General features: G+C 66.5%; 201 protein-coding genes, 1 tRNA gene, 1 pseudogene and 2 riboswitches (1 of these 205 running past the window's edge). Of the genes and pseudogenes, 120 read left to right on the top strand and 83 right to left on the bottom strand.

Annotated elements, in window-relative coordinates:
• From ACYX4S_RS13765 to ACYX4S_RS13745, 5 genes are all read left to right on the top strand, one after another.
• Positions 1-540: the 3' portion of a cytochrome c oxidase assembly protein gene (locus tag ACYX4S_RS13765; protein WP_476360599.1), read on the top strand. Its footprint begins 102 nt before the window's first position; only the last 540 of its 642 coding nucleotides appear in the window; the start codon falls outside the window, past its left edge; its stop codon occupies positions 538-540.
• A gap of 59 nt (positions 541-599) precedes the next feature.
• Positions 600-1,466, top strand: a complete 867-nt coding sequence (locus ACYX4S_RS13760) for a cytochrome c oxidase subunit 3 (protein ID WP_476360598.1) — start codon at positions 600-602, stop codon at positions 1,464-1,466.
• 70 nt (positions 1,467-1,536) lie between these two features.
• Positions 1,537-2,082, top strand: coding sequence for a L,D-transpeptidase family protein (locus ACYX4S_RS13755; RefSeq protein WP_476360597.1), 546 nt, complete (start codon positions 1,537-1,539; stop codon positions 2,080-2,082).
• 63 nt (positions 2,083-2,145) lie between these two features.
• Positions 2,146-2,544, top strand: a complete 399-nt coding sequence (locus ACYX4S_RS13750; RefSeq protein WP_293721923.1) for a DUF983 domain-containing protein — start codon at positions 2,146-2,148, stop codon at positions 2,542-2,544.
• Positions 2,545-2,613: 69 nt separating this feature from the next.
• Positions 2,614-3,363, top strand: a complete 750-nt coding sequence (locus tag ACYX4S_RS13745) for an SURF1 family protein (protein WP_476360596.1) — start codon at positions 2,614-2,616, stop codon at positions 3,361-3,363.
• A gap of 86 nt (positions 3,364-3,449) precedes the next feature.
• On the opposite strand, the gene ACYX4S_RS13740 is transcribed toward ACYX4S_RS13745, so the two are convergent.
• Together ACYX4S_RS13740 and ACYX4S_RS13735 are read right to left on the bottom strand one after the other, a co-directional pair.
• Entirely contained in the window at positions 3,450-3,935 is a 486-nt protein-coding gene (locus ACYX4S_RS13740) for a peroxiredoxin (protein ID WP_293721929.1), read from the bottom strand.
• 123 nt (positions 3,936-4,058) lie between these two features.
• Complete coding sequence (locus ACYX4S_RS13735) at positions 4,059-4,934, bottom strand: protein-disulfide reductase DsbD domain-containing protein (RefSeq protein WP_476360595.1); 876 nt, start codon at positions 4,932-4,934, stop codon at positions 4,059-4,061.
• A gap of 314 nt (positions 4,935-5,248) precedes the next feature.
• Between ACYX4S_RS13735 and ACYX4S_RS13730 the strand changes: the two genes are divergently transcribed.
• The 5 genes from ACYX4S_RS13730 (at position 5,249) to ACYX4S_RS13710 (ending at position 12,493) form a co-directional block, all read left to right on the top strand.
• The gene (locus ACYX4S_RS13730; RefSeq protein WP_293721934.1) at positions 5,249-5,848 is read left to right on the top strand and encodes a YqgE/AlgH family protein; all 600 of its coding nucleotides are present in this window, start codon (positions 5,249-5,251) and stop codon (positions 5,846-5,848) included.
• Between the two features lie 294 nt (positions 5,849-6,142).
• Entirely contained in the window at positions 6,143-7,564 is a 1,422-nt protein-coding gene (gene thrC, locus ACYX4S_RS13725) for a threonine synthase (protein WP_476360594.1), read from the top strand.
• Entirely contained in the window at positions 7,564-8,847 is a 1,284-nt protein-coding gene (locus ACYX4S_RS13720) for a M16 family metallopeptidase (RefSeq protein WP_476360593.1), read from the top strand. Before thrC ends, ACYX4S_RS13720 begins: the two co-directional genes overlap by 1 nt.
• Positions 8,848-8,902: 55 nt before the next feature.
• A complete protein-coding gene (locus ACYX4S_RS13715; protein WP_476360592.1) occupies positions 8,903-9,556 on the top strand; it encodes a GNAT family N-acetyltransferase in 654 nt (217 codons plus the stop codon).
• Between the two features lie 63 nt (positions 9,557-9,619).
• Positions 9,620-12,493 carry an EAL domain-containing protein gene (locus tag ACYX4S_RS13710; RefSeq protein ID WP_476360591.1) on the top strand — a complete coding sequence of 958 codons (2,874 nt, stop codon included), beginning with the start codon at positions 9,620-9,622 and terminating at the stop codon, positions 12,491-12,493.
• Positions 12,494-12,528: 35 nt separating this feature from the next.
• Here the strand turns inward: ACYX4S_RS13710 and rnhA are convergent, their stop codons facing one another.
• The 4 genes from rnhA to ispH are packed head-to-tail and all read right to left on the bottom strand — an operon-like array spanning position 12,529 to position 15,677.
• A complete protein-coding gene (gene rnhA, locus ACYX4S_RS13705; RefSeq protein ID WP_422068025.1) occupies positions 12,529-12,996 on the bottom strand; it encodes a ribonuclease HI in 468 nt (155 codons plus the stop codon).
• Complete coding sequence (locus tag ACYX4S_RS13700) at positions 12,993-13,958, bottom strand: homoserine kinase (protein WP_422068026.1); 966 nt, start codon at positions 13,956-13,958, stop codon at positions 12,993-12,995. Before ACYX4S_RS13700 ends, rnhA begins: the two co-directional genes overlap by 4 nt.
• 48 nt (positions 13,959-14,006) lie before the next feature.
• Complete coding sequence (locus ACYX4S_RS13695; RefSeq protein ID WP_476360590.1) at positions 14,007-14,642, bottom strand: LysE family translocator; 636 nt, start codon at positions 14,640-14,642, stop codon at positions 14,007-14,009.
• Positions 14,643-14,675: 33 nt separating this feature from the next.
• Positions 14,676-15,677: a 4-hydroxy-3-methylbut-2-enyl diphosphate reductase gene (gene ispH / locus ACYX4S_RS13690; RefSeq protein WP_293719451.1), complete on the bottom strand. Its 1,002-nt coding sequence runs from the start codon at positions 15,675-15,677 to the stop codon at positions 14,676-14,678.
• A 250-nt stretch (positions 15,678-15,927) separates the two neighbouring features.
• Between ispH and ACYX4S_RS13685 the strand changes: the two genes are divergently transcribed.
• The 7 genes from ACYX4S_RS13685 to ACYX4S_RS13655 all read left to right on the top strand — a co-directional run bounded on the left by ACYX4S_RS13685 (position 15,928) and on the right by ACYX4S_RS13655 (position 22,822).
• Positions 15,928-16,539 carry a hypothetical protein gene (locus ACYX4S_RS13685; protein ID WP_476360589.1) on the top strand — a complete coding sequence of 204 codons (612 nt, stop codon included), beginning with the start codon at positions 15,928-15,930 and terminating at the stop codon, positions 16,537-16,539.
• Between the two features lie 156 nt (positions 16,540-16,695).
• A riboswitch (glycine riboswitch) is annotated at positions 16,696-16,788 on the top strand.
• A gap of 220 nt (positions 16,789-17,008) precedes the next feature.
• Complete coding sequence (gene gcvT, locus ACYX4S_RS13680; RefSeq protein WP_476360588.1) at positions 17,009-18,157, top strand: glycine cleavage system aminomethyltransferase GcvT; 1,149 nt, start codon at positions 17,009-17,011, stop codon at positions 18,155-18,157.
• 62 nt (positions 18,158-18,219) lie between these two features.
• Positions 18,220-18,591, top strand: a complete 372-nt coding sequence (gene gcvH / locus ACYX4S_RS13675; protein ID WP_476360587.1) for a glycine cleavage system protein GcvH — start codon at positions 18,220-18,222, stop codon at positions 18,589-18,591.
• A 4-nt stretch (positions 18,592-18,595) separates the two neighbouring features.
• On the top strand, positions 18,596-19,087 hold the full coding sequence (locus ACYX4S_RS13670; protein ID WP_476360586.1) for an OsmC family protein: 492 nt from the start codon (positions 18,596-18,598) through the stop codon (positions 19,085-19,087).
• A gap of 44 nt (positions 19,088-19,131) precedes the next feature.
• Complete coding sequence (gene gcvPA, locus ACYX4S_RS13665) at positions 19,132-20,478, top strand: aminomethyl-transferring glycine dehydrogenase subunit GcvPA (protein WP_476360585.1); 1,347 nt, start codon at positions 19,132-19,134, stop codon at positions 20,476-20,478.
• A complete protein-coding gene (gene gcvPB, locus ACYX4S_RS13660) occupies positions 20,475-22,070 on the top strand; it encodes an aminomethyl-transferring glycine dehydrogenase subunit GcvPB (protein WP_476360584.1) in 1,596 nt (531 codons plus the stop codon). Before gcvPA ends, gcvPB begins: the two co-directional genes overlap by 4 nt.
• Before the next feature lie 161 nt (positions 22,071-22,231).
• Complete coding sequence (locus ACYX4S_RS13655) at positions 22,232-22,822, top strand: hemerythrin domain-containing protein (RefSeq protein WP_476360583.1); 591 nt, start codon at positions 22,232-22,234, stop codon at positions 22,820-22,822.
• A gap of 90 nt (positions 22,823-22,912) precedes the next feature.
• Here ACYX4S_RS13655 and ACYX4S_RS13650 read toward each other — a convergent pair whose 3' ends face one another.
• Positions 22,913-24,073 (bottom strand): DNA methyltransferase, encoded by a 1,161-nt coding sequence (locus ACYX4S_RS13650; protein WP_476360582.1) that lies wholly within the window; start codon positions 24,071-24,073, stop codon positions 22,913-22,915.
• A gap of 481 nt (positions 24,074-24,554) precedes the next feature.
• Between ACYX4S_RS13650 and ACYX4S_RS13645 the strand changes: the two genes are divergently transcribed.
• Complete coding sequence (locus ACYX4S_RS13645; protein ID WP_476362870.1) at positions 24,555-26,018, top strand: AMP nucleosidase; 1,464 nt, start codon at positions 24,555-24,557, stop codon at positions 26,016-26,018.
• A gap of 8 nt (positions 26,019-26,026) precedes the next feature.
• Here the strand turns inward: ACYX4S_RS13645 and ACYX4S_RS13640 are convergent, their stop codons facing one another.
• Positions 26,027-26,575 carry a 2OG-Fe(II) oxygenase gene (locus tag ACYX4S_RS13640; RefSeq protein WP_476360581.1) on the bottom strand — a complete coding sequence of 183 codons (549 nt, stop codon included), beginning with the start codon at positions 26,573-26,575 and terminating at the stop codon, positions 26,027-26,029.
• A 108-nt stretch (positions 26,576-26,683) separates the two neighbouring features.
• Positions 26,684-27,754, bottom strand: a complete 1,071-nt coding sequence (gene mutY / locus ACYX4S_RS13635) for an A/G-specific adenine glycosylase (RefSeq protein ID WP_476360580.1) — start codon at positions 27,752-27,754, stop codon at positions 26,684-26,686.
• A 178-nt stretch (positions 27,755-27,932) separates the two neighbouring features.
• Between mutY and ACYX4S_RS13630 the strand changes: the two genes are divergently transcribed.
• From ACYX4S_RS13630 to ACYX4S_RS13595, 8 genes are all read left to right on the top strand, one after another.
• Positions 27,933-28,481 (top strand): DUF721 domain-containing protein, encoded by a 549-nt coding sequence (locus ACYX4S_RS13630; RefSeq protein ID WP_422068040.1) that lies wholly within the window; start codon positions 27,933-27,935, stop codon positions 28,479-28,481.
• A gap of 229 nt (positions 28,482-28,710) precedes the next feature.
• Positions 28,711-29,349: a DsbA family protein gene (locus tag ACYX4S_RS13625; protein WP_476360579.1), complete on the top strand. Its 639-nt coding sequence runs from the start codon at positions 28,711-28,713 to the stop codon at positions 29,347-29,349.
• A 241-nt stretch (positions 29,350-29,590) separates the two neighbouring features.
• On the top strand, positions 29,591-33,055 hold the full coding sequence (gene smc / locus ACYX4S_RS13620; RefSeq protein WP_476360578.1) for a chromosome segregation protein SMC: 3,465 nt from the start codon (positions 29,591-29,593) through the stop codon (positions 33,053-33,055).
• Between the two features lie 210 nt (positions 33,056-33,265).
• Positions 33,266-33,640, top strand: coding sequence for an AtpZ/AtpI family protein (locus tag ACYX4S_RS13615; RefSeq protein WP_293719482.1), 375 nt, complete (start codon positions 33,266-33,268; stop codon positions 33,638-33,640).
• 53 nt (positions 33,641-33,693) lie between these two features.
• Complete coding sequence (locus ACYX4S_RS13610) at positions 33,694-34,452, top strand: F0F1 ATP synthase subunit A (RefSeq protein ID WP_293719484.1); 759 nt, start codon at positions 33,694-33,696, stop codon at positions 34,450-34,452.
• Between the two features lie 78 nt (positions 34,453-34,530).
• Complete coding sequence (locus ACYX4S_RS13605; RefSeq protein WP_067220716.1) at positions 34,531-34,758, top strand: F0F1 ATP synthase subunit C; 228 nt, start codon at positions 34,531-34,533, stop codon at positions 34,756-34,758.
• Between the two features lie 113 nt (positions 34,759-34,871).
• Entirely contained in the window at positions 34,872-35,441 is a 570-nt protein-coding gene (locus ACYX4S_RS13600; protein WP_476360577.1) for a F0F1 ATP synthase subunit B, read from the top strand.
• A 10-nt stretch (positions 35,442-35,451) separates the two neighbouring features.
• Positions 35,452-35,931, top strand: a complete 480-nt coding sequence (locus ACYX4S_RS13595; protein WP_476360576.1) for a F0F1 ATP synthase subunit B — start codon at positions 35,452-35,454, stop codon at positions 35,929-35,931.
• A 120-nt stretch (positions 35,932-36,051) separates the two neighbouring features.
• On the opposite strand, the gene ACYX4S_RS13590 is transcribed toward ACYX4S_RS13595, so the two are convergent.
• The 4 genes from ACYX4S_RS13590 to ACYX4S_RS13575 all read right to left on the bottom strand — a co-directional run bounded on the left by ACYX4S_RS13590 (position 36,052) and on the right by ACYX4S_RS13575 (position 39,718).
• A complete protein-coding gene (locus tag ACYX4S_RS13590; protein WP_476360575.1) occupies positions 36,052-36,717 on the bottom strand; it encodes a ribonuclease HII in 666 nt (221 codons plus the stop codon).
• A gap of 114 nt (positions 36,718-36,831) precedes the next feature.
• Positions 36,832-37,962: a PA0069 family radical SAM protein gene (locus ACYX4S_RS13585; RefSeq protein WP_476360574.1), complete on the bottom strand. Its 1,131-nt coding sequence runs from the start codon at positions 37,960-37,962 to the stop codon at positions 36,832-36,834.
• A 172-nt stretch (positions 37,963-38,134) separates the two neighbouring features.
• On the bottom strand, positions 38,135-38,380 hold the full coding sequence (locus ACYX4S_RS13580) for a hypothetical protein (protein WP_476360573.1): 246 nt from the start codon (positions 38,378-38,380) through the stop codon (positions 38,135-38,137).
• A 360-nt stretch (positions 38,381-38,740) separates the two neighbouring features.
• Positions 38,741-39,718 (bottom strand): AraC family transcriptional regulator, encoded by a 978-nt coding sequence (locus tag ACYX4S_RS13575; RefSeq protein ID WP_476360572.1) that lies wholly within the window; start codon positions 39,716-39,718, stop codon positions 38,741-38,743.
• A 294-nt stretch (positions 39,719-40,012) separates the two neighbouring features.
• On the opposite strand from ACYX4S_RS13575, the gene ACYX4S_RS13570 reads away from it, so the two are divergent.
• Positions 40,013-40,513: a cupin domain-containing protein gene (locus tag ACYX4S_RS13570; RefSeq protein WP_293719502.1), complete on the top strand. Its 501-nt coding sequence runs from the start codon at positions 40,013-40,015 to the stop codon at positions 40,511-40,513.
• A 33-nt stretch (positions 40,514-40,546) separates the two neighbouring features.
• Positions 40,547-42,058, top strand: a pseudogene (locus ACYX4S_RS13565) (flavin-containing monooxygenase); the annotation flags it as partial.
• Between the two features lie 81 nt (positions 42,059-42,139).
• Here the strand turns inward: ACYX4S_RS13565 and ACYX4S_RS13560 are convergent.
• Both ACYX4S_RS13560 and moaB read right to left on the bottom strand, forming a co-directional pair.
• Positions 42,140-43,108: an MBL fold metallo-hydrolase gene (locus ACYX4S_RS13560; protein ID WP_476360571.1), complete on the bottom strand. Its 969-nt coding sequence runs from the start codon at positions 43,106-43,108 to the stop codon at positions 42,140-42,142.
• Positions 43,109-43,231: 123 nt separating this feature from the next.
• On the bottom strand, positions 43,232-43,789 hold the full coding sequence (gene moaB / locus ACYX4S_RS13555; RefSeq protein ID WP_476360570.1) for a molybdenum cofactor biosynthesis protein B: 558 nt from the start codon (positions 43,787-43,789) through the stop codon (positions 43,232-43,234).
• Between the two features lie 105 nt (positions 43,790-43,894).
• Between moaB and ACYX4S_RS13550 the strand changes: the two genes are divergently transcribed.
• The 3 genes from ACYX4S_RS13550 to ACYX4S_RS13540 all read left to right on the top strand — a co-directional run bounded on the left by ACYX4S_RS13550 (position 43,895) and on the right by ACYX4S_RS13540 (position 47,924).
• Entirely contained in the window at positions 43,895-44,587 is a 693-nt protein-coding gene (locus tag ACYX4S_RS13550) for a ceramidase domain-containing protein (protein WP_476360569.1), read from the top strand.
• Positions 44,588-44,659: 72 nt separating this feature from the next.
• Positions 44,660-47,002 (top strand): NADP-dependent malic enzyme, encoded by a 2,343-nt coding sequence (locus ACYX4S_RS13545; RefSeq protein ID WP_476360568.1) that lies wholly within the window; start codon positions 44,660-44,662, stop codon positions 47,000-47,002.
• A 367-nt stretch (positions 47,003-47,369) separates the two neighbouring features.
• Positions 47,370-47,924, top strand: coding sequence for a flavodoxin domain-containing protein (locus tag ACYX4S_RS13540; protein ID WP_422068052.1), 555 nt, complete (start codon positions 47,370-47,372; stop codon positions 47,922-47,924).
• 76 nt (positions 47,925-48,000) lie between these two features.
• Here the strand turns inward: ACYX4S_RS13540 and ACYX4S_RS13535 are convergent, their stop codons facing one another.
• Entirely contained in the window at positions 48,001-49,680 is a 1,680-nt protein-coding gene (locus ACYX4S_RS13535; RefSeq protein WP_293719516.1) for an electron transfer flavoprotein-ubiquinone oxidoreductase, read from the bottom strand.
• A 189-nt stretch (positions 49,681-49,869) separates the two neighbouring features.
• Between ACYX4S_RS13535 and ACYX4S_RS13530 the strand changes: the two genes are divergently transcribed.
• The 3 genes from ACYX4S_RS13530 (at position 49,870) to ACYX4S_RS13520 (ending at position 52,044) form a co-directional block, all read left to right on the top strand.
• On the top strand, positions 49,870-50,892 hold the full coding sequence (locus ACYX4S_RS13530; RefSeq protein WP_476360567.1) for a uracil-DNA glycosylase: 1,023 nt from the start codon (positions 49,870-49,872) through the stop codon (positions 50,890-50,892).
• Positions 50,893-50,978: 86 nt separating this feature from the next.
• Complete coding sequence (locus tag ACYX4S_RS13525; protein ID WP_476360566.1) at positions 50,979-51,848, top strand: S49 family peptidase; 870 nt, start codon at positions 50,979-50,981, stop codon at positions 51,846-51,848.
• A gap of 13 nt (positions 51,849-51,861) precedes the next feature.
• The gene (locus tag ACYX4S_RS13520) at positions 51,862-52,044 is read left to right on the top strand and encodes a hypothetical protein (RefSeq protein ID WP_422068055.1); all 183 of its coding nucleotides are present in this window, start codon (positions 51,862-51,864) and stop codon (positions 52,042-52,044) included.
• 93 nt (positions 52,045-52,137) lie between these two features.
• Here the strand turns inward: ACYX4S_RS13520 and glyS are convergent, their stop codons facing one another.
• The 5 genes from glyS to ACYX4S_RS13495 form a co-directional block, all read right to left on the bottom strand.
• Positions 52,138-54,216, bottom strand: coding sequence for a glycine--tRNA ligase subunit beta (gene glyS, locus ACYX4S_RS13515; RefSeq protein WP_476360565.1), 2,079 nt, complete (start codon positions 54,214-54,216; stop codon positions 52,138-52,140).
• A 117-nt stretch (positions 54,217-54,333) separates the two neighbouring features.
• The gene (locus ACYX4S_RS13510) at positions 54,334-56,277 is read right to left on the bottom strand and encodes a DUF2207 domain-containing protein (RefSeq protein WP_476360564.1); all 1,944 of its coding nucleotides are present in this window, start codon (positions 56,275-56,277) and stop codon (positions 54,334-54,336) included.
• A 35-nt stretch (positions 56,278-56,312) separates the two neighbouring features.
• Positions 56,313-56,870, bottom strand: a complete 558-nt coding sequence (locus tag ACYX4S_RS13505; protein WP_422068058.1) for a LemA family protein — start codon at positions 56,868-56,870, stop codon at positions 56,313-56,315.
• 162 nt (positions 56,871-57,032) lie between these two features.
• On the bottom strand, positions 57,033-57,512 hold the full coding sequence (locus ACYX4S_RS13500; protein WP_476360563.1) for a hypothetical protein: 480 nt from the start codon (positions 57,510-57,512) through the stop codon (positions 57,033-57,035).
• A 57-nt stretch (positions 57,513-57,569) separates the two neighbouring features.
• Positions 57,570-58,109 (bottom strand): hypothetical protein, encoded by a 540-nt coding sequence (locus ACYX4S_RS13495; RefSeq protein ID WP_476360562.1) that lies wholly within the window; start codon positions 58,107-58,109, stop codon positions 57,570-57,572.
• Positions 58,110-58,388: 279 nt separating this feature from the next.
• Here ACYX4S_RS13495 and ACYX4S_RS13490 point away from each other — a divergent pair, with 279 nt between their 5' ends.
• Entirely contained in the window at positions 58,389-59,024 is a 636-nt protein-coding gene (locus ACYX4S_RS13490) for a YrbL family protein (protein WP_476360561.1), read from the top strand.
• 100 nt (positions 59,025-59,124) lie between these two features.
• Here ACYX4S_RS13490 and ACYX4S_RS13485 read toward each other — a convergent pair whose 3' ends face one another.
• Positions 59,125-60,060 (bottom strand): glycine--tRNA ligase subunit alpha, encoded by a 936-nt coding sequence (locus tag ACYX4S_RS13485; protein ID WP_476362869.1) that lies wholly within the window; start codon positions 60,058-60,060, stop codon positions 59,125-59,127.
• A 240-nt stretch (positions 60,061-60,300) separates the two neighbouring features.
• Between ACYX4S_RS13485 and ACYX4S_RS13480 the strand changes: the two genes are divergently transcribed.
• Entirely contained in the window at positions 60,301-60,714 is a 414-nt protein-coding gene (locus tag ACYX4S_RS13480) for a MerR family transcriptional regulator (protein ID WP_293719537.1), read from the top strand.
• Positions 60,715-60,814: 100 nt separating this feature from the next.
• On the opposite strand, the gene ACYX4S_RS13475 is transcribed toward ACYX4S_RS13480, so the two are convergent.
• The 5 genes from ACYX4S_RS13475 to ACYX4S_RS13455 form a co-directional block, all read right to left on the bottom strand.
• The gene (locus ACYX4S_RS13475; protein WP_476360560.1) at positions 60,815-62,077 is read right to left on the bottom strand and encodes an MFS transporter; all 1,263 of its coding nucleotides are present in this window, start codon (positions 62,075-62,077) and stop codon (positions 60,815-60,817) included.
• A 293-nt stretch (positions 62,078-62,370) separates the two neighbouring features.
• A complete protein-coding gene (locus ACYX4S_RS13470; RefSeq protein ID WP_476360559.1) occupies positions 62,371-64,893 on the bottom strand; it encodes a mechanosensitive ion channel family protein in 2,523 nt (840 codons plus the stop codon).
• Between the two features lie 125 nt (positions 64,894-65,018).
• Positions 65,019-65,762 carry an anti-sigma factor gene (locus tag ACYX4S_RS13465; RefSeq protein WP_476360558.1) on the bottom strand — a complete coding sequence of 248 codons (744 nt, stop codon included), beginning with the start codon at positions 65,760-65,762 and terminating at the stop codon, positions 65,019-65,021.
• Positions 65,759-66,307 (bottom strand): sigma-70 family RNA polymerase sigma factor, encoded by a 549-nt coding sequence (locus ACYX4S_RS13460; protein WP_476360557.1) that lies wholly within the window; start codon positions 66,305-66,307, stop codon positions 65,759-65,761. Before ACYX4S_RS13460 ends, ACYX4S_RS13465 begins: the two co-directional genes overlap by 4 nt.
• 222 nt (positions 66,308-66,529) lie before the next feature.
• Positions 66,530-67,321, bottom strand: a complete 792-nt coding sequence (locus tag ACYX4S_RS13455) for a DUF4394 domain-containing protein (protein ID WP_293719746.1) — start codon at positions 67,319-67,321, stop codon at positions 66,530-66,532.
• A 452-nt stretch (positions 67,322-67,773) separates the two neighbouring features.
• Between ACYX4S_RS13455 and nadA the strand changes: the two genes are divergently transcribed.
• The 3 genes from nadA (at position 67,774) to nadC (ending at position 71,587) form a co-directional block, all read left to right on the top strand.
• Positions 67,774-68,865: a quinolinate synthase NadA gene (nadA, locus tag ACYX4S_RS13450; RefSeq protein ID WP_476360556.1), complete on the top strand. Its 1,092-nt coding sequence runs from the start codon at positions 67,774-67,776 to the stop codon at positions 68,863-68,865.
• Positions 68,866-69,071: 206 nt separating this feature from the next.
• The gene (locus ACYX4S_RS13445; RefSeq protein WP_476360555.1) at positions 69,072-70,715 is read left to right on the top strand and encodes an L-aspartate oxidase; all 1,644 of its coding nucleotides are present in this window, start codon (positions 69,072-69,074) and stop codon (positions 70,713-70,715) included.
• Positions 70,712-71,587, top strand: coding sequence for a carboxylating nicotinate-nucleotide diphosphorylase (gene nadC / locus ACYX4S_RS13440; protein ID WP_422068067.1), 876 nt, complete (start codon positions 70,712-70,714; stop codon positions 71,585-71,587). The genes ACYX4S_RS13445 and nadC overlap by 4 nt, the downstream gene beginning before the upstream one ends.
• Positions 71,588-71,596: 9 nt before the next feature.
• Here nadC and ACYX4S_RS13435 read toward each other — a convergent pair whose 3' ends face one another.
• The gene (locus ACYX4S_RS13435; protein WP_476360554.1) at positions 71,597-72,514 is read right to left on the bottom strand and encodes a LysR family transcriptional regulator; all 918 of its coding nucleotides are present in this window, start codon (positions 72,512-72,514) and stop codon (positions 71,597-71,599) included.
• Between the two features lie 89 nt (positions 72,515-72,603).
• Between ACYX4S_RS13435 and ACYX4S_RS13430 the strand changes: the two genes are divergently transcribed.
• Complete coding sequence (locus ACYX4S_RS13430) at positions 72,604-73,770, top strand: CaiB/BaiF CoA transferase family protein (RefSeq protein ID WP_476360553.1); 1,167 nt, start codon at positions 72,604-72,606, stop codon at positions 73,768-73,770.
• A complete protein-coding gene (locus ACYX4S_RS13425) occupies positions 73,767-74,903 on the top strand; it encodes an acyl-CoA dehydrogenase family protein (protein WP_476360552.1) in 1,137 nt (378 codons plus the stop codon). Before ACYX4S_RS13430 ends, ACYX4S_RS13425 begins: the two co-directional genes overlap by 4 nt.
• Positions 74,904-74,941: 38 nt before the next feature.
• On the opposite strand, the gene ACYX4S_RS13420 is transcribed toward ACYX4S_RS13425, so the two are convergent.
• The 8 genes from ACYX4S_RS13420 to ygfZ all read right to left on the bottom strand — a co-directional run bounded on the left by ACYX4S_RS13420 (position 74,942) and on the right by ygfZ (position 83,468).
• Positions 74,942-76,837 carry an EAL domain-containing protein gene (locus tag ACYX4S_RS13420; RefSeq protein WP_476360551.1) on the bottom strand — a complete coding sequence of 632 codons (1,896 nt, stop codon included), beginning with the start codon at positions 76,835-76,837 and terminating at the stop codon, positions 74,942-74,944.
• A 310-nt stretch (positions 76,838-77,147) separates the two neighbouring features.
• Entirely contained in the window at positions 77,148-78,377 is a 1,230-nt protein-coding gene (locus tag ACYX4S_RS13415) for a cell wall hydrolase (RefSeq protein ID WP_476360550.1), read from the bottom strand.
• Positions 78,378-78,615: 238 nt separating this feature from the next.
• The gene (locus tag ACYX4S_RS13410; protein WP_476360549.1) at positions 78,616-79,290 is read right to left on the bottom strand and encodes an RluA family pseudouridine synthase; all 675 of its coding nucleotides are present in this window, start codon (positions 79,288-79,290) and stop codon (positions 78,616-78,618) included.
• 70 nt (positions 79,291-79,360) lie between these two features.
• Complete coding sequence (locus tag ACYX4S_RS13405; RefSeq protein ID WP_476360548.1) at positions 79,361-80,116, bottom strand: DUF1868 domain-containing protein; 756 nt, start codon at positions 80,114-80,116, stop codon at positions 79,361-79,363.
• Positions 80,117-80,195: 79 nt separating this feature from the next.
• Entirely contained in the window at positions 80,196-81,161 is a 966-nt protein-coding gene (locus tag ACYX4S_RS13400) for an NUDIX hydrolase (RefSeq protein WP_476360547.1), read from the bottom strand.
• Complete coding sequence (locus ACYX4S_RS13395) at positions 81,161-81,700, bottom strand: tyrosine phosphatase family protein (protein WP_476360546.1); 540 nt, start codon at positions 81,698-81,700, stop codon at positions 81,161-81,163. The genes ACYX4S_RS13400 and ACYX4S_RS13395 overlap by 1 nt, the downstream gene beginning before the upstream one ends.
• A 206-nt stretch (positions 81,701-81,906) precedes the next feature.
• Positions 81,907-82,554, bottom strand: a complete 648-nt coding sequence (locus tag ACYX4S_RS13390) for a YfbR-like 5'-deoxynucleotidase (protein ID WP_476360545.1) — start codon at positions 82,552-82,554, stop codon at positions 81,907-81,909.
• Between the two features lie 8 nt (positions 82,555-82,562).
• The gene (gene ygfZ / locus ACYX4S_RS13385; RefSeq protein ID WP_476360544.1) at positions 82,563-83,468 is read right to left on the bottom strand and encodes a CAF17-like 4Fe-4S cluster assembly/insertion protein YgfZ; all 906 of its coding nucleotides are present in this window, start codon (positions 83,466-83,468) and stop codon (positions 82,563-82,565) included.
• Between the two features lie 359 nt (positions 83,469-83,827).
• Here ygfZ and ACYX4S_RS13380 point away from each other — a divergent pair, with 359 nt between their 5' ends.
• Positions 83,828-84,640, top strand: a complete 813-nt coding sequence (locus ACYX4S_RS13380; protein ID WP_476360543.1) for a class II glutamine amidotransferase — start codon at positions 83,828-83,830, stop codon at positions 84,638-84,640.
• A gap of 64 nt (positions 84,641-84,704) precedes the next feature.
• Here ACYX4S_RS13380 and ACYX4S_RS13375 read toward each other — a convergent pair whose 3' ends face one another.
• Positions 84,705-85,460, bottom strand: a complete 756-nt coding sequence (locus ACYX4S_RS13375; protein ID WP_476360542.1) for a hypothetical protein — start codon at positions 85,458-85,460, stop codon at positions 84,705-84,707.
• A 383-nt stretch (positions 85,461-85,843) separates the two neighbouring features.
• On the opposite strand from ACYX4S_RS13375, the gene ACYX4S_RS13370 reads away from it, so the two are divergent.
• Complete coding sequence (locus ACYX4S_RS13370; protein WP_476360541.1) at positions 85,844-87,103, top strand: L,D-transpeptidase family protein; 1,260 nt, start codon at positions 85,844-85,846, stop codon at positions 87,101-87,103.
• A 92-nt stretch (positions 87,104-87,195) separates the two neighbouring features.
• Here the strand turns inward: ACYX4S_RS13370 and ACYX4S_RS13365 are convergent, their stop codons facing one another.
• Positions 87,196-87,885: a hypothetical protein gene (locus ACYX4S_RS13365; RefSeq protein WP_476360540.1), complete on the bottom strand. Its 690-nt coding sequence runs from the start codon at positions 87,883-87,885 to the stop codon at positions 87,196-87,198.
• A gap of 272 nt (positions 87,886-88,157) precedes the next feature.
• Here ACYX4S_RS13365 and ACYX4S_RS13360 point away from each other — a divergent pair, with 272 nt between their 5' ends.
• Entirely contained in the window at positions 88,158-88,787 is a 630-nt protein-coding gene (locus ACYX4S_RS13360; RefSeq protein ID WP_476360539.1) for a LysE family translocator, read from the top strand.
• A 126-nt stretch (positions 88,788-88,913) separates the two neighbouring features.
• On the opposite strand, the gene ACYX4S_RS13355 is transcribed toward ACYX4S_RS13360, so the two are convergent.
• The 4 genes from ACYX4S_RS13355 to ACYX4S_RS13340 all read right to left on the bottom strand — a co-directional run bounded on the left by ACYX4S_RS13355 (position 88,914) and on the right by ACYX4S_RS13340 (position 90,869).
• Positions 88,914-89,186: a hypothetical protein gene (locus ACYX4S_RS13355; protein ID WP_293719576.1), complete on the bottom strand. Its 273-nt coding sequence runs from the start codon at positions 89,184-89,186 to the stop codon at positions 88,914-88,916.
• A gap of 167 nt (positions 89,187-89,353) precedes the next feature.
• A complete protein-coding gene (locus ACYX4S_RS13350; protein WP_293719577.1) occupies positions 89,354-89,737 on the bottom strand; it encodes a TIGR02301 family protein in 384 nt (127 codons plus the stop codon).
• A gap of 128 nt (positions 89,738-89,865) precedes the next feature.
• Positions 89,866-90,303, bottom strand: coding sequence for an NUDIX hydrolase (locus ACYX4S_RS13345; protein ID WP_476360538.1), 438 nt, complete (start codon positions 90,301-90,303; stop codon positions 89,866-89,868).
• A 59-nt stretch (positions 90,304-90,362) separates the two neighbouring features.
• On the bottom strand, positions 90,363-90,869 hold the full coding sequence (locus ACYX4S_RS13340) for a hypothetical protein (protein WP_476360537.1): 507 nt from the start codon (positions 90,867-90,869) through the stop codon (positions 90,363-90,365).
• A gap of 110 nt (positions 90,870-90,979) precedes the next feature.
• On the opposite strand from ACYX4S_RS13340, the gene ACYX4S_RS13335 reads away from it, so the two are divergent.
• Positions 90,980-91,741 carry an SOS response-associated peptidase gene (locus tag ACYX4S_RS13335; protein ID WP_476360536.1) on the top strand — a complete coding sequence of 254 codons (762 nt, stop codon included), beginning with the start codon at positions 90,980-90,982 and terminating at the stop codon, positions 91,739-91,741.
• 45 nt (positions 91,742-91,786) lie between these two features.
• On the opposite strand, the gene ACYX4S_RS13330 is transcribed toward ACYX4S_RS13335, so the two are convergent.
• Complete coding sequence (locus ACYX4S_RS13330; RefSeq protein WP_476360535.1) at positions 91,787-93,211, bottom strand: FAD-binding oxidoreductase; 1,425 nt, start codon at positions 93,209-93,211, stop codon at positions 91,787-91,789.
• 240 nt (positions 93,212-93,451) lie between these two features.
• On the opposite strand from ACYX4S_RS13330, the gene fabI reads away from it, so the two are divergent.
• Together fabI and ACYX4S_RS13320 are read left to right on the top strand one after the other, a co-directional pair.
• The gene (gene fabI, locus ACYX4S_RS13325; RefSeq protein WP_293719587.1) at positions 93,452-94,270 is read left to right on the top strand and encodes an enoyl-ACP reductase FabI; all 819 of its coding nucleotides are present in this window, start codon (positions 93,452-93,454) and stop codon (positions 94,268-94,270) included.
• Between the two features lie 125 nt (positions 94,271-94,395).
• The gene (locus tag ACYX4S_RS13320) at positions 94,396-95,016 is read left to right on the top strand and encodes a histidine phosphatase family protein (protein WP_476360534.1); all 621 of its coding nucleotides are present in this window, start codon (positions 94,396-94,398) and stop codon (positions 95,014-95,016) included.
• A 135-nt stretch (positions 95,017-95,151) separates the two neighbouring features.
• On the opposite strand, the gene ACYX4S_RS13315 is transcribed toward ACYX4S_RS13320, so the two are convergent.
• Positions 95,152-95,403 carry a DUF1344 domain-containing protein gene (locus ACYX4S_RS13315; protein ID WP_422068083.1) on the bottom strand — a complete coding sequence of 84 codons (252 nt, stop codon included), beginning with the start codon at positions 95,401-95,403 and terminating at the stop codon, positions 95,152-95,154.
• A 267-nt stretch (positions 95,404-95,670) separates the two neighbouring features.
• Here ACYX4S_RS13315 and ACYX4S_RS13310 point away from each other — a divergent pair, with 267 nt between their 5' ends.
• The 12 genes from ACYX4S_RS13310 to ACYX4S_RS13255 all read left to right on the top strand — a co-directional run bounded on the left by ACYX4S_RS13310 (position 95,671) and on the right by ACYX4S_RS13255 (position 108,791).
• The gene (locus tag ACYX4S_RS13310; protein WP_476360533.1) at positions 95,671-96,888 is read left to right on the top strand and encodes a DUF3095 family protein; all 1,218 of its coding nucleotides are present in this window, start codon (positions 95,671-95,673) and stop codon (positions 96,886-96,888) included.
• Between the two features lie 96 nt (positions 96,889-96,984).
• Positions 96,985-98,070, top strand: a complete 1,086-nt coding sequence (gene aroC, locus ACYX4S_RS13305) for a chorismate synthase (protein WP_476360532.1) — start codon at positions 96,985-96,987, stop codon at positions 98,068-98,070.
• 69 nt (positions 98,071-98,139) lie between these two features.
• Positions 98,140-99,459 (top strand): 3,4-dihydroxy-2-butanone-4-phosphate synthase, encoded by a 1,320-nt coding sequence (ribB, locus tag ACYX4S_RS13300; RefSeq protein WP_293719596.1) that lies wholly within the window; start codon positions 98,140-98,142, stop codon positions 99,457-99,459.
• Positions 99,460-99,797: 338 nt separating this feature from the next.
• A complete protein-coding gene (gene dxs, locus ACYX4S_RS13295) occupies positions 99,798-101,735 on the top strand; it encodes a 1-deoxy-D-xylulose-5-phosphate synthase (protein WP_476360531.1) in 1,938 nt (645 codons plus the stop codon).
• 119 nt (positions 101,736-101,854) lie between these two features.
• On the top strand, positions 101,855-103,399 hold the full coding sequence (locus tag ACYX4S_RS13290; protein WP_476360530.1) for an MFS transporter: 1,545 nt from the start codon (positions 101,855-101,857) through the stop codon (positions 103,397-103,399).
• 82 nt (positions 103,400-103,481) lie between these two features.
• On the top strand, positions 103,482-103,895 hold the full coding sequence (locus ACYX4S_RS13285; RefSeq protein WP_476360529.1) for a hypothetical protein: 414 nt from the start codon (positions 103,482-103,484) through the stop codon (positions 103,893-103,895).
• 101 nt (positions 103,896-103,996) lie between these two features.
• A complete protein-coding gene (locus ACYX4S_RS13280) occupies positions 103,997-104,596 on the top strand; it encodes a copper chaperone PCu(A)C (protein ID WP_476360528.1) in 600 nt (199 codons plus the stop codon).
• 7 nt (positions 104,597-104,603) lie between these two features.
• Positions 104,604-105,221, top strand: coding sequence for an SCO family protein (locus ACYX4S_RS13275; RefSeq protein WP_476360527.1), 618 nt, complete (start codon positions 104,604-104,606; stop codon positions 105,219-105,221).
• A 22-nt stretch (positions 105,222-105,243) separates the two neighbouring features.
• Positions 105,244-105,435 carry a hypothetical protein gene (locus tag ACYX4S_RS13270; protein ID WP_293719608.1) on the top strand — a complete coding sequence of 64 codons (192 nt, stop codon included), beginning with the start codon at positions 105,244-105,246 and terminating at the stop codon, positions 105,433-105,435.
• An 18-nt stretch (positions 105,436-105,453) separates the two neighbouring features.
• Positions 105,454-106,197 (top strand): TlyA family RNA methyltransferase, encoded by a 744-nt coding sequence (locus ACYX4S_RS13265; protein ID WP_476360526.1) that lies wholly within the window; start codon positions 105,454-105,456, stop codon positions 106,195-106,197.
• A gap of 161 nt (positions 106,198-106,358) precedes the next feature.
• Positions 106,359-107,609, top strand: a complete 1,251-nt coding sequence (locus ACYX4S_RS13260) for a class I SAM-dependent RNA methyltransferase (RefSeq protein ID WP_476360525.1) — start codon at positions 106,359-106,361, stop codon at positions 107,607-107,609.
• Positions 107,610-107,657: 48 nt separating this feature from the next.
• On the top strand, positions 107,658-108,791 hold the full coding sequence (locus ACYX4S_RS13255; protein WP_476360524.1) for a class I SAM-dependent methyltransferase: 1,134 nt from the start codon (positions 107,658-107,660) through the stop codon (positions 108,789-108,791).
• A 27-nt stretch (positions 108,792-108,818) separates the two neighbouring features.
• On the opposite strand, the gene ACYX4S_RS13250 is transcribed toward ACYX4S_RS13255, so the two are convergent.
• From ACYX4S_RS13250 to ACYX4S_RS13240, 3 genes are all read right to left on the bottom strand, one after another.
• Positions 108,819-109,076 carry an exodeoxyribonuclease VII small subunit gene (locus ACYX4S_RS13250; RefSeq protein WP_293719616.1) on the bottom strand — a complete coding sequence of 86 codons (258 nt, stop codon included), beginning with the start codon at positions 109,074-109,076 and terminating at the stop codon, positions 108,819-108,821.
• A gap of 113 nt (positions 109,077-109,189) precedes the next feature.
• Positions 109,190-110,119, bottom strand: coding sequence for a histone deacetylase family protein (locus ACYX4S_RS13245; protein ID WP_476360523.1), 930 nt, complete (start codon positions 110,117-110,119; stop codon positions 109,190-109,192).
• Between the two features lie 419 nt (positions 110,120-110,538).
• Positions 110,539-111,543 carry an L-threonylcarbamoyladenylate synthase gene (locus ACYX4S_RS13240; protein ID WP_476360522.1) on the bottom strand — a complete coding sequence of 335 codons (1,005 nt, stop codon included), beginning with the start codon at positions 111,541-111,543 and terminating at the stop codon, positions 110,539-110,541.
• Positions 111,544-111,851: 308 nt separating this feature from the next.
• Between ACYX4S_RS13240 and ACYX4S_RS13235 the strand changes: the two genes are divergently transcribed.
• From ACYX4S_RS13235 to ACYX4S_RS13225, 3 genes are read left to right on the top strand one after another with little or no spacing between them, the layout of a single operon-like run.
• Positions 111,852-113,624: an acyl-CoA dehydrogenase gene (locus tag ACYX4S_RS13235; RefSeq protein ID WP_476360521.1), complete on the top strand. Its 1,773-nt coding sequence runs from the start codon at positions 111,852-111,854 to the stop codon at positions 113,622-113,624.
• Between the two features lie 60 nt (positions 113,625-113,684).
• Positions 113,685-114,440 (top strand): crotonase/enoyl-CoA hydratase family protein, encoded by a 756-nt coding sequence (locus ACYX4S_RS13230; protein WP_476360520.1) that lies wholly within the window; start codon positions 113,685-113,687, stop codon positions 114,438-114,440.
• Between the two features lie 51 nt (positions 114,441-114,491).
• Positions 114,492-115,355, top strand: a complete 864-nt coding sequence (locus ACYX4S_RS13225; protein WP_476360519.1) for an SDR family oxidoreductase — start codon at positions 114,492-114,494, stop codon at positions 115,353-115,355.
• 50 nt (positions 115,356-115,405) lie between these two features.
• On the opposite strand, the gene ACYX4S_RS13220 is transcribed toward ACYX4S_RS13225, so the two are convergent.
• The 8 genes from ACYX4S_RS13220 to ACYX4S_RS13185 form a co-directional block, all read right to left on the bottom strand.
• Positions 115,406-116,398, bottom strand: coding sequence for a DnaJ C-terminal domain-containing protein (locus ACYX4S_RS13220; protein ID WP_476360518.1), 993 nt, complete (start codon positions 116,396-116,398; stop codon positions 115,406-115,408).
• Between the two features lie 248 nt (positions 116,399-116,646).
• Positions 116,647-117,141, bottom strand: coding sequence for an RT0821/Lpp0805 family surface protein (locus tag ACYX4S_RS13215; RefSeq protein ID WP_476360517.1), 495 nt, complete (start codon positions 117,139-117,141; stop codon positions 116,647-116,649).
• Positions 117,142-117,360: 219 nt separating this feature from the next.
• The gene (locus tag ACYX4S_RS13210) at positions 117,361-118,335 is read right to left on the bottom strand and encodes a magnesium transporter CorA family protein (protein WP_476360516.1); all 975 of its coding nucleotides are present in this window, start codon (positions 118,333-118,335) and stop codon (positions 117,361-117,363) included.
• Between the two features lie 174 nt (positions 118,336-118,509).
• Entirely contained in the window at positions 118,510-118,656 is a 147-nt protein-coding gene (locus tag ACYX4S_RS13205; protein WP_293719632.1) for a hypothetical protein, read from the bottom strand.
• 387 nt (positions 118,657-119,043) lie between these two features.
• Positions 119,044-120,141, bottom strand: coding sequence for a DUF1499 domain-containing protein (locus ACYX4S_RS13200; RefSeq protein WP_476360515.1), 1,098 nt, complete (start codon positions 120,139-120,141; stop codon positions 119,044-119,046).
• A gap of 87 nt (positions 120,142-120,228) precedes the next feature.
• On the bottom strand, positions 120,229-120,948 hold the full coding sequence (locus ACYX4S_RS13195) for an HAD family hydrolase (protein WP_476360514.1): 720 nt from the start codon (positions 120,946-120,948) through the stop codon (positions 120,229-120,231).
• On the bottom strand, positions 120,945-121,655 hold the full coding sequence (locus tag ACYX4S_RS13190) for an HAD family hydrolase (protein ID WP_476360513.1): 711 nt from the start codon (positions 121,653-121,655) through the stop codon (positions 120,945-120,947). The genes ACYX4S_RS13195 and ACYX4S_RS13190 overlap by 4 nt, the downstream gene beginning before the upstream one ends.
• A gap of 117 nt (positions 121,656-121,772) precedes the next feature.
• Complete coding sequence (locus tag ACYX4S_RS13185; RefSeq protein WP_476360512.1) at positions 121,773-122,699, bottom strand: MBL fold metallo-hydrolase; 927 nt, start codon at positions 122,697-122,699, stop codon at positions 121,773-121,775.
• 275 nt (positions 122,700-122,974) lie between these two features.
• Between ACYX4S_RS13185 and ACYX4S_RS13180 the strand changes: the two genes are divergently transcribed.
• The 6 genes from ACYX4S_RS13180 to ACYX4S_RS13155 all read left to right on the top strand — a co-directional run bounded on the left by ACYX4S_RS13180 (position 122,975) and on the right by ACYX4S_RS13155 (position 128,839).
• Positions 122,975-124,093 (top strand): extracellular solute-binding protein, encoded by a 1,119-nt coding sequence (locus ACYX4S_RS13180; protein ID WP_476360511.1) that lies wholly within the window; start codon positions 122,975-122,977, stop codon positions 124,091-124,093.
• A 166-nt stretch (positions 124,094-124,259) separates the two neighbouring features.
• Positions 124,260-125,366 carry an ABC transporter ATP-binding protein gene (locus ACYX4S_RS13175; protein ID WP_476360510.1) on the top strand — a complete coding sequence of 369 codons (1,107 nt, stop codon included), beginning with the start codon at positions 124,260-124,262 and terminating at the stop codon, positions 125,364-125,366.
• Between the two features lie 4 nt (positions 125,367-125,370).
• Positions 125,371-126,678: an ABC transporter permease subunit gene (locus tag ACYX4S_RS13170; RefSeq protein ID WP_476360509.1), complete on the top strand. Its 1,308-nt coding sequence runs from the start codon at positions 125,371-125,373 to the stop codon at positions 126,676-126,678.
• Complete coding sequence (locus tag ACYX4S_RS13165) at positions 126,675-127,520, top strand: ABC transporter permease (RefSeq protein ID WP_422068102.1); 846 nt, start codon at positions 126,675-126,677, stop codon at positions 127,518-127,520. Before ACYX4S_RS13170 ends, ACYX4S_RS13165 begins: the two co-directional genes overlap by 4 nt.
• Before the next feature lie 120 nt (positions 127,521-127,640).
• The gene (locus ACYX4S_RS13160; RefSeq protein ID WP_293719650.1) at positions 127,641-128,117 is read left to right on the top strand and encodes an SRPBCC family protein; all 477 of its coding nucleotides are present in this window, start codon (positions 127,641-127,643) and stop codon (positions 128,115-128,117) included.
• 8 nt (positions 128,118-128,125) lie between these two features.
• On the top strand, positions 128,126-128,839 hold the full coding sequence (locus tag ACYX4S_RS13155; protein ID WP_476360508.1) for a hypothetical protein: 714 nt from the start codon (positions 128,126-128,128) through the stop codon (positions 128,837-128,839).
• Here ACYX4S_RS13155 and ACYX4S_RS13150 read toward each other — a convergent pair.
• On the bottom strand, positions 128,800-129,429 hold the full coding sequence (locus tag ACYX4S_RS13150; protein WP_476360507.1) for a tetratricopeptide repeat protein: 630 nt from the start codon (positions 129,427-129,429) through the stop codon (positions 128,800-128,802). The genes ACYX4S_RS13155 and ACYX4S_RS13150 overlap by 40 nt on opposite strands.
• Before the next feature lie 279 nt (positions 129,430-129,708).
• Between ACYX4S_RS13150 and ACYX4S_RS13145 the strand changes: the two genes are divergently transcribed.
• The 7 genes from ACYX4S_RS13145 to phoB all read left to right on the top strand — a co-directional run bounded on the left by ACYX4S_RS13145 (position 129,709) and on the right by phoB (position 137,527).
• The gene (locus tag ACYX4S_RS13145; protein ID WP_476360506.1) at positions 129,709-131,070 is read left to right on the top strand and encodes an ATP-binding protein; all 1,362 of its coding nucleotides are present in this window, start codon (positions 129,709-129,711) and stop codon (positions 131,068-131,070) included.
• 141 nt (positions 131,071-131,211) lie between these two features.
• The gene (locus ACYX4S_RS13140; RefSeq protein WP_293719658.1) at positions 131,212-132,249 is read left to right on the top strand and encodes a substrate-binding domain-containing protein; all 1,038 of its coding nucleotides are present in this window, start codon (positions 131,212-131,214) and stop codon (positions 132,247-132,249) included.
• 66 nt (positions 132,250-132,315) lie between these two features.
• On the top strand, positions 132,316-133,785 hold the full coding sequence (gene pstC / locus ACYX4S_RS13135; RefSeq protein ID WP_476360505.1) for a phosphate ABC transporter permease subunit PstC: 1,470 nt from the start codon (positions 132,316-132,318) through the stop codon (positions 133,783-133,785).
• Complete coding sequence (gene pstA, locus ACYX4S_RS13130; protein WP_476360504.1) at positions 133,782-135,134, top strand: phosphate ABC transporter permease PstA; 1,353 nt, start codon at positions 133,782-133,784, stop codon at positions 135,132-135,134. The genes pstC and pstA overlap by 4 nt, the downstream gene beginning before the upstream one ends.
• Before the next feature lie 12 nt (positions 135,135-135,146).
• Positions 135,147-135,944, top strand: a complete 798-nt coding sequence (pstB, locus tag ACYX4S_RS13125) for a phosphate ABC transporter ATP-binding protein PstB (protein ID WP_293719664.1) — start codon at positions 135,147-135,149, stop codon at positions 135,942-135,944.
• A 76-nt stretch (positions 135,945-136,020) separates the two neighbouring features.
• Positions 136,021-136,725 (top strand): phosphate signaling complex protein PhoU, encoded by a 705-nt coding sequence (gene phoU / locus ACYX4S_RS13120; RefSeq protein ID WP_422068106.1) that lies wholly within the window; start codon positions 136,021-136,023, stop codon positions 136,723-136,725.
• Between the two features lie 103 nt (positions 136,726-136,828).
• Complete coding sequence (phoB, locus tag ACYX4S_RS13115; protein ID WP_293719667.1) at positions 136,829-137,527, top strand: phosphate regulon transcriptional regulator PhoB; 699 nt, start codon at positions 136,829-136,831, stop codon at positions 137,525-137,527.
• Between the two features lie 111 nt (positions 137,528-137,638).
• Here phoB and ACYX4S_RS13110 read toward each other — a convergent pair whose 3' ends face one another.
• Positions 137,639-138,163 (bottom strand): GcrA family cell cycle regulator, encoded by a 525-nt coding sequence (locus ACYX4S_RS13110; protein ID WP_476360503.1) that lies wholly within the window; start codon positions 138,161-138,163, stop codon positions 137,639-137,641.
• A 456-nt stretch (positions 138,164-138,619) separates the two neighbouring features.
• On the opposite strand from ACYX4S_RS13110, the gene ACYX4S_RS13105 reads away from it, so the two are divergent.
• Genes ACYX4S_RS13105 through ACYX4S_RS13095 form a run of 3 tightly spaced genes read left to right on the top strand, consistent with a single transcriptional unit; the run spans position 138,620 to position 141,737 of the window.
• On the top strand, positions 138,620-139,819 hold the full coding sequence (locus ACYX4S_RS13105) for an acetylornithine transaminase (RefSeq protein ID WP_476360502.1): 1,200 nt from the start codon (positions 138,620-138,622) through the stop codon (positions 139,817-139,819).
• Positions 139,819-140,751: an ornithine carbamoyltransferase gene (gene argF / locus ACYX4S_RS13100; RefSeq protein ID WP_293719673.1), complete on the top strand. Its 933-nt coding sequence runs from the start codon at positions 139,819-139,821 to the stop codon at positions 140,749-140,751. Before ACYX4S_RS13105 ends, argF begins: the two co-directional genes overlap by 1 nt.
• Positions 140,748-141,737 carry an Hsp33 family molecular chaperone gene (locus tag ACYX4S_RS13095; RefSeq protein WP_476360501.1) on the top strand — a complete coding sequence of 330 codons (990 nt, stop codon included), beginning with the start codon at positions 140,748-140,750 and terminating at the stop codon, positions 141,735-141,737. Before argF ends, ACYX4S_RS13095 begins: the two co-directional genes overlap by 4 nt.
• Positions 141,738-141,749: 12 nt before the next feature.
• Here ACYX4S_RS13095 and ACYX4S_RS13090 read toward each other — a convergent pair whose 3' ends face one another.
• A complete protein-coding gene (locus ACYX4S_RS13090; protein ID WP_476360500.1) occupies positions 141,750-142,406 on the bottom strand; it encodes an alpha/beta family hydrolase in 657 nt (218 codons plus the stop codon).
• A 132-nt stretch (positions 142,407-142,538) separates the two neighbouring features.
• Between ACYX4S_RS13090 and ACYX4S_RS13085 the strand changes: the two genes are divergently transcribed.
• Complete coding sequence (locus tag ACYX4S_RS13085) at positions 142,539-143,381, top strand: sterol desaturase family protein (protein ID WP_476360499.1); 843 nt, start codon at positions 142,539-142,541, stop codon at positions 143,379-143,381.
• Here the strand turns inward: ACYX4S_RS13085 and ACYX4S_RS13080 are convergent.
• Positions 143,352-144,233 carry a transporter substrate-binding domain-containing protein gene (locus ACYX4S_RS13080; RefSeq protein ID WP_476360498.1) on the bottom strand — a complete coding sequence of 294 codons (882 nt, stop codon included), beginning with the start codon at positions 144,231-144,233 and terminating at the stop codon, positions 143,352-143,354. The genes ACYX4S_RS13085 and ACYX4S_RS13080 overlap by 30 nt on opposite strands.
• A 207-nt stretch (positions 144,234-144,440) precedes the next feature.
• Here ACYX4S_RS13080 and ACYX4S_RS13075 point away from each other — a divergent pair, with 207 nt between their 5' ends.
• From ACYX4S_RS13075 to ACYX4S_RS13065, 3 genes are all read left to right on the top strand, one after another.
• A complete protein-coding gene (locus ACYX4S_RS13075; protein ID WP_476360497.1) occupies positions 144,441-146,297 on the top strand; it encodes a glycosyltransferase family 2 protein in 1,857 nt (618 codons plus the stop codon).
• An 86-nt stretch (positions 146,298-146,383) separates the two neighbouring features.
• Positions 146,384-147,628, top strand: a complete 1,245-nt coding sequence (locus tag ACYX4S_RS13070; protein WP_476360496.1) for a metallophosphoesterase family protein — start codon at positions 146,384-146,386, stop codon at positions 147,626-147,628.
• A 12-nt stretch (positions 147,629-147,640) separates the two neighbouring features.
• Positions 147,641-151,177, top strand: coding sequence for an ATP-binding protein (locus tag ACYX4S_RS13065; RefSeq protein WP_476360495.1), 3,537 nt, complete (start codon positions 147,641-147,643; stop codon positions 151,175-151,177).
• Between the two features lie 92 nt (positions 151,178-151,269).
• Here the strand turns inward: ACYX4S_RS13065 and ACYX4S_RS13060 are convergent.
• A tRNA-Gly gene (locus ACYX4S_RS13060) sits at positions 151,270-151,343 on the bottom strand.
• A 184-nt stretch (positions 151,344-151,527) separates the two neighbouring features.
• Here ACYX4S_RS13060 and ACYX4S_RS13055 point away from each other — a divergent pair.
• Complete coding sequence (locus ACYX4S_RS13055) at positions 151,528-152,343, top strand: ion transporter (RefSeq protein WP_476360494.1); 816 nt, start codon at positions 151,528-151,530, stop codon at positions 152,341-152,343.
• Positions 152,344-152,367: 24 nt separating this feature from the next.
• Here the strand turns inward: ACYX4S_RS13055 and ACYX4S_RS13050 are convergent, their stop codons facing one another.
• Positions 152,368-153,492: a 2'-deoxycytidine 5'-triphosphate deaminase gene (locus tag ACYX4S_RS13050; RefSeq protein ID WP_476360493.1), complete on the bottom strand. Its 1,125-nt coding sequence runs from the start codon at positions 153,490-153,492 to the stop codon at positions 152,368-152,370.
• A gap of 197 nt (positions 153,493-153,689) precedes the next feature.
• Here ACYX4S_RS13050 and ACYX4S_RS13045 point away from each other — a divergent pair, with 197 nt between their 5' ends.
• From ACYX4S_RS13045 to ACYX4S_RS13030, 4 genes are all read left to right on the top strand, one after another.
• Positions 153,690-153,890, top strand: coding sequence for a YgaP family membrane protein (locus ACYX4S_RS13045; protein WP_293719693.1), 201 nt, complete (start codon positions 153,690-153,692; stop codon positions 153,888-153,890).
• A gap of 10 nt (positions 153,891-153,900) precedes the next feature.
• The gene (locus tag ACYX4S_RS13040; RefSeq protein WP_476360492.1) at positions 153,901-154,896 is read left to right on the top strand and encodes an efflux RND transporter periplasmic adaptor subunit; all 996 of its coding nucleotides are present in this window, start codon (positions 153,901-153,903) and stop codon (positions 154,894-154,896) included.
• Positions 154,893-158,087, top strand: coding sequence for an efflux RND transporter permease subunit (locus ACYX4S_RS13035; RefSeq protein ID WP_476360491.1), 3,195 nt, complete (start codon positions 154,893-154,895; stop codon positions 158,085-158,087). Before ACYX4S_RS13040 ends, ACYX4S_RS13035 begins: the two co-directional genes overlap by 4 nt.
• An 81-nt stretch (positions 158,088-158,168) precedes the next feature.
• Positions 158,169-158,248: riboswitch (SAM riboswitch) on the top strand.
• A gap of 41 nt (positions 158,249-158,289) precedes the next feature.
• On the top strand, positions 158,290-159,483 hold the full coding sequence (locus tag ACYX4S_RS13030) for an O-succinylhomoserine sulfhydrylase (RefSeq protein WP_476360490.1): 1,194 nt from the start codon (positions 158,290-158,292) through the stop codon (positions 159,481-159,483).
• Positions 159,484-159,492: 9 nt separating this feature from the next.
• Here the strand turns inward: ACYX4S_RS13030 and ACYX4S_RS13025 are convergent, their stop codons facing one another.
• The gene (locus ACYX4S_RS13025; RefSeq protein ID WP_476360489.1) at positions 159,493-160,101 is read right to left on the bottom strand and encodes a CDP-alcohol phosphatidyltransferase family protein; all 609 of its coding nucleotides are present in this window, start codon (positions 160,099-160,101) and stop codon (positions 159,493-159,495) included.
• Positions 160,102-160,326: 225 nt separating this feature from the next.
• Between ACYX4S_RS13025 and apaG the strand changes: the two genes are divergently transcribed.
• The 3 genes from apaG to ACYX4S_RS13010 all read left to right on the top strand — a co-directional run bounded on the left by apaG (position 160,327) and on the right by ACYX4S_RS13010 (position 165,488).
• Positions 160,327-160,758 carry a Co2+/Mg2+ efflux protein ApaG gene (apaG, locus tag ACYX4S_RS13020; RefSeq protein WP_476360488.1) on the top strand — a complete coding sequence of 144 codons (432 nt, stop codon included), beginning with the start codon at positions 160,327-160,329 and terminating at the stop codon, positions 160,756-160,758.
• Between the two features lie 178 nt (positions 160,759-160,936).
• Positions 160,937-163,057 (top strand): putative bifunctional diguanylate cyclase/phosphodiesterase, encoded by a 2,121-nt coding sequence (locus ACYX4S_RS13015; RefSeq protein WP_476360487.1) that lies wholly within the window; start codon positions 160,937-160,939, stop codon positions 163,055-163,057.
• Positions 163,058-163,277: 220 nt separating this feature from the next.
• A complete protein-coding gene (locus ACYX4S_RS13010; RefSeq protein ID WP_476360486.1) occupies positions 163,278-165,488 on the top strand; it encodes a putative bifunctional diguanylate cyclase/phosphodiesterase in 2,211 nt (736 codons plus the stop codon).
• On the opposite strand, the gene ACYX4S_RS13005 is transcribed toward ACYX4S_RS13010, so the two are convergent.
• On the bottom strand, positions 165,473-165,886 hold the full coding sequence (locus tag ACYX4S_RS13005; RefSeq protein WP_422070302.1) for a tellurite resistance TerB family protein: 414 nt from the start codon (positions 165,884-165,886) through the stop codon (positions 165,473-165,475). The genes ACYX4S_RS13010 and ACYX4S_RS13005 overlap by 16 nt on opposite strands.
• A 249-nt stretch (positions 165,887-166,135) precedes the next feature.
• On the opposite strand from ACYX4S_RS13005, the gene ACYX4S_RS13000 reads away from it, so the two are divergent.
• Positions 166,136-167,803, top strand: coding sequence for a lysine--tRNA ligase (locus tag ACYX4S_RS13000; RefSeq protein ID WP_476360485.1), 1,668 nt, complete (start codon positions 166,136-166,138; stop codon positions 167,801-167,803).
• 93 nt (positions 167,804-167,896) lie between these two features.
• Here the strand turns inward: ACYX4S_RS13000 and ACYX4S_RS12995 are convergent, their stop codons facing one another.
• The 3 genes from ACYX4S_RS12995 to ACYX4S_RS12985 all read right to left on the bottom strand — a co-directional run bounded on the left by ACYX4S_RS12995 (position 167,897) and on the right by ACYX4S_RS12985 (position 171,500).
• Positions 167,897-169,606 (bottom strand): methyl-accepting chemotaxis protein, encoded by a 1,710-nt coding sequence (locus ACYX4S_RS12995; RefSeq protein WP_476360484.1) that lies wholly within the window; start codon positions 169,604-169,606, stop codon positions 167,897-167,899.
• Between the two features lie 377 nt (positions 169,607-169,983).
• Positions 169,984-170,829 (bottom strand): thermonuclease family protein, encoded by an 846-nt coding sequence (locus ACYX4S_RS12990; RefSeq protein WP_476360483.1) that lies wholly within the window; start codon positions 170,827-170,829, stop codon positions 169,984-169,986.
• A 38-nt stretch (positions 170,830-170,867) separates the two neighbouring features.
• A complete protein-coding gene (locus ACYX4S_RS12985; protein WP_476360482.1) occupies positions 170,868-171,500 on the bottom strand; it encodes a S24 family peptidase in 633 nt (210 codons plus the stop codon).
• A 239-nt stretch (positions 171,501-171,739) separates the two neighbouring features.
• Here ACYX4S_RS12985 and ACYX4S_RS12980 point away from each other — a divergent pair, with 239 nt between their 5' ends.
• From ACYX4S_RS12980 to arsC, 3 genes are read left to right on the top strand one after another with little or no spacing between them, the layout of a single operon-like run.
• Complete coding sequence (locus tag ACYX4S_RS12980) at positions 171,740-172,081, top strand: DUF952 domain-containing protein (RefSeq protein ID WP_476360481.1); 342 nt, start codon at positions 171,740-171,742, stop codon at positions 172,079-172,081.
• Positions 172,081-173,193 (top strand): quinone-dependent dihydroorotate dehydrogenase, encoded by a 1,113-nt coding sequence (locus tag ACYX4S_RS12975; RefSeq protein ID WP_476360480.1) that lies wholly within the window; start codon positions 172,081-172,083, stop codon positions 173,191-173,193. Before ACYX4S_RS12980 ends, ACYX4S_RS12975 begins: the two co-directional genes overlap by 1 nt.
• Positions 173,190-173,552: an arsenate reductase (glutaredoxin) gene (arsC, locus tag ACYX4S_RS12970; RefSeq protein ID WP_476360479.1), complete on the top strand. Its 363-nt coding sequence runs from the start codon at positions 173,190-173,192 to the stop codon at positions 173,550-173,552. The genes ACYX4S_RS12975 and arsC overlap by 4 nt, the downstream gene beginning before the upstream one ends.
• Here arsC and betB read toward each other — a convergent pair.
• From betB to betI, 3 genes are all read right to left on the bottom strand, one after another.
• On the bottom strand, positions 173,546-175,009 hold the full coding sequence (betB, locus tag ACYX4S_RS12965) for a betaine-aldehyde dehydrogenase (RefSeq protein WP_476360478.1): 1,464 nt from the start codon (positions 175,007-175,009) through the stop codon (positions 173,546-173,548). The genes arsC and betB overlap by 7 nt on opposite strands.
• A 78-nt stretch (positions 175,010-175,087) precedes the next feature.
• A complete protein-coding gene (betA, locus tag ACYX4S_RS12960; protein WP_476360477.1) occupies positions 175,088-176,743 on the bottom strand; it encodes a choline dehydrogenase in 1,656 nt (551 codons plus the stop codon).
• 4 nt (positions 176,744-176,747) lie between these two features.
• Positions 176,748-177,347 (bottom strand): transcriptional regulator BetI, encoded by a 600-nt coding sequence (gene betI / locus ACYX4S_RS12955; protein WP_476360476.1) that lies wholly within the window; start codon positions 177,345-177,347, stop codon positions 176,748-176,750.
• Positions 177,348-177,900: 553 nt separating this feature from the next.
• On the opposite strand from betI, the gene ACYX4S_RS12950 reads away from it, so the two are divergent.
• From ACYX4S_RS12950 to choV, 3 genes are all read left to right on the top strand, one after another.
• Positions 177,901-178,848, top strand: coding sequence for a choline ABC transporter substrate-binding protein (locus tag ACYX4S_RS12950; RefSeq protein ID WP_476360475.1), 948 nt, complete (start codon positions 177,901-177,903; stop codon positions 178,846-178,848).
• 147 nt (positions 178,849-178,995) lie between these two features.
• Entirely contained in the window at positions 178,996-179,841 is an 846-nt protein-coding gene (gene choW / locus ACYX4S_RS12945; protein WP_293719727.1) for a choline ABC transporter permease subunit, read from the top strand.
• A complete protein-coding gene (gene choV, locus ACYX4S_RS12940) occupies positions 179,841-180,881 on the top strand; it encodes a choline ABC transporter ATP-binding protein (protein ID WP_476360474.1) in 1,041 nt (346 codons plus the stop codon). Before choW ends, choV begins: the two co-directional genes overlap by 1 nt.
• 7 nt (positions 180,882-180,888) lie before the next feature.
• On the opposite strand, the gene ACYX4S_RS12935 is transcribed toward choV, so the two are convergent.
• Positions 180,889-182,274: an MATE family efflux transporter gene (locus tag ACYX4S_RS12935; protein WP_476360473.1), complete on the bottom strand. Its 1,386-nt coding sequence runs from the start codon at positions 182,272-182,274 to the stop codon at positions 180,889-180,891.
• 777 nt (positions 182,275-183,051) lie between these two features.
• Between ACYX4S_RS12935 and hisS the strand changes: the two genes are divergently transcribed.
• From hisS to ACYX4S_RS12905, 6 genes are all read left to right on the top strand, one after another.
• A complete protein-coding gene (hisS, locus tag ACYX4S_RS12930; RefSeq protein ID WP_476360472.1) occupies positions 183,052-184,671 on the top strand; it encodes a histidine--tRNA ligase in 1,620 nt (539 codons plus the stop codon).
• The gene (locus tag ACYX4S_RS12925) at positions 184,668-185,780 is read left to right on the top strand and encodes an ATP phosphoribosyltransferase regulatory subunit (protein ID WP_476360471.1); all 1,113 of its coding nucleotides are present in this window, start codon (positions 184,668-184,670) and stop codon (positions 185,778-185,780) included. Before hisS ends, ACYX4S_RS12925 begins: the two co-directional genes overlap by 4 nt.
• A 78-nt stretch (positions 185,781-185,858) precedes the next feature.
• Positions 185,859-186,857, top strand: coding sequence for an ATP phosphoribosyltransferase (gene hisG / locus ACYX4S_RS12920; protein WP_476360470.1), 999 nt, complete (start codon positions 185,859-185,861; stop codon positions 186,855-186,857).
• Positions 186,858-187,098: 241 nt separating this feature from the next.
• Complete coding sequence (locus ACYX4S_RS12915; RefSeq protein WP_293719753.1) at positions 187,099-188,199, top strand: glycosyltransferase family 2 protein; 1,101 nt, start codon at positions 187,099-187,101, stop codon at positions 188,197-188,199.
• A gap of 7 nt (positions 188,200-188,206) precedes the next feature.
• Positions 188,207-189,733: a glycosyltransferase family 39 protein gene (locus ACYX4S_RS12910; RefSeq protein ID WP_476360469.1), complete on the top strand. Its 1,527-nt coding sequence runs from the start codon at positions 188,207-188,209 to the stop codon at positions 189,731-189,733.
• Between the two features lie 140 nt (positions 189,734-189,873).
• Entirely contained in the window at positions 189,874-190,680 is an 807-nt protein-coding gene (locus tag ACYX4S_RS12905; protein ID WP_476360468.1) for a ChbG/HpnK family deacetylase, read from the top strand.
• Here the strand turns inward: ACYX4S_RS12905 and ACYX4S_RS12900 are convergent.
• Positions 190,674-192,317, bottom strand: coding sequence for an ankyrin repeat domain-containing protein (locus ACYX4S_RS12900; RefSeq protein ID WP_476360467.1), 1,644 nt, complete (start codon positions 192,315-192,317; stop codon positions 190,674-190,676). The genes ACYX4S_RS12905 and ACYX4S_RS12900 overlap by 7 nt on opposite strands.
• Positions 192,318-192,924: 607 nt before the next feature.
• Here ACYX4S_RS12900 and ACYX4S_RS12895 point away from each other — a divergent pair.
• Both ACYX4S_RS12895 and ACYX4S_RS12890 read left to right on the top strand, forming a co-directional pair.
• The gene (locus tag ACYX4S_RS12895) at positions 192,925-193,614 is read left to right on the top strand and encodes a Crp/Fnr family transcriptional regulator (RefSeq protein WP_422068137.1); all 690 of its coding nucleotides are present in this window, start codon (positions 192,925-192,927) and stop codon (positions 193,612-193,614) included.
• 471 nt (positions 193,615-194,085) lie between these two features.
• Entirely contained in the window at positions 194,086-196,140 is a 2,055-nt protein-coding gene (locus ACYX4S_RS12890; RefSeq protein WP_476360466.1) for a methyl-accepting chemotaxis protein, read from the top strand.
• A gap of 88 nt (positions 196,141-196,228) precedes the next feature.
• On the opposite strand, the gene ACYX4S_RS12885 is transcribed toward ACYX4S_RS12890, so the two are convergent.
• Positions 196,229-196,654, bottom strand: coding sequence for an META domain-containing protein (locus ACYX4S_RS12885; protein WP_422068140.1), 426 nt, complete (start codon positions 196,652-196,654; stop codon positions 196,229-196,231).
• A 368-nt stretch (positions 196,655-197,022) separates the two neighbouring features.
• Between ACYX4S_RS12885 and ACYX4S_RS12880 the strand changes: the two genes are divergently transcribed.
• Positions 197,023-197,295: a DUF6460 domain-containing protein gene (locus ACYX4S_RS12880; protein ID WP_422068141.1), complete on the top strand. Its 273-nt coding sequence runs from the start codon at positions 197,023-197,025 to the stop codon at positions 197,293-197,295.
• A 19-nt stretch (positions 197,296-197,314) separates the two neighbouring features.
• On the opposite strand, the gene ACYX4S_RS12875 is transcribed toward ACYX4S_RS12880, so the two are convergent.
• The 5 genes from ACYX4S_RS12875 to ACYX4S_RS12855 form a co-directional block, all read right to left on the bottom strand.
• Entirely contained in the window at positions 197,315-198,217 is a 903-nt protein-coding gene (locus ACYX4S_RS12875) for a histone deacetylase family protein (RefSeq protein ID WP_476360465.1), read from the bottom strand.
• Positions 198,218-198,321: 104 nt separating this feature from the next.
• Positions 198,322-200,526 carry a 3-hydroxyacyl-CoA dehydrogenase NAD-binding domain-containing protein gene (locus ACYX4S_RS12870; protein WP_476360464.1) on the bottom strand — a complete coding sequence of 735 codons (2,205 nt, stop codon included), beginning with the start codon at positions 200,524-200,526 and terminating at the stop codon, positions 198,322-198,324.
• 23 nt (positions 200,527-200,549) lie between these two features.
• The gene (locus ACYX4S_RS12865) at positions 200,550-201,758 is read right to left on the bottom strand and encodes an acetyl-CoA C-acetyltransferase (protein WP_476360463.1); all 1,209 of its coding nucleotides are present in this window, start codon (positions 201,756-201,758) and stop codon (positions 200,550-200,552) included.
• 79 nt (positions 201,759-201,837) lie between these two features.
• Positions 201,838-203,631, bottom strand: a complete 1,794-nt coding sequence (locus ACYX4S_RS12860) for an acyl-CoA dehydrogenase C-terminal domain-containing protein (RefSeq protein ID WP_476360462.1) — start codon at positions 203,629-203,631, stop codon at positions 201,838-201,840.
• 492 nt (positions 203,632-204,123) lie between these two features.
• Positions 204,124-204,582, bottom strand: coding sequence for a MerR family transcriptional regulator (locus ACYX4S_RS12855; protein ID WP_476360461.1), 459 nt, complete (start codon positions 204,580-204,582; stop codon positions 204,124-204,126).
• Positions 204,583-204,908: 326 nt separating this feature from the next.
• Here ACYX4S_RS12855 and ACYX4S_RS12850 point away from each other — a divergent pair, with 326 nt between their 5' ends.
• From ACYX4S_RS12850 to ACYX4S_RS12830, 5 genes are all read left to right on the top strand, one after another.
• Entirely contained in the window at positions 204,909-209,165 is a 4,257-nt protein-coding gene (locus ACYX4S_RS12850; RefSeq protein WP_476360460.1) for a peptidoglycan-binding protein, read from the top strand.
• A 236-nt stretch (positions 209,166-209,401) separates the two neighbouring features.
• Positions 209,402-210,331, top strand: a complete 930-nt coding sequence (locus tag ACYX4S_RS12845; RefSeq protein ID WP_422068148.1) for a sulfite exporter TauE/SafE family protein — start codon at positions 209,402-209,404, stop codon at positions 210,329-210,331.
• On the top strand, positions 210,328-211,158 hold the full coding sequence (locus ACYX4S_RS12840; RefSeq protein ID WP_476360459.1) for a TIGR02186 family protein: 831 nt from the start codon (positions 210,328-210,330) through the stop codon (positions 211,156-211,158). The genes ACYX4S_RS12845 and ACYX4S_RS12840 overlap by 4 nt, the downstream gene beginning before the upstream one ends.
• A gap of 53 nt (positions 211,159-211,211) precedes the next feature.
• Entirely contained in the window at positions 211,212-211,715 is a 504-nt protein-coding gene (locus ACYX4S_RS12835; RefSeq protein WP_476360458.1) for a DUF3429 domain-containing protein, read from the top strand.
• Positions 211,716-211,812: 97 nt separating this feature from the next.
• Positions 211,813-212,715: a hypothetical protein gene (locus ACYX4S_RS12830; RefSeq protein WP_476360457.1), complete on the top strand. Its 903-nt coding sequence runs from the start codon at positions 211,813-211,815 to the stop codon at positions 212,713-212,715.
• Here the strand turns inward: ACYX4S_RS12830 and pdeM are convergent, their stop codons facing one another.
• The gene (gene pdeM / locus ACYX4S_RS12825; protein ID WP_476360456.1) at positions 212,716-213,444 is read right to left on the bottom strand and encodes a ligase-associated DNA damage response endonuclease PdeM; all 729 of its coding nucleotides are present in this window, start codon (positions 213,442-213,444) and stop codon (positions 212,716-212,718) included.
• On the bottom strand, positions 213,441-215,954 hold the full coding sequence (locus ACYX4S_RS12820) for a ligase-associated DNA damage response DEXH box helicase (RefSeq protein WP_476362868.1): 2,514 nt from the start codon (positions 215,952-215,954) through the stop codon (positions 213,441-213,443). The genes pdeM and ACYX4S_RS12820 overlap by 4 nt, the downstream gene beginning before the upstream one ends.
• A gap of 184 nt (positions 215,955-216,138) precedes the next feature.
• On the opposite strand from ACYX4S_RS12820, the gene ACYX4S_RS12815 reads away from it, so the two are divergent.
• The 6 genes from ACYX4S_RS12815 (at position 216,139) to ACYX4S_RS12790 (ending at position 221,494) form a co-directional block, all read left to right on the top strand.
• A complete protein-coding gene (locus ACYX4S_RS12815; RefSeq protein ID WP_476360455.1) occupies positions 216,139-216,897 on the top strand; it encodes an SDR family NAD(P)-dependent oxidoreductase in 759 nt (252 codons plus the stop codon).
• Complete coding sequence (locus ACYX4S_RS12810; RefSeq protein WP_476360454.1) at positions 216,878-218,011, top strand: ligase-associated DNA damage response exonuclease; 1,134 nt, start codon at positions 216,878-216,880, stop codon at positions 218,009-218,011. Before ACYX4S_RS12815 ends, ACYX4S_RS12810 begins: the two co-directional genes overlap by 20 nt.
• Before the next feature lie 100 nt (positions 218,012-218,111).
• Positions 218,112-218,573, top strand: a complete 462-nt coding sequence (locus ACYX4S_RS12805; RefSeq protein WP_476360453.1) for a DUF4440 domain-containing protein — start codon at positions 218,112-218,114, stop codon at positions 218,571-218,573.
• Positions 218,574-218,588: 15 nt separating this feature from the next.
• Positions 218,589-220,241 carry a cisplatin damage response ATP-dependent DNA ligase gene (locus ACYX4S_RS12800; protein ID WP_476360452.1) on the top strand — a complete coding sequence of 551 codons (1,653 nt, stop codon included), beginning with the start codon at positions 218,589-218,591 and terminating at the stop codon, positions 220,239-220,241.
• 57 nt (positions 220,242-220,298) lie between these two features.
• Positions 220,299-220,919: a DsbA family protein gene (locus tag ACYX4S_RS12795; protein WP_476360451.1), complete on the top strand. Its 621-nt coding sequence runs from the start codon at positions 220,299-220,301 to the stop codon at positions 220,917-220,919.
• 68 nt (positions 220,920-220,987) lie between these two features.
• Positions 220,988-221,494, top strand: coding sequence for a hypothetical protein (locus tag ACYX4S_RS12790; RefSeq protein ID WP_476360450.1), 507 nt, complete (start codon positions 220,988-220,990; stop codon positions 221,492-221,494).
• A 72-nt stretch (positions 221,495-221,566) separates the two neighbouring features.
• Here the strand turns inward: ACYX4S_RS12790 and ACYX4S_RS12785 are convergent, their stop codons facing one another.
• Positions 221,567-222,439 carry an acyl-CoA thioesterase gene (locus ACYX4S_RS12785; RefSeq protein ID WP_476360449.1) on the bottom strand — a complete coding sequence of 291 codons (873 nt, stop codon included), beginning with the start codon at positions 222,437-222,439 and terminating at the stop codon, positions 221,567-221,569.
• Positions 222,440-222,477: 38 nt separating this feature from the next.
• Complete coding sequence (locus ACYX4S_RS12780; protein WP_476360448.1) at positions 222,478-223,446, bottom strand: alpha/beta hydrolase; 969 nt, start codon at positions 223,444-223,446, stop codon at positions 222,478-222,480.
• 223 nt (positions 223,447-223,669) lie between these two features.
• Between ACYX4S_RS12780 and ACYX4S_RS12775 the strand changes: the two genes are divergently transcribed.
• Both ACYX4S_RS12775 and ACYX4S_RS12770 read left to right on the top strand, forming a co-directional pair.
• A complete protein-coding gene (locus tag ACYX4S_RS12775) occupies positions 223,670-224,149 on the top strand; it encodes a secondary thiamine-phosphate synthase enzyme YjbQ (protein WP_293717751.1) in 480 nt (159 codons plus the stop codon).
• A 216-nt stretch (positions 224,150-224,365) separates the two neighbouring features.
• Positions 224,366-224,965, top strand: a complete 600-nt coding sequence (locus ACYX4S_RS12770; protein ID WP_476360447.1) for a nitroreductase family protein — start codon at positions 224,366-224,368, stop codon at positions 224,963-224,965.
• Positions 224,966-225,060: 95 nt separating this feature from the next.
• Here the strand turns inward: ACYX4S_RS12770 and pip are convergent, their stop codons facing one another.
• Positions 225,061-226,014, bottom strand: coding sequence for a prolyl aminopeptidase (pip, locus tag ACYX4S_RS12765; protein WP_476360446.1), 954 nt, complete (start codon positions 226,012-226,014; stop codon positions 225,061-225,063).
• Between the two features lie 322 nt (positions 226,015-226,336).
• On the opposite strand from pip, the gene ACYX4S_RS12760 reads away from it, so the two are divergent.
• On the top strand, positions 226,337-227,008 hold the full coding sequence (locus ACYX4S_RS12760) for a response regulator (RefSeq protein ID WP_293717745.1): 672 nt from the start codon (positions 226,337-226,339) through the stop codon (positions 227,006-227,008).
• A gap of 34 nt (positions 227,009-227,042) precedes the next feature.
• Here ACYX4S_RS12760 and ACYX4S_RS12755 read toward each other — a convergent pair whose 3' ends face one another.
• Positions 227,043-227,669: a cytochrome P460 family protein gene (locus tag ACYX4S_RS12755; RefSeq protein WP_476360445.1), complete on the bottom strand. Its 627-nt coding sequence runs from the start codon at positions 227,667-227,669 to the stop codon at positions 227,043-227,045.
• Positions 227,670-227,750 lie beyond the last annotated feature (81 nt).

Genomic DNA, 227,750 nt, shown 5'->3' with positions numbered 1-227,750 from the left:
GGTGTCATGCTGATGGTTGGCGCGGCCTATGCCGCCGTGCCGCTCTACCAGATCTTTTGCCAGGTTACCGGCTATGGCGGGACGACCCAGCGCTCCGACAGCGTGACGGGCGAGATCATCGATCGCAAGATCACGGTGCGGTTCGATGGCAACGTGAACTCGTCGCTGCCGTGGAAGTTCGGCCCCGACACCCATGCCGTGACGCTGCGCATGGGCGAGACGGGAACGATGTCCTATCACGCAACCAACCTGGCCGGAGAAGCGAACGTGGGGACGTCGGTCTTCAACGTGACGCCCTTCGAGGCCGGGGCCTACTTCAACAAGATCCAGTGCTTCTGCTTTACCGAGCAGCCGCTCGCCGCCGGCGAAACGGCGGAAATGCCGGTGGTGTTCTTCGTCGATCCGGAGATGGACAAGGATCCTCAGTTGAAGCACATCAAGGAAATCACGCTTTCCTACACCTTCTACCCGGACAAATCGGCGGAGACGCCGGTCGCCGCCAAGGCCACCGGGGCGGGTGAAGAGAAGAACAGCTTGTAAGGACCGTGGCCCGTCCCGGTGACGGTGCCTCAAGACAGAGAAAGATCGGGGGAAGACCCATGGCCCACGCCAAGAACCACGATTACCACATCATCGAGCCGAGCCCCTGGCCGTTCCTTGGCGGTGTCGGCGCCTTCATCATGGCGCTTGGCGCGATCGGCCTGTTCAAGCTGCACAAGGGCGTGCCGTTCCTTCTTTTCGGCGTCGATCTTGCCGGATGGGGCATTTTCGCCGTCGGCCTGCTGATGGTTCTCTACGTGATGTTCGGCTGGTGGCGCGACACCATCCGCGAGTCGATCGCGGGCGATCACACACCGGTCGTGCAGCTTCACCTGCGCTACGGCATGCTGCTCTTCATCGCGTCCGAGGTGATGTTCTTCGTCGCCTGGTTCTGGGCCTTCTTCGATGCGTCGCTTTTCGTCGGCGAGGCGCAACAGTATTCACGTTTCGAGGCGACCGGCGGTGTGTGGCCGCCGCAGGGTATCGAGACCTTCGACCCCTGGCATCTGCCGCTGTTCAACACGCTGATCCTGCTTCTTTCCGGAACCACGGTCACCTGGGCGCACCACTCCCTGCTGCACAATGACCGCGAGGGCCTTAAGTGGGGCCTGGTGTTCACCGTTGTGCTCGGCGTGTTCTTCTCCTTCGTGCAGGCCTATGAGTACAGCCACGCGACCTTCGGGTTCTCCGGCTCGATCTACGGCTCCACGTTCTTCATGGCGACCGGCTTCCACGGCTTCCACGTGATCGTGGGCACGATCTTCCTTGCGGTTTGCCTGATCCGTGCATCGGCCGGCCAGTTCACCCCGCAGAAGCATTTCGGTTTCGAGGCGGCAGCCTGGTACTGGCACTTCGTCGACGTGGTGTGGCTGTTCCTCTTCGTGTCGATCTACATCTGGGGCGCGGGCAGCTCCTACCACTCCTGATGATCGCGGAGCCCGGCCAAGTGCCGGGCTCTTTTTTCTGCCCCGCCTCCGGTCATGAATGGAGTGCCCTTTGCGCCGTCGAAGAGTCACTTCGATCGCTTTCTCCGTTCTGGTCGTCCTGAGCGTGGCCGGCTTTGCACTGTTCGATGGCCAGGCGGAGATCCCGCCGGTGCCGGGTCATGGCGAGACGGACGTCGCGCTGGTGACGTTGTCGAAGGCCGAGCGGCGGCTGGAGCTCCTCGACGGGGATGGCGCGGTGGTCGCGCGCTATGACGTCGCTCTCGGGAGTTCACCGGTCGGCCACAAGCAGCGTGAAGGTGACGGTCGTACGCCCGAGGGGCGCTATCTGCTCGACTGGCGCAACCCGCGAAGCGCGTTCCACCTGTCCCTGCATCTGTCCTATCCGGATGCGGCCGACACCAGGGCTGCGGACGCCCGCGGGGAGGATCCCGGCGGCATGATCATGATCCATGGCATGCGAAACGGTCTGGGGTGGATTGGTGCGGCGCATCGCCTGATGGACTGGACAGACGGCTGCATCGCTGTCACCAACGAGGAAATTCGGGAGATCTGGAGCCTCGTGCCGAATGGTACACCGATCGAGATCCGCTCCTGAGCGGCAGGCTGACGAGAGACCTTGCGGCCTGTGCCCGGACCAGAGCCGGAAAGGCGAAATGCCATGAAACATGACAAGGACAGCGCGCTTTACCCCAGGCAGGATCCGATCCGCACGGGGCTGGCCGGAAAGTGCCCGCGCTGCGGCCAGGGGAACCTCTTCAAGGGCTTCCTGTCCACGCGCGATCATTGCTCCAATTGCGGCCTCGACTACGATTTTGCGGACAGCGGAGACGGACCGGCAGTGTTCATCATCATGCTGGTCGGTTTCATCGTCGTGGCGCTGGTGCTGGTCACCGAACTCACCTGGCAGCCGCCGATCTGGCTGCATCTGGTCCTCTGGCTGCCGTTGACCGTGATTCTCTGCCTTCTCACCCTGCGCCCGCTCAAGGGGGTGATGATTGCACAGCAATATACCCACAGTGCCCGCGAGGGACGCCTCGAAGACACGACCGAGGATTGAGTGAGCACCGGAATGCCCTCCTCCGATACAAGCTCCGTTTCACGGGAACCCCCGCGCAAGGGGGGGCTCGTGCTCCTCAGCGTGTTGTCACTGATTGCCTTCGCGATCCTGCTCGCGCTCGGGACGTGGCAGGTGCAGCGGCTCAAATGGAAGCTCGACCTGATCGAGCGGGTCGAGGCGCGGGTCGACGCCGCGCCTGTCGCGATGCCCGGCCCCGCTGCCTGGCCAGACCTCACGGACGAGGAATGGGACTATCGGCCCATTGAGGTCAGCGGCCGTTTTCTGCCGGGCGAGGTCTATTATTTCATCTCTCTCAGCGATCCGCGGGGCGACTTCGGTGGTCCCGGGTATTTCGTCTACCAGCCCTTCGAGACCGAAGACGGTCTCGTGGTCATGGTCAATCGCGGCTTCGTGCCGGACACGAGGCGTCTGCCGGAAACACGACCGGGCAGCGAGGCGGACGAGGGCCGGACGACCATCGTCGGTCTGTGGCGGCGCAACGAACACGGCAACTTCCTGACCCTTGCGCCCGACCTCGGCAAGCGGATCTGGTTCGTGCGCGACGCGCGCGAGATGGCCGCGGAACTGGGGCAGCGCGGAGATAACGTCGCGCCGTTCACCCTGGATCTCACGGCGAGCTTCACGCCCGCGGGAGGGCTTCCGCAGGCCGGAGAGACCATCATCACCTTCACCAACAACCATCTCCAGTATGTGGTGACCTGGTACGGCCTCGCTGCGGTGCTGGTCGTGGTCTATGGGGTGTACGTGCGCCGGCGTCTCGGACGTCCACGCGAGGATGGTGCGGCGGGGACCGACTGACGGGACCGCGTCTGTCTTCGTTCAGGCAACAAAAAGGCCGGCCCCGCATAAGGGCCGGCCTTTTGCTGTCTGCAAGCGTTCAGGGGCTAGAGAGCGGCAAGCACCGCGGCCGCGCCGGACGCCTCGGCCGAACCCGGGCTCTCCTCGACGTTCAGCGTGGTGACCTTCCCGTCCTTGACGATCATCGCGTAACGCTTGGAACGGATGCCCATGCCGAAGCCCGATGCGTCCAGTTCCATGCCGATGGCCTTGGTGAAGTCGGCGCTGCCGTCGGCGAGGAACGTGATCTTGTCGCCGGCGTTGCTCGCCTTGGCCCAGGCGCTCATGACGAAGACATCGTTCACCGACACCACGGCGATCTCGTCGACGCCCTTCGACAGGATCGTGTCGGCGTGCTCGACGAAACCGGGCAGGTGGTTGTTGTGGCAGGTCGGCGTGAAGGCGCCGGGCACCGCGAAGAGTACGACGGTGCGGCCCGAGAACAGGGACTTCGCGTCGCGCTCGGCCGGACCGTCGGCGGTCATGATCTTGAACGTCGCGTCGGGAAGCGTGTCGCCAACCTTGAGGGTCATGGAAAAACTCCGGAACGTGGTTGTGGTCCGTGAGGTGCATCGCCCGCAACCGGGGCGTGCCACGGCTCTCCCTGACATAGGATGAAACCGGACTTCCGTCGAGGGGCAAGCGCTTGTGGGGGCTTACCGTGAGGGTGAGGCATCTCCGGGAATGCTCGCCTGAAAGGTTACGGCACGTGCCCCTTCCACGAGTGTCAGCTCGAGTGGACGCGATCCGTCATCGACGGACTTCAAACCGGTGACGGGCAGCGCGAAGCGTGCCGATTTCCCCTTCCGCTCAAGCAGTCGCGGAACGGCATTGTAGGAACCCGGCGCTCCTTCCGCGAAAAGGTCGATGCTTGTGCCAGAGTCTGACAGATCCGCCTCGACGAGGATGGTGGATGCATCGGACCCGCCTGCGTCCTCAAGCGTCACCGACGCGATACGGGGCGCGGTGTCGTCCTGCGGGAGCGGGAGCTTCAACCGGGCGGACGCGATCTTCATCTGCTGCGCAAGGTCACGTTCTCCGGCAAGCGGCAGTTCGAGGTGCGCCTCGCCGGGCACACAGATATCGCTGCAGATGCCGAAACGGACGCTCGCGCGCAGGACAGCCGGATTTGCGGACCCGTCGGTGACCAGATCGATGGGCAGGACGACATGGTCCTTGTAGACGATCGACGTTGAATACCCGTCGTCATGGCGCTCCGGGGCAGGGTAGCGCAGCGTTGCTGCTTTCAGTCCTCCGGAGGCGGAGAAGTCGGCTTCCGTCGGAATGCCCGTCTCGCCGGGAAAGCGCCAGTAGATGTGCCAGCCCGGTTCCATCTCGAATTCCAGCGCCGCGTCCGGCTGCGGCGACACTGCATCGCCCGCCCCCTGTTCCGGGCCGCCCGCCGCGATCAGTCGAACGCGGGCACCGGCCACGGTCTCCCATGCGCCCGCATCGGCGTTCGCGGTTGCGAGGGGAGGCATGAAGAGCGCGAGGAGGAGAGCAAGAGCGCCGTTGAGTGTGCGAGACGTCATGAGGTGAACCCGGGTCCGGTTGGCCTCGGCCGGGCCGGTTGCGGCACGGCGGCTGGCAGGTTCTCAGGAGTGCCGCAATTCCGGTGTCCGGTCCAGCTTCCGCCGGTCGCGGCGAGGCCACAAGCGTGTGAACGGCGAAGACCGGAGCGCGCGGGGCGGTTAACATCGCCCCGCCTTCGGCGTAAAGTCATGCGGAGGTGCCACGTGCAAGCTGCGGGAGACGCGACGTTTTCCCGCTCGCTCCCTGGCCGGTGCCTGAAACTGCGGCGTAGGCGGGCACGGAGCCGCCACCGCTCTTCACGGGATGATGCGACATGGTGCCGGATCACAACATGCCGAACTCGCTGGCAGGCCAGTTCCTGATCGCGATGCCGCAGATGGCGGATACGCGATTCGCTCATTCCGTGGTCTATCTTTGCGCCCATTCCGACGAGGGCGCGATGGGAATTGTCCTCAACCAGAAGACGCCGAGCCTGTCCTTCCCGGATCTTCTGCGCCAGCTCGAGATTGTCGATGGGGGGGCGGATATCGTCCTGCCCGCCCCGGCGGACCGCATGGAAGTCCATCGCGGCGGGCCGGTGGAGACCGGGCGGGGCTTCGTCCTGCACTCGGAGGACTATGTGGTCGCGAATTCGACCATGGCGATCCAGGACGGCATATGCCTGACGGCGACGCTCGACATCCTGCGCGCGATCGTCGAGGGACGGGGGCCGCGCCGCGCCATGCTGGCGCTCGGGTATGCGGGCTGGGGTGCGGGGCAGCTCGAGACCGAACTTCAGGAGAACGGCTGGATCACCGGGCCGGCCGACAGCGAGATCATTTTCGACCCCGTGACGGAAGGCAAGTGGGATCGGGCCTTGGCCAAGATCGGCATCGATCCCGGCATGTTGTCCAGCGAGGCGGGACACGCCTGAGCCGAGTGTCGCTTCCGTTGCCTTGCAGGCCGTGCAACCGCCTTGCCCGCTGGCGGGCGCGGGGATAGGGTGCGCGCATGGGCCGGGCGGCCCCTCCCGCGCGAGGCATGCGGTAGAGCCGGCCGTTTCCCTTTCTGCCGAGGCCGGTCCAAAGGGGTCGGACACTCGCGACTCGGCACGTCAGCCGGCGCGGGCGATCAAGCAGAACCTCGGGGTGCGGGACAGGCCCGACCCGGCAGGACGCCGGGCGTCGCCGGTTTCCCGACCGCCGACAGTCTGGAGGACCTCAGGGTCGTGAAATATGTGAGTACGAGGGGCGAGGCACCGGCACTGGGGTTTGCCGATGTTCTCCTGACCGGTCTCGCCGCGGATGGTGGCCTTTATGTTCCGGCCGAGTGGCCGCGTTTGTCCCCAGGGACGATCGCCGGATTTGCCGGGCGTCCCTATGCGGAGGTTGCCGAGGCGGTGATCGCCCCCTTCGTTGCCGGCGAAATCGCCCGTGACGATCTGGCCGCGATGATCGAGGAGGCCTACGCCGGCTTTCGCCACGAGGCGGTGACACCGCTTGTGCAGATCGCTCCCGGCCGCTTTGTCCTTGAGCTGTTCCATGGCCCCACGCTCGCGTTCAAGGACGTGGCGATGCAGCTCCTCGGACGCATGATGGATCATGTCCTCGCCGAGCGGGACCGGCGCGCGACCATCGTCGGCGCGACGTCCGGCGACACCGGCGGAGCGGCCATTGAGGCGTTCCGCGGACGCGACCGCACCGACGTCTTCATTCTCTTCCCCGATGGCCGGGTTTCCGATGTCCAGCGCCGTCAGATGACGACGCCCACGGATGCCAACGTGCATTCCCTGGCGCTTGAGGGAACCTTCGACGACTGTCAGGCGATCGTGAAGGGCATGTTCACCCATCCCGCCTTCCGCGACAGGGTGCAGCTTGCCGGCGTGAACTCGATCAACTGGGCGCGCATTGTCGCGCAGGTGGTCTACTATTTCGTCGCCGGTGTTGCGCTCGGCGCGCCGCATCGGCCGGTTTCCTTCACCGTGCCGACGGGCAATTTCGGCGATATCTTCGCCGCTCACGTCGCGGCGCGGATGGGGCTTCCGATCGAGAAGCTGGTGATCGCGACGAATGCCAATGACATTCTCGTTCGGACGCTGGAGACCGGCGCCTACACGATGAACGGCGTGGTGCCCACGTCCTCGCCGTCGATGGACATTCAGGTCTCGTCCAACTTCGAGCGTCTCCTGTTCGAGGCGCACGGGCGCGACAGTGACGCGGTGCGTGGCCTGATGGCGCGCCTTGCCCAGTCCGGCGGGTTCACGCTGGAGGTCGGGGTGATGAAACGCATCCGCGACGAGTTCGCGGCCGGGCGCTGCGATGAGGCGGCAACGGCACGCACCATTGCCGATACGCTTGCGCGCAGCGGGTATCTTCTCGATCCCCATACGGCGACGGGTGTTCACGTGGCAGCTCAGCTTTCCCAGTCGCCGACACCCATGGTGGTCCTTGCGACCGCGCATCCGGCCAAGTTCCCGGATGCGGTCGAGGCGGCAAGCGGCGTCCGGCCGGAACTGCCGGAGGAGTTGCAGCCGATGATGAGTGCGCCCGAGCGCATGGAACGCCTGCCGGCCGGCCGCGAGGAGGTCGAGGCCCATGTGCTCGACCATGCCCGTGCCGCCCGCGAAACCAGCCCGGCGGAGGTGTCCTGATGGATGTACGCGTGACCCGGCTCGAGAACGGTCTCACCGTCGTGACCGACACCTTGTCCCATTTGCGCACGGCTGCTCTGGGAATATGGATCGGCGCCGGCTCACGCTCCGAAACGGCCGAGCAGAACGGCATAACCCATCTGCTCGAACACATGGCGTTCAAGGGGACGGCAAAGCGCACGGCGCGCCAGATCGCCGAGGAAATCGAAGCGGTCGGAGGCGAGCTCAACGCGGCCACGAGCGTCGAGCATACGAACTATCATGCAAGGGTTCTGGCCGAGGATGTGCCGCTTGCGGTCGAGATCCTGGCCGACATCCTTCAGAACTCGTCCTTCGACCCCGAAGAACTGCTGCGCGAAAAGCATGTGATCCTGCAGGAGATCGGCGCCGCGCACGACACGCCCGACGACAAGGTCTTCGACCAGTTTCAGGAAACCGCCTGGTCGCGCCAGCCGCTCGGGCGCCCGATCCTGGGCACGCGCGAGACGGTCATGGGATTCACGCCTGACGATCTCAGGGACTATCTGGCGACCCATTACCTGCCGGGCAACATGGTCCTCTCGGCGGCCGGCGCGGTCGATCATGATGCTTTCGTGGCCCTGGCGCGCGAGCATTTCTCCGCGCTCTCCGCGCGGCCTGCGCAAGCGCCGGTCGCGGCCCGCTATACGGGCGGCGAGGCATATCTCGAGCGCGACCTGATGGAGGTTCAGCTCGTTCTCGGCTTCGAGGGACTCTCCTACGGCGATCCCGACTACTACGCGATCCAGACGCTGGCCTCGATCATGGGCGGGGGCATGTCGTCGAGACTGTTCCAGGAAATCCGAGAGCTGCGCGGCCTGTGCTACGCGATCTATTCCTTTCACTGGTCGTTCCAGGACACGGGCGTCTTCGCCATTCACGCGGCGACCGGCGAGGAAGACATCGCCGAGCTCTTTCCCGTCCTTCTGGACGAGATCGCCTCGGCTTCCGCATCGATCACCCAGGCCGAGCTCGATCGTGCCCGCGCCCAGATTCGCGCCGGTATCATGATGGCGATGGAAAGCCCTGCGGCGCGTGCCGGGCAGATCGCCCGCCAGTGGCTGATCCACGGCGAGATTCTGAGCCCGGAGGAGATCCAGGCTCGAATCGATGCCGTGACCCTCGAGGACATTCACCGTGTCGCGCGCACGACCTTCGCCAGCCGGGTGACACTTTCCACGATCGGCCCCAAGGGGGTACGCCTGAATCTCGAGACGGTCGAGGCGCACCTCGGGTCCGGGGTCCGGCGGGCGGTTGTCGGCTGACGTTTGACCGGGGGTCGCGATGGCGTTCTTGCGGGCTTTCGGTACAACGGATGGAGTGCGTACCCTGAGAAGCGCACCGCAGGCCGGTGTTCCCGTGTTCCTGCGGCCTCCGCTGGCACAGGATTATGTGCCCTGGGCCGCACTGAGGGCCAAGAGCCGCGACTTCCTGCAACCCTGGGAGCCGCTTTGGGCGCGCGACGAGTTGACGCGCGGAGCCTTTCGGCGTCGCCTGCGGCGCTATGCCCGTGAACAGCGGGAGGACAGGGCCTATCCGTTCTTCGTGTTCCGGGAGAGCGACGGGGAGTTGCTCGGCGGCGCGACCCTGTCAAATGTGCGCAGGGGCGTTGCGATGGCCTGCACGCTCGGGTACTGGATGGGCGCGCCACATGCGGGCAAGGGATACATGAGTGCGGCCGTGTCGCTGCTTCTGCCTTTCGCCTTTGGCGAGCTTCGACTCAATCGTGTCGAGGCGGCCTGCCTGCCGACCAATTCCGCCTCCCGGCGCCTCCTTGAAAAAGCCGGGTTTCAACGGGAAGGCTACGCTCGCCGCTACCTGCGGATTGCCGGCGAGTGGCGTGACCATGTGCTGTACGCATGTGTCGCCGGCGATGTCGAGGCCCGGGTCACCGGGTGCCTCTCGCCCGTCACGAGCCATGCCCTGCCGTCCGTGCCGGGCGACGAACCGGGCCCGCCCGGTGACTTACTGTAAGTTCCGCGGAGGCCGATTGGCGTCCGCTTCGATGAGAAAGCCAGACCTTTGCGGGAAATCCGATTGCGCCTCCTGATTCTCGTCTCGCTCGCGCTGACCGCGTGGCTCTCCGTCGCGTCCCCGTCGCATGCGCTGGAGGCGGTGGAGGTGCCTGCAAGCTCCGACGCGATCGATCTGACCCGCTCCGTGGAGCTCTACCCCAATTCGGGCCCGAGCCTTCAGGTGTCCACGGCGCCGGGCGCGGATGGCATCGTGCGCCGGATCGAGGTGAACTCGCTCGATGACGCCAACTCGAGCTGGGCCGTTTTCGCGCTGTCCAATCCGGGGGACGAGCAGATCGACCGGCTCATCGTCGCCCCCTTCTTCCAGCTCGTCGGCTCGCGGCTTGTTTGGCCGGATCTGGGCTCCTCGCGGATCGCCTCGATCACCCCGAGCCAGGGCATCGCGCCGGAGCGTCAGTCGAGCCAGGAGGCGGACGTCTTCCTGGTCACGCTCGATCCGGGCGCCGTGGTCACCTATGTCGTCGAACTGCGGAGCCCCTCGCTGCCGCAGATCCGCCTGTGGGAGCCCGACGTCTACAAGGATACGGTGAACGCCTATACGCTCTACCGTGGCATCATCCTCGGCATTTCCGGCCTGCTGGCCCTGTTCCTGACGATCCTTTTCGTCGTCAAGGGAACGATCATGTTCCCGGCGACGGCGGTGCTCGCCTGGTCGGTGCTGTCGTATCTGACGATCGATTTCGGCTTCTGGAACAAGGTGCTGCAGATCACGCCGGGCGACGAGCAGCTCTACAGGGCCTGCGCCGAGGTCGGGCTGGCGGCGAGCCTCATCATCTTCCTCTACGCCTATCTCAACCTGAACCGGTGGCACATCCGCTACAGCCATCTGGCGCTGGCGACGCTGATCCTGGTTCTGGGGCTGCTCGGCGTTGCCGTCTGGGACCCCTCGGTCGCCGCCGGTATCGCGCGTATCTCGCTCGGCATCATCGGTGTTCTGGGCTTTGCCGTGATCGCGACACTGGCGGTTCAGGGATACGACCGGGCGATCATGCTCGTACCCACCTGGGTGCTGCTGCTGGCCTGGCTGACGGGCGCGGCCATGACGGTGACGGGGGTCCTTGCCAACGACATCGTCCAGCCGGCGCTTGCCGGCGGTCTGGTGCTCGTCGTCCTTCTCATCGGCTTCACGGTGATGCAGCACGCCTTCGCGGGCGGGGCGATCGCCCAGGGCCTGATCTCGGACGTGGAGCGTCGCGCACTTGCCTTCACCGGCTCCGGCGACATCGTCTGGGACTGGGACATCGACCGCGATCGCATTTCCACCGGCCACGAGGTGGAGGACCTTCTGGGACTCAAGCCGGGAGTGCTGGAAGGGCCAGCGCGCGACTGGCTCGACGTCATCCATCCCCAGGACCGTGACACCTTCCGCAGCACGCTCGACGCGGTGATCGACCTGCGCCGGGGGCGCGTGTCACAGGCATTCCGCCTGCGCTCCGAGGACGGTCACTATCGCTGGTTCCGTCTGCGTGCCCGCCCCATCGTGGGCTCCGATGGCGAGGTGATCCGCTGTGTCGGGTCGCTGCTCGACATCACCGAGCAGAAGGTGACCGAGGAGCGTCTCCTGCATGACGCCGTTCACGACAACCTGACCGGCCTCCCGAACCGCGAACTGTTCATGGACCGGCTTTCCGCGGCACTTGCACGTTCGCGTGCCGAGGGGCTTGGACGTCCGTCGGTGATCGTCCTCGATCTCGACCGTTTCAAGCAGGTCAATGATTCCATCGGGCTGTCGGCTGGCGACAGCATTCTGCTGACCATCGCGCGTCGTGTGTCGCGACAGTTGAAGCCCCAGGACGCGCTGATGCGCCTTGGCAGCGACACCTACGCCCTCGTGCTTCTGTCGGAGCAGTCCGCCGACCGGATCGCGGCCTTTGCCGATGCGGTGCGGCGCGCGGTGCGCTCGCCGATCACCTTCGGCGAGCAGGAGGTGTTCCTGACCGCCTCGGTCGGCATCGCCATTCCCGACAGCAATCCGGTCGAGTCGGACGAACTGCTGCGGCAGGCCGACATGGCCATGAACCATGCCAAGCGCATGGGCGGCGACCGGGTGGAAGTGTTCCGCCCCACGCTCCAGACCACCGGGTCAAACCGCATGGAGCTGGAGGCCGACCTGCGCAAGGCCCTGCAGACCGACGGGATTTCGGTTCACTTCCAGCCGATCGTGCGCCTTGCCGACCGCTCCATCGCCGGGTTCGAGGTGCTGGCGCGCTGGAACCACCCCAAACGCGGTCCGATCTCGCCTTCGGAATTCATTCCCATCGCCGAGCAGTCCGGCCTCATCAACGAACTGGGCCTCTTCGTGCTCGACCGTGGCGCGCGCCAGCTCTCCGAGTGGCAGGCGGCCTACCGGCTGCCGGTTCCACTGTTCCTGAGCGTGAACATTTCCTCGCTGCAGCTGCTGCGCCACGATCTCATCAATGACGTGAAATCGGTACTGTCGCGCTCGTCCCTCGCGCCCGGAACGCTCAAGCTGGAGCTGACGGAATCCGTGGTCATGGCCAATCCCGAGTATTCGGCGCGGATGCTTGAACGTCTGCGCCATCTCGGAGCCGGCCTCTCGCTGGACGATTTCGGCACGGGCTATTCCAGCCTGTCCTACCTGCAGCGGTTCCGCTTCGACACGATCAAGGTTGACCAGTCGTTCGTGCGGCCCAACGGGCGCAGTGCCCGTCCGGTCATCCTGCGCTCCATCGTTGCACTGGGGCACGATCTTGGAATGCAGGTCGTGGCGGAAGGGGCGGAAAGCGAGTCCGACGCGCTCGAGCTGCATCAGCTTGGCTGCGAGTTCGCGCAGGGCTTCCTGTTCGGTCAGCCCATGGAGGCGCCCGAGGCGGGCAAGATGCTCGATGCCGAGATGGAGACGCTCAGGAACTGAGGCGGGCCCGCCGGTCCCGCCTCAGTTCCTGAGCGTCACTTCTTGTAGGGAGCCATGCCCCTGCGGGCCAGCTCGTCGGCCCGCTCGTTGTCGTCGTGGCCGGCATGGCCCTTTACCCAGTGCCACGTCACGTCGTGGCGGTTGCGCGCGGCGTCCAGCGCCTGCCAGAGTTCGGCGTTCTTGACCGGCTTCTTGTCGGACGTCTTCCAGTCGTTGCGCTTCCAGTTGAACATCCACTTGGTGATGCCGTCGCGCACATAGGTGCTGTCCGTGTGCAGGTCGACCCGGCATGGCCGCTTGAGCGCGTTGAGCGCCTCGATCGCGGCCATGAGCTCCATGCGGTTGTTGGTGGTGCGCGTCTCGCCGCCGCAAAGCTCGCGCTCGTGCTCGCCGAACCGCAACAGCGCCCCCCAGCCGCCGGGCCCCGGATTGCCCGAGCAGGCGCCGTCGGTGTGGATCGTGACTGGCTGGGCGTCTTCGGGGATCTTCGCGGAGGCGCTCATGCCGACAGCCCGTAGTCGGCGGCGGTGACGACGCTCTGGTGGAAGCGCAGCTTGCGAAGGTACTCGCGCGGGTCCTTGGGCGTGACGAGCGCGCCCTCGGGCACGCGCAGCCAGTCGTGCAGACGCGTGAGCAGGAACCGCAGAGCCGCGCCACGGGCCAGAAGCGGCAGGCTGTCGAACTCTGCAGGGGTCAGTTCCCGCACGCTGCGGTAGCCGTTCAGGAGGGCTCGTGCCTTGGTGACGTTGAACGAAAGGTCCGGCTCGAAACACCATGCGTTGAGGCAGATGGCGAGGTCGTAGGCAAGCGCGTCGTTGCAGGCGAAATAGAAGTCGATCAGGCCCGAAAGTCGCTCGCCGATGAAGAACACGTTGTCGGGAAAGAGGTCTGCGTGGATGACGCCTGCGGGCAGATCGTCGGGCCATTTGGCCTCGAGCACGTCGAGTTCTTCCGTGAGTTCCCCGGCAAGGCCTTCAACGATCGTGTCGGCCTGGTCGCGTGACTGGGCGAACAGCGGCCGCCAGCTGCCTACCGACAAGGCGTTGGGGCGAACAATCCCGAAATCGCGTCCGGCGTTGTGGAATTCCGCAAGCGTCTTGCCGAGTTCCGCGCAATGAACCCTTTGCGGGCGGCGTACCCACATGCCGTCGAGAAAGGTGATGACGGCTGCCGGGCGTCCCGCGAGCGTGCCAAGCGTTTCCCCGGCACGGTTCGCCACCGGCTGCGGGCAGGATATGCCGCGTGCCGCCAGGTGCTGCATCAGTCCGAGGAAGAAGGGCAGGTCCGCCGGTTCCACGCGCTTCTCGTAGAGCGTGAGGATGAAATAGCCCTGTCGCGTGTGAAGCAGGTAGTTGGAGTTCTCCACGCCCTCCGCGATGCCTTTCAGCGCGAGAACCTCGCCGATATCGTAGCCGGCAACGAAGCCGACCAGTTCCTCGTCGGAGACGTCCGTATAGACTGCCATGTATTCTGTCGTCTTTCTTTCGGCCTTGGCTGTGCCAGGTCGTCAGGGTCAGGAGGGCGAGAGCGGCGTCCGGCTGTCGGCCAGGATCAACCCGCCGATGCCGACGAAGCAGGCGCCGGCGACCCGCTCGATGGCGTGCCTTGCACGCGAAAAGCGCCTGAGCACCGGCGGTGAGGAAATGAAGAGTGTCACGAGCGTGTACCAGGATGCCGCGCTCGCAACGACGAGAGCAACCATCGCGACCATCACCCAGACCGGCATGTCGGGCGTGACCGAGGTCGCGAAAACGCTGGTGAACAGCACGACGGCCTTCGGGTTCGTGAGTGTCACGGTGAACCCGAAAGTGAAGGGCGAACGAGCGCTTCGGCGGTCCGCGGTGTCGATTTCAAGCGGATCGGGACGCGAGAAGAGCAGTCTGGCGCCCAGCCATGCGAGATAGAGCCCGCCGCCGACCCGCACCGCAAACGCGAGCATCTGGTACTCGACCAGGATCGCGGAAAGACCGAGAAGCGAGAGCATCGCGTAGAGCCCGAGGCAGGAGGCGACCCCGAGAGAGGTCAGCAGGCCGGCGCGGGTACCGTGGACCATGGAAGAGCGCACGACGCCGATGAAGTCCGGTCCCGGCAGCACGAGCGCGGGCAGGAAGATCGCGAAGACGGCGCCGAGAACGGCGATCCATTCCATGGGGTCAGGCTCCGGTCGGCGAGGGTGGCTGGATCACTCCGCCGCCTCGCGCAGCGCGCGCGGCAGGTTGAAGGCGATGGTCTCTTCCGCCGTGCGGACGGTTTCGACCTTCACGTCGTAGCGTTCGGCGAAAGCCGCGATGATCTCCTCCACGAGAACCTCGGGCGCCGAGGCCCCGGCGGTGATGCCGAGCCGCGTCAGGGAGGGGAGGCTTTCCCAGGGGATGTCGGCGGCGCGCTGGACCAGAACGGAAACCGGACAGCCCGCGCGTTCCGCGACCTCGCGAAGGCGCTGCGAATTGGAGGAGTTGGGCGCACCGACAACGACCATTGCATCAACATCCGGAGCAACCGCCTTGACCGCTTCCTGCCGGTTGGTGGTCGCGTAGCAGATGTCGTCCTTGTGCGGGGCGATGATATCGGGAAAGCGCTCGCTCAGGACGTCGACGATCTCGCGCGTGTCGTCGACCGAAAGCGTGGTTTGCGTGATCCATGCAAGCGGACGGTCGCTGACCGGTGTGAAGACGCGCGCGTCCTCGGCCGTTTCCACAAGCTGGACCGCGCCTTCGGGCAATTGTCCCATGGTGCCGATCACCTCGGGATGGCCGGCATGGCCGATGAGCACGATCTCGCGTCCGCGCCTGTGGTGGATCTCGGCTTCCTTGTGCACCTTGGAGACGAGCGGGCAGGTGGCGTCGAGATAGAACATGTTGCGCGCCTGCGCGTCCGCCGGCACGGACTTCGGCACTCCGTGGGCGGAAAAGACCACCGGGCGGTCCTCGTGCCCTGCCGGGATCTCGCCGAGCTCCTCGACGAACACGGCTCCCTTGTCACGCAATCCGTCGACGACGAAGCGGTTGTGGACGATTTCGTGCCGTACATAGACCGGAGCGCCGAAGCGCTGGAGCGCCAGTTCCACGATTTGCACGGCCCGGTCCACGCCGGCGCAGAAGCCGCGCGGCGCGCAAAGGCGCACGGCCAGCGGCGTACGTTTGACCTGCGCGTCCGGTGTCTCTCCTGCCTGGATCGAAGTCATGGGATACCCTTCCACCGTCGCCGCATGGTGGCCTCCTGTGAGAGATGCCGCCTTGCCGGGACGAGTTCTTCCGCCGCGCGACCCGGGCCCACCGGCCCTGTCCCGCAGGATGCCCCGTCGCCCGCGTGTGGGGCAATAGAGGGAGAGGAGGCAGGTGTGTCAAGGTGGGGCGCCGTCTCTCGCCAAGCCGCCGGACCCCTGATATACGGTTCGCCCTGGACCTTGAACGAGAAGCACTGGATCGACAGGCATGACTCTCGCCAAACGGATGCGGCGGCCCGGTACGCTGGCCGGCCTTTCCCTTACGCTTGCGCTGGCCGGGTGCGGCAGCGGCATTGGCGATTACGGGAACGACATTGCAAAGACGGTCATTTCCGGCAATGCGGCCGATCAGTCGGTCATCGATACGGTCGATTCCCGGACCTTCGAGCGTGAAGTGGCCTGTCCCCCGATCGCCGTCGAGGACGGACGCTATATCGTGATGCGCTACAAGGCGCGCAATGAGAACAATCCCGAGGCGCTGCTCTATCAGGCGAATCTTGAGAAATGGGCCCGCCGCTGCACACGCACGGCCGATGGCGTGAAGATGACGCTCGGCGTTTCCGGCCGCGTCACACCCGGCCCCGCCTGGGAAGGCGGTGAACTCTTCCTGCCGATCCGCATGGCCTTCGTTGGTGCGGACGAGGATGATTCGAAGCGCGGCCGCAAGCCCAAGGGGCAAGTCTACAATGTGCCGGTGACTTTGGGCGCGGGAGCCCCCGCCGAACAGTGGGCGCTGGTGGAGGAAGGCATTGCCGTTCCCCAGAATGCTTCAGTCAAGGCACAGATTGCTCTGGACGAGCCGGGCAAACGACGTCATTAGGGACACCGTTGACAGTGCGACACGTGCTGTCGACAATGCGACATCCGATCCGGTGGGAGAAGACCTTGCCTGATCGGAACGCATCTGACTGAACGCGGCGTAGACGTTGTGCGCTGCGGGCCGAGGCAGGAGGGATGTTCCCGAAACGCCCGGTCAGGACGATACGCGGGAGAGGTCGGTGCCACGGGCGCCGGCGCCGAAGGAGCAACCGCCCCGGAAACTCTCAGGCAAAAGGACCGCGTGTCGAGCAACGCTCTGGAAAGCAGCCCCTGCAAGCCGAAGCCGTGAGGTGCCGGCAGGTGAGGGCTCACCGAAGGAGTAACCGCCGGAACGAGTGCGCGCCATCGGGTGTGCGCGGGGCGGGAAATCTCTCAGGTCGTCAGGACAGAGGGGGTGCGTGAAGGGGAGGGTTCGCCCGCCTTCGCGTCACCGAACCCGAGACCATGACCCCAGAGCGCAGGACGTTCCCATGAGCGACGCCGACACAACGCCCCTTCTTTCAACACCCCTGACGGATCTTCACAGGGAGCTCGGCGCCCGCCTCGTGCCCTTCGCGGGCTACGAGATGCCTGTCCAGTTTCCCGCCGGCATCATCGCCGAACACACCCACACGCGTGAGAAGGCCGGCCTCTTCGATGTCTCCCACATGGGGCAGGCCTGGCTCGTCGGCCCGGATCACGCGACCGTCTCCGCAGCGCTGGAGAGCATGGTTCCCTCCGCGATTGCAGGACTCAAGCCCGGGCGCCAGCGCTACACGGTGCTTCTCAACGCCGACGGCGGTATCGTCGACGACCTGATGGTTACCCGTCCGCTGGGCGAGGAAAACGATGGTCGTCTGTTCCTGGTGGTCAATGCCTCGCGCAAGGATGTCGACTACGCGATGATCGAGGCGGGCCTTCCTGAGGGCGTGCGGCTCGAGAAGGTCGAGGACCGGGCGCTTGTCGCGCTGCAGGGACCGCTCGCCGCCGAGGTGATGGCGGCCCATGCGCCCGCCGCGGCCGAGCTCGCCTTCATGAGTGCGGCCGAGATGGAGTTCGACGGCATCGGCGTGCATGTCTCGCGCTCGGGCTACACCGGCGAGGACGGCTATGAGATTTCCGTGCCCGCGGGGGCGGCGGAGCCGCTCGCCCGGGCCCTTCTGGCGGACGAGCGTGTTGCTCCCGTCGGTCTCGGCGCGCGCGACAGCCTGCGCCTCGAGGCTGGTCTCTGCCTCTACGGGCATGATCTCGACGAGACGACTTCCCCGGTCGAGGGGGGCATCACCTTCGTTCTGCAGAAGCGGCGCAAGGAGGCCGGCGACTTTCCCGGTGCCGCGCGCATTCTCAAGGAACTGGCTGACGGACCGTCCCGTCGCCGCGTCGGCTTCCGCCTCGAGGGCCGCGCGCCGGCGCGCGAGGGCGCGGAAGTGCGTGCGACCTCCGGCGAGATCATCGGGGTGCTGACCTCGGGCGGCTTCTCCCCGACGCTCGGTGCGCCGATCGCCATGGGATACGTGGCGGCCGGCCACGATGCCCCGGGCACCCGGGTGAAGCTCGTCGTGCGTGGCCGGGAGCTCGACGCCAGCGTCGTCGAAATGCCCTTCGTTCCCCAGCGCTATTACCGCAAGCCGTCCGCCTGACGGACATACGATCCAGGAGACCCGCCGGCCGCAAGAGCCGGCCTTCCAGAGGACTGATGACAATGTCGACCCGTTTTACCGAAGACCACGAGTGGATCACTGTCGACGGCGATGTCGCCACCGTCGGCATCACCGACTACGCGCAGAGCCAGCTCGGCGATGTCGTGTTCGTGGAACTGCCCGACGTGGGCCGCAAGCTCAAGAAGGGCGACGAGGCGGCTGTCGTGGAGAGCGTGAAGGCGGCTTCCGAGGTCTATGCACCGCTCGATGGCGAGGTGGTCGAGGCCAACGATTCGCTCGCCGACCAGCCCGGCACCGTCAATGAGGATCCGGAAGGCGCGGCCTGGTTCGTGAAGATCCGTCTGTCCGACAAGTCGCAGCTCGACAGCCTGATGGACGAAGCGGCCTACAAGGCACACGTCGAGGGGCTTTGATTCCATGGCCGGGCACATCCACACCGCCGAGATCGTCTGGACCTGCGAGGGCGAGAACTTTGCCAAGGGCAGATACTCGCGCAGCCACGTCTGGCGGTTCGACGGTGGCGTGGAAGTGCCCGCCTCCGCCTCTCCCGCCGTGGTGCCGCAGCCCTATTCGCTCGTGGACGCGGTGGACCCGGAGGAGGCTTTCCTGGCCGCCGTCTCGTCCTGCCACATGATGACCTTTCTCGACCTCGCGCGCCGGGACGGCTTCGTGATTGCCGCCTATTCCGACAAGGCCGAGGCCATGCTGGAGCGGATCGCGCCGGGGCGCATGGGCATCACGAAGGTGACCCTGCGCCCGGCCATCACCTTCCGTGCGGAGGCGGAACCGGACGAGGCCAAGCTCTCCGAACTGCATCATCTCGCCCACGAGATGTGTTTCATCGCCAATTCGGTCCGCTGCGACATCGTGGTGGAGGCGGAGCCCGTGCGGCTCGTCGCCCCCGAGTAAGGGCGAAACCCGACCCGTAACCGCAACAGGGGAACGACGTCCCGATGCGTTATCTTCCGCTTTCCGATGCCGACCGCGCCGACATGATGGCGCGCGTGGGTGTCTCGGACATCAACGAGATCTTCGCCGATATTCCGGCAAGTGCCCGGATCGAGGGGCTGCTCGATCTGCCGTCGCACCAGGGCGAGGCCGCCGTGGAGCGGGATCTCTCGCGCATGGCAGCGCGCAATGTCGCCGCCGGCTCGGTGCCGTTCTTCGTCGGAGCCGGTGCCTACAGGCATCATGTGCCGGCGACGGTTGACCACCTGATCCAGCGCTCCGAGTTCCTCACCTCCTACACGCCCTATCAGCCCGAGATCACGCAGGGCACGCTGCAGTATCTCTTCGAGTTCCAGACCCAGGTCGCGGCGCTCACCGGCATGGATGTGGCCAACGCCTCCATGTACGACGGGTCTACCGGCACCGCCGAGGCGGTGCTGATGGCGCATCGGGTCACCAGGCGCAACAAGGCGGTGCTTTCCGGTGGCCTGCATCCCCAGTACCGGCAGGTCGTGGAAGGACTGTCTGCCCAGGCGGGCGACCGCACGCAGGCGCTGGCCGCGGATCCGAAAGGCACCGAGGACATTCTCGCCGCGATCGACGACGAGACCTCCTGCGTCGTGGTCCAGTCGCCCTCCGTCTACGGCCACCTGATCGATCTCGCGCCGATCGCCGAAAAGGCCCACGCTCATGGCGCGCTGCTGATCGCGGTCTTCACCGAGGTGGTCTCGCTCGGCCTCCTCGAGCCCGCCGGTGCGCAGGGCGCCGACATCGTGGTCGGCGAGGGCCAGTCCGTCGGCAATGGCCTGACCTTCGGTGGTCCCTATGTCGGTCTTTTCGCGACCCGGCAGAAATACGTGCGCCAGATGCCTGGCCGACTGTGCGGCGAGACGGTCGATGCCAACGGCAAGCGCGGCTTCGTGCTGACGCTTTCCACCCGCGAACAGCACATCCGCCGCGACAAGGCGACGTCCAATATCTGCACCAACTCGGGTCTCTGCTGCCTCGCCTTCACGATCCACATGTCCCTGCTGGGCGGCAACGGCCTTTCGCGGCTGGCGCGCATCAATCACGCCAACGCGGTGAAGCTCAAGGAGTTGCTCGATGGAGTGCCGGGTGTCTCGGTGCTGAACGACACGTTCTTCAACGAGTTCACCGTCGAACTGCCGAAGCCGGCGGCCGGCGTGGTCGAGGCGCTGGCGGAGAAGGGCGTTCTTGGCGGCGTTCCCATGTCGCGCCTGGAGCCGGGCAAGGCGGAGCTTGAAAACCTTCTCGTGGTCGCCTCCACGGAGGTGAACTCGGACGAGGACCGCGCGGCCTTCGCCGCCGCGCTCAAGGAGGTGCTGGCATGAGCATGAACAATCAGGGACGCCCCTCCGCGCCGGTCGAGACGGATGCGGTCGCGCTCCGCGAGACCTTCACCGGCAACAAGGCGCTTGCCATGGAAGAACCGCTGATCTTCGAGGTCGGCCGCAACGACGTGTGCGGCGTCGACCTGGAAGAGCCGGCGGATGTTCCCCTCGCGCTCGGCGGACACGCCCGCAAGGAGGCGCTCGACCTTCCCGCGCTCACCGAGCCGGAGGCCATGCGCCACTATGTGCGCCTGTCGTCCAAGAACTATGCGATCGATGCCGGCCTCTATCCGCTCGGCTCCTGCACGATGAAGCACAATCCGCGCCTCAACGAGAAGATGGCCCGGCTGCCGGGCTTCGCGGACGTGCATCCGCTGCAGCCTCTGTCGACGGTGCCCGGCGCCATCGACCTGATCGCCGAGCTCGGACACTGGCTGGTCACCATGACCGGCATGAGCGCGGTTGCCATGAGCCCCAAGGCGGGCGCGCACGGCGAACTCTGCGGCATGATGGCGATCAAGGCGGCTCACAAGGCCGCCGGACGGGACCCGAAGATCGTGCTGGTGCCCGAATCCGCCCATGGCACCAACCCGGCGACCGCCGCGCTCCTCGGCTACAAGGTCGTCGCGGTGGCCGCACGCGCGGACGGCACCGTCGACCCTTCCGAGGTTGCTGCGCGGATCGCGGAGCATGAGGGCGACATCGCCGGCATCATGCTCACCAATCCGAACACCTGCGGCCTGTTCGAGCGCGATATCATCGCCATCGCGGAGGCGGTCCACGCCGCCAATGGCTACTTCTACTGCGACGGCGCGAACTTCAACGCCATCGTCGGAAAGGCGCGACCGGGCGACCTTGGCGTCGATGCCATGCACATCAACCTTCACAAGACCTTTTCCACGCCGCACGGCGGTGGCGGGCCGGGTGCCGGTCCGGTGGTCCTGTCCGAACGTCTGGCACCCTTCGCGCCGCTTCCCTTCCTGCGCAAGGACGGTGACACGACGACCTGGGTGGAGAACGAGAGCGAACTGAAGGACGGCGAGAAGCCCTTCGGCCGCATGACCGCGTTCCATGGCCAGATGGGCATGTACGTGCGTGCGCTCGCCTACATGAAGAGCCACGGTGCCGACGGCCTGCGCCAGGCGTCGGAAGACGCCGTGCTCAATGCCAACTATGTGCGTGTCGGCCTGCAGGATCTCATGAGCCTGCCGTTCGGCGAGCGCTGGTGCATGCATGAGGTGCTGTTCGACGACAGCTTCCTGAAGGACACGGGCGTGACCACCCTCGATTTCGCCAAGGCGATGATCGACGAGGGCTATCACCCTATGACCATGTACTTCCCGCTGGTTGTCCATGGCGCCATGCTGATCGAGCCGACCGAGTCGGAAAGCCGCTCTTCGCTCGACCTGTTCGTCGCCACCATGCGCGATCTGGTCATGAGCGCGAAGAAGGGCGAGACCGACCGTTTCGCCGGCGCTCCCTTCCATGCCCCCCGGGCCCGTCTCGATGAGACGCGCGCCGCGCGCAAGCCGATCCTCAAGTGGGAGCGGCCCGACCCGCGTGAGGTGGAGCCCCAGGCGGCGGCCGAATAGCGCCACCGCCTCACGTCAAAGCCACAACGCAAACGCCCGGCCATCGTGCCGGGCGTTTGTCGTTTGTCTGTGCGATGCGCGGGGCGCATTTCCCTTTGCCGTCGCGCCGTGCCTGCCCCATCTTGCCGCGTGATACGGCAGCCCTGTTTTGAAAGGCCGACATGCGCAGCGAAAAGCCGAATGATCTCGATACCCGTCCGGGACTTCCCGAGGACCAGCGCTTCCTGCTGGAGGTCCATCCGAGGGAGACCTGGGCCGGACATGACAATCTTGGCGGATTGATGCGGTTCTGGCTTTCGCGGCACGACGGCTTTCGCGAGATGGGAGCGGGGCTCGACAGCCTCATTTCCGATTTTCGCGAAGGCAACGTCGCGGCGCCCGATCTTGCGCCGCTTCTGGTTCCGCGTCTGCAGGTGTTTCTGGGCGAACTGCATCACCATCACCTGATCGAGGATCACCACTATTTCCCGGTCTTCGTGGCCGCCGAAAACCGGATGGCGCGCGGGTTCGAGCTGCTCGAGAACGATCACGAGGTGATCCACGCTCGTATCGAAGCCGTCGCGGAAAGCGCCAACGCTCTGTTGCGCGATCTTCAGGGGGCGGATCCGGATCGCATCCGCCGCGCGGCCGATGCCTATGCCGGTGAGAGCGGGCGCCTGATCTCCGGCCTCATGCGCCATCTCGGCGATGAGGAGGACCTGATCGTGCCCCTGGTGCTGGAACGCGGGGAGGATGACCTCGGCGTGGCCTGACGCCGCCCGTCACAGAGAAAAGCCTCCGCCGGTTTCCCGGCAGAGGCTTGAGGTCAGGTGCGGGGAAGCGCCTTTTTGTCGAAGGGATCGTCAGGCCGCGCTGCGGCTGGAACTGCTCATGTGCACGGCGCGGAACTCGGCGCGAAGCGTGTCGATAGGCTGCCGCTTGCCGGCACTTTCCACGTGCCAGTATGTCCAGCCATTGCAGGCCTCGAGACCCTGAACGGCCGCTCCGACCTTGTGGATCGAGCCCGAGTGCTCGCCACAGACGAGGGAACCGTCCGCGCGAACCTTGGCCTCGTGCCGGCCCTTGGAACAGGTCAGCCGGTCGCCCGGAGACACGAGCCCCGCGTCGATCAGGCTGCCGAAGGGCACTCGCGGCGCGGCGCGCTTGCCGCGCGAGACGCCGAGCGCTTCCGGATCCACCGTGTCGATCTCGTCGATACGCTGGCGTGCCGCGTCGATATAGGACTGCTCGCGCTCCACGCCGACGAAGTGACGTCCGAGCTTCTTGGCGACCGCACCCGTGGTGCCGGTGCCGAAGAACGGGTCGAGCACCACGTCGCCGGGGTTGGTCGAGGCAAGCAGCACCCTGTAGAGCAGCGACTCCGGCTTTTGGGTCGGATGGACCTTATGGCCATCGTCGTCCTTGAGCCGCTCCGACCCGGTGCAGATCGGCAGGTGCCAGTCCGAGCGCATCTGAAGGTCGTCGTTGAAGGTCTTCAGCGCTTCATAGTTGAAGGTGTACTTCGAGTCCTTCGACTTCGAGGCCCAGATCATCGTCTCGTGGGCGTTGGTCAGCCGTTTGCCGCGAAAGTTGGGCATCGGGTTGGACTTCAGCCACACCACGTCATTGAGGATCCAGAACCCGAGGTCCTGGAGGATCGCTCCGACGCGGAAGATGTTGTGATAGGAGCCGATGACCCAGATGCCGCCGTCCGGCTTGAGCACCCGGCGCACGGCCATCAGCCACGCGCGGGTGAAGGCATCATAGGCCTCGAAGCTCTCGAACTGGTCCCAGTGGTCGTCGCAGGCATCCACCCGCGACTGGTCGGGACGGTGCAGGTCGCCACCGAGCTGCAGGTTGTACGGGGGATCGGCGAAAACCAGATCCACCGACTGCCGCGGCAGGCGTTCGAGCGCTGCGACACAGTCTCCCTTGAAGATCGTGTCGAGCCATTCTTGGTTGGCGTTGGACGCCTCGGGAAGACGGGGTGCCACGAAGGGCACCCCTTTACGCTGTACACTCATTGCGACGCAGAACCTCACGCAATTACGAGGATCATGGTTACCGGGCGTGGTAAATCGGGAGTTAAGGGGCAAAAGAAAAAAGGCTATTTGAATCAATAGTCTGTTTACCTTGTTGTACGGAGTCCCCGATACTGCTTCGCTTTGTTAACGCGCTGTTTCCACCGCTTGCGACGGCGCTCCGTCCTAACGGGCTGCCTTGCCACGGAATTTTCGGAAGCCTCACGATCCGCGTCTTGCAAATTGCGTGTACTGCCCGCCCGATCCGTTAACGCTGCCGGACGGGGAGCGCCTGAAACGAAATCCCTCGTTCCCGGCGCATTTTTTTCGCAAGGTCATGCTAGCAAGGCACAAAAGGACGATCGCGTCGTATCGGCGGCGGATCAGGAGAACGGGAGAAACCGCGATGACCACCGACAATCGGCCCAAGGAGCATGCGACCCGCATGGATGCGTCGGGCGGGGCGGGGGCTTCGGTCGATGCCATGCCGTTGCGACAGCCGGACAATCCGCCCTTTGCCGCCTTCACCGATCCCGATGCCGCCGTCGAGCAGCTGAACGAGATTTTCGCGACCAACACCGCGTTCCTGCGCGATGCCTTCAAGGACTTCGTGGCGGGAGAACTGCCTTCCTGCCGGGTGCGGGCCTGCTATCCGCAGATCCGCATCGCCACCGCGACCCACTCGCGGGTCGACAGCCGGCTCGCCTACGGTTTCGTCTCGGGCCCTGGAGTTCATTCGACCACGGTGACGCGCCCGGATCTTTTCGCGGGGTACCTGAGGGAGCAGATCGAACTCTTGCTGCGCAACCACGAGGTGCCGGTCGAGATCGGACTCGGCGACGTTCCGATCCCGCTGCATTTCGCATTTTATGACGGGACGCATGTGGAAGGAGTCGCGGAGGCGCTGAACCACCCTCTCGCCGATGTCTTCGACCTTCCGGACCTGTCGATCCTGGACGACGCGATCGTCAACGGCACCCATGAAGTCGCCGCCGGCATGGCGCGGCCGCTTGCGCCTTTCACGGCGCCGCGCGTCGACTACTCCCTGCATCGCCTGCAGCACTACACCGCGACGGCGGCGGAGCATTTCCAGAATTTTGTGATCCTGACCAACTATCAGTTCTACATTGACGAGTTCTGCCGACTGGCCGGCGAGCTGATGGCGCAGGAGGGCAGCGGCTACACCCATTTCGTCGAGCCGGGCAACATCACAGTCGCCCCGGACGGCTCGCTCTCCGGTGAGAGGCCTTCCCGGTTGCCGCAGATGCCGGCCTATCATCTGGTGCGCCCGGATCATTCGGGCATCACCATGGTGAACATCGGCGTTGGTCCCTCCAACGCGAAGACGATCACCGACCATGTGGCGGTCCTGCGGTCCCATGCCTGGCTGATGCTTGGGCATTGCGCGGGTCTGAGAAACAGCCAGAAACTCGGCGACTACGTCCTTGCGCATGGCTACGTGCGGGAGGACCACGTGCTGGACGCGGACCTGCCGCCCTGGGTGCCGATCCCGCCGCTCGCGGAGGTGCAGGTGGCGCTCGAGCAGGCGGTCGAGGAGGTCACGGGGCTCGCCGGCTACGAACTCAAGCGCGTGATGCGCACGGGAACGGTCGCCTCCATCGACAACCGCAACTGGGAGCTTCGCGACCACCGGGAGCCGGTGCAGCGGTTCTCCCAGTCGCGCGCAATCGGTCTCGACATGGAATCGGCGACCATCGCCGCCAATGGCTTCCGCTTCCGCGTCCCCTATGGCACGCTTCTTTGCGTGTCGGACAAGCCGCTTCACGGCGAACTGAAGCTGCCGGGCATGGCAACCGATTTCTACAAGAGGCAGGTCGCCCAGCATCTCAAGATCGGCATTGCCGCGATGGAGAAGCTGCGCGCGATGCCGCGCGAGCGCCTTCATTCACGCAAGCTGCGCTCCTTCGCCGAAACCGCGTTCCAGTAGGCTACACCCTATCGGAAAGCCGGCCCGTGGCACCAGCAGGTGAGTGACCGGCGTCGGCCGGATGTCACCGGTGCCACCCGATGGAGCATGAAGGAGGCGAAGAGCGTGGCATCGCCGATGCCCCGCTCGCTCGCCTGTACAGCTCCGCCGAGGTTGATCTCCAGCGCTCCGCCGTCATAGGCGTCAGTCTCGCTCAGTTGCACCACGATCGTGAGCTTGCGTCGCCGTGCGAGCGGACCGTCGCCGATATCGGAATGCCAGTCGTAGTGCCCGGCGACGCTCTCGTCATAGGTCGCGACCTGAAGCCGCTCGCTGAAATCGGTGATGTCGAAGTCGAAGCGCTCGCGGTTCGCCCGCGCGACGCCGGCGACGATACGCTCCATGACCCAGGAGGCGGAGCTCTTGTCGTCGAGCCAGGCGATGTCCGCCCGCCGGATGTTGTGATGCTGGAGACCGCCGACGAGGCCGCCGGTCGCCTGATGGGCGTCTTCGGCCAGCCGGATCACTTCGGCGGCCTCGGCGCGGGAAAAAAGCGCAGGCATGGAATGCGTGAACATGGCCGAAGTCTCCGCAACGGCTGGAACGATGCCCACTCGGGACGAGCGTCTATGATGCAGTTTGCGGAAAAGCGCAACGGCTTTGACAGGCACGTCCGTGACGTTGGCTCAGCGCCGTGTGCCGGCCTCCATGGCCTTGCGCATGACGGTCGGCAGGGCCTCGCCGGAAAGGGCGTTCGCACCGGACCACCAGCAGCCGTCGGGGGCTTCGGCCTCAAGCGGCGCGCGCGCATGCCACACCGCGAGTTCAAGATGAAAATGCGTGAAGGTGTGGCGCACGTCCGTCGGCACGCGCCGCCAGTCGAGACCCATTGCATCAAGCTCCGGCGGAACGGCGGCAAGGTCGTCCTTGGCCACGCCTTCTCCCCACGCGCTGACCGGCGGTTCGCTCATGCCGCCGAGAAGTCCCTTCGGCGGTCGGCGGCGCAGCAGGACCGCGCCGTCGGCCCGTTCTACGACGAAAGCCATGCCGTGCCGTGTCGGTTTTGCCTTCTTCGGAGCCTTTCGCGGCAGGGTTTCCGCGATGCCCGCCGCGCGTCCGGCGCACGGTGTGATCCAGGGACACAGGGCGCATGCGGGTTTTCTCGGCGAGCAGATCGTTGCCCCGAGGTCCATCATGGCCTGTGCGAAGTCTCCCGGACGGTGCGTCGGGACCAGGGCGGCCGTCTCTTCGCGGATCTGCGGCTTGGCGTCGGGCAGCGGTATTTCCATGGCGCGAAGGCGGGTCATGACCCGCTCCACATTGCCGTCGACAACCGCAGCCGGCCGGTCGAAGGCGATGGCCGCGATCGCCGCCGCCGTATAGGGGCCGATGCCCGGCAGCGCGCGCAAGGCCTCTTCCGTATCCGGGAAGCGGCCGTCATGGTCACGGGCAACCGCTTCCGCGCAGGCCTTCAGGTTGCGGGCGCGCGAGTAGTAGCCAAGCCCCGCCCAGGCCTTCATCACCTCCGCCTCGTCCTCGTTCGCGAGCGCCGAAACGTCGGGCCACCGCGCCGTGAAGGCATCGAAATAGGGTTTCACGGCCTGAACGGTGGTTTGCTGAAGCATGATTTCGGACAGCCACACCCGATAGGGATCGGGGCGTTTTCCCCTGGCGCGCTCCCTCGGCCCCACGCGCCACGGCAGCGTGCGCGCGTGTCGGTCGTACCAGTCCAGGAGTTCGGCCGCGAGGGATGTCATGAGGGAGGGGGCTTCCATTTTCGTGTTCCGGTGAAGGATCGGCGTGCGTCCGGCGAATTCAAGCGTTTCACGGACATTGCTGTGGCAAAGCTGTGGACGGGGTGAGGGCAATTATCTTCGCGCGTGGAAGGACGGCGGTGTCGCGAAATTGTCCCAATTCCGGAGTCGACTGGCCCACATGAGCGATTCGCGCCAACATGCCGTGTCGAGAAAGCCCGCGCAGCCCTCCAGCCTGCGAAGGGTGACCCGTGCGCGCCCCATCGGTGACCTGATCGGAAAGACGCTGGAGCGGTCCTGCCGCAGGCGTGGCTTTGCCGCCGCCGATCTTGTCGTGGACTGGCCGGACATCGTCGGCGAACGTTATGCCGGCAAGGTTCAGCCCCTGCGCGTGGACTGGCCGCGTGTTCCCGAAGGCGTGAGCGATCCCGAGGCGCAGCCTGCCACGCTCGTTGTCCAGACGGACGGCGCCACGGCACTTCTTTTGACGCATGACATCGGTCAGGTGGTGGAGCGTATCAACACCTTCTTCGGCTGGGGCGCGATCGGACGCATCCGGATCCTGCAGCGCCCCCTGACGCCGCCGAAACGCACGCCGCCCCGGAAACCGCGTCCACTGACCGCGGACGAGGAAGCGGAACTCTCCGACAAGCTCGCCGGTGTCGGGAACACCAGGCTGGGGGCCGCGCTGGAGAAGCTTGGCCGCGCGGTGCTCGCGAAGACGCGCTGACGCGAGGGCTTTTGCCCGGCAACGATGAATGGCCCGGGCCTGGCGAAGATGGTCGGGCTGTCGCGTTGGCCGGCCTTGGCGCGCGGTGTCGCGAAAATGTGAAGTGCATGGAGCCTCGAAGCTTTCCGCCTTCCCAAAGACGCCATATTCTCCTTGTCGGTTGACCGGATCGTATGAGGCGCTAAACAGCCTTCGAGTCGTCGTGACCGTATCCTATGGGAGTATCCCCGTGCGTTTGAACCGCCGCCAGCTTCTCATTCGTTCCTCCGCCGGACTTGCCGCCGCAGGTTTTGCGCTCAACGCGTTGCCGGCTTTTGCCCAGTCCGTCGATGTCGAGGAACTGATGACGCCGGGCCCGCTGCCCGAGATGGTCCTCGGCTCCGAGGATGCGCCGCTGACGATTGTCGAGTACGCCTCGATGACGTGCGGCCACTGTGCAAACTTCCACAAGTACAGCTATCCGCACCTCAAGTCGGAGTACATCGATACGGGCAAGGTGCGGTTCGTCTTCCGCGAGTTCCCGCTCGACCCGGTCGCAGCCGCTGCCTTCATGCTTGCCCGCGGCTTGCCCGAGGACAAGTATTTCGATGCCATCGACCTGATGTTCGAGACCCAGTCTTCGTGGGCCTTCACCGACGATCCGTATACGGCGCTTCTCAAGCTCGGTCAGCAGATCGGCTATACCAAAGAGACCGCCGAGAAGACCCTCGGGGACCAGAAGCTGCTCGACAGCATCACCGCGATCCGTACGCGGGCCGGCGAGAAGTTCGGTGTCAAGTCGACCCCGACGTTCTTCTTCGACGGAAACATGGTTGGTGGCGCGCTGACGGTTGCGCAACTCGACGCGGAAATTGCAAAATACCTTTGATGGCCGGATCGGCCGCGCCTGACGCCGGGGTCTGATCGACACAAGGATCGGACGCCGGGGCCACGTGCGGCCCGGCCTTTCACGATCTTTCGCGTGATGTCGCGCGTCAGGAGATCAGGGGCCGGGCACGAATGGCGGCAAATGCGGCAGTTCGCAGGTGTGTCTCGCGGGTGCGCTTGCGCCCGCGCGTCTGCTGCTGTTCGCCTGCCGAATGCCTGTCCTCGGGCGGGGCGGCCCGTCCATGAAATTCTCCAAGCTTCGTGTTCTCGGCTTCAAGTCCTTCGTCGAGCCGATGGAGTTCATCATCGGGGACGGGCTGACCGGTGTGGTCGGTCCCAACGGATGCGGCAAGTCCAACCTCGTCGAATCCCTTCGCTGGGTGATGGGCGAAAATTCCTACAAGAACATGCGTGCGTCCGGCATGGACGACGTCATCTTCTCCGGCAGCCTCAACCGTCCGGCGCGCAACACGGCCGAGGTGACGCTGTTCCTCGACAATTCGGATCGCACGGCGCCCGCCGGTTTCAACGATGCGGACACACTTGAGGTTACCCGCCGTATCGAGCGTGAATCCGGCTCCAACTACAAGATCAATGCCCGGGACGTGCGCGCCCGCGACGTGCAGCTTCTCTTTGCGGATGCCTCCACCGGTGCGCGGTCGCCGGCCCTTGTGCGTCAGGGACAGATCGGCGAACTCATCGCGGCCAAGCCGACCTCCCGCCGCCAGATCCTGGAAGAGGCCGCCGGGATTTCCGGGCTTCATTCGCGCCGGCACGAGGCCGAACTGCGCTTGCGTGCCGCCGAGCAGAACCTCGACAGGCTGGAGGACGTGCTTGTCCAGATCGACGGCCAGGTCGACAGTCTGCGCCGGCAGGCGCGTCAGGCCGGGCGATTCCGCAATCTGTCCGCCGAAATCCGTTCCGCCGAGGCCAGCCTCTATTACCTGCGCTGGCTGGACTGTCGTGACCGTCTCTCCTCCGCCGAGGAGGAATTCCGGGCGGCGGAGACATCGATGGGCGAGGCGGCCGCTCTTCAGGGCGAGGCGGCCCGTGTTCAGGCGATCGCCGCGCACAAGGTTCCGGAAATGCGCGAGGCATCGGCGAAGGCCGGCGCCGCGCTTCAGCGGCTCGTCATTGCACGCAACGAACTCGATGGCGAGGAGCGCCGGGTGCGCGAGCGGCTTGAGGATCTCTCCCGCCGGCTGCAACAGCTTCATCAGGACATTGCCCGCGAGGAGAGCCTGCTGGCCGACAACGACGGTCATCTCGCGACCCTGGCCGAGGAAGAAGAGGAACTGCGCACCGAGACGCTGGAGGAAGAGGAACGTGCCGCCGAGGCCGCCGTGCGGGTGGAAGAAGCAGATGCGGTGGTGGCCGGTGCCGAGGAGCGCGTGTCCGCGCTGACCCAGGAACAGGCGGGCATTCTCGCCCGCCGCCGTCAACTGGCCGAGGCCTTCGAGGCCGCGCGCGCGCGGTCCGACAAGCTTTCGCGTCAGCACGAGGCGGCGCGCGCCGACCTTGTGAGGCTCGAGGCCGAAGTCGAGGACGCGCCCGACCTGGAAGCCGGTCGCGAGGCTCTCATGCTGGCGGAGGAGGTTCTGGCACGCGCCGAGGAGGACGTGCTGGAAGCGGAGGAGCGCACCGCGTCCGCCCGGGCGCGCCACGAGGGCGCGCGTGCGCCGCTCGGCGAGGCTGAGGCGGCGCTCTCCAGGCTGGAAACGGAAGCCCGAACGCTCGCGGAGGTTCTGGGCGAGGGGCAGTCCGGCGACCGGCCGGCCGTGGTCGAGGACATGTCCGCCAGTCCGGGCTACGAAACCGCGCTGGGCGCGGCCCTGGGCGAGGACCTGGACGCCCCGCTCGGTGGCGATGCTCCCATGCGCTGGTCGAACGCCGACGAAGGCGGGAAGCAGGATGATCCATCGTTGCCCGCCGGCGCGGAACCTCTCTCCGCCCATGTCGAGGCGCCCGGCGCGCTCGCCCGTAGGCTTGCCCAGATCGGCGTCGTGGAATCCGGGCAGGGGGAGGTGCTGGCCCGCGCGCTCGCACCCGGCCAGCGTCTCGTGACGCGGGACGGCGCCCTGTGGCGCTGGGACGGCTTTCGGATCGATGCCGATGCGCCGACACCGGCCGCGCAACGCCTTGCGCGCAAGAATCGTCTTGCCGCGCTGGATGGCGAGATCGCGCTTGCCGCGGAGACGCTCGAGGCAAGGCGAGCCGGGTTCGAGGAACTGGGAGAGGCCCTGCGGCAGGCGGGGGATGCGGAAGGAGCGGCGCGCCAGCGTGTTCGCGACCTGCGTGGTCAGGCGGAGACCGAACGGCAGCGCGTGCTGCGGCTGGAACGTGCCCATGCCGAGGCCGAGGCGCGTCTCGGCTCGCTGCGCGATGCGCTGGAGCGTCTGACCGGAGACCTCGAGGATGCACGCATGGCGGCTGCGGAGGCGGGCGAGGCCATGCGCGAGATCGAGGAAGACGAGGGACTTGCCCGGGCGATCGAGGAAGCGCGCGCCGCTCTTTCCGAAGCCAGGGCCGCTCAGTCGCGCGAGCGCGCGGCGGCCGAGGGAATCGCCAGGGAAGGCGAGATGCGACGCCGTCGCGTCGAGGCGATCGCGCGTGAACGGGCCGCCTGGACCCAGCGTGCGGCCGGAGCCCGCGAACAGGTGGAGACGCTTCGCGACCGCATGGAAGCTGCGGAAGAGGAGCGTGCGGACCTGATCGAGGCACCCGACGACATCGAGATCCGTCGTCGCGACTTGCTGAGCGGGATTTCAAGGGCGGAAGCCGAGAGGCAGGCGGCCGACGACGCGCTGGTCGCCGCCGAGACGCATCAGCGAGAGGCGGATCAGGCCGCACAGGCTGCGTTGTCCGCGCTCTCGCAGGCGCGTGAGCGAAAGATTCGCGCCGAGGAGAGGCTGGGGGCGGCCACATCGCGCAAGGCCGAGATCGAGGCTCTGATCGACGAGGCCCTGGAAGTGCCCGTGACCGCACTGCCGGGGCTTGCGGGACTGAAGGAAGGCGCACCGCTGCCCGATCCCGACTCCATCGAGCGGCGCGTTGAACGTCTCAAGGCGGAGCGTGAGCGCCTTGGGGGCGTCAACCTGCGCGCCGAGGACGAGCTGCGGGAGATCGAGGACCAGCGCGGCACGCTGACCGGCGAACGCGACGATCTGATCGAGGCGATCAAACGGCTTCGCGGCGCGATCTCCAACATCAATCGCGAGGCGCGCGAACGGCTTCTCAACGCCTTCGACACCGTGAACGGGCATTTCCAGCGTCTCTTCACGCATCTCTTCGGCGGCGGAACGGCCGAGCTTCAACTCGTCGATGCCGATGATCCGCTCGATGCCGGCCTCGAGATCATCGCCCGCCCGCCCGGCAAGAAGCCGCAGACGATGACCCTTTTGTCGGGTGGCGAACAGGCGCTCACCGCGATGGCGCTGATCTTTGCCGTCTTCCTGACCAATCCGGCGCCCATCTGCGTGCTCGACGAGGTCGATGCGCCGCTGGATGACGCCAATGTCGAGCGCTACTGCGACCTTCTTGACGAGATGACGCGCTCCACCGCGACCCGCTTTGTCGTCATCACTCACAATCCGATCACGATGGCGCGGATGAACCGGCTTTTCGGCGTGACCATGGCCGAGCGCGGGGTCTCGCAGCTCGTCTCCGTCGACCTGGAGACCGCGGAGCGATTCCTCGAGGTCGTGTAAGCGGGCATCGAGGCTGCGCGGGGCGGCCGGCAAAAAGCGCGCAAGGGACTGTTGCGCGCCTGTGTGTGGACTGGAAAAGCGATATAAAACAATAGGTTGAATGCACTCTATGTCGCCTTGACAGGGGCGGGGGTGCCGACTATGGTGCGCCCGACTTTCAGGGGCAGGCGGCGTTCGCCGGTGTGGTTCGAGAAAAGGAGACGGCAGGTGATGTCTCCGGACAGGAACGGACCGGACAGCGAGAGGCGGCTCACGGAAGCGGAACTGTCCGAGCGAAGGAGCCGGCTGGTTCGTGAGCTCGAGGAGCGATCCGGAACCAAGGAGAAATCCGGTCCGGCAAGCACCTCGTCCACGGGTCAGGGAGCCGCTCAGGCCATGAAGCTATCGACGGAGTTCGTCGCCGGCGTTCTGGTTGGAGCGGGGATCGGCTGGTTGATTGACCGCAGTGCAGGCACGTCTCCCTGGGGGCTGATCGTGTTCTTGCTGCTGGGCTTCGTTGCCGGGGTGCTCAATGTGTTGCGATCCGCCGGAGTTGTGGCGGACCCAGCGCAGGAGCGTCGAGGCGACCGTGACGGACGGACCTGAACCAGATACGGCGCGAAAGCGTTCCATGCGACCGCTAAAGAGGGGCTGACCCGGTGGCGAACGACCCGATCCATCAGTTCCAGATTACCAAGCTTGTTCCGATCGAGGTCGGCGGGCTTGATCTGTCCTTCACCAATTCGGCTCTTTTCATGGTCGTGACGACCGCGACCGTGGCCATGTTCCTGATCCTGTCGACGAGCGGGCGCGGCCTCGTTCCCGGCCGCTGGCAGTCGATCGCGGAAATGAGCTACGAGTTCGTTGCCGGAACCTTGCGAAGTTCAGCCGGCAACGAGGGGATGCGCTTCTTCCCGCTCGTGTTTTCGCTGTTCATGTTCGTCCTGATGGCGAACCTGCTCGGCATGTTCCCCTACTTCTTCACCGTCACCAGCCACATCATCGTCACCTTCGCTCTGTCGATCCTGGTGATCGGGACCGTGCTGGTCTACGGCTTCGCCCGCCACGGGCTGAAGTTCCTCAAGCTGTTCACGCCGGATGGCGTGCCGCCCGCGCTGTTCATTCTCGTGACGCCGATCGAGATCATCTCGTTCCTGTCGCGTCCGGTCAGCCTGTCGGTTCGTCTTTTCGCGAACATGCTTGCGGGTCACATCACGCTCAAGGTCTTCGCCGGCTTCGTCACGTCGCTCCTCGCGGCGGAAGGGCTTGGCGTGTTCGGCCCGGTCTTCTCCATCCTGCCGCTCGGCATGACGGTGGCCCTGACCGGTCTCGAGTTCCTCGTGGCCTTCCTTCAGGCCTACGTGTTCACGGTTCTGACTTGCATGTACCTCAACGATGCCCTGCATCCGAGCCACTAGAAGTCAGTTTGGTTCGGCTCCGCAATAAGGCGGAGCCGTCGTTACGTCGCTGCAATCTCATCTCAAGGAGCAAGTGTCATGGAAGCTGAAGCAGCAAAGTACATCGGTGCGGGTCTCGCCTGCCTCGGCATGGCCGGTACCGCTCTCGGCCTCGGCAACATTTTCGGCAGCTACCTCTCGGGCGCGCTGCGCAACCCGTCTGCCGCCGACGGCCAGTTCGGCCGCCTCATCTTCGGCTTTGCCGTGACCGAGGCGCTCGGCATCTTCTCGCTTCTCGTCGCTCTTCTCCTGCTCTTCGCCGTCTAAGACCGCGTTAGATCAGCGTCAGCGACGCAAAAGTTCGGCCGGGCGCAGGTCTTGCGCCCGGCTGCGCATCCGGCATCCCGGATGCGTGACTGTCTGCGGCATTGGAGACGAAAATGGCCACGACCGGCGCCGAGTCCCAGAGCGATAGCAACGCCCACGGCGTTATCGAGATTCCCGCCGACGAGCATTCGGTCGGCACGTTCCCGCCGTTTGACGGCTCGACCTATGCCTCGCAGATCCTGTGGCTGGCCATCACCTTCGGCCTGCTCTACTGGATCATGAGCAAGGTTGCGCTTCCGCGCATCAGCGGCATCCTCGAGGATCGCCGCGACCGAATTGCCGGCGACCTCGCCGAGGCGAACCGCCTGAACGAGGAAAGCAACGCCGCCATCGCCGCTTACGAGCAGGCGCTTGCGGAGGCGCGCGACAAGGCTCACGGCATCGCGCAGGAGACGCGCGACAAGCTGAAGGCCGATATCGATCGCCGCCGCGAGGAGACCGAGGGCCAGCTCTCCGAGAAGCTTTCGGCCGCCGAGAAGCGCATCTCCGAGATCAAGGGCGAGGCTCTCGCCAGCGTTGGCGAGATTGCTTCAGAGACCACTGCCGCTCTCGTCGAGAGCCTTGTCGGCAAGGCGCCGACGAAGGCGGACCTGAAAAAGGCCGTCGACGCGGCGATGAAGTGAGGACGCTCTGATGGACGCCACAGCATGGGCCCTGGTCGGCCTCATTCTCTTCCTGGGCATCATTGCCTATTACAAGGTTCCGGGCATGATTTCCGGCGCGCTGGACAAGCGCGCGGACACCATCCGCAAGGAACTCGATGACGCCCGCCGTCTGCGCGAGGAGGCCCAGGCCCTTCTCGCCGACTACCAGCGCCGCCGCAACGAGGCGGAAGCCGAGGCCGAGGGCATCGTTGCTGAGGCAAAGCGCGAGGCAGAGCGCATGACCGTCGAGGCCAACGAGGCGCTTGACGATCTCATCGCGCGCCGCACCGCCGCCGCAGAGGCCAAGATCTCCCAGGCCGAGGGGCAGGCGATTGCCGAGGTCCGCGCCAGGGCAACCGATCTGGCCGTCATGGCGGCTCGCGAGATCCTTGAAAAGACGGTGCCGGGCAAGGTCGGCGACGACCTGCTCTCCAAGAGCATCACCGAGGTCAAGACCCGCCTCAACTGATCAGGCGGATCGTCCGGGCTCTTCCGGAGATCACCAGAGACAAGTGAAATGGCCCCGGATCGTACGGTCCGGGGCCATTTTCGTTTGTGTGGTGGCTGCCCGACAGTGCCTTGGGCGGGATCAGCCGGCGGCATCCAGCAGCGTCGCGATCGGACGAAAGCTCTTGCGGTGAAGCGGCGTCACGCCAGCGGTGGCAAGTGCTGCCGCATGGGCTGCCGTGCCATAGCCCTTGTGACGGGCAAGGCCGTGGTCCGGCCAGACCGGATCCATGCGCTTCATGAGCCGGTCCCGCGCGACCTTGGCGACGATGGACGCGGCGGCGATGCACTGCAGTCGGGCATCGCCCTTCACGACCGCGATCCCCGGAGCAGGAAGGCCCGGGGGCACATCGCGGCCGTCGACAAGGCAGAAGGAGGGTGCCATCTCGAGTGCGCAGACCGCCTGTGCCATTGCGCCGAGCGTGGCGGCACGAATGTTGAGCGAGTCGATTGTAGCCGGCGACGCGAAGGCCAGTCCCACGTGGGCCTTGGCGAGGATCTCCTCGTAAAGACCTTCACGGGTGGCTTCGCTCAACGCCTTGGAATCGGCAAGTCCTTGCGGAATGTCGCCTGGTGCCAGAATCACGGCCGCCACGGCGACCGGCCCGGCCCAGGGGCCGCGCCCCGCTTCATCGATGCCCGCGAGCCGGTTGTCGAAAGTCGCCGCGATCCGGGCTTCCGCTTCCGGATCCATCGTTTCCGGAACGTCGATCCTGTCGAAGAGCGGCATCGCGCCTTTCTGGGACATGGGCAATCCTTGGAGGTGTGAGCAGGCGAAGGGCGGCGTGTTGCGGACAGTCCTGCCCAATCCGGTCCCGCCTGACAAGCCTCGGCCCCGGACATGCCTCGTTTATGGGGCCCCCTAGAAAAGCCTGAGCTGTACCCCGCCGGCCTGGGGGGCAAGGAAGTTCTCCGCGGAAAGGCTTCTGCGGCGCTGGTTGAAGCCGATGCGTTTCGCGGCAATCTGGAACCGCCTGGCGAGCTGGTCTGCATAGGGACCTTCGCCCTTCATCCGCTTCTGCCACTGGGCATCATAGTCCTTTCCGCCGCGCATGGAGCGGATGAGGTTCATCACATGGCGGAAACTGTCCGGCCGGTGCCGCAACAACCAGTCGCGAAACAGCGGGCTGACCTCGATGGGCAGCCGGAGAAGGATGTATCCGGCCTCTCGCGCCCCTGCTTCATAAGCGGCTTCCAGGATCTTCTCCATCTCGGAATCCGTGAGGGCGGGAATGACGGGGGCGACCATGACGCTCGCCGGCACGCCCGCCTCGTTGAGTCCCCGGATCGCGGCAAGGCGCTTCTCGGGAGTTGCGGCGCGCGGCTCCATGGAGCGTGCGAGCTTGCGGTCGAGCGTGGTGACGGACAGGGCGACTTTCACCAGACCCCGTTCTGCCATTGGCGCCAGAATGTCGAGATCGCGCAGAACCAGCGCCGATTTGGTTACGATGCCCACCGGGTGATTGCAGCGGTCGAGCACCTGAAGGATGTCGCGCATCACCTTCCAGTCGCGCTCGATGGGCTGATAGGGGTCGGTGTTCGTGCCGATGGCAATGGTGCGGGGCGTGTAGCCCGGCCGGGAAAGCTCGCGCTCGAGAAGCTCGGCCGCATTGGGCTTCACGGTCAGGCGGCTTTCGAAGTCGAGCCCCGGCGAAAGTCCCACATAGGCGTGGCTCGGCCGGGCGAAACAATAGATGCAACCGTGCTCGCACCCCCGGTAGGGATTGATCGAGCGATCGAAGGAGATGTCGGGCGACTCATTGCGCGTGATGATCGTGCGCGCGCGTTCCTCGTTGACCTGCGTGCGAAGGGCCTGGATTTCGTCAAGCGTTCCCCAGCCGTCATCGAAGGCTTCGAGAGCCTCCTTCTCGAACCGGCCCGCCATGTTGAGGCCTGCACCGCGTCCGCGCGCGCCGGCAATATCGCCTTCGGGCCGCGAACCCGGCTCGGGCACTTGCACCTGATCGGGTGCTGGGGGGAGTGAAAATCCCATTGTTTCAAGCCCTGCACGTCACCTGTTGGGAACCGTTCGGCCGACGGGCTTAGCGCCAGCCCGAGAGTGAACATAACAGGAACATTTTGCGCTTGAAAGAGGGATGCGTGGCACGACTGAAGAACGGACCGCCCCGGCGGGGTGGCGGGGCGGTCCGGTCCAGGGTCCTTGATCAGCCGCCGCTGTTCTTCTGCGCGACGGCCTGAAGCTCGGCCTCGGACAGGGAGCCGTTGCCGTCCGTATCGGCCGCGGTGAACTCCTCCATGGTCATGTTCGGAATGACGGCGGTCACCTCCGAATAGGACAGCTCGCCGCTGCCGTCCGCGTCGATGTCGTCGAAGGTGACGCCCTGTGCAGCGGCGGCGCCGGCCCAGGCGAGGGGGCTCAGGGTGGCAAGCGCGATGATCGTCTTCTTCATGGTCGGTTTCCTTTCCATGTTCCGGTTCGGCGGCGGCCTCTGGCCTGTCAGCCGGTGGTCGATCCCGTGTCGTCCACGGAAGGAAAGGTGGTGGCGCTGTCGGACGTGAAGACGTCAGGGAGAAGGTCATTGAGGGATAAGAAGATGGCAGGCCAAAGATGAGGCCGAAAAACGTCAGGGTTCCCTGCGATTAGAAAGAAAAACGGACCACATGGAAGTGCCATTTGGACGGAAAGCCGCTCCGGCCTCGTCGTAAATTGCAGGGGTGTTTCGTCATCGTGCCGCCAGGCCCGCCAAAACAAGGCAGGATCGTCGCGTCCTGATCGTGAAAGGCGAGCCGGTGAAGCGCCAGGTGCCCCTTCAGCGCCTCAATGTGTCGCTCGGCCGCTCCCCGTAGGTCCGCCGATAGGCAAGCGCCGCGCGCCCCAGGTGCGTGAAACCGCAGGCGTGGATCATCTCGGTCACACTGGCATCGCCATCACCCGACAGCAGGCGCTCATGAAGAAGGGCGAGGCGGCGACGTTCGAGCGCGGCCGTGACCGTCTCGCCCCGGTGCCGCCGGAAGCCCGCCTGCAGGGCCCGGACGGAGCAGCCGCAGTGGTGCGCGAGCGCGGCCATGTCAAGCGGTTCCTCAAGCCTTGCGTCCAGATAGTCGAGTGCCCGGGTGATCCGGGCGGGCGGCGTGAAGGTTTCGGGGGCGGTTCCCAGCAGCCGCGTCCGGTGGGTGCTGTCTTGTCCCCACACAAGTGTCTGGACGATCGTCTCTCCAAGGCGCGCGAGCGCCGGCTCGGACGCGCCGCCGGCGGTGTCCGCAAGTGCCGCGAGATGGGCAACCTGCGCGCGGAGCGTTTGCCCGAACCCGTCATCGAGGCGCACTCCCGCCTCGAACACCAGATCTCCGACATCGTCCTGGAGCAAGTCTGCCAGGGCGGCTTCGACCGGTGCGCGATCGAGCATGAGGATGAGCTGGCCGCAGGATGCGCGCCAGCGCATGACGGCGGGGCGCGTTGGCGAAAGCAGCGAGGCGGTGCGGCCGGGGCCGGTTTCGCAGCTTCCGCCGGAAAGGCGGATCTCGGCGGACCCGCGCAAGGGAATCTGGAGCAGGAAGAAGCGTTCCAGGCAACCGGGGTCGATCTCCACGTCGCCGCCGTAGGAAACGTAGTTGATCGAGCCGCCTGGAAAACGGCGGTGGTTGTGCAGGGCGTTGAAGTCCTTAGCCCTGTCGAGGGGGCTGAGCCGGTGCGCGCAGAAAATTCGCCCGACCTGCTCGGCCGCCTGGTGGACGTCTCGCGTCGCCACTTTCGCATGGTCGGCAAGCGGCACGCGCGCCCCCCTCATGGCGCACCTGTCATGACTGTTCCGTCCTCTGGAAACCGGACCGTTCGCGGCCCTTGTTGAGAAAAAAGCCTAGCACGCCCCCGGCGGTGCGTCATCCGGGACGGCGAGCCGGCAAAAGGGGCGCCGCGTCGTCATGCGGACAGATGTTGCGTTCAGCGGATAGACGGCCGCGCCGAACCCGGGCTTTCATGATGAGGCGAGAACACGCGCGCGCCGGCGAACCGGCAGCACGCACCGCACCAGAGGACGGATCAAAGCCGCGCGCGTTGCGGCGCGTTTCAGGGGAGAATTGCTATGAACAAGGCGATCGCCAACATGGTGAAGGTCAACACCGATCCGGGCATCACCCCGGCGGGGACCGGCCATGACGGGGTGGAGTGGAACATTCTCGGCCACACCTACTGGATGAAGACCGAAGGCGAGGCATGCTTCTCCTTCGAGACGCTCGACCCGCCGGGAACCTTCGTGCCGCCGCACATCCATCCCACCCAGGACGAGTTCATCTACGTGCTGGAGGGACGTTTCGACCTCTACCTGGATGGCGAGCACCATCAGGCCCATCCCGGCGACGTGGTGCGAATGCCCATGGGCATTCCCCATGGCTACTACAATCTGACCGACACCGCCGCGCGCGCGATCTTCTGGGTCAGTCCGGCACGGCGCCTGCGCGAGCTCTTCGACAATCTGCACAATCTCGGGGACCCGGCGGAAGTCGTGCGCCAGTCCGCGCTGCGCGAGGTGCATTTCCTCAAGCCCGAGGACATGGCCTTCGATCCGCTCAAGCTGAGCGTCTGAACAGCAAGGGCGTGCCCTCCGCCGGACGGGGGCAACGCCTCGGACACCGGGACATTTCACATGGTCAAACGCAAGCGCGTCTGCGTCATCGGCGCCGGCGTGAGCGGACTTGCGTCCGCGCGCGCCTTTCGGGACAAGGGGCATGAGGTCACCGTTCTCGAACGGAGCCACGAGCTTGGCGGGGTCTGGGGGCCTGCGCGCTCCTATCCGGGCATTCGCACCCAAAGCCCCAAGGATCTCTACCGCTACACCGGCTTGTCCATGCCGGAGGATTATCCGGAGTGGCCAAGCGGGGCACAGGTCCATGCCTATCTGACGGACTTCGCCGGCACGTTCGGCCTGCTTCCTCTCATCCGTTTCCGCCATACGGTGACCGCCATGGAGCGCGCCGCGAGTGGGGGCTGGAACCTTTCGGTCGAGGACGGTGAGGGTGAAAGCAGCGTCCAGCACTACGACTTCGTCGTGGTCGCCAGCGGTACGTTCACGGACCCCAACCGATTGCGGCACAGGGGCGACGACGAATTTGTCGCCCGGGGTGGCAGCATCCTGCATTCCAGCGAATACACCGATCCGGCAATCGTGCGTGGACGCAAGGTGGTGGTGCTCGGCTTCTCCAAGTCGGCGACCGACGTTGCCGTCAACGCGGTGAAGGAGGGCGCGGAGGAGGTGACGGTCGTCTATCTGGAGCCGGTGTGGCGTGTTCCCTACCGTTTCGCCGGGCTCGTGAACTTCAAGCACATCCTTTACTGCCGTGCGTCGGAGATCATGTTCCCGCCCTGGAGCGAGGGGCGGGTCGCCAAGGTGGTCCGTGCGCTGACGAAACCCCTGGTCTGGGCGAACTGGAGAGGGCTCGAGGCCCTGCTGACGCTCCAGTTCGGATTGAAGAAAAACGGTCTGCGCCCGAAGGCGCCGGTGGACGATACCATTGCCTGTGGCCTGTCCATCGCGACCGAAGGGTTCTTCGACCTCGTCTCGAAGGGCAGGATCAGGACCGTGAAAGGTACTTTCGAGAGGTATGAGGACGGCGAGGTGATCCTGTCGGGCGGTGAGCGCCTGCCGGTCGATGTCGCGATCCAGGCGGTCGGCTGGAAACTTGGGGTGCCCTTCCTCGACGAGGCCACGAAGGATGCGCTGATCGACGATGACGGTCAGTACCGGCTCTATCGCCTGGTTGCCAATCCAGACGTGCCGGACCTCGGATGCGTGGGGTTCAACTCGAGCTTCGCCACCGTCCTGACCAGCGATATCGCGGCCCAGTGGCTCGTGCGCTACGCGGACGGGATGCTCGCGAAGCAGCCTGGCCCGGATGACATGCGGCGCTGGATCGACGAGCACCTGAAATGGCGCAGAACCGTTCGTCCCGCCGCACGCGTTTATGGCGGTCTGTGTTCAGCGCCCTATCATTTTCGCCATATGGACGAACTGCTCGCCGACATTGGCGCGCGCAAGCGCCGCCGCAATCCCCTGGCGGAAACGTTCCTGCCGCCGGATGCGAATGCCTACGCCCGCTTTCTGGACAGCGCGCCCGCCTACAGTGCGGAGTGAACACGTCACATGAGAAAGGGGCCGGCGTTGGCCGGCCCCTTGAACAATGCATCGTCGTGCCTGAGCGGCCCGGGCCACACCCTAAAGCTCGAACTGATAGGTCGCCGGGGTCCAGCGATATCCCTCGCCGACCTTTTCCACGTAGCCGATGGCGGGAAAGGGCATGTGGTAGCCGGAGATGGCCAGCCCGTCGGTCGCCGCCATGTCGAAGATGCGCTTGCGGGTCGCGACGGCCTTCTCCTTGTCCATGTCGTAGCGCACGTGCCACTCGGGACGCTGGACGGAGGCGGCGAAGTGGTTGGCCACATCGCCCCAGATCATCAGCTCCTGGCCGTCGCTTTCCAGATGGAAGGACATGTGGCCCGGCGTGTGGCCGGAGGTGTCGAGACCGGTGATGCCGGAAACGACCGCGTCCCCGTCACCGATGAAGGTCATCTTCTCGGCGAGCGGCACAACGTTGGAGCGCACCAGGTTGGCACCGCGTTCGGCCGCCGTGCCCATGCGGTCGTCGGAGGACCAGAAGTCGTACTCCGTCTGGCCGGTCACGTAGCGGGCGTTGGCGAAGACAGGAGCGCCATCCTTCATCAGTCCGCCGATGTGGTCGCCGTGCATGTGGGTGATGACCACCGTGTCGATCTGGTCGGTGGAATAGCCGGCCGCCTCGAGCTGGGCCGCGAGCTTGCCGGTCTCCCCGCCAAGGCCGGTGTCGAAAAGAACCAGTTCGGACCCGGTGTTGACGAGCACCGGCGTGAAACCGTTGACCATCCTGTCCGTCGGCAGGTTGTTTTCCCGCATCAGTTCGGCGACGGCATCGGCTTCCTGGTCCTCTCCGAAGATGGGGTGCGGGCCGTCCATCGCGCGTGCGGCGTCGCGCAGGGTCGTGACTTCGAAGCTGCCGAGCTTGATGCGATGGAACGCGGGCGCGGAAGCCCCCATCATCGGCGCGGCGGCGCGCACAGGACCGAGCGTGGAAAGAAGAGCAGGCGCGGCAAGCGTTGCCGTGGCCGCACCGGCGAGCAGGGTGCGGCGGTTCACTGTCGTATCCGTCATATCCTCAAAGCCTCCCGTTTGCGAACGAAAGCGTTCCGCAAAGCCAGTTAGGCCGCGGGATGCGGGAAAAAAGAGGCGATAACGGATCCGTGAAGTGGCGTGGCCCGAACGGGGAGCCCGGCTTCATGCCTCGCGCAGCTTGCCCCGCTTCAGATGCTCGTCCAGGCGCGGCATGATCTCCACGAAATTGCAGGGCATGTGTCGGTAGTCGAGCTGCCACTTCAGGATGCCGTCCCAGGCGTCCTTGCAGGCGCCCGGAGAACCCGGCAGAACGAAGATGTAGGTCGCCCCTGCGACGCCGCCGGTCGCCCTCGACTGGATCGTGGAGGTGCCGATCTTGTCATAGGAGATGCGGTGAAAGACCTCTGAGAAGCCGTCCATGCGTTTCTCGAACAGGGGTTCCACCGCCTCGGGCGTGACGTCCCGGCCCGTGAAGCCGGTGCCTCCTGTCGTGATGATCACGTCGACCTGAGGATCGGCGATCCAGCGGTTCACCACGGTGCGGATCCGGTCCACGTCATCGGTAACGATCTCGCGCCCGGCGAGACGGTGACCGGCGTCACCGATGCGCGCGGCAAGGGTCGAGCCGGAGCGGTCCTCCTCCAGCGAGCGTGTGTCCGACACCGTCAGCACGGCGATGTCGAGGGGGATGAAGGGGCGGCTGTCATCGATGCGATGCATGGCTGTGCTTGTCACTCCGCTGGCATGGGACTGGCCGGCAGAATAGGCTTGGCCGCAACGGGACGCCAGAGCGCGCGGAACGACGACTGCGGGAGGAGGTGCGAGATGGACTGGACGGCGCCGATCGATGCCTATTGCGAGCGCCTCGATGCGGGGTTCTGGGCCGAGCCGGTCAACGCCGTGACCAACGCGGCCTTCCTGATCGCCGCCCTTTTCGCCTTTCGCGACTGGCGCGAGCGCGGGCAGGGCGATCCCGCAACGTTCCTGCTTGCGGTCATCGTGGCGGTGGTGGGCGTCGGGTCCTTCCTGTTCCATACCTTCGCGACCCGCTGGGCCGCGCTGGCCGACGTGCTGCCGATCGCATTGTTCATCAATATCTACTTCTGCCTTGCGCTGCGCCGGCTGGTCGGCCTGTCCTGGCCGCTCGCCGTCTTCGGAACCCTGCTCTTCCTTGGGGCGAGCTATGCGCTCGGCCCGCTGTTCGGACGGCTTGCCGGGTCGAGCGGGGGCTACGTGCCCGCCCTCGGCGCGATCTTCGGCGTCGCGGCCACGCTATGGCTCATGCGCCGTCCCGGGGCGGGGATGCTGGCGGTGACCGGAACGGTGTTTCTGCTGTCCCTCGTTTTCCGCACGGCAGACATGCCTGCCTGCGAGGCTTTCCCGCCAGGCACGCATTTCGTATGGCATTGCCTGAACGCGCTTGTGCTCTTCTTGTTGATTCGCTTGCTGATCCGGGCAAAGTCTCATGAGGGAGCCCCTGCCGCCGCACCGGTGGGGAATGCGCGAGACATGCCCTGATCCCCTTGCCACCGCCGCCGGCCTTCAGGCCGGAGGCTTCACCGACCGAACTTCCAGGCCCGAGTGACCGCCATGACCGACGCGCCGAAAAACCAGACACCCGCTTCCGCCAGCTCCGCGCAGGCGAACCCCGCACATGACCTCGACGAGGCGGCGCTGTTCTACCACCAGCATCCGCACCCGGGAAAACTGGGCATCCAGGCGACCAAGCCGCTGGGCAACCAGCGCGATCTTGCCCTTGCCTATTCGCCGGGCGTCGCGGCGCCCTGTCTGGAGATCGCCCGCGATCCCTCCACGGCGGCCGACTACACCGCGCGCGCAAATCTGGTCGCGGTGATCTCCAACGGTACGGCGGTGCTCGGCCTGGGCGCCATCGGCCCGCTCGCCTCCAAGCCGGTGATGGAGGGCAAGGCGGTGCTCTTCAAGAAGTTCGCCGGCATCGACGTGTTCGACATCGAGGTGGACGAACTCGACGTGAACCGTTTTGTTGACGCGGTGGCGGTGCTGGAGCCCACCTTCGGCGGCATCAACCTGGAAGACATCAAGGCGCCGGAATGCTTCATGATCGAGCGCGCTCTGCGCGAGCGGATGAACATTCCCGTCTTTCATGACGACCAGCACGGCACGGCGATCATCGTCGGCGCCGCGGTCAAGAACGCGCTGGAACTGTCCGGCAAGGACATCTCGAAGGTGAAGATCGTCGCCTCGGGCGCCGGCGCGGCGGCCCTTGCCTGTCTCAACCTTCTGGTCTCGCTTGGCGCGAAGCGCGAGAACATCTACGTCACCGACATCGAGGGCGTCGTCTACAAGGGCCGCGAAAGCCTGATGGACGAATGGAAGGCCGTTTTCGCGCAGGAAACCGAAAAGCGCACGCTCGCCGAGGTCATCGAGGGGGCGGACGTCTTCCTCGGCCTGTCGGCGGCCGGTGTTCTCAAGCCCGAGATGGTCGCGGCGATGGCCGCCAATCCGCTCATCATGGCGCTCGCGAACCCGCGCCCGGAGATCATGCCGGAGGCGGCGCTTGCCGTGCGCGACGATGTCATGATGTGCACCGGCCGCTCCGACTATCCCAACCAGGTCAACAACGTCCTGTGTTTCCCCTACATCTTCCGCGGCGCGCTCGACGTGGGCGCGACCACCATCAACGAGGAGATGAAGCTCGCGGCCGTGGCGGCGATCGCGGAACTGGCGCGCGAGGAGCCGTCCGACGTCGCCGCGCGGGCCTACGGTGGCGTGACGGAGACCTTCGGGCCGAAGTATCTCATTCCCTCGCCCTTCGACCAGCGGCTGATCCTGCGCATCGCGCCGGCGGTGGCCCGTGCCGCGATGGACAGCGGCGTGGCCGAACGGCCGATCACGGACTTCGACGCCTACAACGACCGCCTCAACCGTTTCGTGTTCCGGTCCGGCCTGATCATGAAGCCGATCATCGCCGCCGCAAGGGCCAGCGAGACGCGCATCATCTATTCCGACGGAGAGGACGAGCGCGTGCTGCGCGCCGCGCAGGTGCTGCTCGAGGACAAGCTGGCGCGGCCGATTCTCATTGGCCGCCCCTCGGTGATCGAAAGCCGTTGCGAACGCTTCGGTCTCAAGATCCGTCCCGGCACCGATTTCGAGTTCATCAACCCGGAAGACGACCCGCGCTACCGCGACTATGTCGACACGCTGCATTCGCTCACCGGACGGCGCGGCGTGACGCCGGAGGCCGCCCGCACCATGGTGCGCTCCAACACCACGGTGATCGGCGCCCTTGCCGTGCGTCGGGGCGAGGCCGACGCGCTGATCTGCGGTCTTGAGGGGCGCTACACCAAGCACCTCAACAATGTGAAAAGCATCATCGGAACGGCGCCGGGCGTGCAGGACTTCTCCGCGCTTTCCCTGCTCATCAACGCGACCGGCGCGACCTTCTTCACCGACACCTATGTGACCGCGAACCCCTGTGCGCGCGAGATCGCCGAAATGACCCGGCTCGCGGCGGAGGAGATCAGCCTCTTCGGCATCACGCCGCGCGCGGCCCTTTTGTCGGCGTCGAACTTCGGTTCGCGGGACATGGCCTCGGGAGAGAAGATGCGCGAAGCGCTGGAGATCCTGGGAGAGATCGCCCCCGACCTGGAGGTCGACGGCGAGATGCACGGCGACAGTGCCCTGTCCGAGGCGATGCGGGCCCGTGTCATGCCGACGTCGCGCCTGACGGGCGAGGCCAACCTGCTCGTGTTCCCGAATCTCGATGCGGCCAACATTGCCCTCAACCTTGTGAAGGTCATGACCGAGAGCCTGCACGTGGGGCCGATCCTTCTCGGCACCGCGCAGCCGGCGCATATCCTGACGCCGTCCGTTACCTCGCGCGGCGTGGTCAACATGTCGGCCTTCGCCTCGGTGGAGGCCCAGACCAAGCGCCTCGCGGCAGAGGACTAGGGTGTGGCCCCATAAACGAGGCGGGTCCGGTTTGTTCGCCAGGGTCGGATACGAGGCGCAAGCCTGCAGGAAACCGTCCGGTTTTCAAAGGCTGGCAACGCTGTTGCCCGGCCCTGACCGAGCAAATCCCGACGGGACATGAAAACGGCTTCGATCTGCGGCGTCGAAGCCCTTGGCCGGGCGGAAGGCCCGCCCGGCGTGCTTCTCCTTGCATCTCTTTGCCGTTTTTATATGAGCCGAACCGCGTTTGCGGGGGGAGGGCCTAGGCAGTTTGCCGGCTTAGTCCGAAGCTGGCCGAATCCGTCATGGAATCGTCGCGCGCCTGAGGCACTCTTTCCCGATGGGGAGGACGTTCGGGTGGACGCTCATGACGCATTTTCTCGTGGTTTACGCCACGACTGAAGGCCAGACCGGGAAGATCGCCAACCGCGTGGCAAGCCGGTTGCGCGCCTGTGGAGGACAGGTCTCGCTCGTGGATGCACGGGCGGCGGCGGCGCTTGAGCTCGGCACCTTCGACGGTGCCGTTCTCGCCGCCTCGCTTCACCTCGGGCGCCACCAGAAGGAGATGGTGGATTTCATCCGCCTGCAGCGTGCGCGGCTCGAACGCGTTCCCACCGCCTTTGTCTCCGTCAGTCTGTCGGCGGCCGGAGGAAGCGAGGATCTCGCCAACGCCGAAATCGCGGTGGAGGATCTTTTCGATGCTCTCGACTGGGAGGCGACCAGCGTGCACCTCGCTGCCGGCGCGGTGCACGACACGCGGCTGAATTTTCTCAAGCGGTGGGTGATCCACGGCATCCTGCGGGAGAAGGGCATCGAGCCCGATCCCTCAGGCGATATGGAGTTCACCGACTGGCCGGCACTCGATCTCTTCACCGACAGCTTCTGCCGGCTGGCCGCCCGCAAGGCAAAAGAGACGGCCTAAAACGCCTGCCCTGAAACGGAAAGGGCGGCGAGCTGTCGCCCGCCGCCCCCTGTTCCTTCCATCGCAGTCCGCGCGATCACATGTTGGGGTAGTTCGGTCCGCCTGCGCCTTCCGGCACCGTCCAGGTGATGTTCTGGTTCGGATCCTTGATGTCGCAGGTCTTGCAGTGGACGCAGTTCTGCGCGTTGATCTGGAAGCGCGGCGCGTCCTCGCCTTCCTCGACCCATTCGTACACGCCGGCCGGGCAGTAGCGGTTCGACGGTCCCGCGAAGACATCGTGTTCCGACGTCTTCTGCAGCTCCATGTCCTTCACCTTGAGGTGGATCGGCTGATCCTCCTCGTGATTGGTGTTCGACAGGAACACGGAGGAGAGCTTGTCGAAGGAGACCTCGCCGTCCGGCTTGGGATAGTCGATCGGCTTGTGTTTCGCCGCCGGCTCCAGACATTCGGAGTCGCGCTTGCCATGCTTCCGGGTGCCGAAGAACGAGAACCCGAACAGCTCGTTGGTCCACATGTCGAGACCGCCGAGCGCCGTGCCGAGCGCGGTTCCGAAGCGTGACAGCAGTGGCTTGACGTTGCGCACCCGCTTCAGGTCCTGGCCGATCTCGCCCGCCCGCCATGCGGCGTCATAGCTCTCGAGGTCCGTGTTGGCCTCGCCGCGTGCCAGCGCGCCCATGACTTCCTCGGCCGCAAGGATGCCGGATAACACGGCGTTGTGCGATCCCTTGATGCGCGGCACGTTGACGAAACCGGCCGAGCAGCCCAGCAGCAGGCCGCCGGGGAAACTCGTCTTCGGAACCGACTGGTAGCCGCCCTCCGTGATGGCGCGCGCGCCGTAGGAGATGCGCTTGCCGCCCTCGAAGGTGTCGCGGATCGCCGGGTGCGTCTTGAAGCGCTGGAACTCGTCGAAGGGCGAGAGATACGGGTTTTTGTAGTTCAGGTGGACAACGAAGCCGACCGCGACCTGATTGTCTTCCAGATGGTAGAGGAAGGAGCCGCCACCGGTCTTGTTGTCCAGAGGCCAGCCGAAGCTGTGCTGCACGAGGCCGGGGCGGTGCTTCGAGGGATCGACCTGCCACAGCTCCTTGATGCCGATGCCGTATTTCGGCACGTCGGCGTCCTTGTCGAGCTCGAAGCGGGCGATCAGCTCCTTGGCGAGCGAGCCGCGCGCGCCTTCGCCGATCAGGACATACTTGCCGCGAAGCTCCATGCCGCGCGTGTAGTTTGCGTTGGGCGTGCCGTCGCGCGAGACGCCCATGTCGCCTGTCGCGACACCGACGACACGACCCTCGTCATCGTAGAGCACTTCGGCAGCCGCAAAGCCGGGATAGACCTCGACGCCGAGCGCCTCGGCCTTCTCGGCGAGCCAGCGCGTCACATTGCCGAGCGAAACGACGTAGTTGCCGTGATTGTTCATCAGCGACGGCATCATCAGGTTCGGCAGGCGCATGGAACCGGCGGGGCCGAGAACCAGGAAGTGGTCGGCGGTCACCGGGGTCTTGAAGGGCGTGTCCGCCTCCTCGCGCCAGCCCGGCAGCAGCCGGTCGATGCCGATCGGGTCGACAACCGCGCCCGACAGGATGTGGGCGCCTACCTCGGAGCCCTTTTCCAGAACGACCACGGAGACATCCGTGCCGCTTTCCTCGGCAAGCTGCTTGACGCGGATCGCGGCTGCCAGGCCCGCGGGGCCGGCGCCAACGATGACGACGTCGAAATCCATGCTTTCGCGCTCAGGAAGTTCCCCGGTCTCGGCCATCCCGCTCTCCCTCTTGTGGCTTCTCTGTGTACCCGCCTTCTCTTTAGTGCAGTGCGAAACGCCCTGCAATCCGCCTTGCCAATTTGGATATCTATATGACCCTCACGTCAGGGGAACTCCTGCTCAACGGAGCAGGGGTTTGCCACGGGCGTCGTTGCGCTGGCGCGCGCGATGCGTCACAACACGCTCATGGGACCGAGCAGACCAACAGACGAAACCGCATCCGGAGGCTTCGAGCCACCGCGAGAGGTGGTGCGCGGGCTCGAGGCGCTGCTTGATTTCTATCTTGCCTCCGGGGCCGATGCCTGGGGCGATGACGTGCCGGCCGACGCCTTCGCGCTCAGCGAACAGGCGCGAATGCAGGTTGAAGTACGGAACCGGCCCGCCACACGGCCTGGCGGTTCTGCTCCGGCAGCGGGCGGCGCGCGATCCGGCGAGGGGCCGGCGGAGCGGTCCGCGCCCATGTCGACGGATCCGCGCGACTATCTGAAACCGGCGGCGGGTGAACGCGAAAAGCCGGCGGCCCCCGTTACCGGCGGCACCATCGCGCTGCCCACCGACGAGACGGTCGATGCCGCGCGCGAGGCGGCGGCGCGTGCCGCAAGCCTTGAGGAACTGCGAGACATCCTCTCCCGTTTCGAGGGCTGCAATCTGCGCCTGACGGCGAAATCCCTAGTGTTTGCGGACGGCAACCCGCAGGCCCGCGTCATGTTCGTGGGAGAAGCGCCGGGACGCGAGGAAGACCGTCAGGGGCTTCCCTTCGTCGGCCGCTCGGGAAAGCTGCTCGACCTGATGATGGCCGCCATCGGCCTGGACCGCACCAGCGCGTGGATCACCAATGTCGTTCCCTGGCGCCCGCCCGGCAACCGCACGCCGAGCCCGCAGGAAACCGAGATCTGCAAACCTTTCATCATGCGGCAGATCGAACTGATCCGGCCCGAGGTTCTGGTGTTCCTGGGCGGCGCCTCGGCGGCAACCCTTGCCGGCACCAACCAGGGCATCCTGCGCTTGCGCGGTCGCTGGCTGCAGGTGCCGCTGCGCGCGGAGGCCGGCGGTGGCGCGGTGAGGGCGCTTGCAACGCTCCATCCGGCCTACCTGCTGCGCAATCCGCTGCAAAAGCGCTTCGCCTGGCGCGATTTCCTCGCCCTGCGCGAGGCACTCGATGCCGGACCCGCGGGTGAGGGCAATGGTGCGGGCGGCGCCGAAGGCTGAGGCGTTCTCCCTTTTATCCCCTTGCGAAACGCCTATATCCGGTGAGACCGCCCCTGGTTTCGCAGTGACAAGGAAACGCCCCCGCCGTGTTCGACAAGCTCCGCAAGCGCCTTCCCGGAAAGCTCGGCCAGGTGCCGACCACCATCCCCGTCGTCCGCCTGCAGGGCGCCATCGGGATGGGAGCGCCCTTCCGCCCTGGCCTGTCGCTGGCAAGCGTTGCGCCGCTTCTCGACCGCGCCTTTGCGCTCGATGCCCCCGCCGTTGCCCTTGTCATCAACTCGCCAGGCGGCTCGCCGGTCCAGTCGCGCCTCATTCATGACCGCGTTAGACAGCTCGCGCGCGAAAAGAAGCGTGATGTGCTCGTCTTCGTCGAGGATGTGGCCGCATCCGGCGGCTACATGCTGGCGATCGCCGGCGACGAGATCCACGTGGATCCCAGCTCCATTGTCGGGTCCATCGGCGTCGTGTCGGCCGGTTTCGGCTTTACCGAGGCGATTGCCCGCCTTGGCATCGAGCGGCGCGTGCACACGGCCGGCGAGAGCAAGGCCATCCTCGACCCCTTCCGCCCGGAACGGGAGGAGGACGTGACCCATCTCAAGGCGTTGCAGGCGGAGGTGCACGATGATTTCATCGCCCTTGTTCGCGAGCGGCGCGGCGATGTTCTGTCGGAGGCATCCGATCTCTTTTCCGGCCTGTTCTGGAGCGGGCGCACCGCGCGCGATCTTGGCCTTGTCGACGGGATCGGCGACATTCGCTCCACACTGCGCGCGCGCTTTGGCGACAAGGTCCGCATGAAGCTGATTGAACCGCGTCGGGGGTTGTTCGGCCGCAAGTTCGGCGTCGGCACCGCGTCGGATACTGTCGGCGGACTGGGGGCGGGCATCGGGGCCGGTGCGTCGGCGGAGCTGCTCGCTTCGGTGGAAGAACGTGCGCTATGGGCGCGCTACGGTTTGTGAGCGGGAGAGGGACATGGTCAATGTGATTGCGGCCGCGAGCCTGGCCATCGGCGGATATCTGATCGTCAAGGCGGTGCGTCGCGAGATGGCCCGGGTGGAAAAACAGGTGTCCAGGGCCGCCCGCAAGGCGGCGGGCGATACGATCAAGACACTTGAGCGCGATCCCGAAACGGGGCGCTATCATCCCAAGGACTGATCGGAACGCCCGTGCGGGTGTTGTGAGAGTGAAATGAAAAACGGCGGGGCATGGATGGCCCCGCCGTTTTCATGTCCATGATCCGCGCCGGTCTCAGCCGGCGATCTTCGAAAAGTCCGCAACCGCGCGGGTCGCCTCGCGGATCTCCGCCAGAAGCCGCAGCCGGTTCATGCGAAGGGCCGGATCGTCCGCATTGACGAGAATATCCTCGAAGAACGTGTCCACCGGCGCGCGAAGGCCGGCAAGCGCCGTCATCGCACCGGCGAAGTTCTCCTCCGCAAGCGCCTTGCGGATCTCGCCGCGCGCGGTGTCGATGGCCGCCGCCAGCGCGATTTCGGCGGGCTCGGCGAGATGGTCGGCCTGGGGCGCGCCTTCCACCGGCTTGCCGTCCTTCTTCTCTTCCGCGCGCAGGATGTTGGCGGCGCGCTTGATGCCGGCGAGCAGGTTGGCTCCGTCCTCGGTGGCGAGGAACGAGCCGAGTGCCTCCACGCGCTTGACCACCATCAGCAGGTCGTCCTGCCCCTCCAGCGCGAAAACGGCGTCGATGAGATCGTGCCGCGCGCCCTCGTCCCGGAGGTGCACCTTCAGCCGGTCGCCGAAGAAGGAGAGCAGATCGGCCGCAAGCGCGTTCGCCTCGCCAGCCATGGCCGGATTGACGCGGGCGAGAAGCTCGCCCATGCGCAGGCGAAGCCCGTTCTCCAGCACGATGCGGATCACGCCGAGGGCGGCGCGGCGCAGCGCGAACGGGTCCTTGGAACCGGTCGGCTTCTCGTCGATGGCCCAGAAGCCGGCCAGAAGGTCCAGCTTGTCGGCGAGCGCGACGGACACGGCGACCTGATCGCTCGGCACCTGGTCGGACGGTCCCTGCGGCTTGTAATGTTCCTCGATGGCAAGCGCGACGGAGGCATCCTCGCCGGCGGCTTCCGCGTAGGTGCGGCCCATCTGGCCCTGCAGCTCGGGAAACTCGAAGACCATCTGCGTGACGAGATCCGCCTTGGCGAGCTTCGCTGCGCGGGCGGCCTTGTCGGCATCGGCGCCGACCAGCGGCGCGATCTCGCGCGACAGCGCTTCCAGGCGGCGGATACGGTCGCCCTGGCTGCCGAGCTTTTCGTGGAAGACCACGTTCTCGAGCTTCGGCAGACGGCTTTCCAGCGAGGCGTTGAGGTCCGTCTCGAAGAAGAAGCGCGCGTCCGAAAGCCGGGCGCGGATCACCTTCTCGTTGCCGGCAATGATCGTGGCGCCGGCGTCCGGCGCCTCGATGTTGGAAACGGCGACGAAGCGGTTGGACAGGCGCCCCGTTGCCGGGTCGCGCAGCACGAAGCACTTCTGGTTGGCCCGGATGGTCAGACGGATGACCTCGTCCGGCAGCTTGAGGAAGTCTTCCTCGAAGGACCCGACCAGAACCACAGGCCACTCGACGAGGCCCGCGACCTCTTCCAGCAGGCCCTCGTCCTCGACCAGTTCCAGCCCCAGCGCCATGGCCCGGTTGCGGGCGTCATGGGCGATGATGTCCTTGCGCCGGTCGGGGTCGAGCACGACCTTCGCCTTTTCCAGCTTCTCCGCGTAGTCGTCCAGCCGGCGCACCTCGAAGGCGTCCGGCGCGTGGAAGCGGTGGCCGCGCGTGAAGTTGCCGGAACGGATGCCGTCGATCTCGAAGGAGATCACCTCCGGCTCCTCGGTTTCGGGGCCGAAGCTCGCCACGATGGAATGCAGCGGCCGCACCCAGCGCAGGGAGCCCGAGCCCCAGCGCATGGACTTCGGCCAGGGGAAGGAGCGGATGATGCCGGGCATCGCCTCGGCGATGATGTCGGGCGTTTCACGGCCCGGCTTCTCGATCACCGCGACATAGAAGTCGCCCTTCTTCGGATCGGAAACGACCTGCGCCTCGTCGATGGAGGCAAGGCCCGCACCGCGCAGGAACCCTTCGAGCGCCTTTTCCGGCGCGCCGACGCGCGGTCCCTTCCGCTCCTCGCGGGTCGCCTTGGACCCGGCGGTGAGGCCGGCGATGTGCAGGGTCAGCCGGCGCGGCGTGGAGAAAGCCTTCGCGCCCTCGTAGGTCACGCCCTGATCGACCAGCGCGTTGGTCACTAGCGACTTCAGGTCCTCCGCCGCGCGACGCTGCATGCGGGCGGGAATTTCCTCGCTGAAGAGCTCCAGGAGAAGATCGGGCATGGATGATCTCGAATGGTTGGGCTGCCCTGAGCGGCGGCCGGGACGTGCTGCGCGTCCGTTAGCAAGTGCGGGGGGAAAAGTCACCCCCCGGGAACATGAAGCCGTGTCCGGCGGGGCCTACCAGCCGCCGCCGCCACCGCCACCGCCGCCACCGCCGGAGAAACCGCCGCCGCCGCTGCTCGAGAACCCGGAGCCGGAGGATTTCGGCGCGGGCAGGGAGCTTGAGAAGCCGTCCGCCATTCCGCCGCCCATCGTGTTCGCGAAGGAGCCGGCGATATCGGACCGGTCGAAATGCGTGCCGTGATAGAAGCCTGGATGATAGCTTGCGGCGATGGCCGCGCCTTCCGCTGTCGCGAGCCAGCTCTGGAAGGCCTCCGACCAGGGCTTCTCGACCTTCAGCGCCACGGCATAGGGCAGCAGCGTTTCGAAATGGGAGGGCGTCATCCTCGGCGCGCCTTCCATGTTCATGCGCTCCTTCTCGGCCACGTCCAGATACATCCTGAGACCCTCGATCTCGTCCAGCGCCTGGCGTCCGAGCGCGGTCGGCGCGCCGAGGATCCAGCCGAAGAACACGTTGACCGAAAGCAGCGTCAGCGCGATCAGCGGCAGGACCGGCGTTTCGCCCAGTTCCGCCATGAGCACCGCCGCGCCGACGATCTGGCCGGCGCCGGTCAGGAGAAAGAACACGAGCGCGATCAGGACCCGGAAGACCACGCCCCTGGACCGCTGTACCGCCTTGCCGAAGTGAACCGAGAAGACGGCCACGGCCATCGAGACGATGAACAGCGGAATCATGGCCGCGATCTGGTTGTCGCTCATGTTTCCGAAGGCGAGCAGGGCGAAGATCGTGACGACGCTCAGCGCGATGCCGGGCACCAGCCAGATCCTGTTGCGCTTGAAGTAGCGTTCCCTGTTCTCGCCTTCGATGGCGCTGCGGAACGCCTTGCCGAGCGACAGGATCGACTTGCCGTTGTCCTTGTTCAGGGTCAGTGGTTCGTCGCGCCTGTTCATCCAGCGGATGATGGCCTTCTCGCCGCGCGGCAGGTCGGAGGTGCCGGTGTGGTCCCCGGTCGGACGCGAGATGGTCAGGTCGTCGTCAAGGTCCGAGAAATCGAGCCGGCGCTTGACGGCGAGGTTCAGGCAGGCGGCGGACAGCGCGCGCCATCCGCCGCTCCCGAACCCCTTGTCCGCCACATAGGCGCAAAGGGCGGGGGAAAGGTCTTCGGGCGCTTCGAAACGTGGGAAGATGACCCCCGGGCGCGGATCTCGCCCGACCGTCCACCATGCGAAGACATAGTAGACGATGACCAGCACCAGGCCGATTCCGGACAGGATCTCCACCCGATGGTCCGCGAAGAACCAGGATATCTGCTGGTCCGCGCTCGGCTGTGAAATCGTCCCTGGCGGCATCGAGACGGCGACGCTCAGTCCTTCTTTGGGGCGCAGGGGGCGTGTCGCGGTGAAGGAAATGCGTCGTCCACCGTCCTGCGTGACGATGCGCACGTCCTTGCCCGTGTCACCGTAGTAGCCCGTGAAAGCGTTGCTTTCGAGCGCGCGAACGCCCTTGGGCAGCACGACCCGCGCGCTCGCGGCATCGATGGGGAAGGCCCATTCGTTACCGGTCGCGTTCCAGAAGACCTCGTCATGGTCGTCGAAGAAACGAACCTGCCGGTTCGTCTCGTAGGTGATCGTGTAGGTGTAGGCTCCATCGCGCAGGAAGACGTTCTCGTCGCCGATGTAGATGCGCACCCCGTCGTGACCGGAATCGACGGAGTAGGGCTCGGCCTTGCCGCTGCGCTCGACGGAAACCAGGTGAAAACCGGCACGCACCGTCGTCCCGTCCGCCTGTTCGATCCGCAGCGGGATGTCGCGGAAGATGCCCCGCCGGATCTGCTTGCCCTCGGCCCTGACGCGGATGGTCTCCGTCACGGTGAGCGTGCCGTCGCGCGCGACCTGCACATGACTGTCGAAGGAGAGGATCCGCTCCTCCGCCTGCGCGGAGAGGCTTGCCGCAAGCATCAACGCGAGCGACAGGACAAGACGGACGAGACGAAAGAGCATTCTGCTGCGTTCCTGGCAGTGTGGCCGGCGGCGGTTCAGAACGAGACCTGGGGAACGGACCGGTCGGCGGGATCCTCGATCTCGAAATAGGGCTCGACGTCGAAACCGAAGCGTTCGGCGACCAGATTGGCCGGGAAGCTTTCCACCTGCGTGTTGAGCTGCCGGACGGCACCGTTGTAGTAGCGGCGTGACATCTGCAGAGCGTCCTCGGTCTTGTCGAGGGCTGCCTGCAGGTCGCGGAAACCGTCGTTGGCCTTGAGGTCGGGATAGGCCTCCGCCACGGCAAAGAGGCGGCCGAGCGCCTGGGAAAGCATGCCTTCCGCCTGTGCGCGTCCGGCCACGTCGTCACGCGCCACACCGGCCGCGCGGGATCGCATTTCAGTAACGCGGTCAAGAGCTTCGCGCTCGTGGGTGGCGTAGCCTTTCACGGTCTCGACCAGGTTGGGAATGAGATCGGAGCGGCGCTTGAGCTGCACGTCGATACCGCTCCAGCCCTCGCGCACCATCTGCCGCTTTCGCACCAGGTCATTGTAGAGGTAGACGAGATAGACACCGATCAGAACGATCAGGCCGAGTACGATCCATGTAGCCATCCGGCGAAATCCCCTTGCGTGCGCGACTTGCGCGAGAACGCTACTGCAAGCACGCCGCAGTGAAAACCGGAACAGGCAAAGGGGATGTGACACAGGTCACCGGCACGGCGAAACCCGTGCCGAGAGGCGTGATCGTACGCGCGGCGCGGTGCCGGCTCGTCCTCAGCGATACATGAAGAGCAATTCCTGTTGCGGATTGCGACGCCACACCGTTGGGTCCGAGGTGGCGCCGAAATAGTCGGTGAAATAGCCCTTGTGGATCCAGCCGCAGGACTTCCAATTCGGCGCCCGCACACACATGAAGCCGGAGAACCCGCCCTTGTCGTCGACATGCACCGTGCCGCCCGGCAGCGGACGGCAGTTCACGTCGACGGGCTGGCCCTTCTTCGTGCTGGCCTTGGCGGAGCGGGCCGCCGCCCGCTTGTCCTGCCGGTTGGGGTTGTTCTTGCTGACGCGCCCTAGGAACTCGAGATTGTAGGCGTGGGAGCGGCTCTGCAGTGTCTTGACGAGCGTTTCCCACTCGGCCTTGCTCGCGCAGGCGGAAAGCGGGGTGATCCCGGCCTTTGTCTTGGCCTGAACCGGCGTGACGAGCATTGCGGAAGCGACAAGGCCGACGAGACAAAGGAAGCGGTGAGGTATCAAGGAACGATCTCCTGCGGGTTTTGAGGCAAACGTTAAAAATCAAAATTTTCCCGAGCTTTACGGGCGCCAGGTCTTGCGGTCACGGGACGGCCGATACCGCGAAAGCGCGGTCACATGCGTCCACTGGCAAGCGGACCAGCCTTTGGCGCGCACGCAGAGCATCTTCTTGTCGTAACGCCACGTTTCCTCGACGACGAGCGTCGTACGCGGCAGCGGCTGGCACTTTACGTTGAGCGGATAGCCGAACTTCGAGCGGCGATGGATCCTCTCCATCTCTTCACGGTCGGCCTGGATCCTCTTGAACTGCCGTTTTGTCAGCCGCTCGCGCTCCCGCTTCGGCAGGCTCATGTCGATCGGGTATTTCCTGTTCCGCACGACTTCGCCCAGATGCGCCATGGCGCGTTTGTTAATTGCGCTGACAAGGCGCTGGTAGTGTCGCGCGGAAGCGCAGGCGGATCGTCGCGTCAGGCCCTCGACAGGCTGCTTGTAGAGCGAGGGGCCAAAGTCGTTGGCCGCCGCCGCGGGAAGGCTTGAAACAGCAAGAAAACCAATGATTTGAATGCCCACGCTCAGCAGGCGGAAAACCCTTGTCGGCATGGTCGCTCCAACCCGGAAACAAGATCAACCAAGGGTAGCTTGCGGGCTATCTGATTTCAACTTGTCACAAGGCCGGGGAATGCCCGACGCAACCGGCTTCGGTCTCCAGGAAGACCGCGCCGCTGACGACGTTTCCAACAGGCGAGAGCCCCCCTTTGACGGAAAACTGTCCTCTTTCGCTCATATTATGATTGACGATTACGAATAATCATCATTAAACATGTGTCATGTCACGCTCGCCATTCCGCTCCTTCCGGAGCGTCTGAAAAAGTTAGTGAAATGATAGAGTTGAAGGGTGTGGAGCCATTCTCCTCAGGCTCCTTTCGCGACTGCTTCGTCCATCCGGACGATCCCTCCCGCTGCATCAAGGTGGTTCATTTGCGATCCGGAGCGAGCCGGATCGGGCGGGTCGAGCGTCTGCTGGGGCGGAGGATGGTTGACGCGAACCTGCGTGAGTTCCGCGAGTACCGGCGGCTTGCCGCGAACCGTGTTTCTCTGGAACGCTACTTTCCGAGGCTTCACGGACCGGTGGCGACCGATCTTGGGCGGGGGCTGTGTTTCGACCGCCTTGTGGGGATCGACGGCCGGCCTCCGCTGGCGCTTGCCACCATTCTTCAGGGAGAGGGGCCGGAGGACCTCGACGCGGAATTCGTGTTCCGGGAAGTCATGGATTTCGCGGGCTTTTGCCGGCGCCATGCGATCCTGGCCTCGTGCGACGAGATCGGAAACATCGGTTTCCTGCGCGAGGACGAGGGGTTCAGGCTGGTTGCCTATGATCTCAAGTATCGCGTGAACAAGGAACTTCTCCCCCTGTCCACGCTGTTCGAGGGCTTTCGCCGGCGCAAGGTCGAACGGCGCTTCGCGCGATTGTTTCGCTTCATCGCCGAGACGCCCGGCATGCCTTGCAGGACATAGGAGCGGGCTGGGAAAGGCCCGCCCGTCGCGCCGTGGCAGGCGCTGCGATCCCCGCCGCCCGGCGGGGATCGAGGCTTGGCGTGCGTTCGCCGGGCTCGGGCTACCGTGCGGGTTCGTACCCGACGCCGCCGGCCTCGGTTTCCAGGAAGGCCGCGCCGCAGGCCTTGGCCAGTTCACGCACCCGCAGGATGTAGCTCTGCCGCTCGGTGACGGAGATCACGCCGCGCGCGTCCAGCAGGTTGAAGCAGTGCGAGGCCTTGATGCACTGGTCGTAGGCCGGCAGCACCATCTGGTGCACGGCCGCGCCGCTTGCCTCGCGCGCCGCCGCGCCGGCCGTCAGCAGCCGGCGGCACTCGTCCTCGGCATCCTTGAAGTGGCGGAACAGCATCTCGGTGTCGGCATGTTCGAAGTTGTGCCGCGAGTACTCCTGCTCGGCCTGCAGGAACACGTCACCGTAGCTGATCTTTTCCGCGCCCTCGCGGCCGTTGTAGTTCAGGTCGTAGACGTTATCGACGCCCTGGATATACATCGCCAGACGCTCGAGCCCGTAGGTGAGCTCGCCGGACACCGGCGTGCATTCGAAGCCCGCGACCTGCTGGAAATAGGTGAACTGCGACACCTCCATGCCGTCGCACCAGCACTCCCAGCCAAGCCCCCAGGCGCCCAGCGTCGGGCTTTCCCAGTCGTCTTCCACGAAGCGGATGTCATGCAGGGCCGGGTCGAGACCGATGGCCTTGAGACTGGCGAGATAGAGCTCCTGAAGGTTCTCGGGTGAGGGCTTCAGGATGGCCTGGAACTGGTAGTAGTGCTGGAGCCGGTTGGGGTTTTCCCCGTAGCGACCGTCGGCGGGACGGCGCGAGGGCTGCACGTAGGCCGCCTTCCACGGACGCGGTCCCAGCGAGCGAAGCGTGGTGGCCGGGTGAAACGTGCCGGCGCCGACTTCCATGTCGTAGGGCTGCAGGACGACGCAGCCCTTGTCCGCCCAGAAGCGCTGCAGCGTCAGGATCAGGCCCTGGAAGGAATTCTCGGGTCGCATGTGCGCTGGCACCGCTTCGCTCGTCATTTCGCTAGTCCTCGGGTTGGGCGGGAACGCGGCCGTGCGCAGGGCGCGGGCCGGCGCCGCGCGACTGGTGCCATCATCGCTCAATCACGTCAAGGCGCGGGGAGATTGCATTCGCCCCTCGCGGCCCTAATGTCTGTGGCGTTCGGGCGCCGGATGTCCCCGTGGCCCGTGGGGGACAGGCGGGGGCCGGAAGGACACGGGAAAGGGCAGGCGATGTATTCGATCGGGGCGCTGGCGCGCGAGACCGGGGTGAAGGTCCCCACCATCCGCTACTACGAGCAGCAGGGGCTGATCGCCGAGCCGCCGCGCTCGGAGGGAAACCAGCGCCGCTATCCGCCGGAGACCCTGGGCCGGCTCGCCTTTATCCGCCATGCCCGCGACCTCGGCCTGTCGCTGGAGGCGATCCGCGAACTCCTGCATCTGAGCGAAAACCCGTCCATGCCCTGCACCGAGGCGCATGTGATCGCCCGCGCCCATCTTGGAGATATCCGCGCCCGCATCCGCCGCCTGCAGACGCTGGAAGGCGAGCTTGAACGCATCGTCTCGTCCTGTCATGGCGAGACGGTGGGGGCGTGCCACGTCATCCAGGCGCTGGCCGACCACGGGCTGTGCGAGAGTGAGCACTGAGCCCCGGCCGGAATCAATTTCGGGCGAGTTTCGACAAGAAAGTTCGAAAAATTGACGTGTGCGATTGTCGAATTGACGTGACCGCGCGCGCCTTCGGGGGCTATTCGGCCGGGCCCGCGAGAAGCCGCTCGACGGGCGCCTCGCGGATCGGGAGATGGACGATCGCGGCGAACAGGCCGAGCGCAATCCCCATGTACCAGATCATGTCGTAGGAGCCGGTCTGGTCGTAGAGCCGCCCGCCCAGCCACACGCCGAGGAAGGCGCCGATCTGGTGGGAGAAGAAGACGAAGCCGAACAGGGTCGCCATGTAGCGCGGCCCGAACATCACGGCGATCAGTCCGGACGTCGGCGGCACCGTGGACAGCCACAGGAAGCCCATGACGCCGGCGAAGGCCAGCACCGTGAACGGGGTGGCCGGCACCATCAGGAAGACGGCAATGGCGATGGCGCGGCCGAGATAGATCGCCGACAGCAGCCAGGGCTTCGAGAAGCGTCCGCCGATGTAGCCGGAGGCAAGCGCGCCGAACACGTTGCAGAAGCCGATCAGCGCGATGGCGATGGCGCCCCAGCTCGCGTCGAGGCCAAGGTCGACGATATAGGGCGGCAGGTGGACGGTGATGAAGGCGACGTGGAAGCCGCAGACGAAGAAGCCGAAGGTGAGAAGCACGAAGCCGCGCGTACCGAAGGCTTCCGCCATGGCCTGGCGCAGCGACTGGTCGGCACCGCTTCCCGGCGCGCCGGGCACATGCACCGAACGCCCCCGCAGCGCGATGCCCAGGAAGGGCACAAGCATGGTGAGGGCGGCGAGAATATAGAGCGCCTGCTGCCAGCCGAAGCCGTCGATCAGGCCCTGTCCGAGCGGGGCGAACAGGAACTGGCCGAAGGAGCCCGCCGCCGTGCCGATGCCGAAGGCGAGAGAGCGCTTCGCCGGGGTGACGGAGCGGCCGAAGGCCGCCAGCACCAGCGAGAAGGAGCAGAAGGCGACGCCCAGCCCGATCATGACGCCGGCGGAAAGATAGAGCAGGCCCGGTGACTCGACCTGCGCCATCATGACCAGGCCGGCGGTGTAGACCAGGGCGCCGATGGCGATGGTGCGCGCCGTGCCGTAGCGGTCGGCGATCATGCCGGCGACCGGCTGGCCGGCGCCCCACATGAGGTTCTGGATGGCGAGCGCCAGCGAGAAGATCTCCCGCGACCAGTCCCGCGCCTCGGTCATGGGGGTGAGGAACAGGCCCAGCGCCGAGCGCGGTCCGAAACCGATCATGGCGACCAGACAGCCGCAGGCGATGATGAGCGCGACGTTGGGGCGGTCGGCGAAACCGGGCGCGCCGGGCGGCGCGGAAGCGGGCGTGGAACGGGACATGACGACGATCCTGTCGGGGCGCCGGAGTGTCGAACGCGGGGCATCCGGGCCGGGCCGGATCACCGTCGCCGTCGCACGTCCGGCCTGTGGTGAGAGCGTTCCGCCCTCGCGGCCAGGGCGCGCATGGCCCGGCGCACGGGAGGAACCGTTGCGCCGATCATGCGGGAAATCCCGGATGCGGGAAAGCGAAAGGTTCTGATCGGACGCATTCGCCCCGCACATGAGTGGGGAAGGCACTGTCAGGTGGAGCAATGGCGCGGGCGCCCCGGTTTGGAGACGCCATTATCGGCCTACTAGCTCCTGAAGGGCCAGAAAAGGCTTCGCCGGGTCGCGGCGCGGGGCGTCTCGACGGCATGGGGCGGATGCTCGCTCTCGCGCTTCGCGCCTTCGGGCGGATAGGGCAGTGCGTTCTCTATACCCGCGATGTCCTCGGCGGTCAGGTGCGGGAAGGGAAGCCGCCCTTCCTTGCGCCAGGTCTCGACCTCCTCGCCGATCTCGCCGGCCTTTTGCGCGTCCACGCCGCTGTCGCGACCCAGATAGAGCGTCTGCGCGGGCCAGGCGAAGTTCGTGCCGGAGGCGGAAATGATGCCCATGATGCGCAGGAACAGGTCTTCCTGGATTGCCAGGAACTCGGACCATTCGATGGCGCGGACATAGGCGAAGATCTCGACCTCGAGCCGGTTCTGCTCGACGCCGGTGAAGCGCACCCGTGCCGGATCGGCGGTAACCTTCGGGTGGCCGACCAGCAGCTTGCGGATTTCCGTCAGCACGAAGCGAAGCTGGTCGGGCGTCGTCTCGGGACGCAGCGCGAAGGTCCGCCGCATGAGGATGCTGTCGCGCCTGGTGTAGTTTTCCAGATGCAGGCCGACGAAGTTCGCGTTGGGGATCGCGACCAGCGTGCGGTCGATGGTGCGGATCGTGGTGGCGCGCAGGCCGATGTGCTCCACCGTGCCGATGCGCCCGTCGAAACGGCCGAGCTCCCCGACATCGACGGGACGATCGGCGAAGAGGATGAAGCCGGCAATGACGTTCTCGAGCATCGAGCGGGCGGCGAGCGCGATGGCCAGGCCGCCCATGCCCAGCCCGGCGAGCGCCGCGCCATAGGGAATGCGCAGGGCCTCGGCGAACAGCAGGATGTTGGCGCAGATGATCAGCACCTTGGTCACGCCGACCAGCAGAGAGGCGAGAATGTCGCCGCGCGGCGTGATCAGTCCGGCGGTGTCGAAGGTCCCGCGGATCCGGTCGATGATGTGGAACTCGACCGGGATCGCGCCGGTGATCATGGTCAGAACCGCAAGGGTCTTGACCACGCCCGCGAACTCCGAGGGCAGGCCGAGGATCGCGAAGCCGGCGTAGCTGATGGCGCCGAAGGCGAACAGGCGGATGCCCCAGACATAGCCGGGCGAGGCCGACCGGTCGGGCTGGCGGTTGAGGAGCCCGCGCAGGCCCAGCACCGCGCGTCCGACGACGAAGCTTGCCAGCGCCGCGCACCCGAACAGGACGGCGAGCCCGAACCATTGCCAGATCTCAAGCGGACCGGCCGAACGCAGCCCGGACGGGGCAAGGCTGGCGATCTGAGCGCGAATGCGGAAATAGGGGGCCTTCGAATGGGTGTCGTAGGGAAGGATGCGCACGGCCGGCGGCAGGTTTTCCGTTGCGGCGTAGAGCGAGCGGATCGAGCGCAGGGTTTCCGGCGTGAACTTCCATCGTGGCCCCTCCGGGGTGTCCGTCGGCGCGAGCACGATGTCGCCGGCGGGGTGCATGAAGTAGACGAAGGGTTCACGCGCGTTCGGATCGTTGGGGATCTCCTGGTAGATCACCTCGCCGATGCGCGCCAGCACCTCGTTGAGATACTCGGCCGCCAGAACCGCCTCGCGGTCACGCACCACGACCGGCATCTCCGAAAGGTCCAGCGCCCCCAGGGCGGTGTTCTGCATGACCGGCCCGGCACGCATGGCATCGAGGAAGACCTCCATGGTGGCGCGCGGCGTGTCCATCGCCAGATAGCCTCTGCGCGGCGCCGTCCGCTTCTCCGTTTCCGACAGGATGTCATGAAGGGTCTTGCGCACGATGTCGGGGGAGGGCGGCACCATGAACCATTCGCCGGCCAGCCGCCGGAACTCGAGTGGCAGGGCCCTGCCGTCGTAGCGGGTGAGAACGAGGGTGGCCGTGTCACCGGCGGGCGGCGCGGTCTCGAAGACATCCGGATCGACCGTGTACTGGTTCAGGAGCAGGGCAAGGGGACCGAGTTCGCGGGCGTGGTTCGCCTCGTCTCCCTGCGGGAAGGCGAGCAGCGAGATCAGGTCGTCCTGATACTCAAGCCGCCCGGTTTCGACCGCCTCAGCGGCGACGAGGAACGTGCGCAGCGTTTCCGCCGGTGTCGACTGGAGCGGCTTCAGGTTGCGCTCGTTGTCGGGCAGGATGCGCGATCCGGTCCACCACTGGTTCTTGCCGAAGCGGCCGATGAAGCTGCGGCCGTCCTCGGAAAGGATGAACTCGAAGCTTCCCTCCCCCTTGGGGGCGGACCATGTGCCGATCAGCCGACGCCCGTCGACGGTGCCCTGCAGGCGGCCGCGATAGGCCGGATAGCGTCCCGTGACCTTGCCATCGTCCTGCCGCAGGTAGACCCGGGCACCGCCGCCGAGCCAGCGTGAATCCCACGTTCCGCTCCAGTCGGGCGCGGTGGCCGCCCGGACGGGGGCAAGGCCGAGGCCTGCCGCCACAAGCCCCGTGACCAGCACGAGAAGGAACCGCAGGCTTCGGCCGCGCGGGAACAGGGTTCCGCGACCAATGGCCTTGAGGGCGAAAGAAATCATGGCCGGTCAGCCCGCTCCGTCTGCAAGGGAAGTGTTGTCCTTGAGATTCAAGCGTATTCGGCCCGGACGGGTGCGTCCAGTCTGGGAGGGCGCGGACCCGCCCGTTCGCGGGGACACACCCGGCCTCAGATCGGCTGCCGTGCCAGGCCCTTGCCGTGGATCGGCCCGGTGGGAAGGTCGGTCGGCGAGCCGCCCGGAGGCTCGAAGGTGATCTCGTAGAGCTGGTCCGGGCGCGGCGGCGGCAGCCCGTCCACCTTGAACCGGGCCCCCTTTTGCGCCTCGAGCAGGCCGAGCGAGACGGGCGGCCCGTCGTCGGCGGGCTTGGTCCAGACCTGCATCACCCTGTCGTCGGGCACGCGCGTGCGGCCGAGCAGCGTGATCCACGTGGTGTTGTCGCTGGCGCCCTCCACCAGGGCCACCGGCTGGTTGGAGGCATCCAGCAGAACGGCCACCACGACCGGCTGCGGGGCTGTGAGAAGAGACCAGACGAGCGCGATCGCCAGCATCAGGGAGGCGGCGAGACCGCCAAGCGCGGTGGCACGCCAGCGGCGCCCGGCGCCGGGAAGGCGCGCATCCGGCGGTGTCAGCGGCACCACGTTGGTCGGGTCCTCCTCGTGGAGGCCCGTGTCGCCACCGGGATTTTCGCGGTCGTCGTCGAGGCGTTCGCTGACGCGCTCCCACAGGTGTGCCGGAAGCGGGATCTCGTCCGCCGTGGCGTCCAGTTCGCCATAGCGCTCGCGCGCCATGGCCAGACGCGCGGCCACCTGCGGATCGCGCCGCGCCAGTGCCTCGATCTCCGCATGTTCGGCCGCATCGGCCAGGCCGATGACCACCTCGTCGATACGCTCCTCGAGCGTGCGCGCGCTCATGACAGGCACTCGCGAAGCTGGGCGAGCCCCCGGCGGACCCATGCCTTCACCGATCCGAGCGGTGCCTTCATCCGCCCGGAAATCTCGCCGTGGCTGTAGCCCAGCACGTAGGAGGAGAGGATCGCCATGCGCCTGCTCGGTTCAAGCGCGCCGAGGCATCGGCGCAGGTCGCTGTCCATGTCGAGGCGCGAATAGGCGGCATCGAGAACCAGGTCGTCCGGGTTCTCCTCGCTGTCGGGGGTATGGCCGGGCTCGACGAGCCCGCGATCCGCGTCGCGCAGCAGTGTCAGGCAGCGGTTGCGCAGGATCGTGTAGACCCAGCCGCGCGCGCTGCCGCGTGCGGGGTCGAACTGGGCCGCCTTGCGCCAGATCGCGACGAAACTGTCCTGAACCGCATCCTCGGCAAGGTCCTGCCGGCGCAACATGCGCCGCGCGACACCGAGCATCCGCGCGCCCTCGAGGTCCATCAGGCGCCTGAGGCTGGCGCGGTCTCCGGCGGCACAGGCATGCAGAAGGGCACCGTGGTCGTTCTGGCTTGCGCTCATCTTGCTCCCGGGCGGACCGTTCGGGCCGGTCTTTGGATCACGTTGGACGGATGGTGGCGCGAGAGGGCGCGCGAGGCAAGCAAATCCCGGCGGGCGCAACGTTTTTCCTCCTCCCGCACCCGTCTCCGCACGGAGCCTTGGCGGCTTCTTGACCAGCGCGGAGACGGGGCCGGGGGGATGGGGACCCCCGGAGCCGGAGCGGCCCCGAAGGTGCGCGGCGGATTACTCCGCGGTCATCACGGTGATGTCGCGGACCTTCACGCCGTCGGCGCCCTTCAGCGGCCAGCTTCCGGTAACCTTGCCGGTCTCCAGCGAGACCGTATGGACCATCGGACCGGAGACGAGCCACGCGGTGTTGTTGCCCTCAGCGTCCGTGGCGATGTCGAAGGCGTAGACGTCGCTGCCCTCGATGCCGAGCTTTCCGACCGCCGCCAGCGTGCCGTCATTGGGCGAGGTCTGGCGGATCAGCGCGACGATGGTGCTGTCGATGTCGTACATCGCGGTCGTCTCGGGCTTGCCGTGGGAGTTGGTATAGGCGGCGGCGACAATGGCCGGGGCCTCGCCCGCGTGCATGTCCTTGCTCTCGAAGGCGAGGCTGCCGTCGACCGTCACCTTGCCGCTCTCGATGTCCACGCGGTGGTTGGTGGTGCCGGACATGAAGCGCAGCTTGTTGGCCTTGGGATTGAAGTCGACGATCACCGGCGCGCCGTCGGCCACCGGAAGCTCCTTGTCCATGGTGGAGATCTTCGTGGCCATGCCGGTTTCGGGATCGATCTCGACAATGTCGAAGGTGGCGCTCACGCCGATGAGCTGGCCGGTGGCCGGGCGCAGGTCGATGCCGAGCAGCCGGTCGACCCCCTGAACCTCCATGCTCTTCTCGACGGTGGCCGTGCCGGTATCGACCACATGCAGCATCCGGTCTCCGGTCAGCGCGATGGCCGCCGGCTTGTGGTCGGCGGCCTGGGCCGCGGAGGCAAGGCTCATGAGGGCGGTCGAGGCAAGTACGAACGTCATCCTGGTCACTAGATGCACTCCCTTTGGGTCCTTGTGGCCGCGGCCTGTCCGCGGTTCCAATGTCCTCACGACTCCGGGGGAGGCCGTTTGGATGCAGGGGAGGCGAATTTTTTTGAAAAAATCTGCCGCAGCGTTTCCAAGGCGGCGGGATGGCGTTCGGGCCCGACATTTGCTCACTCGCTGCAAAAGTCGTTGGCAAGCCGGGAGGGCACGCCTATATATGGGGCAAAGGGAAGTCGCGTCGGCTAGGGCCGCGTTTTTTAAAACGCAATTTATGCTCAAATTGAGTATAAGAACTCCGACACGATGCGGCCACAGCCCCCGGGCAGGTAAAGGCGGTGCGAACCGTTGGCGCCGTCCCGACACGACAAGGACAGGACGGACGCCGCTCCGCCCGGAGGAAAGACGACGCGGGGCGCTGACCCGCTCCGCACAGGCCAAGGGAGGTCGCCATGTCGACCATCGCGCTTGCTAAGGATATGGACAGGGACACGGCCGTCGCGGGCGGCGGGGACGCGGGAACGCGCCGTTACGCGCGCCTGCCGCGCCCGGACCTGACCTTCACCGACGAAGTGCGCGAGGCCACCGCGCCCGTGTACGAGAAGGTCAAGCATCTCATCCCGGAGATCGAGTGGCCGCTTCTGGCCCCGGTGATCCATGCGATCAACACGCTCAAGGTCGAGCGCAACGCGGTGATCCTGGCGCACAACTACATGACGCCCGAGATCTTCCACGGCGTGTCCGACATCGTCGGCGACAGCCTGGCGCTCGCCAAGGAGGCGGCGAAGTCCGAGGCGGACGTGATCATCCAGTGCGGCGTGCACTTCATGGCCGAGACCGCCAAGATCCTCAATCCGGAGAAGACGGTCCTCATCCCGGACATGAACGCGGGCTGCTCGCTGGCCGAGTCCATCACCGCGGCCGACGTGCGCGGCCTGCGCGAGAAGCACCCGGGCGTGCCGATCGTCACCTATGTGAACACCTCCGCCGACGTGAAGGCCGAGTGCGACATCTGCTGCACCTCCGCCAACGCGGTGCAGGTGGTGGAAAGCCTCAACGCGCCGCGCGTGCTGCTGATCCCGGACCAGTTCCTGGCCGCCAACGTGGCACGCCAGACCGACGTCGAGATCCTCACCTGGGCCGGGGCCTGCGAGGTGCACGAGCGCTTCACCGCCGACGAGCTGCGCGAGTATCGCGACATCGTTCCGGGCGTGAAGATCGTCGCGCATCCCGAGTGCCCGCCGGAAGTGGTCGACGAGGCCGACTTCACCGGCTCGACCACGGGCATGATCGACTGGGTGAAGGAGCACCGGCCGGAGAAGGTCATGCTCGTGACCGAGTGCTCCATGGCCGACAACATCGCCTCCGCGACGCCGGGCGTCGACTATGTGCGGCCGTGCAACCTGTGCCCGCACATGAAGCGGATCACGCTGACCAAGATCCTCGACTCCCTGCTGGAGATGAAGGACGAGGTCACCGTGGACCCGGCGGTGGCGGCGCGCGCGCGCACCTCCGTCGAGCGCATGATCAACCTGAAGAGCTGATCGCGCGGCGCGTCTCCCGCGCCTGGGCGACCAGGAATCGAACGACAAGACGCCGGGCGACGGTCCTCCCGCCGCCGCCCGGATCGACACGACCGGTCCCGCACGATCGCCGATCCAGGATTCTCCCCCGCCCCTGAGGCGCGTGCCCTGACGTCCGGCCGGATATCCTTCAAAGCCGCCACCTGCGGCCATTCCGGACACATGACATGACTTCCAGCCATTCCGCGACGAGCCACATCGACGATGTCGTCATCCTTGGCGGCGGGCTCACGGGCCTGTTCTGCGCGCTCAAGCTCGCGCCGCGCCCGGTCACGATCCTGTCCGCCTCGCCGATCGGCGAGGGGGCGTCCTCCGCGTGGGCGCAAGGGGGCATCGCGGCCGCCGTCTCCGACGAGGACAGCGCCGACGCCCATGCCCGCGACACGATCGCCGTCGGCGGCGGTCTGTGCGAGGAAAACATCGTCCGGCTGATGACCGAGGAGGCGGGCGAGCGGGTGCGCGACCTGCTGGAATACGGCGTGCCCTTCGACATGGACCTGGAAGGCCGGCTCCAGCTTTCGCGCGAGGCCGCGCATTCGGTGAACCGCATCGTGCGCGTGCGCGGCGACATGGCCGGACGCGCCATCATGGACGCGCTGGTCGCGGCCGTGCGCAAGACCTCCTCGATCCGCGTGGTCGAGGGGTATCTCGGCGAGGAACTGCTGGTGGAGGGCAAGCAGGTGGCGGGCGTGCTCGCCCGCCGGCGCGGCGACCGAGACCGCCTTGCCTTTCCCGCCCACGCGGTGGTGCTCGCCTCGGGCGGCATCGGCCATCTCTATGCGGTGACCACCAACCCCGGGGAGGCCAACGGCCAGGGGCTGGCCATGGCCGCGCGGGCCGGCGCGGTGATCGCCGATGCGGAATTCGTGCAGTTCCATCCGACCGCGCTGGATGTGGGCGCGGATCCCGCGCCGCTTGCCTCCGAGGCGCTGCGCGGCGAGGGCGCCATCCTGATCAACGGCGACGGGGTGCGCTTCATGGAGGCGGTCCATCCGCTCAAGGAGCTTGCGCCGCGTGACGTGGTGGCGCGTGCCGTCTTCGCCGAGATCCAGGCCGGGCGCGGTGCCTATCTCGACTGCCTCGAGGCGCTGGGCGCGCGGTTTTCCGAAAAGTTCCCGACCGTTCATGCCGCCTGCATGAAGGCGGGCATCGATCCGGCGGTGCAGCCGATCCCGGTCGCGCCGGCCGAGCACTATCACATGGGCGGCGTGCTGACCGACGCCAACGGGCGCACCTCGCTCGACAACCTCTGGGCCGCAGGAGAGGTTGCCTCCACCGGCGCCCATGGCGCCAACCGGCTCGCGTCCAACTCGCTTCTGGAAACGGTGGTCTTCGCCGCGCGCATCGCCGAGGACATCCAGAACCAGATGCCGAACCCGCGCACGGCCCACTGGCCGGGCATCGACGACACGATCCAGGAGCCGACCCGGCGCAACGAGGTCGAGCGCGAGGCGATCACCGTCCTGCGCGAGGCGATGAGCGCCGGCGTCGGCGTGCTGCGCGATGCAGACGGCCTGCGCGGAACCCTCGCCGTGATCTGCGCGCTTGAAACCCGTTGCCGCCGACGCTCGATCCTCAACATGATGACCGCGGGCAAGATGGTCACCGCCGCCGCCCTGAAGCGCACGGAAAGCCGGGGCGGACACTTCCGCGCCGATTTCCCGCAGGAGGACGCCGGGCAGGAGCATCGCTCCTTCCTGACGCTCGCCGAGGCGGACGAAATCGCCGCCGAAGCCTGCGCCAGCGATGCGGGGCGCAAGGCGTTGGCCGCGCGCCGGCTCGACCAGCCGCTCGAGGGAGAGGACGCATGACCGGAGCCGTGAGCGAAACGCGCCTGCCCGTGCTGCCCGCGCTGATGGTGGAGGACGCCGTGCGCGCGGCCCTGCTGGAAGACTGGGGCCGTGCCGGCGACATCACCGCACAGGCGACGCTCTCGGCCGGACATCGGGCAAGCGCGGTCATCGCGGCGCGCAAGCCCGGCCGGCTCGCCGGTCTCGATCTCGCCGAAGCGGCCTTCCGCCTCAGCGATCCCGAAATCCGGGTCGAGAAGGTCATGGCCGACGGTGCGCGGCTCGCGCCCGGCGACGTCGTGATGCGCCTGGCGGGGCCGGCCCGTGGCCTGCTCTCCGCGGAGCGCGTGGCGCTGAACTATCTCGGCCACCTGTCCGGCATCGCCACGGCGACGGGGCTTTTTGCCGACAAGGCCGCACACACACGGGCGCGGATCGTGTGCACCCGCAAGACCACGCCGGGCCTTCGGGCCTTCGAGAAATACGCCGTGCGCTGCGGCGGTGGAGCCAACCACCGCTTCGGGCTCGATGACGCGATCCTCATCAAGGACAATCACATCGCCGTTTGCGGGGGCGTGGAAAAGGCCATCGCGGCGGCGCGGGACTTTGCCGGGCATCTGGTGAAGGTCGAGGTGGAGGTGGACACGCTCGACCAGCTCCGCGAGGCGCTGCCTGCGCGTCCCGACGTGATCATGCTCGACAACATGGGGCCGGACACCCTGCGCGAGGCGGTCGCGATCGCTGGCGGAAAGGTGCTGCTCGAGGCCTCCGGCGGTGTGGATCTGGACACGGTCACGGCCATCGCGGAAACGGGTGTCGACCTGATCTCGGTCGGCTGGATCACCCATTCCGCGCCGGTGCTGGATCTCGGCCTCGACATCGTGATCGACTGAGCGACACTTTCAGGCCGGTTTCGCAAGGCCCGGGAACATGCCGGTCGCGACCTCCTCGAAGGCCCGCGCGACCCAGGTGCCCGGCAGCCGGGCGGGCCGGGCCAGCGCCACCCGGTGCGCGGGCACCGGATCCTCGAGCGCGAGATGCGCGACCTCGCCGCCGTCATAGGTGGTTCGATAGGGCAGTTCGGTCGCCAGCAGGCCGACGCCGAGACCGCTTGCCACCATGGACCGCAGCATTTCCGTGGAGCCTGTTTCCAGCGCGATGTCGGCGACAAGCCCGCGCGACTGGATGACGGAGAGGAAATAGTCCCGGCTCTGGGGCAGGTTGACCAGGATCAGCGGGTCGGCAAGCAGCGTTTCCAGATCGACCGATCCGCGCGTGGCCAGCGGATGATCGCCCGCGACAAGCGCATAGGGCGGCACATCCACGAGCGGAAGCAGTTCGACGTCGCCGGAGCGTCCGAAATCATAGACCAGTGCCAGGTCGATGCGCCCCGTCTCGAGCCAGTCGTGCAGGGTCTCAAGGTCCGCCTCGTGCAGCCGCAGCCGCACGCCGGGAAGGCGTGCGCGAAACGCGCGGATGAGCGCCGGCACATAGAGCGGCCCGAGCGTTGAAAACACGCCCAGTTCAAGAACCGGCGGGAGGGCGCCGGAGCCGTCGTCGGCGGCGAGCAGCGCGCGCATCTGGGACCGCAGGCTGCGGAACTCGACGAGCTTGCGCCGGCCGAAGGCGGTCGGCGTCATGCCCTGGCCCGCCGCACGGCGAAACAGGGGCTGGCCGAGGGTTTCCTCCAGCCGCGCCACGGCAAGCGAAACGGAGGGCTGGGACACGTTGACGAGCCGCGCGGCCGCCGCCGTGCTGCCGGTCTCCGCGACCGCGATCACGTAGTCGATCTGGCGAAACCCGATAGGTATAGGATCCATTTATTTAGTTTATGAGAAAACAATATTTATGCCTATAGCCAATCGCTTCCTATCCTGAGCCGGAAACCGGGACCGGAAAGGGCGGGACTATGGACGCGGACAAGGCAGGGCGGCCCCTCGAGGGCGTGCGGGTAATCGATTTCAGTCGGGTTCTGGCCGGCCCCTATTGCACGGCGCTGTTCGCCGATCTCGGCGCCGACGTGATCAAGATCGAGAGCCCGCAGGGTGACGACTATCGTCACGTCGGCCCGTTTCGCGACGGAGAAAGCCTGCTGTTCCAGGCGGTCAACAGGGGCAAGCGCTCGCTCGCCCTCGATCTCAAGGACCCCGACGCCGTCAAGGCGGTGCGGGCGCTGTGCAACACGGCGGATCTGGTGGTGGAGAACTTCCGCCCCGGCGTCATGGAGCGTCTCGGGCTCGGGGCGCAAACCCTTCAGGGTGACAATCCGCGTCTCGTCTATCTCAGCCTGTCCGGCTTCGGCCAGAGCGGGCCGAATGTCTCCCGCCCGGCCTATGACATCATCGTGCAGGCCCTGTCCGGCATGATGCATGTGACCGGCGCGCAGGACGGGCCGCCGACCATGATCGGCGAGGCGCTGGGCGACGTCGCCGGCGGGCTGTTTGCCGCGTGGGGGGCGATGGTTGCCCTGTTCGAGCGCGAGCGTACCGGGCGCGGACGTCACGTGGACGTCGCGCTGTTCGACAGCCTTCTGTCCATGATGCCGGTGACGGCGGCGCGTGTGCTCGGCGCGGGCGAGGATCCCGGACGCACCGGCAACCGTCACGCGCTGTCCGCGCCTTTCGGCACCTATCGCGCCGCCAACGGCCATTTCGCGCTGGCGGTTCTCAACGACAGGCTCTTCGCCACGTTCTGCAAGGCCATCGGTCATCCGGACGCAGCACAGGATGCCCGTTTCGCCAGCGACACGCTGCGGCGGCAAAACGAGCCGGCGCTTGCCGGCCTCATCGAGGACTGGGCGGCGGGCCTGACCACCGGCGAAGCGGTGGACCTGCTTGCCGCCTCGGACATTCCGGCGGCCCCCATCGAGACGGCGGCCGAGGCCTGGCGCTCGCCGCAGGCGGAGGAGCGCCGTCTTTCGTCAACGGTCGAGCACCCTGTGCTGGGCGAGCTGCGCGTGCCCTGCCAGCCGGTGCATTTCGCCGGCATGACCCGGGAGGGCGGCACGCCCGCGCCGTCGCTCGACCAGCACCGGGACGAAATTCTTGCCGAACTGCGCGAAGGAGAGACGCGATGATCCCGGAGCTTGCCGATCACGAGATGGCGATCCTGAACGAGATCGAACGGTTTTCCGACAAGGTCCTGCGGCCCGCGGCCGCGGCGATCGACGCGGAAGGCCGGTTCGCGACGGAGCATCTGCCGGCGCTTGGCGGGATGGGCATCATGGGCATGAACCTGCCGGAGGCCCATGGCGGGGTCGCGCTTTCCGGCCCCGCGCTCTATCGCGCGGTGGAGCTTGTGGCCGGGGCCTGCGGCTCGACCGCCTCCATGCTGACGGCGCATTTCCTGGCGACCGACTCGCTCCTGCTCGGCGGCGACGAGGCCCTGCGCGCGCGGTTACTGCCGCAGGCGGCCTCCGGCGCGACGCTCGGGGCCTTCGCCCTCACCGAACCCGAGGCCGGATCGAACCCCGCCGACATGCGCAGTTTTGCCGTGCCAGAGGGAGACGGCTACCGGCTGAAGGGTTCCAAGTGCTTCATTTCCAACGCGGGCGCGGCGGATTTCATCGTCGTCTACGCCAAGACCGACAGGACGGCGGGCGCGCGGGGCGTGAGCGCCTTCGTGATCGAGCCGAAGGCGATGGACGGCGTCGAGATCGGACCGCATGAACGGACCATGGGCCTGCGCGGCGGCCATGTCTTCCCGCTCTCCCTCGACTGTCACGTGCCGGCGGAAAACCGGCTCGGCGCGGAAGGTTCGGGGTTTCGCACGGCGATGAAGGTGCTCGACAACGGGCGTATCGAGGTGGCGGCCCAGGCGACCGGCATTGCGGCGGCGGCCCTGGACGCGGCTGTCGCTTATGCAAAGGAGCGCAAGGTGGGCGGTCACCCGATCGCCGATTTCCAGGGGCTGCAGTGGATGCTCGCCGACATGGCGACCGATCTGGCGGCGGCCCGTGCGCTTGGCTATCAGGCGGCACGCAAGCGGGGCACCGGCGAGCGCTATTCGCGCGAGTCGGCCTTCGCCAAGCTCCACGCCAGCGAAGCCGCATGGCGCATCGCGGACAAGGCGCTGCAGATCCATGGCGGCTATGGCTACACGGCCGATTTCCCGCTGGAGCGCTATCTGCGCGACCTGCGCATCTTCCGCATCTACGAGGGCTCCTCGGAGATCCAGCGCACGATCATCGCCCGCGACCTGCTGGCCTGATGCCCGTCGCCTCCCTCTAGGTGAGGCAGGCGGCGCGGTCAGGCCGTTTCGGAAAGGCCCCTGGGCGCGATCTCGATGAGCGGGCGCACGGCGGAGGCACGCGGTCCGGCGGGAACGCCGGGTTCTCCCGTATCCTCCTCGGCATCGGCACCGAAGCTTGAGGCGGAAAGTCCGTCGCGCTCCGCCTTGGCCCGGTGCTTGAGCCGGGCGATGTGGTTGGAGAGAAGGTCGAGATTGCCGATCGAAATGCCCTTGGGCAGATGCAGGACGGCGATGGAGACGCTCAGCAGCGGATAGACCTGCGAGCGGCCGCGACGGTCCTCGGCAACGATATAGCCCTGTCGCCGGTGCTCCGCGCTGTAGAGGCTTTCCATCTGGCGCGCGAATTCCATGCGCAATTCGGCCATCAGCTTGACGACGCGGTCCGGCTGCCAGTCGTCGAGGCCGACGAAGAAGTCGTCGCCTCCCACATGGCCGACGAAGGCATGGAGTGCACCGAGCCTGCGCTTCAGCAGGTCGGAGAACAGGATGATCGCCCGGTCGCCGATGCGGAAGCCGTAGGTGTCGTTGAACGGCTTGAAGTTGTCGAAGTCGATGTAGCAGTAGGCACGATCCGAGCCGGGATTGGCGCTGGACCGCACGACGTGGTCCGAGATCGCGGAGTTGCCGGGCAGCTTCGTGAGCGGGTTCTGGTCCTGGGCGATCTGCAGCCGCGCCTCGTTGGAGATCTTGAGCAGCGTCGTCGTCGAGAGCCAGCCCGCGTAGCGGCCGTTCTCCGTCATGATGATCCCGTCCGCCGTCTCGCTGCCGCCGAGGTCGACGAGGCGGGCGAGCGGCGCCTGCACGTCGGCCACCCGGCAGGGCCGGATGAACCGCTTGAGGTGATTGTCGATGGTCGGGTTGAGCAGCAGGTCGCGCCCGTAGGAAAGATAGAGGAAGGACTTCAGGTCCGGCTCGCGGATGATGCCCACGGGCTCGTTCATTCCGTTGACCACCGGCAGGACGGTCTGCGTCGGATGGGCGCGGAACACCTCCAGCGCCCTGGACATGTCGTCCGTCTCGTCGATCGCGACAAGCCGCTCCACTTCCTGGTCCAGGAACTCGCGCTCCTCGCGACGGCGGGTGTCCTGCCTGCGGTCGCTGCCGTTGGGAAGGGGATAGGCCGGGCGGATCGTGTCCGTCTCGCCGACCGGCCGGGCCACCAGCGAGCCCTGCACGAGATCGCAGCCGACCGAGCGGCAGGCCTGGAGTTCGGCGACCGTTTCCACGTTGGTGGCGATCACGCGGATGCCGAGGACATGGGCGAAATCGACCAGGCTCGAAACGAACAGCCTCTTGCGCGCGTCGCTCTGCAGCGCGGTGATGAAGTCGCGGTCGATCTTCAGCACGGTGGGCTCGACGTCATACAGCATGTGCATCCGCGAGAAGCCCGAGCCGAAATCGTCCAGCGACAGGGCAAAGCCCCGGTCGCGGGCGGACAGCGCGAAGCGGCGGAGATTGGCGTAGCGCGTGTGGTCGAGAAGCTCGGGGATGTCGAGGCAGATGTTCCAGGGCAGCAGCCTGTGGGCGGCGACCGTTTCCCTGAGCACCTCCAGCAGGTCCTCTTCCTCCTCGGTGCCCGCCTGGGCCGCCAGGTTGAGGAACAGCTTGGCCCGCTCGCAGGAGGCGACCTGTGCGAATTTGGCCAGCACCTTGCGCAGGAGCAGCTTTTCCAGGTCGAGTGTGCAGGCGAGCGAGGCGGCGTGCTCGGCAAGCGCGTCGCGGCTTTCGAAACCGAGCCGGTCGTAATCGCTCAGGCAGGCGCGGAAGCCGTATATCTCGCCGGAATGAATGTCGACGACCGGGTCGAAGGCAAAATCGAGTGCGGCTTCCGCCTGGGCCAGAAAACGCCCGACGGTCCGCGCAATGCGCGGGTCAGAAGTCACGGGGTCCATGATACCCGTCCACAATCTGGCGCCGTTGCCATCAACGACGCGAAGGCAATGCAGCTCGGGCGCACGCGGATCGCGCGTCCATAGTCAGACTTGAGGTCCGGATGCCGTTCCCCGGGAGGAGAGAGACCGGACAGACAAAGGGGAACATGCGTGAACCGCAGGACAGCCGGAAAACCCGGCATGCGGGCGCGTCCCATCGACGGGTTTTTGCTTACATGGGAAGCATGAAGAGAATGTTGCGGAAAAAGGTAAACACGATGAACAAATGGAGGTCTCCCAGACGCAGACCGCCCGGGAGACGAGGGAAATCCTAGCTCCAGCCGCCCCCGTAGGTGCGGTAGAAGATGTGCTGGCCGATCTTCTGCAGCCGCTTCATGTGACGTGCCCACCGGGGTTTCACGTAGGTCGCGTGGTAGTGGGTCGAGGCGCCGACCTTCTCCAGATAGCGCTGGCCCGACACCGTCTCGCGCGCGACCTTCTGAGCAAGCTCCCATTCCGGCTTCTCGGTGATGCGGTCGCGGATGCCGTCGCAGGCGAAGGAGAACTGGCAGCGGTTGCGCAGGTGGCGGTTCTGGTAGACGACCTTGCAGATCGTGTCCGGGTAGGCCGGGTTGCGCACGCGGTTCAGGACGACCTGCGACACGGCCGCCTGGCCGTCGACCGGCTCGCCGCGCGCCTCGAAGTAGATCGCCTCGGCAAGGCAGCGCTGCTCCTTGGACGTGATCACGCTGGCCGGCAGCGGACGCTTGGTCCACCAGTAGGGATCGCTCTCGGTGTTGGTCGCAAGCGAGGCCTCGTCGCCGACACCCGCCAGCGGACCGTCACCCAGCAGCGCGTCGAAGGGCGCGCGGATGTTGGTGATGCCGCTCGGCGCATAGGCGGAGGCATAGGACACGCTGGTCGCGGCCACGTTGCGGGCCATGGCGAGCCTTGCCAGGTCCAGCGGACCGGAGGCCTTGTCGTCGCCGGAGGCAAGCTGGGTGGAGGACGGCATGGACGGCCGCACGAAGGCAACGCGCGGAAGATCGTTCGGGCTGCGTTCGGCGATCAGGTTGCCGAGCGTGTAGATGGAGCCGGCCGCCGTGTCGACCATCTGCCGGTCGGGCGCCATGCTCATGAAGCGGTCGCCCTTGCGCGAACGGTTCACCGGGGTTTTCGCGGGGGGAGCCTTCGGGGCACTCTCGTTCACGAAGACCTCGAGACCGCGCACCACGGCCGGGTCCGTGCCCGGCGCGGCGTTCGTCACCGCGTAGTCCGGAATGTCACCGGCGGTGTCTACCGACGCGTCGGCGAGCACCACCGACGGTGCGATGCTCGATCCGTGCCGGGCGGCCTCGACGGCCGACATCCAGCGCGGCGCCTGGCCGCGCGAGGCCTCGATCAGCGCCGTGATGTCCTGCTGCGCGACGGTCGTCGTCCATCCCAGATAGACGAGCGGCCCGAGCAGCAGAAGCCGGACAAGACGGCCGCGGCGCACGGTGCGAAGCGGCCGGCGGGAGCCGGGACGGGCGGGGGTGTAGATACGTGCCGTGGCCTGCATACGCGGCAACTCCGGTCCTTACGCGATACTCGATGCGACCCGGTCACTACGTCCGGTGCGATATTCACGATCTTCGCGGTTTAACCTTGAAAAGGAGTTAATGGGCCCGGGATGGTCCGGTTTCCCTGCGTTCGCGGCAAACGACAAGCGTCGCCACGCGCACGGCGTGGTTAACGCCGGAGCCGGTCAAGCCGCTCGCATGGCAGCCTTTTTTCAGATTTGGGAAAGGAATGGCGACTCAGAAGGGAACGGGCGCGTGATAGGTGATGCGCTCGCCGCCCTGGGGGTGGTGCAGTTCGAGTCGCTCCGCGTGGAGCTGCAGCCTGGGGGCGGCGTGAAGCGCGTCGCCGGTCGCATAGAGCGTGTCGCCGAGGATCGGGTGCCCGAGGCTGAGAAGATGCACGCGAAGCTGGTGGGAGCGTCCGGTGACGGGATAAAGCTCCACGCGCGTCGTGCCGTCGTCGTCGCGCGACAGGACCTTGTAGTGGGTCACCGCCTTGCGCCCCTCGATCGGGTCGACCATCTGCTTCGGCCGGTTGGGCCAATCGCAGCGCAGCGGCAGGTCGATGGTGCCCTCGTCGCCGCCCATGTGCCCCTGAACCCGCGCCACATAGGTTTTCGACACGTGACGGCGCTCGAACTGAAGCCCGAGATGGCGGTGCGCCGCGCTCGACATGGCAAGGGCGAGAATGCCGGAGGTGTCCATGTCGAGACGGTGCACGACCCTGGCGCCGGGATAGCGCTCCGCCGCCCGGCTCGCCACGCAATCCTGAAGCCCCTCGCGCTTGCCCGGCACGCTCAGCAGCCCGCTCGGCTTGTTGATCACCAGAAGGTCGTCATCCTGGTGCACGACGTCGAGATAAGGCTCGGTCGGCGGCCGATAGGGGCGGGGGGCTGGCGGGACGAAGGTCATGCGCCCTGATAGCGCGCCCGTCCCGCACATGCCAGAAAAAGCCGCCGTCTCCTGCCCGCCGTCGCCTGTGTCAGGCGAACCGTTCGCCCTCGCGCCCGTCGAGCACGAGAAGTTCCTCGAAATGTTTCATGTCCTCGAACCGGCAGAATGCGGGCGGTGCGAGCTCGATCACGGGGGCCGTCCGCGCCAGCTTGTCGAGAATGCCCGGCACCGCCGCGTCCCAGGCACGGATCGCCTCGTCGGACAGCCGCCGGCGCAGATAGGCGAAAGTGACGTGGAAGGCGTAGTCGTCATGGTCGGGGTGGCAGTAGCCGAAGACCTCCGACAGGCGGTCGCGCCAGTCGCTCAGGGAAATGGCCGACGCGGCATCCACCGGCACGAGAACGAGCCCGTTCGGTGTCAGGGCCTTAGGCCGCATGGCGAACGCCCGGCCGGGCGTGAAGCCGGCGAGACGCTCGAGGTAATGCGCGGTCATGGTCTCGACGGGCGTGTCGGCGGGAACGTCCTTCGGCCAGAAGGGCCAGTCGCGGCGAAACTCGATGATGCCCTGGAAGAGCGTCATGTGCAGGCTCGATGCGGGCGTCGCGGCAAGCCGTTCGCGCGCCTCGGGAAGGTCGAGCAACGCCGCGCGCGCCTCCAGAACGGCAGCGTGGCTCGCCGAGCCCTCCACCAGATGGCACACCACCGTGTTGCCCGGCTCGGGCAGGAAGGTGCCCGCCGCATCGTGGCGGCGGCCGAGATGGCGAAGCGGCGCCGGGTTCAGGCTTTCCGAAAAGGGCCGAAGCTCCGGGGAGACGGATACGGGCGAAGAGCTGGCGTCGTTCATGGACGGACCGGGGAGCGAGAGGGAAGGGGAGAGGTCCCGCTAGCGGGTCTGCATGACGGTGTCGTGACGCCGCGCTGTCTCAGCGGCCGCCGACACGCAGGCCGAGGGCGGGGCGCTCCTTGAGAACCTCGTGGCGGAAGCGGAAGAGCGCGGCGGGCCGCCCGCCCGTTGCCGTCGAGGTTTCGCCCGTCGGCTCGACCAGTTCCGTCCCCTCCACGAGGCGGCGGAAGTTCTGCTTGTGCAGGTGGCGCCCGGAGATCGCCTCCACGCAGCGCTGCAGTTCCGTCAGCGTGAAGCTGTGCGCCATCAGCTCGAACACGACGGGCCGGTACTTGAGCTTGGTGCGAAGCCGCGAGATCGCCGTCGCCAGGATACGGCGGTGGTCGTAGAGCATGGGCCGGCCGAGGGAGGGCAGCGCGTCCCGTTCAAGCGCGGCGGGACGCCCGTCGCGCCGTGCCTCTTCCACCAGCCCCGCCTCGTAGAGAAGCTCGTAGCGGTCGAGGGCGCGTTCCTCGTTCCAGATGCCGTCGGTGACGTCGAAGGCCTGGTGCACCCGGTCTTCGCGGGTGCGCATCCGCGGGGGCGCGTTGTCGGGCACCGGCGACACCATCCAGCTTTCAAGGGCGGGAAGGATCTCGCGTTCAACGACCTCGGGCATCCCGTTGCGCCAGTCCTCCCAGGGAAAGAAGGAGTACCAGGACTGCCAGCGTGCCTGCTGCCGGGCGATCGCCTCGTCGGAGCGCGCGGTCTGGCGGGCCAGCGCAAGATACCCGACCGAAACCACATGCGGACCGGCCTCCGGCGTGATGTGGTGACGGCCACGGTCGCCGAAGGTGTAGAGCTGCTCCACCCAGCCGAGCTTGAGCGCGGTCTGTTCCTCCACCCACTCGCGCAGGCCGATCTCGAACGTGCGGTGACGCGTCGGATCGAAGGGACCGAACGGCAGGGCGGGCTGTTCGCCCTCCTCGGGCATGGGGATCGTCAGCACCTGCGGCTGGGGATCCGCGACCGAGACGATGACGGCGTTGAGGCCGATTTCGAGCATCAGCCCTCCGGCGTCACGATACGCGGGGCGAGTCCCGGCACGTCGAGGGTGAAGGGAAGTCCTTCGAAGGCGTCCTCGCCGCGCCCGATGGAGCGCACCGCCTCCACCATGCGTCCCTTGCGGTCGAGCAGGTCGTCGGCCAGCGCCACGAGGCGCGCATTGGGGGTCGCGGACGGGGCAGCCGTGCGCAGGGCCCGGGCAAGCGACATCTCGTTTGCCTGCGGGGCAAGCGCGCAGGCGGAAATGAAGGCGGCGGCGGTCGAGCGGCTGATGCCCGCGAAACAATGGATCACCAGCGGTGCCTGCCGGTCCCACGTTTCCACGAATTCGACAAGGGCGGCGACATGCTCGCGCCCCGGCGGTGTCAGCCCCTCCGCCGGCGCCGTGATGTCGTTGAAGGCGAGAAAGAGGTGGTCCTCCACAGGGATCGTGGCCGGGCGGGGCACCTCCGTTCCGGCGCTGATCAGCGTGACCAGGCGGCGTGCGCCGGTGCGTTCCACCGTTTCGGCAAGCCGTGAAAGCGAGCAGACCGTTATCACCGCCGTATGTCTCCCTCTTGCCCCGTTCCTCGGGCGCCGGTCCCGCCTGTTCCATACAGGAGGGCGGCGCCATCCTTTTCACTCTCGCGCGTCTCGCACACGGCTTCGCGCCCGTCGAACGGGGACCATGAAACCATGTCGGCGCGATGACGTCGCCATGCTTGTGCGCGATTCCGGATCGCTCCGCGTTTTGCCCGCCGCGCTTGTCAGCCTGCCGCCCTTGCTGCGCCGCGCGCGGCCTGGATCTCCTCGAAGCGGACGAGGAAGGCGGCCTGCGCCCGCGAGGCCGGCAGGGGCGCAAGTCCGAGACGCGGCGGGGCACCGCGACCGCGCGGCGTGCCGAAGCCTTCCGGCTTGCCGAAGATGCGCTGTGCCTCCGCGTCGTCGAAACCGGCCAGTTCCACCGCCTCGAAGTAGGCCGCGATGGTGTCGGCGCGCTTCGTGAGCTTCTTGAGCGGCCCCGGCAGGGCCGCCTTGAGCCCGAAGCTCAGGTGGATCGCCGTCTGCAGCCGCTCCTCGATCTCCTTGTAGCTGCCGCCCATCACCGCCTTGAAGGGGGAGATCATGTCGCCGATCACATATTCCGGGGCATCGTGAAGTAGCACGCCGAGACACTGGTCGGCGGTGAGTTGCGGCTCGATGTGGCGCGCGATTTCCTCCACCAGAAGCGAATGCTCGGCAACCGAGAACGCATGATCGCCGACCGTCTGCCCGTTCCAGCGCGCCACCCTGGCGAGCCCGTGGGCGATGTCGGAAATCTCCACGTCGAGCGGGGAGGGATCGAGCAGGTTGAGCCGGCGGCCGGACAGCATCCGCTGCCAGGCGCGCGGCTCGGATTTGGCACCCTTCGCCATCGTCGCGTCTAGTCTCTGTCGGCCGGAACGGGCCAGTCGAAGGAGGCCCAGTCGGGAATATGCGGCTCAAGCGCGACATCTCCAGCGGTGACCGGGGTGCCGGCGGCGCGCGCTTGCGCGATCCGGTCGAGACGCACCAGCGCCAGGCCCCTTGTGCCCGCGACCGTGCCGAGCTGGCCGGCAGGCTTTTCACCCGCCATCACATCCGTGCCGGAGGCGGGAAGCGCCTCCGCCCCGCTCACCTGGATCACGCGGCGGCGTGCCGTGCCGCGATGCTGCATCCGGCTGACCACTTCCTGTCCGACGAAGCAGCCCTTGTCGAAGGCGACACCGCCAAGTTCGTCCATGTCGACATCATGGGGAAAGGCGTCGCCAAGCGCATAGTCGAAGGGGGCTTCGGGCACGCAGGAGGTAACGCGGCGGGCATGCCAGTCCGCCTCTGTGCCGTCTGCAAGGCCGGCGGGTGCCGAGGCGTCGTTGCCGGCGTCCCCGAGCGGCAGATAAAGACGCAGCCCGAGCTCGGCCCGGCGCGGATCGTCGAAGACATGTGCGTCGGGGAAGGCGGTGCGCAGCGCGCCCGCATCCGCGTCCCAGGCGGCGAAGACGGCAAAGGACGACGAAACGTCCTCCACAGTGACCTTGGCGCGCAGCTTGTAGAAGGTCAGGCGCTTGACCAGGTCCGGCAGGCTGGCCGCGTCTGTTTCGAGCAGGTAGCCACCGTCACCGGTCGGGCGCACGAGAAAGGCGAAGAGGATCTTGCCCTGCGGGGTGAGCAGCGCGCCATGGGAGGCGCCGGTCTCCGCCGCGCGGTCGAGATCGCAGGTGATCAGGTTCTGCAGGAAATGGCGGGCATCCTCGCCCGAGACCCGCGCGAGAGCCCGCCCGCCAAGGCGAACGGCCGTTCCAGAAGTCATGACACCCTCCGCCTGACACGACGCCATGGGCGGGCCGTCCGGACGCGCTGGCCGCGCGCATCCCCCGCCGCACGGGTTGTCGAAGATTCGTGGTCGAGATCGTCCTTGCGACATAGGCCGGATCGTTCCCACCAGCAAGGGGGCTTGCCGATCCTCCGCGTGGCTTCGTCGGGCCTCGTGTGAGGTTTGGAACATGTGATCGACCATTTGGGGAGGTGATGGGACGGATTTCGTGCAAAGCCCGTAGAAGATCGAAAATTGGATACGATTTATTGGCGGCTGCGGCATAGACTTGGCACGTCAGCGGCGGACCGTCCGGCCTGCCGCCTTTCATGCCTTTCTAGGTCAGGAAGACCGTCATGTGCCGTCTGGCCGCCTATCTCGGGACCGAGATCCCGCTCGAGAACATCATTGCCCGGCCGAGGCACTCGCTGCTGGTGCAAAGCCAGGACGCGCAGGAAGCGAAGCTGAGGGTCAACGGCGACGGCTTCGGCATCGCCTGGTACGGACACCTGCCCGAGCCCGGCCTGTTCAAGGACGTCCTGCCGGCGTGGGCGGACACCAACCTGCCGAGTATCTGCCGCCTCGTGCGGTCGCATCTCTTTCTCGCGCATGTGCGCGCGGCGACCACCGGATCGAGCTCCCGCGAGAACTGTCATCCCTTCGTGCACGGGCGCTGGGCCTTCATGCATAACGGCTGCATCGGAAACTTCGCGCATCTGCGCCGGGACATGGAGGCGCTCATCGATGACGGCTTCTACGCCCAGAGGCGCGGCACGACCGATTCCGAACTCGTCTTCCTGATGCTGCTGACCAACGGGCTCGATGCGGATCCGGTCGGCGCCCTTTCGCGCACGCTGGAGCAGATCGGCGCCATCGCCAGGCGGCGCGGCACCAACGGCGAACCCGTCCGCATGACCTGCGCCTTTTCGGATGGCACGGCGATTTATGCCTTTCGCGCCGCCGACGACGGCAAGGCGCCCTCGCTCTATCTCTCCGACTGTCTGGACCACGGCGGGCGGGCGTTCGCCTCCGAGCCGCTCGAGGGACCGTGCGAGCGCTGGCGGCGCGTCGAGCCCGACACGCTGCACGTGCTTTCGCGGGAGGGGCTTGTCACCGCGCCCTTCAGCCCGATCGAAACGGGCGCTGACATGCACAAAGCCCCCGCCTGAGCGGAAGGGGCGCTCCGACGGGGGCTTCCGGTGACCCGGCAAGCTCGTTGGGGAAGAGGCCGGGTCAGGCCGGGCTCGGCAACTGGCCGTGTCCGCCGAAGGCGTTGGTGAGCTTCGCGATCCGTGCGCGGGCCGGGATCGGGCGGATGGTGAACAGGCGCGGAACGCGCGGCGTCTCCACGTCGCAGGCAAGCGCCAGCAGCGATTCGACCTGCGTGCCCACGCGGCGGTGGGTCTCGGTCTCGATGCGCACGCGCCGCCACACGTGGCGCTGGATGACGAGGTTGAGGCAGGACTTGAGGTCGGGGATCAGGAACTCGAGATCCAGGGTCGGCAGACCGAGGTAGGCACGCAACTCGTCGAAGATCGTGCGCAGCACGCCGGCGTAGGCCATGTCCTCCGAGGTCGGGCGCAACTCGTTGATGTCGAGGCACTGGATCTGTGCCTCCTCGCGCGCCGTCTCCACGAAACGGGCGATCTGGGTGCCGGTCAGCCGGCAGCTTCCTTCCTCGAGCGCGAGCTGCTTCATGAGAAGGGACGCCTCGAACACGTCGAGGATGCGCCGGGTCAGCAGATGGACCAGATGGCGCATCGCCTGCTCCTGCGGCGGATTGCACTCGAGAAAGTTCATCTCGATGATGTCGAAGAGCCCGGCCTCGAAGGTCTCGCTCATGTTGCGAAAGCAGGGATGCTGCCTGAGCAGCTTGTTGACCACGGGAAGGGCTTCCGCCTCGACCGGGCAGTCCGACATGCGAATGTCGTTGATGTCGGTGAACAGGCCGGGAATGAGTCCCTCGCAGGTGTCGTGGACGTGAACCAAGGCAAGCTCCTTCGCCGGCGCCAGCGGTAAGGCGCGCGCGCTGTCATGTTGTTCGTTTGAGTCGCGGCCGGGAGGGGCCGTGTTGGTTAATTGATTCCGAATCGAAATCTGAGTCGCAACTTTCAAAGACGTCGGGAAGACAAGCTTATTTCGGCCTCTTGACTCGATTTTCTGTGGACATGGGCGAATCGGCGAGTCGTGGCGCGGCGGACACGCGGGGCGCCTTTGTGACCGTCATCACGGCGATGTGAGGCCTTTTCGGCGATACCTTCCGCAAGACTAACCAGGGATTCACGGCTTTGAGCTACTTCTGTCCCGACAAGACGTGAAAGCGGGACGAAATCGAGGTGGGTGTCTTGCGTGCGATGATGATGCGAAACCGAATGAAGACATCCTCCGCTGTCGGAGGAAACGGTTCGGGACTGGCGCGTGCGGCGCTGGCCGGGGTCATGGTGCTCGGGCTTGGGCAGGCGGCGTTTGCCAACGACACGCGCGAGCTGAAACCGGTTTCCGTGCGCGGCGACGTCAACATGACGCCTGCGAGCGGTCGGGACGATCCCGACGCGCCGCTGCAGATCCTCGTGTCGCTGTCCGAGCAGAAGCTCGACGTCTATCGCGGCACGACGCTGATCTCCTCCTCGCGCGTCTCTTCCGGGAAACCGGGCCACGGCACGCCGACCGGGGTGTTCTCCATCCTGGAAAAGCGCAAGCGCCACTTCTCCAACATCTACGACAATGCGCCGATGCCCTACATGCAGCGCCTGACCTGGTCGGGTATCGCCCTGCATCAGGGGCATGTGCCCAACCGGCCGGCCTCCCACGGCTGCGTGCGCCTGCCGAAGGGCTTTGCCGCCGAACTCTTCTCCATGACCGAACGCGGCGGCCACGTCATCGTGACGCGCGGCGCCACCCATCCGGGCATGATCGAAAGCGCCGCCCTGCCGGGCGCCCTGGCCCGGCCGACCGAGGTGGCGAGCCTGTCCGACGCGTCCGGCCTGCGTCCGGGGCTGCCGGTCTCCGACAGCGACCCGGCGACGGTCGCCTCCATCGAGTCGATGGACGTGGCGCCGCTCGCCGAGGAGCCGCTGCGCATCCTCATCACCCGCCATCCGCCGGTCTCGAAGGTGCGTGAACTGCAGCGGATGCTGGCAAGCCTCGACTACGGCCCCGGTCCGGTCGATGGCGTGGCGGGGCGCCGGACGCGCGCTGCCACGCAGGACTTCCAGAACGCCATGGACCTGCCCGCCACGGGCGAGGCGGACGACATCACCATGGCGAGGCTTTATCGCGAGGCGGGCGAGAGCCGGCCGCGCTCCGGGCGCATCTACGTGCGCCGCAAGTTCAGGGAAATCTATTCCTCGGACATCGATCTGGCCGATGCGGATGCACCGCTCGGGACGCATCTCTACACGCTGATCGGCCGGGAAGGCGCGCGTCAGAAAGCCCGCTGGATGGGCGTGACGGCTGCCGATGGCGACGGTGCGGATGCGCGTTCGGTGCTCGACCGCATCACCTGGACGGACGAGGCGCGCGCCTTCGTCGAGGACCGGCTGGCAATCGGCTCGTCGCTGATGGTCACGGACCGCCCCTTCCGCCTGCACTCGGGCCTTGGCACCGATTTCGTGGTCATGACGCGCCAGTAACCGGTGCGCCGAAAGGCGGCAGCATTCCGCAAACCGTTGCGCCCGGTAATCGTCGATGGACGATTGCCGGGCGTTTTCGGTGTGGCCGGTGCTTACTCGCCGGCGACGAAATAGTGCAGCGTGCCGTCCGGGCCGATTCCCACCCGGTAGAAGGTCCATGTGCCGGTGATGGCCATGTCGGCGTAGTCGCCCGAGGTCACGATCCGGTACATTTCCACCTTCTGCTCCCGTGACAGGCGGGCGAGCGGGTAGCGGGCGAAATAGGGCCAGATGTACATTTCCTGGGCCGACCCGACGTCCGCGTGCACATAGCCGGCCTCCAGGATTTCCGTCAGGATCGCCATGATCTCCAGGCCTTCGCCGTCGCCCGAGGCTTCCTTGAGGAAGTCGATGGGATCGTCGATCTGGCCGAAGGAGAGCGTGGGCATCATCTCGTTGCCCTCGAGCACCATGCGGATGCGGTCGAGATCGCCCGCGTGCGCGGCCTCCAGAAGCTGGGCCCGCATCCGTGCCACGGGCTTTGGCAGGTTGGCGTCGCCGTAGTGGATCTCCGGCAGGTTGACGGGAAGCGGCGCGGAGAGATCCGACGGAGCGGTGCCCGCCTCCGGGTCCGGGGTCTCGCCGGCTTCCGGATCCTGCGGGATGGCGTTGGGCCTGTCGACCTCTGGCGGAGCGACCTGAATGCGCTCCGTCTGAACGGTCGCGGCTTCGGCGACGGCGGGCCAGGGCGTGAGGCCGGTTGCCGTCGCGGCGAGAAGAAGGGCGATTGCGGCGGTCTTCATGGATGGGTCCCGTCCTGGGCCGCACCCGTCGGGGAAAGCGGCGTTGCGGAAGCGAAGCGATTGCGCGGCGAGCCTATACCACGAACCCCTTGCGGAAAATGCCCCGTGCGATGTGGCCCACGGGCTGTTGAGCGTGCGCGCTCCATTGTCTAAACGAAGGAGGAGGGGGTCGGTTCGACCGGCCCCTCGGGCACACCCTCGAGGGAGGGGAAGGCGCGACCCGGCCGGGGTTCGCCGTGTCGGGGGCACAAGGCGCGGAGCGCGAGCGGGACTTGCCGGATCCACTGTTTTTTCTTGTCGGCCTGGGCATCGGCCTGATGACGAGCGCGCCGGTGGGCCCGGTCAACGTGGCGGCAATCGAGCGCGCGGCGCGATTCGGGTTTCTGCCGGGACTGATCGCCGGTCTCGGCGCGGTCTTCGCCGACGGGGTCTATGCGGCCTTCGCCGCGTTCGGCATCACTGCCGTCTCCGATTTCGTGCAGGGCCATAGCGATCTGATCCAGACCGTTGGCGGATTGTTGCTGCTGATTTTCGGCGCGCGCGTGCTTGCCGCCCGTCCGCACATGGCCGGCGATGAACTGCGCCAGTCACGCATGATCTCGTCGTTCGTGACCGGGTTTGCCATCACGCTTACCAATCCGGGCGTCGTGCTCGGCTTCCTGGCGATTTTCGGCAGTCTGGGAAAATGGGCGCCGGACCCGGGAAACTACACCGGTGCGGCACTGCTGGTGGCGGGTGTCGTCTGCGGTGCGCTCGGCTGGTGGGTCATGATATCGGCGCTGGTGTCGTGGCTGCGCGGGCGAATGACCGATGCGTGGCTCGCCTGGATCAACCGGATCTCGGGCATCGCGCTCATCGTCTTCGGCCTGGCGATCTTCGCCCACCTCTTCCTGGCGTCGTAAGCCGGTCCCGGACATGAAAACGGGGCCCGTGGGCCCCGTGCCATCCGCGCCCCCTCGCAGGGGTGGCCTCCCTGTCGCCGGCGCGTCGGTCCTTTGCTTGGCGTCCTGCCTTCGCTTGGTGTCCAGTCAGTGGACGTTGCGGATGATCGTGTAGTCGCCCCGGCGCACCCGCTCGGGCAGGGTGGCGGCGAGTTCCGCCACGGCTTCCTCGCCGAAAGAGGCGACCAGGTCGGCGAAGGCGGTAAAGAGCGCGGCATGGGCCACGGCCGAGGAGTCGAGCCCGTCCGCCACCGCATCCGCAAAGGCGGTGTCGATGTAGCCGAGCGCCATTTGGCGAATCTCCTGGTCGCTCACCAGGTGTTCGTCGTGCTCGCCATCGATGGTGTCGTGTTCACGCATTGGCTGTCCGCATCCCGCATGTTCGTGTGATCCTTGCGGCAAGTGTGCGCGAGTCGCGGGGGGAGGGTAAAGAAAACCTTAAAAATTTGACGCAACTTCCGGCAAATATGGTTAACGCCCCATTTACCATGTTTGCCTGATGCCGATGCGGTCGGGACCGCGTTTTCTCACCTGTTGTAGCGTGTGGTGACGTTGCGGATGAGCGCGCTTCCTTCCTCTACGTAACGGTCCAGCGCGGCCTGTGCCGCCTGCGTGCAGCGCCGGTAGACCGAGGAATAGCCACGGTAGCCCTGGTTGAAGCGCTCGACGAAACGCCGCCGCCGCCCCTCGTCCTGCACTTCCGCCTCGATGAGGGCCTGCATCTCGTCACGCCAAAGGGTTCCGTCCGGGGCGCCACAAAGCGGCCTGAGATAATGAAGCGCGCCGAGGATCTCCGACAGGCGCATGAGATCCTGCTCGTAGGGCGGATCGTCGGGACGCTCCTGTGCCACGGCCGGACCGGCAAGGCCAAGCGTGATGGCGACAATGGCACCCCATGCCAGCGCGCGCATCCTTCCGCCCCGGGTGGATGCCGGGGAAGGGGGGCATGATGGAACGTGCATGGTCGGTCGGGCGCGCATGGCCGGCAAGATGCGCCGCCCGTGTCCGCTGCGCAAGACCGACGTGTGGGTGGCGGTGCTCATCCGTGTTGCCAGCCCAGAAGGCGCCGTATCCGTGCGGCCGTCCCGGGTGTCATGGCAAGTGCGTCGAGCGTTTCCGGTGCGACGAACGCAGCCTCCGCCGCATCGTCCCCGGCACGCGGGTCGCCGCCCTGCGCCCGGCCCCGGAACACGGCAATGACGAAATGCGCTCCGCCGGGAACGCGGGCGTCGTCGGGCAGGATCTCGACCATCTCGACTGGAGCGTCGTCGAGGTCGGCGGTCAGGCCGGTTTCCTCAAGAAGCTCGCGCCGCGCGGCGGCACCAAGCGTTTCCGCGAACTCGACGCTGCCTCCCGGCAGGCTCCAGGCCCCCTCGAAGGGTGGCTTCGCGCGCTTGACCAGCAGAACGCGGCCATTGTCCTCGACAAGAACGCTGACGCCGAGACGGGGGCGGGAATCGGAACCGGATGAACTCATGGGAGGAGGGGAGCACGATGGCCGGCGGCCGGCAAGCGGCAGGCGTCGCAACTACCCTCTTATGCGAAGAGCGCGTCGATTTCCGCCTGGGAGCCGGCATCGTCGGTATCGATCGCCGTCGATTCGCCATGGATGATGGCGGAGGCGGCGGAGATCAGCGGGCGGATCTCCTCCACGCTCTGGCGGGCAATGTCCTCGCTGATGCCGGCGATGTCGTCGGCGTTGCGCAAGCGCCCCTGTTTTTCGCAAACAGCGGTGTCGAGCGTCGCGACAACGTCGCGAAGAGCCCGGCGCACGGCCTCCGGCGCCGCGCCGAAGGCATCGATGGCAAGCTGCTTTTCGGCGAAGCTGGAGGCACGAAAGTGCTGCTCGTAGGTCGCCGGCTGCCACTCCAGAACGTCCCCGGCACACTCGGGCATGGCGGGAAGCATTTCGAGCATCATGACCACTTCATTGAAATGGTTCAGGTAATCCGTGGCGAGGCCGGTGCGCGGATTGATGTTGGCCGCAACGAGCCGGTCCGCGGCAAGGCGGTCCTTCCCCAATGTCAGCTCCGCAACCGCCATTTCTCCTGCCTCTTTTGTTCTTCGTCCCGGGAGCCTAAACCTTATCCGGTTTCGAATTGCCTAATGTAACAGGGGGCTTCCGGTACGACCGGATGCCGAAGGGGGAACGAATGTGCGGACGCTTCGTCCTGGCCGCATCGCCGGAGCAGGTGCGTGATCATTTTTCCCATGTGGAAAGGGAAGAGTTTCCGCCCCGCTACAACATCGCGCCGACCCAGCCGATCGCGACCGTGCGCCTGTTCGAGGGGGCGCGGCATTTCGTGCTGGTGCGCTGGGGGCTGGTGCCGGGCTGGGTGAAGGACCCGGCAAGTTTTTCGCTGCTGGCCAACGCGCGCGGAGAGACGTCCGCGGACAAGCCGTCCTTTCGCACCGCCATGCGCCACCGGCGCTGCCTCGTTCCGGCCACCGGCTATTATGAGTGGCGGGCCGGTCCGGACGGGCGCAAGCAGCCATATTTCGTCCGGCCGCGCGCGGGCGGGCTCGTCGCCCTGGCCGGCCTGTGGGAGGAATGGTGCGACCCCGACGGCGGCGTCATCGACACCGGCGCGCTGATGACCGTGCCGGCGAACGCCGCGCTCTCGCATATTCACGACCGCATGCCGCTGGTCATCGCACCCGAGCACTTCGACCTGTGGCTGGATGTGAAAAGCGCGCGGCCGCAGGAGATCCAGGCGCTGATCAGGTCCGCGCCCGATGACCTGTTCGAGGCCTTCCCGGTGAGCCGGAGGGTCAATGGCGCGCGCGACGACGACCCCGGTCTGCTCGAGCCGGAGCGCGCGGAAGAGGTCGAGATCCCCGAAGCGCCCGCGAAACGCCGGAAGGCGGGACAGGGCGAAGGGGGCGATGGCGGCGGACAGCTCGACCTGTTCTGATCCGCCGCCGGATGCGGCCCTGAGGCTCCCTGTTTGCTCGAGCCGTCAGAGAACGCGGCCCGGGTTGAGGGTGGTGTTGGGATCGAAGGCGGCCTTCACCCGCTTCATCAGCTCCAGCTCCAGCGGGCTCTTCACCTCCGCCAGCAGGTCGCGCTTGAGTCGCCCGATGCCGTGCTCGGCCGAAATCGATCCGTTGAACCTGTGCACGATGCCGTGGACGAGTTCGTTCATCTCGTCCCATCTGGCGATGAAGCCCGCCTTGTCGGCGCCCACCGGCTGGCTGACGTTGAAGTGGATGTTGCCGTCGCCCATGTGGCCGAAGGGAACAGGCCGGCAGCCCGGCACCATGGCCTCCACCGCCGCGATCGCCTCGTCGAGAAAGTCGGGAACGCTGGCGACGGGGACCGAGACGTCATGCTTGATGGAGCCGCCTTCCTCGCGCTGCACCTCGGACATGCCGTGGCGCAGGTGCCAGAAGCTCGCCGCCTGCGCCTGCGATTCGGCCAGTGCCGCGTCACTGACGAGCCCGGCCTCGAACGCCTCGCCCAGGATGGTCTCCATGAGCGCGCGCGTGGGGTTTTCCCCCTCGCCCGTCTCGGTGCCGGAGGAAAGCTCCATCAGCACGTACCAGGGATGCGCCTCCGCCAGGGGATCGCGGGCACCGGCAAGGTGGCGAAGCGTGAACTCGATGCCGACGCGCGGCATCAGTTCAAAACCCGTCAGCATGCTCCCTGCACGGGCGCGCGCGGATGCGAACAGGGCAAGCGCGTCGTGCGGGGAGGCGATTCCCGCAAAGGCGACATCCTGTGCCCTGGGCCTGGGGAAGAGCTTGAGGACGGCGGCCGTCACGACCCCCAAAGTGCCCTCGGAACCGATAAATAATTGTTTCAGATCGTAACCGGTATTGTCCTTGCGAAGGCTTCTGAGGCCTTCCAGAACCCGTCCGTCGGGCATGACCACCTCGAGCCCGAGAACGAGGTCGCGGGTGTTTCCGTAGGCCAGCACGGCGGTGCCGCCGGCGTTGGTGGAGATGTTGCCGCCGATCTGGCAGGAGCCCTGCGAGCCGAGCGTCAGGGGGAACATCCGGTCCGCTTCCGCGGCCGCGTCATGGATTGCCTGAAGCGTCGCGCCGGCTTCCACGGTCATGGCAAAACCTTCCGCGTCGACCTCGCGGATCCTGTTGAGGCGTCCGAGGCTTAGAACCACCTCACGCTCGGGATCGCAGGGAATCTGCCCGCCCACGAGGCCCGTGTTGCCTCCCTGCGGGACAATCTTGAGGCCGTTGGAATCGGCATGGGCGAGGATGGCGGAAACCTCCTCGCGCGTGCCGGGGCGCAGCACCATCGGCGTTTCGCCCTGGTAGAGGTCGCGCCATTCGCGCAGGAACGGCGCCATGTCTTCAGGCGCTGTCAGGACATTGCGCTCGCCGACGATTTCGACGAAGCGCGCATGATGAACGGGATCGGGCATTGGGCGGCACCAACCTGCTGTCGGGGACGGGATCTGGATGCGGCGAGGCATATCACATTTTGCGGTGACGTCGACGGGGAGGCCCCTTGCCAGTGGCTTGAAGGCGATCTGGCCCTGTGCCATAGGAACGCGTCCCGGCAGGCGGTGCGACCGCATGTCGCCGGGACCGGGACGAGTCGCGCGACAAGGCCACCACACGGGCGCGCGACCCGTGAAGAATGTGCGTGCAGGAGACAAGGCATGGCGACGACACAGGGACTGATGGCTGGGAAGCGCGGGCTTATCATGGGCGTCGCCAACAATCGGTCCATCGCTTGGGGCATCGCCAGGGCGCTTGCCGACCAGGGCGCGGAGATTGCCCTGACCTACCAGGGGGACGCCCTGCGCAAGCGCGTCGAGCCGCTCGCCAAGGATCTCGGCGCCATCGTCGCCGGCCATTGCGACGTGACCGACGAGGCCTCGATCGACGAGGTGTTCGCCCATCTCGAGAAGACCTGGGGCAAGATCGACTTCCTCGTCCATGCCGTCGCCTTCTCCGACAAGGACGAACTGACCGGCCGCTACGTTGACACCAGCGCCGACAACTTCGCCAAGACGATGCAGATCTCCTGCTACTCGCTGACCGCCGTCGCGCAGCGCGCGGAGAAGCTGATGAGCGAGGGCGGCTCGATCCTGACACTGACCTACTACGGCGCGGAGAAGGTCATGCCGCACTACAACGTCATGGGCGTGGCGAAGGCCGCGCTCGAGGCGAGCGTGCGCTACCTTGCCGCCGACCTTGGCAAGGACGCCATCCGCGTCAACGCCATCTCGGCCGGTCCGATCAAGACGCTTGCCGCATCGGGCATCGGCGACTTCCGCTACATCCTCAAGTGGAACGAGTACAACACGCCGCTTCGCCGTACCGTGACCATTGAGGAGGTGGGCGACGCGGCCCTGTTCCTGCTCTCGGATCTCGGACGCGGTGTCACCGGCGAGATCCAGCACGTCGACTGCGGCTATCATGTCGTGGGCATGAAGGCCGTGGACGCGCCGGACATCTCCGTCGTCAAGGACTGATCCCGCCGGGGCGCCCCACCGGGTGCCCCATTTCGGCCGGATCCGTGTCGCAAGAGGCTGGAAGGGACACCCGGTGACCACCGCCGGGAGAAGAAACCCGTCCGCCATCCTCTGCCGGAGACTTCATGACCGAGACCGCGAGCGCGCATCTTTCCCCGCCTTTCCTGATCTTCATCCGTCACGGGCAGACCGACTGGAATGCCGAAGGCCGGATGCAGGGCCAGCGCGACATCCCTCTCAACGACACGGGTCGCGAGCAGGCGAAGCGCAATGGCGAGGCCCTCAAGGGGTTTCTCGAGACGAAAGGCATGGCGCACGAGGATCTCGCGTTCCTCGCCTCTCCGCTGTCGCGCGCCGTGGAGACGATGCAGATCGTGTGCCGCGAGATCGGCCGCGAGGACGATGCCTTCAGCCGCGACGACCGGCTGCGGGAGATCACCTTCGGCGCCTGGGAGGGATACACCATCCCGGAACTGGCCGAGACGCATCCCGACAAGACCGCCCGGCGCAAGGCCGACAAGTGGGGCTTCGTGCCGCCGGAGGGAGAAAGCTATTCGATGCTGGCCAACCGCATCGATGCCTGGCTTGCCACCATCACCCGGCCGACGCTCGTCGTGTCCCATGGCGGCGTGATGCGTGTCCTGCGCGGGCGCCTGCTTTCCGTGCCGCGCGAGGAAATCCCGTCCCTGGACACGCCCCAGGACAAGGTCCTCGTGTGGGACGGTCAGGAATTCGACTGGATCTGAGTCGGGGCCCGATCGTCCGGAAACAGCCTGTCTGACAGGAAAACACCCGACACGTAAACGCCGGCCACGAGGACCGGCGCGAGGCAGTTCGGATGTATCCGGCCCGGACCCAGGGTGTGGCCCGGGCGGCGAAGATCATTCCTGAATCTGGACATCGGTGAGCGTGCGGCCGTCGGTGTCCTCGTCGTAGAAGGCGAGCACCTTCATGCCGGGCTTCAGGTCGTCGACGTAGAAGTCGACGGGAATCAGGTAGGACGCGCCATCCGACAGGATGAGCGTCGAGGAGTCCGGGCGAATCTCGACGATCGTTGCCTCGACCTCGCCGGCCAGCGCGGCGGAGATCATCGTTCCCATAAGGGCGATGGATGCCAGGATCCTTTTGGTCATGCTCTTCATTTCAATCTCCGTCGGACCACCGGTCGACCGGCGGCACTGGATCGAAGCGGAAGTACGCGGGGCCGTCAAGCGCTCCTGACGGTGGCCGCGCCATATCCGCATGCTCATCACGATTGCGTGGGGACGAGATTGGTCTCGAACCTTTTCCGGCCCTTGTGCGTAAGAGAGACAGGCCGGTAGCGGATCGTCGCAAGCGAACGTCTCGCGCAAGGCATGGGAGCACGGTGCAACCGGGTAGCGGGCAAGGATGGCGTTTCGATGGCGGTTACCATCTCTTCGGCTGACGATTTCTACGAACGTCTGGCGGCGCTCTCCGACTTCGGACGCGTTGGCGACGACACCGCCTTCTCGCCGGTTCCCGACGACTGGTGCCTGCTGGCGGCCGACATCGTGCGTTCGCGCGACGCGTTGGCCGAAGGGCGATACAAGACCGTCAACATGATCGCGGCGGCCGTCGTCACGGCGGTCCTGAACGCCTGCGGCCGTCAGGAACTGCCCTTCGTCTTCGGGGGCGATGGCGCGATGGCGGCGGTTCCCACGACCTGCCAGGGCGTGGCGTCCCGCTCGCTTGCGGGCGTTCGGGTCATGGCGCGCAAGGTTTGCGGTCTCGAACTGCGCATCGCGGCGATTCCGGTCAGCGCGCTTCGGGCGAGGGGTGTGGATCTCAGGGTCGCCAAGTTCGAGCTCAGCCCGGGCAACAACCTGGCCATGTTCTCGGGCGGCGGCGTGGAAATGGCCGACGCGATCCTCAAGGATCCGGACGGCGCCGGTCCATACGGCATCGATGCCGGGGACGCGGGCGTCGCGGATCTCGACGGGCTGTCCTGTCGCTGGGAGGAACTCCCCGCCGAGCACGGTTCGATGGTCACGCTGCTGTTGCGGCCCGCGGCCAATACTCCCGGCGCGGTCTCGGGGATCCTTGCCGGTCTGTCCGGAGCGCTGGGCATCGACCTTGCGTCCCGTACGCCGGACATCGCGCCGGCGCGTCGTTCCAACCTGAGGTTCCGCTTTCCCCCCACCGGCCTCTGGCGCGAGGCGCGGATCGTCGGGCACGAGCGTGGCCGTGGCGTCGTCTTGCTGCGGGCGTTCTGGGAATCGCTCGCCTTCGTCCTGGCAAAGGTAAGCGGGATGCGGCTCGGCAGCTTCTCCGCCGACAGCTACCTCGACGACGTTATCCTCAACACCGATTATCGCAAGTTCGACGACACGCTGCGCCTCGTGCTCGACCTGTCCGCCGAGCAGGTGGAAGCCCTCCGCTTTCATCTGGATGCCGAACAGGGGGCAGGGCGGCTGGACTACGGGATGAATGTCTCCCGCTCGGCGCTCATGACGTGCCTTGTCTTCAACCTCGAGCGGGCCGGACATATTCATTTCGTCGACGGATCCGACGGGGGATTCGCGCGTGCCGCGCTTGACCTCAAGGCCCGGCTCGAGAGCGTGCGCGAGGGCAGGGAAAGCCGTCCCTCCGACGGCTGACCGGCCAAGCCCGCTTTTCTTTTGATGTCCGAACGCCTAGAAGACGGGCTGGGTCGCGAGGCCCGTCCGCTCAGCCGCTCGCATCAGGGTTCGACCATGTCGCACAACAGTTTCGGTCACCTCTTCCGCGTCACGACCTGGGGCGAGAGCCACGGTCCGGCACTTGGCTGCGTGATCGACGGCTGCCCGCCGCTGCTGGAGATCACCGAGGCCGAGATCCAGACCTTTCTCGACCGCCGCAAGCCGGGACAGTCGAAGTTCACGACCCAGCGGCGCGAGGCCGATGCGGTGCGCATCCTCTCCGGCGTCATGCATGACGACCAGGGCATCCAGCGCACGACCGGAACACCTGTCTCGCTGATGATCGAGAATACCGACCAGCGCTCCAAGGACTACTCCGAGATCCGGGAAAGCTACCGCCCCGGCCATGCCGATTTCACCTATGACGCCAAATACGGCATCCGCGACTATCGTGGCGGCGGCCGGTCCTCGGCGCGTGAGACGGCGGCCCGTGTCGCCGCCGGCGCCATCGCGCGCAAGGTGATCGCGGGGATCACCATTCGCGGGGCCCTGGTGCAGATCGGCCCGCACAAGGTCGATCGCTCGCGCTGGGACTGGAGCGAGATCGACAACAACCCCTTCTTCTGCCCCGACGCGACGACGGCGGCGCGCTGGTCTGACTATCTCGACGGGATCCGCAAGGACGGGTCGTCCGTCGGCGCGGTGATCGAGGTGGTGGCCGAGGGCGTTCCGGCCGGTCTCGGCGCGCCGCTTTACGGCAAGCTCGACCAGGACATCGCCTCAGCCCTCATGTCGATCAACGCGGTCAAGGGCGTGGAAATCGGCAACGGCTTCGAGGCGGCGGAACTGACCGGCGAGGAAAACGCCGACGAGATGCGCATGGGCGCGGATGGCAAGCCCGTCTTCCTGTCCAATCATGCCGGCGGCGTGCTGGGCGGCATTTCCTCCGGAGAGCCGGTGGTCGCGCGCTTCGCGGTCAAGCCGACGTCCTCCATCCTGACGCCGCGCCGCTCCGTGACGCGCGGCGGCGAGGAGGTGGACCTGCGCACCAAGGGCCGGCACGATCCCTGTGTCGGCATCCGCGCGGTGCCGGTGGGCGAGGCCATGCTTGCCTGCGTGCTGGCGGATCACTATCTGCGTCATCGCGGGCAGGTCGGCTGATTTTCAGTCATACTGAATTTCCGGTCATTTTTCATTGCTGCTGAAATCCTGTTCGGCTAGGCTGCAGCCATGAGACTTGATGAATGGCTGTCACGAACCGGGGAAACCCGATCCGCCTTCGCCCGCCGCGCCGGTCTTTCCCCGGCCGCGGTTACGGCACTGTGCAACGATCCCGACGTCTGGGTGTCGCGCGACAGCGCGCAACGCATCGCCGCCGCGACCAGCGGTGACGTGACGCCGAACGATCTTCTCGGCCTGAAAGGACCCGCGAAATTGGATATGTCCCAGACCCGCGTCGCGGAGGCGATCCGCGCATTCGAACGTGGCGAGATGCTTGTCGTCACCGATGACGACGACCGCGAGAACGAGGGCGACCTGATCGTCGCCGCCTCGTTGGTGCGGCCCGAGCAGATGGCCTTCATGATCCGCCACACGTCCGGCATCGTCTGCGCGCCCATGACGCGCGACACCGCGCGCCGGCTGCGCCTCGACCCGATGGTCGCCGACAATGACGCGCCGCTGTCCACCGCCTTCACCATTTCCGTCGACTATCGCCACGGCCTCACGACCGGCATTTCGGCCGAGGAGCGTTGCGGCACCGTGCGCGGGCTCGCCAACCCGAATGCGGGTGCCGCCGACTTCGCGCGGCCGGGGCACGTCTTCCCGCTGGTGGCGCGCGAGGGCGGCGTCCTGATCCGCTCCGGCCATACGGAAGCCGCTGTGGATCTGTGCCGTCTCGCGGGCCTTCCCGAGGTCGGCGTGATTTCGGAGCTGGTCAACGACGACGGCACGGTCAAGCGCGGACAGGAGGTGGCCGAGTTCGCCGCCGAGCACGACCTCAAGATGGTTTCCGTCGCCGACCTCATCGCCTGGCGGCAGCGCATGGAGCGGCTGGTCGAGCGTGTCGCCGAGCAGCCGGTGGAAACCGTTGCGGGGCCCGCCTACGCGGTCACCTATTCCACGCCCTATGATCCCATGCATCATGTCGCGCTGGTGTTCGGCGATATTCTCGACGGACGCAATGTGCCCGTGCGCCTGCAGCTTGAATCCGTGCTCGACGACGTCTTCGGGGAAACCCGCGTGCTCGACGACGTCATGCGCGACTTTGGCGGACGCGGGCGCGGAGTGATCGTCTATCTGCGTGAAGGGTCGGTCGGCGTGGCCCGGCAGGCAACGCGGGCGCGTACCGACCTCGCCGCCGCCGAGGTGGAAGAGCACGAGTCGGCACAGGCGCGCGAGGAACAGTGGCGGGAGATCGGAATCGGCGCGCAGATCCTCAAGGATCTTGGCGTGAACTCGATCACGCTGCTCGCCTCGCGCCAGCGCCGCTATGTCGGTCTGGAAGGGTTCGGGATCGTGATCGAGAAGACCGAAATCCGGGAAGCCTGACGGCTTCGGGATCGATGCCCGGGGCAGGCAAAGGGACAGACAAAAAAGAGGCCGCGCGCAGCGCGGCCTCAAGTCGATCACTGTGCACGTGGCCCCATCGACCACAACTTCTGTTTAGTTGTTTTCGCGCGCTCGTGCACCCCCTTTTTTAAGGGAACCGAACAAAATGCGGCTGCAAGTCGCAGGAAACAGGCGTTCTTCTACGGGTTTTCCCGCAGGCCGACGCGACCAGACGACACAACTTGCCCAGTCCCGCGGTATTTGCGTGGGGGGCGCGCTTGATGGTATTCACCGCCGAACCGCTCGCCGAGCGCCACTGAAGCCGGATGACGAAACCCGTGTCACAGACTTCGCAGCCCTACAAGCGTCCCGAAACGCCGCTTCTCGATCGTGTCCGCACGCCCGACGACCTGCGCGCGCTGCCCGAGAAGGATCTGCGCCAGCTCGCGGAGGAACTGCGCGCGGAGATGATCGATGCCGTGTCGGTCACCGGCGGACACCTGGGAGCGGGGCTTGGCGTCGTCGAACTCACGACAGCGCTCCACTACGTCTTCGACACGCCGCGCGACCGTCTCATCTGGGACGTCGGTCACCAGTGCTATCCGCACAAGATCCTGACCGGGCGGCGCGACCGGATCCGCACCCTTCGTCAGGGCGGTGGCCTGTCCGGGTTCACCAAGCGCTCGGAGAGCGAGTACGATCCCTTTGGAGCGGCCCATTCCTCCACCTCGATCTCCGCAGGCCTCGGCATGTCCGTGGCGCGCGATCTGGACGGTGGAGACAACAATGTGATCGCGGTCATCGGCGACGGCGCCATGTCCGCGGGCATGGCCTATGAGGCTATGAACAACGCCGGTGCCCAGCACTCGCGGCTGATCGTCATTCTCAACGACAACGACATGTCGATCGCGCCTCCGGTGGGGGCGATGAGCGCCTATCTCGCCCGCCTCGTGTCGGGGCGCACCTACATGACGTTGCGCGACGCGGCCAAGCAGCTTGCCAAGGCGCTGCCGCGCCAGCTCAAGGAAAAGGCGGCGCGGGCCGAGGAATACGCGCGCGGCTTCTGGACCGGCGGGACCCTGTTCGAGGAACTCGGCTTCTACTACGTCGGCCCCGTCGACGGACACAATCTCGATCACCTGCTGCCGGTGCTCAAGAACGTGCGCGACACCCATCAGGGTCCTGTGCTCATCCATGTGGTGACCCGCAAGGGCAAGGGCTACGCGCCGGCGGAATCCTCCGCCGACAAGTATCACGGCGTTGCCCGGTTCGATGTCGTCACCGGCAAGCAGTCGAAACCCAAGGCCAATGCGCCGAGCTACACACGCGTCTTCGCCGACAGCCTGATCGAGGAAGCGCGCCACGACGAGCGCATCGTCGGCGTGACGGCGGCCATGCCCGACGGAACGGGGCTCGACCTCTTCGGCGAGGCGTTTCCAAAGCGCACCTTCGATGTGGGCATCGCCGAACAGCACGCGGTTACCTTCGCCGCCGGCATGGCGAGCGAGGGCTACAAGCCCTTCTGCGCCATCTACTCGACCTTCCTGCAGCGCGGCTACGACCAGGTCGTCCACGACGTGGCGATCCAGGGACTGCCGGTGCGGTTTCCCATCGACCGGGCCGGACTTGTCGGCGCCGACGGGGCGACCCACGCCGGCAGCTTCGACACCGCCTATCTGGCCTGCCTGCCGGGCTTTACGGTCATGGCGGCTTCCGACGAGGCGGAGTTGCGCCACATGGTGGCGACCGCCGCCGCCTACGACGAGGGGCCGATCTCGTTCCGCTATCCGCGTGGCGAGGGTGTCGGCATCGACCTTCCCGAGCGCGGCAGCGTGCTGGAGATCGGCAAGGGACGGGTCGTGCGCGAGGGCTCCAAGGTGGCGATCCTGTCCTTTGGCGCTCGGCTGCGCGAATGCCTGGCAGCGGCCGATGAACTGGATGCGGCCGGCCTGCCCACGACGGTCGCCGACGCGCGCTTCGCCAAGCCTCTCGACACCGACCTTCTGGAACGGCTTGCCCGCGAGCATGAGGTTCTGGTTCTTATCGAGGAGGGGGCCGCCGGCGGCTTCACCGCCCATGCGCTCCAGCATCTGGCGCAGGCCGGCGCGCTCGACACGGGCGTGAAGGTGAGGCCCATGTGCCTCCCCGACGTGTTCCTTGATCATGACAAGCCCGAGCGCATGTATGCCGATGCGGGTCTCGATGCCGGCGGCATCGTCACCACCGTGTTTGCCGCGCTCGGCCGCGCATCCGATACCACCGTCCGCCGGGCCTGAATGCCCGTATAGCCGCCGGCACCCGCCATCGCGATCCCGCGTCGGCGGGCCCGGGATTTCCACCGAGGGCAGGACCGCGGCGCGCCGGGTCCCGCTCCAGCGAGGGACGCCCGCGTATCATGGCCCAGGCACTCGCGCCGGTGACGGCGCTGCTTCTTGCGATTTCATTCCTCATTCTCGGCCATGGCCTGCAGAGCACGCTGCTTCCGCTCGCCGGCTCCGAGGCCGGCTTTTCGGAACTGGCGATCGGTCTCGTTTCGTCGAGCTACTTCTTCGGAATGGTGCTCGGCTGCCTCGGCGCGCCCTATGTCATCATGCGCGCCGGGCATATCCGCGCCTTCGCGGCGCTGGTCTCGCTCATGTCGGCGGCCGCCATCCTGCATCCGGTTCTGGTCGAGCCGGTCGCGTGGAGCCTTATCCGCGTCGTGTCGGGCTTCTGCCTCGCCGGCTTCTACATGATCGTGGAGAGCTGGCTCAACGAGCAGGCCTCGAACGAAAATCGCGGCACGATCATGTCGATCTACATCGTGATCGTGAACGCCTCCATGACCGTGGGCCAGCTCTCGCTGACGGGCATGGACGTGACCACCTTCGTGCCCTTCGCCGTCGCCTCGGTCGCCGTCAGCCTCGCGGTCATTCCCGTGTCGCTGACGACGGCCAACCAGCCGGCGCCGATCACCGTCGTCAGCTTCCGCCCGGTGAAGCTCTACCGCAACTCACCCACGGCGCTGGTTGCGGCCCTGCTCATCGGCGTGACCCAGGGCGCCCTGTGGATGATGGCGCCGCTCTACGCCATCCAGATGGGGCTCAGCACCAACGAGGCGGCCTATTTCACCGCCGCGATCATCGGTGCCGGTGCGTTGGCGCAATGGCCGATCGGACGCATTTCCGACCGCTTCGACCGTCGTTTCGTGCTGCTGGGCCTGTCGGGCGCCGCCGTCGTTGTCGGCCTCGTCTTCATCGGGGCGCCGATCACGGGGCTCGCCGTTGCACTGGTCATGGCGCTTCTGGCGGGCGTCGCGATCCAGCCGAGCTACGCCATCGCCGTGTCGCACGCTTTCGACCATGCCGACCGTGATGACTACGTCGAGACCTCCTCGGGCATGATCCTGGCATTCGGCATCGGATCGTCCATCGGCCCGCTCTCCGCCGCGTATCTCATGCAGGCGGTCGGACCCTGGGGCCTGTTCCTGCAGATCGCCGCTGTTCAGGCGCTCCTTGGTCTCTACATTCTCTCCCGCCTGTTCCAGCGCGCCGCGCCGACGCTGGAGGAGAAGACGGACTTCGACTACGCCTCCACCGCTCAGGTCGGTTCGGTGCTCACGCCGGATCCCCTCGACATCGAGGATCCGCAGGTCATCTCGCCGGAAGAGTTCCCGGCCTACGAGACCGACCCGGAAGCCGACGAGAACCTCGTGCAGGAGGAGACCTTCGCAACGGCGGAGGACGAGGAAGAGACCGGCGAAGACGATGGCGCACCGGTTGCGGAGAGCGAGACAGGAGAGTCCCGCGCGACAGACGAGCTGGAGACGCGCGAACCGGATACCGGAAGCACGGACGAAACCTCCTCCCGCGCCGCCGGGACGACCTCGGACAAGGAAGGCGCCGGCGAAGACACGAAGACGGACGGTCCCGACGAGACGCCCGACAAGCGCGGGGAGTGATGCGGACGGTGTTTTGCGGGGACGTGCTGCTGCGGCAAAACACCGCTCGACCCGGGTGCGCGCTTCGGGCATTGTCGCGACCATGAAAAGACCTGCCACCCTTCTGACCAGCCTGAGGCGCGAGAGCCTGCCGCTCGCGCTGGTCGGGATTCTGGTGGTTCTTTTCCAGCTTCTGGGCACGCCCACGGCGGGTGTCGCCGCGCCAGCCACGACCTCCCCGGATGGCATTGTCCTGTGTCTTGGCCTGGATGGCGATGCCGAGGGGCATTCTCCCGTCGACCATCACGGATCCGGGACCTGCCCGTGCGGGCCGCTGTGTCTTCATGCGCTGTCGGCCGCCCACGCGCTCACCCCGCCAGAGTCAATGCTCGCGCCCACGGGCTGGAACCTTGCGGAGCGCCGCGCCGTTTCCTGGTGGCCCCGTCGCGGCGAGATTCCCGAGGCACCACATCTCACGACGCGGTCCATCCGCGCGCCCCCGTTTCAAGCGGTCTGACGCCCTCCGGGAGGGCTTCTCAATTCGGCCCGTCGAGTACGGGCCCCGGCAAGGGCCAGGCCTGCCGGGAACATGATCCTTGAAAACGGAAATCCACGACAATGACCAAAACTTTCATCCGCTCCGCACTGCGTCTCGCAGCTCCCGCATTGCTTGCCGCGACGCTTGTCTCCACCCCCGCTCTTGCACACGACAAGAAGACCGTCGGTGACATCACCGTGTCCGGTGTGTGGACGCGCGCGACACCGCCGAACGCGAAGGCTGGCGGCGGTTTCGCCGTGATCGAGAACAAGGGCGCGAGCGACGACAGGCTTGTCTCGGCCGACTCCGACGTTGCCGAGAGCACCGAACTGCACGAGATGGCCGTCAACGACGGTGTCATGAAGATGCGCGAGATGACCGATGGCATCGCGGTGCCGGCCAATGGCACGCTCGAACTCAAGCCCGGCAGCTACCACGTCATGTTCATGGGCCTGAAGGCGCCTCTGAAGCAGGGCGAGCTTGTCCCCGTCACGCTCACCTTCGAGAAGGCGGGCTCCGTCACGCTTGATTTCAAGGTCGAGCGGATCGGGGCCAAGGGACCCGAGCATGGCGAGGGCGATCACTCCGGCATGACCAACGGTGACATGAAGAAGATGGACGGAATGGACCATGGCAACATGGATCATTCCAAGATGGACCACGGCGCCAAGAGCAATTGAGGACACAATGAACACCGTCAGGATCATCCGCTATGTCGCGTGGGCGGCCGTCGTCGTTCTGCTCGGCGTGATCGGCTACGTCTCCCTCGCGCCGATGCTGGGCCTGAAGGAGACGATCACGAACCAGGGGGTCGCCAGCATTGGCGGCCCTTTCACCCTGGTTGACGCCTCCACGGGCGAGACCGTCACCGAGGCCGATTTCAAGGGCAAGCCGTCGGCCTATTTCTTCGGCTTCACCTTCTGCCCCGACGTATGCCCGACCACGCTGGCCGAAACCCAGCAGTGGCTTCAGGAACTCGGCACCGACGCCGACAAGATCAACTTCGCCTTCGTCACGGTGGACCCGGAGCGCGACACCGCCGAGGTCCTGCGCGACTACGTCGGTGTTTTCGACAAGCGCATCCATCCGTTGACCGGCAGCCGCGAGCAGATCGACGAGATCATCAGGAACTACCGCGTCTATGCCCGCAAGGTGCCGCTCGATGATGGCGACTACACCATGGACCATTCGGCCGCCGTCTACCTGATGAAGCCGGACAACACGTTCTTCGGCACCATCGCCTATGGCGAGAATCCGGAAAACGCCATGGCCAAACTGCGCCGCCTGATCGATACTGCCGGCTGATCGGACAACCGGACGGGACGATATGAGCGGCAATGCCGAGAACGACGCGGGCGGGCACCCGGCGGAGGGATGGGACGCGGAAACGCGCGCCCTTCTGCTGCCGTTCGCCCTCGTCGGCGCTCTCGGGCTCGTCATCGCCTGCGTGTTATGGTGGGTGCATGGCGAAAGCATCTATCTCGACCGGCTGATCACCGGCATCGCCAACTGCTTCTGAGCGGGAAGGGCGGAGACGGTGGGCGAACGGCTGGACCAGCATCTGGTCACACTCGGGCATTTCGAAAGCCGGGCGCGGGCAAGGGACGCGGTGTTGCGTGGCGTTGTCATCGTCGACGGCGAACCCGCGGACAAGCCAGCACGCAAGATCCAGCCCGGCCAGCGGGTGGAGGTTGCCGATCCGGCCGCCTGCTATGTTTCGCGTGCCGCCCTCAAGCTGAAGAGCGGCCTTTCGCATTTCGGACTTTCCGCCAGGGGGTGCATCGCGCTTGATCTCGGAGCCTCGACCGGAGGCTTTACCCAGGTGCTTCTGGAAGAAGGGGCCTTGCGCGTTCACGCGATCGACGTCGGACACGGCCAGCTTCACCATTCCCTCGACACCGATCCGCGAGTTGTTCGCCGCGACGGGGTGAACGCTCGCGCGCTGACCCTGGCGGACCTCGATGGCGAACATCCCGGCATTGTCGTATCGGACATGAGCTTCATATCGCTGCGCCTCGCACTGCCGCCGGCCCTCGAGCTGGCCGCACCGGGGGCGGGCGGGCTGTTTCTGGTGAAGCCGCAGTTTGAGGCGGGCCGCGCCGCCATCGGCAAGGGCGGTATCGTGGACCCCGAAACGGGTGAGCGGGTCGCGCGGGAGGTCGCCGACTGGCTCGACGGTCTGGCCGGTTGGCGCGTTCTTGGTCTCGAGCCGTCTCCGATTACCGGCGGCGACGGAAACAGGGAATGGCTGCTCGGCGCCCTGCGCGACCGGATAGCCTGACGCGCGCCCGTCCCGCCGCGGCTTTGTCGCTTGCCTTTGCGCTCCGCGCGGGGTAACCGCCGCGCATGACCAGATCTTCAAGGCCCCGCAATGGCGGGATGAGAGGCCGCAACACCCGGCCGACAGAGGGGCGCGACGGCCCTGTGAAGGAGCTGCCGCCGGTGACCGTCACCATCGAGGCACTCGCCCACAAGGGCGAGGGCCGCGCCTCGGTGGACGGCGAAGTGCTGCATGTGCCCTTCACGCTTCCCGGCGAAACGGTGCGGGTTGCTCCCGACGGTCGCGGGCGCGCGCGTCTGCTCGAGGTGCTGGAGCCGTCCGATGCCCGGGTCGCGCCGCCGTGTCGGCACTTCGGGACCTGCGGCGGCTGCGCGCTTCAGCACATGGATCGGGATGTGCTTCTGGCGTGGAAGCGAGAGCAGGTGGTGGCGAGCCTTGCCGCGCGCGGGCTGGGTGACGTCGAGCCTCTGGTCGAGCCGACAGTGGACGCAGGCGGCGAGGGGCGCCGGCGCGCCGTTCTGGCCGCGACGCGTGCCGGGCAGAAGATCCTGCTCGGTTTCCACGAGCGCGCGAGCCATCGGCTGGTCGACGTGGAGGAGTGTCCCGTCCTTCTGCCGGCCATCGTCGAAAGGCTGCCGCTGTTCAAGAGGCTTGCGGGTCTCGTCATGCCGCGCAAGGGCGAGGTCGGGCTGACCGTGCTGGCGGCCGACGGCGGGCTGGACCTGGCCATGACCAGCGCGGCGAAGCTGGCGCCGCGCGCGACGGCTGAACTGATCGAGACCGCGATGACGGGTGGTGTGTCGCGCCTGTCGCTCAACGGCGAGGTTCTCGTCGAGAGCAAGCCTCCTGTCCTCGACATGGGCGGCCTGCCGCTGGTGCCGCCGCCGGCGGGCTTCGTGCAGGCGACGAAAGCGGGCGAGGAGGCGCTTGCCGCCCGGGTTCTCGAGGGCATCGGTGACGCGAGGAAGGTTGCCGATCTCTTCTGCGGGGCGGGCACGTTCGCCCTCCGGCTGGCCGCAAAGGCAAGCGTGCGTGCCGTTGAGGGCGAGGCGGCGAGCCTTGCGGCTCTCGACAGGGCGTGGCGAACGGCCGGCGGCAAGTTGCGCGAGATCACCTGCGAGCGGCGCGACCTGTTCCGCAACCCGCTGACGGGTGAGGATCTGGACGACTTCGGCAAGGGCATGGAGGCGGTCGTCTTCGATCCGCCGCGCGCGGGCGCGGAGGATCAGGCCCGCGAAATTGCCCGCTCCAGGGTCTCCCGGGTGGTCGCTGTTTCCTGCAATCCGGCGACGCTGGCGCGTGACCTGCGCCATCTGGTGGATGGCGGGTATCGCGTGGTCTCCGTTCTGCCGGTGGATCAGTTCCGCTTCTCGCCCCATATTGAAGTCGTGGCGGTGCTCGCGCGCGACTGATGCGGACGCTCGGCATCGCCCTCGGATTCTGAACGGGGAGGCGATGCGATGGACGCGAACGGCGTCGGGAGCGAGGCGGAAACCCGGAAGGGCGGCGCACGGCGCTGGTCCCTGCGCACGGCCTATGCCCTGCGTCAGGCGAGCCGGGTGGCGTGGTTCACCGCGCATGGCGAGGTGGCACAGGCCATCACGCGGCGCATCGTGCGAAGATCGTCAGGCGAACAGCCCGCGAGCGCGCGTCCCGCAGGCGCGCGTCCCGCGCGCGAGACGCCTGACCTCCTCCGCCTCTTCGGGCAGATCGGCGCGTTGTTTCGCTGCGATCTCGCCAACGTCGAGGCCGGTCACTATCCGCTGCCCGACGGCGAATTCGGTTCGCCCATGGCCTTTCTCGACCTGAGCCGGCGGTTTCTCGCCGACGTTCCGAAGGTCGCCCGCCGCCGCCTTGACGGTGCGCATCAGGAGGTTTTTGAAACCGATCCGGACGCGGCAAGGGGATTGCCGCGTTACTATCGGCAGAATTTCCATTTTCAGACCGACGGCTGGCTGAGCGCCGAAAGCGCGCGCATCTATGATTTTCAGGTGGAGGTGCTGTTCAAGGGAGCGACGGCGGCCATGCGGCGCCAGGCGCTGGTGCCCTTGTCGCGGATCGCGCGCCGCACCGACCAGCGCCGTCTTGCCTACGCGGATATCGCCTGTGGCACGGGCGGGCTTCTGGCTCCCGCGCTCAGGGCCTTTCCCGCGTTGAAGGGAACAGGTGTCGATCTCTCGCAGGCCTATCTGGACGAGGCGCGGCGTCGGCTTCCGGCCCGCTCGCGCCGGCGCGCATGTTTCGTCACCGCGCCGGCCGAGGCGCTTCCCTTCGCGGATGCGAGCCTCGATGTGCTGAGCACCGTCTATCTCTTCCACGAACTGCCGCCGAAGATCAGGCGGCAGGCGGTGGCGGAATTCGCGCGGGTGCTGAAGCCGGGAGGGCAGGTGATCTTCGCCGACAGCCTGCAGTCAGGTGACGAGCCGGAGAACGACGGGTTGCTTGAGCTGTTCCCGGAGCTGTTTCACGAGCCCTATTATCGCAGCTATCTGGAAGAGGATCTGGATGCGATCTTCGCCGCGCATGGTCTTGCGCGCATCAGCCTGGAGACGGCGTTCCTGACGCGTATCGCGGTCTATACGAAGGAAGGCTGAAGCCCATCCAGCGAACCGGTCGTGGCGTCAGTCGACGTCGAGCGGCGTGGTGCCCGATGCGCTGCCGTCCTCGGCGAGCTGGATCTTCTCCACCTTTGCCTCGGCGGCGCGCAGGAGCTTGTCGCAATGACGGCGCAGCGCATCGCCGCGCGCGTAGAGCTCGATGCTCTCCTCGAGCGGGACATCGCCGCGCTCAAGCCGCCCGACGATACCCTCCAGCTCGCGCAACGCCGCCTCGAAGGGCATGTCGGCGATTGCGGTATCGGCTGTGTCGGCACTGGTCACGAAGCAGGCTCCTCGTCTGGATTGCTTCGCGATCCTATCGGCGGCATCCCGCACGGGCAAGGCGGCGCGACCGGCTGTGGACAGGCTTTGTAACGCCGCTCAGAGGAGGCGTGTCACGACTTCATCAGCGTCATGACATGGGCGGCGACGGAGCGTGCAAGCCCTTCCAGGTCATAGCCGCCTTCCAGCAGTGACACCGCGTGTCCCTCGCAGGTGCGGTCGGCGATTTCCATGAGACGAAGGGTCGCCCAGGCGAAGTCGGCCTCCACCAGGTTGAGGCCGCCGAGCGGGTCCCGCGTGTGGGCGTCGAAACCGGCCGAGATGATCACGAGATCCGGCTTGAAGGCCTCGATGCGCGGCAGGATGGCGATGTCCATGGCCTCGCGGAAGGCGTCTCCGCCGTCGCCCGCCTGCAGGGGGGCATTGACGATCGTGTCGGCCTCGCCGCGCTCGCTCGCGGCTCCCGAGCCCGGATAGAGGGGCATCTGGTGGGTGGAGGCGTACATCACGGTCGGGTCGTTCCAGAAGATGTCCTGGGTGCCGTTTCCGTGATGGACGTCGAAGTCCATGATCGCGACCCGTTCGGCGCCATGCACGGCCTGTGCGTGTCGCGCCGCGACCGCCGCGTTGTTGAAGAAGCAAAAGCCCATGGCCCGGTTCGCCTCGGCATGATGGCCTGGCGGGCGCGAGGCGGAGAAGGCGTTGCTCACCCGCCCGGCCATGACCTCGTCCACCGCCCGACAGGCGCCGCCGACCCCGTGGAGTGCCGCGTCGAGCGTGCCCGGCGACATGGTCGTGTCGGCGTCGATGCGCACGAGCCCGTCCGTTGGCGACGAGTTCTCGATCATGTCGACATAGGCTGCCGGATGGGCGCGCAGGATGGCCTCGACGTCACCGCGTGGCGCCTGGTCCCGGTCGAGAACCTGAAACCGCTCGTGTTCGAGAATCCGGTCGATGGCGCGGATGCGATCAGGGCGCTCCGGATGGCCGACCGGCGTCAGGTGATCGAGATAGGATCCATGCTGCAGATAGAGGGTCGGCAAGGGCAAGTTCCTGAAAGATCTGTGATGCCCGCACTGTGGCCGGTGTGGCGAGACGCTGTCAATGAGCGAGGTCAAACCCTGTCCGGCAGCGCACCGGGCGGCGGCCGGTCGCATCCTTCCGGTAATGGTGAGGAGATAAAGCCATGAGCAGGCAAAGAAAACCGGGGCTGCTTTGAGGGCTTGCCCCGGATGAGGTGCGGGCGTTGGAGCCCGTAGGGGAGGTATATCGGAACCGAGAACCTGAAATGTAATACTAATTGATTCTGTCGTGGACCAGAAGTCGAATGGCGATTTTACACAATTTCATCTGTCGGTTCGTGGTGTGAAGGTCACAGGTGCTTTGTATCATTCGTAAGATTGACAATATCATGAATGAGTTCGTCTGTGTTCTGAAAAATTCCGCTACGGCAATTCTGGTCTCAGCGGGGCGCGGCGGCACGACCCAGGCGGTCGTTGATCGCCTCGCCAAGGCCCTCGCGGGGGATGGGCATGACGGCGATCGTCGCCGCTCCGCTGGCGTCAAGGCGGCGCAGGGCGGAGAAAAGCCGCGCGGCGGCCTCGCGCGGGTCGCCTGTTAAACTGAGCTGTTCCACCGCCACCGCGTGTTCCTGACCGGGCAGGGGGGCGGGCCCGAAGGCGAGAAGGGCTTCGCCGGGGGCGAGCGCGGTTGCATTGAGTCGCATACGGGCATCGGGCGCGTAGTGCGACGTCAGCATGCCGGGGGCGAGAGGGGCCGCGTCATGACCGCCGGCGGCCTGCGGTATTGCGGCACCGGCAAGGGCGCGCCCCAGAACCGCCTCCAGGTCCTCCCGGGGAATGCCGCCTGGGCGCAGCAGGCGCGGCGCCCCGTCGACAAGGCCGACGATGGTGGATTCCACCCCGACGGGCGTGGGGCCGGCGTCGATGAGAAGGGCGAGAGAGGGGCCGAGATCGGCGGCGACGTCATCCGCCGTGGTTCCGCTGATCCGTCCGGAGCGATTGGCACTGGGCGCGGCGACCGGAACGCCGGCCCCGCTTGCCAGGTCGCGCATGATGGCGGCGGAAGGGACCCGCAACGCCACCGTATCGAGACCGGCCGTCGCGAGGTCGCAGACGGTGCTTTCGGGGCTCTTGGGCACGACCAGCGTGAGCGGGCCGGGCCAGAAGGCGGTCGCCAGTGCGCTGGCGTCCTCATTGAATACACCGTGGCGCTTCGCGGTTTCGAATGAGTCCACATGGGCAATCAGCGGGTTGAACTGCGGCCGTCCCTTGGCGGCGAAAATCGCGGCGCAGGCTTCCGGGTTGGTCGCGTCTCCGGCAAGGCCGTAGACCGTTTCCGTCGGCACGGCGAGGAGGCGGCCGGCCAGAAGGTCGGCAAGGGCTGCCTCCAGCTCCGGCGTGTCCGGCCAGTCCCGTCGCGCGGGATCGATCTTCCAGCGTCGCATGTCGTGTTCGCTCCGCTTCTTGTTCCTGATGCCGGCAAGGCCGGTGATGCCTGTGGGCGGATTGTCTGCCGGCGCTCGCCGCCCTTGTTTTTCAGGGGCGTGGCGTGACAGTTTGCGCGCCTGCGGGACGGTTGGCGAAGCCCTTTCGTCGTTGACGTTTACGTCAATCGGGACCATCCTCGCGCCAAACCCGATGCGGGCCGGTTCTGCGGCTTCCGCCCTCTTTCGTCAAGCCGGGAACGCCGTCGCTTGCCGAAGCGAGCGGAGGAGCATGTCCGGTCCGGGTAAAAATGGTCAGGGAGAACACGATGTATCGTGCGCCGGTTCAGGAAATTGCCTTCACTCTCAACAAGGTGGCCGATCTCGACAAGGTTGTCGCCGATCCGCGTCACGAAGAGGTCGGCGAGGACCTGGTGGCGGCGATCCTGGAAGAGGCCGGACGCTTCGCCGGGGAGCAGATCGCGCCGCTCAACGAGGTGGGCGACCGGATCGGCGCGAAGTGCGAGAACGGCGAGGTGACCATGCCTCCGGGCTGGCGCGATGCCTATCGCGCGTGGGCCGAGGGGGGCTGGAACTCCCTTACCGCGGATCCCGAGTTCGGCGGCCAGGGGCTGCCGATGATGCTGCAGGCGGCCGCGCTCGAGATGTGGAACTCCGGCTCCATGGCATTCGCCATCGGCCCGACGCTGACCGTGGGCGCCATCGAGGCCCTTGAGAAGCACGCCAGCGACCACCTCAAGGCCACCTATCTGCCCAAGCTCGTCTCGGGCGAGTGGATGGGAACGATGAACCTGACCGAGCCGCAGGCCGGCTCCGACCTCAACGCCCTGCGCGCCCGCGCAGAGCGTGCCGAGGACGGCACCTATCGCATCTTCGGCCAGAAGATCTTCATCACCTATGGCGAACACGATTTCACCGACAACATTGTCCATCTGGTGCTGGCGAGGCTGCCGGACGCGCCGGCCGGCACGCGGGGCATCTCGCTCTTCGTGGTGCCCAAGTTCCTGGTCAACGAGGACGGGTCGCTGGGTGCGCGCAATGACGTGCGCTGCGCGGGCATCGAGCACAAACTGGGCATCCATGCCTCTCCGACCTGCACCATGGCATATGGCGACGAGGGCGGGGCGATCGGCTGGCTTGTCGGCGAGGAAAATCGCGGCCTTGCCTGCATGTTCACGATGATGAACAACGCCCGTCTTGCGGTCGGCATCCAGGGGCTTGGCGTTGCGGAGCGTGCCACCCAGCAGGCCATGGCCTATGCGCTGGAACGCCGGCAGGGCCGTTCGGCGGATCACAAGGGCGAGGGCATGAGCCCCATCGCGCTGCATCCCGACATTCGCCGCACGCTTCTCGACATGCAGGCCTGGACCCAGGTTTCACGCGCCATCTGTTATGCCTGCGCCCAGGCCATCGACCTTTCCGGCCTCGGCGAGGATGAAGAGGCGCGCAAGCATTGGGGCGAACGCGCCGCCATGCTGACTCCCATCGCCAAGGCACTGTCGACGGACATCGGCGTCGAGGTTGCCTCGCTCGGCGTGCAGGTGCACGGCGGCATGGGTTACGTGGAGGAGACCGGCGCGGCGCGGCACCTGCGCGATGCGCGTATCGCGCCGATCTACGAGGGCACGAACGGCATCCAGGCCATCGATCTCGTCATGCGCAAGCTGCCGCTTTCCGGCGGCGAGCATCTGGCCGGCCTCATCGGCGAGTTGAGCGGGATTGCGGCAGCGGCACGTAAGGATACCGCCTCCGACCTTGCGGATGCGGGAACCCGGCTCGAGCAGGCGCTTGCGCAGCTTGCGGAAGCAGGCCGCTGGATGCTCGACGCGCAGGCCGACGACCGTCAGCAGGAGGCCCTTGCCGGCGCCACGCCGTTCCTGCGCCTGATGGGGATCGCACTCGGCGGTGCACTGCTGGTCAAGGGCGCGCTTGCCTGTCGGGACGACAACTCCGAGCCGGCCCGCAACCGCCGCCTTCTGGCGACCTATTTCGCGGCGGCGCATCTGCCCGAGACGGCGGCGTTGCGTGCGCAGGTCGAGGGACTTGCCGCTTCCGTGCTGGCGTTCGAGCCGACGGCCTGAGGCAGGAGGCATGAGGATGCCGGCATTTGCCGGCATTCCGCGACAGGGGAGGGTCGCCTGATGATCGAGACCGGGATTTCCGGCGGCGTGCAGCACATCCGGCTCAACCGGCCGGAGAAGAAGAACGCCCTCACTGGTGACATGTACACGGCCTTCGCCGAGGCGCTGGAGCGCGGAAACGCCGAGGGCTCCGGCGTTCGTGTTCATCTGGTCACGGGGGTGCCGGGCGCCTTCACCGCCGGGAACGACATCGGCGACTTTCTCGCCTTCGCCAGCCGGGGGAGCATGACGGATGCGCCGGTCGCCCGTTTCCTGCGCGCCCTCGTTGCCTGCGAGCGGCCGATCGTGGCGGCCGTGGACGGGCTGGCGATCGGCGTTGGCACCACCATGCTGCTGCATTGCGACATGGTGCTGGTCAGCCCGCGCTCCGTGTTCAGGACACCTTTCATCGATCTGGGGCTCGTGCCGGAGGCGGGGTCGAGCCTGCTCGCGCCCGCGCTCATGGGACATGCGCGGGCCTTCGAGTTGCTCTGTCTCGGCGAGGCTTTCGACGCTGAGGCCGCCTGCCGGGCGGGCCTCGTGAACCGCATCGTCGCCGAGGAGGAGTTGGAAGCCTCGGCGGAGGCCATCGCGCACAGGATCGCGGCCAAGCCGCAAGAGGCGCTGGCGATCTCGCGCCGGTTGCTGCGTGGCGACCGGGCGGCGCTCGAAACCCGGGTGGAAGAGGAAATCGCGGCGTTCGCCGCGCGTCTCGTGTCCCCGGAGGCCTCGGCCGCCTTCAAGGCGTTCATGGACCGGTCCCGCCCGTCGGGCTGACACACGGTCCACACGCCAACGTTTGCCAGCATCTCATCTGGGAGGAAACGGATGTCGCTTGCGGGAAAGACCCTTTTCATCACCGGCGCCTCGCGGGGCATCGGCAAGGAAATCGCATTGATGGCGGCCCGGGAGGGCGCCAACATCGCCATTGCGGCGAAAACCGCCGAACCGCATCCGAAGCTCGAGGGCACGATCCATACCGCCGCCGCCGAGATCGAGGCGGCCGGGGGGCGGGCGTTGCCGCTCGTGGTGGACGTGCGTGACGAGGACAATGTGCGCGAAGCCATCGACCGCACGGCCGAGACCTTCGGCGGGCTCGACATCCTCGTGAACAATGCCAGCGCGATCCAGCTGACACCACTCGCCGAAACGGACGTGAAGCGCTTCGATCTGATGCATCAGATCAACACGCGTGGAACGCTGGTCGCCTGCAAGCATGCGATCCCGCATCTGGAGAAGGCACCAAACCCGCATATTCTCATGCTGTCACCGCCACTCGACATGCAGGAGAAATGGTTCGCCCCCTTCACGCCCTATGCAATCGCCAAATACGGCATGAGCCTCGCGGTGCTGGGGCTTGCCGGAGAGCTCAGGGCGCGCGGTATCGGCGTCAACGCCCTGTGGCCGCGTACCACCATCGCGACCGCTGCCGTGCGCAATCTCATCGGCGGTGACGACATGATGGCGGCAAGCCGGACGCCGGAAATCCTGGCCGACGCCGCGCGTGAGATATTCCTCAGTCCGTCGCGGGAGTTCACCGGCAACTTCCTGATCGACGACACGTTCCTGGCGAGCCGGGGAGTGAGCGATTTCGACCGCTACCGCGTCGATCCCTCCAAGACACTGACGCCGGACTTTTTCGTGCCCGACGACAGTCCCGCCCCGGCGCCGCTCACACCCGTGAAAGGATGAGCGGCGATCCTTGAACGGAAAGTCGGTTAAGCGTCCGTTTGAACCGGATTTCAGTTGAATTCCGGTCCGCGCGGGCGATAGGGGCGCAATTCCTTCCAGGCGCGCATGAGGGCCTCGAGCTCCTCGTCGCCCTGCTCGGGCAGCACGATCCGCAGCGCGACGAGAAGGTCGCCGCGCCCGCCCGACTTGTTGGGCAGTCCCTTGCCCTTCAGCCGCATGGTCTTTGCGGTGCGTGCGTTTGGCTGGATGGTCAGGTTGACCGCCCCGTCGAGGGTCGGCACGCGAACCTTTTCTCCCAGAACCGCCTCGTAGAGCGTGATGGGAAGGTCGAGCTTCAGATCGTCGCCAATCGGCGTGAAGACCGGATGGCGTGCGAGATGGATCTCGACGATCGCGTCGCCGGCCTCACCGCCCGCTTCTCCGGGGTGTCCCTGGCCGCGCAGGCGGATCTTCTCGCCGTCGACCGTGCCTTCGGGCAGCTTCACGTCCACCGACTTTCCGCTGGGCAGGGCGACGCGCACCTTGTGCTCATGCACAAGCTGCTCCAGCGTCACCCGTGCGGTGACCTGTGCGTCCGCACCGCGCCGGGGCCTGCCGCCACCGCCGCGTGCGCCGGCAAAACCGGGGCCGCCAGCCCCGAAACCGCCTGTTCCCGCGCCCCGCGACCGTCCGCCGAAGCCGCCGAGGATGTCGTTGAGGATGTCGTCGAAGCCTCCGGCCTGTCCGCCGGCGCCACCGCCGCCGAAGCCGCGACCGGATCGCGCGTTCCGGAAGATGTCGCTGTCGGAAAAGCCGTCGAAGCCGTGTGCCTGAAAGCGCGGCTTGCCGTCCGCGTCGATCTCGCCCCGGTCGAACTGGGCACGCTTCTCCTTGTCGCCCAGGATCTCGTAGGCCTGGCCAACTTCGGCAAACCGCTCCTTGGCCGACGGATTGTCGGCGTTCTGGTCCGGGTGGTACTTCTTCGCAAGCTTCCGGTAAGCCCGCTTGATTTCCGCCTCGTCCGCCGACTTGCCGACGCCGAGCACGCTGTAGGGGTCACGCATGGTTTCGACCGCTGAATTCTGAGTGGTTTCGACGGGTATACACCTGCAAACCGACTCGGGGGAACGAATATCGCACAAGGGCCGCCATGACCCTTTGCCTTGTCCCCGATATGGGGAGTGATAGGAATTAATTCCAGAGGGGATTGCGGGAAAGCAGGCCGGAAGTTCCGGGTACAGAAGCCGGGTGGCGGCCGCGCCGTGTGAGGAAAGCCCGAGCAGTGGGGGAGGGCAATGGGACCCGACGAGCGTCAGCCGTTCGGTTCGTCTCCGGATGCCTCGTCCTTTTCGGCGAGGCTGATGACGGACCAGTCCTGCATCACGTCCTGGCAGGCGACGCCGTTGTAGGCACGCACGCCGCCAATCGTGTTGGCGGTCGTTTCGAAGCGGGTGCAGCCGGTGCCGCCCGGCACGGAATCGTCGACGAGCGAGAGGATCGTGCCGGAATTTCCGGTGATGGGATTGGTCCAGGAGAAGGGCGGCTTGCCCGCCGTGTCCTGCTCACGGGCGGTTGCAATCGCGGTGGCGATAATCGCCCGGTCCTGTTTGTTGATGTCCACGTCGGCAGTGTTCTGCTGCCCCTCGATCGAGCCTGTCAGATCCAGAGGGGTCTCGACATCGGCGCTGCCCATGGGCATGGAAACACCACCGCAGGCGCCCAGAACAAGCGCAAAAAGCGCCACGCCGACAGGGCGTCGCGACGGGCGTTCAGGGCCGTGGTCCGGTGCTTTGGGCAGTGGCGTCATGTCGGTCTCGTCCCGCTTTGGCAGGCGAGGGCATTCCAGCCGTCGCAGTCGCCCTTCGTCGGGCGCAAGCCGCGCGAAGGAGTGTCCTGCAAGGATCCGCCACGTCACTTAACAAATGGTAAGCGCGCTCGAATAGCGATCCGGGATCGGGTTGCAAATCAGCAGGCTGTGGACGGCGATGCGGTCGCGGGCCTCACGCAGCGGCATGGGTGGAAGGTCTCACAGGAGCTTTTTCCAGCGGAAGTAGAGGAAGTTCAGCGCCACCGAGATGATCATGACGACAATCGAGAAGGGATATCCCCACGCCCATTGCAGTTCGGGCATGATCTCGAAGTTCATGCCGTAGATCGAGGCGATCAGCGTGGGCGGCAGGAACACGACGGCGAGCACCGAGAAGATCTTGATGATCTGGTTCTGCTCGAGATTGACGAGGCCCACGGTGGCGTCCAGCAGGAAGTTGAGTTTGGCGTCGAGAGCGTCCGCGTGCTCGCGGATCGAGCGTATGTCCCGTCCCAGCGTCTTGCACAGTGTCTTCTGCTGGCTGGTGAGGGCGACGGTCTTGGCGTGTGCGGAGAGGAACAGGAACAGCCGCTCCAGGCTGCCGCAGACATCGTGCATTCGCGCGACCTTGAGGCCGATCTTGCCGATACGCTGGATCATGCCCTTGTATTCGGCGCTCTTGCGGGAATCGACACCCTCGCCGAACACGTGACTGGCGATGCTGTCGAACTCCGCTGAGGCCTCCTCGATCACGTCCGCGGCCCTGTCGGCGATGGCATCGAGCAGGATCAAAAGCGCGTTTCCGGGGTCGCGTCCGCCCTCGACGGTTCCCTGCAGGCGGTGCACCGCAACTGCGATCGACTGGGAATCCGCATGGCGCAGGGTGGCGATGCGGTCTCGGCGCGCGACGATGGTGAGTGCGGACGTCTTGAGATCGGGCGCACGCACGTTCATCGGCAGCAGCGTCGTCATCACCAGCGCGCCAGCATCCTCGTAAAGACGCTCCGAGGTTTCGATCGCCGCCATTTCCTCTCGTGTGGGAATGGCAAGGCCGAGCCAGGCTTCCGCCGCCGCGCGTTCGTTCGCGTCGGGTGTCACGAGATCAAGCCAGATGGCGCCTTCCGGTATCGGATCCTCGGCCCCCATGGCGTGAACCGAGACGGATTTGTCGTTGGCGCAGCAGGCGTTGATCATGTGGCAGGCTCTCCGGTTCGCGACGGCATGTCGAGGCGCCCCGCATGAGCGCGGGCGGGTCGAGCCCCGCAACATAGCCATCAAACCGGACAGTTTTGCAACGGCTTGCCGCTTGCCCGGCAAACCCGGTGCGCCGGGCGTCAGCTCGCCCGGCCGCAAACCGCAGGGGTGGCCTTACTTGTTGGCCGTGCCGTTCTTGACGGTCTTGGGCGTCTTGCAGCACATGGCCGCCGCCGTCACGGCGTTGATGCCGACCGGCTTGTAGAGCGCGTCGAGGTTCACGCGCGGTGTGGGCTGGGCTGCTTGGGTCTTGGCACTCATCGGTCTTGTCCGGATAGGTGGTTGAGCCTTGGGTCGTCGTCCATTCGACAGCTGCACGGATCGCCGCCAATTTGGACATATTCAAGGATGCGGGAAGGCAAAGCCGTGATGCCAGTCACATTCCTTATCCTGCTGTAATGTTTCAAAATTCCATTTTGCCGCCGCAGGTGTTCTATGAAGATGCCGTAAGGGCATCTCCGTATGGCGCGGAGGAGCCATGATTTGGGGAAATAATTAAATGAAATCAGATGGGTGGGAGGGTTCTCAGCCGAAGGCGCACATCGGATGCATTCGGCGCCCGAGGTCCTGAGCCTGCTGTCGGGCAGGGGTATTTACCGAGTCAGGATCGTGAAGAGGGGGCCCGCGAAAATTCCGACAGGAGCCCCTTCACTGTCCGGCAACGGGCCGAAGGCGTGCCGGACGGCCCGGTTCGGCGCTGGTTTCCGGAAGAGGCGTCGAACGCGGAGCATCCGCATCCGAGGCCGGTTGGGGTGCCGGCGTATCGCTCTCGTACACTTCGGAGAGATCCGGCGGAAGCGGTTCGAGCCCGTCCGGCGTCACTCCGGTAGCAGCATCCGGCGACGGCCCGTCGATGTCCGGGGCGACCGGCTCCCCCGCCTCGGGTTTCAGGCCCGGTACTGGCGGAGGCAGGTCGGAAGGCGTTGAAGCATTCGGGTCGAGTGGCGGGAGTTCCTCGGGCGGGGCACCTGCCTCATCCTCGTCCACGGCCTCGATCACACCATAGGCAGCCAGAAGAACGGCGTCGAGGTCGGCCAGGAACCCGCGTATCCTGCGCGCGTTGGCGCCCAGGTCGTGCAGCCCGACCTGGGAGGCGGAGCGGATGTCGAGCCGCGCGCCCACCGGATCGGGCAGGATCCGCACCGCAACATCGTCCCGGAAGCCGTAAAGGGGAGACACCGCCACGGCCTGGAAGCGGGTCGGCTCGTCGGGCATTCCCGGCGGGAGCTCGGCGGTAAGCATCCAGCCGCGCTGTTCGGCGACAGTAAGCGCCGCCTTGTGCAGCTCCGATGGCGGAAGGCGGAAGCGCCGGCTGACAAGGTCCGGATAGAACTCGGCCTGCAGGTCGGCGGCATCCGCCGGGATCGTGTCCGGCGCGTCACCGCCCAGGGCGGGTGGATCTTCCGTGTCGGTGCTGATGTCGGCAAGCTGCGGATGGGTCACATAGGCGGCCGTCGCGGCGCCAAGCGGGAGGAGCGCGATCAGCGCGTAGGCCGCGCCGCGCATCGCGCGTCCCCAGCCATGGCCGCCGCGCGCCCAAAGCCGAACCAGCGCGATCACGGCGGCGACGATGGCCGCGAGCGCGATCAGCGACCCCGTGATCATCAAAAGCAGGAACTGGGGTGTCGAGACGAAGTCCAGTCGGTGTGCCAGGACCGACAGAACGATAACCGGCACCCCGAGACGCGCGGTCCGCAGGCTGAAGGTCGCAAGGCGCGATCGGTGCGACGGCAGGAACTTTCGCATGGTGCGGACGAAGGGTCCCGATTTGTTGATCCACAAGCCCTAGCACGAGCGGCGAAAAATGCGAACCCGGGCTTTGCGCCGTATGCTTTATGCGCGGGCGGCGATCCACTCCGCCGCTTCGCGCAGGCCGCCCACGACATGGTCGGCGTCCTCGCCGAAAGCGGCCGCACCACGTGGGCCGGTCGCAACGCCGAGCGTGCGCGCGCCCGCTGCCCGTCCGGCATGAATGTCGTGCAGGCTGTCACCGACCATGACGACCTCGTCCGGCAGCAACCCGTGCGCGGCGCAAAAGGCGGTGACCATGCCGGGGCCGGGCTTGGCGCCATGCCCGCTGTCGAATCCCAGGATCGAGGCGAAGCTCGCGCCCAGGCCAAGTGCCTCGACCTGTGTGCGGGCGGAGGCTTCGGAGTCATTCGTGGCAACGCCGAGGACCAGTCCGAGCCCCAACAGGCGCTCCAGCGCGTCGTCGAGTTCCGGGAAGGCCGAAAGGTGCGGCAGGCTGAGAGCGCCGATACCGGCATTGATCTCCACCGCCAGCGCCATCGGGTCGGCGTGCTCGAGGATGTCCGCGAACGCTTCCACCACATCGTCGTTCGATCCCGCGACCAGAATGGAATCGGGATGAAAGGCGCGTGTGTCGAAGTCGTAGCCACCGGCCTCGCACAGACGGCGCATCCTTGCCTCGTCGCCCTCGGCGAGCTGGGCGATCAGGGCGTGAAACGTCGGGCCCCAGGTTGCATCGAAATCGATCAGCGTGCCGTCCTTGTCGAACAGGACGGCCCTGATGGCGCGCGTCGTTCCGCTCATGCGGCAAGCTCGCCGGTCGCCAGCGCAAGAAGCGGATGCATGCTGTCGAAGACATGATCGGCCGCCGGCTCCAGCTCGGCGCGCGATACGGCGCCGGTGGTCACCGCGATTCGGATCATGCCGGCGGCCTCCGCCGCATGCATGTCGTGCAGGCTGTCGCCGACCATGGCGATTTCACCCGGATCGAAGCCCACATGGCGGGCGAAGGCCAGAAGCTGGCCGGGCTCCGGCTTCCGGCCGTGTCCGGAATCGTAACCGGCCAGGAAGGTGAAGGCCTCACCGAGGCCGAGGATCTCCATCTGATGGCGGGCGGATGCTTCCGTCCCGTTGGTTGCGAGGCCAATGGGCAGTCCGGCGCGGACCAGGCCGTTGAGGGTCTCGACCACGCCGTCGAAGGGGGTGACATTGGTCCCGCAGTGACGCAGCAGCGTCGCCTCGATGCGTTCCAGCATTGCCGTGGGATCGGGCTCGCCGAGCACCTGAGCCCAGCGGGCCGAATAGTCGGCCGGAGCCTGCACCTTGAGCAGAGAGGGGCCCGTGAACCGCTTCTGTTCAACGCTGAACAGCGACATCTCCTCAAGCGTCGCCAGGGCCCCGGCATCGTCGCCGGCAAGCTCGCGGAGAACCTCCGCGATCGCCGGACCCCAGGTGCTGTCGAAATCCGTGAGGGTTCCGTCACGGTCGAAGAGGACGGCCTTGATCTTCATGCGTATGCCAGCCTGAAAAAGGGGGAACATGGCGGGGCGGCCCGCCGGATGCTTTCTCTTGCCATGCAAGCAGGGCGACGTCAAAGGCGGGGTTCGGCGCCCGTGTGACGCGGCCGATCAGGCCGGTCGCAGCCGGCTGGACAGCGAAACCACCATTTCCGGGACGCCTCGCTCGTCTTCGGCGTGAAGCAGGCCGCGTTCGGCCAGCCATTCCGCCTGTGCGAGCATGGAGAGCGCCGCGGCCCCGTGAAGGGCCGGATCAACGTCACGGTAGATCTCGGCCACCATCTCGGGGATGCGGCTCGCGCCCATGCGTGCCAATGCGTCGAGAAGCGCCTTTTCGCGGGCCTGACGATGGGCTTTGAGCCCTTGCAGGTAGCTGGCGGGATCCGCGACCGGTCCGCCGTGGCCTGGCAGATAGAGGGCGTCGGAGCGCTCCAGGAGCCGGTCGAGGGAGGCCATGTAGTCGCGCATCGACCCGTCCGGCGGCGCGACGATGGAGGTGGACCAGGCCATCACGTGGTCGGCGGAAAAGAGAATATTCCCCTCGTCGAGCGCGAAGGCCAGGTGATTGGCGGTGTGCCCGGGCGTCGGGACGGCCGTCAGGGTCAGGCCATCCACCGTCAGCGTGTCCCCGTCGCCCATTTCACGGTCGGCGCGATGGTCGCGGTCGCCGCTTGCGTCCATGGGATTGGTCTCGCCGCCCGCCAGTGGCCGTGCGGCGCGGTGCGTGCCGCAGCCGACGATGGGGGCTCCGGTGCGTTCCTTGAGGAGCCTTGCACCTGGCGAATGGTCCATGTGGGTATGGGTGACGAGGATCGCGGACACCGGCGCGGGCCCCGCCGCCCGCAGGATATCCTCGACGTGATCGGCATTCGCCGGGCCCGGATCGATGACCGCGAGTTCCGAGCGGCCCACGAGGTAGGTGTTGGTTCCGTGGAAGGTGAAGGGGCCGGAGTTGCGCGCCGTTAGCCGGCGAACGGCGTCGGCGCATTCGACCGGTTCTCCGTGGGCGGGATCGAAGTTCCTTTCATGGCGAAGCATTTCTGGTTTCCCTCGTGAACTGTCCACATGCCCGGAGCCGGCGCATTTCGGCGGATGGCGCGTTTCCGCGACGTACCCGCCTTGCGCGCGCGTCGGCTTCTGCGCAAAGTACCGCATCCAGAGCGTCTGGCGCGGTGTTTCAGGACCAGTCTGGACGGCTCGGATGTCACACTAGCGTTGTCAATTTGACTTAATTGGCCATGACAGCGATCCGGGGGGTGTTTCATCCGGCTCGTAGATAGGTCAAGACAAAATCCAACCGGAGAGGTCCGTCCATGAATATCTCCCGCCGCACCCTGCTGAAAAGCTCGGCCGCCGCGTCGACCGTGCTTGCCGCACCGGCGATCCTGAAGGCCAGCGATGCGCTCGCCTCCTCGGGTCAGGTCAATGTGTTCGCCTGGGGCGACTACATCCAGCAGAACATGATCGACAAGTTCGAGGGCGATACGGGCATCAAGATCAACCTGTCGACCTACGGATCGAACGACGAGGCGGAGCAGAAGCTGCGCGCCGCCGGCGGCAAGGGCTTCGACGTGATCTTCCCGTCGATCACCAACGGCAACAACTACTATCCGGACGGTCTTCTGGCCCCGATCGACGAGAGCAAGGTCAAGCTCGACGCGCTCATCCCCTCGATGCTTCGCGACAGTGTCCAGCTCGGCGGCACCTACCGTGGCAAGCGCATGCTGCTCCCGTTCAACTGGGGCACCGAGGCGATGACCCTCGACAGCTCCGTGTTCGATGCGGACAACGTCTCCTATGGCGACATGTGGGCCGAGAAGGCCGTCGGAAAGTCCGCTTTCCGCCAGAAGTCGGCCCTCATGGGTGTCGGCCTGTACCTGGAGTCGATCGGCGAGCTCGAGTCCAATCGCATGACCGACGTCTACAAGTCGGAAGAGGACGCGCACCGCTGCTTTGATGCGTGCACCACGTTCATCCTGGCGCACAAGTCGAACATCGCGGCCTTCTGGAACTCGGCCACCGAGGCGATCAACGCCTTCAAGCAGGCGGGCGCCGGCATCGGCCAGACCTGGGACACCACCGGCCTGCTCCTCAACCGCGAGGACGCCAAGTGGAAGTACCGCATGCCCAAGGAAGGCGGCATCACCTGGATGGATTCGGTCGGCATGCCGTCGGGCGCCGCGAACGTCGAGCAGGGCTATGCCTTCCTCAACGCGATGCTCGATCCGGTCATGGCCGGCATGATGAGCGGCAACACCGGCTACAACTCGGCCGTCGCGGGTGCCGCCGACCATGCGGGCGAGACCTACAAGAAGCAGTTCGCGGAGGTCTACAACGCCGACAACCTGGCGAACCTGTGGTGGTGGCCGGCCGACCAGCCTTGGGTCACCTCGGTGCGCCAGGAGTACGTGGACAAGATCACCAACGCCTGAGGCGGGTGACCTGACCAAGGGGATCGCGGCCGGCCAGGCCGCGATCCCTTCCCCTTTTCGCCAGGGGGCGATGACCGGCTTTCGTCAGGCATGGCGGACAGGACAAGGGCGGCCAGTCGCCGGACGGTCCGGACAAGACAACAAATAACGGGGCAAAGAGGGGCACATGCACGGACAGGACGTGGTTCTCGACGGGGTTTCCATGCGGTTCGGCGATTTCGTCGCCGTGCAGCCGACGGACCTGACGATCAACGCCGGGGAGTTCTTTTCCATTCTGGGGCCTTCGGGCTGCGGCAAGACCACCATCCTGCGCATGGTTTCGGGGTTCCTCGATCCGAGTTCGGGCGATATTCGCATCGGCGACAAGAGCATGGGCGGCATCCGCCCCAATGCGCGTCCCACCGCGCTGATCTTTCAGAACCTGGCCCTCTTCCCGCTCATGAGCGTGTGGGAGAACGTGGCCTTCGGGCTGGAGGCGCGCGGCATGTCGAAGAAGAAGCGGCGAGCGCGCGCCGAGGAGCTTCTGGCCATGGTGGCGCTGGAAGGGCAGGGCGAAAAGCGGCCGACCGAGCTTTCCGGAGGCCAGCGCCAGCGTGTCGCGATCGCCCGTGCCCTTGCCGTGGAACCCTCGGTCCTGCTGCTCGACGAGCCGCTTTCGGCGCTCGATCTCAAGCTGCGCCAGCACATGCGCGCGGAACTGAAGGAACTGCAGCGCAAGACCGGCGTGACCTTCATCTACATCACCCATGACCAGGGCGAGGCGCTGACCATGTCCGACCGCGTCGCGGTCATGAACCGGGGCGTGATCCAGCAGGTCGCGACCGCCGACGAGATCTACAACAATCCGCAGACCGCCTTCGTGGCCGGTTTCGTCGGCGAGCAGAACGTCTTCGCCGGGCGGGTCGCATCCGTCTCCGGCGGCCGTGCCGAGATCGAGACCCCCATCGGGCGCGTGCTGGGGATGAACCGGCACGAGCTTGCCGTTGGCGACGAGGCGATCGCCATGGTGCGGCCGGAGCGGATGTGGATCGGGAGTGGTCGCGATCCGGAGCCGGCCGGAGAGGTGCCGCACAATCGCGTTGCCGCCAATCTCCAGCGTCGCGATCTGGAAGGTCCGCTCATCAACCTCCACCTGGAAAGTGCCGGGCAGCCGATTCAGGTTAACCTGCACAACACCGGCGACGCGGGCCTTGGTGCCGCACGAGAGCAGACGCTTTTCTTCGCCGCGGACGACACCCTGGTGATGCGTCCCGCCACGGCCGGCGAGGCGTGACGTCATGGGGTCGCTGATCAAGAGCTACGGCAAGGGCCTGACGGGCCTTTTCGTGCTGATGACGGTGGGCTGGATCCTGCTGCTGATCGTCTTGCCGCAAGTGCGCATGGTCGAGCGCGCCTTCACCTATGCCGACAGGGGAGGTGCTGCGGCGACGCTCTCCGTGGATATCGACAGCGCCTATGTGCGGGTGTTCCAGATCGACGAAACGCTGCGAGACCTGAAGGCGCACGTCGACGCCGGAGGTGCTCCGGCAAGCGGCGGCACGCCGTCGCCCGGCGTTCCCTCGCCGTCGCTCGTGCCAAGTCCTTCGCTGGTTCCCGGGCCTTCGGCGCCGAGCCCGTCGACGCCTTCCCCGGCAACACCTTCCCCGGGCGGCCTCATGCCGAGCCCCTCTGTCTCCATGCCCTCTCCCGGGACACCGAGCCCGTTTTCCGGCACGCCGCGCCAGGAACTGTCGCCCGACGAGCTTCGCGAGCGGATCGCGGCGCTTGAAGCCGAGAAGGGGCAGCTTCAGGAAAAGATCGAGACGCTCGAGGAGCAGGAAGCCAACAACGCCGCCGATGTCGGGGTGAACGAGGTCTATTCGACCAAGAACTTCACCGACATGAGCGAGCTTCACTTCAAGATCTTCCTGTCGACGCTCTTCTATGCGCTCTGCGTGACGGTTCTGTCGTTCGTGGTCTGCTATCCGGTCGCCTATGCGGTCGCGACGACCCGGAGCGCGCGCAAGGTCGCGATCATGATGCTCGGCCTCGTGATCCCCTATGCGATCAACGAGCTGCTGCGCATCTTCTCCTGGGTCATGATCCTGGAGAAGCAGGGCATCCTGAACGGCCTGCTCGACATGTTGGGCATCATCGACATGCAGGCCGGGGAGGGCTTCCGCTTCGTCGCGTCGAACGGCGCCGTCTTCACCGTCATGGCCTACACCTATGTGCTCTTCATGGTGTTCCCGATCTACAACACCATCGAGACGCTGGACAAAAACCAGATCGAGGCGGCGAAGGATCTCGGCAGCTCCATGTGGCGCATTCACTGGCGCGTCGTGCTGCCCCATGCCAAGCCGGGCATCGCCGTGGGTGCGATCATGACCTTCATGCTGTCGGCCGGCTCGATTGCCGCACCGGAGATCGTCGGGCGCGGACTTCATCCCGACTGGTTTTCGCAGGTCATCTATCGTCGCTTCTTCGAGGCGAACGCGTGGAACGAGGGCGCGGCCTATTCGCTGGCGCTGCTCGTGGCCTGTCTGGCCTTCATTCTCGTGAACATGGCGGTCTTCCGCGTCGGCATCAGGGACATCGCCAAATGACCAAGGCCACCACGCCCCCGATGGCAACGCCCGCGAAGGCGCCCGCCCGCAAGACGCGTGACTGGTCGGATGCCATCCTGTCCGGCTATCTCGTGTTGTTCTTCGCCTACATGTTCCTGCCGCTCCTGTTCATGGTCGCGGCCGCCTTCAACGCCAATCCGACGCCCTCGGTCACCGACTGGCAAGGCTTCTCCCTGCAGTGGTTCTACGAGCTTCCCCGGGATGAGCGGTTCCTGGAGGGGCTTCTGCACTCGCTGCAGATCGCGTTCGGCGTCATCGTGATCGCGATCCCGCTCGGTCTCGCCGGTGCGCTGATCCTCACCCGGCTGCAATCGGGAGCCTCGACGCTTCTCTACACGGTGCTGGTCTCGCCGATCCTGACGCCGGGCATCGTTCTCGGCGCCACGACCATGATCTTCTGGCGCGACATCTTCGGTCTCGAGGCGGGGCTGCTGACGGCGACCTTTGCCCAGGCCGCCTTCATCGCGTCCTACTGCATGCTGATGTTCATGGCGCGTCTTCAGCGCCAGGACCGGGTTCTGGAGGAAGCCGCCCTCGATCTTGGCGCTTCGTCGGTCTTCGTGTTCCGCCGGATCACGCTGCCGTTCCTGATGCCGACGGTGATCACCGCCTCGGTGATTTCGTTCCTGCAATCGATCGAGAACTACAACACGACCTTTTTCGCCATCGGGTCGAGCTGGACGCTGGTGACCGAGATCGGTGCGCGGATGCGTTTCGGGCTGTCGCCGGTGGTGAATGTGATCGGCGTCATCTTTGTGGCCATCACCATCGTGGTGGCAACCGCGTGGGTGCTGGCCCAGAAGCGCGACAAGGCCGGTTGACGGCGACCGCCGGCCGGCGCAACCCTGCGCCTTCCGGCCAGGGCCGGATTCGAATGACCGGTATGGCGGGAGCCGGAGCAGCATCCCGCCGGCCGGATGAACCTTGTGAGGACCCAGGACATGGCCGGGACGCAAGCGCCCTGCATTTTCGACGCAACGGTGCCCTACCTGCGCGAGGACGCTTTCGCGCTCTTCGTCGACCGCTTCGGTCTTTGGTGGCCGACCGAATACACCTTCTCGCGCGATCCCGCGTGCCATCTGTCCATCGAGCCGATGGTGGGGGGCGCCTGTGAGGAAATCGCGCCAGGGCACCCGCGCAAGGTGTGGGGCACGGTGCTGTCCATCCAGCGCCCGCTCTTCATCCGTCTTGCCTGGCAGATCGGCCCCGACCGCGAAGTGATCGCCGATCCGGCGGCCGCGAGCCGTGTGATGGTGGAGTTCCGCACCGCCGCCGACGGCACCCGCGTCGAACTGACCCATACGGATTTCCTGCGTCACGGTGAAGGCGCGGAGGCCTACCGCGAGGCACTGTCCGCGCCCGAGGGCTGGCCCTACTGCCTGTCGCGGCTGGTGCAGGCCGCGAAAGACCGGAAATAGGAGAGGCGATGCGTCTCGTCCTGCGCTGTCTGCCGGAGCTGCTTGGTCATGTTCCCGAACCTGTTCCGGCGCGGGCGAGCCTTCCCGACTGGCTGCGCGCGCTGCCTTCCATGGTCGAGAGCGAAACGCTCGGCGGCGTCGAACTGCGCGGCATGAAACACTGCCCGCCGCTCGTGGACGCCCTGTCGCTTGGGGTGATGTTTCGCCTTGCGGCCGACCTCGAGGTCGACGACGGCGAGATTGCCTGGGACTGGGACCCGCCGATTGCCGCCGATGCCCTGGAAACCCGATCTCCCGTCGGGGCCCATGCGCCGGAGCAGGCGCGGGGCGCGCCCTTCGGGCTTTCCCCCGACCAGTTTCTGGTCAAGTTCACGAACTTCTGGACAATCGAGGCACCGGACGGCGTCTCGCTTCTCTTCACCCATCCGCTGAACCGGGAAGACCTGCCGTTTCGCACCCTTGCCGGTCTCGTCGATTGCGACCGCTTTCGCGACGGCTATGTGCATTTCCCCGCGATCTGGAGCGATCCGGGCTTTTCCGGTGTTCTGCCGGCGGGTACGCCCGTTGCCCAGGCATTTCCGCTTCGGCGGGATGCGCTGGAGCTTTCCTGTCAGGCGATGGAAGAGGCGGATCTTGCGCGCCACCGCGAGGTCCAGCAGGTGCTTCAGGCGGAGCCGGGTGCCTATCGCAAGCGGTTTCGGGCGGGGCTACCGAAGGCCTGACGCGCGGCGAGCCTTGTGCCGGACAGCGGCAGTCTTCCACGCGGCCCCTGCGTCATGGCCTTGAGCAGGCGAGCACGGTCCTGCGGATGGTCCGCGTAGAGCCGGCGCAGGTCTGCATGGCCGCGCTCACGGTCTTCAAGCTGCACGGCCTCGCCACGCGCGAGAAGCGCCTCCCTGTCGTCGGGGCGCAGGGCAAGGCAACGCTCAAGCGCCTCGACAGCACCCTGGGCGTCGCCAAGGCGCAGGCGGATGCGGCCGAGATTGAGCCATCCGTCCGCATCCTGATCCGCAGCCCGGCAATAGTCGGAAAAGGCCTTTCCGGCGTCCTCGAGATGTCCCAGGTCCATCAGGCAGGCTGCGTGTTCGAACCGCGCGTTGAGGTGCGAGGGCGCGAGATTGCAGGCCGATGAAAGGGCCGCAAGTGCTTCCTCGTCCTTGCCGAGCCGACGCAGGGCGAGGCCCAGATTGTAGCGGATGGAGGCGTTGCGCGGATCGGCGAGCGCGAGAACCTGCAAGGCCGTGACCGCTTTTTCCCAATCGCCGCGCGCAAGCGCGCCCTGAACGGCCTGTGCCGCCTGTGCAGGTGTCATCCCGTCCCGGTCCACGTTGAGAGGGCTTCAAAGTCGCCATGATGGTCTGGCGCACGCCTGTTTTCATAGCACTTCGCCCGCGGACCGCAAAGACAGGCGTCCTTCGGCCGATCAGGAGAAGCTCTGAAGCTTTGCCGGCTTGACGAGGAAAAACGGGCATGTCTTGGGTCTGTCATGCCCGGCGTGTTAAAGCCGGCCCTCTTTTGCGGTGTGCCGAAAGGGCGGGCTGGCGGGCCCGGCCGAGCCTTGAGCAGGGCGCGGCATTTGTGAGGCCAGTTCATGAGTGACGAGACGACCGCGGCCGGACGGCCCGACCAGAGGCACCTGCGCCCTGACCTGCGTGAGCGCATCGTGACCCAGCGCTGGGTGCTCGGTGCCGCGCTGATCCTGGCGGTGGTGGCCCATCGAAGCGGTGCCGTGCCGGTGTGGGCGGCGCTTGGCGGTTTTGCGCTTCTGGTGGTTGCCGCGCTTTTTGCGCCCCAGCGGCGCAAGGCCGTGATACGGCGGATGCGCGAGGCGCGCGCCGTGACGCCCTGGCCCGATACCGGCATGAAGCGCATAGCCGAAGCGCTGCATGATCCCTGTTTCATCGTCGATCACCGTGGCATCACTCGATACGTCAACCGCGCGGCACAGCAGCGTTTCGGTGATCCGCATCCGGGGGACCCGGTCTCCTTCCGTCTGCGCTCGCCGGCCGTTGTCGAAGCTCTGGACAAGGTGATTGCGCATGGTGAGCCCCAGCGCATCGAGTGGAGCGAGAAGGCTCCCACGGAGCAGTGGTTGGAGGCGCAGATCGCGCCGATTGCGGACATGGCCGGGGAGACGGTGATGCAGGCGGGCCCGCGCTTCATCCTCGTGACCGTGCGCGATCTGACCGAACAGCGCCGCCTGGAGCGGATGAGGGCGGACTTCGTTGCCAACGCCAGTCACGAGTTGCGTACGCCACTTGCCTCGCTGACCGGGTTTGCGGAAACGCTGCTCGGACCCGCACGCGAGGATCCGGTGGCCCGGGAGCGGTTCCTTGCCATCATGCTGCAGCAGGGCGAGCGGATGCGCCGCCTGATCGACGATCTCCTGTCGCTGTCGCGGATCGAGATGAAGGCGCATGTCCAGCCAGAGACTGTTATCGATCTGGTGCCGATCCTGCGTCAGACCGGCGATGCCCTGAAACCGGTCGCGGATGAGCTTGGCGTCGTCATGATGATCGAGGCCCCCGATACCCCCTGTCTCGTGCGCGGCGATCGCGACGAGCTTATCGAGGTGGTGGAGAATCTTGCAGAGAACGCGGTGAAATACGGCGCCTCGGGCGGGCGGGTCGAAATGAAGCTGTCCGTCGCGGAGGAAGAGCGCTCCGGCGCGCCCGCGCGTCCGGGGATGCTCTGTCTGAGCGTGCGCGACCATGGTCCGGGCATCGCCCCGGAACACCTCCCGCGCCTGACCGAACGCTTTTACCGTGCCGATGTCGCCACCAGCCGCGAGATGAAGGGGACCGGTCTGGGGCTCGCGATCGTGAAACATATCCTTACCCGGCATCGTGCGCGTCTCGAGATCGACAGCCGGCTGGGGGAGGGGGCTGTCTTCACTGTCAAAATACCCCTCGCTGAGACCGGTGATAAAATGCTGGCTCCTGACATAGATTAGTTTTTTCAATTGGTTGCTCTGTCATAAAACCGATACAAAACCTTCATAGAAGGATCATGGCGCGGGACTAGGGTCCGCCCTGTTCCGGCCTCGAGGTGACGGAACTCATGTGAAATCCTGAACATCCAAGGGAGAAGTCAGGTGAACGTCAAAGCTCTTCTCAGCGCCACCGCGCTCGCGGTTGCCACCACCGCCTTCGCCGGTGCCGCCCATGCCCGTGACCAGGTCCAGATCGCCGGCTCCTCCACGGTTCTTCCCTATGCCTCCATCGTTGCTGAGGCCTTCGGCGAGAACACCGATTTCCCGACCCCGGTGGTTGAGTCGGGCGGCTCGTCGGCCGGTCTGAAGAAGTTCTGTGCCGGTGTCGGCGAGAACACGATCGACATCGCGAACGCCTCGCGCTCGATCCGCGAGAAAGAGATCAAGGCCTGCGCCGAGAACGGCGTGACCGACATCATGGAAGTCCGCATCGGCTATGACGGTATCGTCTTCGCCTCGGACATCAACGGCAACTCCTTCGCCTTCACCCCGTCCGATTGGTACAAGGCGCTCGCCGCCGAGGTCGTCGTCGACGGCAAGCTCGTCGCCAACGAGGCGACCTCCTGGAAGCAGGTCAATGACGCGCTTCCCGACCAGCAGATCCAGGCCTACGTGCCGGGCACCAAGCACGGCACCCGTGAAGTCTTCGAGGAGAAGGTGATCCTGCAGGGTTGCGAGGACACCGGTGCTCTCAAGGCCATGGTCGACGGCGGCATGGACAAGAAGGCTGCCGAGAAGAAGTGCATGGAGCTGCGCACGGACGGTCGTTCGGTCGACATCGACGGCGACTACACCGAGACGCTCGCCCGCATCGACTCCAACAAGGACGGCATCGGCGTGTTCGGTCTCTCGTTCTACGAGAACAACACCGACAAGCTGCAGGTCGCGACCATGTCCGGCGTGACCCCGTCGACCGCCACGATCGCCTCGGGCGAGTATCCGGTTTCCCGCCCGCTGTTCTTCTACGTCAAGAAGGCGCACATCGGCGTGATCCCGGGCCTCAAGGAGTACGCCCAGTTCTTCGTCTCCGACGAGATCGCCGGCCCGAAGGGCCCGCTGGCCCAGTACGGCCTGGTCTCCGATCCGGAGCTGTCCAAGGTGCAGGACGCGGTCAACAACGAAACCGTCCTGACCCACTGAGCCGACTTGAAATGAAAGGGCGGCGAAAGCCGCCCTTTCCCCTTTTCTCCGGTCGGATGAAAACCCATGTCATTGCCTGTGATCCTTCTTGCGCTGCTCGTCCTGGGCATCGCGGGATTTTTTCTGGGACGCCGACGTGCGCTCGCCTCCGTCGAGGGGGATGCCCGGCTTCTCCATTCCCTGCCCAATTATTACGGCTGGAATGTCGCGCTGGTGACGTTGATCCCCTCGCTCGTCCTTCTGGCTGTCTGGCTTCTCGTCCAGCCCATGGTGATCGATGGCCAGGTCTCCTCGATGATCTCGCAGGAGACCGCCGACCAGAGTTCGCGTGACCTCGTCATGAGCGATGTCCGGCGGACGGCCCATGGCCTCGACCTTGCCGTCGCGCAAGGCGCGATGAGCGCGGACATGGCAGATTCCATCCGCACCGAATTTACCGACGTGCGCAACCGTCTCGGCGAAGTGGGTGTCGCCCTCGGTTCGAACGTGACCGCCGAGACCCTGCGTGCCGCGCAGCGTTACCGGGCTCTGACCGCCACGGGCGATATTGTCCGGACCGTCGTGGTTCTGGGGCTCGCGATCGCCGGTTTCGCATTCGCCTACCTGCGCACCATCCCGCTCTTCCGCGCCCGGAACACTGTCGAGAAGGCGGTCCTGTGGCTGCTGATCGTTTCCGCGTCGATCGCGATCCTGACGACGCTCGGCATCGTGCTGTCGCTGATCTTCAACACGGTCGAGTTCTTCCGTCTCTATCCGGCGAGCGAGTTCTTTCTGGGCACGACCTGGAGCCCGAGCTTCGGCGGTGGTTCCGAACTCGGAATTCTCCCGCTGATCTGGGCGACACTCTACATCTCCCTGATCGCGCTCGCGGTCGCGGTCCCCGTCGGCCTGTTCGCGGCGATCTATCTTTCGGAGTACGCCCCGCCGACGGTTCGTGCCTTCGCCAAGCCGATGCTGGAGGTTCTCGCCGGCATTCCGACCATCGTCTACGGTCTCTTCGCCCTTCTGACGGTCGGCCCGCTGCTTGTCAGCGTCTTCGGCTCCGGTGGCGTGCTGGGGGTGAACTGGATGGCTGGCGGCACCGCCGTCATGACGGCCGGCCTCGTCATGGGCATCATGCTGATCCCCTTCGTCAGTTCCCTGTCGGACGACATCATCAACGCGGTGCCCCAGGCGATGCGTGACGGGTCGCTCGGCCTCGGCGCGACACATTCCGAGACCGTGAAGCAGGTGATCATGCCCGCGGCGTTGCCGGGCATCGTCGGCGCCATTCTGCTGGCCGCCTCGCGTGCCATCGGCGAGACCATGATCGTCGTGCTCGGCGCGGGCGCCGCCGCCAAGCTCAGCCTCAACCCGTTCGAGGCCATGACGACGGTGACGGCCAAGATCGTCAGCCAGCTTACCGGCGACGCCGACTTCGCCTCACCCGAGGCGCTCGTCGCCTTCGCGCTCGGAATGACGCTCTTCGTCATCACGCTCGGCCTCAACATCTTCGCGCTCTACATCGTGCGCAAATACCGGGAGCAGTACGAATGACCGACGCGACCTTGTCCCAGCCGCAGTCGCCGTCGCAGACGTCCGGACCGCGCAAGAAGACCTCGCTTCTCACCGTCGACAAGCTGACGCGCAAGCGCAATGCCGCCGAGACCCGTTTCCGCCTTTACGGCATCGCGGCAATCCTCGTGGGCCTCGCCTTTCTCGTCGCGCTTCTCTGGGCCATTTTCTCCAACGGCCTGACCGCGTTCAGCCAGACCTTCGTCAGCGTGCCGATCTCCCTCGACCGGCAGAAGGTGGAGGAGGCGGAAGCCTCCATGGTGAAGACCTCGCGCTACAACGCGATGATTGAGGCGGGGCTTGCCGCTGAGCTTGCGAAGGTCGGCGTCGAGACCGAGATGGGCGGACGCGACCTTCGCCTGCTCCTGTCCTCCGGTGCCGCGGCGAGCGTGCGCGACTTCGTCCTGGCCAATCCGGGCGAGATCGGCAAGACGGTCACCTTCGACCTCCTCGCGTCCTCGCGGGTCGACGGATACATGAAGGGCCGGGTGACCCGTGATGCCCTCGTGAACGACAAGAACCTGGACGCAGCGCATCTCGACATCGTCGATGTGCTGGCCAAGGACGGGATCGTCGTGAAGCGCTTCAACACGGACTTCATCCTTGGCGCGGATGCCTCGGACTCGCGTCCCGAGGAAGCGGGCATCGGCGTTGCCATGATCGGGTCCTTCTACATGATGCTGGTCGTGCTGGCGCTCGCGCTGCCGATCGGTGTCGCCGCCTCCATCTATCTGGAGGAGTTCGCGCCGAAGAACCGCTTCACGGACCTGATCGAGGTGAACATCTCGAACCTGGCCGCCGTGCCGTCGATCGTCTTCGGTATTCTCGGCCTAGCAGCCTTCATCCAGTTCGCGCACCTGCCCCAGTCGGCGCCGCTCGTCGGCGGTCTCGTGCTCACGCTGATGACGCTGCCGACGATCATCATCTCCACCCGCGCTTCGCTGAAGGCGGTTCCGCCGTCGATCCGCGACGCGGCGCTGGGTGTTGGTGCCTCCAAGATGCAGTCGGTGTTCCACCACGTGCTGCCGCTCGCCATGCCCGGCATTCTTACGGGCACGATCATCGGCCTCGCACAGGCGCTCGGCGAGACGGCTCCGCTGCTTCTGATCGGCATGGTCGGCTTCATCGCCTCGAACTACCCGACGTCGGCCGCGTCCGGCTTCCTGGATCCGAACTCGGCCATGCCCGCCCAGATCTACGAGTGGGCAAAGCGCGCCGATCCCGCGTTCTATGAGCGCGCCTGGGGCGGGATCATCGTCCTGCTTCTCTTCCTGATGACCATGAACATCCTTGCGGTGATTCTGCGCCGCCGATTCGAGCGCCGTTGGTAAGGGGGGCGTGACATGAACCAGATGCTCAAAGCCGAGAAGGTGGCTGACATGAAGGAACCGAAGATCCTGGCCAACAAGGTTCAGGTCTATTACGGCGAGACCCACGCCATCAAGGATGTGGACCTGCGCATCGAGGACAAGACGGTGACGGCCTTCATCGGCCCGTCGGGTTGCGGAAAGTCGACCTTCCTGCGCTGCCTCAACCGCATGAACGATACGATCGACATCTGCCGGGTGCAGGGCAAGATCGAGATCGACGGCGAGGACATCTACGACCCCAAAGTCGATCCGGTGCAGCTTCGCGCCAAGGTCGGTATGGTGTTCCAGAAGCCGAACCCGTTCCCCAAGTCGATCTTCGACAACGTGGCCTACGGGCCCCGCATCCACGGCCTTGCCCAGAGCAAGTCCGTGCTGGAGGAGATTGTTGCCTCGAGCCTGCAGAAGGCGGGCCTGTGGGAGGAGGTCAAGGACCGTCTCTACGAGCCGGGTACGGGCCTTTCCGGCGGGCAGCAGCAGCGCCTGTGCATCGCCCGCGCCATCGCGGTCAGCCCCGAGGTCATCCTGATGGACGAGCCCTGCTCGGCGCTCGATCCCATCGCCACCGCCAAGGTGGAGGAACTGATTGACGAGCTGCGCGCCAATTTCACCATCGTGATCGTGACGCACTCCATGCAGCAGGCCGCGCGCGTGTCGCAGCGGACCGCTTTCTTCCACCTCGGCAATCTCGTCGAGGAAGGGGATACGAAAGAGATCTTCACGAACCCGACCGACAAGCGCACGCAGGACTACATCACGGGCCGCTTCGGCTGAGGACAGGGAGCGGGCGGGGCGTCATGCGCCGTCGCCCGGGACCGTCCCAGGCCCTTGCCCGCAAGGGAGACCAGACATGACCAGCCATACCGTCACATCCTTCGACGAGGAACTGAAGGCGATCGCCGGACGCGTGTCCGAGATGGGCGGCCTCGCGGAGGCCATGCTTAGCGAGGCCATCACCGCGCTCGTGCGTCTCGACAAGGAAGTCGCGCGCCGCGTCGTTGCCCAGGACAAGCGCGTCGACCAGCTCCAGTTCGAGGTCGAGGAACAGGCGATCCTCATCATCGCCCGCCGCCAGCCGGTGGCACAGGACCTGCGCGATGTCATCTCGGCGATGCGCATTTCCAACGACCTGGAGCGCGTCGGCGACCTGGCCAAGAACATCGCCAAGCGTGTCATCGCCATCGACGGCTCGTTCGACAGCAAGAAGTTCGCGCTTGGCGTGGAGCATATGTCCGAGCTTGCGCAGGAGCAGCTCAAGGACGTGCTCGATGCCTATGGCGCGCGGGATGCCCAGGCCGCCGAGGCGGTGCGCGATCGCGATGACGCGGTGGACGCGCTTTACACGTCGATCTTCCGTGAACTCCTGACCTACATGATGGAGGATCCGCGTCAGATCTCGATCTGTGCCCACCTTCTGTTCTGCGCCAAGAACATCGAGCGCATCGGCGATCACGCGACCAACATCGCGGAAAATGTCATGTACATGTCGACGGGTGTCCAGCCGCTCGAGGAGCGCCAGAAGCAGGACGAGATGGGCGTCGAGACCGGCGTCTGATCCGGCTTTATGCGTGCGCGGTCAGGCGCCGCCGCACGCGACGGATCCCGGACGGGACGTACCGGCGCCCCGTCCGCCACAACGAAAAACGAGGTTTGCGGGAATGCCGAAGGTTCTGATTGTCGAGGACGAGGAACCTCTTGCCATGCTCTTGAGGTACAACCTCGAGGCGGAAGGATATACGGTCGAGACCTGTATGCGCGGTGACGAGGCGGATATCCGCCTGCGCGAGGACCAGCCCGACCTGATGATCCTGGACTGGATGCTGCCGGGCCTTTCCGGCATCGAGCTGTGCCGTCGGCTGCGCTCGCGCTCCGAGACGGAGCGCCTTCCGGTGATCATGCTGACGGCGCGTGGCGAGGAGCAGGAGCGCATTCGCGGTCTCGCCACTGGCGCCGACGACTATGTGGTCAAGCCTTTCTCGATCCCCGAGCTCATGGCGCGCGTGCGGGCCATGCTGCGCCGGGCCAAGCCTGAGGTCGTTTCCTCGTTGCTGCGCTCGGGGGACCTGGAGCTTGATCGCGAAACCCATCGGGTTCGCCGGTCGGGCCGGGAAATCCACCTGGGGCCGACCGAGTTCCGCCTGCTTGAGTTCCTGATGACCTCACCCGGCCGCGTCTTTTCCCGCGAACAGCTCCTTGATGGCGTGTGGGGACATGACGTCTATGTGGACGAGCGCACGGTGGATGTTCACGTCGGGCGCCTGCGCAAGGCAATCAATCGCGGCAAGGCCGTCGATCCGATCCGCACCGTGCGCGGAGCCGGCTACGCCTTTAACGACCAGTTCGCCGCCGCCTCCTGATGGTCCGGCGCCGGTGGAGCGATCCGCCGGCGGGATCGGGTGACCGATACGACAAAGGCCCGCGTGATCCACGCGGGCCTTTGTCGTTTTCGCTTGCCGCTGTGATGCAGGTCAACCGGTCGCGGAATTGCGGTCGCGACGACGGTCGTTGGCGGGCTGATAGGCAATGCGGCAATGGTACGGGCAGTAAGGCACGCCCGGTTCGGAGGAGTTGCCGCAGAAGTAGAAATCGTCCTTCGTCGGATCACCGATCGGCCATTTGCAGGTGCGCTCGGTAAGCGTGAGGATCGAGGCCCGCTTGGCGATCGGAACGACCTCCGCCCGGGGCTTTTCAACGGGCGCGGGGGCGGGCGTCGCCTCGACCTTCAGCGCGGTGGCGCCGACGGTCTGCGGGGCGCTGCCGCCGGTCTCGGCCGGAGAGGAGGGCTGGGCATCGCCGTTCGCAGGGCGCGTCGTCTTGCGCGCCTTGGCGGGCGCCGCCGGCGCCTTGGCCCGGCCCGACAGACCGAGACGGTGCACCTTGCCGATCACCGCGTTGCGCGTGACCCCGCCCAGTTCAGCAGCGATCTGGCTGGCACTCAGTCCGTCCAGCCAAAGCTTCTTGAGAAGGTCGACACGTTCGCTTGTCCAGGACATGCGTCACACTCCGTCTTGGTCGCCCACCCGGCATATGGTTAATAAAACCTTGCCGGCACACCGGGTAGGTGTCCCGCCAATTGCCGGATTTTGAGGCTATTCTGAGTCAGGCACACGATATGTCGTGTCTGTCTGGAAAAAACCTACAATATGCCGGGTTTTTGGTGCAAGGTTCCGGCCCGATTCACTTGGGGATAGCTGAGGTTTTCCCCAGCAAACGGCGCGTGACCGGCGCGGGCGCACGTCGTGCGCGCATGCTATTTCGTTGACTTTGCCGCGCATGCGCGGTGTATATCGGTCCGATCGTCGTGCCGCCTTCCGGGGCGGCGCTGTGCTTTTCGGGGGAAGGCGCTGCCCGTGGCACCGCGATCTTCCCGACACCACAGATCCGGCGACAGGCCAAACGCATGACGCGCCTTGTGACAAGGGCGCCGGCAACCAAGGAGCAAGACGGCAATGGTTGGCTCATCTCTCTATCAGACCTACAACCGCGCGAACCTGGTGTTCGAGCGCGGCGAGGGGGTGTGGTTGGAGACGGCCGACGGGCGACGTTTTCTCGACTGCGCCGCCGGCATCGCCGTGAATTCGCTTGGCCACAGCCACCCGGCTCTGGTGTCCGCGCTGAGGGACCAGGCCGAGAAGCTGTGGCACGTGTCGAACGTCTACCAGATCCCCGGTCAGGAAGAGTTCGGCCGCAAGCTCGTCGAGGCGACCTTCGCCGATCGCGTGTTCTGCACCAACTCCGGTGCGGAGGCGCTCGAATGCGCTATCAAGACCGCGCGCCGCCATTTTCACGTGAAGGGGCAGCCCGAGCGCGTCGATGTCATCACGTTCGAGGGCGCCTTCCATGGCCGGACTCTGGCGACCATCGCCGCCGGCGGACAGGCGAAATATCTCGAGGGCTTCGGTCCCAAGGCTCCCGGCTTCGTCCAGGTCCCCTTTGGCGATCGTGACGCATTGCTGGCCGCGATTTCCGAGACGACGGCCGCAATCCTGATCGAGCCGATCCAGGGGGAGGGCGGGGTGCGCGCCGTCGACACGGAGACCCTGCGCGACCTGCGCAGGATGTGCGACGAGAACGGCATCCTGCTGATCCTTGACGAGGTCCAGACCGGAGTCGGGCGTACCGGCAAGCTCTTCGCCCACGAATGGGCCGGCATCACGCCGGACATCATGGCGATCGCGAAGGGTATCGGCGGCGGTTTCCCGCTCGGCGCGTGTCTTGCGACCGAGGAAGCCTCCGACGGCATGCAGCCGGGCACCCACGGCACGACCTATGGCGGCAACCCGCTCGCCATGGCGGTCGGAAACGCGGTGCTCGACGTGGTGCTCGCCCCCGGCTTCCTGGAGGGCGTGCGCGAGAAGGGGCTTTTGTTGACGCAGAAGCTCTCCGGCGTCGTTGACCGCCATCCCGACATCTTCGAAGACCTGCGCGGCAAGGGGCTGATGCTTGGCCTCAAGTGCCGTGTGACCAACACCGCGCTTCTCGACCATTTCCGCAACGCCGGCGTGCTGGCCGTCGGTGCGGGCGAGAACGTTCTGCGTATCCTGCCGCCGCTGACGATCACGGCGGAGGAGATCGAGGAAGCGGTCTCCCGTATCGAGACCGCCGCGGAAGCCATGGAAAGCGACATGAAGAAGGGAGCGGCCGAGTGATGACTGCTCAGCCCCGCCATTTTCTCGATCTGACCACCGTCGACGCCGAGGAGTTGCGCTTCATCCTGGATGGAAGCCGCCGCATCAAGGAAGCGCGCGGTCCCGTGCGCGTGAGTGGCGACGGCCCGCTTGCAGGCCGTGTCCTGGCCATGGTGTTCGAGCAGCCCTCGACGCGTACCCGCATCTCCTTTGACGTGGGAATGCGGGAACTGGGCGGTGAGACGCTGATGCTGACCGGCGCCGAAATGCAGCTCGGTCGCGGCGAGACCATTGCCGACACGGCCCGTGTGCTGTCGCGCTATGTCGATGCGATCATGATCCGGATCCTGGATCACGAAGCGCTGCAGGAGCTGGCCGACAACGCAACCGTCCCCGTGATCAACGGCCTGACCAAGCTCACCCACCCGTGCCAGATCATGGCCGATGTGCTCACCTTCGAGGAGCATCGCGGCAAGATCGCCGGGCGGTCCGTTGCCTGGACCGGCGACAGCAACAACGTGCTGGCCTCTTGGGTTCACGCCGCGTCGAAGTTCGACTTCGAGCTTCGCATTGCGACGCCGGCCCAGCTCGCGCCGCCTTCGGATCTGATCGCCGAGGCCCGCAAGGCCGGGGCCGAGATCCGTGTGACGGATGATCCCTTCGAGGCCGTCAAGGGCGTCGACGCGGTCGTGACCGACTGCTGGGTGTCCATGGGCGACGACGAGGGCGACCGCCACAACCTGCTGAAGCCCTATCAGGTCAATGCCCGCCTCATGGCGGAGGCTGACCCGCAGGCGATCTTCATGCACTGCCTGCCGGCGCATCGCGGCGAGGAAGTGACCTCGGAGATCATGGACGGACCGAACTCCGTCGTCTTCGACGAGGCGGAGAACAGGCTTCACGCGCAAAAGGGCATTCTCGCCTGGTGCCTGGGAGCCCTGCCGGCCCGATGAGCGTTTCCGACGAACTCGACCGGCTCGGCGTCGCGCCGGCCGGGCGCGATGCCGTTCTGCCTTACGCGGTGGAGCCGCTCGACGTGCGCGGTCGTGCCGTGATGATGGGACCGGCGCTCGACACCATCCTCAAGCGCCACGCGTATCCCGCACCGGTCTCCCGGCTCCTCGCGGAGGCCGCGACGCTTGTCTCGCTGCTTGGAACCTCGCTCAAGTTCGAGGGTCGGTTTACCCTGCAGACGACGTCCGACGGTCCGGTCTCCATGCTTGTCGTGGATTTCGCCACGCCCGACGGCCTGCGTGCCTGTGCCCAGTTCGACGAGGATGCGGTCAGGCAGGCCGAGGCCGAGGGCAAGGCCGACAGCGCCAGCCTTCTGGGCAAGGGGCATCTGGCGATGACCGTCGACCAGGGGGCGGCCATGAACCGCTACCAGGGTATCGTCGCGCTCGACGGAGCCTCGCTCGAGGAGGTCGCCCACCGCTACTTCGCGCAGTCGGAGCAGATCCCGACCGTCGTTCGCCTCGCCGTCGGCGAGGTGCTCGACCGCAGGGAAGGCTCCGCCCCGTCCCACGCGTGGATTGCCGGCGGCGTGCTTGCCCAGTTCCTGCCCGAGGCGCCGGAGCGCATGCGCCAGCCGGATCTCGCACCCGGAGATGCGCCCGAAGGGGCGGAAGTCGCACAGCACGACGAGGACGACGCCTGGACCGAGGCACGTGCCTTGGTCGAAACCTTGCGCGACGACGAACTCACCGACCCCGCGATCACGGCGGAGCAGGTCCTGTATCGACTGTTCAACGAGCGTGGCGTGCGCATTTTCGAACCGCAGCCGCTTGCCGATCGTTGCCGCTGCTCGGACGAGCGCATTCGCGCCATGCTGAAGGGGTTCACCGACGAGGAGCGCGCCGACATGACCGTCGACGGGCGTATCGAGGTGACCTGCCGTTTCTGCAACACCCGCTACGATTACAGCGCCGACGAGGTCTGAGTTGGACCGGCGTCAGGCGATTTCGCCGGTCTCGCGCGCGAAGTCGGCAACGGCCTGTGCTGTCCGGGTGAGGTTGCCTTCCCAGGTCGCGGGCGACGCTCCGCGCGGGGCCAGATCGTGACTGCCATCCTCCAGCCAGACGAGACGGGCCTGATCCGGTAGCGCCACCTCCTCAAGCTCGGCGGCATTGCCGAAGGCGTCGCGTTCGCCCTGGGCGATCAGCACCGGACGGCGGGATGCTTCCAGCGGGGCAAGTCGCCATGTGTCCGTGCGCCCCTGGGGATGAAAGGGATAGCCGAGACAGGCGACGCCCGTGACCCGGCGCGGCAGCGACGAGGATGCCGCCAGCATCGCGGCCACCCGCCCGCCCATGGACTTGCCGCCGATAAGCACGGGGCCGGATGTTTCGCCGAGGACCTGCTGCAGTGCCTTCTGGAATTCACCCACCAGAAGCTCGCCCTTCGGCGGCGGGCGTTTCGGGCCGCCGGCACGCCGTCCTGCCATATAGGCAAACTCGAAGCGCGCGACGTCGAGGCCGGCGGCTGCCGCGTGGCCGGCAAAGCGGTTCATGAAGCCGGAGTCCATGGCCGCTCCCGCGCCATGGGCAAGAAGCAGCGTCGCCACTGCCGGCGCCTCGCCATCGGGTCGGGTCCACAGAAAATCGGTCATGAAGGCACCTCGCTTGCGCCCCGGCTCTTGGTCACGAAGCCTTGATCCCGGAAGCGGTCGCCTATCCCACGAGACGGACGTAGGTTCAAGTGGTACCGGTCTTCAAACCGTTGAAAGGGAGCGGGCGGACGCATGAGCGAAGCGGATATCAGGCTTGCCGCATTTCTCGGCATTTTCGCCGCGATGGCGGTTTTCGAGATTGTGGTGCCGCGCCGCGCGCTCCTCGCGTCGAAGGCGCGACGCTGGACGACGAACCTTGCCATCGTCGCACTCGACACCGCTGTCCTCCGGGTCGTGTTTCCCATGGCGGCCGTTGGCGTCGCGCTCTATGCGCAGGACGAGGGAGCAGGTCTTTTCGTGCTCGCCGGGCTTCCGCTTTGGCTGGCCGGGGTCATGGGCTTCGTCGCGCTCGACTTCGCCGTCTGGCTTGAACATTGGGCCTCGCACAAGATCCCGCTTCTTTGGCGGATCCATCGCATGCATCATGCCGACCGTGATATCGACGTGACCACGGCACTGCGCTTTCATCCCCTGGAGATCGTGCTTTCCATGGCGTGGAAGGCGGCCGTCGTCCTCGCTCTCGGCATTCCGCCCATGGCTGTTCTCGTTTTTGAGGTGGTGCTGAACGGCGCGGCCATGTTCAACCATGCCAACCTTCGGCTGGGGAACCGTCTGGACGGCCTTTTGCGCCTGCTTGTTGTCACGCCGGACATGCACAGGGTGCATCACTCGGTCATCCGCAGCGAGACGGATTCCAACTACGGCTTCAACCTGTCCGTCTGGGACCGGCTGTTCGGAACCTATGTTGCGCAGCCGCGTGACGGCCACGAGGGCATGACCATCGGGCTCGAGGTGTGGCAGGATGAAAGGCCGTCGGGCATCGTCTGGTCGCTATTGCTGCCGTTTCGTCCCTTGTTGAAGGATGCAAGCGCGGAGCGGACGGGCTCAGTAGAAGCTGACAGGGAAGTAGCGTAGGTAGAGTTCGGCATAGACGCCCTTGGCCTGAAGGCGTGTGAGAGCATGATTGACCGCTGCCTGTCGCAGTGCGTCGTCCTGGCGGAATGCGATGGTCAGTGCCCTGTCGAAGTAGCCCGGCTCCAGCCAGGGGCCGCCGACGAACTCGCAGCAGTCCCCCGACGTCTTGCCGTTCAGCCAGAATGACAGCGAAAGCCCGTCGCCGAAATGGACATCGGCTTCCTCTGTTCCGAGCGCCGCTCGGGCTTCCGTCGCCGTGGGGTAGGTCTTGATCGTGGCATCGGCGAAGTAGGTGCGCAGGAACGCCTCGTGCACCGTGCCGGCCTCGACGGAGATGCGTTTTCCGGCCAGATCCTCGGGCAGCACGGAAAGCGTCTTGCCCTGCAGGACGGTGAAACGACCTGGCAGCTTCAGGTAGGGATCGGAAAAAAGCAGCGTACGGGTGTTCGCCTCGGTGCGGGCTAGGCCTGCGATGATCGCATCGCCTTCCTCCCGCACGAGGGCGGGCACGAGCGCGTCGAAGGACTTGATCCTCAGCGAGCAGGCACTGTCCAGTTCCTCGCAGATTGCGCGGGCCAGGTCGATGTTGAAGCCGGTGAGCCGGCCTGTGCCGTCACGAAAGGCAAAGGGCGGAAAGTCGTCGCTGGCCAGAAAGCGGATGGTGTTGGGCGTGACGGTCGGCCTGTCGGCGCCGCCACGCGGGTCCCAGAAGTTGGGTACGGTGACCGCAGCGGGATCACCCTCCTGGCCGGACGCTCCGGGTTCCGCGCCTTGAGCCAATGCGCCCGCCACACCTGCCATGAACGCAAGGGTTGCAATCGCAAGGCGCCTGCTATCAAATCCGAAGGCCATTTCAGTTGTTTCCCGTCTCCGCCCCGCCTGTCCGGAGGGACGAGCATCCTTTTATCCCGTTCGCCCTTCAAGCGATATTACGAAGCGTTGTTCATGGTCGATACCCTCTTGCCGCAGGAGAGAGCCGTTCCGCCTGGCGGGCCGCCGTATGGTATGCCGATCCGCGTCCCGTCCTCAAAGGCAGCGCGGCGTATTTCCAAAGAGAGGATGCCCCCCGATCATGGGGCACGGTTGCCCTCGCTGCCGGAGGATCTGCGGGCCCTTTCGGAGCGCGGGCTCACACCGGCGCTTCTGCGTGAAGGGCTGCGCGAGGCGGCCCGTGCGCGGGTTGCCCCGGGCAGGGCGCTTCTTGATCTCGGCCTTGTCTCGAGCGAGGGGTACTATTCGGCCGTGGCCGAGGCGGCCGGCGTGCCCTTCCTGCCCGAGGGAAGCATCATCGCCTGTCTTGATCCGGCCTTTCCTCCACCCGGGAACTTCAACGGCCCCCTTGTGGTGGGGCGCAACGCGCGGGGCGAGACGATCGTCGCCGTTGCTCCGCCTCCCGGGCGCTTCGAGGTCTTTGCGCGCCACCTCGCACGGTTTCCCGGGTTGCGGGAGCGGGTGAGGATCGCATCGCCGCAGGCCATCGCCCTGGCGGTTGCCGAGGCGGACCCGGGCAGGAGGCTGTCGCGGCGCCTGCCGGAAATGTCCGCGGCACGCACGCTGACACGCACGCAAAGGCTCGTCGGTCTGTCTCTCCTGGCGGCCTTCGCCACGGGTGTTCTGCTCGGGGTTAAGGGGCTCATCCTCGTGCTCTCGATCCTGGTCACGTTCCTGGGGCTGCTCGCAAGCGTCGCCCGGACCCTTGCAGGTATCGCTTCCACCCGCAGTCCGCGTTGCGGAACCGGTCCGGCGGACGCGCGGCTTCCCTTCGCAAGCGTCCTTGTCCCTCTCTACAGGGAGGGGCGGGTGGCCACCTCGCTTGCGGCCCATCTTGCCATGCTCGACTATCCGCGCGACCGCTTCGAGGTCCTGTTTCTGGTCGAAGCGGACGATGACGAGACGCCCTCGGCGCTTTTGCCCCACCTTGAGGCGGGAATGCGTATCGTCACTGTTCCACCGGGAACACCACGCACCAAGCCGCGTGCCCTGGCCTACGGGTTGTCGCTTGCCCGAGGGGAGATCGTGTCGGTCTTCGATGGCGAGGACAGGCCGGAACCCGACCAGATCAGGCAGGCCGCCACACTGTTTTCCCGACTGCCACGGGATGTGGCTGTGCTTCAGGCGCATCTGGCCATTGACCATGGGGCCCTAAGGTTTTTTCCGCGCCAGTTCCTGATGGAGTATTCCGCGCTCTTCGACTGTTTGCTCCCCTGGATGTCGTCGAGGGGCTGGCCGATCCCGCTTGGGGGAACATCCAACCACTTTCGCCGGGCCGCGCTGGAAGCCGTTGGCGGATGGGATCCGCACAACGTGACAGAGGATGCCGATCTGGCGGTGCGCCTTTCGCGCGGGGGGTATCGTATGTCCACCTTCGCCTCGACCACCTGGGAAGAGGCCCCGCTGACCTGGCATGCCTGGCACCGTCAGCGCACCCGCTGGCTCAAGGGCTGGCTGCAGACACTTCTGGTCTGCCTGCGTGATCCGCCGGCCCTTTTGGCGGACATGCGACGCGGCACGCGCCTCGTCGTCCTGCTGCTCTACCTTGTGGGCATGGTCACGACCCTTGCGGTGCATCCGCTTTTTCTGGCGGTCGTCATCGTCTACGGCCTGGGGCTTGCCGAGGTGCCGCTGGAGGCGGTGGACTATGTCGCGGTGATCGTGCCGCTGGCCGGCGTCAGCGTCATTGCCTGCTATGGCAGCATGGGCGTGATGGCGATCGGCGGCGCGGCGGCACGCGGGCGGCGGCCGTCCTTGCTCGACCTGGTGCTCATTCCTTTCTACTGGCTGGCGCAGAGTGCCGCCTTCTACACCGCCGTGGTCGAGCTCGTGCGACGCCCGCACCAATGGAGCAAGACCGAGCACGGTTTCGCCAGCCGGCCCGGTGCGCGTCGCAACCTTGAGCCCGGCATGCCGCCGTGTTGAAGCATGACCCGGTTTTCGGCTAGGTGGAGGTTCGCTCGCGCGAGTCGCGCAACGTCCCGCCCGTGAGGGCCCAGAGGAGGGAAGACGTGTCCGCCTTCAGTTTCGTTCATGCGGCGGATCTTCATCTGGGCAGTCCGCTCACGGGTCTTGCGGCGCGTGACGACAACCTCGCGCGCCATCTTGCCGATGCCATACGCGATGCGGTGCGTAGCCTCGTCGATGCGACGCTCGAGAGGGGGGCGGACTTTCTCGTCATTTCGGGCGATGTCTACGATGGCGAGTGGAAGGACCATTCGGTCGGCCTGTTCTTCAATCGCGAGATGGCCCGTCTGGACCGCGCCGGAATCCCGGTCTTCGTCATCAAGGGAAATCACGACGCGCACAGCGTCGTGACGCGTTCGATTACGCTGCCCTCCAATGTGACCGTGTTCGGTGTCCGCAGCGCCGAGACCCATGTCATCGAGCATCTCGGCGTCGCGCTTCATGGGCAGAGTTTCGCCGATCGACAGGTGCCGGAGAACCTGGCCCGCGACTATCCCGCGCCCACGCCGGGGATGTTCAACATCGGCATCCTGCATACGTCGCTCACCGGCCGGCCGCCACATGCCGACTACGCGCCCTGCACGCTCGATGACTTGCGCATGCGCGGGTATGACTACTGGGCGCTTGGTCACGTCCACGCTTTCGAGGTGATCAGCCAGGATCCCTTCGTGGTCTACCCCGGCAACATCCAGGGCAGGAACATTCGCGAAACCGGCGAGAAGGGGGCCGTGCTCGTCTCGGTCAGCGACGGACGCGTCACGGAGCTTGAGCGGCTTGTGGTGGACCGGGCCCGCTTTGAGCGGCTCGACGTCGATGTCGCGGGCTGTGGCGATCAGAACGAAATCCTGCGTTTCGTCGAAAGCGAACTGCGGCCGCTTGCCGCTGAGGCGGGCGGACGACCGCTCGCCGTGCGGTTGCGCCTTCATGGTGAAACCCCGTTGCGCGACGCTCTGCTGTCCACCAGGCAGATGCTTGCAACGGAATGCCAGGCCGCCTGTGCCCGTGTTGGCGAGGACGTCTTCCTGGAAAAGCTGGTGCTCGACCTTCCCGCGCAGCAGCGCACGGCGGCATGGCTGCCGGCTGACGGGCTACTCGACCTCGAGGCCCTGCTGAGCGAGGTCGCGAATGACGATGCGCTTGTCTCCGCCGCACGAGGCGAGATCGCGCAGCTGGCGGCGAAGATGCCCGGTGGCCTGCCTGATGCGGAGCGCCCCTTCGGCGCCGAGATCGACATGTTGATCGACGAGGCGCGCGCCCTGCTGGCGCTGCGGCTTGGCGGCGAGAGCTGAGGCGGGCGGCCCATGCGCATCGAACGGCTCGATCTCATCCGTTACGGCAGTTTCACGGATCGCAGTCTTGCGTTTCGCGATGGCGCGCGTCTGCATCTCGTCTACGGGGCGAACGAGGCGGGCAAGTCGACGGCGCTTGCCGCGATCGCGGATCTCCTCTTCGGGTTTCCCCACGCCAAGGAGTGGGACTTCCTGCATGAGGCGCGCGCGCTGCGCCTTGGTGCCTCGCTGGTGAACCGCAAGGGCGAACGCATTTCGTTCCGCCGCCGCCGTGGCAACAAGAACACGCTGCTAGCGGATGACGAGGGCGAGAGCCCCTTGCGCGACGACGCGCTCCTGCCCTTTCTCGGCAATCTGGGGCGTGAGGTCTTTCTCTCCAGCTTCGGGCTCAATTCCGAACGGCTCCAGGATGGGGCGCGTGCCTTGCTGGCGGAGGACGACGACGGGCGCGGGGCGCTGTTCGCCGCCGCGTCCGGCCGGCATGCGATCGCTTCTGTGCGCAAGGGGCTGGACGAGGAGGCGGGGCAGATCTTCACCGACCGCCGCTCCAAGGACAGGCGCTTCTATCAGGCGCTGACGCGCTACGAGGACGCCAATCGCCTGATGCGCGAGCGTGAACTGCGCGAGACCGCCTGGAAGGCGCTCAATCAGGATGTCGAGCGCGCGCAAGCCGCGCTGGAAGAGGCGACAGCCGCACTTCGTGAGCATCGAGCGCGTGAACGGCGCTTGCAACGACAGGTCAGCCTGGCCCCGCGCCTGACGGAACTGGCCGAGGCCGAGCGCGCGCTTGGCGAACTGGATGATCTTGCCGAGGTGACGGCAGGTGCCGGCCGCGACCTTGAGGATGCGGTGCGTGCACTGGCGGAGGCCGAGGCACGTGAACGCGATGCCCGCGCGGCCCTGGCTGAGGCGGAGGGCGCGCTTGCCGCGATCCGCGTGAATGAGGCGATTCTCGAGCGGGCCCGCGAGATCGCGGACCTTGTCTCGGAGACGGGCGCCTACCGGCAGCGTCTTGCGCAGATCCCGCGCATTCAGGCGGAGGCCGATGCTCACGACGAGGAGATCTCCGCTCTTCTGCGCCGTCTCGGGGTGTCCGGTTCCGCGGGAACGGGCGCCGGGCTGACGGGAGAGGAATTCGACCGGGTCTTTCCGGGAGATGCTGTTCTCGCGCGTCTCGAGGAGGAGATCGCTGAAGGGCGCAAGCTTGCGGAAACCCTTGCCGTCCTGTCGCGACGCGAGGCGGAGGAGCAGACGGCACTTGCGGCGATGGACAGGCGCGGGACAAGCGATGCGATCTCGGATCCGGCACCGCTTGCAAGCCGGTTCCGTGCGCTGTCTCCCGATCTTGCCGGCCTCGATCACGCCGACGATCTTGCCGCGCGACAGAAGACACTGGCTCGCGAGGCGGAGGAGGCGGCCGCGCGCCTCGACCCGCCGGTGCACGATATCGACCGTTTGGCGAGCCTGCCGCTTCCCTCCGCTGGCGAGATCGATGCCCATCGCCTTGTGCTTGCCGAGGTGCGTGAGGCCATCCGCCGAGGCGAGGCGACCCGCGCCGAACGCCGCGCGCTGATTGAACGCCGCGCGGGGATGATCGCGGAGGCCGAACGCGGTGGCGATGTCCCGGACGCGGAGGCTATCCGGGTGGCGCGCGCTGCACGTGATGCGGCATTGTCCGCGCTTCCCGAGGTAATGGCACGTGATCGGGACGGGGCAGGCTCCGCTCTGGCCGAGGTCGCGCGGTTGACGGCCGTGGCGGATGGTCTTGCCGACCGGGCTCTGTCGGAGGCCGAGCGTGTCTCGCGCCTGCGTGCGGAGCGCGAAGCGCTGATGGGAGAACGGGCGGAACTGGCGGAGAACGAAAAGGAACTTGAGCGGCTGCGCGGCCGCGAAGTGGGGGCTCTTGGCGCCTGGCGAATGCTGTTCGAACCGCTCGGAGTGACCCCGACCTCGCCCGAGCGCATGGCCGATTGGCGCCGCGCGCTGGAGGGCCTGCTGGCGGTTCGCGGGGAGGCGGCGGAATACGCCGACCGGCTGGCCGCCATGCACGAAAAGGCAGAGGCGCTGCGACCCGAACTTGCCGGGCTGGCAGAAGAACTCGGACTGGAGATGCAGGTTCGCGAGCGGGTGCGTGCGCTCGCCCGACGGGTGGACGACGCGCTTTCCGCGCGTCGCGACGCCTGGTCCTCCGAACGTGTGGAGGCCGGACGACGCTCCGACATCGAGGAGCGTCTGGAAAGGATGGAGGCGGAGCGCGCCGGGTGTCTTCGGGCGCAGGAGAGCTGGCGTGCCCGTTTTGGATCGACGCTGCTGCGCATCGGCCTTGCGGAAGACGACACGCTCGGCGCTGCCGAGGCCGCGCTTGCCGCCTGGCGCGATCTGCCCGGCGTTGTCTCGGCCCGTGACCACGAGGCGCGTCGGGTCGCGGGCATGCGGCGGGACAATCGCACCTTCGAGGACGCGGCCGCCGGCCTCGTGGCGGCTCTCGCGCCGGACCTTTCCGATCTCGCGCCCGCCGACGCGGTCAATCGGCTGAATGATCTTCGCGAGACGGCACTGGCCGACAGGACCCGCCGCGAAAGCGCGATTGAAACCCGTGAAAAGGCGGTCGAGCGCGCGAAGGCGTGCGCGGCCGATGTCGAACAGGCCAGGGCGTTGCTTCATGAGGCGCTGGCACGGTTGCCCGCTCACCTTGGCGGGAGCGCGATTGAAGATGACCCCGCTCCGCTTCTGGCGAGGCTTGCCGAGCGCAGGGAATTGCTTGCCGCGCGGGACGACAGCCTGCGGCGTTTCGAGGAAGTCGCCGACGGGCTTACCCGCGAAGAGGCCGCACGTGAACTCGAGGGGTTCGACCGCGATGCCGCCCAGGCGGATCTTCAGATCCTGCGCGAGGGTGAGGAGGCGCTGACGTCTGCTAACGGCGAGGCGACGTCAGCCCATCAGGCGGCGCTTGCCCGCCGTCGCGAGGCGGAAATGGCGGAAGGGGCGGAAAAGGCCGCTTTCGACCGGAGTGCCGCGGAGGAGGAAATGCTGGAGACGGGACGCGAATGGTCCGTCCTCCGCATCGCCGGTCTCATGCTCGATGCCGCCCTTGCCCGTCACCGCGAGGCCGAGGGGGATCCGCTGCTGGCGCGAGCCGGGGAGATTTTCAAGACGGTCACGGGGGGCGCCTATTCCGGCTTGTCCAGGGCGCTGGACGAGGACGACGCGACGGCCCTCGTCGCGCGCCGCGCGGACGGCGGCGAGATACTGGTGCGTGCAAGGGAGGCGGCCGGACATGCTTCCGGCCTCAGCGAGGGCACGCTCAACCAGCTCTATCTGGCGCTGCGCCTGGCTTTCCTGACGGACTACGCGGAGCGGGCCGAGCCCGCGCCCTTCATCGGCGATGACCTGTTCCAGTCATTCGATGACGCGCGCACCGCAAACGGGCTCGGTGCACTGGCCGGCCTGTCGGAAAATCTCCAGCCGATTCTCTTCACGCACCATCGAAGCGTGGTCGATCTTGCGGCGCGCGAACTGGGCGAGGGGCTCGACCTGATCGAGCTGTAGTGCGCTGCACGCATGCAGGCGCGCGTGTCGCGACACACGCTTGTCCCATCGCCAGGACGGATCGGGAAAGGCCAGGGCTGATCGGGAAGGGATGGAGCGGGTGAAGGGAATCGAACCCTCGTATGCAGCTTGGGAAGCTGCCGTTCTACCATTGAACTACACCCGCATCACGCGCTCTAGATAGACGTTCGCGCGGTTTCAGGCAAGAGGGATTGGCGGCATCCTGACGGGGACAAGTCCCCTGCGCCGCTTGAATTCGGCGAACCGCTTTCCCAAGTCAGTCGCGCCCGGGGGAGGTCCCGCGGGTCGATTTCAAAACCACCGGCTCAAGACGGGGAGACAGGCGGACAATGCTGGATCAGGGGCGGGACAAGCTTGCCGCGATCGTGGGGTCGCGTCGCTGGGAGGCGACGATCATCACGCTGATCGTCCTCAATGCGGTAACGCTGGGCCTGGAGACCAGCCCGACGATCATGGATCTGGCCGGCCCGGTCCTTGTCGCGATCGACCGCGGGCTGCTGGCCATCTTCACCGTGGAGATCGCACTCAGGATCTATGCGCACCGCCTTGCCTTCTTCCGCGATCCCTGGAGCGTGTTCGATTTCTCGGTCGTCGCGGTGGCGCTGATGCCGGCGACGGGGCCGCTCTCGGTCCTGCGTGCCCTGCGTATCCTGCGGGTGTTGCGCCTGATCTCGGTGGTGCCGTCGCTACGCCGGGTGGTGGGCGGTCTCGTGGCGGCCCTCCCGGGCATGGGCTCGATCGTGCTGCTGCTTTCGCTCGTGTTCTATGTCTTCGCGGTGATGACGACGAAGCTCTACGGACCGTCCTTCCCCGAGTGGTTCGGCACCATCGGAAAGTCGCTCTACACGCTGTTCCAGATCATGACGCTCGAGAGCTGGTCCATGGGCATTGTGCGGCCGGTGATGGAGCAATATCCGCTCTCGTGGCTGCTGTTCGTGCCCTTCATCCTGTGCACGGCCTTCACCGTGCTGAACCTCTTTATCGGTGTGATCGTCTCCGCCATGCAGCAGGAGCATGAACAAACCGCCGAGGCGGACCGACAGGCCCTCCACTCCGAAACGGGCTATGTTCTGACGGAAGTGCGTGCGCTGCGCGACGAGGTTCGCGCGCTCAGGCACGAACTCGGTCGGGGCGACGCGCCCTGAGAATGCCCGGGCGCGCCGCGCGGATCAGTCCGCGCGGAAGTGCTTCGACAGCTTCAGGGACTGGCCCTGGTAGTTGGAGCCGATGCCCTCGCCATAGAGGCTGTCGGGACGGTCCAGCATCTGCTCGTACACCAGGCGTCCGACAGTCTGCCCGTGTTCGACGATGAACGGCACCTCGTGCGAGCGCACCTCCAGCACGGCGCGTGCCCCCGCGCCACCGATGGCGGCGTGGCCGAAGCCGGGGTCGAAGAAGCCGGCATAATGGACGCGGAATTCTCCGACCAGCGGATCGAAGGGAACCATCTCGGCCGCGAACAGGGGCGGCACGTGCACGGCCTCGCGCGACATGAGAATATAGAACTCGTTCGGATCCAGAATGAGCTCGCTCTTGCCCCGATGATAAATCGGCTCCCAGAAATCGAGCGGATCCTGCGCGGCCTTGGCGTCCACGTCGATGACGCCCGTGTGGCGTTTGCCGCGATAGCCGATGAGGCTGCCCGGACCCTCGCCCTCCAGGTCGATGGTCAGATGCACGCCGCCGGCGATCACCGCCTCGGTATCGTCTTCCTCGGCTGTCGTGCCGCCGCCGGACACGATTCCATGAGCGAGGTGAATGGCAAGAAGGGCATCGTCGCTCACAAGGGACTGGCCGACGCGAAAGCGGATCTGTGAAAGGCGCGATCCCTCGCGCACAAGAACCGGGAAGGTGCGAGGGCTGATCTCGGCGTAAAGCGGCCCGTTGTAGCCGGCCGGAACCGTGTCGAACGCCCGTCCGCCATCGGTGATGACCCGGGTGAACACGTCGAGGCGTCCGGTCGAGCTCTTGGGATTGGTCGTTGCCGAGATATCGGGCGCAAGGGCGAGACTCTCGAGAAGCGGCACGATGTAGACGCAGCCGGTCTCCAGGACGGCGCCGTCCTTGAGGTCGATGGCGTGGAGCTTCAGGCGCTCGAGCTTTTCCGCCACGGGCGTTCCCGCTCCGGGCAGGAAACTGGCGCGTACGCGGTAGGCAACCGGGCCAAGCCGCAGATCGAGACTCGCCGGCTGGATCTGGTCGGGGGCGGGAGAGCGCGGCGCGATGATACGTTCGCGCTGGAAAAGCGCGCGAATGGCCTGCGCCGGAAGAATGCCGTGTTCGGCTGCGGTCATCGTGCCCCCCTCGATTCGCGATTTCCGCCGTGATTATCAAAGCGCGCGGGAATTGGCCAATGCGTTTCTGGCAATGGTGGGGTGCGTGAACGGGACCCTCGTTCGGCACGACGGGTAGAAACCTTCCGGAAAACCCCGTATTGAATGTATTTTAGAATATACTAATATTATCACATATTGACCCGCAGGAGGTGCAAATGACCCTTGATCGTGCCGTTCTCGCCTTTGCCGGAGTCATGACGCTGCTGTCCGTCGTGCTCACGCTGACCGTCTCCCCCCTCTTCGTCTGGTTCACCGTCTTCATCGGTGCGAACATGCTTCAGGCGGCGTTCACCGGGTTTTGCCCGGCGGCCATGATCTTCCGCCGCCTGGGTGTTGCGCCGGGAACGGCTTTCTGAGGGGCTGGGAATGAACTTTCGCGCTTGTCTCCTTGCTCTGCCGGCGCTTGCCCTGGCGGGGCCTCTCCTTGTGACGCCTGTCCTTGCCGCATCGCTGACCGTCGCGCGCGAGCCCGTTACCGAGTGGAAGGCGCTTTACGGGCAGGTGGAGGCGCGTGACCAGGTTCCCGCCCGTGCGCGTATCGGGGGCACGATTGCGGAACTGGCCGTGGAGGAGGGCGATACGGTCACGGCGGGGGAACGCATCGCGACCGTCGCCGACGAGAAGATCGCGTTCCAGATCGCCGCACTCGATGCCCGCCTGCGCGCGTTGCAGAGCCAGCTCGAGAACGCCGAAGCCGACCTGTCCCGGGCCGAGACGCTTGTGGAGCGCGGTGTGGTGACCCGCCAGCGTCTCGACCAGTTGCGGACCTCCGCCGAGGTCACGCGCAATGAGATCGCGGCGACCAGCGCCGAGCGTTCCGTGATTGTCCGTCAGGGCGAGGAAGGTGACGTTCTGGCGCCGGCCGATGGTCGCGTTCTCACGGTTCCCGTGACCCGTGGCGCGGTCATCATGCCGGGCGAGACGCTGGCCGTTCTCGGCAGCGGTGGAACTTTCCTACGCCTGTCGATCCCGGAACGCCATGCCGGCGATCTCAAGGATGGCGCGGAGATCCGCATCGGCGGAACCGGTGCCGGCGAGGCCCCCCTGACCGGCCGGTTGGCCAAGGTCTATCCCACCATCCAGTCCGGCCGGGTCGTCGCGGATGTCGATGTGGACAGCCTTGACACGCAGTTCATCAACGCGCGCGTTCTCGTTCGCGTGCCCGTCGGAACCCGTGAGGCGATCCTGGTGCCCGCCCGGGCGGTGACGACACGGGCGGGCCTTGATTTCGTGAAGGTCGCGAGCCCTCAGGGGCCCGTCGAGCGGACCGTTCTCACCGGCGCCACGCTGCGCAAGGGCGAGGAAAGCCGCATCGAGATTCTATCGGGCCTGACGCCCGGCGACGAGGTCATCCTTCCATGACGAAGCCTTCCGGCGGTCTCGGCATCGCGGGCGGTCTCACGCGCGCGTTCATCACCTCGCCCCTGACGCCTCTTTTCCTGCTTGCCTCCCTTGCGCTTGGTCTTGTCGCGCTCGTCTCGCTCCCGCGGGAGGAGGAACCTCAGATCTCCGTGCCCATGGTGGACATTCACGTCCAGGCCAGCGGCCTCAAGGCCCCCGATGCGGTCAAGCTCGTCACCGAACCGCTGGAAACCATCGTGAAGGGGATCGACGGCGTCGAACACGTCTATTCCCAGACCCGGGACGACTTCGTTCTGGTCACGGCCCGCTTCCTGGTCGGCACGTCGCCGGATTCAGCCGTGCTGCGCGTGCACGACAAGATCCGCGCCAACATGGACCGTATCCCGGTCGGCATTCCGGAGCCTCGTGTCGTCGGACGAGGAATTGACGATGTCGCCATCGTCTCGCTGACGCTGACGCCTGCCGTCGGCACGGACAATATCACGCCGGCCGCGCTGACGCGGGTCGCGCGCGAACTGCAGGCCGAGGTTTCCAAGGTCGAGAATGTCGGTCTGTCCTATCTCGTCGGCGCGGTCGGCGAGGAGATCCGCATCGCGCCGGATCCGGAGCGTCTGGCGCTGGCCGGTGTCACCCTGCAGCAGCTTTCCGGAAAGGTCGCAGGTGCCAACCGGTCGTTTCCGGCCGGCCGATTGCGTGATGCGGGGCGCGATGTGACCCTCGTCGCCGGCGAGACGCTTTCCACTCCTGACGAGATCGGAAACCTCCTTGTCACCACACGTGACGGGCGTCCCGTCTATGTGCGCGACCTGGCCGACGTCTCCCTTGTATCGGAAAGTGATGCGATTACGGCCATGCACACAAGCGCAACGGCGCCAATGCCTGCCGTGACGCTTGCGGTCGCGAAGCGCGCAGGCTCCAACGCGGTGACGGTCGCGGAGGCGATCCTGCACAAGGTTGAGGCGCTGAAGGGGCGTCTCGTACCTGCCTCCATGCAGGTGACCGTGACACGAGACTACGGGGAAACCGCGAACGAGAAGGCGAACGAACTGCTCTTTCACCTGGGGCTCGCGACGCTCTCGATCATCGCGCTGGTGATGGTCGCGATCGGTGGGCGCGAGGCGATGGTGGTGGCCGTCGTCATTCCGGTCACGATCCTGCTCACCCTGTTTGCCGCCTGGGTCATGGGCTACACGCTCAACCGCGTGTCGCTCTTCGCACTCATCTTTTCCATCGGAATCCTGGTCGACGACGCCATCGTCGTGATCGAGAACATCGCCCGCCACTGGGCCATGGGCGACACGCGCGACAGACGCGCGGCGGCCATCGAGGCGGTGGCCGAGGTCGGCAACCCGACGATCGTCGCGACGCTCACGGTCGTCACCGCGCTGCTGCCCATGCTCTTCGTCTCCGGCATGATGGGCCCCTACATGAGCCCCATTCCGGCGAATGCATCGGCGGCAATGATCTTTTCCTTTTTCGTCGCCGTCACCGTGACGCCCTGGCTGATGCTCAAGGTCGCCGGACGTGCTCCGCTCCACGACACGGACAGCGCGCACGATGGCTCGTCCGGCGGCAGGCTTGGACGGGCGTATCTGGCCGTTGCCCGTCCGGTACTCGCGTCGAAGGCGCGAAGCTGGCTCTTCCTGTTGCTGGTCGGGGGAGCGACGCTCGGTTCGCTTGCGCTCTTCGCGACCAAGCATGTGACCGTCAAGCTTCTGCCCTTCGACAACAAGTCCGAGCTCGCCGTGACGGTGGACCTTCCCGAGGGCAGCACCGTCGAGACCACCGATGCGGTTGCGCGCATGGTCGCGCGCACCGTCCTGATGCTGCCCGAGGTGATCTCCGCAACCACACATGCGGGCACCGCCGCGCCCTTCGACTTCAACGGACTGGTGCGACACAGCTATCTGCGTGCGGAGCCCCAGCTTGGCGACGTTGCGATCCTTTTGTCGCCCAAGGGGGACAGGGCCCGCGAGAGCCATGAGATCGCGCTGGAAATCCGCTCGCGTCTCGCCGAACTCGACGTTCCCCCGGGCACCTCGCTCAAGGTGGTGGAGCCACCTCCGGGACCTCCCGTTCTTGCGACGCTGCTGGCCGAGATCTACGGGCCCGACGCGGAAACCCGCCGCGCGGTCGCGCGCAAGGTGCGGGAGGCCTTTGCCTCCGTTCCCTTCGTCGTCGACGTGGACGACAGTTTCGGCGTACCGGCTCCGCGCAAGCGCGTGACCACCGTAACCGATGAACTCGACTTCTTCCGGGTTCAGGAATCCGATGTCTTCGACACCCTGGCGATCCTTGGGGGAGGACGGACCATCGGGTACTCGCACCGTGGCGCCGGGCGCGCTCCGATCCCCATTCGCATGGAGCGCCCACGGGGCCACAAGGTGCTCGACGAGCGTTTCCTCGCCACCCCGATCCCGGCAGACGTGCTGCCGGGAAGCACGAGCGTCGTCGAGCTTGGCGACGTGGTGGAGGTGACCGACGAGGCCTCCTCGCTGATGGTCTTCCGCCACAATGGCCGCTATGCCGACATGGTGACGGCGGAACTTGCCGGCGACTTCGAGGCCCCCCTCTACGGGATGCTTGCGGTTCAGGAGGCGCTTGACGCCATGGACTGGGGTGACCTGCCCCGGCCCGTGATCCGGCTGCACGGCCAGCCGGAGGACGAGACCGGTGTCACCCTGCTGTGGGATGGCGAGTGGGAAGTGACCTGGGTGACCTTCCGCGACATGGGCGCCGCCTTCGCGGTGGCGCTTCTCGGCATTTACATTCTGGTCGTTGCCCAGTTCGGGTCCTTCAAGCTGCCGCTGGTCATCCTGACGCCCGTGCCCTTGACCTTCATCGGCATTTTGGGAGGACACTGGCTTTTCGGCGCGCCTTTCTCAGCAACCTCTATGATCGGCTTCATCGCGCTTGCCGGTATCATCGTGCGCAATTCGATCCTGCTGGTCGACTTCATCCGCCATGCGAGAAAGCCGGGTGAGCCTCTGACTCCGGTGCTCCTGGAGGCCGGCGCGATCCGCTTCAAGCCGATCCTGCTCACGGCCCTTGCGGCCATGATCGGAGCGGCGGTGATTCTGACGGATCCGATCTTTCAGGGGCTCGCGATCTCGCTTCTGTTCGGACTGGCCTCGTCCACGCTGCTGACGGTGCTGGTGATTCCGGCCATTTACCGGGTCTTGCGCACCTGAGACATTGCGGCGGGCGGGCCGGCCGATCCGGCCCGCCCGCCGCAAATGCGTTGACGCCCGTGCCTGCGTGGACTATCAGACCCCATCTTCCGTGGTGATTTGGGCCGGCCGGCTTGCAGCCACGTTAAAAAAGTCGCTAAACAGGCCGGGTTGCAAAAACCCCGGTCCGTCACGGCCGGGGTTTTGCATTTTGGAGTGCAGCATGAGCGCGAACGACCGGGACTGGCATCCAGACACCACCCTCGTCCACGGCGGGACCACCCGCTCTCCCTTCGGCGAGACATCAGAGGCGATCTTCCTGACACAGGGCTTCGTCTACGGAACGGCCGAGGCGGCGGAAGCCCGCTTCAACGGCGATGATCCGGGTTTCGTCTATTCCCGATACGCCAATCCCACCGTTGCCATGTTCGAGAACCGCATGGCGGCCCTGGAGGGCGCGGAAGCCGGCATCGCCACGGCGAGCGGCATGGCCGCGGTCAACCTGGCGCTCATAGCCTGCTGCAAGGCCGGCGATCATGTCGTGGCCGCCAAGGCGCTGTTCGGTTCCTGCCGCTATATCGTCGAGACGCTGCTGCCACGCTTCGGCGTCGAGACGACGCTGGTCGATGGAACCGACCTGGACGCCTGGCGCGCCGCGATCCGTCCCGGAACCACCGCCTGTTTTCTCGAGAGCCCGACCAACCCGACACTCGAGATCATCGACATCGCCGCCGTGGCCGAACTTGCCCATGCGGTCGGCGCGAAGCTTGTCGTGGACAATGTCTTCGCGACCCCGATTTGGCAGTCGCCGCTCGCGCTTGGCGCGGATGTCGTCATCTATTCCGCGACGAAACACATCGATGGGCAGGGGCGCTGCCTCGGCGGCATCGTGCTCGGCGAAAAGGACTGGATCGACGACGAAGTGATGCCTTTCGTCAAGCATACCGGCCCGTCCATGAGTCCCTTCAATGCCTGGGTGCTCCTCAAGGGACTGGAAACGCTGTCCCTGCGCGTCGAGAGGCAGACCACCTCCGCCGCACGGCTCGCCGACCTGCTGGCGGAAAGCGATGCGGTATCGCGGGTGATCTATCCCGGTCGCGATGATCATCCGCAGGCGGATCTGGCGCGCCGGCAGATGCGGGCGGGCTCCACGATGATCGCCTTCGAGATGAAGGGGGGCAAGGAGGCCGCCTTCCGGTTCTCCAACGCGTTGAGGATCGTGAAGATGTCGAACAACCTGGGTGACGCGCGCTCGCTGGTCACACATCCGGCGACAACGACCCATCAAAGCGTGGCCGAGGAAGCCCGTGCGGAGCTTGGCATCGGTGCGGGGTTGCTGCGCTTCTCCGTCGGCCTGGAACATCCGGACGATCTTGCCGCCGATCTGGCGGCGGCCCTTGCAGCCTCACGCGGCTGATCCGGCGCTTCAGTCCCTGAGGAGCTGAAGCACGAGCGCGACGCGCGCGCTCGCGGAGACAAGACAGATCGCGGCAAAGGCCCAGGCGATTGCCGCGAACAGGTCCGGCAGGAGACACATGGCGAGGAAGACGGCGATGGTCTCTGCTCCTTCCGCCAGTCCGCCCAGGTAGTAGAGAGACTTCTTTCCTTGCGCGTCGGTGCTCAGGCCGCGCTTCTCGGCCATGATGGCGAAGCCGAGGAAAGTTGCCCCGTTGAGATAGAAACTCAGCAGAAGGGCTGCCGCCGGAAGCGCGTTCGCCTGGGGATCGCCCGTTGCGAAGGCAAAGGGCACCGCGCCGTAGAAGGCGAAGTCGAACACGATATCCAGGAAGCCGCCACGGTCGGTCTTCCGGCTGGCCCGGGCGACGGCGCCGTCGAGGCCGTCGAGCAACCTGTTGGCGACCACGAGGCCCGCCGCCGTGAATGTCAGGCCGGAGTGGATCGCCAGTGCGGCAAGAAGCGCGGTTGCAAGGCCCGTGAAGGTGAGCGCGTCCGCGCTCACGCCGGCCCGGGCAAGACGCGTTCCGAACGCGTTCAGCGGCGGGTCGATGAGCGGGCGAAGGCGGGTATCGAACATGAGGTGCGCGGTTCCGGTGAGCTTGACGAATGCGTCGTGTCTTGATGGCCTGTGAAGCCGGCGCGCGGCAAGGGCGGCCTCGTCAAGATTTCGTCAGCAGGCAGCGCGCGGTCTGGGGTGTGGACCCATGAACAAGGCGGGTCCGGTTTGTTCATGGGTCCACACCCTAGCTACGATCCGAGCGCTTTTCGCGGGAACCTTCGGTCAGGAACGGGACAAGAGAAGATGCGGGCACGAGACCAGGGCGGATCCGAGACGGATTTCACGTACCGGGCGCTTACACGCAATATTCAGGTCACGGTGGAGCCGGTCTATCTTCCCGACCGCTCGGAGCCGGACGACGGGGTGCACGTCTGGGCCTACTCGGTCGACATCGTGAACCTCGGGCTGGAATTGGTGACATTGCGGTCGCGTCACTGGAAAATCATAGACGGTGAGGGGCGGCTCGAGGAGGTTCGCGGCGACGGCGTGGTCGGTGAACAACCCACCCTGGGGCCCGGAGAACGGTTCGAATACACCTCCGGCTGTCCCTTGCGCGCGACATCCGGCGTGATGAGCGGTTCCTATCGGTTCGAAACCGTCGAAGGCGAGACGTTCCAGGTAGCGATACCTGCATTCTCGCTCGATATTCCTGGGGGCGTCCGTAGCGTAAACTAGGCGGGCTTCATCCATCGACGTGCCTTGGCTCGGCTCTGCTTGTGACGTTGAGTAAAACCTTTGGCCGCCTGCCTCTGAATATCGTCATAAATACCTATGAGCTGCAAAATTGCTTATAGGATCATCAACTTTCTCATGATTTGATGGTCGCACTCCAAGGTTCGAGCACGAGTGCGAGTTGGATCATTTGGCAGAGCGCGGCCAGGGCGAAGTGGCGATTTTGGCGACCGGACGGCGACTTGTCGGTCCGGACGGCGATCTGTGGAACACGTTCGGCGGGCGCGCCTTTCATGCGGCTTTCGAGGAATCGCGTTTCCGCATGATCGTGCTCGACCGCCACCTCGTCGTGCGTGGCGCGAACAGGGCGTTTCGCGAGGCGGAGGGAGCCGGCGTGAGCGTGGTCGGACGCTCCTTCACCGGCTTCTTCGGTGAAGCGACCTATGCTGCACGTCGACCGCTGCTGCACCGGGCCCTTTCGGGCGAAGTTATCACGTTTGTGGACTGGGGACTGCGCGAAAGTCCGCAAGAACGGCTGCTGCGGGTGTCCTATCTTCCGGTCGAGGATGAAGCCGGAGAGGTCGACGGGCTTGTCATCGTGCTGGAGGACACGACGCGCGTTCATGACCTTGAACGCAAGGTCTCCATGCAGGAGGAGGTCATCAGCCAGACCTCCGACGGGCTCGCGATCATTGGAACGGATTGCCGCTATCTGTGGGCGAACTTGGCCTATACGGAGCGTTGGGGGCTTGGTCCCGATGACATCATCGGTCGCCCCGTCGCGGAGGTCGTCGGAACCCGGGGCTATCTGGAAAGCGTTCTGGTTCCGCTGTCTCGCTGTTTCGCGGGCGAGACGGTCGAGTTCGAGGATCCCAACCAGAAGGACGACGGATCGGCGGTGATCTATTCCATCCGGCTCGAGCCCTTCCGGGACGAGGCGGGAGTGATCTGCGGAGCGATCGTCAACCGCCGCGATGTCACCGAAATTGCCGTTGTGCGCGAGCGTTTGCTGAAGCGTGAGCGCGAGGATCCGGTTACCGGCCTGCCCAACCGGCAGGCCCTGCTGGAGGAACTGGCACGGAGCATTGCCCCCGGTGCGGAGCGGGAGGGCGATGGCAATCTCGGCCTGATGGTCATCGACATCGATGACTTCCGGATCGTCAACGACCTGACCGACCAGGCTGCCGGAGACGAGCTTCTACGGCACATCGCGACCCTGCTGCGCGGACTTGCGCCGCAGGCCCATGTCGCACGCATCGGCGGAGAGCAGTTCGCCGTTGTCGCGTCGGACGAAGGAGGTCACGGCCTGGAGGCGATTGCCGAACACGTCGTCGCGAGCGTGGAGGCAACCGGGTTCGACTGGGGCGGGAACCGGTATTCCGTCGGGGTCAGTGTCGGCCTTGTCGATCTCACGTCCGAGGTGTCGGGCGGTGCCGCGCTGACGGTTCTCGAGGTGCTCAATCGTGCCGACCGTGCCTGCATGATTGCCCGGGAAGCCGGAGGGTCGAGGGTCGCGCTGTTTCGCGCCGATGACAGGGAGATCATCGCACGGCATCAGGAGGTCATGAATGTCCGCCTGATCCACGACGCGCTGCGAGCAGACCGCTTCGAGCTTCACGCCATGCCCATCCAGCCGCTGTATGAAGGCGGCACTCCCCACGACGAGATCCTGCTCAGGGTTCTTGATGAAAGCGGCAAGGCGCTTCCGCCGGGCGCCTTCATCGCCGCTGCCGAGCGTCACGGTCTCATGTCGCGGGTCGATCGCTGGGTGGTCGAGGCCGTCCTGAACCGCATTCCTTCCATGCCGGAGGGGTATCGCATCACGGTCAATCTCTCCGGCCAGTCTGTGGGCGACCCCAGGTTCCGCGACTTTCTTGTCAATGCCCTGGACGAGGCGCCTCCGCCGCCCGGCCTCCTGTCGTTCGAGATCACGGAGACCTCGGCCGTGCGCTCCATGACCGCGGCACGTGAGCTGATCGCCGCGTGTCGTGCGCGCGGGTGCGGAATCATTCTCGACGATTTCGGCTCAGGGTTGTCCTCTTTTGGATACTTGCGTCAGTTCGATGTGGATATGCTGAAAATTGACGGTAGCATTATCGGAGGGCTGCTCGAAGATCGTGTGCAGCAGGTGATTGTCGCGGGGATCGTTGCGGTTGCGGAGGCCATGTCGATCCGTGTGGTGGCCGAATATGTGGAAGATGCGGAGACTACCGAGTTGCTGCGGGAGCTCGGCGTGAGTTTCGCTCAAGGGTACGCGATCGGCCGCCCCCGGCGTTGGAACGTGCCCGGGACCGCCGGATAAGCTTCTGCCGCCGCTCTCTGCGACGTGCGGCATGGAAAAACACTGTTCTGGCCGACCAACGGCACATCGAAGATCGCGCTCGGGGGAAGGAAGGGAAGCGTTCGCAGGGAGAGGTATAAGCAGTTTCAGGGGGTTGGACGGAACCTTGGGGCGTTCCCGGAGAGGCGGTACGGACTGTGCCAAGAGCTTCCCGGTTGCTTTCCGCAGGTAGGAGCCGGTCATGGGGACGAAGACGCGAAGCAAGAGCGGGTCTGGCCGTCTCGGGGCATCCCCGAGCGGGGAGAGTGATGCCGAATGGCCGTTTTCCGTCTCTCGGGACGTGGTTCACAGCGCCATCATAGACATGAGCCGGGCCGGGGTTTTTGTGTGTGATCGCGAATACCGGATCTGGGATGTCGACGGCACCTTCCTTGACATGGAGGAACTGCCGCGCTCCGAGGTGATCGGCAGGACCGTTGCGGAGGTTCTTGGCGACGAGGTGTTTGGCCTCCGAAGGACCAATATCGACCGCGCCTTCGCGGGGATCGCCTCCAGACTGAGGACGCCGGGACTGCGCAAGCGGAATCGCGGGCGCGTGCTCGAGGTGTTTTTTCGCCCTGTTTTCGATGCGGCGGGAAAGGTCGCGTGCGTGGCGTCCACCGCACGTGATGTTACCCAGTTCGAACAGCTCAACGAGCGCCTGTCGCTGCACGAGGAGATCGTGCGCCAGACCGCCGACCGTATCGCGCTTGTCGGTCGCGACTTTGTCTATCGCTTCGCCAATGCCGCCAACGCGGCCTTTTACGGCATGACGCCGAGCGAAATGGTCGGCGTCCACGTGCGAGACCTGATCGGGGGCGAACGTTTCGACGGTCGTGCCCGCGCCCGCTTCGAGCGGTGCTTCGCCGGCGAAAGCGTCGAGTACGAATATGAAGTCAGGCAGACTGCCGGGAAGTCGATCTTCGTGCGCATTCGCATGGATCCCTATCGCGACCGCTCGGGGGAGATAACCGGCGCGCTGCTGGTGCTGCGCGACGTGAGTGCCCAGACCAGGCTTGCCCGCGAGCTTCACCGCCAGGCGCGCGAGGATGTGCTCACAGGGCTGTCCAATCGTCTCTGGCTGCAGGAGGAACTCGCCAATGTCCTGAACCGTGTCGACGGTTCGGGCGAGACCTCGGGTCTTCTGACGATCGACATCGACGGCTTCAAGCTCGTCAACGACGTTGCGGGACATACCGCCGGCGATGCACTCCTGTGCCAGATCGCGGACATGCTGCGCTCCTTCGAGGCGAATGAGGGAGTCAGTTGCGCCCGCTTTGGCGGAGACGAGTTCGCGGTTCTGGTCGAGGGGGTTGGAGAGCGGGAGGCGAGCGCGCTCGCGGAGAGCATCGTCTCGACCCTGGACAGGATGCGGTTTTCCTGGGACGGCTCGATCTACCGTGTCAGCGCCAGCATCGGTGTCGCCATGATCGAGCCGCGTGCGACAACCGATCTGCCACGCACCATCGTCGAGGTCCTGCACCAGGCAGACCAGGCGTGCCTGCACGCCAAGGAGACCGGTGGCGCCAGGGCAGCGGTCTATCGACCGGACACGGCCGAGATGATCGCCCGGCGGACCGACATCGGCAACATCCAGCTCATTCGCCGGTCTCTCGAGCACGGAACCCTGCAACTCCACACCATGCCCATCGCGCCCATCGACGGGACGAGCGAACCCATGCGCGAGGTTCTTCTGCGGTTCGTGGGAGATGACGGGCGCATTCTTCCGCCTTCGTCGCTGATCGCGACCGCCGAGCGGCACGGACTGATGCAGGAGATCGACCGTTGGGTCGTGTCAAATGCCCTTGCGCATGTGGGCACGCTTGCCGACGACGAACGCATCACGATCAATCTTTCCGGCCTTTCGGTCGGGGACCGGGATTTCAAGTCGTTCCTGCTCGATGCGCTCGATTCCGCGCCTCAGTCGGCGCTGCACGTGAGTTTCGAGATCACGGAAACGGCGGCGGTGCGCAGCATGTCGACGGCGCAGGCCCTGGTCTTCGCGCTGCGTCAGCGCGGCTGTGGCGTCATTCTGGACGACTTCGGCTCGGGGCTTTCGTCGTTTGCCTATCTGAGGCAGTTCCCGATCGACAGCCTCAAGATCGACGGCAGCATCATCGGCGACGTGGCGCATGACAAGCTGCAGCGCACGATCGTTGCCGGCATCGTCGCGGTGGCGCGCCAGATCGGCGTCTCGGTGATCGCGGAATATGTCGAGGACGCCCGCACGCTGGAGGTCCTGCGCGAACTTGGCGTCACCCATGCCCAAGGCTATCACGTGGGACGCCCGACCCTTTGGGTGGAAGGCATGGACACGGGCGGCGAAATTCCGCCACGTGTCGTTTCGAGCGGGTCTTCCGGTCTTGGGGAAGGTGCCGGTTCCGAGGGAAGCGGGACTCAGGCGCCGCGATAGCGGGCCTGTGCGCCGCGCTCGATCGCGGCGACCGTGAGCTTGTCGAGGCCGAGCGCATCGCGCAGCATCTGCAGGACCCTGAGCTCCTCGCGCGCCACCATCAGGTCGGCGGCGGCGATCTCGACCGCAAGCGCATACGCGGTGTCGCGATAGGAGAGCGGCACGCTGTCCGCGATCAGCGCGAAGGTGTCGGCCATGCCCGTTTCGGCCTGCAACCTCTCGCTGCAGTCCTGCGCCACCGGGAGAAGGCGCTGCGGGTCGAAGCCGCGGAACGCTGGGGCTGTCTTGATGATTTCGCCGATCGCGTGCAGTTCCCGATCGGTCATGCTGCTGTCGGCGGCAGACACCATCACCATCGCGTAGATCAATGCTTCCTGCAGGCTGACGTTTTCGTTCATCGTGAAACCCTGGATCTTGTCGAGGTCGTTCTGGGCTCCTCCAGGAGCTGCTTCCTGCTCTAAAGCGCCCGCCCCACCCATGCAAGCCGCCTGTTGGCGGCGGTTCACCCCGGCAAGGGCGTGCGAGCGCGGTTTTTTGCCGTTTTCCGGTTTCGTTTGCCGGTCGCTTGCAGTAGTGTCCGGCGCGTCTGCGGGCAGGTGCCGCGCGCCTCGTCCGCTCTTCTTTCCAGCAACAGAACCGGTTTGATCATGACGTCAGTGAAGCTGCCTCCGCTCGACCTGTCTCCCGCCCTCATCGAGGCGGCGAAGGTCTCGAAAGCCTGGCCTTTCGAGGAGGCGCGGAAGCTGCTGAAACGCATCGAGGGGCGCGACCCCTCCCGGCCGGTCCTGTTCGAGACGGGGTACGGGCCATCGGGGCTGCCTCACATCGGCACCTTCGGCGAGGTGGCACGCACGACCATGGTGCGCACGGCCTTCCGCGTGCTCACCGGCGACAGGATCCCCACGCGTCTGTTGTGCTTTTCCGATGACCTGGACGGGATGCGCAAGATCCCGGAAAACGTGCCCGACCGCGCCGCGCTCGAGCCGTATCTGCACAAGCCCCTGACGGCGGTTCCCAACCCCTTCGGCGGCGATCACAAGAGCTTCGGCGATCACAACAACGCCATGCTGCGCCGTTTCCTCGACCATTTCGGCTTCGAATACGAGTTCGCCAGCGCGACCGAGTACTACAGGTCCGGACGCTTCGACGAGGTCCTCCTCAGGGCGGCCGGCAAGTATCAGGACATCATGGATGTGATGCTGCCCACGCTCGGGGCGGAGCGGCAGGCGACCTATTCGCCGTTCCTGCCGATTTCGCCCACGACGGGCCGCGTGCTCTATGTCCCCATGAAGGCCGTCGACGCGAAGGCAGGCACGGTCACCTTCGAGGATGAGGATGGCACCGAGATCACGCTTCCGGTGACTGGCGGCAACGTCAAGCTCCAGTGGAAGCCGGATTTCGGCATGCGCTGGGCTGCGCTCGACGTCGATTTCGAGATGTTCGGCAAGGATCACCTGACGAACGCGCCGATCTATGACCGCATCTGCGAGATCCTCGGCGGCAAGGCGCCGGAGCACTTCGTCTACGAGCTGTTCCTGGACGAGAACGGCGAGAAGATCTCCAAGTCGAAGGGCAACGGTCTGACCATCGACGAATGGCTCACCTATGCCTCGCCGGAGAGCCTGGCGCTTTACATGTTCAACAAGCCGAGGACCGCGAAGAAGCTCTACTTCGACGTCATTCCCAAGGCGGTCGATGAATATGTGACCTTTGCGACGCGCTATCCCTCCATGTCAGTCGAGCAGCAGCTCGCGAATCCTGCCTGGCATATCCATTCCGGCAATCCGCCGGAGGTGGATGTTCCGGTCTCCTTCGCCATGCTGCTGAACCTCGTGTCCGCCTCCAACGCGGAAAACAAGGACGTCCTTTGGGCCTTCATCTCCCGCCATGTTCCGGGTGTGACGGCTGAAAGCCATCCCAAGCTGGACGAGTTGGTCGGCTACGCGATCCGCTACTTCGACGACTTCGTCAAGCCGACGAAGGTGTTCCACGCGCCCGACGACGTGGAGCTTGCCGCGCTGAAAACACTGGATGCCACGCTTGCGGAGCTGCCCGCGAACGCGGACGGCAACATAATCCAGGACGCCGTGCTTGATGTGGCGCGCCCGATCGAGCGCTATCAGGACGAGAAGAAGAAGGGACCGGATGGCGGTCCGGGTGTCTCCGTGTCCTGGTTCAACGCGCTCTATCGGCTCCTGCTTGGCCAGGAGCGTGGACCGCGCTTCGGCTCCTTCGTGGCGCTTTACGGCATTCCCGAGACCCGGGCCCTGATCGCCAAGGCGATCTCCGGCGAGCTGGTTGCCGGCAACGCCTGAGAAATCCGATCGCGCATGAAACGGAAAAGCCCCGGCGGGATGACCCGCCGGGGCTTTTCTTTTTGCCGAAGGAAACATGGAGAGGCCGGCCGGTCAGGCGGCCCGCACGGTTTCCAGAAAGCGATCCATCTGCGTGCGCAGGACAGCCGATTGCTCCGCCAGTTCGTTGGCGGATGACAGAACCTGCGCCGCCGCCGAGCTCGATTCCTGTGCCGCGACCGTGACCCCGGTGATGTTGTCCGTGACTTCCTGTGTGCCCTGAGCGGTTTGCTGGATGTTGCGGGCGACCTCGGTCGTCGTGTTGCTCTGCTCGCCAATGGCGCCGAAGATCGCGTCTGAAATCGAGCTCATGTCGTCGATTGTCTTTCCAATCGAAGCGATGGCGTCGCCCGCGACCGTGGTTGAGCCCTGCATGGACTTGATCTGACCCGAGATCTCGGCCGTGGCCTTCGCGGTCTGCTCGGCGAGCCCCTTGACCTCGTTTGCAACGACGGCAAATCCCTTGCCCGCCTCTCCGGCGCGTGCCGCCTCGATGGTGGCGTTAAGTGCAAGCAGGTTCGTCTTTTCCGCGATTTCGTCGATCAGGCTGATGATGGCGCCGATCTGGTCGGCATTCTGGCGCAACTCGCGCATCTGGCCGTTGGTGCGCTCTGCCTCGCTGACCGCGCGTGCGGCCACGGATTTCGACTGTTCGGCCTGGCGACCGATCTCAGTTGCGGAACTCGCCAGTTCCTCGATAGCTGCGGCGACCGTCTGCACGTTCATTGCGGCCTGCTCCGCCGCGCTGGACACCGAGGCCGACTGCGAACTCGTCTCTTCGGCCGAGGAGGTCAGCGTGCTGGCGGCCGCCTGGAGTTCGGCCGATGCCGAGGAGACGATGTTGACGATCTCGCCGACGGCACCTTCGAAATCGTCCGCGAGGCGGACCATCTCCGCGCGGCGTTTTTCCGAGGCGATCCGGTCCGCCTCGGTCTTCTCTTCGGCCTCGCGGCGGGCTTCTTCGGCAAGTTTCACCTTGAATGCCTCAACCGCCTTCGCGATCTCGCCGATTTCGTCCTTGCGGTCGCGGCCGGCAACCTGGATGTCGAATTGGCCGGCGGCGAGCTGCTGGACGCTTCCCATGAGCGCCCGGATCGGATTGACGATACCGAAGCGCGTGATGAGAAAGCCGATCAGGACGCCACCGAGAATGCCCGTTCCGGCGAGGATCAGCATGAAGCGTTCGCTGGACTGATAGACCTGGGTGGCCGACTGCCGTGCCTCGTCCACCTGATTTTCGATTTTTCCGGAGAGGTCGATAAAGGCCTGGCGCAGCTTGCGGGTTGCCCCGAGAGTCCGCGAAAGCGACTCACGCAACTCGGCCACCTGCTCCGCCGAGCGATCCTCGCCGAACGTTCGGTTGAACTCGATGTCCTCGTCGATTTCGTCCTGCAGGGAATTCCAGAGGCGCTCGATATCCGCAAGATCTTCCGCAATCAGTGTCGAGTCGTTTTCACGAATGCTCCGAACGCGGCTGGCGAAGGTCTTGCGCTCCTTCTGGATGCTGGCGATCGCCTCCTGGATCACCTTATCGCTTGGGTCCGCCGCCATGCGGTAGTCCTCACGGCTGACCGCGAGAAGGTTGGCGCCAAGCATGGCAACGAGACGCGAGTTCGTCGCCTGCGTATCCATTTGGACGCTGGCACTGTTCATTACGTTCATGGCCGTGGTGGCCTGATAAGTGAGCAAGGCTGCGATCGCGCTCAGAAGTGCGACGACGCAGATGACCTTGTACAGGGTCTTGAAATTTGAGAACCGGATCACCGTGTACCCCCAGGGAGAAATGGAAACGATGCTGGAGCGAGCCGGAAGGTATTCGAGCAAAGGAGCGGGCAAGATTTTTATTTCATGTGTATGAAAGTATTTATTCTTGATGTTCCTTTTGAATAATCTCCATGTCTTTCACTTCAGCGAAGTCATGATCAAATGAATGTAAATTTAGGTTAAAAATTTGTTTATGGTGCACTGGTTGTTCAAATTTTTCTTTGAATATTCAAAGGAAATCGCCTCGGTATATGGTCGGGATTTCTGGCGAGCCAGTTTCATGTGCGATTTAGTCGAGTGAAACATGCGACTGGGCCTGCTCGGTCGTGCAAGAGGAACCGCCTGAAGCGTTGTTCGAGACGTGCGGGCCTGGATCTTCAGGGTGTTGGGTTCGCCGCGTTTGACAGAGCATTGCGGCCGTCCCCTTCAGCGGGAGAAGGCTGGATCGCGGGGCTGTCCGGAAGGACGCCGGGAAGGTCGAGTTCGAACTCGGGTTCCACCGGCCGGGAGAGTTCCGGGTCCAGTTTCGGCAGTCCCTCGAGCTGCCAGCGTCCCTTGCGCTCATTGCGTGCGGTCTTCGCGGCTTCCACGAGGGCTTTCGGCGCGCCGTCTTCCGGGAGCGCCCAGCCCTGTTCGACCATCCAGGTGGCGAGGTCGGTGGTGTTGCGCCTGCAGGTCGCCGTGACCGGGCCGTTTTCCGGACGATCGATGTCGGAGCAGGTGATGGCGAAACGGCGGACGAAGGCACGAAGCGCGGTGCGCGCGCGCACGCCACAGGGCCAGGAGCCGCCGAGGTGCGACGGGCAGGCCGCGTCCAGGCCGGGCGCCTCGATGCCCGCGAGGCGGATCACGAGCCCGTCGGCTTCCAGTGTTCCCCCGTCCAGCACCACCGGCTGGCGTACGGTGATCTCGTCGGGCACCTCCCGTTTCTCAACTTCGGGCAGGCGCGGGGCGACACGTTTCAAGGGCCCGTTGACGGGGGGAAGCGGCAGAATACCGCCTGGCGTGACATTGCGCAGCGTATCCGGCAGGGGCGCCGGCGGCAGACTGGCGGCGAGGGCCTCCTCTGCCGCGCGACGTTCGGCTTGTTCGTTTTGCAGGGCGATGCGGGCGCTGGCTTCCTCGGCCGAGGGGGGAGGGGGGGCGGTAAGGCGCAGGAGCGCGAGCACGACGAGGCCGACCGTCGCCAGACCGGCGGCAAGCGGCAGCAGGATACGTCTCATTGCGATCTCCTCGGGCGCGCGGGTGGCGTGCCCGTCTTTTACTGGCTCGCCCAGATCACCCTTGCGATCCAGGCAATTTCGGTGATGCCATGGCGCAGCGGCGGGTCGCTTTCGCGCGCTCCGGCGAATTCCACGCGGGTTCGGGTCCGGCGCAACAGCACATGGGCCGAGAGTCGCCCCCCGGCATGACGGACGAGCACCCTGTCTCCCGGACGGATGTCGGCTGCCGGGGAGACGACCAGAACGTCACCGTCCCTGTAAAGGGGCATGAGGTCGCGCCCGTGCACCTTGAGCGTCAGGTCATGATCTGGAAGCGCCGCCACCCGTTCCGCCGCTTCCACGTCGTCATGGTCGGGCCAGCTTTCCGAACTGGCCGCGGCGGCATCGCTGAAGAAGCCGGCCATTGCCGCCGGTGGCATGGGCGTCATGGAGGACGCTTCGGGATGCCGCATGAGCGCGACGAACTCGGCCAGATCCACCTTCGTGGCGTCGAGAATCTTCGAGATCGATTCCATCGACGGCCAGCGCGGGCGTCCGTCCGCGGCAATCCGCTTGGACGGGTTGAATGTCGTCGGATCAAGGCCGGCGCGACGGGCAAGGCCCGATGGCGTCATCCCGTTGTGCCGGGCCAGCCGGTCGATCGCCGACCATACGCTTTCGTGCGACAACATGCGCCCGCTCCATGCCCTTGCGGAGACCCGCCCCGGTGCGCCCCGGCGACCGTCCGGCGGAACTTGTCCCCGCTCCGGTATATATTCCTATTGATGCCGGTGTGCCAGTGCGCTGCCGCGTCGTGCGGACAAATGGCAGGGGTGTCGACATGTCTAAGTCCGCGCGCGGCCTTGTGCGGATGCCTGTCACCCTGTAATCCGGCGGGCGCGGACGAGGGCACGAGACGAGGGCGCAAGGCATGACGCTGATCTACAAGATTTCCCCGCGCGCGGCGTGGCGCGCGGCAGAGGATGCGGGCGTCTACACCGGAGCGCCGGTCGACCTCGCTGACGGTTTCATCCATTTCTCAGCGGCCGATCAGGTGCGGGGCACGGCGCAAAAGCACTTTGCCGGCCAGTCGGATCTGGTGCTTGCCGCCATCGACGCGGAAGCCCTTGGCGACGCGCTCAGGTGGGAGCCCTCGCGTGGCGGAGCGCTCTTCCCCCATCTTTACGGCGACCTCCCGATGAGTGCCGTCGTCTCCTGCGTTGCCCTGCCGCTTGGCGGTGACGGCAGTCACGTCTTTCCGGAGGGGCTTTGATGTTCGCGTCGCTCGCTTCCGGACTGGCGCGGCGCGCGCTTTTCACGCTCGACGCTGAAACCGCGCACGGCCTGACGGTCAAGGCGCTTGCCAGCGGCCTCGCTCCCGTTTGTCCGCCGACGGCGGACCCGCGTCTCGCTGTTCATGCGGCGGGCCTCGCATTTCCCAATCCGCTTGGCATGGCGGCCGGGTTCGACAAGAACGGCGAGGTGCCGGACGCGTTGTTGCGCATCGGTTTCGGCCATACCGAGGTGGGAACGGTCACGCCGCGACCGCAGTCGGGAAACCCCAAACCGCGCGTGTTCCGTCTTGAACGGGACAAGGCGATCGTCAACCGGCTCGGCTTCAACAATGACGGTCACGCCGCGTTGCTCGCCCGTCTCGATGCGCGCGCCGGCCGCGATGGTATCGTCGGCGTGAATGTGGGGGCCAACAAGGACGCGGAGGACCGCGTCGCCGACTATGTGACCGGCATCGAGACCTTTGCCGCCTGTGCGTCCTATTTCACGGTCAACATTTCCTCGCCGAACACGCCCGGACTGCGCGACCTTCAGGCCCGCGCCGCGCTTGCGGAGCTTCTGGGGCGTGTCGTGGAGGCGCGTGAACGGCAGGTCGAGCGTGTGGGGCGCCGCGTGCCGGTTTTCCTCAAGATCGCGCCCGACATGGACGAAGCGGGTCTCGATGACATCGCGGCCGAGGTGCTGGCCTCCGGCATCGAAGGGCTTGTCGTCTCCAACACGACTCTGTCTCGCGCCGGTGTGTCGGATCGTAAGGGGGCGTCGGAAACGGGGGGCGTGTCGGGGCGCCCGCTCTTTCGCCGTGCCACGATCACCCTTGCGCGGATGCGCCAGCGTGTCGGTCCCGATCTGCCGATCATCGGTGTTGGCGGCGTCGGCAGCGGCGAAGCCGCATGGACCAAGATCGCCGCCGGCGCGACCCTGCTTCAGCTCTACACCGGGCTCGTCTACGAGGGACCTGAACTTCTCTCGCGTATCACGAAGCACCTTGCCGCCAGCCTCGACCGGGAAGGGCTTGCGAACCTTTCCGAGGCCACGGGGCGCAATACGGACGCCTGGGCACGCCTCAACCCGGACGGGGAGGGCGGCATATGAGCGGTGAAGCCATCATCTGGCACAATCCGCGCTGCTCCAAGTCGCGGAGAACGCTGGACCTCCTGCGCGAGGAGGGCGTTGAGCCAACGGTTCGCCTCTATCTCTCGGACGCGCCCGATGTAAGAGAGATCAGGTCGGTTCTCGCGGCCCTTGGCCTCGACGACCCGCGTGCGCTGATGCGGACCTGCGAGCCGGTCTACCGTGAAGAGGGACTTGACGAGGTTTCCGATCCGGATGCTCTCGTCGACGCGATGGCCAGGCATCCGATCCTGATCGAACGCCCGGTCGTGATCGCGCGCGGGCGTGCGGTCATCGGGCGCCCTCCCGAGGCTGTTCTCGCCCTCCTTCGCGCTCAGTAGGCGCTTTCGACGTCTCCCATCTCGACGTAGACGGACTTGATCTGGCTGTAGTGCTCGATGGCCGCGTGCCCGTTCTCGCGTCCGATGCCGGAATGTTTCATGCCGCCGAACGGCATCTGGATCGGCGTCAGGTTGTAGGTGTTGATCCAGCAGGTTCCCGCGTTCAGGCCGGCGATCACACGGTGTGCGCGCGTGATGTCGCGGGTGAAGACGCCCGCCGCGAGGCCGAACTCGGTCGCATTGGCGCGTGCCACGGCTTCGTCCTCGGCCTCGAAGTCGAGAACGCACATGACGGGGCCGAAGATCTCCTCGCGCGCAATCGTCATGTGATCGGCGACGTCGGCGAAGACCGTCGGCGTCACGAAGAGCCCGTCCGGCAGTTCCTCGACCCTGGCCCGGTCACCGCCGCAGACGAGGCGTGCGCCCTCGGCCTTGCCGGCCTCGATATAGCTGGTGACCTTGTCGTATTGCGCCTGCGACACGAGGGGGCCGGTGTCGACGGCCTCGTCCATCGGGTCCCCCATCCGCGCCTTCGCGGTGCGCTCGGCGAGCCGGGCGAGGAAGGCTTCCTTGATGCCCTTCTGGACGAAGACCCGTGTGCCGTTGGAGCAGATCTGGCCGCTTGAATAGAAGTTGGCGTTGATCGCCGCCGAGACCGCGTTGTCAAGATGGGCATCGTCGAAGACGATGAGCGGCGACTTGCCGCCAAGCTCCAGTGTTACGTGCTTGAGCGTTTGCGCCGCGAGTCCGGCCACCTTCGTGCCCGTGGGAACTGATCCGGTCAGGGAGACCTTCGCGACATCCGGATGGCTCACGAGGTGCGCGCCTGTCTCGCCGAAGCCCTGGACGACGTTGAAACAGCCGTCGGGAAGTCCGGCTTCCTGAAGGATCTCGGCAAGCTTCAGCGCCGACAGGGGCGTGATTTCCGATGGCTTGAACACGACGGCGTTGCCGCACGCTAGGGCAGGCGCGGACTTCCAGCAGGCAATCTGGATCGGGTAGTTCCACGCACCGATGGCCGCGACAACGCCCAGAGGCTCGCGGCGCGTGTAGGCGAAGGAGCCGCCGAGATCGATGTGCTCGCCCGTCAATGTCCCCGCCAGTCCGCCATAATACTCAAGGCACTCGGCGCCCGAGGCGGCATCGGCGACCAGCGTTTCCTGAAGCGGTTTGCCCGTGTCGAGCGTTTCCAGTTCCGAAAGCGCACGGTTGCGTTCGCGAAGCAGTGCCGCCGCCTGGAGCAGCACCCGCCCCCGCTCGACCGGGGGCGTTGCCGCCCAGATCTTCTGTCCGGTGCGTGCGGCGGCCACCGCCGCGTTCACTGTCTCGGAGCCGGCCGCATGAAGCCGCGCGATCACCTCGCCGGTGGCCGGATAAAGGCTCTCCAGCGGCCGGCCGTGGAGATCTTCCTGATAGGCGCCGTTGATGAAATGCGAGGCTTGCGGCTGTGCGCGCATGGGCGTCTCCCTGAAGTGTCTTGCGGGCGTGCGGCGTATCATCTTGAGGATAGCGGACAAACGGGGCCTGACCAGACCTCAGCGCTGGCTTGTCCGCCAGTCCGGGTGGATCCAGGGCTCCTGGTTGGAGGCCGGAAGCGGATCCTTGCCCATGACGAGGTCGGCGATCTTCTCGCCGACCATGATCGAGGGGCCGTTGAGGTTGCCGTTCGTGATCTGGGGGAAGATGGAACTGTCGGCGACGCGCAGGCCCTCCACGCCGATCACGCGCCCTTCCGGGTCGACCACGGCCATGGGATCGCCGACGTCGCCCATGCGGCAGGTGCCGCAAGGGTGGTAGGCGCTTTCCACGTGCTCCTTGATGAAGCCGTTGAGGTCCTCGTCGCTCTGAACCGCCACACCCGGCTGGATTTCCTTGCCGCGATAAGGGGCGAAGGCATCCTGGCTGAAGATCTCCCGTGTCAGGCGGATCGCCTTGCGGAAGTCCTCCCAGTCGTCCGGATGCGACATGTAGTTGAACAGGATCGATGGCGCGGCCCGCGGGTCGGGCGAGGTCAGGGCGACACGCCCGCGCGACTTCGAACGCATCGGTCCCACGTGCGCCTGGAAACCGTGCCCTTCCGCCGCAGCCTTGCCGTCATAGCGCACGGCAAAGGGCAGGAAGTGGTACTGGATGTCGGGATACTCGACGCCGGCCCCGGAGCGGATGAAGGCGCAGGCCTCGAAGTGGTTGGACGCGCCTAGTCCGGTGCCCGTGAGAAGCCAGCGCGCGCCGATCAGCGCCTTGGAAAACAGGTTCCAGTGCTTGTAGAGCGTGATCGGCTGGGTGCACGCCTGCTGGATATAGAGTTCCAGGTGGTCCTGCAGGTTCTGGCCGACCCCCTTGCGGTCGGCGATCACAGGAATGCCGAGCGCGGACAGGGCGTCCGCGTCGCCGACGCCCGACAGCATCAGAAGTCGGGGCGAGTTGATCGACGAGGCGGCGAGGATCACCTCGCGCGAGGCGCTGTAGGTCTCGATGCCGTTTCCGCGTGCGACCTCGACGCCCGTTGCCCGCGTGCCATCGAACAGGATGCGACGTGCGGTGACGCCGGAGACGAGACGCAGGTTGTCCCGCTTGAGCGCCGGCTTCAGATAGGCGTTGGCCGTCGACCAGCGGCGCCCGCGCCACACGGTCATCTCCATGTCGGCGAAGCCTTCCTGCTTCAGCCCGTTGTAGTCGGCGGTGGTCTCGTAGCCGGCCTGGCGCCCCGCCTCGATGAAGGCGTCGTAGAGCGGGCTCCACTTGGTTCCGCGCGTCACATGCAGCGGACCCGTCGAGCCGCGCACGCCCGCTTCGCCGCCGTGGGAGGTCTCCATGCGGGCGAAATAGGGGGCGACGTCCCTGTAGGCCCAGCCCTTCGCCCCCATCGCTTCCCAGGTGTCGAAGTCGCGTGCGTGGCCGCGCACATAGACCATACCATTGATCGAGGACGAGCCGCCGACGACCCGCCCGCGCGGCGTGGCAAGCCGTCGTCCGCCCAGATACGGCTCGGGATCGCTCGAAAAGCCCCAGTCGTAGCGTGACATGTTCATGGGATAGGAGAGCGCGGCCGGCATCTGGATGAAGGGTCCGGCGTCCGTGCCACCGGCTTCCAGCACCAGAACCCGGTTGGCGGGGTCTTCCGAAAGGCGGTAGGCCAGGGCCGCGCCGGCGGAACCGGCGCCGATCACGATATGTGTGGCGTCCTGCATGGTGTCAGTCTCCGGATTGGCCCTGTGGCGCGCCGATCTGCCGGTCCACGTAGTCCTCGACCCGGCGGATCGCGATGCGGGGCTGCGGCGGCCCCTCGGCGAAGACATGCTGCAGCCAAAGCCCGTCGATCATCGCGGCCGTTCCCTCGGCCGCCGCGCGGGCGCGCTCGCCGAGATCCAGCGCGCTGTAGGCGTGGGCGAGGTTCGAGACCAGACGCGCGTGATAGATCCGCAGCAGCCGGCGTGTTTCGGGCTCCGTGCGCGCCTGGAGATAAAACGCGAGCCACGCGGAGATCAGGGCGGGCTGGAACTGGGCCGGTGCGAAGCTTGCCGCGATCATCGCCGAGATACGGGTGCGCGAGCCTGTCGAACGACCCATGCGGGCTTGCGTTTCACGCGACAGGTCGGCGAGCAGCGCGCGCATGGTCGCGTTCAACAGTCCCGCCTTGGAACCGAAATAGTGATGGGCGAGCCCGCCAGACACGCCGGCGCGCCTCGCGATCTCTGCCATGGTCGCGTCCTGGAAGCCGCGCGCATGGATGGTTTCCACGGTCGCGTCGATCAGGGCCTTGCGGCGATGCGATTCCATTCCGATGCGCGGCATGGCGAGCCTCGTTGGTGGTGTGGGGCATGTCTGCGGTGCGACTGTTCGCCGGTGCGTTGCGCGTGTGCGCCAGCATTCGTTTCCGGACACGTCGACCGTTCGCCCGCTGCTTTTCAGGTCTATTTTTGATTGGTCATTCAATCAATGAAAAAAAGGCATTTTGGCGGAGCATTTGCCAACTCCTGCGAAAAGTGCTTTCATATCGGCCGTCGGGGTGCTGTCGGCCTTGTGCCGCCTGCGTCGACCCGGACGCAGCCTTGATGCTGTGCGCCACCTGTTTTCTCCGGGCCGGGACGAGCGTCCGGGGCACGGGTTGGCTGCCGCGCGAGGTGCGGGCTTCCGGAACGGGCGTTCGCCCCGCCATGCGACACTTGCGTGAAACGACGGGCCCCGCCCGGCGTGCAAGGTTCCCTTGCGCGATTGCGCGGGGCCGTCGCCGCGTTCATCATCCGGCCGCCAGGCCGGATCCGTTTCGTGCCCGTTGCCCTGTGCGCCGGGCACGTTGTGATCCTGGAGAGGGGTCGTGATCCTAAAGAGGGAAGGACAAGATCACATGACGACATTTGCCCTGCGATTCGGCGCTGCCGCGCTTGCTCTCGGCCTGTCGGCCGGAACGGCCTTCGCCGCGGAGCCCGCCGCCTGCAAGACGGTCCGGTTCTCCGACGTGGGCTGGACGGACATCACGGCAACGACGGCGGTTGCCTCTGTTGTCCTGGATTCGCTCGGCTACGAGACGGACGTGAAGATCCTCTCCGTTCCGGTGACCTACGCCTCGATGAAGAACAAGGACATCGACGTCTTCCTCGGCAACTGGATGCCGACCATGGAGGGCGACATCGCGGCCTACCGCGAGGACGGCTCGGTGGAGACCGTGCGTGCCAACCTCGAAGGTGCCAAGTACACGCTCGCCGTTCCGAAATACACCTACGACAAGGGGCTCAAGTCCTTCGCCGACATCGCCAAGTTCAAGGACCAGCTCGACGGCAAGATCTACGGCATCGAGGCGGGCAACGACGGCAACCGTCTCATCATCGAGATGATCGACAATGACACCTTCGGCCTGAAGGGATTCGAGATCGTCGAGAGCTCCGAGGCCGGCATGCTGTCCCAGGTCTCCCGCGCCACCAAGCGGGATGAGGACGTGGTGTTCCTGGGCTGGGAGCCGCATCCGATGAACGCCAACTTCGAGATGGCCTACCTCGATGGCGGCGATGACGTCTTCGGCCCGAATTATGGCGGCGCCACGGTCTACACCAACGTCCGCGCCGGTTATGGCGACGACTGCCCGAACGTCGGCAAGTTCCTCGAAAACCTCGTCTTCTCGCTCAAGATGGAGAACGAGATCATGGGCGCGATCCTCAACGACGGCACCGAGCCGGAGGATGCCGCGCGTGCCTGGCTGAAGGCCAACCCGACGGCCGCCGACGCATGGCTCGAGGGCGTCACGACGCTCGATGGCGGGGATGCCGCCGCCGCGCTGAAGGGCGATCTCGGCCTTTGAGGGGCGTCTGATCCCGAAACATGGCACCGCGCCGGGCCTTTTCGGTCCGGCGCGACACCTTGGGGCGGTGACGTCACCGCCTGTCTGCCGCGCCCGGTTCCGGGGGCGGCCTGATCCGAAATCCGGCATGAGAGGGGGCGGGCTGACGTGAACTGGCTGACCGACGAAAAGCTGCCGATCGGGGCCTGGGCGAAGTCCGGCGTCGATTGGCTCACCGACAATGGCGCCTGGTTTTTCGACGGCCTGTCCGCCGTTCTCGAGGCGATGATCGACGCAATCCTCGCGGTGTTGCAGGCACCGCCTCCGCTTGTGGCGGTGCTGATCGCCGCCGCGCTCGCCTACCTCGTCAGGCGCAAGGTGTCCTTCGCCGTCTTCGTCGCCGCCAGCCTCCTGCTCATCCTGAACCAGGGCTACTGGGAGGAAACGACGGAAACGCTGTCGCTGGTGATCGCGGCCTCCATCGTCTGCATGGCCATCGGCGTGCCGCTCGGCGTCGCCGCCGCGCACCGTCCCAGGCTCTTCGCCGCAATGCGACCCGTTCTCGACCTCATGCAGACGATCCCGACCTTCGTCTATCTCATTCCGGCCCTGATCCTCTTCGGCCTCGGCATGGTGCCGGGCCTGATCGCGACCGTCGTCTTCGCGATTCCCGCCCCCATTCGCCTGACACAGCTCGGCGTTTCCTCCACTCCGCGCCAGCTCATCGAGGCGGGCGAGGCGTTCGGCGCGACGAAGTCGCAGCTTCTGTGGAAGGTCGAGCTTCCCTATGCGCTGCCGCAGATCATGGCGGGGCTCACGCAGACCATCATGCTGTCGCTGTCCATGGTCGTGATCGCCGCGCTCGTCGGAGCGGACGGACTGGGCGTGCCGACCCTGCGGGCGCTCAACACCGTCAACATCGCGCGCGGTTTCGAGGTCGGCATCGCCATCGTGCTGATCGCCATCGTCCTCGACCGCTTTTTCCGCAATGACGGCAAGGAGGGGCGTTCGTGATGACCAGAACCGCCGTTTCCTTCAAGAACGTCGACATCGTCTTTGGCCGCAAGCCGCAATCGGCCTTTCCGCTGATGGACGAAGGCGTGTCGCGTGCCGACATCCTGGAGCGTACGGGGCAGACGCTTGGCGTTCATGACGCGACCTTCGACATTCACGAGGGCGAGCTTCTCGTTCTCATGGGGCTTTCGGGCTCGGGGAAGTCGACGCTCCTGCGCGCCGTCAACGGCCTCAACCGGATTTCGCGCGGCGAGGTTCTGGTGCATGACGGCGACAGCGGTTCGGTGAACCCCTCGACCTGCTCGCCGGCGGAGCTGCGCGCGCTCAGGCGTGGGCGGATCGCCATGGTGTTCCAGAATTTCGCGCTCCTGCCCTGGCGCAGTGTGCGGGAGAACGTGGGCTTCGGCCTCGAGCTCGCCGGCATGTCCGCTGCGCAGCGCCGCGAGAAGGTCGACAACCAGCTCGATCTCGTGGGGCTCACCCCCTGGGCCGACAAGCATGTGCACGAGCTTTCCGGCGGAATGCAGCAGCGCGTCGGGCTCGCTCGCGCTTTCGCCACCGACGCGCCGATCCTGCTCATGGACGAGCCCTTCTCCGCGCTCGACCCGCTCATTCGCGGGCATCTGCAGGACGAGCTTCTGGCGCTGCAGGACAAGCTCGGCAAGACCATCATCTTCGTCAGTCACGATCTTGACGAGGCGGCAAAGATCGGCTCGCGCATTGCGATCATGGAAAGCGGACGCGTGGTCCAGCTCGGCCGTCCGCAGGAGATCGTGCGAAAGCCCGCGGACGACTACGTGGCGGAGTTCGTGGCCCACATGAACCCGCTCGGCGTGTTGCGCGCGCGCGATGTCATGCGGCCGCTCGCCTCCGGTGAGGAGGGTCTTGCGGAAGCGGGCGCGCCCACCTGTGCGCCGCGCGCGCCGGTCCGCGAGGTGATCGCCCTGAAGAGGGCGAGCGATGGGCCGGTGCTCGTCGTCGAGGACGGTCGTCCGCTCGGCGTGGTTGGCGCCGACGAGATCCTTGAGTGTCTGTCCTGATCCGCGTTCACACGGTCGCGGCCGGAAATGTCGCGGCCGCGCGTCTGGGCGCGATCGCCAGAAGCGAGAAGCCGCGCATGGCGAGGAACACCGAGAACGCCAGCCACAGGCCGTGATTGCCAAGCAGCGGAAAGGCGATCCAGTAGACCGCCAGAAAGCTTGCCAGCGACACCAGCATCATGTTGCGCATGTCGCGTGACCACGTGGCGCCGATGAAGACGCCGTCCATCTGGAAGGCGAGAACGCCGAGCAGCGGCGTTGCCGCCGCCCAGGGCAGAAAGGTTTCGGCCACCTCGCGTACGTCTTCGGCCGTGGTGATCGTCTCGATGAGCAGCGGGCCGAGCGTCAGGAACACCACCGCCAGCAGCCCGGCGAGCACATACCCCCAGAGCAGGCTCAGCTTGAGCGACCGGTCGAAGGCGGGACGATAGCGCGCCCCGACCGCCTTGCCCGAAAGCTGTTCGGCCGCCGTCGCCAGTCCGTCGAGGAAGAAGCTTGCCACCATGAACAGCTTCTCCAGCACCGCGTTGGCGGCAAGAATCGTGTCGCCCTGCACGGCGGAGCGGGAATAGAAGAAGCCGAAGGCGGCGATCAGGGCGAAGGAGCGGATCATGATGTCGCCGTTGAGCGCCATCATGCGGCGGAACTTCTCTCTGTCCATCAGCCTTGCGCGCGAGGGAAGCGGCGCCCCTCGCAGCACCCGCCACGCGAGCAGGGCGCCGGCAAGGCAGGCGGCGGCTTCCGCGGCAACCGTGGCTGCGGCAACGCCGGTCACGCCCCACCCGAGACCCAGCACGAACACCACCGAAAGCGCGATGTTGAGGCCGTTGAGGCCGGTCTGGAGCAGCAGCGCCGTCATGGCCTGGCCCCGGCCGATGAACCAGCCGAGAAACGCGTAGTTCGCCAGCGCCAGGGGGGCGGACAGCGCGCGGATCGAAAAATAGGTGCTGGTCGCCGCCTGCACGTCCGCGCTGCCGCCCATCAGCCAGAGACCGATGCCGAGCAGCGGGAGGTGCAGCGCGACCACCGCAAGCCCGATGGTGGCGGCAAGCATCAGCGCCCGCAGAAGCACGGCACGTTCTTCCGTGTGCTCTTCCGCGCCCACCGCCTGCGCCGTCAGTCCCGTGGTGCCGGAGCGCAGGAAGTTGAAACTCGTGAAGACGAGGTCGAACAGCACCCCGCCGAGCGCGATGCCGCCCAGCAACGCCGCATCGCCCAACTGTCCGATGACCGCCGTGTCGACCAGACCGAGCAGCGGCGTGGACAGATAGGCGAGCGTCATCGGTACGGCGATGGCGAGAACGCTTCTGTTCGTCACCTCGAACGGTCGGACGCGCGGCCCCGTGACGGGTTCGGAACCGGTGTCCCCTGCGGGGCTGGTGTCATGGGCCACGAACCGTGTCCTTGTTCTGGGCGAAGCGGCGGGGAACTGCGGACGTGCATCGCACGTCCTCGACGGAAGGCCCTGAAATCTAGTCCATCGCCCGCGCGCGGCAAATGCCCTTTTCGGGAGGCGTTCGACTTTGAGGGGATGCCACCCCTCTCCAGCGTCACCCCGGGCAAGGGCTGCAGGACCGCGCCCCGGGGCCTATTGGCAACCCCAGCCGAGGGTGAAAGGTCCGGCGGGGGGCTGCGAGGGCGAGGCTCAGCCGCGCCGGCCTCACATGCGGCTGCGTGGATTGGGCCCCGGCTCTCCGCTTCGCTACGTCCGGGGTGACGGCGGAGTTTGAGGACACGAGGGAGCCGGGGTCACGCTCCTTGTCATCCCTGTCGCCTGCTCTCCTCTCCAGCGTCACCCCGGGCAAGGGCTGCAGGCCCGCGCCCCGGGGCCTATTGGCAACCCCAGCCGAGGGTGAAAGGCCCGGCGGGGGCTGCGAGGGCAAGTCTCCGTCGCGCCGGCCTCACATGCGGCCGCGTGGATTGGGCCCCGGCTCTCCGCTTCGCTGCGTCCGGGGTGACGGCGGAGGTCGAGGACGCGAGAGAGCAGGGACCACGCTCCTTGTCATCCCTGCGAAGGCAGGGATCCAGTATCCTCGATAGGCGGTGCGATGCGCCGGCGGGGGCGTGCAAATCCCCGCGATCCTTGCCCGAAAGCCCGCTTTCGTCTAGGACACCGGCAACCGGCGGCACCCCGCCGCCCGAGGCACTTTCTGACGGATCCCGCTCGTCCATGGCAAAGACCAAACCGAACAAGCTGAAGGCGCGCCTGCCGCGCGGCTTCGTCGACCGTTCCGCGTCCGACATTCGCGCCACCGACGCGATGCTGTCGAAGATCAGGGGCGTCTACGAGAGCTACGGCTTCGATCCGGTCGAGACGCCGGCCTTCGAGTATACCGACTGTCTCGGCAAGTTCCTGCCCGACACGGACCGGCCCAATGCCGGCGTCTTCTCCGTGCAGGACGATGACGAGCAGTGGATGAGCCTGCGCTACGATCTCACCGCGCCGCTCGCCCGCCATGTGGCGGAACACATCAACGAGATCCAGCTTCCCTTCCGCAGCTATCGCGCGGGCTGGGTGTTCCGTAACGAGAAGCCGGGGCCGGGCCGCTTCCGCCAGTTCATGCAGTTCGACGCCGACACGGTCGGCGCGCCGGGCGTCCAGGCGGACGCCGAGATGTGCATGATGATGGCCGATGTCATGGACGCGCTGGGCATCTATGAAATCGACGAGAACGGCAACAAGAAGCCGCTCTATGTCATCCGCGTCAACAACCGCAAGGTGCTCGACGGCGTGATGGAGGCCATCGGCCTTGGCGGCGAGGAAAACGCCGAGCGCCGGCTGACGGTGCTGCGTGCCATCGACAAGCTCGACAAGTTCGGCATGGAGGGCGTGCGCCTGCTGCTGGGAGAGGGCCGCAAGGACGAGAGCGGCGATTTCACCAAGGGCGCGGGGCTGAGCGGCGAGCAGATAGACCGCTTGCAGCCTGTAATCATGGGCTTCAGGGTGGCCTTGCCCAAGGTGGAGGGCTCCGACCTTCCCTATGATGACATGATCCCGAACGAGAAAACCGGAAACTTCGCGGACAATATCGCCACCTGCGAGAGGCTGGTACGTGACGCGACCAACGATATCGAGCGGGAAGGCGCGGAGGAATTGCTCGCAATCAGCCGGCTGGTCACGGCTGCGGGTTATGGCACCAAGCGCATTTTGATCGACACCTCCGTCGTCCGTGGCCTCGAGTATTACACCGGCCCGGTCTATGAGGCGGAGTTGCTGTTTCCCGTCCCCAACGAGAAGGGCGAGGTCGTGCAGTTCGGTTCCGTCGGCGGCGGCGGGCGCTATGACGGGCTCGTCAAGCGTTTCACGGGCCGCGACGTTCCGGCAACGGGCTTCTCCATCGGTGTCTCGCGCCTGATGACGGCACTCAAGAACCTCGGCAAGCTCGAGGCCGAGGAGGTGCTTGCCCCCGTCCTCGTCACCGTGATGGACGGCGATGCGGAGAGCCTGGCGCGCTACCAGCGCATGACGCAGGAACTGCGCGCCGCCGGCATCCGCACCGAGATGTATCAGGGCAACTGGAAGAAGTTCGGCAACCAGCTCAAGTATGCCGACCGGCGCGACTGTCCGCTCGCCATCATCCAGGGCGGTGACGAGCGCGCCGAGGGCACTGTCCAGATCAAGGATCTGGTGGAGGGCAAGCGTCTGTCCGGCGAGATCGCCGACAATGTGACCTGGCGCGAGAGCCGCCCGGCGCAGGTGAGCGTCCCGGAGGGCGAGCTTGTCGCCACCGTGCGCCGGATGCTGGCCGAGCAGGCGGACGACCGCGAAAAGGGAGCAGGCAGCCGATGAGCCTTCTCAGCGAAACCCACGCCGGACTGGCCTCCCTTCTGGAAACGGCCGGCTTCCCGCGCGTCGAACCCGCGATTCTGCAGCCCGCGTCCCTGTTTCTCGACCTGATCGGCGAGGACATTCGCGGCCGCATGTTCCTGACCGCCGGTCCGGACGGCGAGGAGATGTGTCTGCGGCCCGACTACACCATTCCCGTCTGCCGCGCCCATCTCGACGGCGAGGACGCGCGCACGCCGGCGCGTTATTCCTATGTCGGCAAGGTGTTCCGCCAGCGCAGCCAGGGCGCACCGGAGTTCCTGCAGGCGGGTGTCGAGTGCTTCGGCCGCGACGATCTGGAAGCCGCCGACGCGGAAATCCTGGCGCTCGGCCTCGACAGCGTCCGTCACCTCGGCGTTGACGACGCCGACGTGCGCATCGGCGACGAGGGTCTGTTTCGTGCCGTTCTGGAGGCGCTTTGCCCACCAGCGGCCTGGAGCCGTCGCCTTGGCGAGCTTTTTGGCGAGACCGACCGTCTCGAGGCGGCGCTTGCCGTCATGGGCGCGAGCGAGGAGACCGGCAGCGCCCTTCCGGCAACGCCGACGCTCGCCCGTGTGCTCGAAGGGCTGGATCCGGCGGCGGCCAAGGGAGCGGTCGCCGAGCTTCTCGGGCTGACGGGCCTGCGCCCGGTCGGCGGGCGCTCGGCCGCCGATATCGCCGAGCGCCTGCTGGAGCAGGCGAGCCTGTCTGCCCAGGATCCGGCTACGGTCCGGGCGGCGGAGCTTTTGTCACGCTACCTGAAGATTTCCGGCACGCCGCGTGCGGCGCTCGCCGAGATCGAGGCCTTCGCCGCCGCGCAAGGGCTGGACCTCGGCACCGCGCCCGCGCGCTTCGCCGCGCGCCTTGAGGCCCTCGAGGCGCGGGGGATTGCCGCGGACGGCATGAGCTTCTCGGCCAGCTTCGGCCGCCGGCTCGACTATTACACGGGCTTCGTCTTCGAAATTCATTCCAGCTCGCGCCCGCAGGCGGGACACATCGTCGGCGGTGGTCGCTATGACCGGCTGCTGTCGCTTCTTGGTGCCAGCGAGCCCATTCCCGCGACAGGCTTTTCCATCTGGCTCGATCGCATCTGACACCCCGGGAGAGCGGACGTGGCGGGGGACACGCCACGCCCGGCACGAGCGGCTCGGGCCGCCCGACATGAGGCAGACATGACGACACCATTGATCATCGCCATTCCCTCCAAGGGCCGGCTGCAGGACAACACCCACGACTTCTTCGCCCGCGCCGGCCTGCCGGTGAAGCGGCCGGGAGGCGCGCGCAACTACCGTGGCCGTCTGGGACGTTTCGATGCGGCGGATGTGGAGATCGCCTTCCTGTCGGCCTCCGAGATCGCGCGCGAGCTCAGCGCCGGCAAGGCGCATCTCGGTGTCACCGGCCTCGACCTGGTGAGCGAGACCATCGCGAACCCCGAGGAGAGCGTGCATGTGGTGACGCCGCTCGGCTTCGGCTTCGCGGATGTGGTTGTCGCGGTGCCGGACGCCTGGATCGATGTCTCGACCATGGCCGACCTCGTGGATGTCGCCTCGCATTTCCGCGCGCGGGGCGGGGCCTCCGTCGCCGGCGGGCGCATCCGTGTCGCGACCAAGTATCTGGCGCTGACCCGGGCCTTTTTCGCGGAACACGGCCTGTCCGACTACCGCATCGTCGAAAGCGCCGGCGCGACGGAAGGCGCACCCGCCGCTGGCACGGCGGAGCTCATCGTCGACATCACGACCACCGGCTCGACCCTTGCGGCGAACAATCTCAAGGTGCTCGACGACGGCGTCATCCTGAAGAGCGAAGCCAACCTGGTCGCCTCCCGCAGCGCGTCCTGGAGCGAGGCGCAGCGCGCGGCCGCCCGTCTCATCCTCGACAGGATTTCCGCCGAGGAACGCGCGCGCGGCTTCCGCGAGATCCGCGCGCTCGTGCAGGCGCCGGAACTGACCGCGCGAGCTGCGGGAGAGACCTTCAGCGCCATCGCGCCCTTCGGCACGCAGGTCGGCCAACCCCTGCTCCTGCATTGCCCGACGGGAAACGCCGCCGATTGCGCCAGGCTGCTGCGCGATCACGGCGCGCCGCATGTCAGCGTGACGACGCTCGACTATGTCTTCACCGCGCAGAACCCGCTGTTCGACGCGCTGGCCGAAAAGATCCCGGCCGCCGGGTGAACGTGCGTCAGGGGACGCGCTTTACCGTGTCGCGAGGTGGCGCTGTCCAAGACGCTTGCAATCGGGGCGCGGCGGACTATGGTCCCGCGCGGCATGGGAGGGATCGACCGGCGCGCTGCGCGAACCGGCCACCGGCAACAGGACAGCGAATTCAGGCGTGAAACCGACCCGTTCCGATTTTTCCGCCGGCGTCTCCGGCAGCGACCGTGAGCGCAACCGCGCGGACGCCTTTGCGCCGGCCGTGCTTTCCGTGGTGCTTCCGACCTACAACGAGCGCGACAACCTGCCCGTGCTGCTGGAGCGGCTCGAGACGGCGCTCGCCGGTATCGACTGGGAGGCGATCGTCGTCGACGACAATTCGCCCGACGGAACCGGGGAACTCGCCCGCGAACTCGCCCACATCAACCCGCGTCTGCGCGTGATCCGCAGGGTCGGACGGCGCGGTCTGTCGGGCGCCTGCGTGGAAGGGATGCTGGCGTCCTCCGCCGACTATGTCGCGGTGATGGACGCCGACCTTCAGCATGACGAGACGCTGCTGCCCAGGATGCTTGCCGCACTTTCCGGCGCCGACAACAAGGGCGGCGCGGATCTTGCCGTTGCCAGCCGCCACGTCGAAGGCGGAGCGGTGGGCGAGGGGCTTTCGGGCGTTCGCGCTTCGGGATCGGGTCTTGCCAACCGTCTGGCGCGCACCTTTCTCAAGGTCGAGCTTTCCGATCCGATGAGCGGCTTCTTCATGATCCGCCGGGCGGAGGTCGAACGCCTTGCCCCGAAATTGTCGTCGCAGGGGTTCAAGATCCTGCTCGACATCGTCGCGAGTGCACGCGGCTCGTTGCGGATCGTCGAGCTTCCCTTCGTCTTCCGCGAGCGGCTGCACGGCGAAAGCAAGCTCGACACCCTCGTCGCACTCGATTTTTTGGGGCTCATCTTGTCCAAGCTCGCCGGAGATCTCGTCTCCATCCGCTTCCTGATGTTCATGATGGTGGGAGCCTCGGGCGTCGTCGTGCACATGGCGGTGCTCTTCACGCTGACCGAACTCTTCGCCGTGCCCTTCACCGCGGCGCAGACGTCGGCCACATTCGTCGCGATGACGTCGAACTTCTGGCTCAACAACCGCCTGACCTACCGGGATCGCCGGCTGAAGGGGCTGGCGGCCCTGCGCGGCCTGCTCACCTTCTACCTGGTGTGCAGCTTCGGCGTTCTGGCCAACGTCGGCGTCGCGACCATGATCTACCGCGAGGACGGCGGTCCGCTGCTCATCGGCATTGCCGGCGCCGCCGGCGCGGTCATGGGTGCGGTGTGGAACTATGCCGCAAGCTCCGTGCTGACCTGGCGCAAGGCCTGATCCCGCCATGACGACCGCCGCGCCGCGTCGCGAAAGCGATCCGACACTTCCGTTTTTCCTGCGTCCCGCCGGGCTCGTGCTCGTCGTCGGCGTGCTGACGGCGATCAAGCTCTTCGTCGCCGGCGCCTCCGGACTTGCCGAGGACGAGGCCTACTACCGCCTTTGGGGCCTCGCGCCGGCTCTTGGCTACTATGATCATCCGCCCATGATCGCCTGGTGGACCTGGGCGGGCCTGTCACTGTCGGGCGACGGATCGCTTGGCGTGCGCCTGATGCCGGTGCTTGCCGGGATGCTCGGCTCGCTCGCGCTGTGGCGCACGGGCCTGCTGCTCTTCGGCGAGCGGGCGGGCAGCTATGCGGTGCTGCTGTTCAACGCGGCGCCCATCATCGGCATCGGCGGCCTGATGGCGACGCCGGACGCGCCCTCCGTCTTCTTCTGGGGGCTGGCGATCTGGGCGCTGGCCGAACTGCACCGGAGCGGCAACGGCTGGTGGTGGATCGCCATCGGAGCGATCGCGGGCCTCGGCCTGACATCGAAATACTCCGTCCTGTTCCTCGGTGCGGGCATCGTGCTGTGGCTCGTTTTCGTACCCGAGGCGCGGCGCTGGTGGCGTTCCTGGCAACTGTGGGCGGGTGGTGCCGTCGCGGTTGCGCTTTTCGCCCCGGTGATCTCCTGGAACGCGGCCCACGAATGGGCGTCCTTCGTCAAGCAGTTCGGCCGGGCCGTGCCACACGGCTGGACGCTGAAGTACGTCGGCGAGTTCTTCGGCGCGCTCGCGGGGCTTTTGAACCCGATCACGGCGGTTCTGGTCCTCGTCGGCCTTGGCGGCTTGGTCGCGGATGTGCGCAAGGGGCGGGCCGAGGCCGGGTTGCTGTTCTGGACCAGCCTGCCGTTCCTGACCTATCTGCTGTTTCATTCCTTCCACACCCGCGTGCAGGCCAACTGGCCGGCGCCGCTCTATCCCGCGCTCGTGCTGCTGGCGGCAAGCGTCGCCGCCGCTCCGCCGCTGACGGGACGCAGGGTCTGGCGGGGCCTTGCCGCCTGCGCCATCGTCGTCGGCATCGCCCTGGGCACGCTGGTGCAGATCCACGCCGTCGTTCCGATCACCGGCGCCTTCGCGCGCAAGGATCCGACTTTCCAGATCCGGGGCTGGGAGGGCATTCGCGGTGCGGTGCTGCGCATGGCGAAGGAGCAGAAGGTCTCCTGGATCGCCACTCATGGCTACGGGCTCAACGCCCAGCTCTCCTTCGCCCTGCGCGACACCACGCTGCGCGTCGAGCAGGTCAGCGAACGTATCCGCTATGTGATGGCGGAGCCGCTGCCGGTGGAGGTCGTTTCGCGTCCGGCGCTCTTCGTGACCGAGAAACGGCGCGATCCGGGCGTCGACAAGCTGCGGGAGCGCTTCGGCGAGGTGGTTCGCCTTGGCACTCTCACGCGTACGGTGAAGGGCGTCACGCTCGAGAACCTTCTGGTCTACAAGGTGGCCAATCCGCGCGGCGGCGACCCGCGTGATCCGGTCTACCCGCTTCCCTGAGCGGCGTGAGGCGAAGGGCCCTTGCAGGAATTGACGCTTGGCAAGGCAAAATGCCTCGGCCATAGCTTATGGGTCCGCGCCCCATGGCGTGGTCCCGTGATCGGGACGGGACCTAGGACGACAGGTCGCGAAAACAACGCATGAAGCGCATTCAGCTTACCGCGCCCGACTACGGGCTCACATTCGGCATCGACCGCGCGCTGCGCCAGCTCGCGCAGGACGGGTTGCTTTCGGCAATCGGCTGCGTCGTCGCCTCCGATCTGTGGTCGCGCGAATATCTGCCCCTGCGCGATGCGGTGGACGCCGTGCGCCATCACACGCGGATCGGCCTGACACTGACGCTGACCGGCCCGCATGCACCGCTGTCGGTGCGTGGTCGGGAACTCTTCGGCGAGCAGCTTCCGCGTGCGCGCTGGTGGCGCTGGCGAGACCGGTTGCGGCTCGTGCCCGACGAGGTGCTGGCGGAGGAAACCGACGCGCAGTTCACCTGTTTCGAGGAGTTCTATCAGCGCCCCGCCGAGTTCCTGCATGTGGGCGATGACCTCTTGGCCTGTCCGCGTATCGCGCGCGTCGTGCTCAAGCAGACCGGCCTTCGCCGCGTGCGGCCCTCGATCGTTTCGCCGTTCCCAACCGATCCCGCCGCCCGGCCCGGGCGCGCGGAAAAGCGCCTTGCCCGGCTCGCCCGGGAGAACGGACTGAGGATCGTGCCCCGCGCGCCGTCCTTCCCCACGAGCCCCGGCCGCAAGGTGCTGGAACAGCATGTCTGGCGCGGACTCAACGGACAGGAGGACGGCGCCGTCGTGCTCTGCCAGCCGGGCGAGGTGGACGACAGGCTCCGGCGCAGCGAACCGCGCGCGGCCCAGGAGGCGCGGCAGGCCCAACTCGATTTCCTTCGAAGCCAGGCTTTCTCGCTGCTGATCGTGGAAAAGGACATCTTCCTCTACTGACGAGGAAGCGGCGCGTCGTCCCGTGCCTCGCCGAGCAGCAGCGCGCTGACGTCCTCGTCGAACAGGCGCCGACAGCCTTCCAGGAGCACGCATTCGGGATGTGCGGGGTCGCGCAGCGCGCGGGCAAGACCGTGTGCGCGCAGCACCTGAGCGCAACCGACCCAGTCGCCGTCGTCCCTCGGGCGGTTGACCGATGCCCAGCTCAGCGTGCCGCAGACATCGTCGCCATAGGCGTGCCGGGCGTGCCATGAGGCGCCATGAGCCAGCAGGTGATCGGCAAGGTCGGCGTTGCCCTGGAACACGGCGTGGTTCAGGGCGCTTGCCGACCAGTCGCCACCGGCAACGTCGATCGGCCAGCCCAGGCCCACCATCAGCTTCACGGCCTCGACGCACCCGGCCTCGGCGAGTTCCGGAAGCAGTTTCAGACGTACCGGGTCGAGCGAGGCGGGAAGGTCCGCCCGGCGGGAAAGGATCTCTCGTGCGGCGCTCTCGTCGGCTTGCGCACAGGCCGAGAGAAAGGCGTCTTCCTCGCTCACCCGTGTGTCGCCGTCAGCCTTGCCCAGAAGCTCCGCCACCTCCGTCAGGCCGTTGCGCACAGCCTGGATGCGGGCACTGACGCCATCACCGGTGCGTGCGGACGGATCGGCTCCGGCGGCAAGGATCGCCTCGACATGCGCGCGCGAGCGCCGGCGCCGGATCGCGTGGAGGAGCACTCGTCCGTCGGAAAGCTCCTCGCTTTCGCCAGCATGGATCAGAAGCAGCCGGAAGGTGTCGATGTCGTCGAAATCGAGGCAGCGCATGAGTGCGTTGGTGCCTGTCACGGTCGCGCCTGCTTCAAGCAGCAACGGCGTGCAGACCGGATTGTCCAGCGAATGGTAGAGTGACTCGCCGTCATTCGGGTCGGCTCCGGCCGCGAGAAGGCACCTGGTGAGCGCCGGGTCGTGGTTGACGCCGGCGGCCCCGTGCAGCGCGCTGACCTGCCAGGTCTCGGCCGGAATGCGGGAGGACAATTGCCAGGTCCGCTTGATGCGCCGGTTGGGATCTGCGCCGGTGTCGAGTAGGAGGCTCGCGATGGTCCGAAGCCTTTCGCCATGGTCGCCAAGCGTGAGAAGGCTGGAGTGGGTCGTTGCGATGAGCGGCGTCAGGTCGAGCTTACCGCCTTGTCGGTTCACCCAGTCGGGATCGCCTGCCAGTGTCGCCCGCACCGTCCCGACATCGCCCGCCGCGCAGGCAATCCATGGATCGTGCCGGGCAAGGTTCGGGTGTTCCTCCAGGAGCCGCGCCGCCAGATGCGGGCGGGACCGGGTCATGCCGCCTGCAATGTCGCTCGAGTAGACGAGGTCGAGGAAGGCGGTCGCGAGAGCGTCCGGGTCCGAGGAACGAAGGCGGCTGATCTCCACATGGGTCCGAAGGTCGGCCCACGAGGCGAACCCGTATTCGCGGGCGATGCAGGATTGTGCGTCGTGCAGGCGAAACGGATGCCGCGCCAGCGTCCCAGGTGTCAGGCCGCGCACGGCCGGCAGGGCCTTGGCGAATCTCTCGAGTGCTCCGGCGTCGCCGCCGCGCGCGCCGGCGAGAAGCGTCTTGGCCTGTCGCTTGAGATGCTCGATGTCGGGACGTGCGGGAAGGGGCTTCATCGTGACCTCCGTGCATTGTATGCCGACGACCCGCAGCTCGGCTGCACAAAGGCGTGAGAAAGCAAGGATTCTCGGGCAAGTGGGTTAAACCCTTCCCGCGGGTCCGGAGGCGGCCTGCACCGCGCTATGGAACCGTAAGGACCGCTCCTGAGCTTGTCAAACGCGGCTGGCGGGGGAAGGGCGATCGGCCCCTGAAAACGCGAAACCCGGCCCCCCGCGGGGAACGGGAGCCGGGGTTTCGTGTGGAGGGACGACAGGTCAGGATCGCCGTCCCTTGAACAACAATATGGGGACGATTTCGTTCCAGCGAAGTGACGAGTGTCACAAGGCGCCCGTCTTCGCGGGGGACGATTGTCTTCACACCTGCGTGTGAAGGCGGTTCCTCCGGTGCGATCTTGGTATAAGATGGGGGCCTTGCAAGACAGAAAGCAGCCGCGAACACGGTACGCGGGCCGGGGCAGGTCCGAAGCCGGGCTGGGAAGCTGTCTTGCGGGAGAGAACGACCCGCGCACGGCGCGGGCGGACGCGGCAGGGAATGAGGCTGAAACAGCGACGCCGGCGATCCGGCGTGCCGTTCGGCCGTCAAGGGTAGCGGGGCGCGGGGCGGATGCTCGAGCTGAGAGCCTTTCTCGAGAACAGCTTCTCCATGCAGGGGCTCGATTGCCAACTCGCCGGGGGGCTTGCCGCCCTGGCGCGGCCCATGTCGGTCAAGCCCGGTGCCATCCTCTTCGAAGCAGGGGACCCCGGCAATGGATGCTATGCCATTCTGGAAGGGTCCCTGAAGGTGTCCATCGTCAGCTATGACGGTGACGAGCAGCTTCTGGCGGTGCTTGGCCCGGGCGCCATCGTCGGCGAACTGGCCCTTCTCGACGGGCGTGCGCGTTCGGCGACCGTGACCGCGCTCAAGCCCGCGCGTCTCGCCTTCATCGAGAAACATGCGTTCGAGCGTTTCGCCGACGAGAACCCGGCGCTTTACCGTCACATGCTGTCGATCGTCGGCCAGCGCCTGCGCCAGGCGAACGACGTTCTTGCGGCACGCTCCTTCCTGCCCCTGCCGGGGCGGGTCGCCCAGGCCCTGCTTCAGCTTGCCGATACCTTCGGCAAGCCCGTCGATCAGGGCCGTATCCTGATCCACTACAAGCTTTCCCAGGCGGATATCGCCAACATGGCTGGCGCAGCGCGCGAAAACGTCAGCCGCGTGCTCAACGACTGGAAGCGGGCGGGCACGATCAGCCGCATTTCCGGCTACTACTGCCTGGAAAAGCCGGAGTGGTTGCGCGAGGCGTCGGCGCTCTGAGGAATGCGTGAACCCTTGGGCGCAGCCCTGTTCCGACAGGTTGGCACGCCTTTTCGCATGATCCGGCTCGTCCTGCCGCTGATTTAGGTCGGGTGATCCCGCGCAGATGACGCTACGGCAATTTTCCGGTTTCGACAGTTCTGGCCGAGGCGGGAGACGAAGAAACGCCGGTTTTCCGCTCGTTTGGAACGCCTGTCGTTGTCGATTGCATGTATTACGTATTTTTGCACTCGTAAAAAATTATATGCTTGTTGTTTCGCAATTACCGAAGTGGACGTTGCGACAGTTTTTGAGATGTAAGACGTTTTTGTATTAATTGGTTTTTCTCTGCTGAATTTGGTCGATATTCCTGAATAATGTCAGTGAATTGTCATATTTTTTAAGTCCGAAAGCGATTAAGTCGATGGTAACGCAGTCATGCGACAGAATTCGAGGTCCGAATGTCCTTGAAGTCTGCGTGTGAGGCCCTCGATGCGGTTTGCCGATTTTTCGATCCGGAACAAGCTTCTTGCAAGCGCCGGAATTCTGTTTCTCGTTTCCGTGGCAGGTGTGAGCCTGTCGGGGTCCCTGGTGATGTCGTCCTCGGTCGAGGTCGCTGCCGAGCGTGAGGCCGAGGCTCTGCTCGAGGGGTATGCGAGTGACGTTGCCGGCGATATCGGCAATGCGATCACGACCGCCAAGACGTCGGCCATGGCGGTCGAGGGGCTCCTGTCCGGCGGAATGCGCGACCGGGACCGTCTTGGCGACATGATGATCCGCACCGTGGAGGCGAACCCGGAACTGGTCGGAATGACGCTGGCGTTCGAGCCGAACGGGCTTGACGGCAAGGACGCGGCATTCACGGATCACAAGTATTCGGACGCGGCGGGTCGTTTCGTTCCCTACTTCTACCACGACAGCAACGGCGACGTGGTCGTCGAGAAGCTGGTGATGACCAAGGAGGCGGGCACCGAGGGCTGGTACGACAAGCCGGTGCGCGAGAACCGCTCCCTCATCACGCCGCCCTACACCTATCCCATCGATGGCAAGGACGTGCTCATGACGACCGTGAGCTGGGTCGTTCGCGAGAACGGCAAGGCCGTCGGCATCACCACGTCCGACCTGTTGCTGTCCGACATCGTGACCCAGATGGCCTCCAAGCGCCCGTTCGGGGCGGGTGAGGTCAAGCTCGTGGGTGGCGACAACCTCTGGGTCGCCAACTCCGACGCCGGCAAGCTCGGCAAGGTGGTCGAGGATCCGGGCGTGCTCAAGCTGCTTGGCGAAAGCGCCTCCGGGGTTCGCGTCCTGAACGAGGGCGGACGTTATCTGGCTCTGCGTCCGGTCTCCTTTCCGGGTGTCGAGGAGCAGTGGTTCGTGGCGGTCGATGTGCCCTTCTCCGCGATGGTCGCGGGGGCGACGAGCGCACGCAACACGATGTTCGCCATTTCGGCTGGCTTCCTCGTCGTTCTGCTCGGGATCGTGTGGTTCGGTGCTGGCATGATCGCCCGTCCGGTGGTCGAACTCACCGGTATCATGAGCCGGCTGGCCGGTGGCGACACCTCGGTCGAGGTGACCCAGGACGAGCGTGGCGACGAGATCGGCGACATGGCGCGTGCGGTCGAGACCTTCCGCGAGAACGCGCTGGAGCGGCAGCGTCTCGAGGCGGCCCAGTCAGGTGAGGAAGAGGCGCGCGCCGCCCGCCAGGCACGGGTGGAGGCGCTGATTTCGGAGTTCCGCGAGGCGACCTCGCATCTGACGGGAACCGTCAGCCAGACGGCGGCGAGCCTGGACGCCACGGCGCGCGAGCTGACCGGCATGGCCGGTGAAAGCGCCGAGAGCGCCGCCGAGACCACCGAGGCCAGCGCCCGGGCCACCGACAGCGTGCAGACCGTCGCCTCGGCGGCGGAGGAACTGTCTGCCTCCATCGGCGAGATCTCGCGCCAGATCGGCCAGACGACCCAGGTCGTCAGCCAGGCCACCCAGGGCACCCAGACCACCAACGAGAAGGTCGCGGGCCTCGCCCAGGCCGCCAACAAGATCGGCGAGGTCGTGACCCTCATCCAGGCGATCGCCGAGCAGACCAACCTTCTGGCCCTCAACGCCACCATCGAGGCGGCGCGCGCGGGCGAGGCCGGCAAGGGCTTCGCCGTTGTGGCGGCGGAGGTGAAGGAACTCGCCACGCAGACCTCCAAGGCGACCGAGGAGATCTCCGCCCAGATCGCGGCGATCCAGGGCTCGACCGGCGAGGCGGTGACGGCGATCGGCGAGATCGCCCAGATCATGCAGGAGGTGAACGGCTACACCACCTCCATCGCCTCGGCGGTGGAGCAGCAGGGCGCCGCGACGAGCGACATCTCGCGCTCGGTGCAGCAGGCGGCCGAGGGAACCGGCTCCGTGACGCGGACCATGGAGCGTCTCGCCTCGACGGTGGAGAACACCTCCTCCGCCGCCTCGAGCGTGCTCGGCGCTTCCGAGGCCATGGCCCGCGACACCCACGCACTGAGCCAGGAGATCGACAGCTTCCTCACCCGCGTGGCCGCGGCCTGAGGCAACGGCAGGAACATTTCGGACCGAAACGCGAAGGGCGCGGCCATGATGGCCGCGCCCTTTTCGTGTTCGCAAAGGGTGGCTGGCGCTATTTGCCGACAAGAACGACGACGGCGGCGCCAGTGCCGTCGCGCAGCATGACGCGGCCCGGCATCCCGTCCACCTGCACGGCGGCGGGGAAGTAGCGCATGAAACGGCGTTCCAGGTCGCCGTTGAGGCCCTTGCAGTCCATGTGCGTCGACATGACGTCGCTGGACACGTCGAGCGCGCGCCCGTTCTGCTCCAGGGTGCCGCGCAGCCGGTTGCAGCCGGCGGAGGCCATCCACAGCCCGTGGCGGTCGACACGAACCTCGGTGCTGCTTGTCAGGCCGCCATCCAGATCGACCAGCGCGCCGGTGGCGGTGGCGATGGCGGCGATGCGCCATTCTCCGGTGAGTGACGGGTTCGCCTGCTCGGCCGCCGCCGGAACGATCAGGCTGGCAAGAAGGGCGAGAGAAAGCGTGGCGCGGAACATCTTGTCTTCAGCTCCCCTACCGGTGAATGCTGTCCGGTGCGGATCGGCCGAAACGCTCGAGCACGTACAGGCCGCCCCATGCGGCGCGCCGTGCGGTTCGTTCCGGCTGGTGTCGGTTGAGACGGGACGGCGCGGTTCGCAAGGCCGACCGTCTCGCAGCAGGTGGTCCATCGAATCGCAGCTCGTGCGAAAGTGCAACCGCCCCTGCGGCATTTCCTGTGTCTTCCTCCAATGTGGCCTGAAAGCGGCACGGATTCCGTTGGGACCGGATTTCCGTTTGATCCTGCCGCTGAGGCCCCCTACATCTCGCTCTGACGAGCCGGCCTCGCGCCGTGCCGCAACACCCTCAACGCCCGGGACACATTGCCATGTCGAACCGTTCTCTCGATCGTTTCCTCGGAGGTTCGCCGGGCGCAGTCGTGCTGAAGCTGGTGTTCCTGTCCTTCGTCGTCGGGGTGCTCATGTCGGCGCTGAACCTGCATCCGCTCGACCTCTTCGACGGGCTGCTCTCCTTCATCGAGCGGCTGTGGAACATGGGCTTTGAGGCGCTGGGACGGCTCGGCGGCTATTTCGTGCTCGGCGCCATCGTCGTGATCCCCGTCTGGCTGGTGCTCCGGCTGATGAGCTACGGGCGCGGCTGAGCTCCCACCGCGAGCCGTTTCACGCAAACTCCGCCGCCACGGCGAAAAGGCCGGCGTGCCGGCGCGCCAGCCGGTCGATGTCTTCCAGATAGCCACCGCCGATGACGCAGGCGAGCGGCAGCCCCGCTTCACGCACGCGCGCCATCACCATGCGTTCGCGCGCCCGCAGGCCCGCATCGGACAGTGCGAGCCGCCCCAGCCGGTCTTCCAGATGCGGGTCGACGCCGGCGTTGAGGAACACGATGTCGGGCGCGCCCGCGGCCAGGGCCGTTTCGAGCGCCGGAGCAAGGGCCGCCAGGTAGTCGTCGTCCGCACAGGCGTCGGGAAGCGCCACGTCGAGGGAAGAGGGGCGCTTGCGCACCGGGTAGTTCTTCTCGCCATGCAGCGACAGCGTGAAGACGCTGTCATCGCCCGCGAAGATCGCGGCCGTTCCGTCGCCCTGGTGCACGTCGAGATCGACCACCAGCGCGCGACCGATCGCGCCGTCCGCCTGCAGCACCCGGATCGCCACGGCGACGTCGTTGAAGACGCAGAAGCCCGCGCCCTGCTCGCGGCGAGAATGATGGCTGCCTCCCGCGGTGTTGAGCGCTAGGCCGTGCTCGAGCGCGAGCGTTGCCGCAAGCACGGTGCCGGCGGTGGCGCAACGGGCGCGCAGGGCAACGGACGCGGTCATGGGCAGTCCGATTTCGCGGGCGACCTTCTGCGGCACGCTCGACGACAGGACCTGGTCGACATAGGCGCGGTCATGGGCGAGCGTCAGCCATTCGGCCGGTGCGGGAACGGGCTGGTGAAAGCCGCCGGGGCCCAGGAAGCCCTCTTCGGTCAGAACCTCCGCGAGCCGGCGGAACTTGTTCATGGGAAACCGGTGGGCGGCCGGAATGTCGGCGCAATAGGCGGGGTGATGAACGATCGGGAGCGACATCGGGCGAGCGGACCGGACGGTTTGCGGATGGCGGAACGATGGAGGGGCCGGAAGCGCGTGCCGCCGACCCCTTGTCGTGTCTTACGCGTCCGCGCCGGACCGGATCAAGCCGCCGATGTCTCGCGCGCCGGTGCGAAGCGGCGGTAGAAGCGGTCGTCGGTCTTCGCCATGTCGATCAGCAGCGCGTTGGGGGCGAAGCGCTCGCCATGGGCCTGCGTAAAGCGTTCGCACAGCTCGACGAAGGCGCGGGTGCCCATGCCGTCGATGTAGGACAGCGTGCCGCCGGAATAGGGCGCGAAGCCGAAGCCGAGGATCGAGCCCACGTCCGCCTCGCGCACGTCGCTCAGGCAGCCTTCCTCGAAGATGCGCGCCGTCTCCAGGGCCTGCATGACGAGCAGTCGCTGCTTGAGTTCGGTGACGTCGAAGCTCTCGGCCGGCTTCGGTTCGCCGACGACGTCGGGAATGCCCGGCCACAGCGCCTTGTCACGGCCCTGGTAGTCGTAGAAGCCCTTGGCGTTCTTGCGCCCGAAGCGCTCGCGCTTGACGACCATCTCTTCCAGGATCGCGTCGAGCGGGCTTGGCTTGTAGGCCTCGCCCAGGTCCTTGCGGGTCGCGGAGACGATCTTCCAGGCGAGATCCAGTGCCACCTCGTCGCCGAGCGACAGCGGTCCGACCGGCATTCCCGCCATCTTGCCGCAGGTCTCGACCATGGCCGCCGGCACCCCGTCGGCCAGCATCAGAAGCCCCTCGCGGATGTAGGTCATGACCACGCGCGAGGTGTAGAAGCCACGGCTGTCGTTGACGACGATCGGTGTCTTCCTGATCGCGCGCACGAAGTCGAGCGCGGTGGCGAGCGCCTCGTCGCCGGTCTCTTCGCCCATGATGACCTCGACCAGCATCATCTTGTCGACGGGCGAGAAGAAGTGAATGCCGATGAAGTCCTTCGGACGCGACGAGGCCTGGGCCAGCGACGTGATCGGCAGCGTCGAGGTGTTCGACGCGTAGATCGCGCCGTCACCCATGGCGGCTTCCGCCTGCTCGGTGACCTTGCGCTTGATCTCCCGGTCCTCGAACACCGCCTCGATGACGAGATCGCAGCCGGAAAGCTGCGCATAGTCGGTCGTCGGCGTGATGAGCGACAGGAGCTTTTCCTTGTCCGCCTCGCTCGCCCGCCCGCGCTTGATGGCCTTGGACATCAACTCGTCGGAGTGAGCCTTGCCCTTGTCGGCGGCGGCCTGGTCGCGGTCGATCAGCACGACCTCGATGCCGGCCTTGGCGCTGACATAGGCGATGCCCGCGCCCATGAAGCCCGCGCCCAGAACGCCGAGCTTCTTCACCGAGCGGTCCGAAACGCCCTCCGGCCGGCGAGCGCCCTTGTTGAGTTCCTGCATCGAGACGAAGAGCGAGCGGATCATCGCCGCGGCTTCGGGCGTCTGCAGAACGTGGGCGAAGAAGCGGCTTTCGACCGTCAGGGCCTGGTCCATGGAGAGCTGAAGCCCTTCGTAGACCGCGCTCAGCAGGCCGCGCGCGCCGGGGTAGTTGTCATGGGTCTCGCGGCGGTAGATCGCATTGGCAGCGGGCCAGAACTGGAAGCCCGCCGGCGACTGGATCGGACCGCCCGGCAGCTTGAAGCCCTTCTTGTCCCAGGGTTTCACCGCGTCGACGCCGCCTTTCAGCAGTTCGCGCGCGGCATCCACCAGCGTGTCGGCGGGCGCCGTCGCGTCGATGAGGCCCATGGCCTTCGCCTTGCGCGCGTCCAGTGTCCTGCCCTGAAGCAGGAACTGCAGGCCCTGCTGGGGATCGCACATGCGCATCACGCGCTGGGTTCCGCCGGCACCCGGGAACAGGCCGACCTTGACCTCGGGAAGCGCCATCTTGAAGGCATCGCCCTCGGCCGCGATGCGGGCGTGACAGGCCAGCGCCAGTTCGGTGCCGCCACCCATGGTGGTGCCGTTCAGCGCCGCCACGAACGGCTTCCCGCAGGTCTCCAGCTTGCGGTAGATGAGCGACAGGCGGCGCGAGCCGTCGAACAGCATCCGCGCGGCGCCTTCCGGGTCGTCGGCCCTTGTGCGGTGGAATTCGCCGAGAAGGCCCTCCAGCATGGTGAGATCGGCACCGCCGGTGAAGGTGGACTTTCCGGAGGTGATGATCGCGCCCGTGACAGCCTCGTCGGCGACGATCCGGTCGATGATCGCGTCGAGTTCGTCCATGACGCTCATGTCGATGACGTTCATCGACTTGCCGGCCATGTCCCAGGTGACGAGTGCGATGCCGTCGTCGGTCGTCAGGGTGAAGTTCTTGTAGGTCATGATGGTGTCTCCGCCCTTGTCGCTCACACGCGCTCGATGATCGTCGCCGTGCCCATGCCGGCGCCGATGCAGAGCGTCACGAGTGCGGTGTTGAGGTCGCGTCGCTCCAGTTCGTCGAGCGCGGTTCCAAGGATCATGGCGCCGGTCGCGCCCAGCGGGTGGCCCATGGCGATGGCGCCGCCGTTCACGTTGACGATGGCCGGGTCCAGCTCGAAGGCCTGCAGGAAGCGCAGGACGACGGAGGAAAACGCCTCGTTGATCTCGATGAGGTCGATGTCGGAAAGCGACATGCCGGAGCGCTTGAGCAGCTTGTTCGTCACGTCCACCGGCCCCGTCAGCATCAGCGCCGGGTCGGAGCCGATGTTGGCGAAGGCGCGAATGCGCGCGCGCGGCCGGAGCCCCGAGGCCGTTCCGGCCTCGGCCGATCCGATCAGCACGGCGGCCGCGCCGTCGACGATGCCGGACGAGTTGCCGGCGTGGTGGATGTGACGCACCGCCTCCACTTCCGGGTGGGCCTGGATGGCGACGGCGTCGAAGCCGCCCATCTGGCCCATCATCTCGAAGGACGGGGCGAGGCCGGCGAGCGATTGCATGTCCGTGTCCGGACGCACATGCTCATCGCGGTCGAGCAGCGTGAGGCCGTTGATGTCGCGCACCGCGATCACGGAGCGCGAGAACCGGCCGTTCTCCCAGGCCGCTGCGGCGCGCTTCTGGCTCTCAACCGCATAGGCGTCGGCGTCGTCCCGGGTGAAGCCGTATTTGGTGGCGATGAGATCGGCCGACACACCCTGCGGCATGAAGTAGGAGGGCAGGGCGACCGCCGGGTCGACCGGCCATGCGCCGCCCGAGGAGCCGATGCCGAGGCGGCTCATGGATTCCGCGCCGCCGCCGATGACCATGTCGTGCTGGCCGCTCATGACCTGCGCGGCGGCGAAATTGACCGCGTCGAGCCCGGAGGCGCAGAAGCGGTTGATCTGCACGCCCGGCACGTCCGCCTCGTAGCCGGCGGCGAAAACGGCGGCGCGGGCGATGTCGCCTCCCGCCTCGCCGATCGGGTCGACGCAGCCCAGCACCACGTCCTCGACGAGCCGGGTGTCCAGCCCGTTTCGCGCCTTGAGCGCCTTGAGCGGCTCGGCGGCGAGCTTCACGGCGGTCACCTCATGCAGCGCGCCGTCCTTCTTGCCGCGCCCGCGTGGCGTGCGCACGTGGTCGTAGATGAATGCGTCGGCCATGAAAGTCTCTCCCTGAATGTCGTTGGCCGTGCCGGCGGCTCGAGCGCGCCGGCACGGCGTGAAACGTCGGCAGGACGCCTCAGAAGGCGGCCGCGTCGAGGCCCATCACCGTGTCGGAGCCGGCCGAAATGCGGGCGAGCCTGAGGCCCGTCTCCGGCATGTGGCGCTCCATGAAGTGGCGAGCAAGCGTGAGCTTGGTCTCGTAGAACTCCGTCTCGCCGGTGCCGGAGGCCAGCGCGGCGCGGGCGGCCCTGGCCATGCGCGCCCACATGAAGCCGAGCGCCACCGTGCCGAACAGGTGCATGTAGTCGCTGGAGCCCGCGCCGGCGTTGTCGGGTTTGGCGAGCGCGTTGTTCATGAACCACATGGTCGCCTTCTGCAGGTCGTCCGCGCCGGCCTTGAGCGGGCCGAGCAAGGGCGCCAGGTCGGCGTCTTCCGCATTTTCCTGAAGGAAGGTGCCGACCTCGTTGAAGAAGGTCATGATCGCGCGGCCGCCGTCGCGCGGCAGCTTTCGGCCAACAAGATCAAGCGCCTGGATGCCGTTGGCGCCCTCGTAGATCATCGTGATGCGGGCATCGCGCACGAACTGCGACATGCCCCATTCCTCGATGTAGCCATGCCCGCCGAACATCTGCTGGGCGGCGACCGTGTTGTCGAAGCCGACGTCCGTGAAGACGCCCTTGATGACCGGAGTCATCAGGCCCATGTGGTCGTCCGCCGCCTGGGCCGCCTTCTTGTCCGGGCTGCGGTGCGAGATGTCGGAGCGCAGCGCGGTCCACAGGATCAGGGCCCGCGCAGCCTCGTTGAAGGCGCGGACCGACATCAGCGTGCGGCGCACGTCCGGATGCACGATGATGGGATCGGCCGGGCCGTCCGGGTTCTTCGGGCCAGACAGGGCGCGCCCCTGCAGCCGGTCTCGCGCGTAGGCTACCGCGTTCTGGTAGGCGACCTCGGACTGGGAGAGCCCCTGCACGCCGACGGCGAGCCGGGCCTCGTTCATCATCACGAACATGGCGTTGAGGCCGCGGTTCTCTTCGCCGACGAGCCAGCCGGTCGCCCCGTCGTAGTTCATGACGCAGGTGGCGTTTCCGTGAATGCCCATCTTTTCTTCGAGCGCGCCGCAGGAGACCCCGTTGCGCGTGCCGGCCTCGCCGTTCTCGTCGGGCAGGAACTTCGGCACCACGAAGAGGGAGATGCCCTTGGTGCCTTCCGGCGCGCCCTCGATCCGCGCGAGGACCAGGTGCACGATGTTGTCGGTGAAATCGTGCTCGCCGGCCGAGATGAAGATCTTCTGGCCCGTGATCGCGTAGCTGCCGTCGCCGTTGGGAACGGCCTTCGACTTGATGAGACCGAGGTCGGTGCCGCAATGGGGCTCCGTCAGGTTCATGGTGCCGGACCAGACACCTTCGGAGAGCTTTGAAAGATAAAGCTTTTTCTGTTCTTCCGAGCCGTGGACGGCAAGTGCGGCGGCAGCGCCCTGCGACAGGCCCGGATACATGCCCCATGCCAGATTGGCACCGGAAATGAATTCCTGGATGATGGTGTTCAGCGTCGTCGGCAGGCCCTGGCCGCCATAGGCCTCGGGCATCGACAGGGCGATCCAGCCGTTGTCGCGGTAGGTCGCGTAGGCCTCCCGGAAGCCCTTGGGCGTCGTGACGGACGCATCGTCGGAACGCGTGCAGCCCTCCCGGTCGCCGACCGCGTTGAGCGGCGTGAGCGCCTCCTCGCAGAACTTCGCCGCCTCGCCCAGGATCGCCTCGATGAGATCCGGCGTCGCCTCGCCGAAGCCGGGAAGCTCCGCGTGGGACTGGAAATCGAGAACCTCGTCGAGAAGGAAAAGCACGTCGCGGACAGGCGCGGTGTAGCTCGGCATGAAGTCGTCCTCCCGGTTGCCTCTTGCCTCCAGGATCGTCGGCCCTCCCGTTCGATCCGAAGGCTTACGTTTGCGTAAACGTCACCTTGCCTCTCTATAGGGGCTTCGCGGCGGCTCGGCAAGAGCCCCGCGTCGCCGTGTGCCGGTTGCGCGGAAGGTCAGTGTGGCTCCAAATTCCGGCAATTCTCGACAAGAATTTTCGAAAAGTTGCGCGAAACATGCGCGAGATTGCCGCAGATCGGACCGCCGCGCGCCGCCCGCACGGGTTTGCAAAATGCAAGGTGGGGCGGAACGCGTCCGGGGACAACTCCGCGAAAGTGCCAAGAGGCTGTCGGGAGGCAAGCGAGAGGGCGAGCGGAACCGGCCCGGGAGGGGTGTCACCGGGCGGTCGAAAGCGCGCGGGATCACTTGTCCCCGCTTGGGGAAGCGGGAAGGCGCGGCGTGGGCCTGGGAAATGCCGGTCGAAAAGCGGAAGGCAGGGCGTCGCCGGATCTACTCGGCGGAATCGCCTTCCTTTTCCTTCAGCATGCCGGAGACGATCTCGACCGTCCGACCGAGTTCCTCGACCGCCTGGTCGATGTCGCGACGCTGCTGCTGCAGGATGTCGATCTGGCCCTGAAAACGCGACAGCGCGACACGAAGCTGCGTCACCTGGCCGTCGCGGAGGTCGTAGAGATCGAGCATGTCGCGAATTTCCGAAAGCGAAAAGCCGACCCGCTTGCCCATCAGGACCAGTTTGAGCCGTGCCCGATCCCGGCGCGTATAGACCCGATTCATGCCATCGCGGCGCGGGTTGATGAGGCCCTTGTCTTCGTAGAAGCGAAGAGTTCTCAACGTGACGCCAAATTCCTTGGCAAGATCTCCGATGGTGAAAAGCGTCTTCTTGGTTGAGTCATCCTTTGCCGCAACCGCATCGACGATGTCGTTGTTGACGGAAAGTGCTTCACTCATGGTCGGAAATCCCTGGTGACTTGCCGTGAGCGCGCCAATACGTGGTCGACCGCAGGGGCGGACGTTCGCTCAGGGTTCTCCGAATACATTCCGTCAAGGTAAGCGTCAAGCCGTGCCGAGGCGCAAGGACAAGGCCGAGTCGGCCGCGCGGGGCGCCGCTCACCCTTGCTTAACCATACGAAACCGCCGCTTAACCGGGTGTTTACCATAAGTGGCGAAGGTTTCGCCTGAGATCGACCGGATCGTGCGTAGCCGTTTGCGGCCGGGAGAAGAATGCAAGAACGCAATGGCGCCGATGGCGCGCCCCTCTGGGAAAGAGGCAGATCATGTCCTGGAACCTGCGCAACCGCACTTCGCGTGGCGAAAGCCCGGATAGCTGGAATGGCGCGGCCGACGGCCGCGACGTCGGCGAGGCCGATGGCTGGTACGCTCCGCAGAACCGCGCGCCGGCCTGGCAGCGCGGCGGTGGCGGGCGCAACGCCCATCCCGACGATGGCTACCGTGCCCCGCGACCCGGCGCCGAACTGCGCGAGGCGCGTCAGGAGCGCGAGATCGCCCGCGCCCAGCTCGACGACGTGGCCGACGCGCTTGGCCGGCTGATGCAGAGCCCGGAGGCGGCGCCCGCCGCCGGTCCGAACCGCCATGCGCGACGTGCGGCTGCCTCCCGCACCCGCAGCGAGGCCCGCGCTCCCGCCCGGTCGCAGCGCCCGGCCGCGGCCCCCTCGGGCGGCGACGCCCGCACCAGCCGCATCGAGGCGGTTCTGGGAGCGCTCGACCGGCTCGACCGCCGGGTCGAGGACCTGGCCCACACGACCGAGGAGTCCGTCGCCGCCGCCGACGAGGCGCCGGCTGGCGCGAACGGGATCTGGCACCAGCCGGATCCGCGCGACTACGCTCCCTCCGATGCCGACTATGACGCCTGGCGGGACCAGGACGATTTCAGGTCGGGCGACGACCGCCGGGGTCGGGGCGACTACGGGTCCCGCGACACCTACCGGACCCGCGAGGCCCGCATGGCGCCGCGCGAACGCATGGCTCACGATGCCATGGCTCACGGTGCTGACGGCGACCTGCGGCCGCTGATCCAGGATCTGGCGCGGCGCATCGACGGCGCAGCCGGGCCGCGTGCGGCGGAGCTTTCGACCCTGCGTGGCGAGATCGGCGAGCTGCGCGCCATGCTGATGGAAAGCCTGCGCTCCGAGCGCGGCCGTCCCCAGCCGCGCGACACGGGCGAGATGCGCCGGCTGTCGGACGCGGTCGAGCGGCTGCGGGCCGATCGGGGCGACATGCGCCTGCTCAACGACCTGCGTGACGAGATCGCGGATCTGCGCGCGACCATCGGCCAGTCCAACGTGGACGGGATGCTGAAGACGCTCGAAAGCGGCTATGCGCATCTGGTCCAGCGTCTCGACGAGTTGGGACGCGGCCGCGTCGAGCCGCGCGTCATGGACGAACTCGCCGACCGCCTTGCCGACATCGAGAGCGCGTTCCGCATCGTTCCGCGCGCCGACCAGCTTTCCGCCCTCGACGACCGGGTCGCCGACATCGGTCACCGGGTGGAGGAGCTCGTGCGCCGCAATTCCGGCGAGGACGTGCAGGCGCTGCGTGGCGAGATCCGGGGCGTGCGCGAGCTCGTCGAGCGCATCGACGTGCGCGACGTGCTGGGCGACATCGACGAGAGCATGGCGGCCCTTGGCCAGCGGCTCGACGTCATCGACCGGCTGTGCGACGACCAGCGCGCCATGGCCGATCGTCTGGACGCGATCGAGCGGCGCGTGCCGCATGGCGGGGCCATCGACCGGCTGAACGACCGGCTGAACGAGATCACCGGGATGCTTGCGGAGGACCGCTCCGGGTGCTCCGTCGCCGACCTCGACGAGCGGCTGGGCGAGATCAGCGGACGGCTCAAGCGCATCGAGAACGCCCGGCAGATGCCGCCGAGCTACGATGCCGCCTTCACCCTGCTCGAGAAGCGTCTGGCCGCCATCGACGGCAAGATCGACACGCTCGACCGGCCCGAAAGCATGAGCTTCAACGTCGAGGGCGCGAGCGCCTCCGTCGAGGCCGACCTGATCGCGCGTCTGGAAAGCGGCATCGCCCGGCTCAACGAGCGTTTCGAGAACGGCACACCCGCAGGCGATGGCGACCTTGGCGGTCTGCGCCAGGAGATCGCGGCGCTTCGCGAGAGCGTGTCGCGCCCCGCTCTGGACGACGATCTGGAAGCGCGCCTGCGCGATCTGGCCGACACGGCCACCCGGGGTGCTGGCAGCACCGACACGGCGCTTCTCGGCCAGGTCGAGGAGAAGATCGCCTATCTCGCCGCCAAGCTCGACGCGGCGGAGAGCGGCTTCGCGCGTCTCGACAGCCTGTCGGCATCGGCGGGCGAGGGCGATGGCGCGATTGCCGCCGCGCTGCGCGACGACCTTCACCGCTTGATGGACGCGGCGACCAGCTCCGAGCAGCGCTCGCGCGAAACCATGGACAGCGTGCAAGACGTGCTGGCCTCCATCAACACGCGCCTTCAGGCCCTTGAGGCCGGCGGGGGCGCCGCCGAGCCGATCGAGATCGAGGACACGCGTCCGCTCGAGCCGGGGTCGGGCAAGCCGCCGCGCCGCCGCATGAGTCAGCCCGCGCCGCAGCCCGTCCGTCGCGAGACCGCGACGGCACGGCCCGCCGCCGAGGCCCGTCCCGATCCGGGTGCCGAGGCCCTGCGCAAGGCGGCTGCCGCCGCCTCCGCCGCCCAGGCGGCCGGTGACCAGGGTGGAACGCTGCGTGATCGCAAGGCCGACTTCATCGCCGCCGCCCGGCGTGCCGCGCAGGCGGCCACCGAGGAAGCGGAGACCCGCAAGGGCGCCATGTCGTTCCTGACGGGCGGCAATGGCGCGGGTGAGGGCGAACAGCAGAAGGCCGGCGGCTGGCTGCGCTCGCGCCTGCCGGGCCGCCGCAAGGCCGCGACCCCCGAGGATGGCAAGACCGGGGAGGCGGATACCGTCGCTCCCGAGGTTCAGGCCGAGCGCCGCGAGGGCAGCCGCCGCAACAAGGGCGACACCCGGGACGCGCAGAATGTTTCGGCCCCCGATGTGACGATCGAGCCGCCGGTTGCCGACGAGCAGCAGGGAGCCGGCGGTCGCCAGCTCTTCTCCAGGAGCGGCCGCCGGGCCGTGCTTCTGGCCGCCGCCGCCGTGGTGATCGCGCTCGGCGCACTGCAGATGGTCAAGCTGGTGACGCCCGGGCTCAACGACGTGGCGAGTGTGGAACAGCCGCCGGCGATCGAGGGCAGCGCGACACCGGAAGGTCGGGTCGAGCCCGCGTCCGTCGCCGCCGAAGAGGCCGCGCGGGAAACGAAGGTTGCAGGCAGGTCGCCTGAACCGGAAGCGGGATCACAGGCAGGACGGAACGCCGCGGCGGCGGACAAGTCCGTCTCCGGCGAAGCGTCGCGCGCGGCCGATGTAGCCGGGCATGACAGTGCGGCCGCTGCTGACGATGCTCCGGTGACCGGCACCGCCGCCCGTGAGAGCCGCGAAGACAGCGACGTGGCCTTCGCGCCGCCGGCTGGCGCGGCAACAGGCTTCTCCGCCACGCCGGGGGCCATTCCCGCCCCCAGCTTCCAGGCCCGGGGCGCGACGCCTGCCAGTGCCGCCAAAGCGGTCGAGCCGAAGGCTGAGGCGGATGCCGCCGACGTGTCGGGCGCCGGCGTGGATCCCGCAGCGCTTGCCGCGATCCCCGCCGATGCAGGCTCCCTGGCGCTGCGCCAGGCTGCCGCGAAGGGCAATCCGGCGGCGCTGTTCACCATCGCCGTGAACTACACCGAGGGCACCGGCGGAGCGGCCCCGGACCTGGCGGCCGCCGCGCGCTACTACGAGAAGGCGGCCGAAGCCGGCCTCGCTCCGGCGCAGTATCGCCTGGGAAGCCTGTACGAGAAGGGGCGCGGCGTCGAGCGCAGCCTGGAGACCGCGCGGGACTGGTACCTGCGCGCCGCCGAGCAGGGCAACGCCAAGGCCGCGCACAATCTGGCCGTGCTTTACGCCGAGGGCCTGTCGGGAACGCCCGAGTTCCGCGATGCCGCCTATTGGTTCAAGCGAGCGGCCGCTTACGGCCTGGCCGACAGCCAGTACAATCTGGGCATCCTCTACGCGCGCGGACTGGGACTGGAGAAGAATCTCGTCGAAAGCTACAAGTGGTTCGCGCTGGCCGCGCGCCAGGGTGACACGGAAGCCGGCAAGAAGCGCGACGAGGTCGCCAACATGCTGTCGACCAAGGACCTGGCCGAGGCGCGCCTGTCGGTCGAGAACTGGACCGACCAGCCGCGCACCCCGGCGGCCAACGAGGTGGAGACCAAGCCGTCCTGGACCGCGCCCGCAAGCTCGGTGTCCAAGGCGTCCTTCACCGCCGACCCGCGTGAGCTGGTGATGAACGTGCAAAGGCTTCTCGCCGCGCGCGGCTTCGATCCCGGCACGCCCGACGGGCAGATCGGTCCGCGCACCCGCGAGGCGGTGAGGGCCTATCAGGAAGCGGCGGGGATGCGCGTCACCGGCGCGATCTCGACCGAACTGCTTGCGTCGCTGACGGGGACCGCGATCTGATCGTCGCGGAGCCCGGTCCGCGCGGGGAAACATGTGATCCGGCAATGACAAACCGCCAGTTTGGCGGTTCCGGACATTGACACGTCCCGCGCCCCGGCGCTTTATCGAGGGTATGGCGCAGGGTCCCGACGGCCGGGGATTGAAGACAGGGGCCGTCGCCGGATGCCGAGGGGTGGCGCGCTGCCCGTAAACAACCACGCCGCCGCGCGAGCGGACGGCCCAGTCGCCGGTGTGCCGTGCAAATCTACCTGCCCATCGCCGAATTGCCCGTCAACATGTTCATGGTGTTCGGGATGGGCGGTGCCGTGGGCTTCCTGTCGGGCCTGTTCGGCATCGGCGGCGGCTTCCTCCTGACACCGCTCCTGATCTTTTCCGGCATCCCGCCGGCGGTCGCCGTGGCCACGGTGACCAGCCAGGTCGTGGCTTCCTCCACCTCCGGCGTTCTCGCCTACTGGCGGCGCAAGTCCATCGACTTCCGGCTGGCGATGATTCTGCTGGTGGGCGGCGTCGCGGGATCGGCCATCGGCGTCTGGCTGTTCGGCATGTTGCAGACACTCGGCCAGCTCGACCTCGTCATCTCGCTGTCCTATGTGACGTTTCTCAGCACCATCGGCGGACTGATGCTGTTTGAATCGGTGCGCGCGCTGACGCGCCGGCGCTCCGGCGTGCCCGTTCCCGTGCGCCAGCCCGGCCGCCACAACTGGGTCCACGGCCTGCCGTTCAAGATGCGCTTCTACCAGTCGCGCCTCTATGTCAGCGTGATTCCGGTCATCGGCCTTGGGGCGTGCATCGGCTTTCTCGGCACGATCCTGGGCATCGGCGGCGGCTTCATGATGGTGCCGGCGCTCATCTACCTCCTGCGCGTCCCGACCAACGTGGTGATCGGAACGTCGCTCTTGCAGATCCTCGTCACCATGGCGGCGGCGACCTTCCTGCATGCCGTCTCCAACCAGTCGGTCGACATCGTGCTGGCCACGATCCTGATGGTCGGCGGTGTCATCGGCGCGCAGTTCGGCGCCCGCATGGGCCAGCGGCTGCGCGGCGACCAGCTCCGCCTGCTGCTCGCGCTGCTGGTGCTGAGCGTCGGGGTGCGCTTCTCGGTCAACCTGCTGATCCGGCCGGACGAGCTCTATTCGATCTCCGTCGTCGCGGGGGTGATGCCGTGATCCTCGCGCGTTCCGAAGCCCTGCGTGTCCGTGTGACGCCGGCCGTGGCGCGGGCGCTTCTCGCCCTTGTCGCGACCGGGCTCGCGCTGGCCCTGTCGGGGGTGCGCGAGGCGCGTTCGGAGCAGCTCATCGCGGCCATGTCGGCGGACGAGATCCGCATCCAGTCCAACTTCACCGGAACGACCATCGTCGTCTTCGGCGAGATCGCCCGTGATGCCGTCACCGTGTCGCGGCCCGAGCCATACGATCTCGCGGTGGTCGTGTCCGGTCCCGAGCAGGTGGTGCGCACCCGCCGCAAGGGCCGTTTTCTGGGCATCTGGGTGAACCGCGAGGCGGAGACCTTCGCCGAGGTGCCGAGTTTTCTCGCCGTGCACACGACCCGCGCCTCGCATGAACTGGCCGCGCGCTCGATCCTGGAGCGCTACCGCATCGGACTGCGCAATCTCAACCTGCCGATCGTGGCGGCGTCCGAGGCGCCCATGTCCGACCGCAACAACTTCCGCGAGGCCTTCCTGCGTCTTCGTGTGCAAGCGGGACTGTACGCCGAGCGCCCCGGGTCCATCGATTTCCTGAGCGGATCGCTGTTCCGCACCGCCGTGCAACTGCCGGCGAACATCCCGGTGGGCGAATATACCGTCTCCACCTACCTGCTGCGCGGCGGCGCGCTGCTGGCCTCGGCGGAGCAGAAGCTGACGATCGCCAAGACCGGCTTCGAGCAGTTCACCCATTCGCTCGCCTACGCCTATTCGGCGGTCTACGGCATCATCGCCATCGCGCTGGCGCTGTTCACCGGATGGCTGGCGGGAGTGATCTTCCGCAAGGACTGACGCGTAGACCCTGACCGGACACAGGATGCCGGGACGAAAAGGGGCCGAACGTCATGTCCGACGTCACCGCAAAAGACACGCCATCCCCGCGCGGCCAGCCTTCGGCGGCGGCATGGCTCGGGCTGGCCGGGCTCGTGCCCTTCGTCGCGGGCGCGGCCTATCTGACGGTTGCCGCCTTCGAGGTCGTGAGCCCGGCGGCAACGGGACATGCCGCGCTCGCGGTGATGCTCTACGGCGCGGTGATTCTGTCGTTCCTGGGGGGCGCACGCTGGGGAGCGGCCATGCAGGCCGGTGAGCGCGGAGCCGCCGGCTATGCGTTTTCCGTGCTTCCCTCGCTCGTCGCCTGGATCGCGGCCATGCTGCCGCCCGTGCAGGGCCTGCTCATGCTCGCCGCCGGACTTTTGCTGCAGGGCATGGCCGACACGCGGGCCGCGAGCGCCGGCCTGCTGCCCGCATGGTATGGCGGCCTGCGCGCGAGGCTCACCATGGTGGCGGTGGTGTCGCTGTTGATCGCCACCGGCTCCCTGCTTCTCGTGCTGCGCGAAGGGCTGATCTAGACGGCATCTGCGCGCGACTTGCCAATTTCATCTGGTTGCAGTGCCGGGCGCATGGCACCATCGCGTTGTCGTTCGGGGACAACGGGAGGGTGTTCGAATGTGGGGGCAGGGGATTTTCCGGTCGGGAGCCCTGGCGCTCGCGGCAATGGCGCTTCTGTGCGCACCGGCGCGGGCGGAGGACATTCCGGAGGCGGTGCTGGCACTGGAACGGGCGGAAAACGCCGACACCTGCCGCGAGCAGATGGATTTTCTCGACGGCTATATCGTGCCCGTGGAGGCCAACGGCGACGGTCTCGCCGACTATCTGGTCAACACCGGTCACCTGATGTGCGACGGCACCCAGATGATGTGGTGCGGAACGCTCGGCTGCGTGCACCGGATCTGGCTGCAAAGGCCGGACGGCACCTTCGAAAAGGCGTTCGAGAGCTATGCCTACGAGATCGTCTTCGACCGTCCGGGCGATCCGTCCTTCACGGTGGCGACCCGACGGGGCCGGGAACGCTCGAGCCTCGTGGAGGCAGACGGGACGGGTGGTGACACGGCGGCGTCGGCGGACGGAGGCACGGTCTTCTCCGCGCCCGCGGAGCGTTGGGTCTACCGGAAGGATCCGGCTCCCGTGGCGGCGATCGGGCCGGCGGATGCGCATCTGTCGCTGACCTGCGAGGACGGCGGCCTGCGGCTGCGCTACTCGGCCTGGTGGCTCTACGACGGCAATGAGATCAGCGACCATGCCCGCGCGTGGGAGGCCGAAGGGCGGGGCATCCTGCCGACCTTCGCGGTCGGGCGCGACGAGACGGACATTCCGGTGGGCATTTCCGAAGGGGAGAAGGTTCTCGTGGCGGATGCGCTGCTGCCGCCTGACGCGGGGCTCGTGGATGCGCTGGCGCGTGGTCGCCATGTGACGGTGCACCATGGCGGCTCGCTGGAGCACATGCTGCAGTATCCGCTGAAGGGATCGTCCGCCGCCCTGCGTTCGCTGCGCGCGGCGTGCCGGCCGTGACTACTGGTCGCCGACGAGCCGGGAGCCGGTGAAGGGGTAGAGGCGGCCCTCGCCGAGCATGAAGACGGAGAACTCGCGCGCCTGGAAATAGGGCTGCCACGCGGTGTCGAGCACGTTGAGGCCGCCGGTAAGGACACCGAAGGCGGGTAGAACGAGCCGGTTTCCGTCGGTTGCGAAGCACGGACGGCGGACCGAGCGGCCATAGCGTCGGATGCGCGCGCAAGGGTGAAGGTGGCCGGAGATCTCGCCGGGCGCCGCGTTCGCGTCGGGCTCGTGCCGGAAGACGAGGTTGCCGATGGCGATCTCGGCATGGGTCTCGCCGCACAGGAGAACCGGCGCGACCGGATCGTGGTTGCCGGTGATCCAGACCCACTCGCGCCCGAGTTGCAGCGTGGTGAGCATGGCGCGATAGGCGGCGGGAAGGCGGTCGGAGCCGTCGGCGTCATGGAAGCTGTCGCCAAGCGCCACGACACGCGAGGGTTGGAAGGCGTCGATCACCTCGGCGAGCTTTTCCAGCGTCGCGGCGGTGTCGTAGGGCGGCAGCATGACGCCGCGCCGGGCGTAGCTCGAGGCTTTCTCGAAATGCAGGTCCGAAACGATGAGCGTGTTCTCGTCCGGCCACCAGAGCGCCCCGCTGTCATGCAGGCCGACAAGCTCCCCGGCGATGGCGATGTCGTGACAGACCGGCGCGAAGCGCCGCGTCTCGATTTCGGCCGTGAAAGGTCTCACCCCATTGCCTCCCTGACCAGATCCTCCGCTGCATCGGCCAGCAGCGCTTCCTGCGCCGCGCCGAAGACGGGTTCCTTGCCGATCTCCAGCATCACCGGAACGGCGAGCGGAGAGATTCGCGCCAAACGAGTATGCGCGATTCGACCGCGTATTCGGGCAAGAAGTTGCCCCAGGCGCGAGATATCCAGAAGTCCTGACGCGGCGTCCGCCCAGGTTGCCTCCAGAAGGATGTGACCGGGCTCGTGCCGCCGCAGCACGTCGTAGATGAGATCCGAGGAGACGGTCACTTGCCGTCCGGTCTTCTCCTTGCCCGGATGGCGGCGCTCGATCAGTCCGGCGATCACGGCACAACTCCTGAACGTGCGCTTCATGAGGCTCGACTCGGCAAGCCAGGCGTCGAGGTCGTCCCCCAGCATGTCCTCGTCGAACAGCGCGTCGAGCGAGAGCCGCCCGCTCTCCGCCTCGGCTCCCAGGTCCGTTAGCCCCCACACGGCGAGCGCATAGTCGTTGGCGACGAACCCGAGCGGATGCAGGCCGGCGCGCTCGAGCCGGCGGGTCAGCAGCATTCCCAGCGTCTGATGGGCAAGCCGACCGTCGAAGGGATAGCAGACCAGATAGTGTTTTCCCGAGCGGGGAAAAGTCTCCACCAGCAACCCGTCGCGGTCGGGCAGGCGCGAGTTGAGGAGTTGCAGCTCGAGCCAGTCGCGGACCTGGCCGGGCAGGGCGGACCAGCCGGCGGGATCGGCGAGCATCGCCCGCACACCTTCCGCCAGATAGGTGGAAAGCGGAAACTTGCCGCCCTGGTAGGAGGGGATCTTGGGTGCCTCGGCGCGGGCGCGCGAGACGATGGCCTCGTTCTCCGCAAGGCCCTCGAAGCGCAGGATTTCGCCCGAGAACAGGAAGGTGTCGCCGGGGGCGAGTTGCTCGATGAACCACTCCTCGATCTGGCCGAGCACCCGTCCGCCGCGCCCCACCGCAGCCCGCCGCCCGTCGGCGCGGGCCCGCTGTAGCCGCACCCTGAGCATGGGCGCCTCGACGATGGTGCCCACGTTCAGCCGGTACTGCTGGGCGATCCTGGGATGCGACAGACGCAGGAGACCGTCGCCGGCCGGCTTCAGGCGGGCATAGCGCTCGTAGGTGGACAGGGCATATCCCCCGGTCGCGACGAAATCGACCACCCGGTCGAACTGGTGCCGGGTGAGGCTCCGATAGGCTTCCGAGGACCGGACTTCGCCAAAGAGCGCGTCCGGCGAAAACGGCCCCGCGCAGGCAACGCCCAGCACGTGCTGGGCGAGAACGTCCAGCGCGCCCTCGCGCAAGGGGGGCGTGTCCTGCGCGCCGACGCGCGAGGCCGCGAGCGCCGCCTGGCACTCCAGGACCTCGAATCGGTTCGCCGGCACCAGGACGGCGCGCGAGGGATCGTCCATGCGGTGGTTGGACCGGCCGATGCGCTGGGCGAGGCGGCTTGCGCCCTTCGGCGCCCCGACCTGGATGACGAGATCCACGTCGCCCCAGTCGATGCCGAGATCGAGCGAGGAGGTGCAGACGATCGCCTTGAGCCGGCCCTCGGCCATGGCCGCCTCGACCTTGCGCCGCTGGCCGACGTCGAGCGAGCCGTGATGCAGGGCGATGGGCAGGTTGTCCTCGTTCGCGTGCCACAGGTTCTGGAACAGCATCTCGGCCTGGGAGCGGGTGTTCACGAAGACGAGGCTCATGCGGTTCGCCTTGATGAGCTCGTAGACGTCGCCGACCGCATGGCGCGCGGAATGTCCCGACCACGGCAGGCGTTCGGCCGTGTCGAGAATGGAAATGTCCGGCGTTGCCCCGCCCGCGACCCGGACGAGTTCCGCAAGCTGCCTGTCCCCGTCCCCCTGTGATACGAGCCAGGCCCGCAGGTCGTCGGGATTGGCCACCGTCGCCGACAGGCCGATGGCGCGAAGGTCGGGCGAGAGCCGGCGCAGCGCGGCAAGTCCGAGCGCCAGAAGGTCGCCACGCTTGGAGGTGACCAGTGCGTGCAACTCGTCGAGGATCACCGTGTCGACGCCCGACAGCATCTCGCGGCCCTGGGGATCGGAGAGAAGCAGGGCGATCTGCTCCGGCGTCGTCAGGAGAATGTCGGGTGGCGCCTGTTTCTGGCGCTGGCGCTTGTGGGTCGGCGTGTCGCCGGTGCGGGTCTCGATTGCGACGGGAAGCCCCATTTCGGCGACCGGGCGTTCCAGGTTGCGGGCGATGTCGACCGCCAGCGCCTTCAGCGGCGAGATGTAGAGCGTGTGCACGTGGCGTCGCGCCGGCGTTCCCGGCTTGCGCCTGCCGCGCGCGGCGAGCGCGATCAGGCTGGGCAGGAAGCCCGCCAGCGTCTTGCCGGCACCCGTGGGAGCGATGAGGAGCGCCGAGGCTCGCGCCTGCGCCAGCCGCACGAGGTCGAGCTGGTGCCGGCGCGGGGCCCAGCCCCGTGCGGCGAACCAGCTCGAGAAGGTCTCCGGCAGAAGTGGGTCGTGTGCGGCGTCCATCGGGATCGAGACATAGGCCGATCTCGCGGCGACGTCGAGGCGCCGCCATGACGGGAACGGGGCCTGCGACACCTTGTATCTTTGTATCCCCGCCGATCGCCCTTTGATGCAATGGCGAGGAGAACCATGTAAGGCTTTGAGGGAGCGGGCTTGGCCGCTCCATGACAGGGCAGGAAAAGCGTTCATGCAGGAACCGCAGAGCGGCGGGGCGCAAAAGCCCGTGGTCGCCGTGACCGGCGCGAGCCGGGGCATCGGCCATGCGATCGTGCGCCTGTTCTACCGGGAGGGCTGGGACGTCATCACGCTCGCCCGGACACCGTTTTCAAGCGTGTGTCCCTGGGCCGAGGGCATCGTCCATCACATCACCACGGACCTTGCCGATCCGGCCTCCGTGCAGGAGGCCGCCGATGAGCTCAAGGCGATGCTCGCCGGCCGCCCGCTGACCGCGCTGGTCAACAATGCCGGCATCTCCCCCAAGGGCGAAGACGGCGCGCGGCTCGGCGCAATGGAAACGTCCCTTGAGACACTGCAGACCGTGCAGCAAGTCAATCTGATCGCGCCGCTTCTCCTGTGCCAGCAGCTTCTCGACGAGCTGAAGGCGGCGAAGGGCTCCGTGGTCAATGTCACCTCGATCGCCGGCTTTCGCGTGCACCCCTTTGCCGGTGCGGCCTATGCGGTGTCGAAGGCGGCCCTTTCGGCGCTCACCCGCGAGCTTGCCCACGAACTGGCCGAGTTCGACGTGCGTGTGAACGCGGTCGCGCCCGGCGAGATCGAAACGGCGATCCTTTCGGCCGGCACCGAGCATGTCGTGGAGACGCAGGTTCCGATGAAGCGGCTCGGGCGGCCGGAGGAAGTGGCGGAGGTGGTGCATTTCCTGGCAAGCCGACACGCATCCTATGTGACCGGCAGCGAGATCCACATAAATGGCGGCCAGCATATCTGACGCGGCAGAAGGGGGCGCCGCGAAGCCGCGCTCCGTCCTCTCCGGAAGCGATATCCTCACGCTGACGGAGGCCGGTCTCTACTGCCCCGCCGGCGGGTTTCACATCGACCCGCTGCGCCCGGTGCCGCGCGCACTCGTCACCCATGGTCATGCCGACCACGCACGCGCCGGTCACGGCGCGGTTCTGGCCTCGCGCGAGACGCTTGCCATCATGGCGATCCGCTACGGCGCGGAGTTCGCCGGCGCGACGCAGGAGGCGCGCCCCGGCGAGACCTTGCGGATCGGCGAGGTGGATGTGTCCTTCCATCCCGCCGGCCATGTGCTCGGCTCCATGCAGATCGCCATCCGGCAGGGCGGAATCCGGGTGGTCATCTCCGGCGACTACAAGCGTCAGGCGGACCCCACCTGCGCGCCTTTCGAGCCCGTGCCCTGCGATGTCTTCATAACCGAGGCGACCTTCGGCCTGCCGGTGTTCCGCCATCCGCCCGCCGGGGAGGAATGCGCGAAGCTTCTCGCCTCGCGGGCCCTGTTTCCCGACCGCACCCACCTCGTGGGAACCTATGCGCTGGGCAAGGCGCAACGGGTCATCGCGGAACTGCGCCGGGCGGGTTACGACCGGCCTGTCTACCTGCATGGCGCACTGGAGCGCCTTTGTGCGTTCTATCAGGAGGAAGGGATCGACCTCGGCCCGCTGGAAGCGGTCGGACGGCGGGGGAAGGAGCTTGCCGGGGAGATCGTTCTGTGTCCGCCCGGCCAGCTTGCCGACCGTTGGGCCCGAAGGTTCGGCGATCCGGTGACGGCGATCGCCAGCGGCTGGGTGAGGGTGCGCGCCCGCGCGCGTCAGCGCGGCGCGGAGTTGCCGCTCGTCATTTCCGACCACTGCGACTGGGACGATCTCTGCGGAAGCGTGACGGAAACGGGCGCCGGTGAAATCTGGGTGACCCATGGCGCGGAAGAGGCGCTGGTGCATTGGTGCCGGACGCAGGGGCTTTCCGCGCGACCGTTGAACCTCATCGGATATGGCGAGGGGGAAGGCGAGACCGGTGAAGCCGGACCGCCGCCGGAACAGGGACCGGGCGGAGGCAGGCAACTCACCGGTGACAAAGCCGGATGACCTCTGGACAGGGACAGGGCGCGGTGATCCTCTGGGAGGTGTGACGGCGCTGCCGTAACGGTCCGGCACATGGCTGGACGATGTTGCAGGGAGAAGTGCAATGGCTGACTTCGGCTCCGACGACCGCAACGGCTCCTTCGGGGAGAACGGGGCACAATCGCAGGCCGGCGAGACGGCGTCGGTTAAAGCCCTCGAGGACGCGGTGCTCCAGCTCTTCGACGACTATCGCACCGCCTTCGACGATTTCGACGCGGAGGCGATTGCCGACTGCTTCTCCTATCCGGCGGTGATCTGGCAGTTCGGCAAGGGCAACGTCTTCGTCGACGAGGAAGAACTCCTGGAGAACATCGACAAGCTGCTCTCGGCGCTCGACCAGGAAGGCGTGGTCAACTCCGACTACGAGGTGGTCTCCGGCCATGTGGAAGGGGATGCGGGGCTGGTGACGCTGGCCTGGACCCAGAGCACGGCGGATGGCGAGCCCGTGTTCGAGTTCACCTGCCACTATCATCTGATCTACGCGGGAACCGACTGGTCCATCGCGATGATCGTCAACGAGCCCTGAGCGGCCGCAAGGTCCATGCAGCGTTTCGCAAGTCTCCTCGACCGGCTGTCGCACGAGCCGCGCCGGGGCGCGAAGCTGACGCTTCTGGCCGATCACTTCGCCCGGGTGCCGGACCCCGACAGGGGGCTGGCGCTTGCGGCGCTGACGGGCGGCCTCAGGTTTCGCAACGCCAAGCCCGCCATGCTGCGCGCGCTGGTCGCCGAGCGCGTGGATCCGTATCTGTTCGAGCTTTCCTATGACTTCGTCGGCGACCTTTCCGAGACCATCGCGCTGATCTGGCCGATCCCGGAGGATGCACCGCCGGGCGAGGCGGGCGATCTCTCCCTGTCGATGGTGGTGGAGCGTCTGGAGACGGCGGGGCGGAACGAGGCGCCCGGGCTGGTCGCGGATTGGCTCGACCGTCTCGACGAGACCGGGCGCTGGGCACTGCTCAAGCTCGTGACCGGGGGCTTGCGCGTCGGGGTCTCGGCGCGTCTTGCAAAGACCGCCGTCGCGGCACTCGGCCCCAGGGAGCCCGACGAGATCGAAGAGGTGTGGCACGCGCTCAAGCCACCCTACGAGGCCCTGTTCGCCTGGGCGGAGGGAACCGGGCCGAGGCCCGAAACAGACGATCCCGCTCCCTTTCGCCCGGCCATGCTCGCTCATCCACTGGAAGAGCGCGACCGCGAGGCGCTGGCGCTTCCCGATTTCGCCGCCGAATGGAAATGGGACGGCATCCGGGTGCAGGCCGTCTCGGGGCACGACCGCACGGGACGGCGGGTCACGCGGCTGTTCTCGCGCACGGGAGAGGACATCTCCCCCGCCTTTCCGGACCTGATGGAAGCCCTCGACTTCGACGCGGCCATCGACGGGGAGCTTCTCGTCATCGAGGACGGCCAGGTGCGCTCCTTCAACGCGCTGCAGCAGCGCCTCAACCGCAAGAGCGTCACGGCGAAGATGATGCGCGCCCATCCGGTCGCGATTCGTGCCTACGACCTGCTGGCGATCGAGGGCGAGGACCTGCGCGGCGAGCCCTTCCGCGTGCGTCGCGCGCGTCTCGAAGCCTTCGTCGAACGGCAGGCGAGCCCGCGTCTCGACCTGTCGCCGCTCCTCGATCTGGAGAGCTGGGACGCGGCCGAACGGGCGCGCAACGATCCGCGACAGCTCTATTCGGGCGCGGATGCCGCGGCCATCGAGGGCGTGATGCTGAAACGGTGGGAGGCGCCCTATGTGCCCGGTCGCCCGCGTGGCGAATGGTTCAAGTGGAAGCGCGATCCCCACCGGGTCGATGCCGTGCTGATGTACGCCCAGCGCGGACACGGGAAGCGCTCCTCATTCTACTCCGACTACACGTTCGGCGTCTGGCGCGAAGGCGACGAGGGGCGCGAACTCGTGCCGGTGGGAAAGGCCTACTTCGGCTTCACCGACGAGGAACTGCGGGAGATCGACCGCTTCGTGCGCGCCAACACCGTGAACCGCTTCGGTCCCGTGCGGGAGGTGCGTCACGACGCCGATGCCGCGCTCGTTCTCGAGGTGGCGTTCGAGGGGCTTGCCCGCTCTCCGCGCCACAAGTCGGGGCTCGCCATGCGCTTTCCCCGGATTTCTCGCCTGCGATGGGACAAGCCGGCCGCTGAGGCGGATACCATCGACACGCTGACGGCGCTGCTGGAGGCGGTCGAGAAGGCTTGATCGTGACCGCGTCCCGTCGCAGGGTACGCCACCTGTCCCGGAAGATCGTGAGCCTTCATGCAGCGCGTCATCGACTATTACTACACCCATGCCTCGCCCTGGGCCTATCTCGGCCACCGCGCCTTCGTGGAACTGGCCGACCGCCGCGAGTACGCGGTGCGGTTCCGTCCGGTCTCGCTGACGACGGTTTTCGCCGAGACCGGCGGCCTGCCGCTGGCCAAGCGCCATCCGGTGCGTCAGGCCTACCGCCTGATCGAGCTTCAGCGCTGGAGGGCGCACCGCAACCTGCCGCTGACGCTGCAGCCGGCCTATTTCCCCGTCAATCCGGACCTGGCCGACCGCATCGCGGTGCTTCTGGCCATGGATGGCGGCCCGGTCGTGGACTACAGCCAGGCCGTCTTCGAGGCGACATGGGTCGAGGAGCGCGACATCGCCTCCGAGGCCGTGCAGGCCGCGATTCTCGATGGGCTCGGCCTCGCCGGCACGGACGTGATTGCCCGGGCGGCTGAAAAAACCGTCGTGGCGCGCTATATGGAAAACCAGGCCGACGCCATCGGGGGCGGCGTCTTCGGTTCGCCGAGCTATGTGCTCAATGGCGAGGTCTTTTGGGGGCAGGACCGGCTGGCCCTGCTGGACGAGGCGCTCGAAAGCGGCCGCGCGCCCTACGAGCAACCGTAGGCCGCAAGGGTCACGCGCGGGCCATACGGCAGGGGCGCCCGGCGCCCGGCACGTGGAAGGAGCAAGACATGCGCATGAGTGCCAGGGTCTTCGGGCTCGCCGTCGGCGGGGCCGTCATGCTTGCCGGCGTGGGCCACGCGGCCGGTCTGGACGACCGCCCGCAGGTCGACCGGGACCGCTATGTGCTGGCTCCGGCGGGCGACATCTTCCTGCGGCTCGATCGCGAGACGGGGCGGGTCGCGGAATGCAGCAAGGTCAACGCCACATGGCGCTGCGTTGCCGTGCCCGACGCCCAGCTCGCGCTGGAGGCGGAGATCGAGCGTCTCGGCAAACAGGTTACGGCGCTGCGCGCGGAAAACGCCGAATTGCGCCGCAAGGCGGGCCTGGCGCGCCCCGGCGAGAGCGTGCCCAAGACCGACGCCCTGCCGCGGGTCGACGGCGACGACGAGCCGACCTTCACCCCCGAGGAGGAGAAGGAACTCGGTCGCGCGCTCGATTTCACGGAAAAGGCGATGCGCCGCTTCTTCGGCATGATGAAGTCGTTGCGCGAGGAATACGACGATCTGGGGAACTGACGCCAGTGGCCTGGGAGCCTGATCGTCAGTGCCTCATGATCTTCGACGCCGATCTTCGATGCCTCGTGACCGTCAGCGCCTGAGTGCTGCTTTCAGGATCTCCTGACGCACGTCGTCGGCAAGGGGCGGCGCCTTGCGCGTTTCAAGGTCGAGCGCGAGGCACACCACGTCGGCCGCCGCGACGAAACGTTGGGTGCGCGCCTCGAACATGTGGTGACGGATCGTGAAGGTGGTCGTCCCCGCACCGGTGACCCCGCTCAGCGTCACCACCGGTTCACCCACCTTGAGCGGTCCCGCCCAGCACAGCTTCAGCTCCGCGACCACCCGGCCGAGATTGCGCTCGGCCAGCCAGGCCTCGTCCATGGGCGTCATGTTCCAGGTGTGCGGGGCCGCTTCCACGAAACATCCGGCCGCGAAACAGTCGTCGGCGCGTCCATCGGGGCCCGCGTGACGCGGCAGCACGGTGGCCCTGTTGGTCACCCGCGCGCCGGCGGCCTCGAGCTGGGCCGGCGTCACGCCGTTCATCTCGCCGGTGGCGGAGGTGCCGCGCGGCTGGGCGGCGTCGGGCATGGCGTCGGACGCCTCGGCGAAGCGCCGGCGCAACTCGCGCGCCATGCTGTCGGCGGGGGCGTAGCCATCGATCGCCGTCGCGGCCAGCGAGCCGTCGGCGGTGCGCCGCAACTCGTGCACCACGGTCAGCATGTAGGGGCCGTCGAAGGCCACATGGCTGGTCATGTGCAGGGCGTCGCCGGCGAAGAGCTCATTGTGAAACCGCACGTGCCGCGCGCGGCGCGGACCGGCGACGGCGTCGCTCAGCCCGCCGAGAAGGCGAAACTGCCGGTCGGCCTCGTCGAAGCGGCTGAGGTAGAACTGGACGTTGAGGTGATCATTTTCGTCGCATTCCCAACAATTTACAAAGGAAAACAGGGTTTCGAACGCAGGCATTCAAGAAGGCTCCGAGGCTGGAGACGCCGGTGGAAGGATTATCCGGAAGGGATCAGGTGGGCGAGGAAACGGTCGATCGCCTGGTTGCTTTCGCGGGCGATCCGCAGGTCAAAGCGCTGGAAGACGTGGCAGCCGCCGGGATAGACGGCAAGCTCCGTCACGTTGCCCGCCGCGCGCCAGCGTTCGGCCATGAACAACGTGTCGTCGAGCAGGGGATCGCGCGTTCCGACCGAGAAATGGGCGGGCACCATCCCCTCGAGACGGGCGAGGAGCGGCGAGATGTCGGGATCGTAGGGCGAATGGCCGTCGGCGAGGTAGTGGCGGGCGAACATGGAGATGTCGCGGGTGTTCAGCACCAGCTTTTCCTCGCCCCAGTTGCGCGCGCTTGGCGTCAGGCGAAGGTCGAAGCAGCCGCAGGCGAAGACCGCTCCGGCGAACAGGTCGCTCAGGCCGTGCCGGTCGCGCAAGCGCAGCAGGGTCGTGGCGGCGAGGTTGGCGCCGGCGGATTCCCCGCCGATGGCATGGATGCCGGGGCCGAACACATCCGCACCGTTCAGGTGCAGCCAGAGCGCGGCCGCCTCGCAGTCGTCGGGCGCCTGCGGATAGGGATGCTCGGGCGCGAGCCGGTATTCCACCGAAACGGCGGCGAGGCCGGTGCGTTCGGCGATCTCCGCAAGGCGCGGGTCCTGTTCGCTCGCCCCGCCCAAGGTCCACCCGCCACCGTGCAGATGCAGGAAGACGCCCTGACAGGGGCGCGTCTGCGGTCTCAGGATGCGCAAGGGAATGTCGCCGTGCGGGCCCGGGATGATCAGGGTTTCCGCGTGGTCGAGCTTCGGCGGGGCGGGGAAGGGGCCAAGCCCCTCGGCCCGTCTTTCGCGGATCACGGACGGGGGAAACGACCACTGGTCGGGAAACAGTGACAGCCGCCGTGCAAGGTCGCGGTTGAAGTCCCGCGTTTCCTCGTATTCCTCGCCGCCCAAAGCGGCCCTGCGATCGCCTGAAGCCATTCCGCCGCCGCCCCGTCCCATATCTTCCGCAGTCCGAATTATTGCGCACAGGCTAAAGGTTACCGGTGTTTCTGCCAAGCCCTGCGCGAACCGTTCGGGCGTGGGTTCCGGCCGTTTTGGACAGCATGAGAAATTGTCATGCGAAGGAGAGGGCGCCCCTGCGCTTGCGCGCGCGCCGTGGCCTTCGCATACTCGCTGTCCGGTCAGCGGATTGGAGGTCAGGATGACCCGCACGAAGAGCGGCGAATCGTTCGAGGTCTGGACATTCGAGGATGACGGGCTCGACCTGCGCCAGCGCATGGGGCGGCTGATGGTGGCGACCCGGGGGCGCGGCGCCTATGGGCTCGGACGGGTGCTGGATGCCTGGCTCGAGGAGCAGGGAATGCGCGATGGCGAGCTTTCCGTGTTCCTGCGCCACACCACCGCATCGCTGACCATCCAGGAAAACGCCGATCCGGATGTTCAGGCCGACCTGGTCGACGCGCTGTCACGGCTCGCGCCGGAGGACGCGCCCTGGCGCCATACCGTCGAGGGGCCGGACGACATGCCCTCGCATGTGAAATCCGTCCTTACGGGCGTGAGCCTCATCGTGCCGGTCGTCGCGGGCCGGCTGGACCTCGGCACCTGGCAGGAGGTCTACCTGCTGGAACACCGCGACACGCCGCACCAGCGCAGCCTGACGCTTCGGTATCTGGGTACCTGAACACCCCTCGGGCGCGTGCCGATTGTTTCCGTTCGTGGACACACTGTTTCCGCATTTTGTTCTGGCGGCAGGGGCGGAGCTCCCGATATCTAGGGGCAGAGTTTCGGCGCTGTCTCTTCCCGCGGCGCCTTCAACAATCGACGCAATTCTCGACCTTCGCCTGGCCATCCGGCTGGCGGGAGCCGTCTCGCGTCGGCAAATCAGGGGCATTTTGCCATGACGATCCAGTTTATCGACGCGCTTGCAAAGCGCCGGACCCAGTATGCACTCGGCAAGACGCTGCCGCGTTCGAAGGACGAGGTTGCCGCTCTCATCCAGTCGGCGGTGAAGCATGCGCCGTCGTCCTTCAACTCCCAGAGCTCGCGTGTCGTGACGCTGTTCGGCGCCGAGAGCGACAAGCTGTGGAACATCGCCAAGGAAGAGCTGCGCAAGATCGTGCCGGCCGAGAACTTCGCGCAGACCGAGGCCAAGCTCGACGGCTTTGCCGCCGGCGCGGGCACCGTGCTCTTCTTCGAGGACCAAGACGTGGTGAAGGGCCTGCAGGAGCAGTTCGCGCTCTACGCCGACAACTTCCCCGTCTGGTCCGAGCAGGCCAGCGGCATGGCTCAGCTCGCCGTCTGGACCGCCCTGTCGGAGGCCGGCATCGGCGCCAGCCTGCAGCACTACAACCCGGTGATCGATGCCGGTGTCGCGTCGGCCTGGAACATTCCCGCCACCTGGAAGCTGCGGGCCCAGATGCCCTTCGGCTCGCACGAGGCGGACATCGGCGAGAAGTCCTTCATGGACGACGCGGAGCGTTTCAAGGTCTTCGGCTGAAGCCCTTCGCTACAGCGAAACCGAAACGAAAAGGCGGCCGGGGATCCCCGGCCGCCTTCTTTTTTGCAGAGCGGGTTCTGGCACCGCCGGCCGTTTCAGGTCCCGGACGCGAAGCGTTGGGTGGCCGCGACAAGCTCCGCCGCAATGCCGGGCTCGCCGGCAGCGTGCCCCGCATCCTCGACGATGCGCAGATCCGCCTCCGGCCATGCGGCGGCCAGATCGTAGGCGTTCTTCATCGGCGTCACGGTGTCGTGGCGGCCATGGACCAGAACGCCGGGAATATGGCTGATGCGGTCGATGTCCCGCAGGAGCTGACCGTCCTCCCGGAAGAAGCCGCCGTTTGCGAAATAATGCGCCTCGAGCCGGGCAAAGGCGAGTGCGTAGCGGGCGTCGGAGAAGGCTGCCTCGCGCTCGGGATTGCGCAGCACGCTCAGGGTCGAGGCTTCCCACACGGCCCAGCGGCGCGCCGCCTCCAGCCGCACGGCCTCGTCCTCGCCGGTGAGCCGGCGATGGTAAGCGCCGATCATGTCGTGCTGTTCCTCGGGCGGGATGAAATCGCGGTAATGGGCGAAGAGGTCCGGATAGAGCCAGCTTGCGCCTTCCTGATAGAACCACAGCAGTTCAGCCCGCCTCAGCAGGAAGATGCCGCGCAGGATCAGGCCGGTGACCCGCTCGGGGTGGCTCTGGGCGTAGGCGAGTGCCAGCGTCGAGCCCCAGGATCCGCCGAAGACCTGCCAGGCGTCGATGCCCAGGTGTTCGCGAAGGCGTTCGATGTCGGCGACCAGGTCCCATGTGGTGTTCTCGCGCAGGTCCGCATGGGGCGTGGAGCGGCCGCATCCGCGCTGGTCGAACAGCACGATGCGATACCGGGCCGGATCGTGGAAGCGGCGCATGATCTCGCCCGCGCCTCCGCCGGGGCCGCCGTGCAGCATGACCACGGGCTGGCCTTCGGGATTGCCGCAGACCTCGTAGTAGAGGCGATGCAGGCCGCCGGTCTCCAGCATTCCGGAGGCGTGAGGCGTGGTCGGGGGGAAAAGCGCGTCGGTCATGCGGGTGCCTTCGGGAAGCGACGTGAAACGGGGTGGAGCGACACCCTAACCGACCGTGCCGCCGGTGAAAATCCCGACAGGCGCGTGCCGTGCCCGCCTGAAAGGCGCGGGGTCGGTAGTTCTGCAACTTTCAGGAGGTGGCAAATTGTGAAAGACATGGGAAGGATCGACGCAGCGTCACCCTGCCTCGCATCTTCGGGGGACTGTGCAAGGATGCACGGCGAGGTTGCGGCGGGGCTTGATGCGATGGGGCGCGAAGCCGATAATGCGACTAGATGACCGATAAGCCGGGCGACACCGGCGGTCGAGGGAGGACTGGGGCGTGGCGGAAAGCGAAAGCTACCATTTTCTGATTGCGGACGATCATCCACTTTTTCGCGGCGCCTTGCGCCAGACCATCGACAATCTGTTTCCCGGTGCCGGCATCACCGAGGTGGGATCGCTTGAGGATGCGGTCTCGGCCATCGAGGGCGAGCGCGACATCGATCTGGTGCTTCTCGATCTTTCCATGCCGGGAATGCGCGGCTTTGCCGGGCTGATCTATCTGCGCGCCCAGTACCAGGGGGTTCCGGTGGTGATCGTCTCGGCGACGGAGGATCCGCCGACCATCCGCCGCTGCATGGAACTCGGCGCGTCCGGCTTCATCCCCAAGTCGCGGGGCATCGAGGTCATTCGCGAGGCGGTGACGGCGGTGATGAACGGTGGCGTGTGGTCTCCGCCCGACGTCGATCTGGGCGACGAGGAGGACGACGTCGCGGCCATGGTGCAGCGCATGTCCACGCTCACGCCGCAGCAGGTGCGGGTGCTGATGATGCTGTCGGAAGGGCTGCTCAACAAGCAGATCGCCTATGAGCTCAGCGTCTCGGAGGCGACCGTGAAGGCCCATGTCTCCGCGATCCTGCAAAAGCTTGGCGTTGAAAGCCGCACCCAGGCGGTGATCGCGGCCGCGCGGATCGAACAGGGCAACTGGCAGGTGGCGGCGGCCTCCGGTTGAGGCCCCCAGGGTGTAGCCCCCTAAACGAGACGGGTCAGGGTTTCGCGCGCGCTTCCGGCTTCGGATAGCCCATGCCGTCGCGCTTGCCGAAGCTGGCCTGGTGACAGGCACTGCAGGCGGTGATGACGTCCATCGCCATCGGCTCGCCCGTCGGCGCGACGGCCATGTAGTACCAGTCGCCGGTCACCGGGGACGTGCCCTCGGCCACCTTCTGCATGATGAACAGCGGTCCCTTGGCGACATGGCCCTTTTCGTCGACCGTGTAGGACTCCTTCGCCAGAACGCTGCCTTCGGGCATTTTCACGCCCTCTTCCGCGAACTGCATGTACGCCTTCTCGCCGACCGGATTGACGAAGGTCACCAGAAAGCGGCCTCCGTGCACGCTGGATGCGGCGGGAAAGTCGCTCGCGGCCTTCCAGGAGCGGTAGTCGTTGATGAACTCCTCGGGGATCCAGCGCTTGTCGCCTGTCCGGTAGCCGGCGACGAGATCCTCGTTGAGGCAGTGCCAGAGCTTCGCCGCGTCCATCAGGCTCAGCTCAGAGCCTGGCTTGTCCACGTCGCAGGCAGCCTCGGCACGGGCGGGGGAAACGCCCGCCGCCGAAACGCAGGCAAGGGTGATGGCGAACGCCACCGGAGCGCTCGCGCTGGAAACCGTCTTCATCCGTCTCTCCCTCGAGGGTGACCCGCATGGCCGGCGGGTCTGGGCTCTCCGGAGACTTTCCCCGCCCCCCGAGGCGCTTTC

This window comes from Stappia sp. ABD4_338 (assembly GCF_056312175.1).
This window is presented reverse-complemented; position numbering and strand designations above follow the sequence as displayed.

Coding starts and splice junctions, on each gene's coding strand:
- ACYX4S_RS12875 (WP_476360465.1), bottom strand. CDS start 198,217: ATGTCGCTCCCGATCGTTCATCACCCCGCCTATTGCGCCGACATTCCG.
- ACYX4S_RS13420 (WP_476360551.1), bottom strand. CDS start 76,837: ATGGACCCCGTGACTTCTGACCCGCGCATTGCGCGGACCGTCGGGCGT.
- ACYX4S_RS13740 (WP_293721929.1), bottom strand. CDS start 3,935: ATGACCCTCAAGGTTGGCGACACGCTTCCCGACGCGACGTTCAAGATC.
- rnhA (WP_422068025.1), bottom strand. CDS start 12,996: ATGAGCGCCTCCGCGAAGATCCCCGAAGACGCCCAGCCAGTCACGATC.
- ACYX4S_RS13090 (WP_476360500.1), bottom strand. CDS start 142,406: ATGACCGATTTTCTGTGGACCCGACCCGATGGCGAGGCGCCGGCAGTG.
- ACYX4S_RS13080 (WP_476360498.1), bottom strand. CDS start 144,233: ATGGCCTTCGGATTTGATAGCAGGCGCCTTGCGATTGCAACCCTTGCG.
- ACYX4S_RS12780 (WP_476360448.1), bottom strand. CDS start 223,446: ATGGCTTCAGGCGATCGCAGGGCCGCTTTGGGCGGCGAGGAATACGAG.
- ACYX4S_RS12900 (WP_476360467.1), bottom strand. CDS start 192,317: ATGAAGCCCCTTCCCGCACGTCCCGACATCGAGCATCTCAAGCGACAG.
- ACYX4S_RS12830 (WP_476360457.1), top strand. CDS start 211,813: ATGTGGGGGCAGGGGATTTTCCGGTCGGGAGCCCTGGCGCTCGCGGCA.
- ACYX4S_RS13155 (WP_476360508.1), top strand. CDS start 128,126: ATGCGTCTCGTCCTGCGCTGTCTGCCGGAGCTGCTTGGTCATGTTCCC.
- ACYX4S_RS13005 (WP_422070302.1), bottom strand. CDS start 165,886: ATGAACGAAAACGTCAGCCTGCAGGAAGCATTGATCTACGCGATGGTG.
- ACYX4S_RS13460 (WP_476360557.1), bottom strand. CDS start 66,307: ATGAGCGCAAGCCAGAACGACCACGGTGCCCTTCTGCATGCCTGTGCC.
- ACYX4S_RS13545 (WP_476360568.1), top strand. CDS start 44,660: ATGACCGACGCGCCGAAAAACCAGACACCCGCTTCCGCCAGCTCCGCG.
- ACYX4S_RS12855 (WP_476360461.1), bottom strand. CDS start 204,582: ATGAGTGAAGCACTTTCCGTCAACAACGACATCGTCGATGCGGTTGCG.
- ACYX4S_RS13065 (WP_476360495.1), top strand. CDS start 147,641: ATGCGCATCGAACGGCTCGATCTCATCCGTTACGGCAGTTTCACGGAT.
- ACYX4S_RS12985 (WP_476360482.1), bottom strand. CDS start 171,500: ATGTTGTCGCACGAAAGCGTATGGTCGGCGATCGACCGGCTGGCCCGG.
- ACYX4S_RS13190 (WP_476360513.1), bottom strand. CDS start 121,655: ATGAAGATCAAGGCCGTCCTCTTCGACCGTGACGGAACCCTCACGGAT.
- ACYX4S_RS13505 (WP_422068058.1), bottom strand. CDS start 56,870: ATGGCTACATGGATCGTACTCGGCCTGATCGTTCTGATCGGTGTCTAT.
- pip (WP_476360446.1), bottom strand. CDS start 226,014: ATGACCGACGCGCTTTTCCCCCCGACCACGCCTCACGCCTCCGGAATG.
- smc (WP_476360578.1), top strand. CDS start 29,591: ATGAAATTCTCCAAGCTTCGTGTTCTCGGCTTCAAGTCCTTCGTCGAG.
- ACYX4S_RS13105 (WP_476360502.1), top strand. CDS start 138,620: ATGGTTGGCTCATCTCTCTATCAGACCTACAACCGCGCGAACCTGGTG.
- ACYX4S_RS13200 (WP_476360515.1), bottom strand. CDS start 120,141: ATGCGAAAGTTCCTGCCGTCGCACCGATCGCGCCTTGCGACCTTCAGC.
- ACYX4S_RS12905 (WP_476360468.1), top strand. CDS start 189,874: ATGAAGCGCATTCAGCTTACCGCGCCCGACTACGGGCTCACATTCGGC.
- ACYX4S_RS13600 (WP_476360577.1), top strand. CDS start 34,872: ATGGCCACGACCGGCGCCGAGTCCCAGAGCGATAGCAACGCCCACGGC.
- ACYX4S_RS13575 (WP_476360572.1), bottom strand. CDS start 39,718: ATGAGGGGGGCGCGCGTGCCGCTTGCCGACCATGCGAAAGTGGCGACG.
- ACYX4S_RS13380 (WP_476360543.1), top strand. CDS start 83,828: ATGTGCCGTCTGGCCGCCTATCTCGGGACCGAGATCCCGCTCGAGAAC.
- ACYX4S_RS13110 (WP_476360503.1), bottom strand. CDS start 138,163: ATGTCCTGGACAAGCGAACGTGTCGACCTTCTCAAGAAGCTTTGGCTG.
- hisG (WP_476360470.1), top strand. CDS start 185,859: ATGACGACACCATTGATCATCGCCATTCCCTCCAAGGGCCGGCTGCAG.
- hisS (WP_476360472.1), top strand. CDS start 183,052: ATGGCAAAGACCAAACCGAACAAGCTGAAGGCGCGCCTGCCGCGCGGC.
- ACYX4S_RS13605 (WP_067220716.1), top strand. CDS start 34,531: ATGGAAGCTGAAGCAGCAAAGTACATCGGTGCGGGTCTCGCCTGCCTC.
- ACYX4S_RS13040 (WP_476360492.1), top strand. CDS start 153,901: ATGAACTTTCGCGCTTGTCTCCTTGCTCTGCCGGCGCTTGCCCTGGCG.
- ACYX4S_RS13700 (WP_422068026.1), bottom strand. CDS start 13,958: ATGGCAGTCTATACGGACGTCTCCGACGAGGAACTGGTCGGCTTCGTT.
- ACYX4S_RS13435 (WP_476360554.1), bottom strand. CDS start 72,514: ATGGATCCTATACCTATCGGGTTTCGCCAGATCGACTACGTGATCGCG.
- ACYX4S_RS13670 (WP_476360586.1), top strand. CDS start 18,596: ATGGCCGGGCACATCCACACCGCCGAGATCGTCTGGACCTGCGAGGGC.
- ACYX4S_RS13290 (WP_476360530.1), top strand. CDS start 101,855: ATGGCCCAGGCACTCGCGCCGGTGACGGCGCTGCTTCTTGCGATTTCA.
- gcvPB (WP_476360584.1), top strand. CDS start 20,475: ATGAGCATGAACAATCAGGGACGCCCCTCCGCGCCGGTCGAGACGGAT.
- ACYX4S_RS13560 (WP_476360571.1), bottom strand. CDS start 43,108: ATGACGGATACGACAGTGAACCGCCGCACCCTGCTCGCCGGTGCGGCC.
- mutY (WP_476360580.1), bottom strand. CDS start 27,754: ATGACATCCCTCGCGGCCGAACTCCTGGACTGGTACGACCGACACGCG.
- ACYX4S_RS13645 (WP_476362870.1), top strand. CDS start 24,555: ATGCCGTTGCGACAGCCGGACAATCCGCCCTTTGCCGCCTTCACCGAT.
- ACYX4S_RS13335 (WP_476360536.1), top strand. CDS start 90,980: ATGTGCGGACGCTTCGTCCTGGCCGCATCGCCGGAGCAGGTGCGTGAT.
- ACYX4S_RS13235 (WP_476360521.1), top strand. CDS start 111,852: ATGTATCGTGCGCCGGTTCAGGAAATTGCCTTCACTCTCAACAAGGTG.
- apaG (WP_476360488.1), top strand. CDS start 160,327: ATGCGGGCACGAGACCAGGGCGGATCCGAGACGGATTTCACGTACCGG.
- ACYX4S_RS13405 (WP_476360548.1), bottom strand. CDS start 80,116: ATGAACGACGCCAGCTCTTCGCCCGTATCCGTCTCCCCGGAGCTTCGG.
- ACYX4S_RS13270 (WP_293719608.1), top strand. CDS start 105,244: ATGAGCGGCAATGCCGAGAACGACGCGGGCGGGCACCCGGCGGAGGGA.
- ACYX4S_RS13475 (WP_476360560.1), bottom strand. CDS start 62,077: ATGTCCCGTTCCACGCCCGCTTCCGCGCCGCCCGGCGCGCCCGGTTTC.
- ACYX4S_RS13320 (WP_476360534.1), top strand. CDS start 94,396: ATGACCGAGACCGCGAGCGCGCATCTTTCCCCGCCTTTCCTGATCTTC.
- ACYX4S_RS13735 (WP_476360595.1), bottom strand. CDS start 4,934: ATGACGTCTCGCACACTCAACGGCGCTCTTGCTCTCCTCCTCGCGCTC.
- gcvT (WP_476360588.1), top strand. CDS start 17,009: ATGAGCGACGCCGACACAACGCCCCTTCTTTCAACACCCCTGACGGAT.
- ACYX4S_RS13535 (WP_293719516.1), bottom strand. CDS start 49,680: ATGGCCGAGACCGGGGAACTTCCTGAGCGCGAAAGCATGGATTTCGAC.
- ACYX4S_RS13550 (WP_476360569.1), top strand. CDS start 43,895: ATGGACTGGACGGCGCCGATCGATGCCTATTGCGAGCGCCTCGATGCG.
- gcvPA (WP_476360585.1), top strand. CDS start 19,132: ATGCGTTATCTTCCGCTTTCCGATGCCGACCGCGCCGACATGATGGCG.
- ACYX4S_RS13685 (WP_476360589.1), top strand. CDS start 15,928: ATGACTCTCGCCAAACGGATGCGGCGGCCCGGTACGCTGGCCGGCCTT.
- arsC (WP_476360479.1), top strand. CDS start 173,190: ATGAGCGGTGAAGCCATCATCTGGCACAATCCGCGCTGCTCCAAGTCG.
- ACYX4S_RS13430 (WP_476360553.1), top strand. CDS start 72,604: ATGGACGCGGACAAGGCAGGGCGGCCCCTCGAGGGCGTGCGGGTAATC.
- ACYX4S_RS13530 (WP_476360567.1), top strand. CDS start 49,870: ATGGGACCGAGCAGACCAACAGACGAAACCGCATCCGGAGGCTTCGAG.
- ACYX4S_RS12910 (WP_476360469.1), top strand. CDS start 188,207: ATGACGACCGCCGCGCCGCGTCGCGAAAGCGATCCGACACTTCCGTTT.
- ACYX4S_RS13025 (WP_476360489.1), bottom strand. CDS start 160,101: ATGTTCGATACCCGCCTTCGCCCGCTCATCGACCCGCCGCTGAACGCG.
- ACYX4S_RS12820 (WP_476362868.1), bottom strand. CDS start 215,954: ATGGACGCCGCACACGACCCACTTCTGCCGGAGACCTTCTCGAGCTGG.
- ACYX4S_RS12975 (WP_476360480.1), top strand. CDS start 172,081: ATGTTCGCGTCGCTCGCTTCCGGACTGGCGCGGCGCGCGCTTTTCACG.
- ACYX4S_RS12805 (WP_476360453.1), top strand. CDS start 218,112: ATGGCTGACTTCGGCTCCGACGACCGCAACGGCTCCTTCGGGGAGAAC.
- ACYX4S_RS13650 (WP_476360582.1), bottom strand. CDS start 24,073: ATGAGTGTACAGCGTAAAGGGGTGCCCTTCGTGGCACCCCGTCTTCCC.
- ACYX4S_RS13615 (WP_293719482.1), top strand. CDS start 33,266: ATGTCTCCGGACAGGAACGGACCGGACAGCGAGAGGCGGCTCACGGAA.
- phoU (WP_422068106.1), top strand. CDS start 136,021: ATGACCAGCCATACCGTCACATCCTTCGACGAGGAACTGAAGGCGATC.
- ACYX4S_RS13000 (WP_476360485.1), top strand. CDS start 166,136: ATGACGTCAGTGAAGCTGCCTCCGCTCGACCTGTCTCCCGCCCTCATC.
- ACYX4S_RS13095 (WP_476360501.1), top strand. CDS start 140,748: ATGAGCGTTTCCGACGAACTCGACCGGCTCGGCGTCGCGCCGGCCGGG.
- ACYX4S_RS13400 (WP_476360547.1), bottom strand. CDS start 81,161: ATGCTCGAAATCGGCCTCAACGCCGTCATCGTCTCGGTCGCGGATCCC.
- ACYX4S_RS12800 (WP_476360452.1), top strand. CDS start 218,589: ATGCAGCGTTTCGCAAGTCTCCTCGACCGGCTGTCGCACGAGCCGCGC.
- ACYX4S_RS13210 (WP_476360516.1), bottom strand. CDS start 118,335: ATGATCAACGCCTGCTGCGCCAACGACAAATCCGTCTCGGTTCACGCC.
- ACYX4S_RS12990 (WP_476360483.1), bottom strand. CDS start 170,829: ATGAGACGTATCCTGCTGCCGCTTGCCGCCGGTCTGGCGACGGTCGGC.
- nadC (WP_422068067.1), top strand. CDS start 70,712: ATGACCGGAGCCGTGAGCGAAACGCGCCTGCCCGTGCTGCCCGCGCTG.
- ACYX4S_RS13750 (WP_293721923.1), top strand. CDS start 2,146: ATGAAACATGACAAGGACAGCGCGCTTTACCCCAGGCAGGATCCGATC.
- ACYX4S_RS13150 (WP_476360507.1), bottom strand. CDS start 129,429: ATGACACCTGCACAGGCGGCACAGGCCGTTCAGGGCGCGCTTGCGCGC.
- ACYX4S_RS13470 (WP_476360559.1), bottom strand. CDS start 64,893: ATGATTTCTTTCGCCCTCAAGGCCATTGGTCGCGGAACCCTGTTCCCG.
- ACYX4S_RS13655 (WP_476360583.1), top strand. CDS start 22,232: ATGCGCAGCGAAAAGCCGAATGATCTCGATACCCGTCCGGGACTTCCC.
- ispH (WP_293719451.1), bottom strand. CDS start 15,677: ATGACTTCGATCCAGGCAGGAGAGACACCGGACGCGCAGGTCAAACGT.
- ACYX4S_RS13345 (WP_476360538.1), bottom strand. CDS start 90,303: ATGAGTTCATCCGGTTCCGATTCCCGCCCCCGTCTCGGCGTCAGCGTT.
- ACYX4S_RS13465 (WP_476360558.1), bottom strand. CDS start 65,762: ATGAGCGCGCGCACGCTCGAGGAGCGTATCGACGAGGTGGTCATCGGC.
- ACYX4S_RS13630 (WP_422068040.1), top strand. CDS start 27,933: ATGAGCGATTCGCGCCAACATGCCGTGTCGAGAAAGCCCGCGCAGCCC.
- ACYX4S_RS13220 (WP_476360518.1), bottom strand. CDS start 116,398: ATGCGTGACCCCTACAGCGTGCTCGGCGTCGGCAAGTCGGCGGACGAG.
- ACYX4S_RS13035 (WP_476360491.1), top strand. CDS start 154,893: ATGACGAAGCCTTCCGGCGGTCTCGGCATCGCGGGCGGTCTCACGCGC.
- ACYX4S_RS12790 (WP_476360450.1), top strand. CDS start 220,988: ATGCGCATGAGTGCCAGGGTCTTCGGGCTCGCCGTCGGCGGGGCCGTC.
- pstC (WP_476360505.1), top strand. CDS start 132,316: ATGTCATTGCCTGTGATCCTTCTTGCGCTGCTCGTCCTGGGCATCGCG.
- ribB (WP_293719596.1), top strand. CDS start 98,140: ATGAGACTTGATGAATGGCTGTCACGAACCGGGGAAACCCGATCCGCC.
- ACYX4S_RS13340 (WP_476360537.1), bottom strand. CDS start 90,869: ATGGCGGTTGCGGAGCTGACATTGGGGAAGGACCGCCTTGCCGCGGAC.
- ACYX4S_RS13275 (WP_476360527.1), top strand. CDS start 104,604: ATGAACACCGTCAGGATCATCCGCTATGTCGCGTGGGCGGCCGTCGTC.
- ACYX4S_RS12870 (WP_476360464.1), bottom strand. CDS start 200,526: ATGACCTACAAGAACTTCACCCTGACGACCGACGACGGCATCGCACTC.
- ACYX4S_RS12755 (WP_476360445.1), bottom strand. CDS start 227,669: ATGAAGACGGTTTCCAGCGCGAGCGCTCCGGTGGCGTTCGCCATCACC.
- ACYX4S_RS13370 (WP_476360541.1), top strand. CDS start 85,844: ATGAAGACATCCTCCGCTGTCGGAGGAAACGGTTCGGGACTGGCGCGT.
- ACYX4S_RS12810 (WP_476360454.1), top strand. CDS start 216,878: ATGGCGGCCAGCATATCTGACGCGGCAGAAGGGGGCGCCGCGAAGCCG.
- ACYX4S_RS12770 (WP_476360447.1), top strand. CDS start 224,366: ATGACGATCCAGTTTATCGACGCGCTTGCAAAGCGCCGGACCCAGTAT.
- nadA (WP_476360556.1), top strand. CDS start 67,774: ATGTCGACCATCGCGCTTGCTAAGGATATGGACAGGGACACGGCCGTC.
- ACYX4S_RS13180 (WP_476360511.1), top strand. CDS start 122,975: ATGAATATCTCCCGCCGCACCCTGCTGAAAAGCTCGGCCGCCGCGTCG.
- ACYX4S_RS13310 (WP_476360533.1), top strand. CDS start 95,671: ATGGCGGTTACCATCTCTTCGGCTGACGATTTCTACGAACGTCTGGCG.
- aroC (WP_476360532.1), top strand. CDS start 96,985: ATGTCGCACAACAGTTTCGGTCACCTCTTCCGCGTCACGACCTGGGGC.
- pstB (WP_293719664.1), top strand. CDS start 135,147: ATGAACCAGATGCTCAAAGCCGAGAAGGTGGCTGACATGAAGGAACCG.
- ACYX4S_RS12850 (WP_476360460.1), top strand. CDS start 204,909: ATGTCCTGGAACCTGCGCAACCGCACTTCGCGTGGCGAAAGCCCGGAT.
- betB (WP_476360478.1), bottom strand. CDS start 175,009: ATGCGCGCACAGCCGCAAGCCTCGCATTTCATCAACGGCGCCTATCAG.
- ACYX4S_RS13410 (WP_476360549.1), bottom strand. CDS start 79,290: ATGACCTTCGTCCCGCCAGCCCCCCGCCCCTATCGGCCGCCGACCGAG.
- ACYX4S_RS12815 (WP_476360455.1), top strand. CDS start 216,139: ATGCAGGAACCGCAGAGCGGCGGGGCGCAAAAGCCCGTGGTCGCCGTG.
- ACYX4S_RS13730 (WP_293721934.1), top strand. CDS start 5,249: ATGGTGCCGGATCACAACATGCCGAACTCGCTGGCAGGCCAGTTCCTG.
- ACYX4S_RS13590 (WP_476360575.1), bottom strand. CDS start 36,717: ATGTCCCAGAAAGGCGCGATGCCGCTCTTCGACAGGATCGACGTTCCG.
- ACYX4S_RS13255 (WP_476360524.1), top strand. CDS start 107,658: ATGGACGCGAACGGCGTCGGGAGCGAGGCGGAAACCCGGAAGGGCGGC.
- ACYX4S_RS12860 (WP_476360462.1), bottom strand. CDS start 203,631: ATGCCGAGCTACACCGCGCCTGTCCGCGACGTGCTTTTCCTTCTCGAC.
- ACYX4S_RS13595 (WP_476360576.1), top strand. CDS start 35,452: ATGGACGCCACAGCATGGGCCCTGGTCGGCCTCATTCTCTTCCTGGGC.
- ACYX4S_RS13445 (WP_476360555.1), top strand. CDS start 69,072: ATGACTTCCAGCCATTCCGCGACGAGCCACATCGACGATGTCGTCATC.
- ACYX4S_RS12775 (WP_293717751.1), top strand. CDS start 223,670: ATGACCCGCACGAAGAGCGGCGAATCGTTCGAGGTCTGGACATTCGAG.
- ACYX4S_RS13170 (WP_476360509.1), top strand. CDS start 125,371: ATGGGGTCGCTGATCAAGAGCTACGGCAAGGGCCTGACGGGCCTTTTC.
- ACYX4S_RS12885 (WP_422068140.1), bottom strand. CDS start 196,654: ATGTTCCGCGCCACGCTTTCTCTCGCCCTTCTTGCCAGCCTGATCGTT.
- ACYX4S_RS13285 (WP_476360529.1), top strand. CDS start 103,482: ATGAAAAGACCTGCCACCCTTCTGACCAGCCTGAGGCGCGAGAGCCTG.
- ACYX4S_RS13695 (WP_476360590.1), bottom strand. CDS start 14,642: ATGGAATGGATCGCCGTTCTCGGCGCCGTCTTCGCGATCTTCCTGCCC.
- ACYX4S_RS12895 (WP_422068137.1), top strand. CDS start 192,925: ATGCTCGAGCTGAGAGCCTTTCTCGAGAACAGCTTCTCCATGCAGGGG.
- ACYX4S_RS13490 (WP_476360561.1), top strand. CDS start 58,389: ATGATAGAGTTGAAGGGTGTGGAGCCATTCTCCTCAGGCTCCTTTCGC.
- ACYX4S_RS13425 (WP_476360552.1), top strand. CDS start 73,767: ATGATCCCGGAGCTTGCCGATCACGAGATGGCGATCCTGAACGAGATC.
- ACYX4S_RS13055 (WP_476360494.1), top strand. CDS start 151,528: ATGCTGGATCAGGGGCGGGACAAGCTTGCCGCGATCGTGGGGTCGCGT.
- ACYX4S_RS13350 (WP_293719577.1), bottom strand. CDS start 89,737: ATGCGCGCGCTGGCATGGGGTGCCATTGTCGCCATCACGCTTGGCCTT.
- ACYX4S_RS13720 (WP_476360593.1), top strand. CDS start 7,564: ATGGATGTACGCGTGACCCGGCTCGAGAACGGTCTCACCGTCGTGACC.
- ACYX4S_RS12980 (WP_476360481.1), top strand. CDS start 171,740: ATGACGCTGATCTACAAGATTTCCCCGCGCGCGGCGTGGCGCGCGGCA.
- ACYX4S_RS13215 (WP_476360517.1), bottom strand. CDS start 117,141: ATGACGCCACTGCCCAAAGCACCGGACCACGGCCCTGAACGCCCGTCG.
- ACYX4S_RS13010 (WP_476360486.1), top strand. CDS start 163,278: ATGGGGACGAAGACGCGAAGCAAGAGCGGGTCTGGCCGTCTCGGGGCA.
- ACYX4S_RS13315 (WP_422068083.1), bottom strand. CDS start 95,403: ATGACCAAAAGGATCCTGGCATCCATCGCCCTTATGGGAACGATGATC.
- ACYX4S_RS12925 (WP_476360471.1), top strand. CDS start 184,668: ATGAGCCTTCTCAGCGAAACCCACGCCGGACTGGCCTCCCTTCTGGAA.
- ACYX4S_RS13415 (WP_476360550.1), bottom strand. CDS start 78,377: ATGCAGGCCACGGCACGTATCTACACCCCCGCCCGTCCCGGCTCCCGC.
- ACYX4S_RS12950 (WP_476360475.1), top strand. CDS start 177,901: ATGACGACATTTGCCCTGCGATTCGGCGCTGCCGCGCTTGCTCTCGGC.
- gcvH (WP_476360587.1), top strand. CDS start 18,220: ATGTCGACCCGTTTTACCGAAGACCACGAGTGGATCACTGTCGACGGC.
- ACYX4S_RS13760 (WP_476360598.1), top strand. CDS start 600: ATGGCCCACGCCAAGAACCACGATTACCACATCATCGAGCCGAGCCCC.
- ACYX4S_RS13230 (WP_476360520.1), top strand. CDS start 113,685: ATGATCGAGACCGGGATTTCCGGCGGCGTGCAGCACATCCGGCTCAAC.
- ACYX4S_RS13225 (WP_476360519.1), top strand. CDS start 114,492: ATGTCGCTTGCGGGAAAGACCCTTTTCATCACCGGCGCCTCGCGGGGC.
- fabI (WP_293719587.1), top strand. CDS start 93,452: ATGGCGACGACACAGGGACTGATGGCTGGGAAGCGCGGGCTTATCATG.
- ACYX4S_RS12865 (WP_476360463.1), bottom strand. CDS start 201,758: ATGGCCGACGCATTCATCTACGACCACGTGCGCACGCCACGCGGGCGC.
- ACYX4S_RS13495 (WP_476360562.1), bottom strand. CDS start 58,109: ATGCCGACAAGGGTTTTCCGCCTGCTGAGCGTGGGCATTCAAATCATT.
- ACYX4S_RS13205 (WP_293719632.1), bottom strand. CDS start 118,656: ATGAGTGCCAAGACCCAAGCAGCCCAGCCCACACCGCGCGTGAACCTC.
- ACYX4S_RS13160 (WP_293719650.1), top strand. CDS start 127,641: ATGGCCGGGACGCAAGCGCCCTGCATTTTCGACGCAACGGTGCCCTAC.
- ACYX4S_RS13390 (WP_476360545.1), bottom strand. CDS start 82,554: ATGGCGAAGGGTGCCAAATCCGAGCCGCGCGCCTGGCAGCGGATGCTG.
- argF (WP_293719673.1), top strand. CDS start 139,819: ATGACTGCTCAGCCCCGCCATTTTCTCGATCTGACCACCGTCGACGCC.
- ACYX4S_RS13540 (WP_422068052.1), top strand. CDS start 47,370: ATGACGCATTTTCTCGTGGTTTACGCCACGACTGAAGGCCAGACCGGG.
- ACYX4S_RS13085 (WP_476360499.1), top strand. CDS start 142,539: ATGAGCGAAGCGGATATCAGGCTTGCCGCATTTCTCGGCATTTTCGCC.
- ACYX4S_RS13075 (WP_476360497.1), top strand. CDS start 144,441: ATGCCCCCCGATCATGGGGCACGGTTGCCCTCGCTGCCGGAGGATCTG.
- ACYX4S_RS13175 (WP_476360510.1), top strand. CDS start 124,260: ATGCACGGACAGGACGTGGTTCTCGACGGGGTTTCCATGCGGTTCGGC.
- ACYX4S_RS13510 (WP_476360564.1), bottom strand. CDS start 56,277: ATGCTCTTTCGTCTCGTCCGTCTTGTCCTGTCGCTCGCGTTGATGCTT.
- betI (WP_476360476.1), bottom strand. CDS start 177,347: ATGCCGCGCATCGGAATGGAATCGCATCGCCGCAAGGCCCTGATCGAC.
- ACYX4S_RS12890 (WP_476360466.1), top strand. CDS start 194,086: ATGCGGTTTGCCGATTTTTCGATCCGGAACAAGCTTCTTGCAAGCGCC.
- ACYX4S_RS13365 (WP_476360540.1), bottom strand. CDS start 87,885: ATGAAGACCGCCGCAATCGCCCTTCTTCTCGCCGCGACGGCAACCGGC.
- ACYX4S_RS13640 (WP_476360581.1), bottom strand. CDS start 26,575: ATGTTCACGCATTCCATGCCTGCGCTTTTTTCCCGCGCCGAGGCCGCC.
- ACYX4S_RS12785 (WP_476360449.1), bottom strand. CDS start 222,439: ATGCCTGCGTTCGAAACCCTGTTTTCCTTTGTAAATTGTTGGGAATGC.
- ACYX4S_RS13045 (WP_293719693.1), top strand. CDS start 153,690: ATGACCCTTGATCGTGCCGTTCTCGCCTTTGCCGGAGTCATGACGCTG.
- ACYX4S_RS13165 (WP_422068102.1), top strand. CDS start 126,675: ATGACCAAGGCCACCACGCCCCCGATGGCAACGCCCGCGAAGGCGCCC.
- ACYX4S_RS13185 (WP_476360512.1), bottom strand. CDS start 122,699: ATGCTTCGCCATGAAAGGAACTTCGATCCCGCCCACGGAGAACCGGTC.
- moaB (WP_476360570.1), bottom strand. CDS start 43,789: ATGCATCGCATCGATGACAGCCGCCCCTTCATCCCCCTCGACATCGCC.
- phoB (WP_293719667.1), top strand. CDS start 136,829: ATGCCGAAGGTTCTGATTGTCGAGGACGAGGAACCTCTTGCCATGCTC.
- ACYX4S_RS13330 (WP_476360535.1), bottom strand. CDS start 93,211: ATGCCCGATCCCGTTCATCATGCGCGCTTCGTCGAAATCGTCGGCGAG.
- choV (WP_476360474.1), top strand. CDS start 179,841: ATGACCAGAACCGCCGTTTCCTTCAAGAACGTCGACATCGTCTTTGGC.
- ACYX4S_RS13455 (WP_293719746.1), bottom strand. CDS start 67,321: ATGACGTTCGTACTTGCCTCGACCGCCCTCATGAGCCTTGCCTCCGCG.
- ygfZ (WP_476360544.1), bottom strand. CDS start 83,468: ATGACTTCTGGAACGGCCGTTCGCCTTGGCGGGCGGGCTCTCGCGCGG.
- ACYX4S_RS13485 (WP_476362869.1), bottom strand. CDS start 60,060: ATGCGACCCGAGAATTCCTTCCAGGGCCTGATCCTGACGCTGCAGCGC.
- ACYX4S_RS13240 (WP_476360522.1), bottom strand. CDS start 111,543: ATGCGACGCTGGAAGATCGATCCCGCGCGACGGGACTGGCCGGACACG.
- ACYX4S_RS12835 (WP_476360458.1), top strand. CDS start 211,212: ATGTCCGACGTCACCGCAAAAGACACGCCATCCCCGCGCGGCCAGCCT.
- ACYX4S_RS12795 (WP_476360451.1), top strand. CDS start 220,299: ATGCAGCGCGTCATCGACTATTACTACACCCATGCCTCGCCCTGGGCC.
- betA (WP_476360477.1), bottom strand. CDS start 176,743: ATGCAGGACGCCACACATATCGTGATCGGCGCCGGTTCCGCCGGCGCG.
- ACYX4S_RS13520 (WP_422068055.1), top strand. CDS start 51,862: ATGGTCAATGTGATTGCGGCCGCGAGCCTGGCCATCGGCGGATATCTG.
- glyS (WP_476360565.1), bottom strand. CDS start 54,216: ATGCCCGATCTTCTCCTGGAGCTCTTCAGCGAGGAAATTCCCGCCCGC.
- ACYX4S_RS13145 (WP_476360506.1), top strand. CDS start 129,709: ATGAGTGACGAGACGACCGCGGCCGGACGGCCCGACCAGAGGCACCTG.
- ACYX4S_RS13480 (WP_293719537.1), top strand. CDS start 60,301: ATGTATTCGATCGGGGCGCTGGCGCGCGAGACCGGGGTGAAGGTCCCC.
- ACYX4S_RS13280 (WP_476360528.1), top strand. CDS start 103,997: ATGACCAAAACTTTCATCCGCTCCGCACTGCGTCTCGCAGCTCCCGCA.
- pstA (WP_476360504.1), top strand. CDS start 133,782: ATGACCGACGCGACCTTGTCCCAGCCGCAGTCGCCGTCGCAGACGTCC.
- ACYX4S_RS12880 (WP_422068141.1), top strand. CDS start 197,023: ATGTCGAACCGTTCTCTCGATCGTTTCCTCGGAGGTTCGCCGGGCGCA.
- ACYX4S_RS13030 (WP_476360490.1), top strand. CDS start 158,290: ATGAGCGCGAACGACCGGGACTGGCATCCAGACACCACCCTCGTCCAC.
- ACYX4S_RS13580 (WP_476360573.1), bottom strand. CDS start 38,380: ATGAAGAAGACGATCATCGCGCTTGCCACCCTGAGCCCCCTCGCCTGG.
- ACYX4S_RS13585 (WP_476360574.1), bottom strand. CDS start 37,962: ATGGGATTTTCACTCCCCCCAGCACCCGATCAGGTGCAAGTGCCCGAG.
- ACYX4S_RS13195 (WP_476360514.1), bottom strand. CDS start 120,948: ATGAGCGGAACGACGCGCGCCATCAGGGCCGTCCTGTTCGACAAGGAC.
- ACYX4S_RS13355 (WP_293719576.1), bottom strand. CDS start 89,186: ATGCGTGAACACGACACCATCGATGGCGAGCACGACGAACACCTGGTG.
- ACYX4S_RS13050 (WP_476360493.1), bottom strand. CDS start 153,492: ATGACCGCAGCCGAACACGGCATTCTTCCGGCGCAGGCCATTCGCGCG.
- ACYX4S_RS13570 (WP_293719502.1), top strand. CDS start 40,013: ATGAACAAGGCGATCGCCAACATGGTGAAGGTCAACACCGATCCGGGC.